193 protein-coding genes, 2 tRNA genes and 2 pseudogenes (2 of these 197 cut by a window edge) are annotated in these 229382 nt (G+C 74.3%); 121 read left to right on the forward strand and 76 right to left on the reverse strand.

What is annotated here, in order from left to right:
• A protein-coding gene (locus tag QQS41_RS10600; protein WP_448852692.1) for a sulfate adenylyltransferase subunit 1 crosses the window boundary here: on the forward strand, window positions 1-1028 show its 3' portion. It extends 289 nt beyond the left edge of the window; 1028 of the gene's 1317 nt are visible here — the last part of the coding sequence; its start codon lies off the left edge, out of view; the stop codon is at window positions 1026-1028.
• On the forward strand, window positions 1025-1786 hold the full coding sequence (locus tag QQS41_RS10605) for a sirohydrochlorin chelatase (protein ID WP_448852693.1): 762 nt from the start codon (window positions 1025-1027) through the stop codon (window positions 1784-1786). The genes QQS41_RS10600 and QQS41_RS10605 overlap by 4 nt, the downstream gene beginning before the upstream one ends.
• 179 nt (window positions 1787-1965) lie before the next feature.
• On the opposite strand, the gene QQS41_RS10610 is transcribed toward QQS41_RS10605, so the two are convergent.
• Window positions 1966-2202 carry a hypothetical protein gene (locus tag QQS41_RS10610; RefSeq protein ID WP_448852694.1) on the reverse strand — a complete coding sequence of 79 codons (237 nt, stop codon included), beginning with the start codon at window positions 2200-2202 and terminating at the stop codon, window positions 1966-1968.
• A gap of 158 nt (window positions 2203-2360) precedes the next feature.
• On the reverse strand, window positions 2361-3716 hold the full coding sequence (locus QQS41_RS10615) for an FAD-dependent oxidoreductase (protein ID WP_448852695.1): 1356 nt from the start codon (window positions 3714-3716) through the stop codon (window positions 2361-2363).
• Between the two features lie 467 nt (window positions 3717-4183).
• On the opposite strand from QQS41_RS10615, the gene pta reads away from it, so the two are divergent.
• Window positions 4184-5695 (forward strand): phosphate acetyltransferase, encoded by a 1512-nt coding sequence (pta, locus tag QQS41_RS10620; protein WP_448852696.1) that lies wholly within the window; start codon window positions 4184-4186, stop codon window positions 5693-5695.
• Window positions 5696-5698: 3 nt separating this feature from the next.
• Complete coding sequence (locus tag QQS41_RS10625; RefSeq protein WP_448852697.1) at window positions 5699-6895, forward strand: acetate kinase; 1197 nt, start codon at window positions 5699-5701, stop codon at window positions 6893-6895.
• A 588-nt stretch (window positions 6896-7483) separates the two neighbouring features.
• Here QQS41_RS10625 and QQS41_RS10630 read toward each other — a convergent pair.
• From QQS41_RS10630 to QQS41_RS10645, 4 genes are all read right to left on the reverse strand, one after another.
• Window positions 7484-8194 carry a L,D-transpeptidase gene (locus QQS41_RS10630; protein WP_448852698.1) on the reverse strand — a complete coding sequence of 237 codons (711 nt, stop codon included), beginning with the start codon at window positions 8192-8194 and terminating at the stop codon, window positions 7484-7486.
• 197 nt (window positions 8195-8391) lie between these two features.
• Window positions 8392-10920 (reverse strand): tetratricopeptide repeat protein, encoded by a 2529-nt coding sequence (locus QQS41_RS10635; protein ID WP_448852894.1) that lies wholly within the window; start codon window positions 10918-10920, stop codon window positions 8392-8394.
• Window positions 10921-11264: 344 nt separating this feature from the next.
• Window positions 11265-12494, reverse strand: a complete 1230-nt coding sequence (locus tag QQS41_RS10640; RefSeq protein ID WP_448852699.1) for a transporter substrate-binding domain-containing protein — start codon at window positions 12492-12494, stop codon at window positions 11265-11267.
• The gene (locus QQS41_RS10645) at window positions 12494-14230 is read right to left on the reverse strand and encodes a hypothetical protein (RefSeq protein ID WP_448852700.1); all 1737 of its coding nucleotides are present in this window, start codon (window positions 14228-14230) and stop codon (window positions 12494-12496) included. The genes QQS41_RS10640 and QQS41_RS10645 overlap by 1 nt, the downstream gene beginning before the upstream one ends.
• 119 nt (window positions 14231-14349) lie before the next feature.
• On the opposite strand from QQS41_RS10645, the gene QQS41_RS10650 reads away from it, so the two are divergent.
• Window positions 14350-14850 (forward strand): NUDIX domain-containing protein, encoded by a 501-nt coding sequence (locus tag QQS41_RS10650; RefSeq protein ID WP_448852701.1) that lies wholly within the window; start codon window positions 14350-14352, stop codon window positions 14848-14850.
• A 163-nt stretch (window positions 14851-15013) separates the two neighbouring features.
• Here the strand turns inward: QQS41_RS10650 and QQS41_RS10655 are convergent, their stop codons facing one another.
• Window positions 15014-15337 carry a hypothetical protein gene (locus QQS41_RS10655; RefSeq protein WP_448852702.1) on the reverse strand — a complete coding sequence of 108 codons (324 nt, stop codon included), beginning with the start codon at window positions 15335-15337 and terminating at the stop codon, window positions 15014-15016.
• A gap of 234 nt (window positions 15338-15571) precedes the next feature.
• Here QQS41_RS10655 and QQS41_RS10660 point away from each other — a divergent pair, with 234 nt between their 5' ends.
• Both QQS41_RS10660 and QQS41_RS10665 read left to right on the forward strand, forming a co-directional pair.
• Window positions 15572-16531 (forward strand): ABC transporter ATP-binding protein, encoded by a 960-nt coding sequence (locus QQS41_RS10660; RefSeq protein ID WP_448852703.1) that lies wholly within the window; start codon window positions 15572-15574, stop codon window positions 16529-16531.
• The gene (locus QQS41_RS10665) at window positions 16528-17367 is read left to right on the forward strand and encodes a hypothetical protein (RefSeq protein ID WP_448852704.1); all 840 of its coding nucleotides are present in this window, start codon (window positions 16528-16530) and stop codon (window positions 17365-17367) included. The genes QQS41_RS10660 and QQS41_RS10665 overlap by 4 nt, the downstream gene beginning before the upstream one ends.
• Before the next feature lie 91 nt (window positions 17368-17458).
• Here QQS41_RS10665 and QQS41_RS10670 read toward each other — a convergent pair whose 3' ends face one another.
• Together QQS41_RS10670 and QQS41_RS10675 are read right to left on the reverse strand one after the other, a co-directional pair.
• Window positions 17459-18001: a MarR family winged helix-turn-helix transcriptional regulator gene (locus QQS41_RS10670; protein ID WP_448852705.1), complete on the reverse strand. Its 543-nt coding sequence runs from the start codon at window positions 17999-18001 to the stop codon at window positions 17459-17461.
• 359 nt (window positions 18002-18360) lie between these two features.
• Window positions 18361-19158: an exodeoxyribonuclease III gene (locus QQS41_RS10675; protein ID WP_448852706.1), complete on the reverse strand. Its 798-nt coding sequence runs from the start codon at window positions 19156-19158 to the stop codon at window positions 18361-18363.
• A gap of 414 nt (window positions 19159-19572) precedes the next feature.
• Here QQS41_RS10675 and QQS41_RS10680 point away from each other — a divergent pair, with 414 nt between their 5' ends.
• Entirely contained in the window at window positions 19573-20274 is a 702-nt protein-coding gene (locus tag QQS41_RS10680; protein WP_448852707.1) for an RDD family protein, read from the forward strand.
• On the opposite strand, the gene QQS41_RS10685 is transcribed toward QQS41_RS10680, so the two are convergent.
• Entirely contained in the window at window positions 20271-21377 is a 1107-nt protein-coding gene (locus QQS41_RS10685; RefSeq protein ID WP_448852708.1) for an N-acetylglutamate synthase, CG3035 family, read from the reverse strand. The two genes, QQS41_RS10680 and QQS41_RS10685, sit on opposite strands and share 4 nt — an antisense overlap.
• Window positions 21359-21970 (reverse strand): peptide deformylase, encoded by a 612-nt coding sequence (locus tag QQS41_RS10690; protein ID WP_448852709.1) that lies wholly within the window; start codon window positions 21968-21970, stop codon window positions 21359-21361. Before QQS41_RS10690 ends, QQS41_RS10685 begins: the two co-directional genes overlap by 19 nt.
• A 54-nt stretch (window positions 21971-22024) precedes the next feature.
• On the opposite strand from QQS41_RS10690, the gene QQS41_RS10695 reads away from it, so the two are divergent.
• From QQS41_RS10695 to QQS41_RS10710, 4 genes are all read left to right on the forward strand, one after another.
• A complete protein-coding gene (locus QQS41_RS10695; protein WP_448852710.1) occupies window positions 22025-22405 on the forward strand; it encodes a DUF3263 domain-containing protein in 381 nt (126 codons plus the stop codon).
• Window positions 22406-22498: 93 nt separating this feature from the next.
• Window positions 22499-23485: a LytR C-terminal domain-containing protein gene (locus QQS41_RS10700; protein ID WP_448852711.1), complete on the forward strand. Its 987-nt coding sequence runs from the start codon at window positions 22499-22501 to the stop codon at window positions 23483-23485.
• Window positions 23486-23686: 201 nt separating this feature from the next.
• The gene (locus QQS41_RS10705) at window positions 23687-24247 is read left to right on the forward strand and encodes a hypothetical protein (protein WP_448852712.1); all 561 of its coding nucleotides are present in this window, start codon (window positions 23687-23689) and stop codon (window positions 24245-24247) included.
• A gap of 118 nt (window positions 24248-24365) precedes the next feature.
• A complete protein-coding gene (locus tag QQS41_RS10710; RefSeq protein ID WP_448852713.1) occupies window positions 24366-25562 on the forward strand; it encodes a glutamate--cysteine ligase in 1197 nt (398 codons plus the stop codon).
• A gap of 102 nt (window positions 25563-25664) precedes the next feature.
• Here QQS41_RS10710 and QQS41_RS10715 read toward each other — a convergent pair whose 3' ends face one another.
• The 6 genes from QQS41_RS10715 to QQS41_RS10740 are packed head-to-tail and all read right to left on the reverse strand — an operon-like array spanning window position 25665 to window position 32342.
• Window positions 25665-26078: a monovalent cation/H(+) antiporter subunit G gene (locus QQS41_RS10715; RefSeq protein ID WP_448852714.1), complete on the reverse strand. Its 414-nt coding sequence runs from the start codon at window positions 26076-26078 to the stop codon at window positions 25665-25667.
• Window positions 26075-26557 carry a monovalent cation/H+ antiporter complex subunit F gene (locus tag QQS41_RS10720; protein ID WP_448852715.1) on the reverse strand — a complete coding sequence of 161 codons (483 nt, stop codon included), beginning with the start codon at window positions 26555-26557 and terminating at the stop codon, window positions 26075-26077. Before QQS41_RS10720 ends, QQS41_RS10715 begins: the two co-directional genes overlap by 4 nt.
• Complete coding sequence (locus tag QQS41_RS10725; RefSeq protein WP_448852716.1) at window positions 26554-27168, reverse strand: Na+/H+ antiporter subunit E; 615 nt, start codon at window positions 27166-27168, stop codon at window positions 26554-26556. Before QQS41_RS10725 ends, QQS41_RS10720 begins: the two co-directional genes overlap by 4 nt.
• Window positions 27165-28850: a Na+/H+ antiporter subunit D gene (locus tag QQS41_RS10730; RefSeq protein WP_448852717.1), complete on the reverse strand. Its 1686-nt coding sequence runs from the start codon at window positions 28848-28850 to the stop codon at window positions 27165-27167. The genes QQS41_RS10725 and QQS41_RS10730 overlap by 4 nt, the downstream gene beginning before the upstream one ends.
• Window positions 28840-29337 (reverse strand): Na(+)/H(+) antiporter subunit C, encoded by a 498-nt coding sequence (locus tag QQS41_RS10735; protein WP_448852718.1) that lies wholly within the window; start codon window positions 29335-29337, stop codon window positions 28840-28842. Before QQS41_RS10735 ends, QQS41_RS10730 begins: the two co-directional genes overlap by 11 nt.
• A complete protein-coding gene (locus QQS41_RS10740; protein ID WP_448852719.1) occupies window positions 29334-32342 on the reverse strand; it encodes a Na+/H+ antiporter subunit A in 3009 nt (1002 codons plus the stop codon). The genes QQS41_RS10735 and QQS41_RS10740 overlap by 4 nt, the downstream gene beginning before the upstream one ends.
• A gap of 521 nt (window positions 32343-32863) precedes the next feature.
• Between QQS41_RS10740 and QQS41_RS10745 the strand changes: the two genes are divergently transcribed.
• From QQS41_RS10745 to QQS41_RS10780, 8 genes are all read left to right on the forward strand, one after another.
• Complete coding sequence (locus QQS41_RS10745; RefSeq protein WP_448852720.1) at window positions 32864-34465, forward strand: sugar transferase; 1602 nt, start codon at window positions 32864-32866, stop codon at window positions 34463-34465.
• Window positions 34465-35532, forward strand: a complete 1068-nt coding sequence (locus tag QQS41_RS10750) for a glycosyltransferase family 4 protein (RefSeq protein WP_448852721.1) — start codon at window positions 34465-34467, stop codon at window positions 35530-35532. The genes QQS41_RS10745 and QQS41_RS10750 overlap by 1 nt, the downstream gene beginning before the upstream one ends.
• Window positions 35533-35546: 14 nt before the next feature.
• Window positions 35547-38240 (forward strand): polysaccharide biosynthesis tyrosine autokinase, encoded by a 2694-nt coding sequence (locus QQS41_RS10755; RefSeq protein WP_448852722.1) that lies wholly within the window; start codon window positions 35547-35549, stop codon window positions 38238-38240.
• On the forward strand, window positions 38237-38767 hold the full coding sequence (locus tag QQS41_RS10760; RefSeq protein WP_448852723.1) for an arsenate reductase/protein-tyrosine-phosphatase family protein: 531 nt from the start codon (window positions 38237-38239) through the stop codon (window positions 38765-38767). Before QQS41_RS10755 ends, QQS41_RS10760 begins: the two co-directional genes overlap by 4 nt.
• Window positions 38768-39991, forward strand: a complete 1224-nt coding sequence (locus QQS41_RS10765; protein WP_448852724.1) for a hypothetical protein — start codon at window positions 38768-38770, stop codon at window positions 39989-39991.
• A complete protein-coding gene (locus QQS41_RS10770; protein WP_448852725.1) occupies window positions 39988-42258 on the forward strand; it encodes a glycosyltransferase in 2271 nt (756 codons plus the stop codon). Before QQS41_RS10765 ends, QQS41_RS10770 begins: the two co-directional genes overlap by 4 nt.
• Before the next feature lie 216 nt (window positions 42259-42474).
• Window positions 42475-43641 (forward strand): hypothetical protein, encoded by a 1167-nt coding sequence (locus tag QQS41_RS10775; protein ID WP_448852726.1) that lies wholly within the window; start codon window positions 42475-42477, stop codon window positions 43639-43641.
• Between the two features lie 50 nt (window positions 43642-43691).
• The gene (locus QQS41_RS10780; RefSeq protein WP_448852727.1) at window positions 43692-44720 is read left to right on the forward strand and encodes an LCP family protein; all 1029 of its coding nucleotides are present in this window, start codon (window positions 43692-43694) and stop codon (window positions 44718-44720) included.
• Window positions 44721-44955: 235 nt separating this feature from the next.
• On the opposite strand, the gene QQS41_RS10785 is transcribed toward QQS41_RS10780, so the two are convergent.
• Entirely contained in the window at window positions 44956-45501 is a 546-nt protein-coding gene (locus tag QQS41_RS10785; RefSeq protein WP_448852728.1) for an acetyl-CoA acetyltransferase, read from the reverse strand.
• A gap of 392 nt (window positions 45502-45893) precedes the next feature.
• Window positions 45894-47285: a M20/M25/M40 family metallo-hydrolase gene (locus QQS41_RS10790; RefSeq protein WP_448852729.1), complete on the reverse strand. Its 1392-nt coding sequence runs from the start codon at window positions 47283-47285 to the stop codon at window positions 45894-45896.
• A gap of 185 nt (window positions 47286-47470) precedes the next feature.
• Here QQS41_RS10790 and QQS41_RS10795 point away from each other — a divergent pair, with 185 nt between their 5' ends.
• The 3 genes from QQS41_RS10795 to ppk2 all read left to right on the forward strand — a co-directional run bounded on the left by QQS41_RS10795 (window position 47471) and on the right by ppk2 (window position 52805).
• A complete protein-coding gene (locus tag QQS41_RS10795) occupies window positions 47471-49717 on the forward strand; it encodes an acyltransferase family protein (protein ID WP_448852730.1) in 2247 nt (748 codons plus the stop codon).
• Window positions 49718-50014: 297 nt separating this feature from the next.
• The gene (gene groL, locus QQS41_RS10800; protein WP_448852731.1) at window positions 50015-51643 is read left to right on the forward strand and encodes a chaperonin GroEL; all 1629 of its coding nucleotides are present in this window, start codon (window positions 50015-50017) and stop codon (window positions 51641-51643) included.
• A gap of 262 nt (window positions 51644-51905) precedes the next feature.
• Entirely contained in the window at window positions 51906-52805 is a 900-nt protein-coding gene (ppk2, locus tag QQS41_RS10805) for a polyphosphate kinase 2 (RefSeq protein WP_448852732.1), read from the forward strand.
• 208 nt (window positions 52806-53013) lie between these two features.
• On the opposite strand, the gene QQS41_RS10810 is transcribed toward ppk2, so the two are convergent.
• From QQS41_RS10810 to QQS41_RS10825, 4 genes are all read right to left on the reverse strand, one after another.
• Window positions 53014-57144 (reverse strand): Pls/PosA family non-ribosomal peptide synthetase, encoded by a 4131-nt coding sequence (locus tag QQS41_RS10810; protein WP_448852895.1) that lies wholly within the window; start codon window positions 57142-57144, stop codon window positions 53014-53016.
• An 11-nt stretch (window positions 57145-57155) separates the two neighbouring features.
• Window positions 57156-57818: a MarR family winged helix-turn-helix transcriptional regulator gene (locus tag QQS41_RS10815; RefSeq protein ID WP_448852733.1), complete on the reverse strand. Its 663-nt coding sequence runs from the start codon at window positions 57816-57818 to the stop codon at window positions 57156-57158.
• A gap of 84 nt (window positions 57819-57902) precedes the next feature.
• A complete protein-coding gene (locus QQS41_RS10820) occupies window positions 57903-58199 on the reverse strand; it encodes a rhodanese-like domain-containing protein (RefSeq protein ID WP_448852734.1) in 297 nt (98 codons plus the stop codon).
• 83 nt (window positions 58200-58282) lie between these two features.
• Window positions 58283-58741, reverse strand: a complete 459-nt coding sequence (locus tag QQS41_RS10825) for a carboxymuconolactone decarboxylase family protein (protein ID WP_448852735.1) — start codon at window positions 58739-58741, stop codon at window positions 58283-58285.
• Between the two features lie 346 nt (window positions 58742-59087).
• Between QQS41_RS10825 and QQS41_RS10830 the strand changes: the two genes are divergently transcribed.
• The 4 genes from QQS41_RS10830 to QQS41_RS10845 all read left to right on the forward strand — a co-directional run bounded on the left by QQS41_RS10830 (window position 59088) and on the right by QQS41_RS10845 (window position 63621).
• A complete protein-coding gene (locus QQS41_RS10830) occupies window positions 59088-60011 on the forward strand; it encodes a carbohydrate ABC transporter permease (RefSeq protein ID WP_448852736.1) in 924 nt (307 codons plus the stop codon).
• A gap of 47 nt (window positions 60012-60058) precedes the next feature.
• The gene (locus tag QQS41_RS10835; RefSeq protein ID WP_448852896.1) at window positions 60059-60844 is read left to right on the forward strand and encodes a carbohydrate ABC transporter permease; all 786 of its coding nucleotides are present in this window, start codon (window positions 60059-60061) and stop codon (window positions 60842-60844) included.
• A gap of 189 nt (window positions 60845-61033) precedes the next feature.
• The gene (locus QQS41_RS10840; protein WP_448852737.1) at window positions 61034-62356 is read left to right on the forward strand and encodes an ABC transporter substrate-binding protein; all 1323 of its coding nucleotides are present in this window, start codon (window positions 61034-61036) and stop codon (window positions 62354-62356) included.
• A 161-nt stretch (window positions 62357-62517) separates the two neighbouring features.
• Entirely contained in the window at window positions 62518-63621 is a 1104-nt protein-coding gene (locus QQS41_RS10845; protein ID WP_448852738.1) for an ABC transporter ATP-binding protein, read from the forward strand.
• 166 nt (window positions 63622-63787) lie between these two features.
• Here QQS41_RS10845 and QQS41_RS10850 read toward each other — a convergent pair whose 3' ends face one another.
• Window positions 63788-64633, reverse strand: a complete 846-nt coding sequence (locus QQS41_RS10850; RefSeq protein ID WP_448852739.1) for a hypothetical protein — start codon at window positions 64631-64633, stop codon at window positions 63788-63790.
• Window positions 64634-64900: 267 nt separating this feature from the next.
• Window positions 64901-65377: an inorganic diphosphatase gene (locus QQS41_RS10855; RefSeq protein ID WP_448852740.1), complete on the reverse strand. Its 477-nt coding sequence runs from the start codon at window positions 65375-65377 to the stop codon at window positions 64901-64903.
• A gap of 205 nt (window positions 65378-65582) precedes the next feature.
• Between QQS41_RS10855 and dacB the strand changes: the two genes are divergently transcribed.
• From dacB to panD, 14 genes are all read left to right on the forward strand, one after another.
• Complete coding sequence (dacB, locus tag QQS41_RS10860) at window positions 65583-67007, forward strand: D-alanyl-D-alanine carboxypeptidase/D-alanyl-D-alanine endopeptidase (protein ID WP_448852741.1); 1425 nt, start codon at window positions 65583-65585, stop codon at window positions 67005-67007.
• 188 nt (window positions 67008-67195) lie between these two features.
• On the forward strand, window positions 67196-68566 hold the full coding sequence (locus tag QQS41_RS10865; RefSeq protein ID WP_448852742.1) for an amidase family protein: 1371 nt from the start codon (window positions 67196-67198) through the stop codon (window positions 68564-68566).
• A 514-nt stretch (window positions 68567-69080) separates the two neighbouring features.
• Window positions 69081-70268, forward strand: a complete 1188-nt coding sequence (gene tilS / locus QQS41_RS10870) for a tRNA lysidine(34) synthetase TilS (RefSeq protein WP_448852743.1) — start codon at window positions 69081-69083, stop codon at window positions 70266-70268.
• A 67-nt stretch (window positions 70269-70335) separates the two neighbouring features.
• Window positions 70336-70920, forward strand: a complete 585-nt coding sequence (hpt, locus tag QQS41_RS10875; protein WP_448852744.1) for a hypoxanthine phosphoribosyltransferase — start codon at window positions 70336-70338, stop codon at window positions 70918-70920.
• A gap of 193 nt (window positions 70921-71113) precedes the next feature.
• Complete coding sequence (ftsH, locus tag QQS41_RS10880) at window positions 71114-73861, forward strand: ATP-dependent zinc metalloprotease FtsH (RefSeq protein ID WP_448852745.1); 2748 nt, start codon at window positions 71114-71116, stop codon at window positions 73859-73861.
• A complete protein-coding gene (gene folE / locus QQS41_RS10885; protein WP_448852746.1) occupies window positions 73858-74484 on the forward strand; it encodes a GTP cyclohydrolase I FolE in 627 nt (208 codons plus the stop codon). The genes ftsH and folE overlap by 4 nt, the downstream gene beginning before the upstream one ends.
• Before the next feature lie 80 nt (window positions 74485-74564).
• A complete protein-coding gene (gene folP, locus QQS41_RS10890; protein ID WP_448852897.1) occupies window positions 74565-75512 on the forward strand; it encodes a dihydropteroate synthase in 948 nt (315 codons plus the stop codon).
• Window positions 75513-75896, forward strand: coding sequence for a dihydroneopterin aldolase (gene folB, locus QQS41_RS10895; protein ID WP_448852747.1), 384 nt, complete (start codon window positions 75513-75515; stop codon window positions 75894-75896).
• Complete coding sequence (folK, locus tag QQS41_RS10900) at window positions 75896-76399, forward strand: 2-amino-4-hydroxy-6-hydroxymethyldihydropteridine diphosphokinase (protein WP_448852898.1); 504 nt, start codon at window positions 75896-75898, stop codon at window positions 76397-76399. The genes folB and folK overlap by 1 nt, the downstream gene beginning before the upstream one ends.
• Window positions 76400-76402: 3 nt before the next feature.
• Complete coding sequence (locus QQS41_RS10905; RefSeq protein WP_448852748.1) at window positions 76403-76891, forward strand: DUF3180 domain-containing protein; 489 nt, start codon at window positions 76403-76405, stop codon at window positions 76889-76891.
• A gap of 9 nt (window positions 76892-76900) precedes the next feature.
• Window positions 76901-78352, forward strand: a complete 1452-nt coding sequence (locus QQS41_RS10910; protein WP_448852749.1) for a DUF6779 domain-containing protein — start codon at window positions 76901-76903, stop codon at window positions 78350-78352.
• Entirely contained in the window at window positions 78352-79266 is a 915-nt protein-coding gene (locus tag QQS41_RS10915) for a Rossmann-like and DUF2520 domain-containing protein (RefSeq protein WP_448852750.1), read from the forward strand. Before QQS41_RS10910 ends, QQS41_RS10915 begins: the two co-directional genes overlap by 1 nt.
• Before the next feature lie 212 nt (window positions 79267-79478).
• Entirely contained in the window at window positions 79479-80603 is a 1125-nt protein-coding gene (gene panC, locus QQS41_RS10920; RefSeq protein WP_448852751.1) for a pantoate--beta-alanine ligase, read from the forward strand.
• 3 nt (window positions 80604-80606) lie between these two features.
• Window positions 80607-81023, forward strand: a complete 417-nt coding sequence (panD, locus tag QQS41_RS10925) for an aspartate 1-decarboxylase (RefSeq protein WP_448852752.1) — start codon at window positions 80607-80609, stop codon at window positions 81021-81023.
• A 578-nt stretch (window positions 81024-81601) separates the two neighbouring features.
• On the opposite strand, the gene QQS41_RS10930 is transcribed toward panD, so the two are convergent.
• Window positions 81602-83746 carry a PhoX family protein gene (locus QQS41_RS10930; protein WP_448852753.1) on the reverse strand — a complete coding sequence of 715 codons (2145 nt, stop codon included), beginning with the start codon at window positions 83744-83746 and terminating at the stop codon, window positions 81602-81604.
• A gap of 346 nt (window positions 83747-84092) precedes the next feature.
• On the opposite strand from QQS41_RS10930, the gene QQS41_RS10935 reads away from it, so the two are divergent.
• The 8 genes from QQS41_RS10935 (at window position 84093) to lysS (ending at window position 92412) form a co-directional block, all read left to right on the forward strand.
• Window positions 84093-85775, forward strand: coding sequence for a dihydroxyacetone kinase family protein (locus QQS41_RS10935; protein ID WP_448852754.1), 1683 nt, complete (start codon window positions 84093-84095; stop codon window positions 85773-85775).
• A gap of 252 nt (window positions 85776-86027) precedes the next feature.
• On the forward strand, window positions 86028-86792 hold the full coding sequence (locus QQS41_RS10940) for a DUF4178 domain-containing protein (protein ID WP_448852755.1): 765 nt from the start codon (window positions 86028-86030) through the stop codon (window positions 86790-86792).
• The gene (locus QQS41_RS10945; RefSeq protein ID WP_448852756.1) at window positions 86789-87343 is read left to right on the forward strand and encodes a DUF2617 family protein; all 555 of its coding nucleotides are present in this window, start codon (window positions 86789-86791) and stop codon (window positions 87341-87343) included. The genes QQS41_RS10940 and QQS41_RS10945 overlap by 4 nt, the downstream gene beginning before the upstream one ends.
• A complete protein-coding gene (locus QQS41_RS10950) occupies window positions 87340-87756 on the forward strand; it encodes a DUF4247 domain-containing protein (protein ID WP_448852757.1) in 417 nt (138 codons plus the stop codon). The genes QQS41_RS10945 and QQS41_RS10950 overlap by 4 nt, the downstream gene beginning before the upstream one ends.
• 145 nt (window positions 87757-87901) lie before the next feature.
• Window positions 87902-88345, forward strand: a complete 444-nt coding sequence (locus QQS41_RS10955; RefSeq protein ID WP_448852758.1) for a DUF350 domain-containing protein — start codon at window positions 87902-87904, stop codon at window positions 88343-88345.
• A 74-nt stretch (window positions 88346-88419) separates the two neighbouring features.
• On the forward strand, window positions 88420-89061 hold the full coding sequence (locus tag QQS41_RS10960; protein ID WP_448852759.1) for a DUF4178 domain-containing protein: 642 nt from the start codon (window positions 88420-88422) through the stop codon (window positions 89059-89061).
• Window positions 89058-90746 (forward strand): polyamine aminopropyltransferase, encoded by a 1689-nt coding sequence (locus QQS41_RS10965; RefSeq protein WP_448852760.1) that lies wholly within the window; start codon window positions 89058-89060, stop codon window positions 90744-90746. Before QQS41_RS10960 ends, QQS41_RS10965 begins: the two co-directional genes overlap by 4 nt.
• A 121-nt stretch (window positions 90747-90867) precedes the next feature.
• Window positions 90868-92412: a lysine--tRNA ligase gene (lysS, locus tag QQS41_RS10970; RefSeq protein ID WP_448852761.1), complete on the forward strand. Its 1545-nt coding sequence runs from the start codon at window positions 90868-90870 to the stop codon at window positions 92410-92412.
• A 186-nt stretch (window positions 92413-92598) separates the two neighbouring features.
• Here lysS and QQS41_RS10975 read toward each other — a convergent pair whose 3' ends face one another.
• From QQS41_RS10975 to QQS41_RS10995, 5 genes are all read right to left on the reverse strand, one after another.
• Window positions 92599-94206, reverse strand: coding sequence for a metallophosphoesterase family protein (locus QQS41_RS10975; RefSeq protein ID WP_448852762.1), 1608 nt, complete (start codon window positions 94204-94206; stop codon window positions 92599-92601).
• A gap of 150 nt (window positions 94207-94356) precedes the next feature.
• Window positions 94357-95301, reverse strand: coding sequence for a metal ABC transporter permease (locus QQS41_RS10980; protein ID WP_448852763.1), 945 nt, complete (start codon window positions 95299-95301; stop codon window positions 94357-94359).
• Entirely contained in the window at window positions 95298-96302 is a 1005-nt protein-coding gene (locus QQS41_RS10985; RefSeq protein WP_448852764.1) for a metal ABC transporter permease, read from the reverse strand. The genes QQS41_RS10980 and QQS41_RS10985 overlap by 4 nt, the downstream gene beginning before the upstream one ends.
• On the reverse strand, window positions 96299-97051 hold the full coding sequence (locus QQS41_RS10990) for a metal ABC transporter ATP-binding protein (RefSeq protein WP_448852765.1): 753 nt from the start codon (window positions 97049-97051) through the stop codon (window positions 96299-96301). The genes QQS41_RS10985 and QQS41_RS10990 overlap by 4 nt, the downstream gene beginning before the upstream one ends.
• Entirely contained in the window at window positions 97048-98025 is a 978-nt protein-coding gene (locus QQS41_RS10995) for a metal ABC transporter solute-binding protein, Zn/Mn family (protein WP_448852766.1), read from the reverse strand. Before QQS41_RS10995 ends, QQS41_RS10990 begins: the two co-directional genes overlap by 4 nt.
• A gap of 488 nt (window positions 98026-98513) precedes the next feature.
• Between QQS41_RS10995 and QQS41_RS11000 the strand changes: the two genes are divergently transcribed.
• The 3 genes from QQS41_RS11000 to QQS41_RS11010 all read left to right on the forward strand — a co-directional run bounded on the left by QQS41_RS11000 (window position 98514) and on the right by QQS41_RS11010 (window position 102825).
• Complete coding sequence (locus tag QQS41_RS11000; RefSeq protein ID WP_448852767.1) at window positions 98514-99908, forward strand: acyl-CoA dehydrogenase family protein; 1395 nt, start codon at window positions 98514-98516, stop codon at window positions 99906-99908.
• A 60-nt stretch (window positions 99909-99968) separates the two neighbouring features.
• A complete protein-coding gene (locus QQS41_RS11005) occupies window positions 99969-101180 on the forward strand; it encodes an acyl-CoA dehydrogenase family protein (protein ID WP_448852768.1) in 1212 nt (403 codons plus the stop codon).
• 220 nt (window positions 101181-101400) lie between these two features.
• Entirely contained in the window at window positions 101401-102825 is a 1425-nt protein-coding gene (locus QQS41_RS11010) for a metallophosphoesterase (RefSeq protein ID WP_448852769.1), read from the forward strand.
• A 139-nt stretch (window positions 102826-102964) separates the two neighbouring features.
• On the opposite strand, the gene QQS41_RS11015 is transcribed toward QQS41_RS11010, so the two are convergent.
• Entirely contained in the window at window positions 102965-104698 is a 1734-nt protein-coding gene (locus tag QQS41_RS11015; protein WP_448852770.1) for an AMP-binding protein, read from the reverse strand.
• A gap of 219 nt (window positions 104699-104917) precedes the next feature.
• Here QQS41_RS11015 and QQS41_RS11020 point away from each other — a divergent pair, with 219 nt between their 5' ends.
• Complete coding sequence (locus QQS41_RS11020) at window positions 104918-106009, forward strand: pirin family protein (RefSeq protein WP_448852771.1); 1092 nt, start codon at window positions 104918-104920, stop codon at window positions 106007-106009.
• 143 nt (window positions 106010-106152) lie between these two features.
• The gene (locus tag QQS41_RS11025) at window positions 106153-106791 is read left to right on the forward strand and encodes a hypothetical protein (RefSeq protein WP_448852772.1); all 639 of its coding nucleotides are present in this window, start codon (window positions 106153-106155) and stop codon (window positions 106789-106791) included.
• 85 nt (window positions 106792-106876) lie between these two features.
• Here the strand turns inward: QQS41_RS11025 and QQS41_RS11030 are convergent, their stop codons facing one another.
• Both QQS41_RS11030 and QQS41_RS11035 read right to left on the reverse strand, forming a co-directional pair.
• Entirely contained in the window at window positions 106877-108298 is a 1422-nt protein-coding gene (locus QQS41_RS11030) for an FtsX-like permease family protein (protein ID WP_448852773.1), read from the reverse strand.
• A complete protein-coding gene (locus QQS41_RS11035; RefSeq protein ID WP_448852774.1) occupies window positions 108295-108993 on the reverse strand; it encodes an ABC transporter ATP-binding protein in 699 nt (232 codons plus the stop codon). Before QQS41_RS11035 ends, QQS41_RS11030 begins: the two co-directional genes overlap by 4 nt.
• A gap of 108 nt (window positions 108994-109101) precedes the next feature.
• Here QQS41_RS11035 and QQS41_RS11040 point away from each other — a divergent pair, with 108 nt between their 5' ends.
• On the forward strand, window positions 109102-109845 hold the full coding sequence (locus QQS41_RS11040; protein WP_448852775.1) for a sensor histidine kinase: 744 nt from the start codon (window positions 109102-109104) through the stop codon (window positions 109843-109845).
• Between the two features lie 344 nt (window positions 109846-110189).
• Window positions 110190-111155, forward strand: a complete 966-nt coding sequence (locus tag QQS41_RS11045; RefSeq protein WP_448852776.1) for an MFS transporter — start codon at window positions 110190-110192, stop codon at window positions 111153-111155.
• On the opposite strand, the gene QQS41_RS11050 is transcribed toward QQS41_RS11045, so the two are convergent.
• Window positions 111079-111735: a FecCD family ABC transporter permease gene (locus tag QQS41_RS11050; RefSeq protein ID WP_448852777.1), complete on the reverse strand. Its 657-nt coding sequence runs from the start codon at window positions 111733-111735 to the stop codon at window positions 111079-111081. The genes QQS41_RS11045 and QQS41_RS11050 overlap by 77 nt on opposite strands.
• Window positions 111736-112079: 344 nt before the next feature.
• Between QQS41_RS11050 and QQS41_RS11055 the strand changes: the two genes are divergently transcribed.
• From QQS41_RS11055 to QQS41_RS11065, 3 genes are all read left to right on the forward strand, one after another.
• Window positions 112080-112781 carry a response regulator transcription factor gene (locus QQS41_RS11055; RefSeq protein ID WP_448852778.1) on the forward strand — a complete coding sequence of 234 codons (702 nt, stop codon included), beginning with the start codon at window positions 112080-112082 and terminating at the stop codon, window positions 112779-112781.
• 235 nt (window positions 112782-113016) lie between these two features.
• Window positions 113017-115704, forward strand: a complete 2688-nt coding sequence (locus tag QQS41_RS11060) for an ATP-dependent Clp protease ATP-binding subunit (protein ID WP_448852779.1) — start codon at window positions 113017-113019, stop codon at window positions 115702-115704.
• Window positions 115705-115734: 30 nt separating this feature from the next.
• Window positions 115735-115908, forward strand: coding sequence for a DUF4236 domain-containing protein (locus QQS41_RS11065; protein WP_448852780.1), 174 nt, complete (start codon window positions 115735-115737; stop codon window positions 115906-115908).
• 254 nt (window positions 115909-116162) lie between these two features.
• Here the strand turns inward: QQS41_RS11065 and QQS41_RS11070 are convergent, their stop codons facing one another.
• Window positions 116163-117581 (reverse strand): lipase family protein, encoded by a 1419-nt coding sequence (locus tag QQS41_RS11070; RefSeq protein ID WP_448852781.1) that lies wholly within the window; start codon window positions 117579-117581, stop codon window positions 116163-116165.
• Between the two features lie 80 nt (window positions 117582-117661).
• Window positions 117662-118585, reverse strand: a complete 924-nt coding sequence (locus QQS41_RS11075; RefSeq protein ID WP_448852899.1) for an A/G-specific adenine glycosylase — start codon at window positions 118583-118585, stop codon at window positions 117662-117664.
• Window positions 118586-118612: 27 nt separating this feature from the next.
• Between QQS41_RS11075 and QQS41_RS11080 the strand changes: the two genes are divergently transcribed.
• Window positions 118613-119257, forward strand: coding sequence for a carbonic anhydrase (locus tag QQS41_RS11080; protein ID WP_448852782.1), 645 nt, complete (start codon window positions 118613-118615; stop codon window positions 119255-119257).
• Window positions 119254-119970: a hypothetical protein gene (locus QQS41_RS11085; protein ID WP_448852783.1), complete on the forward strand. Its 717-nt coding sequence runs from the start codon at window positions 119254-119256 to the stop codon at window positions 119968-119970. The genes QQS41_RS11080 and QQS41_RS11085 overlap by 4 nt, the downstream gene beginning before the upstream one ends.
• Before the next feature lie 104 nt (window positions 119971-120074).
• On the opposite strand, the gene disA is transcribed toward QQS41_RS11085, so the two are convergent.
• The 3 genes from disA to QQS41_RS11100 are packed head-to-tail and all read right to left on the reverse strand — an operon-like array spanning window position 120075 to window position 123458.
• Entirely contained in the window at window positions 120075-121160 is a 1086-nt protein-coding gene (disA, locus tag QQS41_RS11090) for a DNA integrity scanning diadenylate cyclase DisA (RefSeq protein ID WP_448852784.1), read from the reverse strand.
• Window positions 121157-122653 carry a DNA repair protein RadA gene (gene radA / locus QQS41_RS11095; RefSeq protein ID WP_448852785.1) on the reverse strand — a complete coding sequence of 499 codons (1497 nt, stop codon included), beginning with the start codon at window positions 122651-122653 and terminating at the stop codon, window positions 121157-121159. Before radA ends, disA begins: the two co-directional genes overlap by 4 nt.
• A gap of 19 nt (window positions 122654-122672) precedes the next feature.
• Complete coding sequence (locus QQS41_RS11100) at window positions 122673-123458, reverse strand: hypothetical protein (protein WP_448852786.1); 786 nt, start codon at window positions 123456-123458, stop codon at window positions 122673-122675.
• A 156-nt stretch (window positions 123459-123614) separates the two neighbouring features.
• Here QQS41_RS11100 and QQS41_RS11105 point away from each other — a divergent pair, with 156 nt between their 5' ends.
• The 5 genes from QQS41_RS11105 to QQS41_RS11125 all read left to right on the forward strand — a co-directional run bounded on the left by QQS41_RS11105 (window position 123615) and on the right by QQS41_RS11125 (window position 128978).
• A complete protein-coding gene (locus QQS41_RS11105) occupies window positions 123615-124181 on the forward strand; it encodes a CarD family transcriptional regulator (RefSeq protein ID WP_448852787.1) in 567 nt (188 codons plus the stop codon).
• A gap of 185 nt (window positions 124182-124366) precedes the next feature.
• Window positions 124367-125776, forward strand: a complete 1410-nt coding sequence (gene cysS, locus QQS41_RS11110; RefSeq protein WP_448852788.1) for a cysteine--tRNA ligase — start codon at window positions 124367-124369, stop codon at window positions 125774-125776.
• 54 nt (window positions 125777-125830) lie between these two features.
• The gene (gene rlmB / locus QQS41_RS11115) at window positions 125831-126817 is read left to right on the forward strand and encodes a 23S rRNA (guanosine(2251)-2'-O)-methyltransferase RlmB (RefSeq protein WP_448852789.1); all 987 of its coding nucleotides are present in this window, start codon (window positions 125831-125833) and stop codon (window positions 126815-126817) included.
• The gene (locus QQS41_RS11120) at window positions 126818-127654 is read left to right on the forward strand and encodes a DNA adenine methylase (protein ID WP_448852790.1); all 837 of its coding nucleotides are present in this window, start codon (window positions 126818-126820) and stop codon (window positions 127652-127654) included.
• Window positions 127655-127700: 46 nt separating this feature from the next.
• The gene (locus tag QQS41_RS11125; protein ID WP_448852791.1) at window positions 127701-128978 is read left to right on the forward strand and encodes a type II restriction enzyme; all 1278 of its coding nucleotides are present in this window, start codon (window positions 127701-127703) and stop codon (window positions 128976-128978) included.
• Here the strand turns inward: QQS41_RS11125 and QQS41_RS11130 are convergent.
• From QQS41_RS11130 to QQS41_RS11140, 3 genes are all read right to left on the reverse strand, one after another.
• Window positions 128975-129976 (reverse strand): metal ABC transporter permease, encoded by a 1002-nt coding sequence (locus QQS41_RS11130; protein WP_448852792.1) that lies wholly within the window; start codon window positions 129974-129976, stop codon window positions 128975-128977. The two genes, QQS41_RS11125 and QQS41_RS11130, sit on opposite strands and share 4 nt — an antisense overlap.
• Window positions 129977-130690: a metal ABC transporter ATP-binding protein gene (locus QQS41_RS11135; RefSeq protein ID WP_448852793.1), complete on the reverse strand. Its 714-nt coding sequence runs from the start codon at window positions 130688-130690 to the stop codon at window positions 129977-129979.
• Between the two features lie 130 nt (window positions 130691-130820).
• Window positions 130821-131906 carry a metal ABC transporter solute-binding protein, Zn/Mn family gene (locus tag QQS41_RS11140; RefSeq protein WP_448852794.1) on the reverse strand — a complete coding sequence of 362 codons (1086 nt, stop codon included), beginning with the start codon at window positions 131904-131906 and terminating at the stop codon, window positions 130821-130823.
• 161 nt (window positions 131907-132067) lie between these two features.
• Between QQS41_RS11140 and QQS41_RS11145 the strand changes: the two genes are divergently transcribed.
• Complete coding sequence (locus tag QQS41_RS11145; RefSeq protein ID WP_448852795.1) at window positions 132068-133183, forward strand: LacI family DNA-binding transcriptional regulator; 1116 nt, start codon at window positions 132068-132070, stop codon at window positions 133181-133183.
• 100 nt (window positions 133184-133283) lie between these two features.
• Here the strand turns inward: QQS41_RS11145 and otsB are convergent, their stop codons facing one another.
• Entirely contained in the window at window positions 133284-134069 is a 786-nt protein-coding gene (gene otsB / locus QQS41_RS11150) for a trehalose-phosphatase (protein WP_448852796.1), read from the reverse strand.
• A 242-nt stretch (window positions 134070-134311) separates the two neighbouring features.
• On the opposite strand from otsB, the gene QQS41_RS11155 reads away from it, so the two are divergent.
• A complete protein-coding gene (locus QQS41_RS11155) occupies window positions 134312-135004 on the forward strand; it encodes a flavin reductase family protein (RefSeq protein WP_448852797.1) in 693 nt (230 codons plus the stop codon).
• A 99-nt stretch (window positions 135005-135103) separates the two neighbouring features.
• Here the strand turns inward: QQS41_RS11155 and QQS41_RS11160 are convergent, their stop codons facing one another.
• From QQS41_RS11160 to QQS41_RS11175, 4 genes are all read right to left on the reverse strand, one after another.
• A complete protein-coding gene (locus tag QQS41_RS11160; RefSeq protein ID WP_448852798.1) occupies window positions 135104-135622 on the reverse strand; it encodes a hypothetical protein in 519 nt (172 codons plus the stop codon).
• Complete coding sequence (locus QQS41_RS11165) at window positions 135619-137109, reverse strand: alpha,alpha-trehalose-phosphate synthase (UDP-forming) (RefSeq protein WP_448852799.1); 1491 nt, start codon at window positions 137107-137109, stop codon at window positions 135619-135621. Before QQS41_RS11165 ends, QQS41_RS11160 begins: the two co-directional genes overlap by 4 nt.
• Before the next feature lies 1 nt (window position 137110).
• Complete coding sequence (locus QQS41_RS11170) at window positions 137111-137470, reverse strand: hypothetical protein (RefSeq protein ID WP_448852800.1); 360 nt, start codon at window positions 137468-137470, stop codon at window positions 137111-137113.
• Between the two features lie 266 nt (window positions 137471-137736).
• On the reverse strand, window positions 137737-139350 hold the full coding sequence (locus QQS41_RS11175) for a threonine/serine ThrE exporter family protein (protein ID WP_448852801.1): 1614 nt from the start codon (window positions 139348-139350) through the stop codon (window positions 137737-137739).
• A 234-nt stretch (window positions 139351-139584) separates the two neighbouring features.
• Between QQS41_RS11175 and QQS41_RS11180 the strand changes: the two genes are divergently transcribed.
• The 5 genes from QQS41_RS11180 (at window position 139585) to QQS41_RS11200 (ending at window position 144463) form a co-directional block, all read left to right on the forward strand.
• Window positions 139585-139657, forward strand: a tRNA-Thr gene (locus QQS41_RS11180).
• A 254-nt stretch (window positions 139658-139911) separates the two neighbouring features.
• Window positions 139912-140844: a hypothetical protein gene (locus tag QQS41_RS11185; RefSeq protein ID WP_448852802.1), complete on the forward strand. Its 933-nt coding sequence runs from the start codon at window positions 139912-139914 to the stop codon at window positions 140842-140844.
• A 188-nt stretch (window positions 140845-141032) separates the two neighbouring features.
• Entirely contained in the window at window positions 141033-141458 is a 426-nt protein-coding gene (locus QQS41_RS11190; protein ID WP_448852803.1) for an arsenate reductase/protein-tyrosine-phosphatase family protein, read from the forward strand.
• A 49-nt stretch (window positions 141459-141507) separates the two neighbouring features.
• Window positions 141508-142392: a PaaI family thioesterase gene (locus QQS41_RS11195; protein ID WP_448852804.1), complete on the forward strand. Its 885-nt coding sequence runs from the start codon at window positions 141508-141510 to the stop codon at window positions 142390-142392.
• Between the two features lie 283 nt (window positions 142393-142675).
• Entirely contained in the window at window positions 142676-144463 is a 1788-nt protein-coding gene (locus QQS41_RS11200; protein WP_448852805.1) for a pyruvate dehydrogenase, read from the forward strand.
• 339 nt (window positions 144464-144802) lie between these two features.
• On the opposite strand, the gene QQS41_RS11205 is transcribed toward QQS41_RS11200, so the two are convergent.
• Window positions 144803-145384, reverse strand: coding sequence for a hypothetical protein (locus QQS41_RS11205; protein WP_448852806.1), 582 nt, complete (start codon window positions 145382-145384; stop codon window positions 144803-144805).
• A gap of 228 nt (window positions 145385-145612) precedes the next feature.
• On the opposite strand from QQS41_RS11205, the gene QQS41_RS11210 reads away from it, so the two are divergent.
• The 10 genes and pseudogenes from QQS41_RS11210 to QQS41_RS11255 all read left to right on the forward strand — a co-directional run bounded on the left by QQS41_RS11210 (window position 145613) and on the right by QQS41_RS11255 (window position 155522).
• Window positions 145613-146035, forward strand: coding sequence for an HIT family protein (locus QQS41_RS11210; protein WP_448852807.1), 423 nt, complete (start codon window positions 145613-145615; stop codon window positions 146033-146035).
• 109 nt (window positions 146036-146144) lie between these two features.
• Window positions 146145-146936 (forward strand): esterase/lipase family protein, encoded by a 792-nt coding sequence (locus tag QQS41_RS11215; protein WP_448852808.1) that lies wholly within the window; start codon window positions 146145-146147, stop codon window positions 146934-146936.
• Window positions 146937-147124: 188 nt separating this feature from the next.
• On the forward strand, window positions 147125-148402 hold the full coding sequence (gene purD, locus QQS41_RS11220) for a phosphoribosylamine--glycine ligase (RefSeq protein ID WP_448852809.1): 1278 nt from the start codon (window positions 147125-147127) through the stop codon (window positions 148400-148402).
• Window positions 148403-148598: 196 nt separating this feature from the next.
• Window positions 148599-149957 (forward strand): TrkH family potassium uptake protein, encoded by a 1359-nt coding sequence (locus tag QQS41_RS11225; RefSeq protein ID WP_448852900.1) that lies wholly within the window; start codon window positions 148599-148601, stop codon window positions 149955-149957.
• A gap of 61 nt (window positions 149958-150018) precedes the next feature.
• Window positions 150019-150654 carry a potassium channel family protein gene (locus tag QQS41_RS11230; protein WP_448852901.1) on the forward strand — a complete coding sequence of 212 codons (636 nt, stop codon included), beginning with the start codon at window positions 150019-150021 and terminating at the stop codon, window positions 150652-150654.
• A gap of 140 nt (window positions 150655-150794) precedes the next feature.
• Entirely contained in the window at window positions 150795-151916 is a 1122-nt protein-coding gene (locus tag QQS41_RS11235) for an aminotransferase class I/II-fold pyridoxal phosphate-dependent enzyme (protein WP_448852902.1), read from the forward strand.
• A gap of 184 nt (window positions 151917-152100) precedes the next feature.
• Complete coding sequence (gene purB, locus QQS41_RS11240) at window positions 152101-153528, forward strand: adenylosuccinate lyase (protein ID WP_448852810.1); 1428 nt, start codon at window positions 152101-152103, stop codon at window positions 153526-153528.
• Between the two features lie 148 nt (window positions 153529-153676).
• Window positions 153677-154222: pseudogene (locus QQS41_RS11245) on the forward strand (MFS transporter); the annotation flags it as partial.
• A gap of 79 nt (window positions 154223-154301) precedes the next feature.
• Complete coding sequence (locus tag QQS41_RS11250) at window positions 154302-154835, forward strand: hypothetical protein (protein WP_448852905.1); 534 nt, start codon at window positions 154302-154304, stop codon at window positions 154833-154835.
• 297 nt (window positions 154836-155132) lie between these two features.
• The gene (locus QQS41_RS11255) at window positions 155133-155522 is read left to right on the forward strand and encodes a hypothetical protein (protein ID WP_448852811.1); all 390 of its coding nucleotides are present in this window, start codon (window positions 155133-155135) and stop codon (window positions 155520-155522) included.
• Window positions 155523-155592: 70 nt separating this feature from the next.
• On the opposite strand, the gene QQS41_RS11260 is transcribed toward QQS41_RS11255, so the two are convergent.
• The 5 genes from QQS41_RS11260 to QQS41_RS11280 form a co-directional block, all read right to left on the reverse strand.
• Window positions 155593-156597, reverse strand: a complete 1005-nt coding sequence (locus QQS41_RS11260) for an NAD(P)/FAD-dependent oxidoreductase (protein WP_448852812.1) — start codon at window positions 156595-156597, stop codon at window positions 155593-155595.
• A complete protein-coding gene (locus QQS41_RS11265; protein ID WP_448852813.1) occupies window positions 156594-158033 on the reverse strand; it encodes an ABC transporter ATP-binding protein in 1440 nt (479 codons plus the stop codon). The genes QQS41_RS11260 and QQS41_RS11265 overlap by 4 nt, the downstream gene beginning before the upstream one ends.
• On the reverse strand, window positions 158030-158881 hold the full coding sequence (locus tag QQS41_RS11270) for an ABC transporter permease (RefSeq protein WP_448852814.1): 852 nt from the start codon (window positions 158879-158881) through the stop codon (window positions 158030-158032). Before QQS41_RS11270 ends, QQS41_RS11265 begins: the two co-directional genes overlap by 4 nt.
• Window positions 158878-159816, reverse strand: a complete 939-nt coding sequence (locus tag QQS41_RS11275) for an ABC transporter permease (RefSeq protein WP_448852815.1) — start codon at window positions 159814-159816, stop codon at window positions 158878-158880. The genes QQS41_RS11270 and QQS41_RS11275 overlap by 4 nt, the downstream gene beginning before the upstream one ends.
• Before the next feature lie 129 nt (window positions 159817-159945).
• Complete coding sequence (locus QQS41_RS11280; RefSeq protein ID WP_448852816.1) at window positions 159946-161478, reverse strand: ABC transporter substrate-binding protein; 1533 nt, start codon at window positions 161476-161478, stop codon at window positions 159946-159948.
• A 298-nt stretch (window positions 161479-161776) separates the two neighbouring features.
• Here QQS41_RS11280 and QQS41_RS11285 point away from each other — a divergent pair, with 298 nt between their 5' ends.
• The 5 genes from QQS41_RS11285 (at window position 161777) to hypE (ending at window position 168184) form a co-directional block, all read left to right on the forward strand.
• Window positions 161777-163609, forward strand: a complete 1833-nt coding sequence (locus QQS41_RS11285; protein ID WP_448852817.1) for an ABC transporter ATP-binding protein — start codon at window positions 161777-161779, stop codon at window positions 163607-163609.
• A complete protein-coding gene (locus QQS41_RS11290) occupies window positions 163606-165453 on the forward strand; it encodes an ABC transporter ATP-binding protein (RefSeq protein ID WP_448852818.1) in 1848 nt (615 codons plus the stop codon). Before QQS41_RS11285 ends, QQS41_RS11290 begins: the two co-directional genes overlap by 4 nt.
• 73 nt (window positions 165454-165526) lie before the next feature.
• The gene (locus QQS41_RS11295; RefSeq protein WP_448852819.1) at window positions 165527-165796 is read left to right on the forward strand and encodes a HypC/HybG/HupF family hydrogenase formation chaperone; all 270 of its coding nucleotides are present in this window, start codon (window positions 165527-165529) and stop codon (window positions 165794-165796) included.
• A 10-nt stretch (window positions 165797-165806) separates the two neighbouring features.
• Window positions 165807-166952, forward strand: a complete 1146-nt coding sequence (gene hypD / locus QQS41_RS11300; protein ID WP_448852820.1) for a hydrogenase formation protein HypD — start codon at window positions 165807-165809, stop codon at window positions 166950-166952.
• A gap of 110 nt (window positions 166953-167062) precedes the next feature.
• Window positions 167063-168184 (forward strand): hydrogenase expression/formation protein HypE, encoded by a 1122-nt coding sequence (gene hypE / locus QQS41_RS11305; RefSeq protein WP_448852821.1) that lies wholly within the window; start codon window positions 167063-167065, stop codon window positions 168182-168184.
• Between the two features lie 13 nt (window positions 168185-168197).
• Here hypE and QQS41_RS11310 read toward each other — a convergent pair whose 3' ends face one another.
• Window positions 168198-170594 carry a carbamoyltransferase HypF gene (locus QQS41_RS11310; protein WP_448852822.1) on the reverse strand — a complete coding sequence of 799 codons (2397 nt, stop codon included), beginning with the start codon at window positions 170592-170594 and terminating at the stop codon, window positions 168198-168200.
• A 268-nt stretch (window positions 170595-170862) separates the two neighbouring features.
• On the opposite strand from QQS41_RS11310, the gene QQS41_RS11315 reads away from it, so the two are divergent.
• Genes QQS41_RS11315 through QQS41_RS11340 form a run of 6 tightly spaced genes read left to right on the forward strand, consistent with a single transcriptional unit; the run spans window position 170863 to window position 177135 of the window.
• The gene (locus QQS41_RS11315) at window positions 170863-171276 is read left to right on the forward strand and encodes a hydrogenase maturation nickel metallochaperone HypA (protein WP_448852823.1); all 414 of its coding nucleotides are present in this window, start codon (window positions 170863-170865) and stop codon (window positions 171274-171276) included.
• Window positions 171254-172183: a hydrogenase nickel incorporation protein HypB gene (gene hypB / locus QQS41_RS11320; protein WP_448852824.1), complete on the forward strand. Its 930-nt coding sequence runs from the start codon at window positions 171254-171256 to the stop codon at window positions 172181-172183. Before QQS41_RS11315 ends, hypB begins: the two co-directional genes overlap by 23 nt.
• A gap of 1 nt (window position 172184) precedes the next feature.
• Window positions 172185-173489: a hydrogenase small subunit gene (locus QQS41_RS11325; RefSeq protein ID WP_448852825.1), complete on the forward strand. Its 1305-nt coding sequence runs from the start codon at window positions 172185-172187 to the stop codon at window positions 173487-173489.
• A gap of 3 nt (window positions 173490-173492) precedes the next feature.
• Window positions 173493-175238, forward strand: a complete 1746-nt coding sequence (locus tag QQS41_RS11330) for a nickel-dependent hydrogenase large subunit (protein WP_448852826.1) — start codon at window positions 173493-173495, stop codon at window positions 175236-175238.
• A complete protein-coding gene (gene cybH / locus QQS41_RS11335; protein ID WP_448852827.1) occupies window positions 175238-176524 on the forward strand; it encodes a Ni/Fe-hydrogenase, b-type cytochrome subunit in 1287 nt (428 codons plus the stop codon). The genes QQS41_RS11330 and cybH overlap by 1 nt, the downstream gene beginning before the upstream one ends.
• Entirely contained in the window at window positions 176521-177135 is a 615-nt protein-coding gene (locus QQS41_RS11340) for a hydrogenase maturation protease (protein ID WP_448852828.1), read from the forward strand. The genes cybH and QQS41_RS11340 overlap by 4 nt, the downstream gene beginning before the upstream one ends.
• 47 nt (window positions 177136-177182) lie before the next feature.
• Here QQS41_RS11340 and QQS41_RS11345 read toward each other — a convergent pair whose 3' ends face one another.
• Window positions 177183-177569 (reverse strand): hydrogenase maturation nickel metallochaperone HypA/HybF, encoded by a 387-nt coding sequence (locus QQS41_RS11345; RefSeq protein WP_448852829.1) that lies wholly within the window; start codon window positions 177567-177569, stop codon window positions 177183-177185.
• Between the two features lie 24 nt (window positions 177570-177593).
• Between QQS41_RS11345 and QQS41_RS11350 the strand changes: the two genes are divergently transcribed.
• Window positions 177594-179021: a nickel-dependent hydrogenase large subunit gene (locus tag QQS41_RS11350; protein ID WP_448852830.1), complete on the forward strand. Its 1428-nt coding sequence runs from the start codon at window positions 177594-177596 to the stop codon at window positions 179019-179021.
• 1 nt (window position 179022) lies between these two features.
• Window positions 179023-179259 (forward strand): HypC/HybG/HupF family hydrogenase formation chaperone, encoded by a 237-nt coding sequence (locus QQS41_RS11355; RefSeq protein ID WP_448852831.1) that lies wholly within the window; start codon window positions 179023-179025, stop codon window positions 179257-179259.
• A gap of 346 nt (window positions 179260-179605) precedes the next feature.
• Here the strand turns inward: QQS41_RS11355 and QQS41_RS11360 are convergent, their stop codons facing one another.
• From QQS41_RS11360 to QQS41_RS11375, 4 genes are all read right to left on the reverse strand, one after another.
• Window positions 179606-180346, reverse strand: a complete 741-nt coding sequence (locus QQS41_RS11360) for a superoxide dismutase family protein (protein WP_448852832.1) — start codon at window positions 180344-180346, stop codon at window positions 179606-179608.
• Between the two features lie 274 nt (window positions 180347-180620).
• Window positions 180621-181499, reverse strand: coding sequence for a MaoC/PaaZ C-terminal domain-containing protein (locus QQS41_RS11365; protein ID WP_448852833.1), 879 nt, complete (start codon window positions 181497-181499; stop codon window positions 180621-180623).
• Between the two features lie 41 nt (window positions 181500-181540).
• Window positions 181541-182890, reverse strand: coding sequence for a 3-oxoacyl-ACP reductase (locus tag QQS41_RS11370; protein WP_448852834.1), 1350 nt, complete (start codon window positions 182888-182890; stop codon window positions 181541-181543).
• Between the two features lie 121 nt (window positions 182891-183011).
• A complete protein-coding gene (locus tag QQS41_RS11375; RefSeq protein ID WP_448852835.1) occupies window positions 183012-184328 on the reverse strand; it encodes an acetyl-CoA C-acetyltransferase in 1317 nt (438 codons plus the stop codon).
• 331 nt (window positions 184329-184659) lie between these two features.
• Here QQS41_RS11375 and QQS41_RS11380 point away from each other — a divergent pair, with 331 nt between their 5' ends.
• The 6 genes from QQS41_RS11380 (at window position 184660) to QQS41_RS11405 (ending at window position 191131) form a co-directional block, all read left to right on the forward strand.
• Window positions 184660-185961 (forward strand): alpha/beta hydrolase, encoded by a 1302-nt coding sequence (locus QQS41_RS11380; RefSeq protein WP_448852836.1) that lies wholly within the window; start codon window positions 184660-184662, stop codon window positions 185959-185961.
• 11 nt (window positions 185962-185972) lie between these two features.
• Window positions 185973-186866 (forward strand): phosphoribosylaminoimidazolesuccinocarboxamide synthase, encoded by an 894-nt coding sequence (locus QQS41_RS11385; protein WP_448852837.1) that lies wholly within the window; start codon window positions 185973-185975, stop codon window positions 186864-186866.
• A gap of 17 nt (window positions 186867-186883) precedes the next feature.
• On the forward strand, window positions 186884-189034 hold the full coding sequence (locus QQS41_RS11390) for a S9 family peptidase (protein ID WP_448852903.1): 2151 nt from the start codon (window positions 186884-186886) through the stop codon (window positions 189032-189034).
• Window positions 189035-189040: 6 nt separating this feature from the next.
• Entirely contained in the window at window positions 189041-189649 is a 609-nt protein-coding gene (gene bluB, locus QQS41_RS11395) for a 5,6-dimethylbenzimidazole synthase (RefSeq protein ID WP_448852838.1), read from the forward strand.
• Window positions 189650-189836: 187 nt separating this feature from the next.
• Window positions 189837-190586: a DUF2334 domain-containing protein gene (locus QQS41_RS11400; protein ID WP_448852839.1), complete on the forward strand. Its 750-nt coding sequence runs from the start codon at window positions 189837-189839 to the stop codon at window positions 190584-190586.
• A gap of 53 nt (window positions 190587-190639) precedes the next feature.
• Window positions 190640-191131, forward strand: a complete 492-nt coding sequence (locus tag QQS41_RS11405; protein WP_448852840.1) for a glutathione peroxidase — start codon at window positions 190640-190642, stop codon at window positions 191129-191131.
• Here QQS41_RS11405 and QQS41_RS11410 read toward each other — a convergent pair.
• Window positions 191128-192267: a hypothetical protein gene (locus tag QQS41_RS11410; RefSeq protein WP_448852841.1), complete on the reverse strand. Its 1140-nt coding sequence runs from the start codon at window positions 192265-192267 to the stop codon at window positions 191128-191130. The two genes, QQS41_RS11405 and QQS41_RS11410, sit on opposite strands and share 4 nt — an antisense overlap.
• A gap of 112 nt (window positions 192268-192379) precedes the next feature.
• On the opposite strand from QQS41_RS11410, the gene purS reads away from it, so the two are divergent.
• The 4 genes from purS (at window position 192380) to QQS41_RS11430 (ending at window position 196341) form a co-directional block, all read left to right on the forward strand.
• Window positions 192380-192622: a phosphoribosylformylglycinamidine synthase subunit PurS gene (purS, locus tag QQS41_RS11415; RefSeq protein ID WP_448852842.1), complete on the forward strand. Its 243-nt coding sequence runs from the start codon at window positions 192380-192382 to the stop codon at window positions 192620-192622.
• Window positions 192619-193290, forward strand: a complete 672-nt coding sequence (gene purQ / locus QQS41_RS11420) for a phosphoribosylformylglycinamidine synthase subunit PurQ (RefSeq protein WP_448852843.1) — start codon at window positions 192619-192621, stop codon at window positions 193288-193290. Before purS ends, purQ begins: the two co-directional genes overlap by 4 nt.
• A 24-nt stretch (window positions 193291-193314) precedes the next feature.
• Window positions 193315-195687: a phosphoribosylformylglycinamidine synthase subunit PurL gene (purL, locus tag QQS41_RS11425; RefSeq protein WP_448852844.1), complete on the forward strand. Its 2373-nt coding sequence runs from the start codon at window positions 193315-193317 to the stop codon at window positions 195685-195687.
• A gap of 417 nt (window positions 195688-196104) precedes the next feature.
• A complete protein-coding gene (locus QQS41_RS11430; RefSeq protein WP_448852845.1) occupies window positions 196105-196341 on the forward strand; it encodes a hypothetical protein in 237 nt (78 codons plus the stop codon).
• A 19-nt stretch (window positions 196342-196360) separates the two neighbouring features.
• Here QQS41_RS11430 and QQS41_RS11435 read toward each other — a convergent pair whose 3' ends face one another.
• Window positions 196361-197443 carry an NAD(P)-binding domain-containing protein gene (locus QQS41_RS11435; RefSeq protein WP_448852846.1) on the reverse strand — a complete coding sequence of 361 codons (1083 nt, stop codon included), beginning with the start codon at window positions 197441-197443 and terminating at the stop codon, window positions 196361-196363.
• Complete coding sequence (locus QQS41_RS11440) at window positions 197440-197805, reverse strand: ArsR/SmtB family transcription factor (protein ID WP_448852847.1); 366 nt, start codon at window positions 197803-197805, stop codon at window positions 197440-197442. Before QQS41_RS11440 ends, QQS41_RS11435 begins: the two co-directional genes overlap by 4 nt.
• A 184-nt stretch (window positions 197806-197989) precedes the next feature.
• Here QQS41_RS11440 and arsB point away from each other — a divergent pair.
• Window positions 197990-198985: pseudogene (gene arsB, locus QQS41_RS11445) on the forward strand (ACR3 family arsenite efflux transporter); the annotation flags it as partial.
• Between the two features lie 111 nt (window positions 198986-199096).
• Here the strand turns inward: arsB and QQS41_RS11450 are convergent.
• Entirely contained in the window at window positions 199097-200554 is a 1458-nt protein-coding gene (locus tag QQS41_RS11450) for an MFS transporter (RefSeq protein WP_448852848.1), read from the reverse strand.
• Window positions 200555-200810: 256 nt separating this feature from the next.
• Between QQS41_RS11450 and QQS41_RS11455 the strand changes: the two genes are divergently transcribed.
• Window positions 200811-201344: a MarR family winged helix-turn-helix transcriptional regulator gene (locus tag QQS41_RS11455; protein ID WP_448852849.1), complete on the forward strand. Its 534-nt coding sequence runs from the start codon at window positions 200811-200813 to the stop codon at window positions 201342-201344.
• A 454-nt stretch (window positions 201345-201798) separates the two neighbouring features.
• On the opposite strand, the gene QQS41_RS11460 is transcribed toward QQS41_RS11455, so the two are convergent.
• Both QQS41_RS11460 and QQS41_RS11465 read right to left on the reverse strand, forming a co-directional pair.
• Entirely contained in the window at window positions 201799-202566 is a 768-nt protein-coding gene (locus QQS41_RS11460) for a DUF998 domain-containing protein (RefSeq protein ID WP_448852850.1), read from the reverse strand.
• A gap of 6 nt (window positions 202567-202572) precedes the next feature.
• Window positions 202573-203532 carry an acyl-CoA thioesterase gene (locus QQS41_RS11465; protein WP_448852851.1) on the reverse strand — a complete coding sequence of 320 codons (960 nt, stop codon included), beginning with the start codon at window positions 203530-203532 and terminating at the stop codon, window positions 202573-202575.
• Between the two features lie 120 nt (window positions 203533-203652).
• On the opposite strand from QQS41_RS11465, the gene QQS41_RS11470 reads away from it, so the two are divergent.
• From QQS41_RS11470 to purM, 3 genes are all read left to right on the forward strand, one after another.
• Window positions 203653-204048 carry a sterol carrier family protein gene (locus tag QQS41_RS11470; RefSeq protein ID WP_448852852.1) on the forward strand — a complete coding sequence of 132 codons (396 nt, stop codon included), beginning with the start codon at window positions 203653-203655 and terminating at the stop codon, window positions 204046-204048.
• Window positions 204049-204282: 234 nt separating this feature from the next.
• The gene (gene purF, locus QQS41_RS11475; protein ID WP_448852853.1) at window positions 204283-205941 is read left to right on the forward strand and encodes an amidophosphoribosyltransferase; all 1659 of its coding nucleotides are present in this window, start codon (window positions 204283-204285) and stop codon (window positions 205939-205941) included.
• 16 nt (window positions 205942-205957) lie between these two features.
• Entirely contained in the window at window positions 205958-207028 is a 1071-nt protein-coding gene (purM, locus tag QQS41_RS11480; RefSeq protein ID WP_448852854.1) for a phosphoribosylformylglycinamidine cyclo-ligase, read from the forward strand.
• Window positions 207029-207231: 203 nt separating this feature from the next.
• Here the strand turns inward: purM and QQS41_RS11485 are convergent, their stop codons facing one another.
• A complete protein-coding gene (locus tag QQS41_RS11485) occupies window positions 207232-207408 on the reverse strand; it encodes a DUF3073 domain-containing protein (protein WP_448852855.1) in 177 nt (58 codons plus the stop codon).
• Window positions 207409-207663: 255 nt separating this feature from the next.
• The gene (gene ygfZ / locus QQS41_RS11490; protein ID WP_448852856.1) at window positions 207664-208758 is read right to left on the reverse strand and encodes a CAF17-like 4Fe-4S cluster assembly/insertion protein YgfZ; all 1095 of its coding nucleotides are present in this window, start codon (window positions 208756-208758) and stop codon (window positions 207664-207666) included.
• A 42-nt stretch (window positions 208759-208800) separates the two neighbouring features.
• Here ygfZ and QQS41_RS11495 point away from each other — a divergent pair, with 42 nt between their 5' ends.
• Complete coding sequence (locus tag QQS41_RS11495; RefSeq protein ID WP_448852857.1) at window positions 208801-209685, forward strand: aminodeoxychorismate lyase; 885 nt, start codon at window positions 208801-208803, stop codon at window positions 209683-209685.
• A gap of 219 nt (window positions 209686-209904) precedes the next feature.
• On the opposite strand, the gene QQS41_RS11500 is transcribed toward QQS41_RS11495, so the two are convergent.
• Both QQS41_RS11500 and QQS41_RS11505 read right to left on the reverse strand, forming a co-directional pair.
• Window positions 209905-210564, reverse strand: coding sequence for an FABP family protein (locus QQS41_RS11500; protein ID WP_448852858.1), 660 nt, complete (start codon window positions 210562-210564; stop codon window positions 209905-209907).
• Between the two features lie 90 nt (window positions 210565-210654).
• Window positions 210655-211467, reverse strand: coding sequence for an LmeA family phospholipid-binding protein (locus QQS41_RS11505; RefSeq protein ID WP_448852859.1), 813 nt, complete (start codon window positions 211465-211467; stop codon window positions 210655-210657).
• Window positions 211468-211665: 198 nt separating this feature from the next.
• Between QQS41_RS11505 and QQS41_RS11510 the strand changes: the two genes are divergently transcribed.
• The 6 genes from QQS41_RS11510 to pstB all read left to right on the forward strand — a co-directional run bounded on the left by QQS41_RS11510 (window position 211666) and on the right by pstB (window position 217845).
• Window positions 211666-212346 carry a winged helix-turn-helix domain-containing protein gene (locus QQS41_RS11510; protein ID WP_448852860.1) on the forward strand — a complete coding sequence of 227 codons (681 nt, stop codon included), beginning with the start codon at window positions 211666-211668 and terminating at the stop codon, window positions 212344-212346.
• A gap of 71 nt (window positions 212347-212417) precedes the next feature.
• Window positions 212418-213350: a mycothiol synthase gene (mshD, locus tag QQS41_RS11515; RefSeq protein ID WP_448852861.1), complete on the forward strand. Its 933-nt coding sequence runs from the start codon at window positions 212418-212420 to the stop codon at window positions 213348-213350.
• 397 nt (window positions 213351-213747) lie between these two features.
• Window positions 213748-214845 carry a phosphate ABC transporter substrate-binding protein PstS gene (pstS, locus tag QQS41_RS11520; RefSeq protein ID WP_448852904.1) on the forward strand — a complete coding sequence of 366 codons (1098 nt, stop codon included), beginning with the start codon at window positions 213748-213750 and terminating at the stop codon, window positions 214843-214845.
• A 187-nt stretch (window positions 214846-215032) separates the two neighbouring features.
• Window positions 215033-216076, forward strand: a complete 1044-nt coding sequence (pstC, locus tag QQS41_RS11525; RefSeq protein ID WP_448852862.1) for a phosphate ABC transporter permease subunit PstC — start codon at window positions 215033-215035, stop codon at window positions 216074-216076.
• A gap of 10 nt (window positions 216077-216086) precedes the next feature.
• Window positions 216087-217019 (forward strand): phosphate ABC transporter permease PstA, encoded by a 933-nt coding sequence (gene pstA / locus QQS41_RS11530; RefSeq protein ID WP_448852863.1) that lies wholly within the window; start codon window positions 216087-216089, stop codon window positions 217017-217019.
• Between the two features lie 49 nt (window positions 217020-217068).
• Window positions 217069-217845 carry a phosphate ABC transporter ATP-binding protein PstB gene (gene pstB, locus QQS41_RS11535; protein ID WP_448852864.1) on the forward strand — a complete coding sequence of 259 codons (777 nt, stop codon included), beginning with the start codon at window positions 217069-217071 and terminating at the stop codon, window positions 217843-217845.
• A gap of 498 nt (window positions 217846-218343) precedes the next feature.
• Here the strand turns inward: pstB and phoU are convergent, their stop codons facing one another.
• The 6 genes from phoU to QQS41_RS11565 all read right to left on the reverse strand — a co-directional run bounded on the left by phoU (window position 218344) and on the right by QQS41_RS11565 (window position 226612).
• Entirely contained in the window at window positions 218344-219072 is a 729-nt protein-coding gene (gene phoU, locus QQS41_RS11540; protein WP_448852865.1) for a phosphate signaling complex protein PhoU, read from the reverse strand.
• A gap of 422 nt (window positions 219073-219494) precedes the next feature.
• Complete coding sequence (dusB, locus tag QQS41_RS11545) at window positions 219495-220691, reverse strand: tRNA dihydrouridine synthase DusB (RefSeq protein ID WP_448852866.1); 1197 nt, start codon at window positions 220689-220691, stop codon at window positions 219495-219497.
• 42 nt (window positions 220692-220733) lie between these two features.
• Window positions 220734-222407, reverse strand: a complete 1674-nt coding sequence (cydC, locus tag QQS41_RS11550; RefSeq protein WP_448852867.1) for a thiol reductant ABC exporter subunit CydC — start codon at window positions 222405-222407, stop codon at window positions 220734-220736.
• Window positions 222404-224038: an ABC transporter transmembrane domain-containing protein gene (locus QQS41_RS11555; RefSeq protein ID WP_448852868.1), complete on the reverse strand. Its 1635-nt coding sequence runs from the start codon at window positions 224036-224038 to the stop codon at window positions 222404-222406. Before QQS41_RS11555 ends, cydC begins: the two co-directional genes overlap by 4 nt.
• Window positions 223975-225000, reverse strand: a complete 1026-nt coding sequence (cydB, locus tag QQS41_RS11560) for a cytochrome d ubiquinol oxidase subunit II (RefSeq protein ID WP_448852869.1) — start codon at window positions 224998-225000, stop codon at window positions 223975-223977. Before cydB ends, QQS41_RS11555 begins: the two co-directional genes overlap by 64 nt.
• A gap of 1 nt (window position 225001) precedes the next feature.
• On the reverse strand, window positions 225002-226612 hold the full coding sequence (locus QQS41_RS11565) for a cytochrome ubiquinol oxidase subunit I (RefSeq protein ID WP_448852870.1): 1611 nt from the start codon (window positions 226610-226612) through the stop codon (window positions 225002-225004).
• 478 nt (window positions 226613-227090) lie between these two features.
• Here QQS41_RS11565 and QQS41_RS11570 point away from each other — a divergent pair.
• From QQS41_RS11570 to QQS41_RS11580, 3 genes are all read left to right on the forward strand, one after another.
• Window positions 227091-227163, forward strand: a tRNA-Lys gene (locus QQS41_RS11570).
• A gap of 310 nt (window positions 227164-227473) precedes the next feature.
• Entirely contained in the window at window positions 227474-228190 is a 717-nt protein-coding gene (locus QQS41_RS11575) for a TetR/AcrR family transcriptional regulator (RefSeq protein WP_448852871.1), read from the forward strand.
• Window positions 228187-229382, forward strand: partial view of a YhgE/Pip domain-containing protein gene (locus QQS41_RS11580; RefSeq protein ID WP_448852872.1) — the 5' portion only. 115 nt of this gene lie beyond the right edge of the window; only the first 1196 of its 1311 coding nucleotides appear in the window; the start codon lies at window positions 228187-228189; its stop codon lies off the right edge, out of view. Before QQS41_RS11575 ends, QQS41_RS11580 begins: the two co-directional genes overlap by 4 nt.

Genomic DNA, 229382 nt, shown 5'->3' on the forward strand with positions numbered 1-229382 from the left:
CCTACCGCTACTTCGCCACGGACGCCCGCAGCTTCATCCTCGCGGACTGCCCGGGCCACGAGCAGTACACCCGCAACACCGTGACCGGCATGTCGACGGCGGAGGCCGTCGTCCTGCTCATCGACGCCCGCAACGGCGTCGTCCGCCAGACCAGCCGCCACGCCACCGTCGCCGGGCTGCTGGGCGTCCGCCACGTCATCTTCGCGGTCAACAAGATCGACCTGCTGGACTACGACGAGGCCGCCTTCCGCGCCATCGAGGCCGACGCCCTCGCCCTCGCCGACCGGCTGGGGCTGAAGGAGACCCACGTCGTGCCGGTGTCCGCCCTGGCCGGCGACAACGTCGTCGACCGCTCCTCCAACACCCCCTGGTACGACGGCCCCGCCGTCCTCGAGCTGCTGGAGGGCCTCGACGTCGCCGCCGACGAGGCCCGCGACGCCGCCAAGGACCTCCGCCTGCCCGTCGACTACGTCATCCGCGACCACGCCACCGAATACCGCGGCTACGCCGGGCGCATCGCCACCGGCACCATCGCCGTCGGCGACGAGGTCACCCTGCCCGGCCACCGCACCGCCGCCGTCACCGGCGTCACCGTCGCCGGCGAGCCCGTCGACCGCGCCGTGGCGGGCCAGTCCGTCGCCGTCACCCTCGACCGGGAGATCGACATCGTCCGCGGCGACCTCATCGCCGACGCCGGCCGGCCGGAGGACGCCCGCTCCTTCGCCGCCACCGTCGTCCACCTGGCCGACGCCCCGCTGGCCCCCGGCCGCATGGTGGAGGTCCGCTACGGCGCCGCCCTGGTCCGCGGCCGCGTGAAGTCCATCGAGGCCACCGTCGACGTCGACACCGGCGAGCCGCTCGCCGGCGCCGAGCGCCTGGAGGTCAACGACGTCGCCGAGGTCGTCGTCGAGCTGGCGAGGCCCCTGCCGGTGGAGGAGTACCGTACCGGCGGCCGCGTCGGCGCCTTCCTGCTGGTGGAGCCGGGCACCGGCGACACCCTGACCGCTGGCCTGGTGCGCGGCCGATGACCGCCCTGATCCTCCTGGCCCACGGGTCGCGCCACCCGGGCGCGGTGGACGCCTTCGGGAGCCTCGCGGCCGCCGTACGCGCGGCGCTGCCCAGCGCGGAGTGCGGCGGCCCGTCGCAGGTCCGCACGGCCTGGCTGGATCTCGCGGAGCCGTCGCTGGACGACGTGCTGGACGACCTCGCCGCCGCCGGCGAGCGCCGCGCCACCGTCGTGCCCATGCTGTTCACCGACGCGTTCCACGCCCGCGTCGACGTGCCGGAGCAGATCCGCGACGGCCTGCGCCACGGCGTGGACGTCCACGTCGCCCACGGCCTCGGCCTGGGCGAGGGGGTGCGGCGGGCGATGCTGCGTTCGCTGCTCGACGCGGCGGGCCCGCGGCTCGGCGCCTCCGACATCGTCGTCATGGCGGTCGGGTCCTCCGACTCCGCCGCCAACGACGCGGTCCGCGGCTTCGCCGCGCGTCTCGACGGCGCCCTGCCCGGCCGCGTCACCGCCGCGTTCACCGTGGCGGTCGACGGCCCGCGCGGCGCCGACGCCGTCGACCTGGCGGCGCGGGAGGCGGCGGCCCGCGGCCGCGGCCTGGTGGTCGTGCCGCTGTTCACCGCCCCGGGCCTGCTGTGGGACCTGGTCACCGGCGACGGCCGCGGCTACGCGTGCGACGTCGCCTTCGCGGAGCCGCTGGGGGAGAGGCTGACGGACGTCGTCGTCGCCCGCTGGGACTCCGCCCCGGCGCGGGTGCACGCCGCGGCGGTGGCGTAGGGGGCGGTCGGCGGCCCGCTACTGCGCGGTCTTCCCGCCGCCCCAGGGCTTCCCCGGGGTCTTGTCCAGCGCGCTGGCCCCGACGAGGACGACGGCGACGACCATCGTCACCCGCCCGGGGAGGTTCCAGATGCCGAGCGGGGCCCGTCGAAGTCCGTCGCGTAGAACGGATTCCGCAGCTACCACACGCCGGCGATGAGGAGCAGCACCCCGAAGCCGGTGGCGGCCTGCTTCCCCGTGCGCGCGGCGATGAGGATGTAGAACGCCGCGAATACGCACGTGCCGAAGGCCCCGACCTCCGTGTAGTCGGTGATCCGCAGGAACGAGTCGGCGATCACGAATGCGCCGGTCAACGCGCCGCCCAGGCCGACGGAGTTGCGGATTTCCGCGGATGTCTTGTCCGTGTGAAGGTCCATGCGCCGCGGGATATGCGGGTTCCGGGCGCACGCCGCGGAAACGGACGGGGCCCCGCCGCCGCGCGTGGTGCGCGGGGGCGGGGCCCTGCGGGGGTGTGCGGGGTCCGCGTGACGACGATCGCCTCCGGCGTCGTCGCCCGCGTCCCCGGCGCCGTCCGCTACTCCGGCTTGGAGGCGGCGACCATGTCCTCCCACTCGACGATCTTCTTGCGCTCGCGGCCTTCGGCCTCGCCGGCGGCGCGCTCGGCGGCGTCGAGGGCGTGCCAGCCGTCCCAGGTCAGGTAGTCGACGCCCTTCGACTCCAGGTAGGCGAGGACCTGGTCCTCGCCCGGCTCGGCGGGGCCGTACCCGCGGCCGGCGTCGTGGTCCTCCAGCAGGCAGGCGACGGTCTCGTTGGCGTCGCCCTTCGTGTTGCCGATGAGGCCGACGGGGCCGCGCTTGATCCAGCCGGTGCAGTACAGGCCGTCGATGTGCTCGCCCGACTCGTCGAGGACGCGGCCGGCCTCGTTGGGGATGACGTGGCGCTCGTCGTCGAACGGCACGCCGTCGAGGGCGTCGGAGCGGTAGCCGACGGCGGAGTACACCGCGCCGACCGGCCAGTCCGTGTACCTCCCGGTGCCGCGGACGCCGCCCTCGCCGTCGAGCTCGGTGCGCTCGGTGCGGAAGCCGACGACCGTGCCGTCCTCGCCGAGGATCTCCACCGGGGACTCGAAGAAGTGGATGTGGAGCTTGTGCGGGGCGCCCTTGGGCTCGCGTATGGCGTAGTTCTCGAGGATGGAGCACACCTGGTCGACGATCTTCGACTCGCGGCGGCGGACGGCGGAGGCCTCGTCGTAGTCGATGTCCTCGCCGTCGACGACGACCTCGATGGTGTCGGAGTGGTCGAGCTCCTTCAGCTCCAGCGGCGTGAACTTCGCCTGGGCGGGGCCGCGGCGGCCGAAGACGTGGACCTCCTTCGCCTGATTCTTCTTCAGCGACTCGTGGACGTTGTCGGCGATCTCGGTGACGTGCAGCTCGTCGCCGGTCTTCGCCAGGATGCGGGCGACGTCGAGGGCGACGTTGCCGACGCCGACGACGGCGACGGACTCCGCCGACAGGTCCCACTCGCGGGGGAACAGCGGGTTGGAGTCGTAGAAGCCGACGAACTCGCCGGCGCCGTGGTGGCCCTCGAGGTCCTTGCCGGGGATGTCGAGCTCGCGGTCGCCGACGGCGCCGGTGGCGACGATGATCGCGTCGTAGTACCGGGTCAGGTCCTCCACGGGCACCGCGCCGCCGACGTCGACGTTGGACAGCAGCCGCAGCTGCGGGTGGTCCATGACGCGGTGCAGGCTGCGGATGATGCCCTTGATGCGCGGGTGGTCGGGGGCGACGCCGTAGCGGATGAGCCCGAACGGGGCGGGCATCTTCTCCAGCAGGTCGATGCTGACGTCGCGGCCGGACTTCATCAGGGCGTCGGAGGCGTAGACGCCCGCCGGGCCGGAACCGATGACTGCGACTCGGAGGGGGCGGGACATGCCGTGCGGCACCTGCTTTCGTATGGGGTTGACCTTTTAAATCACTTCCAATGGGTAAGGGTAACCTAAAGCAAAACGCAGTCAAGTCGCCGGGCTCGGGGTATGCGCGCGCGTGCGGGCGCGCGCGGGGCGCCCGCCGCGGCAGGGGGTCGCCACGGCGCGCGGGGGAGCGGGGGTGCGCGCGATGCGCGCGCCGCGTGACGACGCCTCCCGCGCGGCGGCGGGCGCCGTCGCAACGCACGGCGTTAGCCTGCGACGGGGGACCGGTGTTCGCCGGTCGCCCGGCCGTTCGGCGGGGGTCGCGTGTTTCCCGGAGGAAACAAGGGTGTACCCGGGGCTCCGGTCACATTGCGAACACCGTGTCGGTTGCATCACAATTCGATGAAGAGCCTGAACCACAACTCACCCAGCGCGCGTGCGCCGGCCCCGCGGGGCCGCGGGCCGCACGCCGCGGAAAGGACGGGTCCGTGAGCGGAAACGACAACCAGTCCTCGGTCCTCATCGCCGGGGTCGACAACGCCGGCGAGCACCGCGACGTCATCGACGCGGTCGCGAAGGCGCTCGGCGGGGCGGAGATCGTCCACCTCGTCGGCGTGCCCGGCGCCGCCTCCGCCGACGAGGTCGTCGCCGACCCCGACGCCGCCCTGGCGTCCATCGTCGCCCTCGTCGAGGACCGGGCCGCCGCCGGATCCGGCCCCGCCGTCCTCCTCGCCACCGGCAACCTCGACTTCGACGCCCGCGTCGCCTCCGCCGTCGGCGCCGGCGTCGTCCTCGTCGCCGAGGGCGAGGGGTGCACCGGCGCCGCCGCCGTCACCCGCATCCGCATGGCCTCCGCCGGCGTCCGCGCCCGCCTGGCAACCCCGCTCGCCGTCGCCCTGTCCGGCGATGCGCCGGCGGAGGCCGCCGCGAAGATCGACGCCGGCGTCCCCGTCGTCACCGCAGGCCAGGAGGAGGAGCTCGCCGCCGCCGTGCGCGGCGCCGTCGAGCCCGTCATGAACCCGCAGCGCTTCCAGTGGTGGCTGCTGAACAAGGCGAAGGGCGACCGCCGCCACATCGTCCTGCCGGAGGGCGACGACGACCGCATCCTCATCGCCGCCGGCCACCTGCTGGCGCAGGACATCTGCGAGCTCACCATCCTCGGCGACGTCGACTACATCACCACGCAGGCCAAGACCCTCGGCGTCGACGTCTCCCGCGCCCGTCTCCTCGACCCGTCGACCTCCCCGCTGCGCGAGGAGTTCGCGGAGGACTTCGCGGAGCTGCGCAAGGCCAAGGGCGTCACCCTGGAGCAGGCCCGCGAGACGATGGAGGACATCTCCTACTTCGCGACCATGATGATCCACAAGGGCCTCGCCGACGGCATGGTCTCCGGCGCCGCCCACACGACGGCCCACACCATCAAGCCGTCCTTCCAGATCATCAAGACCCGCCCGGGCGCCTCCACCGTCTCGTCCCTGTTCCTCATGGTCATGGACGGCCGCCTGTGGGGCTTCGCCGACTGCGCCGTCATGCCGAACCCCACCCCGGACCAGCTCGGCGAGATCGCCGCCGTGTCCGCGGAGACCGCCGCCGCGTTCGGCATCGAGCCGCGCGTCGCCATGCTGTCCTACTCCACCGGCGAGTCCGGCTCCGGCGAGGACGTCGACCGCGTCGTCGCCGGCCTGGCGAAGGCCCGCGAGCTGGCCCCCGACCTCGCCGTCGACGGCCCGCTGCAGTTCGACGCCGCCATCTCCGCCGCCACCGCGAAGAAGAAGATGCCGGGCTCCGCCGTCGCCGGCAAGGCCACCGTCTTCGTTTTCCCGGACCTCGACGCCGGCAACATCGGCTACAAGATCGCGCAGCGCTGCGGCGGCGCGCTGGCCATCGGCCCGATCCTGCAGGGCCTGAACAAGCCGGTGAACGACCTGTCCCGCGGCGCCTCGGTCGCCGACATCATCAACACCGTCGCCATCACGGCGATCCAGGCCGGAGGTAACTAGCACATGGCCCGCCACGCACTGGTCCTGAACTCCGGCTCCTCGTCGGTCAAGTTCCAGCTGGTCGACCCGTCGAACGACGCGACCGAGCCGCCCTACGTCTCCGGCCTCGTCGAGCGCATCGGCGAGGAGGACGGCCACATCACCCTCAAGGTCCGCGGCGAGAAGCACGAGATCACCGAGCCGATCCCGGATCACGCCGTCGGCCTCGCCAAGGCCTTCAAGCTCATGGACGACCACGACTGCGGCCCCCACTCGGTGGAGATCTCCGCCGTCGGCCACCGCGTCGTCCACGGCGGCAAGCTGTTCTCCCGCCCGGAGCTCATCACCGACGAGATCGTCGGCATGATCCGGGACCTCATCCCGCTGGCGCCGCTGCACAACCCGGCGAACATCGTCGGCATCGAGGTCGCCCGCGACCTGCTGCCCGACGTCCCGCACGTCGCCGTGTTCGACACCGGCTTCTTCCACACCATGCCCCCGGCCGCGGCGCTGTACCCGATCAACGCCGCCGTCGCCGCGGAGCACGGCGTCCGCCGCTACGGCTTCCACGGCACCTCCCACGAGTACGTGTCGGGCCAGGTGCCGGCGCTGCTGGGCAAGGAGCCGCACGAGGTCAACCAGATCACGCTGCACCTCGGCAACGGCGCTTCGGCGGCGGCGGTGCGCGGCGGCCGCGCCGTCGACACGACGATGGGCATGACGCCGCTGGCCGGCCTCATGATGGGCACCCGCACCGGCGACCTCGACCCGGGCATCATCTTCCACCTGTACCGCTCGGGCATGTCCATCGACGAGATCGACAACCTGTGCAACCGCGAGTCCGGCCTGAAGGGCGTCTCCGGCGTCAACGACTTCCGCGTCCTGCAGGAGCGGATGGACGACAACGACCCGGACGCGTGGGCGGCGTACCAGATGTACGTCCACCAGCTGCGCCGCTACATCGGCGCCTACATGCTCATCCTGGGCCGCCTGGACGCCATCACGTTCACCGCCGGCGTCGGCGAGAACCACGTCGGCATCCGCCGCGACTCCCTCGCGGAGCTGGAGGAGTTCGGCATCAAGGTCGACCCGGAGCGCAACGAGACGCGTGCCGACGGGGCCCGCGTCATCTCGACCGACGACTCCAAGGTGACGGTCCTCGTCGTCCCGACGAACGAGGAGCTCGCCATCGCGCGCTACGCGATGTCGTTCGTGGACTAGGCGGGTTCTCCACCCGGGTTCCCGCCCGGGTTTCCGCCCGACTCCCCGCCGCGGCCGCCGTCCGGACCTCGTTCCGGCGGCGGCCGCCGGCGTGTCCGGGGTCGTTCCTCCTACGCCGGCCGTTTCCCGCCGCCGGGCCCGCCGTTTCCCGCCGCCGGGCCCGCCCTCCCGGCGGCGACGCCCGCCACTTTCCGCCGCCAACCGGGTCGTTTGGACCCGGTTACGAGGGCCGCCTTTCCGGTCAGACCCACTTACGGCCGTTCCGACCCTGTTCTAACTGGGTCGGAACGGCCGTAACTGGGTCTGACCGCGCGTGATGGGCGGGCGGGGCGCGTCGGACGGGGTCGAAACGACCCGCTTGTCGACGGTCTGCCGGATGGTGGGGCCGTCGGCGGCGGAGGGTGGGGACGGTCGACGGCGGACGGCGGGACCGGGAGCGGGAAAGGGCGGCCGACGGCTGCCCCTGCCCCGGACACGGCGAAGCGGCGGGGACGCGCCGGACGCGCGTCCCCGCCACCGTGGTCCGGAAAGGACCGGGGTCGGGCACCGTCGCGGGCGCCGCCGGGGCGCCGCGGACGGCCGGGAGACCTAGTAGATGACGACCGAGTCGCCGACCTGCAGGTGCTCGAAGAACTTCACGGCCGCCTCGTGGGAGAGGTGGATGCAGCCGTGGGACATGTGCTGCAGGGAGCCCTCGTGGAAGGCGTGGCCCTGGTTGGTGAAGTACACGGAGTACGGCATCGGGGCCATGTTGTGCTCGTAGGACACCTCGTCCTTCACCTTGCGGGTCACGTAGTGCGTGCCCGTCGGGGTGGCGGTGGAGGGATCCGGGGCGCCCGCGGTGATCGGCACCGGGCCGTAGACGACGTTGCCGTTGCCGTCGAGCAGCCACGCCTTGTTCGCGGCGAGGTCGACGCAGGACTTCGCGGTGGCGCACTTCGCCGGGTCCGGCATCTCCACCGGCGCCGGGGCGGGCTCGGGGGCCGGGGCCGGCTCGGGGGCGGGCGCCGGGGCCGGGGCCGGAGCGGGGGCCGGGGCGCCCGGGAAGACCTGGCCGATCACGTCGCGGGCCTCGCGCGGCACCGGGATGCCCGCCTGGCCTGCGACGTCGTCGAGGCGCTGGTTCACCTGGTCGGCGTTCGGGACGGGGATCTGCTGGGAGCCGGTGTCGATGACGTTCGGCAGCAGCGGGGCCGCGCCGGCGACGCCGAACCCGCCCAGGGTGGCGGCGGTGGCGAGGGGAACGGCGCCGGCGGCGATGCGGCCGACGCTCGAGGGCTTGCGGTGCTTTCCGGTCATGCCGCGCACTTTACGTCGTTTTCGCAGACGGTGAAAGTCATGCACTCGCGGGTCTCCCCTGGGCACGGCCGGATTCGGCCCGGATCCGGCGCTCCGGAGCCTCTCCGCCGCACCCGGGGCAGCGCCGCGACGCCCGCCGCCCGGCGACGCCGGGCCGCCGTCCGGCACCGCCCCCCCCGGTGACGCCGCGGCCCCCGCTACCGCAGCGTCCGCGGCCGGATCTTGTTCGCCAGATCGACGAGCCGGTAGCGGTGCCGGGGGAACGGCGCGGAGCGGGCGAGCATCCGCAGCCCGTCCTCCAGGCCCTCGCGGAGGCCGGTGGCGGTGAACGGCACGTCGAGGAGCTCGTTGGCGCTGGCGGCGGCCTCCAGGTCGTTGGCGCGCAGCCAGTTGAGCGCCGCGGTGAGCACCGCCAGCCGCAGCTGCTCCATGCGCGGCTCGTTGGTCGGCAGCTCCGCCAGCCGTCGGGCGGCGCGGCGGATGCGGGACTCCGACAGGTCGGAGACGTCGCCGGAGATGAGCAGCAGCACCGTCGTCAGGCGCGCGAGGCGGTGGTGCCGGGACGCGGCGGGCACCCGGTCGAGCATGCCGATCGCCATCTCGTGCTGCCGCTCCGCGATGAGCTGCCGCGCCAGGCCGAACGCCGACGACACCGTCGTGCGGTTGGTGGACCACACCATGGCGTAGAGGCGGGTGCAGTGGAAGCGCATCATGCCGGGCCCGGAGTTCCGGCTGGTCCAGTTCTCCGTCATGTTGTCGAGGATCTCGTCGGGCAGCTTCTCCAGGTTGTGGTCGAAGTTCGCGCACGCGCGGACGGTCGACGGGTCGAGCAGCCGCTGCCGGGAGATGCCGGACTGCTGCATCATCAGCTCCAGCGTCCCGGCGAGCGCCAGCTTGGGGGCGGGCTCGCCGGGCAGCATCGCCAGCACGTCGGTGAAGCGGTCGAGGGCGGAGGCGTAGTCGTCGAGCAGCAGGTACGTCACGCCGGCGAACCAGCGGTGGCGCCAGTCGCGCTTCAGGCGGTCGCTGCCGGAGAGCAGCTGGTCGCGGGCGCCCTCCGTGTCGCCGAGGTCCAGCATGGCGCGGACGACGGCCAGCGGGATCTCCACCGACGCCGCGTACTCCGGGGACTCCAGTGCGGAGGCGAGGGTGTCGATGAGCTCGCCGGGCTCCGAGTACGACGCCGCGGCGAGGAGCTGGGCGCCGGGGTCGGCGGGGTTCACCAGCGGCACGGGCAGGGCGGCGGTGAGCTCCGACGGGGTCATGGTGACGTCGCGGGTGATGCCGTCGACCAGCTGGTCGGTGCGGAACACCAGGTGCTTCGTGCCGTAGGTGGAGCGCTGCGGGGAGAACAGCGACCGGGTGTGCGGGTGCTGCGCGCCGTCGCGGATGGCCAGGATCTCGCGCAGCACGCCGGTGAGCTGGCCGGCCATCTCCTCCGCGGAGCTGAACCGCTCCTCCGGGTCCTCCGCCGTCGCGCGGACCAGCAGCCGGTAGAGCGACAGGTAGCGGCGGAACAGGGGCTCCTCGGTGGGGCCGGGGATGCCGGGGTCGTAGATGCCGTCGGTGGACGGCAGGTCGACGATGAGGGACGCGAGGGTGCGGCCGACGGTGTAGATGTCGCTGGCGACGGTGGGGCCGGTGCGGGCGATCTCGGGGGCCTGGAAGCCGCGGGTGCCGTAGATGTGGCCGTAGGCGCCGATGCCGGTGACGGCGCCGACGTCGATGAGCTTCACCTGGTCCTCGGTGAGCAGGATGTTGTCGGGCTTGAGGTCGTTGTAGACGACGCCGCGGGAGTGCAGGTAGTCCAGCGCCGGCAGCACCTCGAGGACGTAGCCGATGGCGAGGTCGACGGGCATGCGGCCGCCGTGGGCGGAGCGCTTGCGCTGCCGCAGCGACGGGCCGCCGACGTACTCCATGACGATGAACCCGGACTGGTCGCCGGGCCGGTCGATGAAGTTGATGATCTTCACGATGCCGGGGTGCGTGATCTCGGCGAGGAACTCGCGTTCGGCCTGGACGACGGTGCGGTCGCGGTCGTCGCCGCTGCCCATCATCCCCTTGAGCACGACCCAGCGGTCGGAGACGTTGTGGTCGACGGCGAGGTACACCCAGCCGAGGCCGCCGTGGGCGATGGGCCCGGCGATCTCGTACTGGCCGGCGACGATGTCGCCGGCGTGGAGGTCGGGCGCGGGCTTGCCGCTGCGCGCGATGTCCTCCTCGGAGCGCAGCGCGTCGCGCGGGTTGGTCGGCGCGATGAACGGCAGGGTGACCATGCCGTCGGCGACGGATCGGCCGGGGCGGGAGGCGGTGCGGCGCTCGCGGAAGGTGGTGAGGGCCCGGCGGTGCGATTCGGCCGACGGGTCCGTGACGCGTTGCGACGGCGACCCCGCGCCCGCCGCGGCCCCGCGCCCGGATCCCGGGGCTGAGCCGGACCCGGCGAGGAGGGCAGCGACGTCGATCTCGTCCTCGTCGTCGTCATCGTCGGCGAAGGGGTCGAACGCCACGGCGGAGGTGCCGGGCGCCGCCGTCGTCGGGGCGCCGTCGGGGTCGGGGGAGCCCGCCGCGGCCGAGGCGCCGGAGCGCTCCGTCGCCGCGGTGGGGGCGCCGTCGGCGCCGGGGTGGCGGTGGTCGACGGAGACGTCGACGTCGACGGAGCCCTCGTACTCGTCGTCGTCCGCGAAGGGATCGAAGGCGACGGCCTCGGTCGGGGGGCCCGCGTCCATGGCGGAGGCGGAGCCTGCGGCGTCGGCGGAGTCCCCGCCGTCATCGTCCTCGTCGTCGGCGAACGGGTCGAAGGCGACGGCCTCGGTCGGGGGGCCCGCGTCCATGGCGGAGGCGGAGCCTGCGGCGTCGGCGGAGTCCCCGCCGTCATCGTCCTCGTCGTCGGCGAACGGGTCGAAGGCGACGGCCTCGGTGGGCGGGCCGGCGTCCACGGCGGGGTCGGAGCCCGCGGCGTCGACGGAGGCGCCGGCGTCCGGGCCGGCGCCCGCGCCGTCGCGGGGCACGTCGTCACGCATCTCGTGGGGCGGCTGCTCCTCGGCCGCGTCGCGCCGGGAATCGCGGTCGCTCATCGCGCACCCTCCTCCTGCCCGGCGGAGCCGGCCTCGTCCTCGTCGCCGCGGCCCGGCGCCCCGGACGGGCGCTCGCCGGCGCCGCCGGAGGCGTCCCGGGAGTCCCCGGCGGCGTCGTCCGCGGCGGCGCCGTCGCCGGCCCCGTCGCCCTCCGGCTCCGCGTACACCGGCGTCGGCATCGGCCGCGGCGCCAGGTACCCGCCGAACCACTTGTCGAACAGCCGGTTCCACGTCCCGTCGCGGCCGATGCGCTCCAGCGTCGCGTTCACCTGCCGGGCAAGTCCCACGTCGCCGCGCTGCACGGCGACGGCGTACTGGTCGTCCTCCGCCCCGACGGGGTTGATGACCGCGCCGGGCTCCTGCGCCGCGATGCCCGCCAGGATCGTGTCGTCCGAGACGATCGCCTCCGCCTGGTACTGCTGCAGCGACACCAGGCAGTCGCCCCACGCCGCCGACAGCAGCAGCGTCGACTGCGGCGACTCCGCCCGCATCAGCTCCTCCAGCGGCGACAGCGCCGTCACGCAGACCCGCTTGCCCTCCAGGTCCCCGAACTCGTCGATGCCCGAGCCGCGCACCGACAGCATGCCCGTCCGCGCCGTCAGGTACGGCGCGGAGAAGTCCGCCCGGCCCAGCCGCGCCGGCGTCACGCTCGTCGCCCGCAGCACCGCGTCGACCGACCCGTCCGCCAGCGCCGCCACCGGCCCCGACGGCTCGATCAGCCGGAAGTCCACCGCATCCGGATCCCCGAAGATGTCGCGCGCGATCTCCCGCGCCAGGTCCACCTCGAAGCCGGAGAAGTCGCCGGTCGCCGCGTCGCGGTAGCTCAGCAGGTTCATCGACTGCTCCACGCCGATGATGATGCGGCCGCGCTCCACGATGTCCGGCACCCGGTCCTCCGCCGTGCCCGGCTCCGGCGGCGGCGTCGCGTAGTCCGTCGACAGGCCCCGGGCCAGCGGGCCGCGCGACGCCGCCTCCTCGTACCGGCTGCCCGGAGGCAGCGGGCGGGTGCCCTTCGCGTCCTCGATCTGCGCCGCGAACGGATCGTCGGCGATGATCCCCGCCGGGCCGCACGCCGCCGCGCCCAGCGCCGCCGACGCCGACAGCGCGGCGAGCAGCGCGCGCGCCCGGCGGCCGGGGCGCACGCCGCGGCGGGCACCGTCGCAAAGCCCGCGGCCGGCGGCGCGGGCGCCGGGGCGCGGGGCGGGGGAGCGGTCGTGGCGGTGCATCACAGGTACTCCATCAGCGGGTGGCGGAAGCCGAGGGCCACGCAGATCGCGGCGAGGATGGTCAGGAACGTCACGAAGCCGGCGAGGATCTGCGACGCCGCCCGCGCGTCCTCCAGCCGCACCCGGAGATCATGGCGCGCCGAATCGATCGACGACTGCAGCGACGAATCCAGCCGATCGAACTCCCGCACCGACGACACCTGCTGGTTCGGCGGCCCCGTCGCCACGTCCACCGCCAGCTCGTAGTTCCCCTCGTCGATGTGGCGCTGCATCATCGCGTGCGACCGTTGCCACTGCACCAGCGCCCGGTTCGCGTCCGCCAGCACCCGGTCCCCGTCGTCGTCGCCGTCCTGCGCCGTGATCTCCGACGCGTCCGCCAGCAGATCCCGCACCTCGGCCGTCGACCCCGCGAAGGCGTCGTCCCCGCCCGGCCGGCGGTGCACCAGATCCAGCGTCTCCGCCGCGCGGGTCTGCTGCGCCGTGATGCGCGCCTGCGTCAGCAGCTGCACCGGCGACCGCGCCCCGCCGTAGGCGTCCGGCCCGCGCCACGACACCAGCGTCACGGCGCCCACCGCGACGAACGCCACCACCGTCAGCAGCGTCGCCAGCGCCAGCCCGTTGTTGACCAGCCGGCCCGTCCGCCGCGCGAGCATCCACTGCGCCAGCACCAGCAGCAGGATCGCCGCCGCCAGGCCCGACAGCGGCACCCACGGCAGCCGCGTCAGCCGCGCCCGCTCCTCCGCCACCATGTCGCTGGTGTCGTAGTAGAGGCCCGCAGCGTGCGGCAGGATGCTGCCGCTCATCAGATCGGAGGCCTCCGCCAGGTACGTCGACCCCACCGGGTTGCCCAGGCGCGAATGCGTCCGCGCCGACTCGATGAGGCCCGTGTAGATGGGCAGCATCCGCTGCACCTCGGCGATGTCGCGCATCTCCGCGCTGTCGACGTCCGTGATGCCCGTCGCCGCGCGCGTCCCCGCCAGCGAGGCCCGCGCGATGGCGTCGTCGTACTCGCCCCGCAGGTCATCGCCCGCGTTGAGGATGCCGCGGGAGAACGCGGTGTTCGCCGTCGCGTCCGCGATGGACAGCGACGAGTACAGGTTCTGCGCCGCATGCGACAGCGGCTCCGCCGTCGCCGACAGCTCCGCCAGCCGCTGCTGCCGGTCCGCCGTCGTCTGCGACATCGACAGGCCCGCCGCCAGGATCGCCACGACGAGGACGACGGCCACCGCCGTCAGCCGGCCCGGCGAGGTGAACAGGAACGACGCCACCTTGCGGGCGTAGTCCAGCGCCGGGCCGAGCCGCTCCGTCAGGCGCCCGCGGGCGCTCGTCTCCCCGAGGTCCAGGTCGTCGACGCGCTCGTCGGTCGACTGCGCCGGCCCCAGCAGCGGCGACGCCCCGTGCGCGCCGCCGGCGTCCCCCGCGGCGCGCGTGCTGCGGGCGTGCGCCACCATGTGCGCCGCCGTCGCCCGCGAATCGTCGCCCAGCCGGTGCGACATCGCGACGCGCGACGGCTCCGGCTCCGCCGCCGGATCCGGGGCGACGGGCCGCGGCGCGGCTCCGGTGCCGGGGGAGCCGCCGCCGTTCGGGGCGGCGCCGCCGCGGGGCGCGTCGTCACGCCTGCGACCAGCGGAATCCGGCTGCCCCTCCGGCAGGCGATCGCCGCCCTGGACGCGGCGCGTCGTGAAGCGCGAGCGGCGCGGGCCTCGGGAACCCCCGCCCCTGCCGGACTTCGGCATCGCTCACCTCCGGGGCCGTACGTGGTCGTCGCCACAATCGTAGGCGGTTTGCGCGGCCGCGGAAGGTCCCGGGCCCCCGTCCCCCCGGGCGCCCACCGGGCCTCGCGTAGGGTTGGGCCATGCTTCACGACGGCAACGGCTGGGCCGCGGGACCCGCGGGCATCAGGTGCTGGGGGCGCCACGGCGCCGCCGGCCTGCTGGTGGCCGCGCCCGACGGGCGCGTGCTCATGCAGCACCGCGCCGAATGGACGTCGATGCCCCTGACCTGGGGCGTCCCCGGCGGGGCGCGCGACTCCCACGAGACGCCCGCCGAAGCCGCCCTCCGCGAGGCGGAGGAGGAGACCGGGCTGACCGCCGACCAGGTCCGCGTCGTCGCCGCCGAGGTCACCGCCGGGCCCTACCCCGCCGACCCCGAGCGCCCCGAGCTCGCCGGCGGCTGGACGTACACCACCGTCTTCGCGCTGGCCGACGGGGCGCTGGAGACCGAGGCCAACGCCGAGTCCCTCGAACTGAGTTGGGTGCCGCTCGACGAGGTCGAGCGCCTCGACCTGCTGCCCGCCTTCCGCGACAGCTGGCCCGCGGTGCGCCGCCGGCTCGAGGGGATCCTCGCGGAGGCGTAGGGGCCGAGGGCGCGGTGGCGCGGGGCGCGGACGGCCCCGGGCATGACGAAGCCCCGGCGGGCGACGCGGCCCGCCGGGGCGGTGCGGATGACCGGACGGCGCGGCGGGGCCGGTGCCCCGGGCGGTCCCGGGGCGCCGGGCGGCGCCGCCCCGGGTTCGGGTCCTAGGAGTTCTTCGCGTCGGCGACGAACGCCGGCGCGGCGGCGGCCGCGGTGACGGCCAGGACGGCCGGCCAGGAGCCCCACTTCTTCGCCAGCGGGTGCGACAGGCCGAACGCGCCGACGTACGCGGCGGTCAGGGCGGTGCCGGCGGCGGCGCCGTCGCGGGTGAACCAGGTGCGGGCGCACCAGGCGCCGACGGCGCCGAGCACGGCGCCGCCGATCGGGCGGATGCCCGTCTCGCGGGCGGTGAGCCACCCGCCGATGAGGCCGACGGCCACCAGCGGGCCGGTGTTGACGTCCTTCGCGTTCTTCAGCGTCATGTCCATGACCGCGACGATACCCGGGGGAGCACCGCGGGAGGCGGAAACGATGACGGGGCGTCGGCGTCGCGCGATGCCGTCGCGCGATGCGGGGAGGGGCTTGGCGACGGGACCCGCGCGGCCGCGGGCCCCGCGCGGCCGCGGGCCCGCGGCCCGGGCGGTAGGGTGGCGCCCGGCCCGGCGGGCACGCCGCCGGACGCCGACCGAGCATCCCGGAGAACCCCGGAAGGGAGCCGCCCGATGATCCAGGTGGAGGGCCTGACGAAGCGCTACGGCGCGGTCACGGCCGTCGACAACGTCGAATTCACGGTGCGGCCCGGCGCCGTGACGGGCTTCCTCGGCCCGAACGGCGCGGGCAAGTCGACGACGATGCGCATGATCGTCGGCCTCGAGCGCCCGACGGAGGGCCGCGCCCTCATCGACGGCTCCCCGTACCGCGACCTCGACCGGCCGATGACCCGGGTCGGCGCGCTGCTCGACGCCGGCGGCGTGCACCCGCGCCGCAGCGCCCGCAACCACCTGCGGTGGATCGCGGACGCCACCGGCGTCGACGGCGCGCGGGTCGACGAGGTGCTGCAGCTGGTGGGCCTCTCCGACGTCGCGCACCGCGCCGCCGGCGGATTCTCCCTGGGCATGTCCCAGCGGCTGGGCCTGGCGCAGGCGCTGCTCGGCGACCCGGAGCACCTCATCCTCGACGAGCCGGTCAACGGCCTCGACCCGGAGGGCATCCGCTGGGTGCGCCACCTGCTGCGCGGGCTGGCCGCGGAGGGCCGCACGGTCCTCGTGTCCTCCCACCTGCTGGCGGAGATGGCGCAGACCGCCGACCGGCTGCTCATCATCGGCCGGGGCCGCCTGGTCGCGGACACGACGGTGCGGGAGTTCACGGAGTCCGTGGAGCCGGCGGCGGTCATCGTCCGCTGCGCCCACCTGCACCTGCTGGAGCCGGCGCTCGACGAGGCGGGCCTCGGCGCCGCCCACGGCGTCACCCGCCGCCGCGCCCGCGACGACCGCGGCCGCGAGACCCTGGAGCTCACCGGCGTCACCACCGACGAGGTCGGCGCCGTCGCCTACGACCACGGCCTGCCGCTGGCGGAGCTCACCGAGCGCCGCGGCTCGCTGGAGGACGCCTTCGTCGCCATGACCGGGGGCGACGTCGAATACCGGGCGGGCGCCGCGCCCGCGGAAGGGGGACCCCGATGAGCGCGTTCGTCCGCGCCTGCCGCGCCGAGTGGCGCAAGATGGCCACCGTCTCGTCGACGTGGATCTCGACGGTCCTCGCCGTGCTGCTGTCCCTCATCGTCGCCGGCATGGGGGCGTGGGGCATCCGCATCATGTACGGCAACATCCGGGGCACCGCGCCGGGCTCCGACGTCGGCCCGCTGGTGGCGGACATCGTGCCGGGCATGCAGGTCGCCACGATGGGCCTGCTGCAGCTCGGCCTGTTCATCCTCATGATCCAGTCGGCGCTGACGTCGACGGTGGAGTACTCCACCGGCACCGTCGCCCCGACGACGCTGGCGACGCCGCGCCGGTGGATCGTCGTCGCGGCGAAGGCCGTCGTCTGCGGCCTGTGGGCGGCGGCGACGGCGCTGGTGACGCTGCTGGCGTGCCTGGTGGCGGTGAAGCTGCTGCTGCCGGGCGCCGTGTCGGGCAACGTCGGCCCGTTCGCGCCGGGCGCGGGGAACCTGTACTGGGCGTTCCCGCTGCTGGCGTTCCTGTGCGCGGTGCTGTGCGTCGGCGTGGGCCTGGTGCTGCGGTCCCCGGCGCTGGCCGTGACCGTGGTGCTGCTGTGGCGGTTCGTGCTGGAGCCGCTAGCCCCGGCGCTGCCGCGCATCGGCGACGCGGTCGGCCCGTGGATGCCGTTCTCCGGGGCGTTCCGCTACGTCGACCACCTGTCCGGCGGGGTGCTGGACAAGACGCTGCTGCCGTGGCCGGCGCCGTGGTCGGGGATGGCGTGGTTCGCCGTCGTGGCCGTCGCGGTGCTGGCGGCCGGCGCGCTGGCGTACGCGCGCCGGCCGGCGTCGACGGGCGAGTAGCCGCCCGGACGCCCGGGCACCCGGGGCGCCGCCGGGCCGTGGCCCGCGCCGGGGAGGGGCCCGTCGTCACGCCCCGCGGCGGAAGCCGCTCCTACAGATCCTTGTTGCGGCGGCGGATGTCCTCGACGAACGTCTCGGACTGGTCGGCGAGCGCCTTCAGCGACGGCATCGCCTTGATGAGGGTGATGACGTCCTCGTCCTTCATCTCGCTGATGACCTGGGTGATGATGCCGCCCCAGTGCTCGTTCATCTGGTCGAGGATCTCGCGGCCCTTGTCGGAGACGTAGAGGTCCTGCGCGCGGCGGTCCTGCGTGTTGTGCTCGCGGATGAGCATGTCCGCGTCGAGCAGGCGGCGCACGGTGGCGGACACGTTCGACGGGCGCAGGAAGCGCAGGCGGGCGATGTCGGAGACGCCGCACGCGGGGTGGCGGCTGACGAAGTGGAGGACCTCCATCTCCGACTGGGAGATGTCGGCGTGCTGGCTGGGCCGGTCGCCGAGGCGGCGGGTCGACGCCAGGAAGTCGTAGAGGCCGGACGCGATCGCGCGGACGTCGCCCTGGGTGGCGGGGTCGCCGGGGCTGATGAGGCGGCGGCCGCGGGAGTCCGTGGGGTGGTCGGCGGAGGCGTTCGTCATGGCTGGCTCCTGGTCTCGTCGGTCGGTGCCGCCTCGCGGCGGCGTCGTGTTCGTGTCCGGTGCCGGCGCGTCCCGCGGTGCGGAGCCCCGTTCATCGGCGTCGCCGCCAGATGATATACGTTTCTCGACGAAAGCCGTGTTTTTTTAATAAATATGATGGCCCGTTCCCGAAAATCCCTGCTCACGTGGCGGAAACGCCCGGGGGTGGGGTTGCCCCGGGTGGGCGCGCGGGTGACGCCGCCGTGCCCTGCGGGTTGCGCGCGGGTTGCGCGCGTTCGCGTGACGACGCCCCGATCCGCCGCCGACCCCGATCCCCGGCGGGGCCGGCGGCGCGGCGCGCGCTGCGGCGGGCGCGGGCGCTAGACGTCGTAGTCGACGATGACGGGGGCGTGGTCGGAGGCGCCCTTGCCGACGCGCTCGTCGACGTCGATGAACGCCCCCGCCGCCGTCTCGGCCAGGGCGGGGGAGGCCAGCTGGAAGTCGATGCGCATGCCCTGGCCCCGGTCGAACCGGCCCGCCTGGTAGTCCCAGTACGTCCACTGGCCCTCGGTGAACCGGCGGGTGACGTCGGCGAAGCCGGCGTCCTCCAGGGCGGCGAACGCGTCGCGCTCCGGGCCCGACACGTGGGTCTTCCCCTCGAAGAAGCCGATGTCCCACACGTCCTCGTCGCGCGGCGCGATGTTGAAGTCGCCCGTCAGCGCGGCCTTCAGCGACGGATCCGCGTCGAGGGCGGCGCGGCAGCCGTCGGCGAGCGCGGCGAGGAAGTCGAGCTTGTAGCCGTAGTGGCGGTCCTCCAGCGCCCGGCCGTTGGGCACGTACAGGCTGTGGACGCGCACCCCGCCGCACGTCGCGGCGATGTGCCGGGCCTCCAGTGCCTGCTCCTCGGCCTCGTCCTTGTGGAAGCCCGGCTGCCCGCTAAAGCCCACCTGCACGTCGTCCAGCCCGATGCGCGAGGCGATGGCCACGCCGTTCCACTGCCCCAGGCCGTGGTGCGCCAGCTCGTAGCCGGCCTCCCGCAGCGCGTCCGCGGGGAACTGGTCGTCGCGGCACTTCGTCTCCTGCATCGCCAGCACGTCGATGGACTGCCGCTCCAGCTCGTCGACGATCCGGTCGATGCGGGGGCGGGCGGAGTTGACGTTCCACGTGGCGAGGCGCATGCCGCCAGGCTACCCGGGGCGAGCGGCGTCACAGCGGCGCGGCGGAACATCGCGGCGGTCCCGCGCGTTGACGATGATGTGACGCCGACCGAAGACCCGACCCGCCAGCCCGACGAACCCCGATCCGGACGCCATCGCCGCACCGCGGAGCGCACCCCGGACGGGGCCGCCGCGGCGTGGCCGGATGGATTCGGCGCCGCCGGCCGCGGCCCCACGGCCCGGCGCATCCCGGCGCAGGTCGAGGACCCGTACGCGGGCGGATCGGCCGGCCCGGCGGGCACGGCGGGGCGGCCGGCCCCGGGGCCGCTCGGCTACCCGCCGCACATGCCGGGGCCGCGTCCCGGCCCCGTGCCCGGCCCCGTTCCGGGCGCGGGCCCGGCGCCCCGTACCGCCCCGGCGCACCATCCCGACCCGTTGACCGGCTTCGGCCCCGGCCCGTCCGGCGCCGAGCCGGAGTACATCCCCCTGCCCCGCGACCCGCGGATCACGGAGCGCACCGCCCGCGCCGCGGAGCTGGAGGGCTACGACCCGGAGGTGCCGAACGCCCCGCTGTCGAAGCGCTTCCTGGCGCTGGGCCTCGACGCCCTCATCTACGGCGTCCTGGTGACGCTGCTGGTGGCCGTCGCCCTCGTCTTCGGCGCGAACCCGGGCGCGGAGACCGACGCCCTGGAGCTCGCGGCGGTCCTGCTGGCGACCTTCGGCGCGCCGCTCGGCTTCTACGGCTACCGCGCCGCGGGCGACGCCATCTTCGAGGGCTCGCCGGGCAAGCGGGCGCTGGGCCTGTCGATGACGGGCCCGAACGGCCTGCCGGTCAGCGCCTCCGACGGGCTGCGCCGCAACCTGTGGCTCCTGCCGTCCATCGTCCCCTTCGCGGGGTGGGCGGTCTCGGGCGTGCTGATGATCGTCTTCGCCATCGGCGCCGGCTCCGACCCGCTGGGCCGCGGCGGCCACGACCGCATGGTCGGCACCCGCGTCCAGGAGGGCGCGTCGATGCGCGTCGCGGAGGGGCGCCGCCACCGCCGCGAGCTCAGGGAGTCGGAGAAGAACGCCCGCCGCCGCGAGAAGCTCGAGCGCCGGCGTAACCGCGCGAACCGGCGCGGCCGCGGGGAGCGCTAGGCCCCGTCCGCCCGCGTGGCGTAGCGGTGCCGGTGGTGCTCGGCGAAGCCGAGCGTGCGGTACAGCGCCTTGCCGGCCTCGTTGCCGTCGACGACCTGCAGGTAGATGCCGTCGGCGCCGTGGGCGGCGCCCCAGTGCATCATGTGCAGGCCCATCAGGGTGCCCAGCCCCCGGCGCCGCAGGTCCGGGGCGACCTCGACGGCGGAGAAGCCCAGCCAGAGGCGCCCGTCGTCGGATTCGGTGAGCGTGCCGCGGGTGATGGCGACGGTGCGGCCGTCGAGGACGAGGCGGCCGAAGGCCATGCGCCCGTCGATGTCGTCGACCAGCAGCTCCAGCGCCCGGCGGGGCAGGGCGCGGCCGCGGAAGTGGTAGAGCGACAGCCATTCCTCGTCGGGACGGTCGAGCACCTCGGCGACGATGCCCTCCAGCCCCTCCGGCGCCGTGGGCTCCGGCAGGTCATGGCAGTCGCGGGTCATGACGACGATCTCGGGGCCGAGCTCCCAGCCCGGGCCGCGGACCAGCGCCTCGGCGGGACGGCAGATGCGGTCGGGCACGGCGATGCGCACGGGCAGCCCGTGGCGTTCGGAGAACGCGCGGATCTCCTCCAGCGGCACCGGCGTCGACGACGCGGCGGGGCCCAGCGGCAGCGCGGAGTTGGAGCGCTCGGTGATGCCGTCGCCGGCGCGCAGCAGCCAGGGCCCGGCCATGCGGTGCTCGATGCCGGGGAACGCCCGGGCGGTGGCGGCCTCGACGGCGCGGATGTCGGAGTTGCGGACCATCCGCTCCGGCAGGGCCTTCACCACCAGCACCTCATGGGCGCCGAAGTCGACGGGCTCGCCGTCGCCGCGGGCGCCGCCGCGTCCCTGGGGCCGGACGACGAGCGGGTCGAGGGACTCGACGTGGCCGATGAGGTCGGTGACCTTCTGGCCGGTCGCCGCGGCCTCGCCGTCGTCGAGGGCGCGGCGGACGACGACGCGGGTGCCGACGCGGACGTCGCCGCTCCAGCGAGAGACGGGCACGCCGCCGGGGCCGGGGGCCGGGTACTCGGCCGGGCCCGTGCCGGGGGCGCCGGTGCCGGCGCCGCTCATCGGGCGTCGGTCCACTCGTCGTCGTCGACGTCGTCGTGGCCGAAGGGGTCGCGGTCGACGCCGGGGGTCCAGGTGGTGCCGGCGGTCGTCCACCCGTTGCGCTTGATCTCCTTGCGGGCGCGGCGCTTCCACCGGCCGGTGAGGACGTCGGTGTACAGGAACCCGTCGAGGTGCCCGACCTCGTGCTGCAGGCAGCGGGCGAGCAGCCCGGTGCCGTGGACGGTGACGGGGTCGCCGTGCTCGTCGACGCCGGTGACGGTGGCCTCGACGGCGCGGTTGGTGGGGAAGCTGTAGCCGGGGACGGAGAGGCAGCCCTCGTCCTCGGAGCCGTCGTCGGCGGGCATCGTCTCCGGGATCTCCGTGGTGGTGAGCACGGGGTTGATGACGCAGCCGCGGCGGTCGACGCCGTCGGCGTCGGGGCAGTCGTAGACGAAGAGGCGCTTGCCGACGCCGACCTGGTTGGCGGCGAGGCCGACGCCGTGGGCGGCGTCCATCGTCTCGTACATGTCTCGGATGAGGTCGGCGAGCTCGGAGACGGGCTCGGTGACCGGCTCGGTCGGGGTGTGGAGCACGGGGTCGCCGGCGACGACGATCGGGAGGATGGCCATGGCCCCAGGCTACCCGCGCCCGGCGGCGCCCCCGGGGCCTGGTTGGATGGCGGCATGAGCGTGAGCGAAGGGGAGCGCGACGACGGAACCCGCGCCGGCGGCCCCGGCGGACCGGAGGCGGGGTCCGTCCGCGGCGGAGCGGAGGCGGAGGCCATCGCCGGCGGCGCCGGGACCATCGCCGGCGACACCGGGGGCGTCGACCCGGAGCTGGGGTGGCGGATGCTGCGGTTCGAGGCCGGGCGGATCCTCGCCAGGCGGGACCGGGCGTACGGCGCCGGCGCCCGCGAGGAGGCGGTGCGGGCGGAGTTCGGCATGTCGCCGGTGCGCTACCACCAGCTGCTCAACCGGCTCATCTCGTCGCCGGGGGCGGAGGCCCACGACCCGGTCACCGTCCACCGGCTGCAGCGCATCCGGGACGGCGCCGGGGAGGGGTGACCCGCCGCGGCGGGCCCCGTCGCAAAGCACAATTTTCACATCAGCCCCACCCGTTGATTCACGCCACGAACGGTCAGCCGTTACGATGGGCCCGTGACCGATCGGAATGACACGCCCACGGGCGGCGACAGCGGCCGCCACCGCATCGAGGACTACGACTACTTCGACTCCATCGACGCGGACGCCCCCGACGCCGCCGCCACCGGCTCCCTGCCGGTCGTCGACCAGGACGGCCGCGCGGTGCCGCACTACGACGAGGAGCTGCGCCCCGCCGCCGCGGCCGGCGCCGCCCCGCGCGACGTGCCGCGCGGCGACCACGCGCGCGGCGCCGTCCGCGAGGACTCCGACTACGACGGCGAGCCCGTCTACGCCGCCGGCTCCGCCGGCGCCTGGGACGAGGCCGACGACGCCGACGTCGCCGTCGAGGACGACGAGGAGGGCAAGCGCGGCGGCGGCCTGCCGCTGCGCGGCCTCGCCATGATCCTCATCTTCATCGGCGTCCTGCTGCTGGCCTGGGGCGTCTACGCCCTGGTCAGCCACGACGACGGCGACGGCGCCTCCACCGGGGGCACCTCCGTCACCGCCGGCCAGGTGCCCGGCGGCGAGGGGCAGGCCCCGGCCGACCCGAACGCGCCGGCCGACCCGAACGCCCCCGCGGATCCGAACGCCCCGGCCGACCCCAACGCCCCGGCTCCGGCCCCGGCGGACCCGAACGCGCCGGCCGACCCGAACGCGCCTGCGGACCCGAACGCCCCGGCGCCGGCCCCGGCCGACCCGAACGCCGCCGGCGACCCGCGCGCGACCGTCCAGGTCCACGTCCGCAACAACGGCACCATCGCCGGCCAGGCGGAGTCCACCGCCGGCGCCCTGCAGGGCGAGGGCTGGCAGGTCGCCGGCTCCGGCAACCTGCCGTCCAACACCGGCGTCGTCGACCGCACCACCGTGTTCTTCACCCCGGGCAACGCGGCCGAGGAGGCCGCCGCCAACGAGATCGCCCAGGCCAACGGCTGGGTGACGGCCCCGCGCGACGACCGCGTGGCGGGCGAGCCGGGCGGCGTCATCGTCGTCGTCACCGGCTAGGCCGGACCCCGGCCCCGCAGGGCCCCGCGGCCGCCCCGACCGGGCGGTCCGGGGCCCTCCGCGATCCCGGGGATCGGCGCCGCCGCGGCGGCGGTATCCTCTGATCCGCACGAGGGGCCGAACGGCCCGCGCCTGCCCGCACCCGTCCGCGCCGGCATCCCCCCCCCCAATCGCCCCGACAACCCGGAAGGACCAGCCCCGATGAAGTCCACCGTGACGTCCCGCGCCCTGTCCCTGGCGGCCGCCGCCGCGGCGGTCGCCGCCCTCGCCGCCTGCGGCGCGGACGGCGCGGGCGCCTCCGGCTCCGGCGACGGCGAGGGGGAGTCCCCGACGACGTCGGTGTCCGTCGACCCCGACGCCCCCGCGCTGGACGAGACGGGCTCGACGTACAACTTCACCCGCTCCTACGACGACGGCCGCATGCTCTCCCTCGGCCACGCCACCACCGCCTTCGCCGACGGCTGGACCGGCGTCGTCGACTCCGGCGAACCGCAGTTCAGCAGCCTGCCGGAGGGCGTCTACGAGATCATGGCGACGACCGGGAGCTGCTCCGGCGCCGGCGAGGCCGTCGGCGACTCCGCCGAGGTCATCGGCGAGCTGCACGTCACGGCCGAGGGGTCCGTCACCGTCCACAACCGCCCCGCGGAGATCGACCCCGACTCCGTCGGCGCCGTGTTCCTCGCCGACGGCGACGAGATCGCCGCCTGCGGCAAGTCCGTGAAGTGGACCAGGCCCGACGCGCCGGACCGCGAGGAAGGGTAGCCGCCGCGGGGGAGGGCGCCCCCGCGGGGAGGGGGCCGTCGTCACGCATCGCGCACCCGGCCGCACCCGCGACCGGCCCGGCGACGTGAACGCCGGGCACGTGTGGTGTGATGGGGGAATGACCGAGAACTTCGCCGGTTCCCCGCGACCGACCCTCGGCGTCGAATGGGAGCTCGTCTTCGTCGACCGGGCCACCCGCGACACCGTCCCCTGCGCCTCCGAGATCCTCGATCTCGTGGCGAAGGACGACCCGGACCACGGGATCCAGCGCGAGTTCCTCGCCAACACCGTCGAATTGGTCACCGGCGTCTGCGACGACATCCCCCAGGCCGTCGCCGACCTCGAGGGGCGCCTCCGCGCCGTCCGCGGCGCCGCCGACGCCCTCGGCGTCGACGTCTGGAGCTCCGGCTCCCACCCCTTCGGCCGCGGCACCGACCAGATCGTCGGCCCCAAGCCCGCCCACCAGGAGATCCTCAACCGCACCCAGTGGTGGGGCCGGCAGATGATCATCTGGGGCGTCCACGTCCACGTCGGCATCTCCTCCGCCGACAAGGTGTGGCCCATCATCAACGCCCTGCAGCTCCAGCTGCCGCACATGCTCGCCCTCTCCGCGTCGTCGCCGGCGTGGAACGGCGAGGACATGGGCTACGCCTCCAACCGCTCCCTGCTGTACCAGCAGCTGCCGACCGCCGGCCTGCCGCCGGCCATCTCCACCTGGGACGAGTGGCGGTCCTACATGACCGACCAGATGCGCTCCGGCGTCATCGACCACACCAAGTCCATGCACCTCGACATCCGGCCGGCGTCCAAGTACGGCACCATCGAGATCCGCGTCGCCGACTCCACCTCCAACATGCGGGAGCTCGCCGGCATCGTCGCCCTCACCCACGCCCTGACCGTCCACTACGACCGGATGCTCGAGCGCGGCGAGGAGCTGCCCACCATCCAGCCCTGGCACACCGCGGAGAACAAGTGGCGCGCCGCCCGTTACGGCATGGACGCGCTCATCATCGTCGACCGCGACACCAACGAGCGCTGGGTCCGCGACGACCTCGCGGACCTCCTGGAGACGCTGCGCCCCGTCGCCGCGTCGCTGAACTGCGGATCCGAGCTGGAGATCGTCGGCGAGATCATGGACCACGGCGCCGGCTACGAGCGCCAGCGCCGCGCCGCCGCGGCCGCCGGCGCCGCCCCCGCCCTGACGACGGAGGACGAGGTCCGCGCCATCGAGGCCCGCCTCGGCGGCTCCCCCTGGGCCGCCGCCGTCGACCTCGCCGTCCGCGAAATGGCCGCCGGCCGGCCGCTGGCGCCCTAGGCGCCGGGGGAGCCTCCGCCGCGCTCGCCCGCGCCGTCCCCGCCGCCGCGTGCACCGGAACCCGACGCCCCGGAGCCGGGACCGCCGTCGCGGGGCGCGTCGTCACGCTCCTTCGCGCGCTGCCTGCGCGCCCGGCGCTCGGCCTCCGCCTTCGCGCGCCTCCTTCTCCGCCGCCTCGTCGTCGCGCGACAGCGCGCCGCGGTCGATGAGCTGCTCCCGTTTGCCGACGTCGCCCAGCCGGTTCGCGACCACCGGCGCGGTGGCGAGGGCGAACAGCGCCACCAGCGCCATCATCCCCAGATCGCCGTACTGCGCGGGGCCGTTGCCGCCCTGCGCCAGCACGTGCAGGATGACGCCCACGATGGTCATGAGCAGGCCCAGCGTCTGCGGCTTCGACGACGCGTGCATCCGGCTGACCGTGTCGCGGAAGCGGACGACGCCCAGCGCGGCCGTCAGGCTCACCAGGGCGCCGCCCAGGATGAGCACGAGAGAGACGATGTCGACGGCGAGGGTCATCGCCGGTCCTCCTTCCCGGTCCGTCCCCTGGCCCTCCCGGTCGATCCCGGCGCGGGCGCGCCCGGGGCACCGCCCGCGGGTCCTCCGGCGGGTCCGCCCGCGGGTCCCCCGGCCGGGCCGCCGCGCTCGTCGGCGATGCGGCCTTCCCGATCCGCGCGCGCCGCGACGGGCTCGGCGCCCGGCGGGCGGACGCGGCCGGCGTCGCCGCGGGCGTCGGGGTTGCGGAACCGCGCCACCGACAGGGAGCTGATGAAGCCCAGCAGGGCCACCACCAGCATCGGGTACGCCCACGACGTGTCCTCCGTCCAGGCGATGTAGGCGGCGAACATGCCCTGGATCATCGCGATCATCGACTCCAGCGACACCAGCCGGTCCATCGAGTTCGGGCCCGCGATGAGCCGGCCGATGACCAGCAGCGCCGCCACCGCGTAGATCGCGGCGGCGCCCATGAGGAACAGGTGGAAGACGTGGTCGCTCATCGCCGATCCCCCTCGTCGTGCACGGCGGCGTGGTCGTGGCCGAAGCCGCCGCGGTCGTTGTCGGCCGGGTCCCGGTCCTCGAACGCCCGGATGACGCGGCGCTCCATGCGGGCGAGCTCCGCGATGGTGCGCTCGATGCCGCCGGTCGACGAGCCGTCCAGGATGTGCATGGTCAGCAGCTGCCGGCCGCGGTCGATGTCGGTGACGATGCCGCCCGGCTGCAGGTTGATGAGCGCGATCGCCGATGCCAGCGTGATGTCGTCGTTGGTGCGCATCGGCACCTTGATGACCGCCGACGGCGGCGGATCCGCCCGCCGCACCGCCAGCCACGCGACGCGCAGCGACGCGACGACGAAGTCGATCGCCCACGCGGCGAACAGCTTCGCCATCGCCCACCAGTTGATGCGCAGGCCCGTCACCGGCACCCGCGGCATCGGCACCACCAGGGAGATGAACCCGGCGACGAGGACGCCGCCGACGAGGTTGCCGACGGTGACCTCGCCCCACAGCAGCTGCCACATCACCACCAGGGCGACGAACATCAGCAGCGACGGGCGGTTCTCCGTGGCGCGGGCGCGGGCCCGGCGGGCCCTTTCGGCGAACGTCGTCATGGCGCGTCCTCCCCTCCGCCGGCGCCGCCGTCGGCGCGGCCGTCGCCGGGATCGAGCGTGCGGCCCGGTTCCAGGCCCTCGTCCTGCACGCCCGGGTCGTCGACGCCGAGGACCGCGGCGCGGTAGCCGGCGGTGTCCGCGACGTTGACCGCCGCCCGGTCCGTGATGGAGGACAGCGGGCCGGCGAGCACCGTCACCGCCAGCGTCGCGGCGACGAGGAACGCCGTCGGGCCGACCATGCCCATGGGCATCCGGCCGACGTCCTCGCGCTCCTCCAGGGCGATGAAGCGCGGGTTCTCCTTCAGCGTCATCGGGCGGGCCAGCGCCATGTCCCCGTCCGGGGCGTCGGAGCGGTCGCGCCAGAACGCCTTCGACCACACGATGACCATGGTGTACAGGGTCAGCAGCGAGGTGAGGATGGCGCCGGCGACGAGGACCCACGCGGTGACGGTGCCCGCCTCCGCGCCGGCCTGGATCAGCATGACCTTGCCCAGGAACCCGGAGAACGGCGGGATGCCGCCCAGGTTGAGCGCCGGGACGAGGTACAGCAGCGCCAGCAGGGGCGAGGCCTTCGCCAGGCTGCCGAGGCGGCGCAGCGACGACGACCCGGCCTGCCGCTCGATGAGCCCGGCGACGAGGAACAGCGCCGTCTGCACGAGGATGTGGTGGACCATGTAGAAGATGGCGCCGGACAGGCCCATCTCGTTGCCCAGGGCGATGCCGAAGATCATGTAGCCGATGTGGCTGACCAGCGTGAACGACAGCAGTCGCTTGATGTCGTTCTGCGCCATGGCGCCGAGGATGCCCATCACCATCGTCGCCAGGCCCGCCCACATGAGCACCTCGTCGAGGCGCCCGTCGGGGAACATGACGGAGCGGGCCCGGATGATGGCGTACACGCCGACCTTCGTCAGCAGGCCCGCGAAGACGGCGGTGACCGTCGACGGCGCGGTGGGGTAGGAGTCCGGCAGCCAGGACGACATGGGGAACACCGCGGCCTTCACGGCGAACGCGACCAGCAGCACCGCGAAGATGGCGGTGCGGGTGCCCTCCGGCAGCGCCTCCATGCGGATGGAGATCTGCGCGAAGTTCACGGTGCCGACGGCGCCGTAGACCAGGCCGATGGCGGTGAGGAACACCAGCGACGACAGCATGTTCACCATGACGTAGCTGACGCCGGCGCGGATGCGCGACGCGGAGGCGCCGAGGGTCAGCAGCACGTAGGAGGCGACCAGCAGGACCTCGAAGCCGACGTACATGTTGAACAGGTCGCCGGCGAGGAACGCCATGGACACGCCCATGTTCAGCAGCATGTACGACGGGATGAACACCGACACCGGATCGTCGTCGTCGCCGTCGCGGATGCCCTGCGCGATGCCGAACCACAGGACCGCGAACAGCACCAGCTGGCTGACGGCGACCATGACGGTGGCCAGCCCGTCGGCGACGAGGGTGATGCCGACCGGCGGGTCCCAGCCGCCGACCTGGACGGTGTGGATGCCGTTGACGCCGATGAGGTAGACCAGCAGCACCGACAGGCCGAGCAGCACCGTGAGCGCGGCGAGCGCCAGGGCCTGCTGCATGCGCGGGTGCCGCGACAGCAGCAGCGCCAGGCCCGCGGTGACCGCCGGGATGATGACCGGCATGGGGATGAGGAGGAGGATCAGCTGCTCAGTCGTCATCGCCGTCATCCTCCTCGACCGGCTTCTCGAAGCTGTCGGGGCCGAACCGGTCGCCGGCCTCCGTGGGCTTGCCCGTGGCGGGGTCGTCGGACCTGTCGTGGTCCGGCGCGGCCGACGGGTCGTCGGGCCGCCGCAGGGCGACGTGCTTGTCCTCGCGGTCGTCCTGCACGCGGTCGCCGGCGCGGTGCCGGTGCTGGCGGTAGGCCAGCGCCAGGATGAACGCGGCGGTGCCCATCATGATCACGATGGCCGTGAGGATGAGCGCCTGGGGCAGCGGGTCCGCGGTGCGGTCGTGCAGCGCGTGGCCGCGGCCCCACAGGGGAGCGGCGCCCGGTGCGCCGGAGGCGGCGAGGATGAGCAGGTTGATGCCGTTGCCCATGAGCATCAGGCCCATGAGCATCCGCGTGATGGCGCGGTCGAGGACGAGGTAGACGCCGGCGGCGACGAGCACGCCGACCACGGCGAGCAGGGTGAAGTTGACGATCATCGGGTGCCCGCCCCCTTCGGCTTCCGGGCTCCGGCGGGGAGCTTGCCGACGGCCTTCTCCGCGCCCTCCCGGTACTGGCGGGTGCGGCCGCGCTTGGTGAGGTTGACGCGGCGGGACCGGGCGCGCTCGGCGCGGCGGTCGGTCTCCACGTCGATGCGGCCGCCGAGGCTGCGCAGGATGTACGTCACCGTGCCGATGACGACGAGGTAGACGCCCGCGTCGAACAGCAGCGGGCTGACCAGCGCGACGTCGCCGATGAACGGGATGTCCAGCGTCGTGTACCAGGACGCCAGCGGCGGCCAGCCGAGCAGCAGCGGCCACGTCGCGGCCGCCGCGGCCAGGACGACGCCGAGACCCAGGATCTTGTCCGTCGACACGGGCACCGTCTCCAGCAGCTCGTGGCGGCCGCCGGCGAGGTAGCGCAGCGTGATCGCCAGCGAGGCGACGAGGCCGCCGGCGAAGCCGCCGCCGGGCGCGTTGTGCCCGGCGAAGAAGAGGTAGAAGGACAGCACCATCATCGCGGGGAACAGGAAGCGTGTTGCGACGACCACCATCAGCGGCCTGGACCCCGGGTCCGCGGGGGACTCCGACGTCGTCAGCCAGCGCGCGTCGCGCCGGCGGCGGACCCGGCGGGCGGCGCCGCGCGGCAGCGAGTGCGTCGTGTGGGTGCGGAACACCAGCGACGCGATGCCGACGGCGGCGACGACGAGGACCGTGATCTCGCCGAAGGTGTCCCACGCGCGGATGTCGACGAGCAGGACGTTGACGGCGTTGGCGCCGTGGCCGATCTCCTTCGCCAGCGCCGGGATGTCGACCGACGGCGGCACGGAGTCGCGCGCCGCCATGGCGAAGGCGCCGAGGACGGCGACGGTGCAGCCGACGCCGACGGCGACCCAGGCGCGGGCGCGGACCCAGGAGCCGCCGCCCTCGCGGGTGCGGGGCGGGAGGGTGCGCAGCACGAGCACGAAGACGACGACCATGATCGTCTCCACCAGCAGCTGCGTCAGCGCGAGGTCCGGGGCGCCGTGCAGCGCGAACAGCACGGACAGGCCGTAGCCGGTGACGCCGACGAGGATGACGCCGGACAGGCGGTTGCCGGTGCGCGTCGCCGCCAGCGCGGCGATGACGATGACGACGGCGGCGGCGCCCTGCGCGGCGGTGTCCCACAGCGTCATCCGCAGGTTGCTGCGGGCGCCGAAGACGAGCGCGCCGAGCGGCAGCGCGATGAGGACGAGCAGGATGACGCCCTCCGACAGCGGCAGGGAGCCGCGCTGGGTGGCGGCGGTGACGCGCAGCGACAGGCGGCGGGCGCCGTCGAGGATCGCGTCGTAGATGTCGTCCGCGTCGCCGAGGGCCGGCTTGTCGAACTGCAGGCGCCGCACCAGCTCGCGGAAGCGGTGCAGCAGGTAGCCGACGACGAGGATCGCGGCCGTCAGCGCCAGTGGCGCGGTGAAGCCGTGCCACAGCGCCAGGTGGTAGGGCTCGCCGCCCGGGAAGGCGGCGTCCAGGTAGGGCTGGACGACGGCGTCGAGGACCCCCGGGGCGAGGCCCGTGACCAGCGACGCGACCGCCAGCAGCCACGCCGGGGCGAGCATCCACCCGGACGGCCGCTCCATGCCGTCGACCGCGGGGGAGGCCCCGCCGCCGGAGGCGTGCGACGACGGCTTCGTCGCGAAGCCCGCGTACAGCAGGTACAGCGTGTACGCGACGGTGAGCATGGAGCCGACGACGAGGCCCGCGGTGACGAAGACGCCGGGCATGCCGGTGAGCGTGCCCGCCGACAGCGTCGCCTCCAGCGCCGTCTCCTTCGCGACGAAGCCGAACAGCGGCGGCGCGCCCGCCATCGAGGCGCCGGCGAGCGCCGCGATGACGGCCATCGCCGGGCGGCGGCGGGCCAGGCCCGACAGCTTCCGCACGTCGCGGGTGCCGGTGCAGTGGTCGATGGCGCCGACGAGCATGAACAGCGTCGCCTTGAACATCGCGTGTCCGAGGGTGAGCGCCAGGCCCGCCAGCATCGCCGTGCGCGTGCCGACGGCCGTCACGGTGATGATGAAGCCCAGCTGGGACACCGTGCCGTACGCGAGGATGAGCTTCAGGTCCTTCTGCCGCAGCGCCATCCAGCCGGCCATGATCATGGTGAGCAGGCCCAGCGGCAGCACCGCGAGGTGCCACGAGGGTGCGGCGCCGAACGTCGGCGCCAGGCGGGCGACGAGGAAGACGCCGGCCTTCACCATCGCCGCCGAGTGCAGGTACGCCGACACCGGCGTCGGCGCCGCCATGGCGCCCGGCAGCCAGAAGTGCGCGGGCGCGATGGCGGACTTCGTGATCGCGCCGATGAGCAGCAGCACCACCGCGACCTGCGGCCCCGTGGCCGACAGCGCGTCGGCGGTCAGGGCGCCGGGCGCCGTCAGGGCGGAGAACGTCCAGTGGCCCGTCGTGAAGCCCATCAGCACGATGCCGACGAGCATCACGAGGCCGCCCAACGTGGTGACCATCAGCGCCTGCCCGGCCGCGCGGCGCGACGACGCGCGCTCGGCGTAGTAGCCGACCAGCAGGAACGACAGGATGGACGTGATCTCCCAGAACACGTACATCAGCAGCATGTTGTCCGCCGTCACCAGGCCGAACATCGCCGCCGCGAACAGGGTGAGCTGCGCCGCGAAGGTCCCCAGCCGGCGGCGGGACCCCTTCGGCGGGTTGTGGAAGTAGCCGGCGCAGTACACCAGGACGAGCACGCCAACGGCGAGCACCAGCGTGCCGAACAGCGCCGAGAGCGGGCCCATGCGGAACGTCACGTCCAGGTGCACCAGCGGCATCCACTCGATGTGTTCCACGCGCGGGGCGGTCACGTCGCCGCGGGCATGGGCGACGAGGTGCGAGCCGGTCCAGACGGCGCCGCCGGCCAGCGGCAGGGCGAGGAGGGGGAACCCGCGGGTGCCCAGTTGGCGGATCGCCCACGGCGCCAGCGCCGCCGTGAGGGCGAGCAGGCACAGGAGGGCGGTCATGTACCCCATATTGCCGGGCCGGGGCGGCGTGCCGCAACGAAATTGCTGGATTTGTCAACAAGGGGCGGACGGGGGTGATTCGGATCCGGGGGGCGATCCGGGGGCGGATGCATGCGATGGGGCCCCGGGGCCCGGAAACGGGCGCGCGGACGGGATTTCGGTTGGGGTGGCGCGTGCGGGCACTGCGCCGGGTCGGCCGGGGCGAGTCCCAAAACCGCGGGTGACCGCTCCGGAGGGCGGCCACCCGCCCCCGGCCGGGGCATGGAGCGGGGGTGATTGCGAAACGGGCATGTAACGCGGACGGTTAAGCAAGTATTTGATTGCGTATGTTAATTCCCGGTGAACACTATGTTTGCAGATGGGAACGGGTTTTTGCCGTTTTGACATGAGGTGAGGCGCGGCTATGTTCAAGGGCGACTGCACGGGGGTGAGATTCGTCCCCGCCGCCCCCGTTTCCGCTGAAATCCGTCACATGCCGGCGGCTGCGGTGCGGGGCGGCCACACCGAACGGAGAATCGACGATGACCATTGCGGCGACGCATAGCTCCGGCGGCGGGAGCGGGGCGGACGAGCCCGCCCGCGGCTTCGCCAAGCCCATCGCCCGCGCCGGCTCCGCGTCCTCCGACAGGGACTGGAACCCCCTGGGCAGCTACGGCCGCGACCCGTCGAACTGGGAGCGGTTCCGCATGCGCCACCGCGTCCCGTCCATCCTCTATCTCGCCGATCTGGTGATGCTCGCTCTCGCGTTCGCGGTCATCCCCGTCGTCGACGGCGGCTGGCTCGAGCCCTACGGGCGCATCGCCGCGAACCTCCGCCTGGGGGACTTCCCGCACGGGCTCATCTTCGCGATCTTCGCCGCGACCCTCTTCGTGTCCTGGGTCTGGATGCTGCGCAATCGACGGCTCTACGACGGCGAGGTGTTCCGCGACCACGTCGCCATCGCCCAGCGCATCGTGGAGGCGACGATGGTCGCCTTCGGCGTCCCCGCGTTCGTCGCGGCGGCCGTCGGCTGGGATTCCATGCGCGACTTCATCCTCATCGCCCTGCCCCTGGGGCTCCTGTGGATGTTCATCTCCCATTTCCTGCTGCAGGCGGCCCTGCGGCGGCTGCACTTCGGCGATTCCGGCGCCCGCTACCTGGTCGTGCTCACCGAGGACCAGTACGCGGACCGCCGCCTGCCGCAGTGGCGGAGGATCGTCGACCGCATGACCATCGTCGGCTACGTCATCGTCGACGGCGACCGCACCGGACTCGTCGATGGTGACGGGGATCCGGTCCTCGGCGTCGGCTGCGACGGGCTGTGCGCCGACGCGCTGGAGAACCTCGGCGTCGACGAGATCGTCGTCATGTGCCCCTCGGCCGTCCCCCCGGAGTGGCTGCGCCGCATGACCTGGGCCTGCGCGCCGCTGGACGTCGCGATCTACCTGTACCCGAACCTCGCCTCCGTCAGCCCGCAGCGCGTCCGCGCCTCCCGCATCCACGGCGTCTCCATGATGAAGGTGTCGCGCAGCGGCAACGTCGGCGCCAACGGCATCTCCAAGCGCTTCGTCGACCTCGCCGTGGGTTCGCTGCTGATCCTCGCGTTCTCGCCGGTCCTCATCGCCACCGCCATCGCCGTGAAGGCGTCCGACGGCGGACCGGTCTTCTACCGCGCCACCCGCATCGGCCGGGACGGCGAGGAGTTCCGCATGTGGAAGTTCCGGTCCATGCGCACCGACGCCGACGCGCTGAAGCAGAAGCTCATCGACGCCAACGGCGGCAGCGCCCTGCTGTTCAAGATGAAGGACGACCCGCGCGTCACGCCCGTCGGCCGCTTCATCCGCCGCTACTCCATCGACGAGCTGCCCCAGCTGTTCAACGTCGTCGGCGGCACGATGTCCCTCATCGGCCCCCGCCCGCAGGTCGCCGCCGAGCGCGACGAGTACGACCGCGACGCGTGGATGCGCCTCACGGTCCGTCCGGGCATGACGGGCCTGTGGCAGGTCTCCGGACGCTCCAACCTGTCGGGGGAGGAGGCCATCTCCCTCGACCTGCTCTACATCGACAACTGGACCCCGTCGCTCGACGCGTCCATCCTCCTGCGCACCGCGAAGGCCGTCCTGGGCAAGGACGGGGCCTACTGATGCCGGCCGCGTCCCGGCGCACCATCCTCCACGTCACCGAGTGCTACGGCGGCGGCGTGGAGTCGATGCTGCGCCGATACGCCTCCGTCGCGCCGGACGCGCGGCACGTCCTGCTGTGGAACGCCCGCCGCACCGCCGATCCGGGGGATCCGGCGGCGACGGGCCTGTTCGACGAGCTCATCGCGATGCCGGAGGGGCATGCGGGCGCCGTCCGCGCCGTCCGCCGGGCCGTGCGCGACGTTCGCCCCGACCTCGTGCACGCGCACTCCAGCTTCGCCGGCGCGTACGCGCGTCTGGCCCTCGGCTGGGATCCCCGCACGCGCGGCCTCGTCGCCTACACCCCGCACGGCCTCATCATCGAGGATTCCGGACGGCCGCTGCCGAAGCGACTCGTCTTCCTCGGCGCCGAAGCCGTCCTCTCGCTGCTCGGCGGGACCTTCGCGGGATGCTCCCCGCGGGAGGATCGGCTGCTCGGCCGCATCAACCCGTTCCCGCGGCGCCGCCCGATCCCGAACGGCCTCGTCGCCGGGGAGGTCCCGGACCTCGAGTGGGAGCCGGGAAAGCCTCCCGAGGTCGGCATCGCGGCGCGCATCGACGCCGTCCGCCGCCCCGACGTCTTCGCCGACGTCGCGCGCCGCGTCCGGGCCGAACACCCGGACGTGCGCTTCACCTGGATCGGCGACGGGCCGGCGGACCTGCGGGCCCTCCTCGAGGATGCCGGGGTCGAGGTGACCGGCTGGGCGCCGAAGGAGGAGGTCCTGCGCCGGATGTCCGGCCTGTCCGCCTACCTGCACTGCGCGGCCCAGGACGGGTTCCCCGTCGCCGTGCTCGAGGCCTTCGCCGTCGGCGTCCCGGTGCTCGTCCCGTCGATCGCCGCGTTCGCGGACTGCCCCGGGGAGGTGCGCTACGACGGCGCCGCCGAGGCCGCCCGCCGCACGCTCGGCGTCCTCGACCATCCCGGCGAGGTGCTCCGGGCCTGGGATCCGATCCGCCGCCGCCACTCCCCGGAGGCGTTCGCGCACGCGGTGCGCGCCCTCTACGCCCTGGACGGGGAGGTTGAAGCGTGAATCTCCTGACCCCCATGCGGCGTCGCAGCGCCACCGGAGTGCTGCCGCCCGCCGCGTCGGCGATCGTCGTCATCGGCCTCGCCGTGGCCGTCGGCCTGCTGATCGTGCTGTTCCGCGATCACATCTTCCCGGCCCGCTTCGACTTCGACGCGGAGAAGATCCGCCGCCTCATCGACTTCCCCGTCGCGCTGGACGCGGAGCAGCTCGGCTCGTTTTCGGACATCGCGGCCTTCTACGAGGCCGTCGGCATCGGCGGCGACCGGCTCCTGGCCGGATTCCTCGGCTTCGGGGCGCTGCTCGCGGGCATCGCGCTGGCCATCTGGCGCGGCGGCGGCGTCCCCGACTCCGTGCAGATCTCGGCGGTCCTCGGCGCCGGCATCATCATCGGCACCGCGTTCCTGGGCACCCACACCAAGGAGGTGCTGGTCGCCCTCCTCGTCGCGATCGTGCTGCTCCTGCCCTCCGGCTGGTTCTGGGAGCTGCTCGTCGTCGCCGCCTGCGTGGGCTTCGGCATGGAGTACCGCTCGTACTGGATGCTCATCGCCGCGGGCTACGTGGTCTTCCGCCTCTACTTGACGCTGCGCCGCGGTACGCGGGGCATGTTCCCCGCGGCCCCCCTGCTCGTCGCCGGCTTCGGCTTCGTCCTGTGGCTGGCGATGGGCGTCGCCCCGGACCACTACAGGGTCTCCGTCAACGAGGTCCGGCTGGACGGCGCCGACGCGCAGACGATGATCGGCCGCCTGGTCTCCTGGCCGGAGCCGATCGGCGGCATCGTCAACAACGTCTCTACGTTCGTCTTCCTCCTGCTGCCGCTGCCGATGCTCGCCCTGGGTACGGCGTACCACGCGGTGCTCGCCGTCGTGATCTTCGCCCTCTGGGCCACGTTCGCCTGGGCGACCGCGGCGTTCCGGGAGGAGGGGATCCCCCCGATGACCGCCCGCGCCATCGCGCTGGTGATGGCGTTCGTGTCGGTGCAGGCGCTGTTCGAGCCCGACTACGGTTCGGCGCTGAAGCACCTCACGCCGATGCTGCCGCTCATCGTCCTCATCCTCATCACCGCGGCCCGGCGCCGGGCGGCGGAGGCGGCCGGTGAGGCCGCCGCACCGCAGGCCTCCGACCCGGACCCGCCGGGGGCGGCCGTGCGCGGACCGGACCCGTCCGCGCACGATCCCGGACCGCCGGGGAGCCCGCATCGCCCCGCATCGACCACCACCGACGACACCACGACACGACAGGACACCACCATGACCCAGAAGAGGACCGCCGCCTCCGGCGGCAACGAGGCCGTCGGCCGGATCATCTCCGCGCTGTCCCGCTACGCGTGGGTGCTCTTCGCCGCCGCCGTCGTCGGCGCCATCGCCGGCTGGGCGGGCTCCCAGTTCCTCACGAAGCAGTACTCCTCCTCCGCGGAGCTCTTCGTCACCGCGTCCACGGAGTCCGAGGGCACGACCATGTACCAGCAGTCGATGTTCTTCGAGCAGCGACTCGCGTCCTACGCCCAGCTGGTCGACGACGATGCGGTGCTGCGCCCCGTCATCGACGAGCTGAACCTCGACGAGACCCCGCGGGAGCTCGCGAAGCGCATCTCCGCGGCCCCGACCCCCGAGACGGTGCTGCTGAAGATCACCGCCGTCGACGAGGATCCGCGCCAGGCCGCCCGACTGGCGGAGGTCGCCTCCGCGACCCTCGTCGACGTCGTCGGCGACCTCGACTACACGACCAGCTCCACGACCTCCTCCGGCGGCTACGACGAGAACGGCACGTGGCGCGAGCCGGGCACGGAGGAGACCCGGACGCCGGTCAGCACCATGACCGTCGTCAGCGCCCCCGAGGTGCCGAACGAGCCCAGCTCCCCGAACGTCATGCGCAACACGGTCCTCGGAGCCATCGCGGGCCTCATCCTCGCGGCCCTCGGCATCGCCATCGCGGTCCTGCGCGACACGACGGTCAAGCGCCGCCGCGATCTCGAGGAGGCGTCGTCGGCGCCGGTGCTCGCGACCATCCCGTCCAGCCGCGTCCTCGAGGACGGGCACCTGCCGGACTACGCGACCGAGGGATCCGGCGCGGCCGAGAGCTTCCGCGGCCTGCGCACCAACCTGCGGTTCGTCGACGTCGACAACCCGCCGAAGCTCATCGCCATCACCAGCGCCAAGCAGGGCGAGGGCAAGACCACCACGACCCTGAACCTCGCCTCCGCCCTGGCCGCCGAGGGGCACCGCGTCTGCGTCGTGGACGGCGATCTGCGCCGCCCCCGCATCGCCCGCGCCCTGGGCGCCGGCATCGAGGAGGCCGTCGGACTGTCGACCGTCCTCGCGGGCGACTGCACCGTCGAGGACGCCGTCCAGCACCACTCCGAGCGCGGTTTCGACGTCGTCGCCAGCGGTCCCATCCCGCCGAACCCGGCGGAGCTCATCGCCTCGAAGGCGTGCCGCACGCTGCTGCGCGAACTCGGGGACGAGTACGACTACGTCATCGTCGACGCCGCGCCGCTGCTGCCCGTCACCGACGGCGCGCTGCTCGCCTCCGCCGCGGAGGGGGCCATCGTCGTCGCCCGCTACGGCAAGGTGCGCAAGGACGAGTTCGCCGACGCCATCGGCGCCCTCGAGGGCGCCAACGCCCACGTCATCGGAACCATCCTCAACCAGAGCGCCGGCGAGGCGTCCGACGCCTACCGCTACGGCGGCTACCGCCAGGACGCGAAGAAGTGACCGCCGCGCCGACGGTGCTCGTGGTGTGCACCGGCAACATCTGCCGGTCCCCGGTCGCGGAGCTGATGCTGCGCGACGCGGCGGAGCGCGCCGGTTCCCCGCTGCACGCGGTCAGCGCGGGCACCCGGGGCGTCGTCGGCGACCCGGTCCACCCCGAGATGGCCGCCCTGCTCGAGGCGGACGGCATCGAACCGTCGGGGCACGTCTCGCGGCGCCTGACGCGCGCGGACGCCTCCGGTGCCGACCTGATCCTGGCCATGGAGCAGGAGCACGTCGACGCGGTGCTCCGCATGTTCCCGGGCGCCCTGCGCCGGACGTTCACGCTCCCGCACCTCGCGGCGCTGGCCGATGCGGGGGAGTTCCGGGGACTCGGGGTCCTTCGCGGCGTCGACCGCGGTGCGGCCCGCCCGGACGTCCCGGGCATCGCGGACCCCATCGGCGGCGCCCGATCCGACTACGCGGAGGCGTACGCGGCGATCCGCCGTGACCTCGACCGCGTGCTGCCGGCCCTCCTCACGGAGGCGTAGATGGCCGGCTCCCTCCGCGGCCGACTCGCCGCCCTGCGCGGCGGCGCCGGCCAGGGCGTTCTCGGCCAGGGCCTGAACTTCGCGGCCATGGCCGTGCCGCTGGCCATCGGCGACGTCGCCCAGATCACCTTCGTCGTGCTCGTCGCGGCCGTCGCGTCCATCGCCTCCCGCATCTGCGGCCTCGCCTTCCCCGCGCTCTATCCGGTCCTGCCGGAGGAGGAGACGGAGGGCGCCGTCACGGCGACCGTCCGGATCACCCTCGCGGCGGGCGTCGTCTCCGCGGCCGGCGTCGCGATCCTTCCCCTGTCGGGTCGGCTCGGCGAGGTCATCCTGTGGAGCGCGGCCATGACCGTCGTCATGGTGCTGTACCAGGTCGTCAACGGCGTCTTCGTCCGCCGTTCCCGCTACCGGGAGTACGGCACAGTCCGCCTCATCTACGGCGTGGTCAATCTCGCCGCGGTCGTCGCCGTGTCGTTGCTGACGGACTGGGTCCCGGCGCTGGCCGCGACCGGCGTGCTGGCCTACGCCGTCGGCTGGATCGCGGGCGAGCGCTTCCTTCGCGTCTCGCTGCTGGCCCACGTGCCCCGGGGACCGGTCCGCTCGACCCTGCGGTACGTCCGGCGCCACGGGACGGCGATCACGGGCCAGTCCGTCGACGTCGTCGGAGCGCAGATGCCCGCGCTGTCGGTCGCGCCGGTTGGCCTCGCCACCGGCAACGGCGTGGTCTGGTCCGGGCTGCAGCGCATCAGCGGCGGCGTCGTGACCACGTTCATGATGCTCGTCGCCCCGGCCATGGACATGCGCGTGGCGGAGCAGGTCCGGGGTGGGGATTCTGAATCGATTCGCGGTCGCGTTCGTGCTATCGTCGCGGCTTCCGCGATCCTGTCCGCCATGGCGGCCGTCGCGACGGTGGCGGTGACCGTCATCATCCTCCGCTGGCGCCGCGATTTCGCCGTGACCTGGTGGATCATCGCGCTCATCGCCCTGATGTGCGCCGCTCTGTTCCTCCTGTCGATCGTGAACAAGTACCTGATCATGATCGGCGCGCCGCGCCCCGCGGCCATGTGGTCGGCGCTGCGCGCCGTCACCGCCGTCGGCGTGCTCCTCGCGTTCACCGGGGATGCGCTCATCGTCGCCGTCGCCGTCCACGCGGTGGCGTTCACCCTCCTTTACCTGGCTCTGCTGTCCAGGGCCCTCGTACGCATGAAAGGCACCCGTCCGTGAGAATCCTCCACCTCAACGCCAAGGCCGACTGCGGAGGCGCCGAGATGATGATCCTCTCGTTCCTCGCGCGTTCGGCGGAGCGCGGCGACGCGACCGCCGTCGCGATGCACCCGGGTGATTGGGAGGGCAGGTTCCGCGATGCCGCGGACGCCTGGTACACGCTGCCCCTCGTCGAGCAGTCGATGAAGCGGCTCCCCGGCTTCGTGAAGGAGCTGCGGGCCATCATCCGCGACTTCCGCCCCGACGTGATCCACGCGCACAACCCGACGATGATGCTGGGCGCCGCCCTCGCCGCGGCGGGCCGGCGGGGCATTCGCCTCGTCGGCACCCTCCACGGCAACGCCGCAGGCACCTACGACCGTGAAGCCGTGGTCTGCCGTCTGTTCAAGGGGCCCGTCACCGCGGTGACGCCCTTCATCGCCGAGGACCTGGAGAAGCGCGGAGTCCGGAACATCATCCAGATCCAGAACGGGGTCTCCGAACCTCCGGAACCGCGATCCCGTGAGGAGTTCGCGAGCCGGTTCGGAGTCGGAGGCCGGGGGCGGCGACTGGTCGTGGGCGTCGGTCGACTGGCGGATATTAAGGGCTGGAATCTCGCCATCGCCGCGATGCCCCATCTCCCCGAGGCGGATCTGGTGATCTTCGGTGAAGGGGAGAGCCGGCCCGACCTGGAGCGTCAGATTCGCGACCTCGGCCTCTCCGACCGGGTGAAGCTCCCCGGCGTCGTGGACGACGTCCGGACCTGGACGGGCGCGGCGGACGCCGCCCTCGTCACCTCCAGGGGCGAGGGGCGTTCCCTGGCGGTCCTCGAACTTCTCTACGCGGGGATTCCGCTCGTCGCCGCCGATGTTCCCGGCATCAACGACACCGTCGACGAGCGGTCCGCCATCATGATCGACGCGACCGATGCGGAGGGGACCGCAGCTGCCCTCCGGGAGGCCCTCGCCGGCGGCCCGGGTATCCGGTCCCGCGTCGAGGAGGGGCTCGCGCTCGCCGCGGAGAACTCCGGCGAGAAGATGGTCGACGAGTACTTCGCCCTCTACGAGGGGAAGGGGGCCGCGGGGGGATCCGGCTGCGCCGCCGTTCCGCTGCCGGCGCGGCCTGGCGTCTTCCACGACTGGCGCTGGAACGGCGTCGTCACGCTCCGCGTCATCGACGTCGCGGAGGGCGGGCGCATCCCCGGATTCCCGGGCGACCCGGCCGCGGCCCGCCGCGAACGCGACGAGGTCGGGCGGATCGTCGCGGACCGCCTGCCGGGCGCGACCGCGCGTTTCATCGGGGCGGCACCCGCCGCCAATCACGACGAGGCGTTCACCCGGATGCACGAGATGTTCGCCGGCGACGGAGTCCCGGGCTTCGGCGAAATCGTCATCCTGGATTTCGGCGCCTTCTGCGGTATGGCGTACTCCCATGCCCTCGGTGACTCGCCGACGATGACCGGCGCGCTCGCGCCCCTCACCGGCCGAATCGCCGGAGTCCCCGTCGACGACGAACCGCTGTGCGCATGCGCGCGGCCCGTTCCGCCGCTCCTGCGCGCCGCAATCACGCGTCTCGTCCGCTCCCCGCGCCGGGCGATGTTCCGGGTCCGGCAGGTGCTGGCGGACCAGCGCGCCGCTGCATCCCCGGGGCCCGTTCCGGAAGCGGATGGGCGCCCCCGCTACCGCAGTGCGCTGCTGCAGCGCGTCGAGGGGACGCGCCCGCCGCGTGCCGTGGAGTTCGGGTGGGACTGGCGCGCCGCCGTCGCGGAGGAACTCGGCCCGGGCGGGCTGAACCCGAACGACGCCTGGCTGACGGTCGGCCTGCGCCGCGGCAACCCCGTCCTCGAACGGCTGGGCGGCAACTACATCGCCCGCATCCGGATTCCCTCGACGGGCGACCGCTCCGCCGATGCCGCGGCTGCCAAGGCCCGCATCCGCTCGTCGTATCCGCTGGCTCGCGCGACCGTCAGCGTCGTGCCCCAGCAGGTGCGCCAGCTCCTTGGCCTCGCGCGCCGGGAGCAGCCGTGCGGGGACTTCCCCCTGCGCCAGAAGGTGCCGGCCGGCGGGCTGGCGACGGCGTGGACCTACAACCGCGTGGACTCCGACCAGCCGTGGGAGGCCTCGGCGGTGCTCGTCGGCCCCGGCTGCATCGCGGTGAACCTCTACGAGGGCCGCGACGCCGTCCGCGTCACCGTCTCCGCCTTCGTCGACGACGCGACGTGGGACTCCGTCATCCGGGCGAGCCGCCGGGTGTTCGCCGAGGCCGGGTACCACGTCGCCGGCGAATAGCCGTCGCCGGAACGGTCGCGTCGCCGGCGGGGCGTCACCTGGCCAACCCGGCCACCCATCTGCCGCGGAAGGTGCAGGATGGGGGATATGGCCGACACGAGGAGCAGCAACCGCATCAACCGTATGGCCGGGCGTACGCGTGGGATCATCCGGAAAATCCCGCTGACGGTCCGTGACCGCGGAGGCTCCGCCCCGCCGCCGGCCAATCGCGTCACCGTGTTCCACGACTGGCGCTGGAACGACGTCGTCACGATGCGCGTCGTCGAGCTTCCCGCGGGGAGCTCCGTCCCCGGATTCGGGGACGGCCCGGGGACGGACCGCGAGCGTGCCGGCATGATCGCGGAAATCCACCGGGTCTTCCCCGGTGCACCCGTCGACTTCGTCCGCGGCGGGACGGCCGCGGATCGGGGCGAGGCCTACCGGTTCACTCACGAGCTGCTCGCGGAGCACGATCGCCAGGGGGGCGGAGGCTTTCTCATCTGCGACCTCGGGGGCTTCGCCGCCGTGGCCAACCCCCACGCATTCGGGGACTTCACCACGTACCGGTCCGCGCTGGCCGGTCTCATGTCCCGCATCACCGGAGCCGAGGCCCCGGACGTGCCCTCCATGTCGCCGTCCCGATGTCCGATGCCCGCCATCGTCCGCGCCGCGGCGGAGCGCGGCGTCCGGGAACCCCGCGCCATGGTGACCGCCGTCCGCGACGTCCTCGCCGACCAGCGCGCCGGCGACGCTCCCCCCGGGGACCGGCGCACGGCGGAGGCGCGTCCGCGGTACGCGAGCTTCACCCTCGACTGGCCCGGCGACGGGCGCCGGCCCCGCGCGGTCCCGCTGGCCTGGGACTGGCGCATGGCGCTCGCGGGCGAGCTCGGGCCCGGTGCCGTCCATCCGCGCGACTTCTGGCTGGTCGTCGGGCTGCGGCAGGGCAGCCGATCCCTGGAGGGGCTCGGCGGCAATTTCCTCGCCCGCATCCGCATGGCCTGCACCGGCGACAGGGAGTCGGACATCGCGGAGACGACGGCCCGCATCCGGTCGCCGTACGCCATCGCCCGCACGGCGCTCAGCGCGGCACCCCAGCAGGTGCGCCAGCTGCTCGGCCGCGCGGAGCGGGAGCGGACGGGCCCGGGGTTCCCGACGCGGCGCGAGGTCCCGGTCGATCGCCTCGCCGTCTCGCTGGCCTACAACCGCGTCGACGACGCGTCACCCACCGAGACGACGGCCGTCCTCGTCGGCCCCGGCGTCGTCTCCGCCAACGCCTACGAGGGCACGGAGCGGACGGTCTACACCGTCTCCGCGTTCGTCGACGACGCCACCTGGGACGGCATCGTGCGCGCCACCCGCGGGACGCTGGAGGCCGTGGGCTACCGCATCGTCGACGAACCCTGATCCGGGCCCGGATCCCGCGGCGCGGGTGCGGACAGGGCAGAATGTCCGCCATGAGCGAGAGCGGGAAGAGGCGGCGCGGCCGCCGGCGGGGCCTGTCGGCCGGCAAGAAGGTGCTCCTGGCGTTCGTCGCCGTCCTGGCGTTCGTCGCGGTCGCCTCAATCGGGCTCATCGCCTGGCTCGTCTCCGGGGCGGGCGTGAACCGCTTCTCCGGCGACGGGGAGCCGAACCCGGACAGCAACGTGCACCTGGTGATGTTCCGCGACACCCGCGCGGGCCACAACACCGAGGTGTTCGGCTCGGGAACGGGCCTGGAGGAGGGCGGCGACGCCGGCCGCACCGACGCGATGATGCTCATGCGCGTCGACGGCGACGACGGCGTCGACCTCGTCTCGCTGCCCCGCGACGTCCTCGTGGACATCCCGACGTGCGAGCGCGCCGACGGCTCGGAGAGCGAACCGGAGGAGACGAAGCTCAACGCCGCCTACGCCTACGGCGCCGTCGGCGACGACCCGGACACGGCGTCGGAGTACGGCGCCCGCTGCGCGCAGCGTGTCGTGGAGGACATGACGGGGCTGCAGCTGGAGGGCGTCGCCGTCCTCGACGCCGCGGTCGTCCCCGTCATCGTCGACGGGCTCGGCGGCGTCGAGGTCTGCGTCGACGGCGAGCAAGCGTCCCAGATGCCGGGCCTGACCGCGGGCTGCTCCGTCCTCGACGGCGATCAGGTCTTCGACTTCGCCCAGAAGCGCATCGGCGTGGAGGACTCCTCCGACCTCGCGCGCGTCGAGCGGCAGCGCGTCGTGCTGAAGGCCATCGCGGACAAGCTGGCGCAGATGGGCCCGGGCGACATCGGATCCCTGGCGTCCCTGGCCCGCGAGGTCGCCCCGTACGTCACCGCCGACGAGGGCATGACGGGCGCCGGCGCCATCCGCGAGGCGGTGTCCGCGCTGCAGGCCGGCGGCTTCCACGGCCGCACGATGCCGGTCGAGCCTGCACCCGACGGCGTCAACCTCGTCGAGTCCCCGGAGGCGGGCTTCGTCTGGCGGGCGCTGCGCGACGGGGAGCCGCTGCCGACGGTCTGACGTTCTGACGGCGCCGTCGCCGGCCTGACGGTCCGACGGCCCCACCGAGCCCCCGCGCCCCGGCGGCCGGGCGGCCGCCCTCCGGCCGTCGTCACGCGGGCGCCCCGCGACCGCATGCCGCACGCGCCCCGCGACGGCGACCCTGCACCGCACACACGCGGAAAACGCCGCGGCCCCCGCATCCGATGCGGGGGCCGCGGCGTCGCCCGGTCCGTGGACCGGGGCGGGGGAGGGGCTAGCCGTGCAGGCGGTTGGCCGCGCAGATCATCGCGGTCATCGTGGACGCCTCCGGGGTCTGGCCGAAGCCCATGGTCCAGACGCGGGTGCCGTTGTGCGCGGAGTAGATGAACGTCGCGGTCGCCTCGAAGATCTCGAACTGGTGGAACTCCAGGATCTCGACGCGGTAGCCGGCGTCCGCCAGCAGGTTCGTCGTCGCGGAGACGGGGCCCATCGCCGTGATCTCGTGGCGGGAGGTGGTCTCCGCGTCCGAGCCGCGGCCGGTGGTCAGCGCCGCGGTGAAGGTGGAGCGGCCCATCTTGCCCTGGACGGAGGTGAACTCGCGGATGGCCAGCTGGCCGCCGGTGGGCGAGTAGGTCTGCATGAACGTCTGCCAGTCCATGCCCCGCGCCTCCTGGCGCAGGCCGCGCGGCAGGCGGTAGCCGAAGCTCGCGCGGAACGGGTCCTCGGTGAAGGTGCGGGTGCCCTGGGAGGGGCGGTGCGTGCGGCCCTCGAAGGTCATGGTCGTGGACGTGTTCTTCGACGGGCGGGTGGAGGTGAACATTGGGAGCTTCCGGTCCTTAATTGCGATGTGCCCTGCTCGTGGTCGAGCGTCGCGGGCGTGCGATTCGTGTGGTGTTGGACCGACCCGGAGGTGGCGGGTGGTTGCGGCCAGAGACCCCGTGTGGAGGGGTCAGTCCGTGCCTCCACCGGGGTTCGTAGCCTCTGCTACTCGAAGTCGGATGTTCGCTCGCATGGGGGACAACCTAGATGATGCTGGAAAGGTGATCAACCCCACAGGGGTGATTGCGCACCGCGGAAAACGCGTCGGGCGGGCGACGGAAACCCGTCGCCCGCCCGCCCCGGGGTGGTGCGGCGCCGCGGCGGATGCGGTGGTGCGGCGCCGCGTCCGCGCGTCAGTGCGGCCCCGTCGCGCGCGCCGCGCGCGGCCTCGCGCTACTTCGCGGTCGCGTCGCCGATGGTGGCGAGGAACAGCGCCTCGGCGACGGCGATGTCGCGCATCTCGTCGGCGCTGACGGACTCGTCGGAGGAGTGGATGCGGCACTGCGGCTCCTCGACGCCGAACAGCGCGAGGTCGGCGCCGGGCACGATCTCCAGCAGGGAGGCGCACAGCGGGATGGAGCCGCCCTGGCCGGTGCGGACCGTGGTGCGGCCGCCGTAGGCCGCGGAGAGGCAGTCCTCGAGGTGCTTGACGACGTCCCCGTCCACGTTCGCGGCGAACGGCGCGGCGACGCCGTCGCGCTCGATGGTGAGCTTCGCGTTCCACGGGACGTGGGCCTCGAGGTGCTCGACGAGGCGGTCCTGGGCCTCCTGCGGGTCCATGCCCGGGGGCACGCGGAGGTTGATGTGGGCGGTGGCGGTCGACGGCACGGCGTTGACGGCGTTGGTGGCCGGCGGGCAGTCGATGCCGGTGACGATGACGGTGGGGCGGGCCCACGCGAGGTCCGCGACGGCGGCGTCGGAGACGTCGGACATGAGGTCGACGCCGTCGAGGACGCCCGCGTCGCCGCGGAAGGCCTCGGGGGCGTAGGGCTCGCCGTCCCAGGTCTGGGCGCAATCGAGGCCGTCGATGGAGGTGACGCCCGACTCGTCGCGCAGGGAGTCGAGCAGCCGGACGAGCGCGCCGAGGGCGTCGGGGGCGGGGCCGCCGAACATGCCGGAGTGGACGGGGCCGCGGAGGGTGTCGATGCGGACGTCGACGTCCGCGGAGCCGCGCAGGGTGGTGACGATGGTCGGCTCGCCGACGGCGACGTTGCCGACGTCGGCGATGAGGATGACGTCGGCCTGGAACAGCTCGGGGCGGTTGTCGATGAGGTCGTGGAGGCCGGCGGAGCCGCGCTCCTCGGAGCCCTCGACGATGACGCGCAGGCCCGGCAGCTTCATGTCCGGGTTCCCCTCGCGCAGCGCGGCGACCGCGCGGATGGCCGCGAGGTGCATGACGACGTTGCCCTTGCAGTCGGCGGTGCCGCGGCCGTACCAGCGGCCGTCGCGCTCCTCGAGGGTCCACGGGTCGCTCGTCCACGCGGAGACGTCGCCGGCGGGCTGGACGTCGTAGTGGGAGTAGAGGAGGACGGTCGGCATGCCCTCGTCGGCCGGCAGGTGGCCGGTCAGGGCGATGGAGCCGTCGACGGTGACGTGGGCGTCGAGGTCGACGCCCACCTCGGCGAAGCGGGCGCGGACGGCCTCGGCGGCGTCGCGGCAGGCGGACTCGGTCCCCGGATCGCCGTGGACCGAGGGGAACGCCACGAGCTCGGCCAGGGTGCTCTTCACGTAGTCGCGGTCCGCGGCGACGGACGCGCGGAGGGTTTCGGCGGTGGTGTTCGTCATGGTGCCCGAGTGTAGGTCCGTCACCCCCGTCCGGCCGGGACGGCCTGCCGAAGGTGATCCTTATGGCATGCTGGCCGTCGTACAATGACCGGCCCCGGCGGGTGCGCGGACTCCGCGCCACCGGGGCGTTCGCCGGCCCCCGCGGGGCGCGGACGGCGCCGCGGGAGGCGCGGGGAGGGCGGGGCATGCCGAAGCCGATCGACGCGGGGACCGCCTACGTGCCGGCCATCGACGGGCTGCGGACCATCGCCGTGGCCGCCGTCGTCCTTTATCACCTCCACGTGGCGTGGACGCCGGGCGGCGTCCTCGGCGTCGGCGTCTTCTTCACCCTCTCCGGCTACCTCATCACCGCGAACCTGCTGAAGGCGCGGCAGCGGCGCGGCTCCCTCGGCCTGCGCACGTTCTGGCTGCGCCGCTTCCGGCGCCTCGTGCCCGCCGTCGTCGTCACGGTCCTGGCGGTGCTGCTGCTCATCGCGCTCCTGCGGCCCGCCGACCTCGGCGCCATCGGCGGCGAGTCGCTGTCGTCGCTGCTGTACGTCAACAACTGGCACGTCATCCTCACCGGCGACTCCTACTTCGATCGCTTCGTCGCGGGGCCGCTGGACCACATGTGGTCGCTGTCGGTGGAGGAGCAGTTCTACCTGGTGTGGCCGCTGGTCCTGGCGCTGCTCCTCGCCGTGCTGGGCATGCGGCGGAAGCTGCTCGCCCCGGCGACGCTGCTGCTCGCCGCCGCGTCGTTCGCGTGGATGGCCCACCTGGCCGCCGGCGGCGCCGACCCGACCCGCATCCACGAGGGCACCGGCACCCGGGCCGGCAGCCTCCTCGCCGGCGCCGTCCTCGCGGTCCTGCTGGTCCGGGGCGGGGAGATCGCTCGCCCGCCGCGGTGGTTGGCGGAGCTCGCCGGCGCCGCGGGCGTCACGGGCATCCTCGCCTTCGTGCTGCTCGTGCCGGACCAGTCGCCGATGCTGCACCGCGGGGGACTGGCGCTGCTGGCGCTGGCGACGGTCGCGGCGGTCGCGGGCGCCCTGCACCCGCGGTCGGCCGTGTCCCGGCTGCTGGGCGTCGCCCCGATGCGATGGATCGGCGAGCGCTCCTACGGCATCTACCTGTGGCACATGCCGGTGACCGTGTTCCTCGCCGACGTGACGGGGGCCCTGCCCGCGGTGCTCCGGGCGTCGGCCGTCATCGCCGTCTCGGTACTGCTGGCGGCCCTGTCCTGGGCCCTCGTGGAGGACCCGATCCGCCGCCACGGCGTCATCGGGCCCGCCCGCGACTGGCTGCGCCGCCGCCGGGAGGCCCGCGCCGGCGCCCGCGCCGGGGAGCCGGACGCGCCCGCACCGCCGGGCGCCCCGCGCCCGGTGCTCGCCGGGGCCGCGCTGGTCGCCGTCGCGGTCGCGTGCGTCGGCGCCCCCGTCGCCGTCGCCGGGGGAGCCCGCGGCGCCGCGCCCTCCGACGTCCTCACCGTCGCCGCCCCGCCCGTCGAACTGAACGCGGAGGAGCAGGCGGCGCTGACCGGACCCGCGCGCACGCGCTGCACCACGATCGTCCACGTCGGCGACTCCACCTCCATCGGCATGTTCAGCGCGGCGCAGCTGCCGTACCCGGGCGACGGCGCCGTCACCGCGTACGAGGGCGTCGGCGCGAACGCCGTGCTGCCCAGCGTCGTCGGAGCCCGCGCGACGGTGGAGGGCTTCCAGGGCGGACCGTCGGCGGCGGACTCCGTCGACCAGCTCGTCGCCCAGGGCGTCCCGGAGGGCGCCTGCTGGGTCATCGCCGTCGGCGTCAACGACGCCGCCAACCGGGCCGTCGGCCACCCGGGCGAGGAGCTGTGGCGCATCGAGCAGATCCTCGACCGCATCCCGGAGGGCGACCCCGTCATCTGGTCGACGGCGGTCACCAACCGCGACTACGGCCCGTACGCGAACGCCAACATGGAGCCGTTCAACGACGCGCTGCGCGAGGCGCTGGAGGAGCATCCGCAGCTGCACCTCTACGACTGGGCCGCCGACGCCCGCCCGGAGTGGTTCCTGCAGGGCGACGAGGTCCACTACTCCCCGCAGGGCAACCTCATGCGGGCGCTGCTGTTCGCCGAGGCCGTCGCCCGGCTGCTGCCGGAGGACGGCGACGGGCCCGCCGACCGCGTCTTCCGCGCCGGGCCCGCCCGCGCCGCGGAGCTCGCGGCGGGCGACGACGAGGACGCGGAGGACGCGGGGGACGCCGACGGCGACGGGATCCCGGATAACGCGGGTGCCGGCGCGGCGGCGGACGCCGACGGCGACGGAATCCCGGACGAAGCGGGAACCGGGTCCGTGACGGACGCCGACAGCGACGGCATACCCGACACCGCCGGGCCGGGCGCGGCCGCGGGTGGCGGTGCGGGCCCGGCCGCGGGTGGCGGCGCAGGCGCGGCCGGCTCGGCCGGCGGCTACTGAGCGGAGGCCGCCGGGGCCCGCCCCGGAGCGGCCGGCGGGGTCCGCGAACCCATGCCCCGGCGGTGTTCGGGGAGGTCCCGGCGCCGCCCGCATTTCTTGCACTCGCATGGGGCGAGTGCTAGAAACTGGGTTTAGCACTTGGCAATTTCGAGTGCCAGAAAATACGAATCAACACGTATCGCTCACCGCTGGTCCGGTGAGGCCCCGGGTGGCACTTCCCGGGGTCGCGTGCCGTCGCGGGCGCCGGGCCGGCACCACGGAAGTGTCGTTGACCATCAACGGAGGATCAGAAGCCACATGGCCAAGATCATTGCATTCGACGAGGAGGCCCGCCGCGGCCTCGAGAAGGGCCTCAACACCCTGGCCGACGCGGTCAAGGTCACGCTGGGCCCCAAGGGCCGCAACGTGGTCCTGGAGCGCAAGTGGGGCGCCCCGCTGATCACCAACGACGGCGTCTCCATCGCTCGCGAGATCGAGCTCGAGGACCCGTACGAGAAGATCGGCGCGGAGCTCGTCAAGGAGGTCGCCAAGAAGACGGACGACGTCGCGGGCGACGGCACCACCACCGCCACCGTGCTGGCCCAGGCGCTCGTGTCCGAGGGCCTGCGCAACGTCGCGGCCGGCTCGAACCCGATGGGCATCAAGCGCGGCATCGAGAAGGCCGTGGAGAAGGTCACCGCCGAGCTGCTCGACTCCGCCAAGGAGATCGAGACGAAGGACCAGATCGCCGCGACCGCCGGCATCTCCGCCGCCGACCCGGCCATCGGCGAGCTCATCGCCACCGCGATGGACAAGGTCGGCAAGGAGGGCGTCATCACGGTCGAGGAGGCGAACACCTTCGGCCTCGACCTGGAGCTCACCGAGGGCATGCGCTTCGACAAGGGCTACATCTCGGGCTACTTCGCCACCGACATGGAGCGCGGCGAGGCCGTCCTGGAGGATCCGTACATCCTCCTGGTCTCCGCGAAGATCTCCAACATCAAGGACCTGCTCCCGCTCCTGGAGAAGGTCATGCAGTCCGGCAAGCCGCTGCTCATCATTGCCGAGGACGTCGAGGGCGAGGCCCTGTCCACCCTCGTGGTGAACAAGATCCGCGGCACCTTCAAGTCCGTCGCCGTGAAGGCCCCGGGCTTCGGCGACCGCCGCAAGGCGATGCTGCAGGACATGGCCATCCTCACCGACGGCCAGGTCATCTCCGAGGAGGTCGGCCTGTCCCTGGAGACCGCCGATCTGCCGCTGCTGGGCCGCGCCCGCAAGGTCGTCGTCACGAAGGACGAGACCACCATCGTCGAGGGCGCCGGCGACCAGGCCGCCATCGAGGGCCGCGTCAACCAGATCCGCGCCGAGATCGAGAACTCCGACTCCGACTACGACCGCGAGAAGCTGCAGGAGCGCCTGGCGAAGCTCGCCGGCGGCGTCGCCGTCATCAAGGCTGGCGCGGCCACCGAGGTCGAGCTGAAGGAGCGCAAGCACCGCATCGAGGACGCCGTCCGCAACGCGAAGGCGGCCGTCGAGGAGGGCATCGTCGCCGGCGGCGGCTCCGCCCTGCTGCAGGCCTCCCACGTCCTGGACGACGAGCTGGGCCTCGAGGGCGACCAGGCCACCGGCGTGCGCATCGTCCGCGCCGCGCTGGCCGCCCCGCTGAAGCAGATCGCCGTCAACGCGGGCCTCGAGGCCGGCGTCGTCGCGGAGAAGGTCTCCGGCCTGCCGAAGGGCGAGGGCCTGAACGCCGCGACCGGCGAGTACGTCGACCTGATGGGCGAGGGCATCAACGACCCGGTGAAGGTCACGCGTTCCGCGCTGCAGAACGCCGCCTCCATCGCGGCGCTGTTCCTCACCACCGAGGCCGTCGTCGCCGACAAGCCCGAGCCGGCCGCCCCGGCCATGCCGGGCGCCGACGAGATGGGCGGCATGGGCGGCTTCTAGCCCCCGCACCTCCCCGGGCCGCGCCGCACGCGCGCACGCCTCGCATCGCGCAGGCGCCGCGCAGGCGCACGGTCCGGAGGGAGCTTGACGACGGGACCCCGTCCGCGCACCCCGCGCGGGCGGGGTCCCGCCATGTCCGGGGCACCCCGCGCCCGCCACCCCCGCACCCGCCCGCGCGTGCGCCGCGTTCCGCGGGGACGGGGGTGGCCGGGGGTCGCGGGCTGACGCGGGGGAGGGGGCCCGCGGGCGGTACCCTGGACGCATGGCCGATAAGAACGAAGAGGACCTCCACATCGTCGACCTGGCGGCCACCGAGGGCTACGTCGTCGACGACACCGACGAGGATGACCCGGTGCTGGTCACCCCGGACGGACGACCGGTGGACACCTGGCGCGAGAACTACCCCTACGACGAACGGATGACCCGCAAGGAGTACGAGGTCATCAAGCGCAAGCTGCAGATCGAGCTCCTGAAGTGGCAGAACTGGACGAAGGAGACGGGCCAGCGCCACATCATCCTCTTCGAGGGCCGCGACGCCGCCGGCAAGGGCGGCACGATCAAGCGGTTCAACGAGCACCTGAACCCCCGCGGCGCCCGCACGGTGGCGCTGGAGAAGCCGTCGCCGCGCGAGTCGACGTCGTGGTACTTCCAGCGCTACATCGAGCATTTCCCGGCGGGCGGCGAGATCGTGTTCTTCGACCGCTCCTGGTACAACCGCTCGGGCGTGGAGCGCGTGATGGGCTTCTGCACGGAGTCGCAGCACGCGGAGTTCCTGCGGGAGGTGCCGATGCTGGAGAACATGATCCTGGGCTCGGGCATCTCGCTGACGAAGTTCTGGTTCTCGGTGACGCAGAAGGAGCAGCGCACGCGCTTCGCGATCCGCCAGGTGGATCCGGTGCGCCAGTGGAAGCTGTCGCCGATGGACCTGGCCTCCCTGGACAAGTGGGACGACTACACCCGCGCCAAGGAGGAGCAGTTCCGCTACACCGACACCGACGAGTCGCCGTGGGTGACCATCAAGTCGAACGACAAGAAGCGCGCCCGCATCAACGCGATGCGCTACATCCTGTCCAAGTTCGAGTACACGAACAAGGACCATGAGGTCGTCGGCCAGCCGGACCCGCTCATCGTGAAGCGCGGCCGCGACCAGATCGGCGACTGACGCCGCACGCCCGGCCAGTCGCGGGGCCCGGCCCTCCCATGCGGGGGCCGGGCCCCGTCGCGTCTCCGGGGGGCTTTGCGACGGCGCCCCCGCCGCGCGGTGCGCGGCGGGGGCGTGCGTCGTGCGGGCCGGCCGCGGCTGCGGCCGGCGGCCCGGGTCCCGGCGGACGGGGCCGCCGGGGAGGGCCGCGGTGCGCGGTCGTGCCCGGTCAGGTGCGGGGCTCGATGGGGTTGCCCTGCCAGGCGGTGCCGCCGGGGACGTGGTCGCCGCGCATGACCAGGGAGCCGGGGCCGACGTGGGCGCCGTCGCCGAGGACCGCCGCGGGCAGGGCGACGGAGTGGGCGGCGAGCGTCGCGCCGCGGCCCAGGGTGACGGGGCCGAGGCTCATGACGCGGTCCTGGAACAGGTGCGTCTGGACGACGCAGCCGGGGCCGACGACGGCGCCGTCGCCGAGCTCGACGAGGTCGGTCTCCGGCAGCCAGTAGCTCTCCAGCCACACGCCGCGGCCGATGCGGGCGCCGAGCAGCCGCATGCCGGCAGTCGTCGCGGGCGTGGCCATGGAGGGGTTGAACCACCAGGGGGCGGCGACGACCTCGACGAAGGCGTCCTGCAGCTCGTTCAGCCACACGAAGCGGCTCCACAGCGGGTGGTCGCCGGCGCGGTGGCGGCCGACGCAGATCCACTTCGCGGCGGCGGTGACCAGCAGGCCGGCCAGGCCCGCGAGGAACAGCACGAGCGGGGACGCGAGCCACGCGGCGGCCAGCCCCGCGACCGCGGCGCCGGCGCCCGCGCCGGGGGCGGCCCCGGCGGCGGAGGCGACGGCGTGCAGGCCCGCCAGGACGGCGACGGCCAGGGCCATCGACGTGGCGGGGGCGAGCAGGCGCAGGGTCTCGACGACGCCGCGGGCGACCTTCAGCCCGGTCGACGGGGCGTAGGTGCGGGCGTCGCCCTCGTCGGCGTCGGCCGCGACGCGGCGCAGCCGCTCCGGCGGGGAGCCCCACCAGTTCGACCCGGCCTTCGCCTTCTTCGGCGTCGAGGACAGCACGGCGACGAGGGAGTCGCGGCCGAGCTTGCGGCCCGGGGCGGTGATGCCGGAGTTGCCCAGGAAGGCTCGGCGGCCGATGCGGGAGTCGCCGAGCAGCAGCCAGCCGCCGCCGAGCTCGTAGGTGCCGACCATGGTGTCGTCGGCGAGGAAGGAGCCGTCGCGGACGTCGGTGAAGCGGGGGATGGCGACGGCGGTGGAGACCTCCGCGTCACGGCCGATGCGGGCGCCGAGGGCCCGCAGCCACGGCACCGTCAGCTGGCCGGCGTAGAGCGGGAACAGGTGGGTGCGGGCGGCGTCCATGAGCCGGACGGTCGCCCACGCCTGCCAGCCCTGCCGGGAGCGGACCGGGTGCACGCCGGCGTGCAGGCCGAGGCCCAGCAGCCGCACCAGCGCCCACGTCAGCGCCATGTAGGCGCCGAAGGCGACGACGGCGCCGAGCGGCGACCACGCCAGGGCCAGGCCCGCCTGCGCGGCGAAGGACGCGCCGGAGCCGGTCGCCGCGGTCAGCGCCGCGATGACGTCCGCGCCGGCGGCCAGCGCCGCGACGGGCACCAGCGCCAGCACGAGGGCGCCGGCGGCGTAGGCGGCCGCCCACCACGGGCGGCGCGCCGGGGCGTGGTCGGGGAAGCGGTGCTTCGGGCGGCCGACCTTGCGGGCGGGGGAGCCCGACCAGCGGGAGTCGGCCTTCACCTTCCGGTCGCCGGTGACGGTGGAGCCGGCCTCCACGTGGGCGCGCTTGCCGATGCGGGTGCCCGGCAGCAGCGTCGACCGGGCGCCGACGCGGGCCTCCGCACCGACGTCGATGGAGCCGACGCGGACGACGTCGCCGTCGACCCAGTAGCCCGACAGATCCGTCTCCGGCTCCACGGAGCAGTGCCGGCCCAGCCGCAGCAGGCCCGTCACCGGCGGCACGGCGTGCAGGTCGACGCCGCGGCCGACGGACGCGCCGAGCATGCGGGCGTACCAGAGGATGAGCGGGGCGCCGGCGACCGAGCGGGCGCCCGAGGCGTCGGCCAGCCGCTCCGCGGCCCACAGCCGCAGGTGGACGTGCCCGCCGCGCGGATGCTCGCCCGGCGTCACGCCCGCCAGCAGCAGGCGCGTCGCCCCGGCGGTCAGCGGCAGCACTCCGAGCGGGGTGAGGAACACGACGACGAGCACCGCGACCAGCCAGCCGGGCAGGCCCAGGGCGTGCTCCCAGCCGGCCGCGCCGGCGACGGCGTCGAGCACCGCCAGGCCCGCGACCCAGCGGGCGCCGCGGGCGAGCTGCAGCGGGATCATCGCCAGCAGCTGCGCGGCGCGCGACCCGGCGCCGACGGGGCCCGGCACGTGCGCGGAGCGGGCCCGGGCGGCGGGGGAGGAGCCGGCGCGGGAGCCGTCGTCACGCGAACCCCCGGCGGACGCCGCACCCGCGGCACCCGCCGCGCCCGGCAGCTCCGCCTCGTCGACGAGGCCGCGGGAGGTCAGTTCCTCCGCCAGCCGGCCCAGGCGCGGGTTGTCGTACAGGTCGCGCACCGCGACGTGCGGCGCGACCTCGCGGATCCGCGCGACGACGGTCGCCGCCGCCAGCGACGTGCCGCCGAGCGCGAAGAAGTCCGACGCGGCGCCGGGCTCCGGCACCGACAGCACCTCCGCCCAGATGCCCGCCAGCCACCTCTCGACCGGCGTCATCTCCGGGGCGTCCGGGTCCGGCGCGCCCGCGGCGACGGGCAGCGGCCACGGCAGGCCCGCCTTGTCGACCTTGCCGGAGGTGCGCACCGGCAGCTCGTCCATGATGTGCAGCCGCGGCACCATCGCCGCCGGCATGTTGTCCCGCAGCTGCTCCAGGCACGCCGCGTGGTCCATCGAGGAGGCGTCGCCGCCGGCGCCGACGTAGCCCACCAGGACCTTGTCGCCGCCGCCGGTCGTGCGCACCATGACCGTCGCCTGCGTCGCGCCCGGCAGGGCCGCGAGGTTCGCCTCGACCTCGCCGAGCTCGATGCGGCGGCCGCCGATCTTCACCTGGTCGTCGACGCGGCCGACGAAGTGCAGGCCCTCCGGCTCCAGCCGGACGTGGTCGCCGGTGCGGTAGGCGCGCGCCCACCGGCCCGGGTGCCCGCACGCGTCGTCGAGCTCCGGGGCCGGCGCGTACTTCTCCGCGTCCTTCGCCGGATCGAGGTAGCGGGCCAGGCCGGCGCCGCCGATGACCAGCTCGCCGACCTCGCCCCAGCCGACCTGCCGGCCGTCGCCGTCGATGACCGCCAGGTCCCAGCCGTCCAGCGGCATGCCGATGGTCACCGGCTCGCCGGGGGAGAGCTTCGCCGCGGAGGCGACGACCGTCGCCTCGGTCGGGCCGTAGGTGTTCCACATCTCGCGCTCCGGCGTCGAGAGCCTGTCGACGAGCTCCGCCGGGCACGCCTCGCCGCCGACGATGAGCAGCCGGACGCTGTCCAGCGCCTCGGCGGGCCACAGGCCGGCGAGCGTCGGCACGGTCGACACCGCGGTGATCGCGCGGCTGATGAGCCACGGGCCCAGGTCCACGCCCGAGCGCACCAGCGAGCGCGGGGCCGGGACCAGGCACGCGCCGTGGGCCCACGCCAGCCACATCTCCTCGCAGCTCGCGTCGAAGGCGACCGACAGGCCCGCCAGTACGCGGTCCTCGGGGCCGAGCGGCCCCTCCGGGTGGTCGACGAGGAACAGGCGGGACTCCGCGTCGACGAACGCCGCCGCCGAGCGGTGCGTCACCGCCACGCCCTTCGGCTTGCCGGTGGAGCCGGAGGTGAAGATGATCCAGCAGTCGTCGTCCGGCGACGGGACGCCCACCTCGCCCGGCCGGTCCGCGCCGAGGCGCTTCACCTCCGGGTCGACGGCGACGGGGCCGCCGGCGGCGAAGCGGGCGGCGATGCCGGCCTCGCCGAAGACCATGTCGGCGCGCTCGTCCGGGTCGTCGGCGTCGACGGGCACGTAGGCGCAGCCCGCGGCCATCGTCGCCAGGATGGCGACGTAGAGGGAGCGGTGCCCGGAGGGCATGCGCACGCCGACGCGGTCGCCGCGGCGCACGCCGATGCGGGCGAGCTCCGCCACCGCCGCGTCGATCTCCTCCAGCAGCTCGGCGTAGGTGAGCACCACGTCGCCGTCGTCCAGCGCCGCCGCGTCCGGGTTCTTCGCCGCGGTCTCCCGCAGGATGCCGATGAGCGTGCGCTCCGGCGCCGCGAAGCCGCCGCGCAGGTAGGCGGCGGGGATGCGGTGGGCGCCGGCGGGCCCGTCGCCGTCGTCCGCGGCGGTCGCCGCGGCGTCGCCCGCGGCGCCGGTAGTCATGTCCTTCGCCGTCACTTCCGGTCCCCCTTGTCCTTCGCGCCGTCGGCGGACTTCGCCGCGGACTTCCCCTTGCCCTTCTTCCCGGACTTGGCCTTGTCCTTGGCCTTGTCCTTCTTCCCCTTGGACTTCGCCTTGCCCCTGCCCTTCGGCGCGGACGCGTCCGCGCCCCGGCGGTCCCCGCCGTCCCCGGGATCGCCGGCCGCGACGCCGGCGCAGCGGCGCAGCGCGGCGGCGGTGCCGTCCGGGGAGGCGGCGAGCACCGCGTCCTCGGCGTCGGCGAGGCGGCGGCGCAGGCGGCGCCGCGCCTTCTCCCCGTCCGGGGTGAGGGTGATGAGCCGGCGGCGGCGGTCGCGCGGGTCGCGCGTGCGCTCGACCAGGCCGGACTTCTCCAGGGAGTCGACCAGGCGGACCATGTCGGAGCGGTCGACGCCGAGGGCGTCGCCGAGCTCCCGCTGGGCGCGGGCGGACTCGGCGGCGACGGTCTCCAGCAGCCAGTAGCCGCGCAGCGGCACGGGCTCGGGGGCCTCCTCCAGGGCGTCGGCGACCGCGGCGCGCAGGTCGCGGGCGAGGGACTGGATGGCCCACGTCGCGGACCCCGTCACCGCCGCCGGCGGGGCCGGGGCGGTGCGGGGTCCGGATGGGGCGGGTGCGTCGTCGTGGATGGTCGGGGGCATGCCCCGGATCCTACAACGTGCGCAACCGGCCAATGATTGGGGTGGCCCCGCGTTTCGCGGGGCCGGCAGGCGCGTGGCCGGGGATTATTCGCCGGTCTTCATGGGAAGGCCCGCGGCCTCCCAGTCGATGATGCCGCCGGTGACGTTCACGCAGTCGATGCCGTTGCGGGTCAGCCAGTCGACGACCTGCGCGGAGCGGCCGCCGGAGCGGCACATGATGTAGAGGTCCTCGTCGAGGTCGAGCTCGCCGTAGCGGACGGGGATCTCCTCCATCGGGATGTGGATGGCCTGGGCGGCGTGGCCCTCGTTCCACTCGCCTGCGGAGCGGACGTCGACCAGCTGCGCGTCGGACGGGACGTCGGTCACTTTCACGGATTCCATGGTTCTCCAGTCTAGGGACGGCCCCCGGGCCGCGGAAGGGCCGGGGACGGGGCGGACGGGTGCCGGGTCGTGCGCCGCCGGGGTCAGCCGCCGACCGGGGTGCCGGACACCGCGTGCATGCGGTTCCAGCCGTTCATGCAGATGGCGGCCCACGCCAGGACGGCGGAGCGCTCCTCGCCGAGCACGTCGACGGCCTCGAGGTACTCCTCCTTCGTGAACGGCACGCGGGCCGGGTCGGAGGCGATCTCGGCGATGGCGAGGGCGGCCTGCTCGTCCTCGGAGAAGATGCCGTGGGCCTCGCGCCAGGCGGGGACGACGGAGACCTTCAGCTGCGACAGGCCGGCCTTCAGGCCCTCGCGGTAGTGGACGTCCAGGCAGAACGCGCAGCCGTTGAGCTGCGAGCAGCGCAGGTACACCAGCTCGATGAGGTCGCGGTCGACGCCCGCCTCCTCGCCCTTCCGCCAGATGGCCTGGGTCAGACCCGCCTGGGCCTTGAACGCCTCCGGGAAGACCTTCCCGATGGCCGGCTTGGCCTCGCTCATCACATGTCCTCTCTGTCGGGGCCGGGGCGACGTCCGCGCCCGGCCGATGCGCGAACGATACCCCGCGGGGTATGAAATACGGGAAATCCCCGCACGTCAGGGGGTGGATCTCGGGGGTGGGGTCGTCGTCAGGCGCACGTGATGCGCACCGCATCGCGTGACGACGGGACCCGCGCGGCGGCCACCCTCCGCCTCCCCCGCACCCCGCATGGCGGAAAGCGTCGATGCCCGAACGGACGCGCCACCCTCCGTTCACGAAGGGCTCTTTTTCGGTTCAGCGAATGCCCGATCGGACGTCACCCCGGTGTTGCCGTACGGCAACCGGGCCCACGGACAATGCCGCGACGTGGCTGAAACGAACGGCGATACGCGGGAACTGGAGGCGAGGGCGCGGCGCGCGAAGCGCGGCGAATGGCTCCTCGCCGCCCTCCTGCTCGCACCCAACCTGATCCTGCTGGCGGTGTGGACCTACCGGCCGCTGATCGACAACATCCGCTTGTCGTTCTTCGACTGGAACATCTCCTCCCCGACGTCGACCTTCGTCGGCTTCCGGAACTACGTGGAGTGGTTCACGCGCGACGACACCCTCCGCGTCGTCGGCAACACCGTCTTCTTCACCTTCTTCGCCGTCGCCGGCTCCATGGCCCTCGGACTGGGCCTGGCGATGCTGCTGGATCAGAAGCTGAAGGGGCGCAACGTCGTCCGCTCCATGGTCTTCGCGCCGTTCGTCATCTCCGGCGCCGCCATCGGCGTCGCCTTCCAGTTCGTCTTCGACCCGACGTTCGGCCTGGTGCAGGACCTGTTCTCCCGCGTCGGCCTCGACGGGCCCGACTGGTACCAGGACCCGTTCTGGGCGCTGGTCATGGTCACCTTCACCTTCGTGTGGAAGAACCTGGGCTACGCCTTCGTCATCTACCTCGCCGCCCTCCAGGGCCTGAACCGGGACCTCGCGGAGGCCGCCGCCATCGACGGCGCGTCCGCCTGGACCCGCTTCCGCCGCGTCACCCTGCCGCAGCTGCGGCCCACGACGTTCTTCCTGTCCATCACCGTCACCCTCAACTCGGTGCAGGTGTTCGACATCATCAACACGATGACGAAGGGCGGCCCCCAGGGCGACGGCACCACCACCCTGGTGTTCCAGATCTACCGGGAGACCTTCGTCAACTTCCGCGCCGGCTACGGCGCGACCGTCGCGACGATCCTCTTCCTCATCCTGCTCACCGTGACCCTCATCCAGGTCCGCATGATGGACAAGGAGAACCACAAGTGATCGGCACCGAACGCGGCACCGGCTGGAAGGTCGTCGGCTACCTGGGCATGGCCCTCGCCGTCGCCTTCATCGGCCTGCCCCTCGTCTGGATCGTCCTGACCAGCTTCAAGGCCCACGGGGAGATCTACAGCGTCCCCGTGCAGTGGTGGCCGTCGGAGTTCCGGTGGGAGAACTACCGCGACGCCTTCGAGCGCGTCGACTTCGCGGACTACTTCATCAACTCCATCGTCATCACCCTGGTGCTGTGCACCATCAAGATCGTGCTGGGCGTCATCTCCGCCTACGCCCTGGCGATCCTGCGGTTCCCGGGCCGCAACCTCGTCTTCATCGTCATCATCTCGGCGCTGATGGTGCCCAGCGAGGTCACGGTGATCTCCAACTACGCCCTGGCCAGCCAGCTGGGCTGGCGCGACACGTACACGGGCATCATCGTGCCGCTGGCCGGCATCGCCTTCGGCACCTTCCTCATGCGCAACCACTTCATGTCCATCCCCCGGGAGATCGTGGAGGCGGCGCGCATGGACGGCGCCGGGCCGTTCCGCCTGCTGTTCCAGGTGCTGCTGCCCATCTCGCTGCCGACGCTGGTCGCCTTCTCCATGATCACCGTCGTCAACGAGTGGAACCAGTACCTCTGGCCGTTCCTCATGGCCGAGACGTCCCAGTCGGCGACCCTGCCCGTCGGCCTGACGATGCTGCAGAACAACGACGGCATCTCCAACTGGGGCCCCGTCATGGCGGCCACCATCATGACGATGATCCCCGTCCTCCTCCTCTTCCTGGCCCTGAACAAGTACATGATCAAGGGCCTGACCTCGGGCGCCGTGAAGGGATGACCCCTCCGCCGCCCGGGGTCCCCTCCGGGCGGCGGCACGCGCCCGAGCCGGCGCGCCGCACCGCGGCCGCGCACGGCACGCACACCGCACCGCACCGCATCCGCACCGCGCACCGCATCCGCGCCGCGCACGCCACCACCCGCCGCCGGGGCGCACCGCACCGGCCCACGCACCCGAAGGGACCCCGACATGAACGCCAACCCCCGCCGCCTCCCCGCCCTCGACCGCCGCGGCTTCCTCGCCCTCATGGGCCTCACCGGCGCCGGCGCCACGCTCGCCGCCTGCGCCGGCACCGGCGGCTCCGCCGGCCAGGCCGAGTCCGACCCGAACACCATCGTCTGGTGGTCGAACCATCCGGCGTCCTCCAAGCCGGTGGAGGAGGAGCTCATCCGCCGCTTCGAGGAGGCCAACCCGGAGCTGAAGGTCCGCCTCGTCGACGGCGGCGCCAACTACGAGGAGATCGCGCAGAAGTTCAACGCCGCGCTCACTGGCTCCGACCTGCCCGACCTCGTCGTCCTGTCCGACGTGTGGTGGTTCAACTTCGCCCTCAACGGCCAGATCGCCAACATCGACGAGGTCGCCCCGAAGGCCGGCGTCGACACCTCCACCTTCGTCCCGTCCCTCTATGAGGACTACAACCTCAACGGCGGCCACTACGCCATGCCGTTCGCCCGGTCGACGCCGCTCTTCTACTACAACAAGGACAAGTGGGCCGAGGCCGGCCTGCCCGACCGCGGCCCGGAGACCTGGGAGGAGATGACCGAGTGGGGCGCCAAGCTCCAGGAGGTCATGGGCTCCGGCTTCGCCCACGGCTGGGGCAACGCCGTCGACTACCTCTCCTGGACCTTCGAGGGCCCGCTGTGGACCCTCGGCGGCTCCTACTCCGACGAGTGGGACATGAAGCTCACCTCCCCGGAGACCGTCCGCGCCGTCGAGTGGCTGAAGTCCACCGTCGACGACGGCTGGGCCACCGTCTCCAACGACCTGTCCAACGAGTTCGGCACCGGCATCCTCGGCTCCGTCGTCGCCTCCACCGGCGACCTCGCCGGCATCAAGCAGACCGCGAAGTTCGAGGTCGGCACCGCCTTCCTGCCGAACCCGCACGGCGACGGCGGCTGCCCGACCGGCGGCGCCGGCCTGGCCATCCCCTCCGGCATCCCGGAGGAGCGCCAGATCAACGCCGCGAAGTTCATCGACTTCATCACCAACGCGGAGAACACCGCCTACTGGTCCCGCGAGGTCGGCTACGTCCCGGTGCGCTCCGCCGCCGTCGAGGACCCCGCCCACGTGAAGTACATGGACGAGAACCCGAACGCCCGCACCGCCGTCGAGCAGCTGCCGCACACCCGCGTGCAGGACAACGCCCGCGTCTTCATCCCGAACGGCGACCGCGCCATCGGCGACGCCCTGGAGTCCATCCTGCTGTCCGGCGCCCCGGTGGAGAAGACCCTCGCCGACCTCGAGGGCAACCTCCGCACCACCTTCGAGCGGGACATCGAGCCGAAGCTGTAGCCGGCGCCGCCGCGCCGGGCCGAGCCGGGCGCGCGCCGCACCGGCGGCGCGCGCCCGGGGGAGGGGCCGTCGCAACGCACCGGACCCCGCCCCGCGCGCACCCGCACCCGGCCCGCGCGCACCCGACCCACCACGACCACACCGACCCAGAACGGACGCACATGGCCTCCATCACCTTCGACGGCGCCACCCGGATCTTCGACGCGGACGCGGCGCCGGCCGTCGACTCGCTCAACCTCGACATCGCCGACGGCGAGTTCCTCGTCCTCGTCGGCCCCTCCGGCTGCGGCAAGTCCACGTCGCTGCGCATGCTCGCCGGCCTCGAACCCGTCGACCGGGGCCGCATCCTCATCGGCGGCCGCGACGCCACCGCCGTCGCCCCGCGCGACCGCGACGTCGCGATGGTCTTCCAGAACTACGCGCTCTACCCGAACATGACGGTCGAGCAGAACATGAGCTTCGCGCTGCGCAACCGGAAGACGGACAAGCGCATCATCGCGGAGCGCGTGAAGGAGGCCGCCCGCATCCTCCAGCTGGAGCCGTACCTGGACCGCAAGCCCGCCGCCCTGTCGGGCGGCCAGCGCCAGCGCGTCGCCATGGGCCGCGCCATCGTCCGCGAGCCCGCCGTGTTCTGCATGGACGAGCCGCTGTCCAATCTCGACGCGAAGCTGCGCGTCTCCACCCGCGGCGAGATCTCCGCGCTGCAGCGGCGCCTCGGCACCACCACCGTCTACGTCACCCACGACCAGGTGGAGGCGATGACGATGGGCGACCGCGTCGCGGTGCTCGAGGGCGGCGTGCTGCAGCAGGTCGGCACCCCGGAGGAGCTGTACGACCGGCCGGTCAACGCCTTCGTCGCCGGCTTCCTCGGCTCGCCGTCGATGAACCTATTCGACGCCACGGTCGCCGGCGGCGGCGCGTCCGTCGACGGCGCCGGAGTCGTCGAGCTGCCGGAGCACCTCCGCGCCGCGGCGGGCGCCGACGGCCGCGAGGTCGTCGTCGGCGTCCGCTCCGAGGACCTGGTGCCCGACCCGGCCGGCTCCATCGAGCTGGACGTCACGCACGTCGAGGAACTCGGTCCGGAGGCCATCGTCTACGGCCGCCTCGCGCACGCGCCGGAGGAGTCCCGCTCCATCGCCGTCCGCGTCCCCCGCGGCCACGGCCACCGCGGCGGCGACGGCATCCGCGTCCGCGCCGAGCGCGACCGCCTGCACCTCTTCGACGCCGCCACGGGCGAGCGGGTGGAGGCGCCGGCGCGCGCGTAGCGGCGGTCGCGGGGTCCGCGTGACGACGGGACCCGCGCGGCGGCATCGCCGCACGGGGACGGGGCCCGCGCCTGCCGGCGCGGGCCCCGTCGTCATACCCGGCGGCGGGGCCGCGGCATGCTGCGGCTCCGGGCCGGGCCGCACGGGCCGCGTCACGCGGGCGGCGTCACACGAGCGGCGGCTCCGGCTTCAGCGGCCCCCGCACCGCGAGGGCCCACCAGGCCAGGCCGAGGGCGACCGCGACCGCCGCGAACTGCACCACCACCGCCGCGATCGCCGCGGTGGCGAAGCCGTTCAGCGCGGGGGCGAACGACAGGTAGGACACGCCGGCGTGCCAGGCGACGAGCGTCGTGAAGCTCGGCGTCGTCAGGTACGTCACCGCGGCGAGCACGCCGACCACCGCCCCGGACAGCACCCCCAGCAGGACCCGGCCCCCGGAGGCGCCGCCGAACAGCATCACCAGCGGCGACAGCGCGGAGAAGGCGACGGAGGCGGCGATGATCGCCGCCGTGCGCCGGCCCCACCCCGGGGCCAGCGCCGTGAACAGGGCGTGGTCGAGGATCCAGCGCCGGATGATCGCCTCCTGCGCGAACGCCCACAGCAGCGCCGCGGCGGCCGCGGCGACCAGCAGCCACGTGAACCGGCCGCGCAGCACCGCCTCGAACCACGTCAGCGGCGCGATGGCCGCGGAGACGACGAGCAAGACGCGCAGCCCCCACGTCGTCACCCGGTTCATCGCGCCGCGCGGATCACCGTCGCCCGTCGGCCACGCGTGCTCCCGGCTCCACGTGCCGCGCTGCACCGCCCACGCGGCGGCGGCCATGGCCGCCAGCGTCGGCAGCGCCGCCACCGCCAGCCACGGATCCCCGATCCGCGTGCCCGCCGCCCGCAGCGCCAGCAGGCCCGCGGCGCACGCCACGCCGAACAGCGCGGGCAGGCCGACGACGCGGAGCGGCGTCGAGTCCACGAGGCGGCGCCCGCCGGACGGGCGAATCGGTGCTGCTGCGGTCATTCCACGCATGATAGGGCGCCCTAAGACCGCGGCGCGACAGGGGCGGCGGGGACGCCGGGTGCGCGGCGGGCAGGGGAGCGGGCGCGCCGCCGGGGACGGCGCCGCCGCGGGCGGCGGGTGAGGGGCCCGGACGCGACGACGCCCCCGCCCGCCCCGCCCCCGACGGGGACGGGCGCCTGGAGGGGGCGTCGTCACGCACGATGCGCGCGGCGGAGACGCGCCCCGCCGCACGATGCGCGCCGCCGGAACCCGGCGGACGCGCGCGGCCTACTTGCCGTGGCGCTCGATGGCCTCGTCGAGGATGCGCTGGGCCTCGTCCTTGCCGGCCCAGCCGGAGCCCTGGACCTCCTTGCCCGGCTCCAGGTCCTTGTAGTGGACGAAGAAGTGCTCGATCTCGTCGCGGGTGAACGCGGAGATGTCCTCGTAGTCCTGGAAGTCCTCGAAGCGCGGGTCGTCGAGGACGCACAGCAGCTTGTCGTCGCCGCCGGCCTCGTCCGTCATCTTGAACACGCCGACCGGGCGGGCCTTCACGATGACGCCCGGGAACACCGGCTCCGGCAGGATCACCAGGGCGTCCAGCGGATCGCCGTCCTCGCCCAGCGTGCCCTCGATGAACCCGTAGTCCGCCGGGTACGCCATCGGGGTGAACAGGTAGCGGTCCAGGTAGACCTTGCCGGTCTCGTGATCGACCTCGTACTTGTTGCGCTGGCCCTTCGGGATCTCGATGGTGACCTCGATGCTCACGGGTTCTCCTTCGTCGTTGCGGTGAATGCGGTGGATGCGGTGGCCGGGACGGCCGCGGCGCCTCCCGCGGCAGCGGGGACGGCGGGCCGCCGGGCCCCGCCGCGGATGCGGCGCGCGCACCCGCCGCGTCGTCGTCCGGCGCGGCGGGCGCATACAGTGGCCATCGTAATAGGAGCGGACCGGCGCCGGGGAATGGAGGACGCGCATGAAGCGGACGGTGGCATGGGCGGCGTCGATCGTCGTCTTCGCGATGGTCGTGACCGCCGTCGTCGTGGTCGGCCTCCGCGGCGTCCTCGGCGTCGAGGTCGCCCCCGCGCCCGCCGTCCAGCCCGCCCCCGCCGCCCTCGCCCCGCTGGGGCCGGAGGAGGGCGGCGCCGGCTCCGGGGACGGGGACGGCGATGACGCCGCGGCCGCGGGCGGATCCGGCGTCCCCGACGCGGAGATGCGCGACGCCGTCTCCGCCATCCTCGGCCCCGCCCTCGCCGGGCCCGGCATGGGAACCACCGTCGGCGTCGTCAGCGACGCCGCCACCGGCCAGGTGCTGTGGGACGGCGGCGCCGACGTGCCCGCCACCCCCGCCTCCTCGACGAAGATCCTCACCGCCGCCGCGGCGCTGCTCACCCTCGACCCGGCCGCCGTGCAGACCACCCGCGTCATCGCCGGCGCCAACCCCGGCGAGGTCATCCTCCAGGGCAGCGGCGACCAGACCCTGTCCCGCGACGGCGAGGGCTCCTACCCCGGCGCCGCGTCCATGGCCGACCTGTCCGCCCAGGTGCGGCGGGCGCTCGGCGGGCAGGGCGTGACGACGGTCCTCGTCGACGCCTCCGGCGCCGCCGACCGCTACCACCCGTCCTGGGACCGGGCCGGCATCGCCGAGGGCTACATCGCCCCCATCGAGCCCGTCTCCGTCGACGCCGGCCGCGCCACCCCGACCTCCCTGCCGCGCAGCGCCACCCCGGCCCTCGACGCCGGCCGCGCGCTGGCCGAGGACCTCGGCGCCGCCGACGTCGCCGAGACCACCGCCGCGCCGGCCGAGGGCGCCGTGCTCGGCGAGGTGACGTCCGCGCCGCTGCTGACCCGCGTCCCCCAGATGCTCGTCCACTCCGACAACGTCATGGCCGAGCAGATCGGCCGCGAGGTCGCCGCCGCCACCGGCCGCCCCGCCACCTTCCGCGGCGCCGCCGACGCCGTCGTCGCCGTCCTCGCCGAGCACGGCCTCGCCGTCGACGGCGGCGCCTCCCTGCAGGACGTCTCCGGCCTCAGCCCCGACAACCGCATCCGCCCCGCCCAGCTCGACCGCGTCCTGCGCGCCGCCGCCGGCGACGCCGGGGCCGTCCAGGGCGAGGAGGCCGACGCCGGGCACGTCACCTCCGTCCTGTCCCACCTCGTCGACGGTCTGCCCGTCGCCGCCGTGTCCGGCACCCTCGCCGACCGCTACCTCGCCGGCAACCCCGGCGCCGGCTGGGTCCGCGCCAAGACCGGCACCCTCGACGGCGTCTCCGCCCTCTCCGGCGTCCTCGCCACGGACGGCGGGCGGGTGCTGACCTTCACCCTCCTGTCCAACGACGCCGACGTCGCCGCCGCCCGCGCCGGCGCCGACGCCGCGCTCGGCCGCATCCGCGAACTCTGACGCCGACCGCGCCCCGGGGATCGGGCGCGCGGCCGGGGAGGGGGACGTCGTCACGCACGGCGACCGCGGACCGCACCCGCGGAACTTCCCCGGGCGAAACGCAATCGCACCGGAAACGAAATGGCTAGGGTGTAGGCGCACAGACGACACGGCGCCACCGCGCCCGGAGCACACGAACGAGGTCCGCCATGCCCGACACCCACCGGCCCGACGCCCCCGCCGACGCGTTGTCCGCCCACCGCCTCGACGGCCGCTTCGACGGCTGCCGCCCCGCCCGCGAAATCGCCGCCGACGTCCGCTCCGGCGCCATCACCGCGGAGGACGCCGTCGCCGCCTCCATCGCCCGCATCCGCCGCCGCAACGGCGAGATCCTGGCCTTCGGCGAGGTCTGGGCCGACCGCGCCCTCGCCGACGCCCGCGCCCTCGACGCCGACCCCCGCAAGGCCGACCTGCCCCTCGCCGGCGTGCCCTTCGCCGTGAAGGAGAACACGGAGTTCGACAACCCCGTCGTCACGCGGCTCGTCGAGCGCGGCGCCATCCCCGTCGGCACCACCATGACCCCGCAGTTCTGCGGCTGGGGCACCACCGACTCCCAGCGCGGCGTCACCGCCAACCCCGTCCACCCCGGCCGCACCCCGGGCGGCTCCTCCGGCGGATCCGCCGCCGCCGTCGCCGCCGGCATGGTGCCCTTCGCCCAGGGCAACGACGGCATGGGGTCGCTGCGCATCCCCGCCGCCTGCTGCGAGCTGTCCACCATCAAGGCGACCCCCGGCATCGTCCCCGGCCACGTCGGCGGCAACAACTGGTACGGCATGAGCGTCCAGGGCGTCCTCGCCCAGGACAACGAGGACCTCGTCCTGCTCATGCGCGAGCTCACCGACGGCCACGTCGACGCCGTCGACGCCCCGCTCCCCGAGCGCTTCTCCGTCGTTGTCGACGTCACCGCCCCCATCGCCGGCATCAGCGCCGGCGCCCGCTGGGAGGACGCCGCCCGCCTCGCCGCCCGCCACTTCGAATGGGCCGGCCTGCCCGTCGAGGAGCGCCGCGCCCCCTACCCGCTCAACCCGCTGCCCATGCTCGCCCGCTGGTCCGCCGGCGTCGCCGACTCCCTCCACGCCGACGGCCCCGTCGGCCGCATGGAGGAGCGCAGCCGCCTCCACGCCCGCATCGGCGACATGCTCCGCGGCACCATCAAGGACCGCCAGGTCGTCCGCGCCGCCTCCGCCATGGAGGCGTTCCTGCCCGGCGACGGCATCCTCATCACCCCGGCCCTGGCCGCCGAGCCGCCCAAGGCCGCCGAATGGCACAAGCGCAGCTGGGTCCGGAACATGGCGTCCAACATGACCTACACGCCGTACGTGTCGACGTGGAACCTCCTCGGCTTCCCCGCCGGCGTCGTCGTCGAGCCGTCCACCGGCGTGCCCGTCCAGGTCGTCGCCCGCCGCACCCAGGAGCGCGTCCTGCTCACCGCCATGCAGCACATCGCCGACAGCGGCATCGACGCCGGCGACGCCCGCGCCGGCGAGGAGCGCGGCTACCAGGGGCGCCACCGGCTGTAGGAGGCCGGTCGGCACGGGCGGCGCGGGCGGCTGTTTCGAGGGCGGTCGTTTGGACCCCGTTCCACCCGTGGCCGCTTGGACGGGTGTTCGGATGGAGGTCATTTGGACCCTGTTCCGCCTCTTCCGCCCTCCGTTCAGACCCCGTTCCGGCCATTTCGACCCCGTCCTATCAGGGTCGGAATGGCCGAAACGGGGTCTGACCATGTCGAGGGGATGGGGGCGGTGGCCGACGAGGCGCGTGCCGGCCGGGTCTGCCAGACCCGGACGTAGTTGGCCCCGACGGTTGTCCGACCTGGACGTAGTTGGCCCCGACGGTTGTCCGACCTGGACGTAGTTGGCCCCGGCGGCTGCCCGACCTGGACGTAGTTGGCCGAACCTGGACCCAGGTAGAAGTACGTCCAGGTCAGGCCACGTACGTCCAGGTTCGAGGGGCGGGGAGGCGAAGTACGTCCGGGTTGGCGGGCGCGGGGCGGGTACGGGGAGAGCAGCGGCCGCGCCGGGCTAGCATCGCCCCATGACCGGCACCGACGAGACGAGGGGCGACCGCCCGGCCGCGCCGTTCTGGCCCCGTCGCAGCCCCGCCCTCCTGAGCCTGCGCCGCCGCATCCGCGAAGCCCTGCCCGGCTGGCCCGCCGACGGCGCGCCCGTCACCGTCGGCGTCTCCGGGGGAGCGGACTCCCTCGCCCTCCTCGCCGCCGTCGCGGCCGAGGCCCGCGGCACCCGCGCCCGCGTGCTGGCGGCCATCGTCGACCACGGGCTGCAGGACGTCTCCGCCGACGTCGCCTCCCGCGCCGCCGGGATCGCCCGCGGCTGGGGAACCGACGCGGAGGTCCGGCGCGTCGACGTCGGCGCCGCCGGGGGAGAGGGGCCCGAGGACGCCGCGCGCCGCGCGCGCCACGCCGCGCTCCACGACATGGCGTGGGCGCATCACGACGCCCATGCCGCGGCGGACGACGCCCATGCCGCCCCCGCCCACCCCGTGCTCCTCCTCGCCCACACCGCCGACGACCAGGCCGAGACCGTCCTGCTGTCGCTCGCCCGCGGCGCCTCCCCGGCCGGGCTCGGGGCGATGGCGGTGCGACGGACGTGGGACGACGGCGTCGACGTCGTCAGGCCCTTGCTGCTGCCCGCCCCGCCGGACCTCCGCGGCGGCGCCCGCCGCGCCGACACCGCCGAAGCCTGCCGCGAACTCGGCGTCGAGCCCCACGCCGACGCCCACAACGCCGACCGCCGCTACGCCCGCGTCCGCGTCCGCCGCGACGTCGTGCCCGCCCTGGCTGGGGCGCTGGGCGACGCGGCCGTCGCGAACCTCGCCCGGGCCGCCGACCTGGTGCGCGCCGACGCGGAGGCCCTCGACGCCATCGCCGCCGACGAGCTCGACCGCCTCCGGCTCCCCGACGGCGGGCTGCCGGCCGCGCCGCTGGCCGCGCTCGCCCCGGCCGTCCGCGGCCGCGTCATCCGCGACTGGCTGGCCGGCCGCGGAGCCGTGCCCGCCGCCGCCCACGTCGCCGCGGTGGAGTCGCTCGCCGCCGACCCGGGCCGGGGCCCCGCCGCCGTGCCCGCGGCCGACGACGCGGCGCGGCGACCGTCGTCACGCAACGCGCGCGGCACCGCGACCCGCACCACCGAGACCGGCGGCGAATCCCCCCGCAGGTTGGTAGTGCGGCGGTCTAATGGCACCCTGAACACAGTCCCCGGGTGACCGTGCGCCGGGGAGGTTTTTCCGACGACGCCGCCGGGGCGACCGCCGGCGAAAGGCAGGACAGCACATGCACGACGTCAAGGATTTCGACGTGCCGGACAACCCCTACGGGGAGGACGTGGAGGCCATCCTCATCCACGAGGACGCGCTGCGCGACCGCATCCGGGAGATGGCGGCGCGCGCCTCGGAGCGGTACGCGGACGCTGAGGACGACCTGGTCCTCGTCGGCGTGCTCAAGGGCGCCGTGTTCTTCATGACCGACTTCGCCCGCGCACTGGACCGCCCGTCGCAGCTGGAGTTCATGGCGGTGTCGTCGTACGGCAACTCGACGTCGTCGTCGGGCGTGGTCCGCATCCTCAAGGACCTGGACCGGGACATCGAGGGCTGCGACGTCCTCATCGTGGAGGACATCATCGACTCGGGCCTGACGCTGTCGTGGCTCATCAAGAACCTGCGCAACCGCAACCCGCGGTCGCTGGAGGTCATCACCCTGCTGCGCAAGCCCGACGCGCTGCGCACGAAGATCGACCTGGCGGACGTGGGCTTCGACATCCCCAACGAGTTCGTCATCGGCTACGGCCTGGACTACGCGGAGCGCTACCGCGATCTGCCGTACGTCGGCACGCTCCACCCGCGCGTGTACCGCTCCTGAGCCCGCGCCCGCGCCCCCTCGGGGTGCGCGGGTGCGCCGCTTGACGACGTCCACCGCCCGCGGCCCGGGAACCTTCCCGCGCCGCGGCGCGTTCCACCCAGGCGGGCCCTCCGGGCCCGGCCGGCCCCGGCGACGGCCCGGGGGCGGCGACCTCCCCCCCCCCTCACAGACAAGGCACCCCGAGAACCGCGACATGGACAAGAAGAAGGTCTTCCGCATCGCCGGCGCCGTCGGCGTCATCCTGCTGCTGCTCTACGCCATGACGACGCTGGCGGATGACACGCGGGGGTTCCGGGACGTCGACACGTCCGTGGCGCTCCAGCAGATCTCCGCCGGCAACGTGTCGGAGGCGCAGATCGACGACCGCGAGCAGCGCCTGCGGCTGACGCTGAAGCAGGGCATCGAGGTCGAGGGCGAGCAGGGCGTCACGGAGGTCATCTCGAAGTACCCGGCCCGCGCCGCGGACCAGGTGTTCGACCGCCTGACGCAGGGGGAGGGCGTGCCGTTCACCACGACGGTGACGCAGGATTCCTTCCTGATGTCGATGATCGGCTTCCTGCTGCCGATGCTCATCTTCTTCGTCCTGGTGATGTGGCTGTTCAGCCGCATGCAGGGCGGCCGCGGCGGCATGTTCGGCTTCGGCGGCAACAAGGCCAAGCTGATGAGCAAGGAGGAGCCGACCAACACGTTCGCCGACGTCGCCGGCGCCGACGAGGCGGTGCAGGAGCTCGACGAGATCCGCGACTTCCTGCAGAACCCGGGCCGGTACGAGAAGCTCGGCGCCACCATCCCCCGCGGCGTGCTGCTGTACGGCCCGCCCGGCACCGGCAAGACGCTGCTGGCCCGCGCCGTCGCGGGCGAGGCGGGCGTGCCGTTCTACAGCATCTCCGGCTCCGACTTCGTCGAGATGTTCGTCGGCGTCGGCGCCTCCCGCGTCCGCGATCTGTTCAAGCAGGCCAAGGAGAACAGCCCCTGCATCATCTTCATCGACGAGATCGACGCGGTCGGCCGCCAGCGCGGCGCCGGCATGGGCGGCGGCCACGACGAGCGCGAGCAGACGCTGAACCAGCTGCTGGTGGAGATGGACGGCTTCGGCGAGCGGGAGGGCGTCATCATCATGGCTGCGACCAACCGTCCCGACGTCCTCGACCCGGCGCTGCTGCGCCCGGGCCGCTTCGACCGCCAGATCCCGGTCACCGCACCGGATCTGAAGGGCCGCGAGGCGATCCTGAACGTCCACGCGAAGGACAAGCCGCTGGGCCCGGACGCCGACCTGACGTCCCTGGCGAAGCGCACCGCCGGCATGTCCGGCGCCGACCTGCGCAACGTCCTCAACGAGGCGGCGCTGCTCACCGCCCGCGTCAACGGCGACATCATCACCGCCGACGCGCTGGAGGAGGCGGTCGACCGCGTCGTCGGTGGCCCGCGCCGCACGTCGAAGGTCATCTCCGAGCAGGAGAAGAAGGTCACCGCGTACCACGAGGGCGGCCACACGCTCGCCGCGTGGGCGCTGAAGGACATCGAGCGCGTCTACAAGGTCACCATCCTGGCGCGCGGCCGCACCGGCGGCCACGCCCTGACGGTCCCGGAGGACGACAAGGGCATGTACAACCTGCCCGAGCTGTTCGCCCGCCTGGTCTTCGCCATGGGCGGCCGCGCCGCGGAGGAGCTGGTCTTCGGCCTGCCGACGACCGGCGCGTCCGCCGACATCGAGCAGGCGACGAAGATCGCCCGCGCGATGGTCACCGACTACGGCATGAGCCCCGCGCTGGGCACGGTGAAGTACGGCGAGGAGGCCGGCGACCCGTTCATGGGCGGCGGCCGCGACGGTTCCCTGGACTACTCGCCGGAGGTCGCCGCGGAGATCGACCGCCAGGTCCGGTCGCTCATCACGAAGGCCCATGACGAGGCCTACGCCATCCTGCGCGACAACCGCGACATCCTTGATCGGCTGGCGGAGAAGCTCCTGGAGAAGGAGACGCTGCGCCGCCCCGACCTGGAGGCCCTGTTCACCGACGTGGAGACCCGCCCGCGGGTCGAGTTCTTCGAGCAGGAGTCCCGCTACCCCGCCGACGGCCGCGAGCCGGTGAAGACCCCGGTGGAGCTGGCCATCGAGCGCGGCGAGGAGCCGCCGAAGCGCGAGAACATCTTCGCGCCGGTGCGCCCCGTCGGCCGCGCCGCCAACGAGGAGGCGGACCGCGCGGGAGCGCAGGGCGGCGGCGCGGACGGCGGCGCGGGCTCCGGTGCGGGCGCGGGCGCCGGGTCCGGCGCGGCGCTGCCGGGCGGCGACTCCCGCCTGGCCGGCGGCCCCGTCTACGGCGGCACCCCGCCGCCGGCGGGCTGGACCGCCCCGGGCTGGCCGCGCGAGAACGCGCCGCGCTACGGCGCCCCGTCGGGCTCCGGCGCGGGCGCGGATGACGCCGGCTCCGGCGCGTCCGGCGCCTCCGGCGACGACGGCTTCGCGCTGCCGCCGCAGGTCCGCGAGGGCCGCCACGGCCGCCCGCAGGACCGGCAGCAGAACCCGTACGCCCCGCAGCAGCCGCAGCCCCGCCCGGGCGACTCCGGCCGCCACGAGACGCCGGGCCGCGCCCCGCAGCACGGCCACGGCTCCCATGAGCGGCACGGCGCGCACCCGGGCACCGCGAACTACCCGCTGGCCGGCGCCGGCCGCGACGCCGGCGGCGACAACCCGACGACGGGCATGGCCCGCCCGTTCGGCGCGTCCGCCCCGTCCGGCGACGCCCCGTCCGACGCCCCGCGCGGCTTCCGCCTGCCCGACCGCGAGCAGCCGGAGCACGGCCGCGTCGACGACGCCCCGCACGGCGGCGCCGTGGGCGCCTCGCCGGATTCCCCGGAGGCCCCGGCGGCCGGCGACGTGCCGGAGCCGCCGCGCACGACGGGCCGCCATCACCGCATCCCGGAGGAGGGTCAGGACCAGTGACCGGCTGCCATCACGAGGACGACGAGTACCAGCCGGACGCCGCCACCGCGTCGGGCCCGTTCGACCAGGCCCGCGCCGAGGCCGCGGTCCGCGAGCTGCTGCTCGCCGTCGGCGAGGACCCGGACCGGGAGGGCCTGCTGGAGACCCCGGCGCGCGTCGCCCGCGCCTACCGCGAGATCTTCGCGGGCCTGCACGTCGACCCGTCGGAGGTGCTGGCGAAGACCTTCGACGAGGGCCACCAGGAGCTGGTGCTGGTGCGGGACATCCCGATCTACTCGACGTGCGAGCACCACCTCGTGCCGTTCTTCGGCAAGGCGCACATCGGCTACATCCCGGGCCCGGAGGGCCGGGTGACCGGCCTGTCGAAGCTGGCGCGCCTCGTCGACCTCTACGCGAAGCGCCCGCAGGTGCAGGAGCGGCTGACGTCCCAGGTGGCGGATGCCCTCGTCGACAAGCTCAACCCGCAGTCGGCGATCGTCGTGATCGAGTGCGAGCACCTGTGCATGGCGATGCGCGGCATCCGCAAGCCGGGCGCGAGCACGGTGACGTCGGCGGTGCGCGGCGGCTTCAAGCGCGACGCGCGGTCGCGCGCCGAGGCCATGGCGCTCATCACGGGCCGGTGACGGGGGAGGTGGCCGCGGTGCGCGCGAACGACGCGGCGTCCCTGGGGCGCCTGCTTTACGACGGGGACCGCTGCCTCGTCATGGGCATCGTCAACGTGACGGAGGACAGCTTCTCCGACGGGGGCCGCCACCCCGACGCGGAGTCCGCGCTGGCGCATGCGCGCCGCCTGCTGGCCGATGGCGCGGACATCATCGACGTCGGCGGCGAGTCGACCCGCCCGGGCGCCATCCGCGTGCCGGAGGAGCAGGAGCTCGCCCGCGTCGTCCCGGTCGTCCGGGAGCTGGCGGCCGAGGGCGTTGTCGTGTCCGTCGACACGATGCGCGCCTCCGTGGCGGAGGCGTCGCTGGAGGCCGGCGCCGCGATCGTCAACGACGTCTCCGGCGGCCTCGCCGACCCGCGGATGCTGGACGTGTGCGCGGCGGCCGGGCGGGAGGCGGCGACGTGCCTGATGCACTGGCGCACCGACCGCTTCGGCTCCGCGTCGGGGCGGGCGGAGCCGGACCCGCGCGGCATCGTCGCCGAGGTCCGCGACCACCTGCTGTCGCTGATGGACGCGGCGACGGCGGCGGGCGTGCCGGCCGACCGGATCATCCTGGACCCGGGCCTGGGCTTCGCGAAGAACGCCGAGGACAACTGGACGCTGCTGCGCGCCCTGCCGGAGCTGACGGCGCTGGGGGCCCCGGTGCTGGTCGGCGCGTCGCGCAAGCGCTTCGTCGCCTCCGTCGTCGACGGAGTCGCGCACGCCCCGCAGGAGGCCGACCAGGCCACCGCGGCGATTTCGGCGCTGTCCGCCGACCGCGGCGCGTGGGCCGTGCGCGTCCACGACGTGGCGTCGAGCCGGGCGGCATGCGCCGTCGCCCGCGCCTGGCGGCTGGGCCGCGGCCCGTCGGACGCCGACGGCGACTACCCCGTCGGCGGCGGCAACCGGCCGGCGGGCCCGGCGGCGGCCTCCGCGGCCCCGTCCGCCGCGTCCCCCGCGGCCGCTGCCGCCGCCCAGCCGACCACCGACCAGGAGGAGGGCCGCTAGATGGCCGACCGCATCGAGCTGACGGGCCTGCGGGCCCGCGGGTTCCACGGCGTCTTCGAGCACGAGCGCCGCGAGGGCCAGGACTTCGTCTGCGACGTCACCCTGTGGGCCGACCTGTCGGCCGCCGCGGCGAGCGACGACCTGGCGGACACGGTGAGCTACGCCGACGTCGCCGACGTCGCCCACGGCGTGCTGACCGGCGAGCCCCGCGACCTCATCGAGACGGTGTCCGCCGAGATCGCCGACGCCGTGATGGCCATGTCGGAGCTCATCCACGCCGTCGAGGTGCGTGTGCACAAGCCGCAGGCGCCGATCCCGCACGACTTCGCCGACGTCGCCGTCGTCGCGCGCCGCTCCCGCACCGGCGGACGGGGGCGGGCGTGATGCGCGCGGTGCTGTCCATCGGCGGCAACATCGGCGACACCGCCGCGCTGCTGGGCGACGTCGCCCGCGACTTCGCCGCCGAGACCGTCGCCCGCTCCGCCCTCTACGCCACCCCGCCGTGGGGCGGGGTGGAGCAGGACGACTTCCTCAACGCCGTCATCGTCGCCGACGTCGACATGGAGCCGATGGACCTGCTGCGCCGCTGCCAGGGCCTCGAGCAGGCCGCCGAGCGGACCCGCGAGGTGCGGTGGGGGCCGAGGACGCTGGACGTGGACGTCGTCACGCTCATCGACGGCGGCCGCGAGCTGCGCAGCGCCGACCCGGTGCTGACGCTGCCGCACCCCCGCGCGCACCTGCGCGCGTTCGTGCTGGTGCCGTGGCTGGACGCGGACCCGGGCGCGGAGCTCGGCGGCAGGCCCGTCGCGGAGCTCATCGCGGAGCTTGACGACGGGGACGTCGCGGCCATCCGCCGCACGGACCTGGCCTGGCCGGAGGGGATCTAGGCGATGCGGGGCACCCGTCCGGCGTTCCTCGTCATCGCGGCGGCCGTCGTCGCCGCGGCGGCGTACATGATCGTGGGCACCTTCCTCGGCGCCATCGCGTTCCACTGGACGGACCTGCTGTTCCCCTGGGTGCTCGCCGCCGTCTGCGCGTGGGCCGCCCGCCGCGTCCGCGAGGCGGTGGAGGAGCGCGGCATCGGGCAGGACCGCAGCCAGATGCACCCGCTGACCGTCGCGCGGTGGCTGACCGTCGGCACGGCGTCGGCGTGGCTCGGCGCGCTGCTCGCCGGGGGCTACCTCGGCGTCGCCGTCTGGCTGCTGCCGCAGTGGGGCCGCCTCGCCGCCGCGACGGCCGAGGGGCCCGTCGTCGTCGCCGGCGCGGTCACGGGCGTTGCGCTCGCCGCCGCGGGCCTGCACCTGGAGCGCTGCTGCCAGGCGCCCCCGGGAGACGACGGACCGGAGGAGATCCCTGGCGCCGAGCCCGCCGCTCGGTAGGGTGATGGCATGACGCATCCCGATGAGCAGCACCGCGGCTACGGCGTCCGCGACGACCGCACCGGCGACGACGCCGAGTGGAGCGTCGGCGACGACTACGACTACGGCTACGGCGACGACGACGCGCAGGCCCCCGCGCCCGCGGAGTCCGACGCCGACGACGCCGCGCCGTCCGGCTCCGGCGACGACGACCCGGCCGACCGCGCCGGCGTCATCCTGCTGGCCGTCCTGGTCGTGCTGGCCCTGCTGGCCAGCATCATCATGCTGTTCACCTCCTCTGCGACGTGGATGAAGATCGCCGTCCTGGCCGGCCTGTGGGCCGCCGTCATCGGCGCCGTCCTGACCACCCGCTACCGCCGCAAGCTGGCCGCCGAGCGCGGCCGCTTCGCGGAGCTCGAGCGCCTGCACCGCGCGGAGCTGGCGAAGGAGGAGGCGACCCACCGGGAGCAGGAGCTCATCCTCGAGCAGAACTACCTGGAGTCCCTCGACGCCGAGCGCGACGAGACGCTGCAGCAGCTGCGCGCCGAGATCGCCGCGCTGCGCGAGCAGCTCGCCGACCTCACCGGCGAGGCCCCCGACGAGCGCGTCGCGCTGCGCGCCCGCGCCGAGCGCCTCCGCGAGCTCGACTCCGCCGGTCGCGGCACCTCCGGCTCCCCGCTGCGGGACCCGGGCAGCTTCGACCGCCCGGAGCCGCGCGCCCAGTCCCACCGCGCCGCCGCGACCGCCGACGGCACCGTCGGCGCCCACACGCAGCACGGCCCCCACGGGGTCCGCGGCCGCCGCGATGCGGAGGCCCGCGCCGACGAGCCGGTCGACGTGCCGGAGGTCAACACCGGCTCCTTCCGCGCCGTGCGCTGGGAGCCGTCCGAGCGCGGCCCCGAGCCGGAGCGCCGCACCGGGTCGCACCGCGCGCCGGAGGGCGCCGCGGCGCAGGAGCCGCAGCGCGCCGCCGAGACGCCGAAGCAGCAGCCGAAGCCCGCGCCGAAGAAGCCCGAGCCGCAGCCGGCCGCGCAGCCGGAGCCGAAGAAGACCGGGCCGCAGGCGGCCGCGCAGACCAAGCGCCAGGCGCAGCCGGAGACCCCGGCCGCGCAGCCGGAGCGCGAGGACGCCACCGCCGAGATGCCCGTCCAGCAGGCCCCGGCCCGCGGCGGCCGCCGCCGCGCCGCCGACGGCGCCCCCGGCTGGACCGCCGCCCACCGCGCGGACTCCACCGACGTCATGGAGCCCATCCGCGACGAGGAGCCGTCGCGCGGCCGCCACGGCGCCCCGCAGCCGGAGACCGCCGCGGAGCCGCGGCGGGAGCGGCGCGACGACGCGGCCACGCCGTCCCGCCCCGCCGCGGACGACGCCGCCCCGTCGGGCCGCCGCTCCCGCGACCCGCACGGCCGCCGCCGCGCGGAGGAGCACGCCGACGGCCTGACCGTCGCCGAGCTGCTCGCCCAGATGCGCAAGAACAGCTGATGCTCGGCGCACCGCGCCTGACCGCGGGCGTCATCTCCGCCGGAGCCGTCGGCACCGCCGTCGGCGAGGCCCTCGAACGCGCCGGACACCGGGTCACCGGCGTCGTCGCCCGGTCGGAGGCCTCCCTCGGCCGCGCCCGCCTGCGCCTGCCCGGCGCCCGCATCGGCACCGTCGCGGAGGTCTGCGCCGGCGCCGAGCTCATCGTCCTCGCCGTCCCCGACGGCGACCTGCCCGCGGTCGCCGAGGAGGTCTCCCGCCACGTCGGCGCCGGGCGCATCGTCCTGCACTGCGCCGGCTCCCTCGGCCGCGCGGTCCTCGACCACTGCGCCCTCGCCGGGGCCCTCACCATCGCCGCCCACCCGGCGATGACCTTCACCGGCCGCCCCGGCGACGCCGACCGCCTGAACGGCTGCCCGTGGGGCGTCACCGCCGGCGACGACGTCGCCCGCACCGTCGCGGAGCTGCTCATCGGGGAGCTCGGCGGCCGCGCCGTCGCCGTCCCCGAGGAGCTCCGAGGCCTGTACCACGCGGGCATGGCCCACGGCGCCAACCACCTGGCCGCCGTCGTCGCCGACGCCGTCACCCTCATGAACGCCGCCACCGGCGCGGACGGCCAGCCGGCCGAGGCGCCCGACCGGGCCGCCGCCCTGCTGCGCCCCCTGCTGGAGGCCAGCCTGGACAACGCCCTGCGCTGGGGCTCCGCGTCGCTCACCGGCCCCGCCGCCCGCGACGACGCGGACACGGTGCTGCGCCACCTCGGCGAGATCGGCCGCCGCGTCCCCGGCGCCGCCGCCCCCTACGCCGCCATGGCCCGCCGGGCCGCCGAACTCCGCGGCTCCTCCCGCGTCATCGGCGCCCTCGACGAGCGCGCCGGCCGCGGCGAGGGCGGGGACGGCCAGGCCCCGCCCTTCTGATGCGGGCCCCGGCCGCGGTCCGCGGCGTCCCCGCCGGGGCGGTGGCCGTCGTCACGCGACGACCCGCGCACCGCACGCGGACCGCGGCGGCTCCCGCGCGCCCGCGCGATTGAGTCCGCCGGGCCGGAGGCGAGTACGGTAGACGCGACCCACGGCCACCAGGGCCCCGCCGACGCGGCGGGGGCCCGCAGAACGGAAGGCACCCCGCAACCGTGACCGGCTTCACCCCAGGCGAGACCACCGTCCACGACACCGTCGACGGCATCTCCCGCGTCACCCGCGCGCTGCGCGCCACCGGCCGCCCCGTCGTCCTCGTGCCGACGATGGGCGCCCTCCACGAGGGCCACCTCGAGCTCGTCCGCGCGGCGAAGTCGCTGCCGCGCGCGGTCGTCGTCGTCAGCATCTTCGTCAACCCCCTGCAGTTCGGGGAGAACGAGGACTTCGGCGCCTACCCGCGCACCCTCGAGGCGGACGTCGAGAAGCTCCGCGAGGTCGGCGCGGAGCTCGTGTTCGCGCCCACCGCCCGCGAGATGTACCCGAACGGCTTCCGCACCACCGTCTCCGCCGGCCCGCTGGCGGAGCAGCTCGAGGGCGCGTCCCGTCCCGGCCACTTCGACGGCGCCCTGACCGTGTGCCTCAGGCTGTTCAACGTCACGAACTGCTCCGACGCCATCTTCGGCGAGAAGGACTACCAGCAGCTCGTGCTCATGCAGCAGATGGTCACCGACCTCAACCTGCCGCTGACGCTGCACTCCGTGCCCGTCATCCGCGAGCGCGACGGCCTGGCCATGAGCTCCCGCAACCGCTACCTCGACGAGGAGCAGCGCGAGCTCGCCGTCACCCTGTCCGCCGCGCTGACCGCCGGCGCGCACGTCGGTGACCACGGGCCGAAGGCGGTCCTCGACGTCGCCCGCTCCGTGCTCGACGCCCGCCCCGAGGTCGAGGTGGACTACCTCGTGCTCCGCGACGGGAAGCTCAACGAGCTTGACGACGCGGTCCTCGCCGGCGACGAGCCCGCCGGCGAGGGCGAGGCCCGCCTGCTCGTCGCCGCGCGCGTCGGCACCACCCGGCTGCTCGACAACGTCGGCGTCCTGCTGGGCGACGTCCGCGCCCGCGAGGAGCGCGAGATCGCCCAGGCCGCGCTGCACGCCGCCGGCGTCGACGACTCGCCGCTCACCGACGAGGAGATGGCGCAGCTCCGCGAGCTGCAGGAGAAGGTCCGCGCCGTCCGCGCGGAGCGGGAGGCCCGCGAGGCCGCCGAGGGATCGCGCGCCGCGGGCGCCGCTGGCGTCGGGTCCGATGACGCGGGCGCCGGTTCCGCCGAGGGGGAGGAGTAGCCCATGTTCCGGACCATGCTGAAGTCCAAGATCCACCGCGCGACCGTCACGCAGGCCGACCTGCACTACGTCGGCTCGTGCACCATCGACGCCGATCTCATGGAGGCCGCAGACCTGCTCGAGGGCGAGCAGGTCGACATCGTCGACATCGACAACGGCAACCGACTGACCACGTACTGCATCACGGGCGAGCGCGGCAGCGGCATCATCAGCATCAACGGCGCCGCCGCCCGGCTGATCAGCCCCGGCGACCTGGTGATCATCATCGGCTACGGGATGATGGAGGACGCCGAGGCCCGCTCCTTCACCCCGAACGTCATCTTCGTCGACGGCGACAACCGCATCGCCGGCCGCGGCGGCGACCCCGCCGACGTGCCCGAGGGCTCGGGCCTGAAGAACCCCCGGACGCCGGAGGCGTAGGGGGAGGGCCGGGCGGCTGCTCCGCCCGACGCCCGCCCCGCCGCAGTCCCCGGCAACGACGACGCGCCCCGCACGACCGTGACGGTCATGCGGGACGCGTCGTCGTCGTATCGGGGTCCCGTCTGCCCGAAGCGGTCCATCTGGCGTCCGTCGGCGGTGGCCCGCCACAGACGGACCGGTTTCGGCGGTTGGGACCCCGGTATACGTGGGTCCCGTTTGCCGAAAGTGCTCCGTCTTGGAGGGGAGGGGCGGCCGCGGCGGGTCGAGGGGCGTCGCAACGGGGTCCCGTCCGCCGGAACGTGTCCGTTCCGCCCAAACTGGTCCGTCTTCCGGCTGGCCCACCCGGCGACGCGGGGACGTACTCAGGGGCGGCGGTGTCACGGGCAGGGGACGGTCTCGACTGCGGCGCGGGGATGGGCGACGGAGCCCGCGAACGCGGACGCGCCCCGCATGACCATGTCGGTCATGCGGGGCGCGTCGTCGGAACGGGGGAGCGGCGGTCCGCCGGGGAGGGGCCGTGCGCCCTGCCCGGAAGGCGGCGCGGCCGGCCCCTCCCGGAAGGCGGGTGCGGCCGGCTCCTACTCCTCGCCGATGAGCTTGCCGTCGGTGCGGAACACCTGGACGACGGCCGGGCGCGGCTGGGCGTCGCCGCCGTCCGGCCAGTGCGAGAGCGGGTTCTCGGTGGTGGCGTCGTCGTCCTCGCCCGGGTGCTGGACGTTGACCATGACGCGCTTCTCGCCGACCAGCGGGCCGCAGGTCTCGCCGCCGACGGGGACGGTGAGGAAGCACTTGACCTCGCCGCGGCGGTCGCCGTCGACGGCGACGGCGTAGAGGCCGTCGTTGGACTTCAGGGCGTTGCCGTCGGTGGAGATCCACAGGTTGCCGTGCGGGTCGAACGCCAGGTTGTCCGGGCAGGAGATCGGGGAGACCTGCTCCTTGTCGAAGCCGCCGAAGTAGGAGTACGCCTCCTTCGGGTCGCCGCACACCAGGAGGAGGTTCCAGGTGCCGGTGGTGCCGGCGTGGTCGTCGTCCATCTCCAGGACCAGGCCGTTCTTGTTCTCCTGGATGGGGGCGACCTCGGTGACGCCCTCGTAGGGGCGGCCGGCGCCGTCGGTGTCCTGGTCGATCTTGTTGTCCTGCTCCTTGCCGTCGCCCTCGCCGGCCATGCCGCGGTACTTGTTGTTCGTCAGCGCGGCGTAGACCTTGCCGGTGACCGGGGAGGCTTCGACGTCCTCGGGGCGGTCCATGCGGGTGGCGCCGACCTTGTCGCCGGCCTCGCGGGTGTAGATGCAGACCTCGGCGGCGTCCATGCCGTCGATGTGGGACTCGTGCTTGCCGTCCTCCTTGGCGGTCATGAGCGGGATCCACTCGATGGTGCCGTCGAAGGCGCCGTCCTCGGGCAGCTCGCCGGAGCCGTCGATCTGGTCCTCCGGGGAGTTGCCGTCGAACTTGGCGACGTAGAGGGTGCCGGAGTCGAGGATGGTCATGTTGTGCTTCATGTCCCCCTCCTTGACCTTCTTGTCGGAGACGAACTTGTAGATGTACTCGAAGCGCTCGTCGTCGCCCATGTAGCAGACGACGGTGCCGTCGTCGGTGACGTGGATCTGGCCGGCCTCGTGCTTGAAGCGGCCGAGGGCGGTGTGCTTGACCGGGGTGGACTTCGGGTCGTGGGGGTCGATCTCGACGATGTAGTAGAAGCGGTTCGGCTCGTTCGGCTCCTTGGAGACGTCGAAGCGGTCGTGGTACTTCTCCCAGCCGCGGTCGGACATCTCGCGGTCGATGGAGTAGCGGCCGAGCTTGTGCTTGGTCTGGTGGTCCTCGACCTTGTCGATGCCGCCGAAGTACTGGTCGACGTTCTCCTCGCCGGAGAGCATGGTGCCCCACGGGGTGATGCCGCCGGAGCAGTTGTTGAAGGTGCCGATGGCCTTGGTGCCGGTCGGGTCGTCGCCGGTCTTGAGCAGCTCGTGGCCGGCGGCGGGGCCCTTGATGTCGAACTCGGTGAAGCCGGTGATGCGGCGGTTGAGCGGGTGGTCCTTGATGGGGGTGAGCTTGCCGTTGTCGTCCTCCTCGACGGCGAGGACGGTGTGGCCGTGGGCGGCGATGCCGATGTTGACCTGCTCCTCGGTGGGGTTCTCCTGGTCCCACTCGTGGAACATCATCGGCTCGGTGGTGTACTCGTGCGAGCAGACGTAGAGGAGGGTGCCGTCCTCGGTCTCGACGGTGCCGGCGAAGTCGTTGTTGAAGCCGAACTGCTTCAGCTGGCCGTCGGCGGTCTGCTTGTCGAAGGACCACTCGGGGGCGCCGGCCTCGACGGGGTCGCCCCAGCGGATGAGGACGTCCTGCTCGTAGCCGTCGGGGACGACGACGGCGTCCTCCTTGTTCGGCTGGACCGGGGTGAAGCGCATGCCCTCGGGGGACTGGCCGCCGCCGGCGGGGGCCTCGCCGCCGCCGGTGGCGGTGGTGGAGCCGGCGGCGGGGTCGGTGGTGTCGTTGGTGCAGGCGGCGAGGAGGGAGGCGCCGCCGAGGGCGACGCCCGCCGCACCGCCGGCCTTGAGCGCGCGGCGGCGGGAGAAGGCCTTCTTCGCGATGTCGGCGAAGTAGGCGTTGTCGGCGAACTCGTTGGGGGCGTCGTCGCGGCAGGCGTTGCCGCACTTGAACTGGCAGGTCAGCGAGCTGCGGGAGGAGGCGAAGGTGCTGAGGAGGTTGGTGCCGCGCAGGGCCATGGCGATCATCCTTCTGTCGGTCGGGTGAGGCGCGCGGCCGGGCGGACCGCGCAGTAGGGGGGCGGCATCCGCGAGGATGCCGCCCTCATCGCCGGGGCCGTCGCCGGCCTGGCTGATGGACCTGAATATAGGGCGCCGCGGTGACGGTCCCGGGGCCGTCGGGTGGCGTCGCCGTGATGGGGAACTGAAGCGTTCGTGAATATTCGGGAACACTGAATTAAGCAAAATTTTGAGGCGTTAAATGCCGTCCCGCCGCGTGGCACGCGCCGATCCGCCGCCGCCTCCCCGCCGCGCGATTCCCGGCGGCCCGTCGCCGTTTCCCGCCCGCGCCCCTACCCTGGGCGCCATGGGCAGCTTCTTCGACGACGTCGACACCGTCTTCCGCCACGGCCTCGCGGGGCTCGTCGCAGCGCGCGACGATCTCGCATGGGACGACCGGGGCTTCATCCGCCGCGCGGGGGAGGGCGCGTCGGAAAGCGCACCGGAGGGCGCGGGTCCGGGTGATGCGCGTGACGACGGCACCCGCCCCGGCCGCGTCGCCCTCGTCTCGGGCGGCGGGTCCGGGCACGAGCCGCTGCATGCGGGCTTCATCGGCGCCGGGATGCTCGACGCCGTGTGCCCGGGGCCGGTGTTCACCTCCCCGAACGCGCGGCAGATCCACGCGGCGACGTGCGCCGTCGACGGCGGCGCGGGCGTGGTGCACGTCGTGAAGAACTACACGGGCGACGTGATGAACTTCGGCGTCGCCGCGCAGATGGCCGGCGACGACGGCGTGCGGGTGGAGACGGTGCTGGTCGACGACGACGTCGCCACCGACCTCGGCGACGACGGCGACGGGCCGGGCCGCCGCGGCACCGCGGCGACCATCCTGGTGGAGAAGGCGTGCGGCGCGGCCGCCGCGCGCGGCGCCTCCCTGGACGTCGTCGCGGACGTCGGCCGCAACGTCGCGCGCCGCGCCCGCTCGATGGCGGTGTCGCTGACGGGCTGCGCGATTCCGGGGCAGGAGCCGTCGTTCCGCCTGGAGCCGGGCGAGATGGAGGCCGGCGTCGGCATCCACGGCGAGCGCGGCGTCGGCCGCGGAGAGCGGGTGCCCGCCGCGGAGCTGGTGGAGGGGATGCTCGACCGCATCCTGCCCGCCGCCGGCGACCCCGGCCGCGTGCTGCTGCTGGTCAACGGCCTGGGCGGCGAGGCGGGCATGGAGCTGTCCGCCGTGCTGTCGCTGGCGTGCGCGGACCTGGAGGGCCGCGGGGTGGCCGTCGAGCGCGTGATGTGCGGCGACTTCGTCACCGCCTGGGACATGACGGGCTTCTCCCTGACGGTCCTCGGCGTCGACGACGATCTGCTGGACCTGCTGGACGAGCCCTGCGGGGCGCCCGCGTGGACTGCCCCGGCCGTCCATCGCGGCGTGCCGGACGTCTCCGACGCGGCGCGGGCGGCGCTGCCGGCCGCGGACTCGGGGACGGAGCGCCCCGGCCTGACCTCCTGGGTGCGACGGGTGCTGGATTCGGTCGACGACCTGACGGCGCTGGACCGGGAGGCCGGCGACGGCGACTTCGGCGTCAACATGTCCGCCGCGCTGTCGCCGTTCGAGCTTCCGCTGCGCGGCACCCTTCACGAGGTGTTCGACGCGCTTGCGCAGTCCTACCTGGTCCGCGCCGGCGGCACCTCGGGAGCCGTGTTCGGCCTGTTCCTCGCCCGCGTCGGCGCCGCCCTGGAGGGCTCCCGCACCTTCGCGGAGGCCGACCTTGCGGCGGTGTTCCGCACGGGCCTCGACGCCGTCGTGGAGCTCGGCGGCGCGAAGGTCGGCGACTGCACGGTCGTCGACGCCATCGACCCGGCGGTCCGGGCGCTGGAGGACGGCGGGGACCTCGCCGCCGCGGCCGACGCCGCCCTCGCGGGCGCGGAGTCCACGGCGGACGCCGCCGCGGGCAAGGGGCGCGCCAGCTACGTCGGCGACGCCGGGCGCGGCGTGGCAGACCCCGGCGCGCTCGTCATGGCGTGGTTCTTCGGGGAGTTCGCCCGGGCGTGACCCGGTCCGGTGCGTGACCCGCATCCGGGCGACCCGGCCCCGCGCGGGGGTCGGGTGCGGGCGCCGCGGATGCCCACCACCCGGACCCGCGCACGCCGATCCCGCGCCCGTGCCCGCGGCCGCCGTGCGCCCTCATCCGCCGAATCCGTTGACCTCCGTGCGGGGTCATGCCACCCTTGTGAGGACAGTCACCGCCACCGGCGCCCGCCGGATGATGTCCGCGCGCCGGCGCCGGACGGGAAGGGAGGAGCCGTGTTCGGTCCCGTTCTCCTGCTCATCATCGGCTGCGTCCTCCTGATCATGGGCATCGTCCTCATCTTCACCGCGATCTCCCGCGCCAACCGGGCGGCGGAGGGCTCGATGACCGAGGGGCCGGCGCCGGGCTCGGAGTTCAGCCGCGACGACGAGATGTTCGGGCCGGAGTTCCTGGCCCCGGGCGCCGTCGTCGTCCACCACGGCGTGGAGTACGTCGTCCGCGGCTCCATCCACCTCAGCGAGGGCAGCTACCGCTGGTACGAGCATCTGCTCGACGGCGGCGAGCCCGGCACGTGGCTGGGCGTCGAGGTCGACGAGGACCTCGGCCTGCAGCTGTCGATGTGGCGGCGCCACCGCGGCGCGCCCGTCCCCGATGACGCGGAGGTCGTCCTGTCCGGCCTCACGTACCGCGAGCACGAGCGCGGCCGGGCGGGGTACCGCAGCGTCGGCACCACCGGCCTGCCGCCGGAGGGCGTGATGCGCTACGTCGATTACGCGGCGCGGGAGGAGCGGCACAAGCTGCTCGGCCTGGAGAAGTGGGCGGAGGAGTCGGCCTGGGAGGCGTCGTTCGGCGAGGCGGCGTACCGCGGCGATTTCACCGTCTACCCGGCGCCGAAGCAGGGCACCGGCGGCTACGGCGGCGCGACGACGTCGACCGGCGTCGTCCACGGCGGCGACGTCGGTCAGGGCGACGCCGGCGCGTCGGCGCCGTTCCTCGGGGACCCGGACGCGGGCCGTCCGTCGAACGGGGGCGGCCGATGACCGCCGTCGCCCTCGACGTCGCCTTCCTCGACGTCCGCGCCGATCAGCTCCGCGTCCGCGTCGGCGGGCCGGTGCCGGAGCCGCTGGTCTCCGCGGTGGTCCGCGCGCCGGGCCTGCCGCCGCTGACGCTGGCGGTGCTCGGCGCCTCCCACGCCGTCCACGCCGGCGACGCAGCTGCCCCCGCGTTCGTGGAGGAGGTGTCGTGCGCCGCGCCGGGCGGCGTCGCGCTGGCCGACGCCGCCGTGGCCGGGTTCCCCGCCCGCGTCCGCGTCCTCGATGAGGTGGAGTTCGCGCAGGTGGCGCGGAGTCTGCGGGATCGCGCGGAGCAGGCGGCGACGCGTGACGACGGCGAGACGGCCGCCATGCTCGTCGCCGGGTTCCCCGGCTCCCCGGATGCCCTGACCGCCGTGGCGGGCGAGGCCCGCCCGGGCGGATACCGGTGGCGCACCTGGCACCTGTACCCGGCGGCGGGCGGCGGCGGGGAGGTCGTGGAGACCTCCGGCGCCTGGCCCGCCGGCCCCGCCCACCATGACGGAAGGAACGCCCGATGAACATGAACATGCTCGTCGGAGGCATTCTCGCCTGCATCGTCGGCACCGTGATGCTGATCGGAGGCGTCGTCGGGCTGCAGAACCGCACGCCGAACTACCTGGACGACAACTACCGGGAGGTGACGTCCCGGACGTGGGACTGCAGTCCGCAGGACCCGATCGCCGTCGGCAGGAAGCTGCGCGACGACCTGAAGCCGGACGCCTACGCGGAGGACGCCGGACGCGCCTACCTGCGCGAGGGCGACCGCCTCACGGAGGTGGGCATGAAGGACGGCACGTGCACCATCACGTCGGAGGACCGCGGCTCGAGTTTCGGCGGCGGCCACTTCGTCTACCTGGGCCCGGGCTTCGGCCCGTCGTCGCCGTCGTCGTCCTCCGGCGGCTCCTCCGGCGGATTCGGGGGAGCGAAGTGACCGCGCCCCCGGCCGCCCCGGCCGCTGGAGGCGCCGGAACCGCCGGCGCCCGGCCCCGCCGCACCGACTCCGCCGGCCCCGCAGCCGGCGCCGACACGACCGACCGCACCGGCACCACCGACCGCACCGACCGAAAGGCGCACCGATGATCCTCGCGCAGACCCTCACCGAGCAGCTGGCCGTCGGCGTCCCCGCGACGCTCATGTACTTCGTCGCCGGCGCGGCCGTCCTCATCGTCGGCTTCGTCGTCCTGGACCTGCTGACCCCCGGCAAACTCCGCGACCTCGTGTTCGTGGACAACCGCGCCGGCGCGGCCACGCTGGCGTGCGCCCAGCAGATCGCGCTGGTGCTCATCATCGCCTCCGTCGTCCGGGCGGCCGACGACCGGCTGCTGGTCGGCGTGACGGAGACGCTCATCTACGGCGCCATCGGCATCGTGCTGCAGGCCGTCGCGCTCATCATCATGGAGCTGCTCATCCCGGGCCGCTTCCGCGACGTCGTCATGGACGCCCGGCTGCAGCCGCGCGCCATGCTGGCGGCGACCACGATGGTCGCCGTCGGCGCCGTCAACGCCATCGCGCTGTCCTGACCCGGGCGGCCCGGCGCCGCCCGCGAGGCGGCCGCCGGCCCCGCCATCCACCCCGACCCCGAAAGGCGGACCCCATGGACCCGGCCTCCGTCATCGTCCTGCTGCTCGTCATCGCCGCCGTCGCCATCGCCGTCGCGTTCTGGCTGCGCCGCCGCGCCACCCCGTCGAAGGAGGACATCGGCGACACCGGCCCGGCCTACCGCGACCCGCTGCTGGACGACGACACCTACCGCCGCTTCGGCCCCGAGTCCCTCGGGCCCGGCGCCGTCATTTCCCACGGCGGCGTGAACCACGTCATCCGCGGCTCCCTCGTCATCGCGGAGGGCCCGTTCCGCTGGTTCGAGCACCTGCTCGACGGCGGCGCCGACGGCTCCTGGTTCGGCGTGGAGGAGGACGAGGGCGAGGTCATCATCACCTGGTGGCGCCGCCGCCCCGGCGTGCCCGTGTCCGATGACCCGGAGATCGAGATCGACGGCGTCGTCTACCGCGAGCAGGAGCGCGGCACCGCCCGCTACACGTCGAAGGGCACCACCGGCCTGCCGCCGGAGGGCCCGGTCGACTACGTCGACTACCGCTCCGACGACGGCCGCCTGCTGGGCCTGGAGCGCTGGTCGCGGGACTCCGGCTGGGAGGTCTCCGTCGGCCGTACCGTCCTGCCGGGCGAGGTCACCGTCCTGTCGTCCCCGTACGGCGGCACCGCCGGGTCCGCGGAGTGAGCGCCGGGCAGCCGCGCGACGACGCCCCCGGAGCCGCACCCGCCGCACCCGCCACCGCACCCGCCGCAGCGCCCGCGTCCGGCGCGTCGCGTGACGACGCCCCGGTCCCCGGCGTCCCCCCCGGCCCGTGGCGCGCCCTGCTGCTCGCCGCGGTCGCGGCCTGCGCCGCCTGCGGCCTGATCTACGAGCTGGCGCTGCTCGCGCTGGCGGCGTCGCTGGGCCGCGGCGACGTCGTCGCCACGTCCGTCATCGTCGCCGGCTACGTCGCGGCCCTCGGCCTCGGCGCCCTGGCGGCCAAGCCGCTGGTCGCCCGCGCCGCATCGTCGTTCCTGCTGGTGGAGGCGACGCTCGGCCTGATCGGCGGCCTGTCGGCCTCCGCCCTGTACGCCGTCTTCGCGATCACCGGCGATGCCCTGGCGCCTTTGACGCTGTCGACGCTGCTCATCGGCGTCCTCGTCGGCGCCGAGGTGCCGCTGCTGATGACGCTGCTGCAGCGCGGCGTCAGCGCCAGCGCCGAGGACTCCGGCCGCGTGCTGGCCAACCTCAACGCCGCCGACTACCTCGGCGCCCTGCTCGGCGGCCTGGCGTGGCCGTTCCTGCTGCTGCCGCAGCTGGGGCTGCTGCGCGCCACCGCCGCCACCGGCCTGGTCAACGTCGCGGCCGCCCTGTTCATCGGCGTGGTGCTGCTGCGCGGCATCGCCGGCCGGCGGGCCCTGCTCGCCGCCGTCGCGATGCTCCTGGTCGCGGCGACGGCGCTGACGGCGCTGCTGGTGAAGGCCCGGGACGTGGAGGTCACCGTCCGCCAGCGCCTGTACGCCGCCCCCGTCGTGCACGCGGAGGCGTCGAGGTACCAGGACATCGTCGTCACGCGCGACGGCGCGGACCGCCGCCTGTACCTCGACGGCGGCCTGCAGTACTCCACGCGCGACGAGCACCGCTACACCGAATCCCTCGTCTTCCCCGCCGTCACCCCGGAGACCCGCACGGCGCTGGTGCTCGGCGGCGGCGACGGGCTCGCCGCCCGCGACCTGCTCACCGTGCCGGGCATGGAGCGCATCGTGCAGGTGGAGCTCGACCCCGCCGTCATCGAGCTGGCCCGCACGGAGCTGCGGGAGGACAACGGCGGCAGCCTCGACGACCCGCGCGTCACGGTGCGCGTCGACGACGCGTTCGCGTGGCTGCGCGAGGCCGCCCCCGGCGCCGGCGACGTCCCCGCCGGCGGGTTCGACGCCGTCTACGTCGACCTGCCCGACCCCGACTCCGCCGTGCTGGCGCGGCTGTACTCGGAGGAGATGTACGGGATGATCCGCAAGGTCACCGCCCCGCACGGCCGCCTGGTCGTGCAGTCGGGCTCCCCGTTCTCCACGCCCGACGCGTACTGGCGCACCGTGAACACCGTCGAGGCCGCCGGCTGGGGCGTCACCCCGTACCACGTGCACGTGCCGACGTTCGGCGACTGGGGCTTCACCCTCGCCGCCCGCGACGGCGTGCCCGTCCCCGTCGAGTACCCCCGCTTCGCCGGCGGCGACCCCGGCCCGGAGATGCGGTTCCTCACCCCCGCCATCGCGGAGGCGTCGATGGCGTTCGGCGCCGACGACGCCCGCCGCGACCTCGAGCCGACGACGCTGGCGCACCCGCGCATCGTCGACGATCTGCGCCGCGGCTACCGGCAGGCCGGGCAGTAGCGGGCGGCGGGGGAGCCGTCCGCGCCGCGCGGCACCCGTCGCAACGCGACGCGCGCACCCGCATCCGCGCAGCTCCCGGCCCCGTCCTGCGGGCCCCGCCCCGTCGGCTACCCTGTTCCCCGTGACCGACACGAAGAACACCGACGCCAAGACCCCCGCCGACGACCTGCCCGAGCAGCTGCGCATCCGCCGGGAGAAGCGCGGTCGCCTGCTGGAGGCCGGCGGCGACCCGTACCCGGTGGAGGTGCCCCGCACCCACACGCTCGCCGACGTCCGCGGCCACTGGGGCCACCTGGAGACCGGCGAGGAGACCGACGACGTCGTCACGGTCGCCGGCCGCGTCATCTTCGTGCGCAACACCGGCAAGCTGTGCTTCGCCACCCTGCAGGAGGGCGACGGCACCCAGCTGCAGGCCATGCTGTCGCTGAAGGAGGTCGGCGAGGACCGCCTCGCGGCGTGGAAGGCCGACGTCGACCTGGGCGACTTCGTCATGGTCACCGGCCGCGTCATCAAGTCCCGCCGCGGCGAGCTGTCCGTCATGGCGACGTCGTGGGCGATGGCCTCGAAGTCCCTGCGCCCCCTGCCGGTGGCGCACAAGGAGATGAGCGAGGACACCCGCGTCCGCCACCGCTACACCGACCTCATCATGCGCCCGGCCGCCCGCCAGAACGCGCTGAACCGCATCGCGGTCATCCGCGAGCTGCGCCACGCGCTGGAGCGCCGCGGCTTCCTGGAGGTGGAGACGCCGATGCTGCAGACGCTGCACGGCGGCGCCGCGGCCCGCCCGTTCGTCACCCGCTCCAACGCCCTGGACATCGACCTGTACCTGCGCATCGCGCCGGAGCTGTACCTGAAGCGCTGCGTCGTCGGCGGCCTGGAGAAGGTCTTCGAGATCAACCGCAACTTCCGCAACGAGGGCATCGACTCCTCCCACTCCCCGGAGTTCGCGATGCTGGAGTACTACGAGGCCTACGGCACCTACGACGACTCCGCCCGCACCATCCGCGAGGTCATCCAGGAGGTCTGCGCCGCCGTGTTCGGCACGCTGACCGTGACGCTGGCCGACGGCACGGAGTACGACTTCGGCGGCGAGTGGGAGACGATGGAGATGTACCCGTCGCTCAACGAGGCCCTCGCCCGCGACTACCCGGACCAGCCGGAGGTCACCGTCGACTCCACCGTCGAGGAGCTCAAGGCCATCGCCGACGCGGTGGGCCTGGAGGTCCCGGAGAAGGGCGGCTGGGGCCACGGCAAGCTCGTCGAAGAGCTGTGGGAGCACCTCAACGCCGACCGCCTCGACGGCCCGGTGTTCGTCCGCGACTTCCCGGTCGAGACGTCCCCGCTGACCCGCCAGCACCGCGACAAGCCGGGCGTGACGGAGAAGTGGGACCTGTACGTCCGCGGCTTCGAGCTGGCCACCGGCTACTCCGAGCTCGTCGACCCGGTCATCCAGCGCGAGCGCTTCGAGGACCAGGCGCGCCTGGCCGCCGGCGGCGACGACGAGGCGATGGTGCTGGACGAGGACTTCCTCCACGCCATGGAACAGGGCATGCCCCCGACCACCGGCGTCGGCATGGGCATCGACCGCCTGCTCATGGCCCTGACGGGCCTGGGCATCCGCGAGACGGTGCTCTTCCCGATCGTGAAGCCGGAGCGCTCCGAGTAGCCGCCTTCTTCGCGTTCGCGTGACGACGGGCCCCGCCCCGGCCGCATGGCCGGACGCGGGGCCCGTTGCCGTCCCCGGCCCCGGGCGCGGCGGCCCGGTGCCCGTCCGCGGCCTTCCCGCGGCCGCGCCGGGCCCGAGGCGGGCGTGCGGCGCGGATCCCGGGGCCTGCGCCGGCGGGGCACGTCGTCAGGCGAGGCGGGAGAGGTCGCGTTCGACGGTGAAGTTGCGCTCCGCGCAGTCGCCCAGCAGGTACTCCGGGTTGAAGCCGAACGCCGCCCACCGGGAGCGGGCCGTCCACGCCAGCGCCTCCGGCGTCGCGGTGCGGTGGAAGTTCAGCGTGTAGCCGCCGGTGTGCAGGTGCAGCAGGTTGTATCCGCCGGGGTAGCTGGTGACGGCGCCCATCTCCGGGAACTCGACGCCGCCCGCGGCGCCGGCGCCGGAGCCGGCGGCGTCGCCCGCCGTGCGGTTGGCGCGGTGGGTGTGCCCGGCGCCGACCATGAACACGCCCGGCGCCGCGGCGACGATGTCCTGCAGCCGCCGCGAGTCCTCCAGATCGAGGGTGAACGTGGGGCCGCCGGCGTTGGTGAACGCGGCCTCCGCGGTCACGGGGTGGTGGGCGAGCAGCAGCGTCGGCCGGTGCGGGTCGGCCGCGAGCTCCGCCTCCAGGGCGTCGAGCTGCGCGTCGTCCATCTCCCCGCCGGACGCATCGAGCGTGCAGGAGTCCAGGCCGATGACGCGCAGGCCCCCGACCGAGGTGGTCCACAGCTCCTGCCGGGGCACGAACATCTCGCCCCACGGGTCGCGGTGGTCGTCGGTGCCCTCCAGCACCGGGAACTCCTCGTAGCCGGCCGACGGGTCGGAGTCCGGGGTGTGCGGCCGGTCGTGGTTGCCGCGGGTGACGTGCCAGTCGACGCCGTACTCGCCGAAGCCGTCCATGATCTCCCGGAAGCGGCGGACCTCCGCGGGGCGGGCCTCCGAGGTGCAGTCGCCGTTGAGGAGCACCCGGCCGACGCCGCGGGCCCGCACCTCCGCCAGCGCGCCGGCCAGCATGACCTCCGCGAAGGGCGGGCGGCCCGGCGCCTGCTCGATGGGCGGCGGGAAGCCCGCGACGATGATGCCGTGGGCCAGCTCGCCGACGTGGCTGTCGTTGAGCAGCGCGATGGTCGCGACGTGCTCGCCGGGCGGCGGCGTCAGCGTCGTCACCTCCCCGGAGAACTCCGGCTGCGACGGCCGGTTCGTGGTGAACAGGCCCGGCGTCGCCGCGATGCCGCCGGAGCGGCATTCGAAGCGGTAGGTGCGGCCCGGCTCCAGGCCGCCGATCTCGGCGAAGTGGTAGCCGCCGTCGGCGTGTCCGCGGTGGACGACGGGCAGCTCCTCGCCGGGCCCCGCCCCGTCGGCCGGGGCCATGCGGACCTCCGTGTCGGAGGCGACCGTCGGGGCCAGTTCGCCGTAGGCCGGGTGCGGGCCGTCGTAGGTCGCCCAGCTGAACGCCACCGACGTCGCCGTCACCGTCGGCACCTCCAGGTCCGTGACGACGAGCCCGTGGCGCAGCCCGTCCACCAGGTGCGAGGGGGAGGAGCCGGGCAGCGCCGGGGCGGAGGAGCCCGGCAGCGCGGAGGCCGTGCGGGCGGGGACCGCCGCGGCGGCGAGGCCGCCGAGGACGCCGGCGCCGCCGAGGAGCATCGCGCGGCGCGACAGGCGGCCGGAGGGGGAGTCCGGCGCCTGCGCCCGCGCGGCGGGGTCGTGGGGGAGGCGGGGCCGCGGGGACTGGTCGTGGTCGTGCCGTCGTCGCATGCGCCGCAGGCTAGGGGCCGCGTCCGGCCCGGCGGTTGCCCGCCGGTGGCCCGCGGGTTGCCCCCGGGTGAACCCTCGTCATGCGGGCATAAGCGGCGGGCCCGGGACCCGCGGCGCGGATCCCGGGCCCGCCGCCGGCGGGGCGCGTCGTCAGGCGACGGCGGGGGACCCCGCTCCGGCGGCTGCTGCGGTGCCGGCGTCCGGACCGGCTCCGGCGGCAGCGTCCGCCTCCGCGGCGCCGCGCCTGCCGCGGCGGCGGCCCGCCAGCCGGACGACGGCGTAGACCGCGACGAACAGGGCGCCGTCGACGAGCGCCATCATCGCCGACGTCGGGGCGTCGATGACGAACGCGAACCAGAAGCCCAGCTGCGAGCCGGCGAGGCCGACCAGCAGGGACACGGCGAGGACGCCGCGGACCGTCTTCGTCACCAGCAGGCCGGTGGTGGGCGGGACGATCATCAGCGCGACGACCAGGATGGAGCCGGCGACGTGGAACGACGCCACGACGGTGAGCGACACCAGCAGCATGACCACCTGGTTGACGGCGGCGACCTTCACGCCCGTGACCTTCGCGAACGCGGGGTCGAACGTGATGGCCGACAGCGGCCGGCGCAGCACCGCCATGACCCCGCCGGTGACGAGGCCGACGATGACGAGCGTCCACATGTACGACGGCCCGAAGTCGTAGCCGCCGATGATGAGGCGGTCGAAGGCGGCGAGGTTGAGGTCGCCGACGAGCACCGAATGCTCCGACAGGTGGGAGGAGCGGAAGTTGGCGGTCAGCAGGATGACGCCGACGGCGAACAGCGGCGGGAACACCAGGCCGATGGCGGAGTCGCCCGCGACCAGGCCCGTGTCCCTCAGCCACTGCGTGCCGGCGACGACGATCACGCCGGCGACGGTCGCGCCGACGATGAGCAGCGGCGACTTCACCGCCCCGATGATCATCGCGGCGATGACGATGCCGGGCAGCACGGCGTGCGCGATGGCGTCGGTGAGCATCGACTGCCGGCGCAGCACCAGCACCACGCCGGGCAGCAGCGCGACGACGGAGGTGACGGCGGCGAGCAGGGCCACCGCGATGGGGAAGCTCATCGCGCCCCCTCCCGTCCGCCGGCTCCGCCGGTGCGTGACGACGGGACCGCCGCGGCGGCCGCGCCCGGATCCCCGGCGGGGTGCGGGGCGCCCGCGACGGCGGCGGCCGTGGCACGCCGGCGGCGCAGAGCGCGGGCGACGAGGCCGCGGCGCGGCGAGGCGACGAGCGACACCGCCACGATGAGGGTGAGCGCCAGGACGATGACGGGGCCCGTCGGCAGGTCGCCGAAGGACACCGACGCCCAGGATCCGGCGACGCCGCCGAGGGCGCCGAAGAACGCGGCCAGCGGCATCATCGTGCCCAGCGACCGCGTCCACTGCCGCGCCGCGGCGGCGGGGAACACGGCGAACGCGATGATGAGGATGAGGCCGACGGCCTTGATGCCCAGCACCACCGCCACGACGATGACGGCGGTCTGCGCCACCGACACGGCCCCGGCGCGCCGGACGCCCATGCTCACCCGCGCCATGGCGGGGTCGAACAGCAGCATCGACATCGGCCGGTGCGCCAGCAGCGCCACGGCGACGACGACGGCGCCGATGGAGCCGAGCGTCACGTTGTCGGCGTTGGTCAGCGTCGCGGAGTTGCCGAACATCAGGGAGTCGATGCCGCCCTTGTCCGGCAGCGTGGACTCCTGGATGACGTTGAGCAGCACCATGCCGCCGCCGAAGAACAGGGCGAGGGCGACGGCCATCGCCGCGTCGTCGCCGACGCGCGAGCCGCGGGCGACCCAGTTGGTGAGCAGCACGGCGAGGACGCCGGAGGCCAGCGCCCCGAGGATGATGGCGAGCATCGAGCGGCCGTCGAGCGTCAGCCACGAGGCGACGAGGAAGGCCGCCATGACGCCGGCGACGGCGGAGTGGCCGATGACGTCGGCGAGCATCGACTGCTTCCGCAGGTAGAGGTGGCAGCCGAGCATGCCGGCGGCGACGCCGATGATGACGGTGCCGATGACGGTGCGCCGGAAGGTGAACTCGGAGATGAAGTCGATGAAGCTCATCGCCCGCCGCCCCCGGGGCCGCCCATGAGGCCGAGGCCGTAGGCGCGGTTGACGGTCTCCGGCGTGAACGCGTCGGCGATGGGCCCGGAGGAGATCACCGTCTTGTCGACCAGGGTGACGTGCGAGCACACCTCCTGCACCGTCGACAGGTCGTGGTGGATGAGCACGGCGGTGGAGCCGGACTCCGCCAGCTCCGTCAGCACGCCGCGGATGACGTGGTCGCTGATGACGTCGACGCCGGCGAACGGCTCGTCCAGCAGGTACAGCTCGGGGCGCTGCGCCAGCACGCGGGCGAGGAACGTCCGCTTCAGCTGGCCGCCGGACAGCTCGGAGATCTGGTGGTGGCGGTGGTCGTCGAGGCGCATGCGGGAGATGGCCTCCTCCACCGCGTCGCGGTCCTCCCGGGACGGCCGGCGGAACCAGCCGAGCCGGGGGTGCAGCCCCATCCGCACGACGCCCTCGACGGTGATGGGGTAGTCGAGGTCGACCTTCGCGGTCTGGGGCATGTGGGCGATGCGCAGGCGCGCGTCGCGCAGCGGGCGGCCGAAGAACCGGACCTCCCCGGAGGCGCGGGGCACCAGCTCGAGCGCGGCGTTGAGCAGCGTCGACTTGCCGGCGCCGTTCGGGCCCAGCAGGCCCATCACCGCCCCGCGGGGGACGTCGACGTCGACGTCGTGCAGCACGGGCGGGCCGCCGAAGGTGACGGTGAGGTTCCGGACGGAGAGGACCGGGTCTTCGACGGGGGTCACTTGCCCAGGGCCTCCGCGATCGTGTCGGCGTTGTACTTCACGACGCCGACGTAGGTGTCGGTCGGGGCCTCGGCGCCGAGGGAGTCGGCGTACAGCTCCTTGTCGGAGATCTCGACGGACCAGCCCTCCGCCTCGACGGCCTCCTTCAGGGACTCGATGGCCTGCGGGTTCTGCAGGTTGTCCTGGAAGATGACCGGGATCTTGTGCTCGGCGATGAACTTCGCCAGCTCCTTGATGTCGGCGGCGGTCATCTCGGACTCGGAGGTGACGAAGTCGGTGGCCTTCACCTCGACGCCGAACTGCTCGCCGAAGTAGTTGAACGCGTCATGGCCGGTGATGAGGTAGCGCTGCTCCTCCGGGATGGTGTCGACCTTGCCCTGGACGTACTCCGCGACCTCGTCGATCTCGCCCTGGAACTTCTCCGCGTTCTCCGCGTAGGCGTCCTTGTTGTCCGGGTCGACCTCGCCGAGCTTGTCGGAGATGAAGCCGGCGACCATCTTCCAGTTGTCCGTGGAGTTCCAGATGTGCGGGTCGTGCAGCGGGTTGCCCTGGTCGTCCGTCTCCGGCCACGGCAGCAGCTGATCCTCCGGCAGCTTGTCGCCGACGGCGATCTGGCGGTCGCCCTGGGCCTCCAGCTCGGAGATCATGTGGGCCTCCATGTGCAGGCCCGTCCAGACGACCAGGTCGGCCTGCTGCAGCAGCTCCAGGTCCTGGGTGGTCGGCTGGTAGGTGTGCGGGTCGCCGCCGGGGCCGACCATCACGTGGACGTCGGCGTCGGGGGCGATGTTCTTCACCGCGTCGCCGAGGTAGCCGGTGGTGGCGAAGATCTCGAGGGTGCCGTCGCCGCCGTCGCCGCCCGCGGCGCCGGCGGACCCGCCGCCGGAGGCGTCGTCGGTCGCGCACGCGGCGAGGCCGAGGGTCAGGATGGCGGCGCCGGAGAGCAGGGCCGCGCGGCGGGTGATGGAGTGGGTCACGTCAGGTGTCCTTTCCTGCGCTGGACGGCCGCGTCGGAGCCGGGGCGGCTTCGTGTGGGGCCGCGATCCGTCTGCCTGAAAGGGTATTCCGGAAAACCGAGGCTGACCTAAATGTGACACGTACCCACGGCCGAAATCTCACCCGAACGGGGTGTTTTGCGGCGTCATGAAAACGAAATTGCGGACACAAGAATTCCGTTCCGTTGGCTTACGGCGGATATTGTCACCCCCGTTGCGGCACCCCCTTTTCCGGCGCCGGGCGGGGTGTTGGCGGGGGATGTGCGAAAAACCCTGCGCGGGGGAGTGTTCCGAGGGCGTCCCGCGGCGCCCTTCCGCGGGTCAGGCGCATGGGTTCCCGGGGAAAACGGCAAATGATATGACGGCCGTCACGTTCTGCGGTTATCGTAATCCCGTCAACACAACCGTCGGCGACACGGCCGGACGGTCGCCGACCAATCACCGACACCTGCGAAAGGGCCATGAACCCCATGAGCGACAAGAAGAATCGCGAGGATTCCACGGTCGGGCGCAACAAGCCCAAGCTCGACGCCACCGGCGTGGCGATGCGCTTCCTGACCACCATCGCCGGCTCCGACTTCGCGGAGAAGTACAACCTCCAGCCGAAGATCGACCGCGTCGTCTACGAGTCCACCAAGACGGGCTTCAAGACGCTGGGCGCCGCGAACCGCCAGTTCAAGAAGGTCAAGGGCTCCGGCAAGCCCGCCCGCCCGGCCGCCGAGGCGCAGGCCGCCGCCGAGCAGGCCCCGGAGGAGCAGAAGACCAAGAAGCTCTTCGACCTCACGCCGACCGAGGATCAGCAGATGATCGTCGAGACGGTGAAGGACTTCGCGGAGTCCCGCCTGCGCGACGTCGCCGCCGACTGCGACGCCAAGGCCGCCCCGCCGGAGACCCTCCTCGGCGAGTCCTCCGAGCTCGGCGTCACGCTCATCAACGTGCCCGAGGAGTACGAGGGCATCGCCACCGGCGCCGACGTCACCACCAACGCCCTCGTCGCCGAGGCCCTCGCCTACGGCGACATGGGCCTCGCCGTCCCGGTGCTCGCCCCGGCCGGCGTCGCCGCCACCCTGACCGCGCACGGCTCCGACGCGCAGCAGAAGACCTACCTGCCGTCCTTCGCCGGCGAGAACGTCCCGGCCGCCGCCGTCGTCATCTCCGAGCCGCGCCCGCTGTTCGACGCCCGCAAGCTCGAGACGAAGGCCGTCAAGGAGGGCTCCGACCTGGTGCTCAACGGCGTCAAGTCCTTCGTGCCGAACGCCGGCGCCGCCGAGGTCTTCATCGTCGGCGCCGAGCTCGAGGGCAAGCCCGTCCTCGTCATCGTCGAGTCCGACACCGAGGGCCTGCACGTCGAGGCAGACCCGTCGATGGGCCTCCGCGCCGCCGCGATGGGCCGCCTGCACCTCAAGGACGTCCGCGTCCCGGCCGACAACGTCGTCGGCGAGGAGGACGCCTCCGAGGCCTACCTCGACGTCGTCCGCCGCGCCCGCCTGGGCTGGGCCGCGCTGGCGTGCGGCACCGGCCAGGCCGTGCTCGACTACGTCATCCCCTACGTCAACGAGCGCGAGGCGTTCGGCGAGCCCATCTCGCACCGCCAGGCGGTCGCGTTCATGGTCGCCGACATCAAGATCGAGCTCGACGGCCTGCGCATGCTGACCCTGCGCGGCGCCGCCCGCGCCGACCAGGGCCTGTCCTTCGCCCGCGAGGCCGGCCTGGCGAAGCGCTTCGCCGTCGACAAGGGCATGAAGATCGGCTCCGACGGCGTCCAGCTGCTCGGCGGCCACGGCTTCACCAAGGAGCACCCGGTCGAGCGCTGGTACCGCGACCTCCGCGGCGTCGGCGTCGCCGAGGGCGTCGTCGTCCTGTAACCCGCCCACCAGAAGAACACCGATCACCGGATCGAACGCAACACAGAGGACCGAACCACAATGATCAACCTCGAACTGCCGAAGTTCCTCAAGGCGGGTGCCGGCCAGGCCCATCAGGCGGCCTCCGAGATCTTCCGCCCCATCTCCCGCAAGTACGACCTCGCCGAGCACGCCTACCCGACGGAGCTCGACACCCTCGCCTCCATGATGGAGGGCATGGCCGACGGCGGCCGCGCCTTCTCCGGCGCCAAGGGCGGCCGCGGCGACGACAAGAAGAAGCGCCGCGAGGGCGTGAAGAACGGCGGCAACATGGCGTCGCTGCTCAACGTCATCGAGACCTGCTGGGGCGACGTCGCCCTGACGCTGTCCCTGCCGTACCAGGGCCTGGGCAACTCCGCCATCGCCGCCGTCGCCACCGACGAGCAGCTGGAGCGCTTCGGCAAGATCTGGGCCTCCATGGCCATCACGGAGCCGGGCTTCGGCTCCGACTCCTCCGCCGTGTCCACCACCGCGAAGCTGGACGGCGACGAGTACGTCATCAACGGCGAGAAGATCTTCGTCACCTCCGGCGAGCGCGCCGACTCCGTCGTCGTGTGGGCGACCCTGGACAAGTCCAAGGGCCGCGCCGCCATCAAGTCCTTCGTCGTCCACAAGGGCACGCCGGGCTTCACCGTCGAGCGCCTGGAGCACAAGCTGGGCATCCGCGCCTCCGACACCGCGGTGCTCCGCTTCGACAACTGCCGCGTGCCGAAGGAGAACCTCCTGGGCACCCCGGAGATCGACGTGAAGAAGTCGTTCGCCGGCGCCATGGCGACGTTCGACAACACCCGCCCGCTGGTCGCCGGCATGGCCATCGGCTGCTCCCGCGCCGCGCTGGAGGAGCTGCGCTCCCTGCTGGAGGAGGCCGGCGAGGAGATCGACTACGACGCCCCGTCGTACGCCCAGTCCGCCGCCGCGTCCGAGTACGTGCGCCTGGAGTCCGACTGGGAGGCCTCCTACCTGCTGGCGCTGCGCGCCGCGTGGATGGCCGACAACAAGAAGCCGAACACCCTCGAGGCCTCCGCCGCGAAGGCGAAGGCGGGCCGCACGGGCACCGACGTGACCCTGAAGGCCGTCGAGCTGGCCGGCGCGTACGGCTACTCCGAGCGCTCCCTGCTGGAGAAGTGGTCGCGCGACTCCAAGATCCTCGACATCTTCGAGGGCACCCAGCAGATCCAGCAGCTGGTCGTCGCCCGCCGCACCCTGGGCCTGTCCTCCAAGGAGCTCAAGTAGCGGCCGCGCGCCGCCCGCGCCCCGGGGTGCACCGGGTGCGCGCGGCGCGCGCGTGACGACGGCGGGGCCGCCCGGCCCGCACGGACCACACCGTGCGGGCCGGGCGGCCCCGCTTTCGCGTGCGCGTGCCCCGTCGTTCACGCGACGTTCACGGGCAGGGCCCCGGAGGGTGGCGTTATCGTTGGGGGCAGGCCACCCATAGCCCCTACCTTTCCGGAACATGACCATGAGCCTCACCCGCCGAGCCACCCAGTCCGTCGCGAACGTCGCGTCGTTCGCCTCCATCACCGCCTCCCGCGCGGGGGCGCTGGCGGCGGTCGCCGCGCGCGGCAGCTTCAGCGTCGCCCGCGCGGCGGATCTGGAGGTGCCGACGGTGACGGACACGTCGGTGGCGTTCACGTGGGCGACCTACGGCGGGGGCGTGCGCACGCCGCTGGGCCCGGCGCAGGGCACGGCGCCGGCGGGGGAGCGGGTGCTGTTCGGCCCGGTCGACGGGCCGATGCGGCTGGTGCACGACGATCCGACGCCGCGGGGCTACCACCACGTCGTCGTCGACGGGCTGGAGCCGGGCCGCACGTACCGGTTCGAGTGCTGGTCGGACGGGCACCGGGCGCGGCCGTCGCTGCTGGCGACGCGGCGCGCGGGTTCCCCGGAGGCGACGGGGACGGTGACGACGCTGACGCCGCCGCACGGCGACCGCATCGCCCGCATCGCGGTGACGAACGACAGCCACATCGGCCGCCCCGCCCACGACTCCTTCACCCCGCCGGGCCGGCGCCCGCTGCGGGAGGCGCCGGGGCAGCGCGAGTACGCGGCGATGCAGCTGGAGGGCCTCATCGAGGGCGTGAAGGCGGCGGGCGCCGACGCGCTGGTCGCCAACGGCGACTGCACCGACGGCGGGCAGCCGCACGACGTCGACGAGTTCACGTCGATCATGGACGGGTTCGGGGAGATGCACCGGGACTGGTTCGCCACCCGCGGCAACCACGACAACCGCATCCCGGGCCTGCCCGCCATCGCGGACGAGCGGACGGAGATGCTGGACGACCCGTTCGAGCACGTCTCCGGCCCCCGCCAGACGCACTGGACCGGCGAGGTCGCGGGCGTGCGGCTGCTGGGCGTGGACACGAACGGGGTGAACCAGGACGGCGGCTACATGTCGGAGGCGCACCTGGAGGCGGTGCGCGAGGAGCTGCTGCGGGACCCGGACCGGCCGACGCTGCTGTTCGGCCATCACCCGGTGACGTCGGACGCGGGCCGCTCGAACATCGGCGGCAAGAGCTTCATCCTGCCGGAGGACCAGTCGCTGCGGCTGCAGTCCGCCATCGCGGAAGCGCCGGGGGCGGCGGCGATGTTCGCCGGCCACACGCACCGCACCCGCCGCGGCACGGCGGACGTGGGCGACGCGGACTACTGCGAGCGCGGCGCGTCGGTCGGCTACCCGGGCGGTTTCACGCTGGTCGACGTGTTCACCGGCGGCCTGATGACGACGTTCCACCGCACCCCGACGCGGGAGTCGCTGGACTGGTCGGCGCGGACGCGCTGGTCGATGTTCGGCTACGAGCCGGAGTACATGCTGGGCCGCGTGGAGGACCGCAACTACGTCGTCGCCCGGGACCTGTCGGGGCTGCGCCCCTTCGCGTGACGACGGCGCCCGCGCGGCGCCCCGGACGCCGTCCCCGCGGGGTGGCGGCGCGGCCGGGGGGGGCGGTGTCCGCCGTCACGCGAACAACGAGGCGCCCCGCGGACCGTGACGGTCCGCGGGGCGCCTCGCGGTGCGCGGCCTAGGCGGCGGCGACGGGCGCGCCCTGCGGCTTCGGCAGCATGCGCGGCACGACCTTGCCGACGGCGTTGCGCGGCAGCTCGTCGAGGAGGATCGTCTCGCGCGGGACGTTGAAGCGGGTCAGGCGGCGCTTGACGTAGGCGCGGATGTCCTGGTCGGTCAGCGCGGCGCCGGCCTCGTCGCCGGTGCGGACGACGTAGGCGACGAGCGCCTGGCCGAAGCGGTCGTCCTCCACACCGACGACGGCGCACTCGCGGATGCCGTCGAGCTCCGACAGCACGTCCTCCGTCTCGCGGGGGAAGACGTTCTCGCCGCCGGAGACGATCATGTCGTCCTCGCGGCCGGAGACGTACAGCAGGCCGTCGGCGTCGACGTAGCCCAGGTCGCCGGTGGAGACCATGCCGTCGATGATCTCGCGGTCGGCGCCGGGGCGGGTGTAGCCCTCGTACAGCATGTTGTTGCCGATGAAGATGCGGCCGACCTGGCCCTGCGGCACCTCGTTGCCCTCCGCGTCGCGGATGGCCAGGCGGGTGCCCAGCGGCGGGCGGCCCGCGGTGGTCGGGGAGGCGGCGAGCTCCTCCGGCGTCGCGATCGTCGCCCACGACACCTCGGTGGAGCCGTACTGGTTGTAGAGCACCGGGCCCAGGCGGTCGAGGGTCTGCTCCACGATGCGCTGCGGGATGGCGGAGCCGCAGGAGGCGATGACCTTCAGGGAGGAGACGTCGAGCTTCTCCTTCTTCGGGTTGCCGTCGATGGCCTCCATCATGCGCTGCAGCATCGTCGGCACCAGGAAGATGGTGTGCGGCTTGTGCTGCTCGATGATGCGCAGCGCCTCCTTCGGGCAGAAGTGGCGGCGCATGATCATCGTGGTGCGCAGGGCGATGGCCAGCTGCGCCGTCGCGAAGCCCCACGTGTGGAACATCGGGGCCGCCAGGTAGGCGGGGCGGTGGTGGCGCAGCGGGATGCGGCTCATGATGGACGACGCCGGCATCCAGGACCGCGGCTCCGGGCGCTTCGCGCCCTTCGGGGTGCCGGTGGTGCCGGAGGTCAGGACGATGACGCGGCCGCGGCGGGGGCGGCGGGCCAGCTCCGCGCCCGGGAAGTCGGCGGGTGGGGAGGTGCGCAGCATCTCGCGGACGGAGGTCCAGCCGGGGCGGACGCAGGACTCGTCGTCGTAGTCCTCCAGCCAGTTCACGGCGACGGGGCAGACGTCGAAGTCCTCGGCGAGGATGCCGGTGAACTCCTCGTCGATGAACAGGAAGTCGATCTTCTGCTCGCGGATGACGGCGTTGGTCTGCTCGCCGGAGGCGCCCGGGTTGAGCAGCACCAGGTCGGTGCCCAGGCGGCCGTGGGCGCACAGGACGGTGATGAAGTTGCGGTGGTTGCGCGACAGCAGGCCGATGCGCATGCGGGGGCGGATGTTGCCGTGGCGCAGGGCGCGGGCCAGGCGGGTGGCGTTGTCGTGCAGCTCCTCGTAGGTGACGGAGCCGGCGTCGTCGATGATGGCGGTGTGGTGGGGGTCGCGGCCGGCGGCGATGCCGAGCAGGCCGGACGGCATGAAGTCCCACCGGTAGACGGAGGCGGCGGCCTGGCCCATGGCGCCGGGGCCCATGGCGCCGAGCACGCCGGCCTTCGTCACCGGGGCGAGGCCGCGGATGAGGTCGGAGGCGCCGCGCAGGCGGGTGCGGGCGCGGTCGCCGAGGGAGGTCGTCGGGGTGGTCGCTTCGGGGGTCATCTGGGGTGGCCTCCTGCCGTTATCGGGGTCCGGCGCGGCTCCGGGGCGGCGGGCGGGGCGCCCGCCTCCGGGGCCGTGGGCCGGGCGGTGTTGACGTGACGATAGATCGTGACCGTCGTCACTAAAAGCATTTTGACGAGAAAAGCGCAATTCTTTTACGTCCATCGCCCCCGACCGGCGGGAATGGTGCCGGAGCTCGCCTCATGACATCATGGTGACATGACAACGTTCGACGTGATCGCCGGCCGCGAGGTCCTCCTCGGCGGCTACCGCGCCATGACCGTGCGCCGCACCCTCCCGCACCGCCGGCGCACCTCCGTCGGGCCGTTCATCTTCGCCGACCACTTCGGCCCCGCCGAACCGGCGATGGACGTCGCCCCGCACCCGCATACCCACCTCGCCACGTGCAGCTGGCTGTTCTCCGGCCGGGTGCGCCACGACGACTCGGCGGGCAACCACCTCGACGTCGTCCCCGGCGACGTGGTGCTCATGGCCGCCGGCGACGGCATCGCGCACTCCGAGTACTCCTGGCCCGACGGCCCGGAGCTCCACGGCGTCCAGCTGTGGGTCGGCTACCCCTCCGACGAGCGCGGCGACGTCCGGGGCCTCCACGTCCACCGCACCCGGCAGGTCGTCCGCGGCGGCGCCGCGCTGCGCGTCCTGCTGGGCGACCTGGGGGAGTGGGGCGCATCCCCGGTGCCGGCACCGCGCCGGGCGGTCGCCGCGGAGGTCGTCCTCGACCCCGGCGCGACGCTGGAGCTGGACCTCGGCCGGGAGGTCGCCGTCCTCGTCGGCTCCGGGTCCGCGGTGCTCGCCGCCGCAGGTGGCGCGGGGGATCAGGCGGTTGTGCGTGACGACGGCACCCGCTCCGGCGGCGACGCCGGCGCCGGCGGCGCGGGCGGGCCCGACGGCGCCCGCGACGGGTCCTCCGGCGCAGGCGCCGGGGCGTTCGGCCCGGACGTCCCCGCGCCCGGGCCGTCCGCGGCGGCGGGCCCGGGGGAGATGGCCTTCTCCGGCGGCGTCGTCGAACGCGCCCGCGTGACGGCGGGCGGCGACGGCGCCCTGCTGATGCTCCTGGCCGGCGACCCGTACGGCGAGGACCTGCTGATGTTCTGGAACTTCGTCGACGCCGACGAGGAGTCGGTGCGCCGCGCCCGAGAGGACTGGGAGGACGAGGACCGGCGCGCGGAGCGCTACGGCGTCGTCGAGGGCTACCCCGGCTTCGAGGGTGAGCCGACGCGCACGCAGCTCGACCGCATCCCGGCGCCGCCGATGCCGGGGGTGCGCCTCACCGCGCGCCGCAACCCGTAGGCCGCGGAGCGGAGGACCTTCCGCGGCGCGGCCGGACCCCGAGGTCGCCGGGCGGTGCCGCGGCTCCCCGTTCGGGGGTGAATGGACCGGCTCCGGCGGCATCCGGGCCGGTGGCGCGGCCGTCGTCGGGAACAATCGGAGGCATGGGCGACTACGGCAACGGGCAGGGGCGCGGCTTCGACGGCGAGTGGGAGCTGCCGCGCGACGACGGATACGGCGGGGCCCCGTACGGGGCGGGCGGCGACGGCTCCGGCGCCGCCGCCGCGCCCTCGACGTCGACGACCCGGTCGACGACGACGGTGCCTGAGTCGTCATCCCCGTCCCGCACCGCCACGACGACGTCCCGGACGACGACCTCCCGGACGACGTCGGAGGAGACGACGACGTCGTCGACCCGCCCGTCCGACGGCCCGGACGGCCCCGGCGGCGTGCAGGGCGACCCGTCCCATGACTGGGATTCGGGCGGGTGGCAGGACTCCGGAGCCCGGTGCGACGACGGCGACGTCTTCACCTACCTCCTGGAGACGGAGGACTACCTGGTCGCCCAGTGCATGAAGGTCGAGGAATCCCGCAGCTACTACGTCGGCGAGTCCAAGGAGACCGGCGACGTCTACGAGAACTGGTCGGAGCGGGAGGACGACGGCTGGGACGTCGCCCTCAACCGCGGCGAGGACGGGACCGTCGAGTACCGGACCCACCCGGGCAAGGGCCTCGTGGTGAGCAGCGGCGACGAGATTCTCGTCGACCAGCCGGTGGAGGCCGCCGTCCTCAACGCGGGTTAGCGGCCGCCGGGCGGGCGCGGGGGACGTCGTAAAGCACTGCCGCGAACCCGGATACGCGGAACCACCCGGTCCCCGCGCGGACCCCCTACCGCCGGCGGTCGTCGCGCAGGATGCGGCGCTGGATGGGCAGCGTCGCGGTGAGCGCGGCGAGCAGCAGGACCATGCCGACGCACAGCGCGGCGGCGATGATCGCCGGGCCGGCGATGGGCTCCAGATCCCAGGCCATCTCGTTGAGGGCCTCCGCGGCCGTCGTGAACGGGGTGCCCAGCACGTAGCCGACCAGCGCGGCGAGGACGGACGTCCCCGCGAGGGGGCCGGCGGCCTCGAGCCAGGAGACGGCGACGGCGCGGCCGGGGGAGACGCCCATGCGGCGCAGCGCGCGGGTCTCGTCGGCGCGCTCGAACGCGGCGGAGGCCTGGTTGACCATCACGGACACCGCCGCCAGGGCGAAGGCGAAGCCGGAGGTGAGCAGGAAGCCGGTGCGCAGGTCGGGCATCAGCGCCGAGACGAGCGTCCCCACCGCGTCGCCCATGTCCGGGTTCGCGCCGACGGGTATGCGGCCGAAGAACGACGCGACGAGGATGAGCAGGCCGATGCCGCCGATGCGCCGCCACGTCGCCGAGGGGTTCATGGCGACGCGGCGCGCGGCCCACGACACCGTCGCCGACGGCGCCCGCGCGATGACGCGGGAGGCGAGCTGGACGAACCACGGCATCGCCAGGTCCACGGCGAGGATGGTGCCGCCCATGACGGCCACCATGAACACCGCCCCGGACCTGTCGATCATCTCGTCCGCGCCGGGCATGAGGAGGACGGCGAGGATCATCGCGGCCAGCAGCAGCGGCCGCCACCAGCGCAGCGCGGCGGGGGCGGTGCGGCGGGCGACGCCGAGCGGGGAGATCCGCACCCGCAGCATGCTGATGGCGGACGCGGCGGCGGCGACCGCGGCGACGGCGGCGGCGACGAGGACATGGCCCCACCACGGCATCGCCATCTCCTCGTAGCGCACCGGCATCGCCTGCAGCGTCAGGCGGGCGAACAGGGGGAGGGCCAGCACGGTCAGCGCGCCGCCGAGGACGACGCCGAGGAGCAGCTGGACCATCACCTCCAGGAACGCCAGGAGGGAGACGCCGCCGCGGGTGACGCCGATGAGGCGCAGCGCCGCCAGGCGCCGTTCGCGGGAGCGGGCGCCGAGCATCGTGGCGGAGGCGGCGAGGTTCACCGTCGGGAACAGCAGCAGCGCGCACGCGATGGCGGCGAGCACCACGTAGCCGCGCAGCACCTGCTCCACCGTGTGGTCGGCGGCGACGGCCGCGGCGGCGAGGCCGGTCGGATGCTGCCACCGGTCCACCAGCATCCAGGTGCCGGCGGCGGTGATCGTCGCGATGAGCGTGACGACGGCGAACGCGGCGATGGACAGCACCGCGAGCACCCCGTCGCCGGTGCGGGCGGTCATGCGGGCGGCGGCGAGTTCGCCGGACAGGCGGACGAGGACGCGGTTGCTCATCGGGAACCGCCCCCGCGCAGGCGCCGGTCGGCGTGGATGCGGCCGTCGCGGATCTCCACCAGGCGGTCGCACCAGTTCGCGACGCCGGCGTCGTGGGTGACCATGACCAGCGCGGCGTCGTTCATCCGCGTCAGCGTCGTCAGCAGCTGCATGACCTCCTGGCCGGTCTGCTGGTCGAGCGCGCCGGTGGGCTCGTCGGCGAAGACGATGCGGGGCCGGCCGGCGACGGCGCGGGCGACGGCGACGCGCTGCGCCTGCCCGCCGGACATGTTGCCGGGCAGCTTCGCGGCGTGCTCGCCGATGCCGAGCTGGTCGAGCATCGCGTCGGCGGCGCGGAGCGCGTCGCGGCGGGACGTGCCGGTCAGGCGCATCGGCAGGGCGACGTTCTCCCGGGCGGGCAGCTCCGGCAGCAGCTGGCCGTCCTGGAAGACGAAGCCGAACTCCCGCAGCCGCAGCCGGGAGCGCTGCTTGTCGGACATGGCGGTGAGGTCCGCGCCGTCGAAGGCGACGGTGCCGGAGTCGGGGGACTGCACCCCGGCGAGGCAGGTGAGCAGGGTGGACTTGCCGGAGCCGGAGGGGCCCATCACGGCGACGGCCTCCCCGTGGGCGATGGAGAGGTCGACGCCGCGCAGGGCGGCCTCGGCCCCGAAGGACTTGGTCAGGCCGGTGGCGGCGAGAAGCGTGGTGTCGGTCATGTCCCTCATGTCACTCCGTCCGCCGCGCGTTTCCCATGGCCCGGAACCTAGTCTTCGGGTAGGGCCTGCCCCACCCCCGGGTCCGCGGGGGACCCTATCCTCGGTGCCGTGGCATGGAGCTTCCGGGGCAGGAGGGCCGGCGCGCGGGGCGCGTCGGCCGGCCGGGCGTCGGCGGACTACGAGGCGGAGATCGGCCGCCTCGTCGACTCCCGCCGCGCCATCGTCCGCGCCTACGAGGTGGAGCGCCGCCGCATCGAGCGCGACCTGCACGACGGCGCGCAGCAGCACCTCGTCGCCGCGGCGATGCAGGTCGGGGAGGCGCGCCTGGACGTTCCGGACGACGCGCCGGAGGTCGCCGCGCTGCTGGAGCAGGCGCAGGCGAGCATCGAGCGCTCCCTGGGGGCGCTGCGCGAGACGGTCCGCGGCATCCACCCGCAGGTCCTGGCGGACGCGGGGCTGGCGGCGGCGCTGGAGGACGCCATCGAGCACGGCGCCCAGGACGTCGTCCTCACCTGCCCGTCGGCGCTGCCGGATCTGCCGGAGGGCGTGCCGGCGTGCGCGTACTTCTTCGTCATGGAGTGCCTGGCGAACGCGGCGAAGCACGCGCCGGGCGCCCGCGTCAGCGTGCTGGTGACGGTGGGGGAGGGGCTGCGCCTGTCGGTCGTCGACGACGGCCCGGGCGGCGCCCGCGTCGTGCCGGGCCATGGGCTCGACGGCATCCGCGAGCGGCTGGCGGCCTTCGGCGGCGCCGTCGAGGTGTCGTCGCCCGTGGGCGGGCCGACGCGCGTCGTCGCGGACATCCCGCTGCTGCTGCACCGCGGCGAGTCCTCCGTCGTCCTGCCCGGGGAGTAGCGCCGCGGGGAGCGGTGCGGGGCGTGCGCCGCGCGTGCGGCGTCCGCGCGGCGTTCGCGTGACGACGTTCCCCGCCGCGGCATATTTCCCCGCGATATTCGGGGATATGTCCGTTAATGCGGTTCCGCGTTCGGTGGCGGGCGCCCGGCTGCAATATCGTCCGCGGGGTACATGCGAATGCCGGAGCGGAATTCCTTCCGCATTCCGGCGATGCCGCGGGAATTCATGCCCCGGAGTTCATTCGTCCGGTGTTTTCCCGCGAATGGCGGGAATCGCGCGGCATTCACCCGATGACGGCGCGTCCGGGCCGGCCGGCCCCGGCGCGCCCGGCGGAGGAGGAGACGATGGCGGAGCAGGCGGGAGCGGCGGCGACCGGGCGCGGGGGTCCGGAGGTGACGGACGGCCGGATGGTGCTGGCCATCTGGCCGCTGCTGCTGGCGGCGGCGCTGGGGCTCATCCCGTTCACGATCTTCAGCAACTTCCTCGTCGGCATCGGCGAGGTGGCCGGGCGCGCGCCGGAGGACGTCGGCGTCCTCCGCGGTCTCGGCGGCGTCGCCGCGCTCATCGTCGGCATCGGCTTCGCGCCGCTCATCGACCGGCTGTCGCGCCGCCAGATCGCCGGGGCCTCCATGGTCGCCCTCGCCGCGGCCTGCCTGGTCGGCGTCATCGGCCCGATGTGGACGTGGGTGGTCTTCTGCCTCGTCGTCGGCGGGGCCACGGCGACGCTGAACCCGGCCATCTCCGCGATGGCGGCCGACGCGTTCGAGGACGAGGCGACGTCGGGCCGCGCGGCGACGATGGTGTCGGCCACGACGACGCTGGCGGCGATGCTCGCCGCCCCGCTGCTGGCGTTCCCGGCGATGTTCTGGGGATGGCGCGGCGACCTCGTCGCCACCGCGGTGCTGTGCCTCGTCGTCGCGGCGGCGCAGCTGCGGCCGCGTCGGGGCGGCGACGCGACCGTCTCCTACGGCCCCCGCATCGGCTACGTCGAGCGCTTCCGCATCGCCACGCGGGTACCGGGGGCGCTGCCGCTGCTGGCCATCTCCTCCCTGCGCACGGCGGCGTTCATGGGGCAGCTGGCGTACATCGCCGTGTACTACGACCGGTTCTTCGGCCTCGGCCCCGGCCCGTTCTCCCTCATCTGGACCCTGTCGGGCTTCTCCTTCTTCGTCGGCAACTGGTTCGGCGGCAAGGCGCTGCGCGCCGCGCCGACGTACCGGGTGGCGGTGGTCGTCATGGCGGCCGCGTCAGCGAACCCAGGCTCCAGAAGACGACGGACTGCGCGGTCTCGGCGTCGTTCGCGCTGGTGATGATGAGGTTCGTCGCCGCCTGGAAGATGAATCCGATGGCGACGCCGGCCAGGACCAGGCGCAGCGTGGATCCCGATCGCCCCGAACCGAGCCACAGCACCAGGGCGGTCGCGGCGACGGCGCCCAGGAAGGCGGCCCCGCCCACGGCGACGGCACCGGTCGCGCCGAGCAGGATGATCGACGCGGCGGCGCCGGACGACGCACCGGAGCTGATGCCCAGCACGTAGGGCTCCGCCAGGGGGTTGCGGATGACGGCCTGCATGGCGACGCCGCTGATGCCCAGGATGCAGCCCACCGCGATGGCGGTGAGGATGCGCGGCACGCGGTTGAGCCAGATGATGGCCACGACGCTCGAGTCGTAGCCCGACAGGTCGCCGATGCCGAAGAGCTTCGAGCCCAGGATCTCGAAGGCCTCGGCGAAGGGCACCGCCGCGGAGCCGAAGCCCAGGCTCGCGGCGGGGGCGAGGAGCAGGCAGCCGGCGAGGACGGCGACGAGGATGGTCGACCGCGCGCCGTGGCGCCGGGTGGGCCGGGGGCCGGCCGGCCGGGGCGGGGCCTGCACGGCGCGCGAGGGGGTCATGTGCCGCCTTTCCTGCGGGAGCATCCCGTGCGCGTCCGCTCCGCACGGGTACGCCGGCGCGTCGTCCCGCGAATGCGGGAGCGCCGGGGAATGGGCCGAATGCTATGCGCCCGGGCATTTGCGCGCAATGTGGCCGGATATTCATGCATTTCGCTTTTTCATCTATCGCGCAGGCGCCGAAATGAATATCGTTCGCATTTCCGGCGCGAAATATCGCATATATGCGGAGATAAACTCATGGCCAATTGCGCATGTCGAATCCGGCAGCGTCCTTTTCCGCATGCGGCGCCGATGGTGGGGCGCGCCCCACCCCCGGGCGCCGCGCGGCGCCTACGATCCCGGGCGTGACCGACACGACGCCCGACCCCGTCCGCGTTGTCCTCGCCGACGACTCCGGCCTGCTGCGCGAATCCCTGGCGGCGATGCTCGCCCGCCGCGGGTTCCCCGTCGCCGGGCAGTGCGCCGACGCGGAGTCCCTGCCGCCGCTCGTCGACGACCTCGTCGAGGCGGGCACCGCCCCCGACGTCGTCATCACCGACGTCCGCATGCCGCCCGGCATGGCCGACGACGGCCTGCGCGCCGCCGCGGGGATCCGCCGCGCCCACCCCGGCATCGGCATCGTCGTCTGCTCCCAGTACATCGCCCCGGCCTACGCCCGCGCCGTGCTGGAGATGACCCAGCCCGCCGGCCGCGTCGGCGGCACCGGCTACGTGCTCAAGGACTCCGTCGGCCGCGTCGCGGACTTCCTGCGCACCGTCCGGGCGGTCGCCGACGGCGCCGTCGTCATCGACCCGCAGGTCGCCGGCGCCATGACCCGGACCTCGCCCGGCATCGCGTCGCTGACGCCGCGGGAGCGGGAGGTCCTCGAGCTCATGGCCGAGGGCCTGTCGAACGCCGACATCGCGCGGCGGCTCGTGGTGTCGGGCGCCGCCGTCGGCAAGCACGTCTCCGCGATCCTCATGAAGCTCGGCCTGCCGCCGGAGGAGGACAACCGCAGGGTGAAGGCCATCCTCGCGTACCTCGGCGACGTCGCCGCCGACGGCTAGCCCTGCCTCGCGGGCTTCGCCGCACCGAAAACCGGTCGGTCCTGGGTCCGGGGAAACCATGTGAAATCCCCGCCATCGGCGCAGCTCCGGGGCTGTTCGCTGTCGGCGTACGCCGGAGGGGAAGGATCGTGCGGGGGCCGTCGTTAAGCTCGGTGCAAAGACGTACCGGGCGGCTGCGCTCCGTCGGCCCGGCTGCTTCGACGAGCCAACGAGGAGCACGAGGAGAACGATGGCGATGTTCGAGAGGTTCACCGACCGCGCCCGCCGCGTCGTCGTCCTGGCCCAGGACGAGGCACGCGAGCTCAACCACAACTACATCGGCACCGAGCACATCCTGCTCGGCCTCATCAGCGAGGGCGACGGCGTCGCCGCCAAGGCGCTCGAGTCGATGGGCATCTCCCTCGACGCCGTCCGCAGCGAGGTCGTGGAGATCATCGGCCGCGGCGCCCAGCCGCCGTCGGGCCACATCCCCTTCACCCCGCGCGCCAAGAAGGTGCTGGAGTACTCCCTGCGCGAGGCGCTGCAGCTCGGCCACAAGTACATCGGCACCGAGCACATCCTCCTCGGCCTCATCCGCGAGGGCGAGGGCGTCGCCGCCCAGGTCCTGGTCAAGCTCGGCGCCGACCTGCCGCGCGTCCGCCAGCAGGTCATCCAGCTGCTGTCCGGCTACCAGGGCGAGGACGCCGACGGCGAGTCCGGCGGCGCCCGCGGCGCCGGCCCGGTCGGCGCCGGCGCGGGCGGCCGCGGCGAGGGCGGCGCCGGCCAGCAGTCCGGCTCCCTGGTCCTCGACCAGTTCGGCCGCAACCTCACCGTCTCCGCCCGCGAGGGCAAGCTCGACCCCGTCGTGGGGCGCGAGAAGGAGATCGAGCGCATCATGCAGGTGCTGTCGCGCCGCACGAAGAACAACCCGGTGCTCATCGGCGAGCCCGGCGTCGGCAAGACCGCCGTCGTCGAGGGCCTGGCGCTCGACATCGTCAACGGCCGCGTGCCGGAGACGCTGAAGGACAAGCAGCTCTACTCCCTGGACCTCGGCTCCATGGTCGCCGGCTCCCGCTACCGCGGCGACTTCGAGGAGCGCATGAAGAAGGTGCTCAAGGAGATCAACCAGCGCGGCGACATCATCCTGTTCATCGACGAGATCCACACCCTCGTCGGCGCCGGCGCCGCGGAGGGCGCCATCGACGCCGCCTCCATCCTCAAGCCGAAGCTGGCCCGCGGCGAGCTGCAGACCATCGGCGCCACCACGCTCGACGAGTACCGCAAGCACATCGAGAAGGACGCCGCCCTGGAGCGCCGCTTCCAGCCGGTCAACGTGCCGGAGCCGTCCGTCGACATGACCATCGACATCCTCAAGGGCCTGCGCGACAAGTACGAGCAGCACCACCGCGTCTCCATCACGGACAAGGCGCTCGTCGCCGCCGCGACCCTGTCGGACCGGTACATCAACGACCGCTTCCTGCCGGACAAGGCCGTCGACCTCATCGACGAGGCGGGCGCGCGCATGCGCATCAAGCGCATGACCGCCCCCGCGGACCTGCAGGAGATCGACGGCCGGATCGCGGACGTGCGCCGCGAGAAGGAGGCCGCGATCGATGCGCAGGACTTCGAGAAGGCCGCCGGCCTGCGCGACACCGAGCGCAAGCTGGGCGAGGAGCGCAAGGAGCGCGAGAAGAAGTGGCGCTCCGGCGCCTCCGACGCCATCACCGAGGTCGGCGAGGAGCAGATCGCGGAGGTGCTGGCCAACTGGACCGGCATCCCGGTGTTCAAGCTGACCGAGGAGGAGTCCACGCGCCTGCTGCGCATGGAGGACGAGCTGCACAAGCGGATCATTGGCCAGGAGGACGCCGTCAAGGCGGTCTCCCGCGCCATCCGCCGCACCCGCGCCGGCCTGAAGGACCCGAAGCGCCCGTCGGGTTCGTTCATCTTCGCGGGCCCCTCCGGCGTCGGCAAGACCGAGCTGTCGAAGGCCCTGGCGGAGTTCCTGTTCGGCGACGACGACGCGCTCATCCAGATCGACATGGGCGAGTTCCACGACCGCTTCACGGCCTCGCGCCTCTTCGGCGCCCCTCCGGGCTACGTCGGCTACGACGAGGGCGGCCAGCTCACCGAGAAGGTGCGCCGCAAGCCGTTCTCCGTCGTCCTGTTCGACGAGATCGAGAAGGCGCACAAGGAGATCTACAACACCCTCCTGCAGGTGCTCGAGGACGGCCGCCTCACCGACGGCCAGGGCCGGGTCGTGGACTTCAAGAACACGGTGCTCATCTTCACCTCGAACCTGGGCACGAAGGACATCTCGAAGGCCGTCGGCATGGGCTTCTCCAGCGTCGGCGAGCAGGACGAGGCCGGCCAGTACGAGCGGATGAAGGACAAGGTCCACGACGAGCTGAAGAAGCACTTCCGCCCCGAGTTCCTCAACCGCATCGACGAGATCGTCGTCTTCAAGCAGCTGAACCAGCAGGAGATCGTCGAGATGGTCGACCTCATGCTGGCCCGCGTCCGCGACCAGCTGGTGGAGAAGCGCATCGCCCTGGACGTCTCCGACCAGGCGAAGAACCTGCTGGCCAAGCGGGGCTTCGACCCGGTGCTCGGCGCCCGCCCGCTGCGCCGCACCATCCAGCGCGAGATCGAGGACAAGCTGTCCGAGCAGATCCTCTACGGTCAGGTCGGCATCGGCGACGAGGTCGTCGTCGACGTCGACGGCTGGGACGGCGAGGGCGACGGCAAGGACGCCTCCTTCACCTTCGTCACCCGCCCCGTCGCCGACGACGCCGGCGATGACGCGGAGGCCGACGCCCTGGGCGGCGCCGACGGCACCGTCGCGGCCGGCGCCTCCGACGTCGAGGGCGCGGCCGACGAGGCCGTCGCCGACGAGGCCGGGAACGCGTCCGGCGAGCCCGGTTCCGACGACGAGCAGCGCGGCTAGACCCGCCGCCCGACCACGAAAGGCGAGGACATGGGACTGTTCTTCCGCAAGCGCAAGAAGCTGGGCGACGACTCCTGGCTGAACTTCTCCGGCTCCGGCGTCTCCGCGTCGAAGCGCATCGGCCCGGTGACGTTCAACAGCCGCGGCGGCGTCTACGTCAACCTGCCCGGCGGGCTGGGCTGGCGCGGCCGCTGGCGCAAGTAGCGCGCCGGCATCCGGCGGCCGGCTGCGCATGAGCCGCGCGGTCGCCGGGTAGCGCGCCGCACGCGCCCGCCGCCGGCGGGCATGACGACGGGGCGGCCCGCATCCGATGGGATGCGGGCCGCCCCGTCGCCGTCGTCACGCATGTGGTGCGCGCGCCGGGTGACGCGTGACGACGGTGACCCGGCGCCCGGCCGTCTCGACCGGGTCGGCCGGGGGTCGGACCGGCCGGGCGCGCCCGGCAGCGGGCGACGCCGCTAGAAGGAGCCGCAGTCCGACGGCGTCGACGGTCCGTCGCCCAGCACCGAGGACTCGAGGAACTCCCACTGCCCGTCCCGCGTCTCGCGGGAGGCGAGGCCGTGGTTGATGAGCGGCCCCACGTCCTCGTTCATCGACGTGAAGCGGACGTCGGCGCCGGCGGCGCACCAGTCGCGGCCCAGCTGCCGGCCCTGCTCGAACGGCACGATGTCGTCGGCGACGTTGTGCGTCATGAACACCGGCGCCTCCGGGACGAGGCGTCCGATGCGCTGCTCGTCGACGCGGGCGCGGATGCCGTCGTTCTCCCTCAGGTGCTCCGACAGGCTGCGGCCGTCGACGCTGTACATCGCCGTCTTGCGACCCTTGAAGCGCAGCATCGTCTCCGCCGCGCACTGGTCGTTCACCGTCTCCAGCATCCGCTTGCCCCGCTCGTTCATGAGGCGGTCCAGCTGCGGCTCCAGCTCCGGGTAGGCGGCGACGAGGCCGTTGATGTTGTAGCCCACTGCGCCCGACAGGACGGAGCCGTCGATGGTGCCGGCGACCTCCGCCAGGTTCGCCGGCACCGCGCCGGCGACGACGCCCCGCAGGTCCAGCTCGGGCGCGTACGACGGGGCGAGCTCCGCCGCCGACGCCGCGGCGCCGCCGCCCTGCGAGTAGCCGGAGATGCCGACGGGCCGGTCCGCGCCGTCGCCGTCGAGCGCCAGGCCCGCGCGGGCGGCGTCGAGGACCGCGTGGCCCTGCGATTCCCGCAGCATGTAGGTGTGCGTGCCGGGCGTGCCCAGGCCCTCGTAGTCCGTCAGGACGACGGTCCAGCCGCGGCCGGCGAACTCCTCCACCGCCGCGTCCGTCATCCGCCCCTCCAGCGCCGACTTCGACGGCGCGCACCGGTCGGCCATGCCGGAGGTGCCGGGCGCGACGACGAGCAGCGGCCGTGGACCCTCGCCCGTCCACCCCTCCTCCGAGGTGACGCGGACGGCGGTGACCTCCATCGGCTCGCCGTGGGTGTCGCGCGAGGCGAAGGTGAAGGGCGTGACCTGCAGCGGCTCGGAGCGGCTCGCGGCGCCACCGGAGGAGCCGGCGCCGGGGAGGGAGGAGTCCCCGTCGCCTGCGCCGTCGGCCGCGTCGCCCATGCCCGACTCCGACGACGTCGGCAGCACCGACTGCGCGGAGGAGGACTCCAGCACCGTGCCCGGCGCCGGCGCGGCGGGGGAGGCGGCGCCGGAGGACTTCGTCCCGGTCTGCGACGCGGCCTGCTCGACCTCGTCGCCCGCCGTGGCCGTGCACGCGGCGGCGAGCATGGCGGGCACCAGCAGGGCCGGCAGGACGGCGGTGGGGGAGGGGCGCGGGCCGCGGCGGGCGGCGCGCGCGGGCCGCGAGGTGCGTCCGGCGTTGCGCGGGGAGCGGGGCAGTTCCGTCATGAAAGGAAAACTAACATCGGCCGGGCCGTCACCTCCGGTGGCGTGACGGGTGTTTCGCGTGCGATCCGGGCGCGCCGCCGCTACTCCGGCAACCGGAACAGCCCGTCGTCGTCCTGCTCCGCCAGCCCGTCCTCCAGCAGGGAGAACAGGCAGCGGGCGCGCTGCGGGGCGTCGGGCCACGCCTCGTCCAGCCGCGCCTGGGGCACCGGGGCGGAGGCGCCGCGCAGGACGTCGAGGAGCCGGCCGCGGCACTGGCGGTCGGTGCCCTCGAACCTCTGCACCCGCCTCCTCGCGGCCGCCAGCTCCTCCTCGTCGGGCGCGGGGCTGCCGGCCAGCACCCACTCGCAGTCGTCGGCGACGGGGCACGCGCCGCATTCGGGGGAGCGGGCCGTGCACACGAGGGCGCCGAGCTCCATGAGGCCGACGCCGAACTCGGCGGCGGCGCCGTCGCCCTCGACGCCGTCGTCGGGCAGCAGCTCCGCGACGGCGTCCATGTCGGCGCGGCGGGCGACGCCGGGCAGGAAGGAGCCCTGGCGGTGGCGGCGCAGCACGCGGCGGACGTTGACGTCGACGACGGGCACGGGCCGGCCGTAGTGGAACGCGGCGACGGCGCGGGCGGTGTAGTCGCCGATGCCGGGCAGCGCGAGCAGCTCGTCGACGTCGTCGGGCACCTCGCCGCCGTGGCGCTCCGCGATCGCGGCCGCCGCCTCCGCCAGCCGCAGCGCGCGGCGCGGGTAGCCGAGCTTGCCCCAGGCGCGCAGCACCTCGGACTTCGGGGCGGCCGCCAGGTCGGCGGGCTCCGGCCAGCGCTCCATCCACTCCTCCCACCGCGGGGCGACGCGGGCGACGGGCGTCTGCTGGCTCATGACCTCGCTGACCAGGACGCCCCAGGCCGTCGTCCCGGGCGCGCGCCACGGCAGCGGCCGGGCGTTGCGCTGGTACCACCCGACGACGCGGCGGTGCAGCCGGTCGGGGGTAGGGCGGGCGGGCGCGTGGGCGGCGATGTCGGGCACATGGCCACAATAGAAGGCATGAGTCGCACCCCCAACACCGTCCTCCGGGAGCTTCTGGAGGGGAACTCCCGCTTCGTGGACGGCAATTCAGCCCACCCGCACCAGGATCCGGCGCGGCGCCAGAAGGTCACCGCCGGCCAGAACCCGAAGGCGGTGGTGCTCGCCTGCTCGGACTCCCGCGCCCCCGTGGAGATCATCTTCGACCAGGGCCTGGGCGACGTCTTCGTCATCCGCACCGCCGGCGAGATCACGGATCTGTCGGTGCTGGCGTCGCTGGAGTTCGCCGTCGTCAGCCTCGGCGTGAACCTCGTCGTCGTGCTCGGCCACGAGTCGTGCGGCGCGGTGAAGGCCGCGAAGCAGGCGCTGGACGGAGGGGAGCTGCCCGGCGGCTTCCAGCGCGTGCTCATCGAGAAGGTGACGCCGTCGCTGCTCGCCGCCCGCCGCGACGGGCAGACGGACATCGAGGACTTCGAGCGCCGCCACGTCCGCGAGATCGCGAAGCACGTCATCGACCGCTCGCCCGAGATCCGCGCGAAGATCGACTCGGGCGAGGTCGGCGTCGTCGGCATGCGCTACCGGCTGTCCGACGGCGGCGCGGAAATCGTCGCCGCCCGGGGCGTCGACCGGGATCTGGCCGGGGTCGCGGATACCCTGGAGACGTGACCTACTCCGATCGGCGCAACGACGGGCGGGAGCTGCCCGCCTACATCTACCGGCGCCGCCGCGTCGCGGCGGTCGTCCTCCTGATCGTGCTCATCGCCGCCGTGGTCCTGGTGGTGCGCTGCGCCGCCGGCGGCGGGGACGGGGAGCGGACGGCGGCCACGGGGGCGTCGCGGGAGTCCATCACGGAGGAGCGGCCGGAGGGCGAGTCCGTCACGGCCGCGCCCGGCGGCTCGGAGGAGCCGTCCGCGTCGGAGTCCGCCGAGGAGACGGCGCCGTACGCGGTGCCGTCGCCGCCGCCGGAGACCGTCGACAAGGACACCTGCGAGCTCGCCGATCTGCGGCTGACGGTGCAGTCCGACCAGCCGAGCTACTCCGGCGACCACCAGCCGACGTTCAGCCTCATCGTCTACAACCCGACGAACGCGGACTGCGTCGTCGACCTCGAGGCCAACAAGGTGCGGTTCGAGACGTACGCGATGGCGGACTACGCCCGCGTGTGGTCCGACGTCGACTGCCACGAGTCGGAGGGCCGCGGCACCGTGACGGTGCCGCCGCGCGGCGAGGTCGTCTACGAGTCGACGTGGGGCCTGCGCACCTCCGCCCCGGGCAGGTGCTCCGAGCAGGAGCGCGTGCCGGCGGAGCGCGGCCCGCACCTGGTCTACGGCCTGCTGGGCGACCGCAACTCCGAGGCGTCCACGTTCAACCTGCTGTAGCCGCGCGCCCGGGTGCGCGTCGTGTCGCGTGACGACGGCACCCGCCCCGGCCCGCACGCCGGCGCCCCGGCCCGCCCGCCGCGTGGTGCGGCGGCCGGCGCCGCCTAGCCCAGCGCCGGCGGCGCCGACCCCTCCGCGGCGTGCGGCGCCAGCCGATCGAGGCCCTGCCGGATGTGCCCGGCCCACATCGGGCCCAGCCCCGGCACCTCCGCCAGCTGCACCCGGGAGGCGGACATGAGGCCGGAGAGGCTGACGAAGCGGTCGACGAGCCGGTCCATGAGCGGCTCCGGCATCCGCGGCACGCGGGCGAGCGCCCGGTAGCCGCGCGGGTCGACGCGCTCGGCGAGGCTCTCGGGGTTGCCGGAGAAGCCGAGGACGCGGGCGATGGCGACGGGGCCGACCAGGTCGCCGTCGTCAAGCTCCGACAATGCGGCGGCGGCCTCCGCGACCTCGTCCGCCGACGGTGCGCCGGTGACGCTGACCAGGTAGTCGCGCAGCAGCAGGCGGCGGGCGCGGGCGGTGTCGGCGATGAGCTCGTCGAGCTGCATGCCCAGCCCGTGGCCGTCGCTGCCGAGCTCCAGGACGTCGCGGGCGACGGCCTCGCCCGTGCGGCGCAGCAGCTCGGACAGGCGCAGCACCCCGGCGGCCTCGCCGGAGGACGCGAAGCCGTGGAGCTCCGCGGCGAACAGGCGCCCCTCCTCCGCGTCGAGGCGGGTGCGGTAGCGCTCGATGGTCGCCAGCGCCTGGTTGGCGCGGGCGAGGATGGCGGCGGAGTCCTGCAGCACGTGCCGCGCCCCGCCGGCGTAGACGGTGACGATGTCCATCGACTGGCTCACCGCGATGACCGGCACCCCGGCCTGCGCGGAGGTGCGCTCTGCGCTGCGGTGGCGGGTGCCGGACTCCTCCGTCGGCACGGAGCGGTCGGGCGTGAGGTGCACGTTCGCCCGGCGGATGCGGGAGCCGTCGGCGGACAGCACGACGGCGCCGTCCATCTTGCACAGCTCGCGCAGGCGGGTGGGGGAGAAGGCGACGTCGAAGGCGAACCCGCCGTCGCACAGCGCCTCCACCTCCTCGCCGTGGCCCAGCACGATGAGCGCGCCGGTGCGACCGCGGCGGATGCGGTCGAGCGCGTCGCGGATGCCGGTGCCCGGCGCCAGGCGGCGCAGCAGGTCGGCGCTGATGCCGGTCATCCGCCGTCACCGTCGCCGTCGGTCGCGGTATCGCGTGACGACGCCCGCCGCCCGGCCTTCGCGCCGGAGCCGCGGCCGCCCGTTCCGGAGCCGCGGCCGCCGCCCAGCGCCGCGTCGAGCGCGGCGGCGACGGTCGGGGCCTCCACGGCGCGGATGCCGTCGACACGGTCGGTGCCCGGCGGGACGACGGCGCGGGTGAAGCCCATCCGCGCGGCCTCCTTCAGCCGGCGGGCGGCGTCGGGGACGCGGCGGACCTCGCCGGCCAGGCCGAGCTCACCGAGGACGACCAGGTCCTTCCGCACCGTGCGGCCCGTCATGGACGACGACAGCGCGACGGCCACGGCGAGGTCGGCGGCGGGCTCGTGCAGCGTCATGCCGCCGACGGTGGCGGCGTAGAGCTCCAGGCGGGACAGCTGGGCGGCGCCGCCGTGCTGCTCCAGGATGGCGGCGATCATGGGCACGCGGCGCGGGTCGAGGCCCGTGACGGTGCGCCGCGGGCTGCCGCCGCCCCCGCCGGCGACGACGAGGCCCTGCACCTCCGCCAGCAGCGGGCGGCGGCCGTCGACGGCGACGGTGATGGCGGTGCCGGGCGCCGGGTCGCGGTGGTGGAGGAACAGGCCCGTGGGGTCCGGCACCTCCCGGATGCCGTCGGAGGTCTGCTCGAAGCAGCCGACCTCGTCGGTGGCGCCGAAGCGGTTCTTCAGCCCCCGCAGGAACCGCAGGCCGGTGTGCCGGTCGCCCTCGAAGCTCAGCACCGCGTCGACGAGGTGCTCCATCACGCGGGGGCCGGCGACCGTGCCGTCCTTCGTGACGTGGCCGACCAGCAGGACGGCGACGCCGGTGTTCTTCGCCAGCGACGTCAGCGCGGCGGTGACGGCGCGCGCCTGGGCGACGCCGCCGCGGGTGCCGTCGACGCCGGCGGCCTGCATGGTCTGGACGGAGTCGACGATGAGCAGCCCCGGCCGCGTCTCCTCCGCCAGCCCCAGCACGGAGCCGACGTCGCCCTCGGCGGCCAGCAGCAGGTTGTCGTCCAGCGCCCCGGTGCGCCCCGCGCGCAGCCGGACCTGGCCGGGCGACTCCTCGCCCGTGACGTACAGGGCGGGCGACTCCCCCTTGCGCGCCCACCGGTAGGCCACCTCCAGCAGGAGCGTGGACTTGCCGACGCCGGGCTCGCCGGCCAGCAGCAGCACCGAGCCGGGCACGACGCCCCGGCCCAGCACCCGGTCGAGCTCCCCGATGCCCGTCGGCACGGCGGTCGCCGACCCCTCGGCGATCCCCGTGATGGGGCGGGCCGGGCGGGCGGGACGGACCGCGGACACGACGGAGCCGCCCGCGCCGGACGACGCGGACGGCCCGGAGCCCCGGGACGAGGTCGCCATCTCGACGGCGACCTCCTCCATGGTCCCCCATTCCCCGCAGGAGGGGCATCGGCCGACCCACTTCGACACGCGGTGCCCGCAGGACGTGCACCGGTACGACGGCCCCTTGGCCATGCTCCCGCCCCTCGGGGGACTAGTTGTTCAGCGAGTAGCCGGTCTTCAGGCCCTTGGACTCGTCGGACGGGACGCCCTCGAGGACCTCCTCCGACTCGCCGCGGGTGCGGGCGATCGGGGACGCGGCCTCCTCCGGCACGTCGGCCAGGCCGCGGGTCTCGGCGTCCTCGTTCGTGCGGTCGGTCAGGCCGGCCTGCGGGATGAACGCGGAGATCGGGGAGTAGAGGGTGAACTCCTGCTTGTCGCCCTCGTTGGAGGAGAAGGAGTAGGTGACGTTGCGGTTCAGCGCGGCGGCGTTGCCGTCGACGCCGACGATGGTGTCGGCCGGGATCTCGGCGGTGAACCAGGCGATGCAGGCCGGGTTCTGGTCGGCCATCGGGGTCATCGTCTCGATGGAGCGCGGGGAGTCCACGACGATGGAGCAGTCGCGCGGCAGGATCGCGCCCTCGCCCTGCGCGGCGGCGGCGTAGGTCGGGGTCTCCGCGACGCGGGTGAGCTGGACGTCGCCGATGCCCTCGACGTTGACGGAGTCCAGGGTGTAGACCTCGCCGGAGCGCTCCTGGTTGACGGCCGTGAACTTCAGCGCCGCGCCGGCGTTGGCCTCGGAGTCGTCGAAGACGACCTGGGAGTCGCGGACGGCGACGCCGCCCGGGACGGCCTCGGAGCTGTTGCGGGCGCCGTCGACGGCGGCGACCTGGTCGGCGGTCTGGGTCAGCTGGCCGGCGGAGCACGCGGTCAGGGCGACGGCGGCGCCGGCCGCGACGGTCGCGAGGGCGCCGCGGCGGATGGCCGAGGAGAGGGTCATGATGAACGTCCTCCATGCGGGGTCGAGGATGGGGCTTCTATGGAACGACACCTTAATGCGTTCACAGGCTCTTCTCATACTACCGCGTGCCGCCCCGGGGGGAGGAACCGAGCCCGTGTTAGACTGGGAGGCCGCTGAAAGGGGAGTGGAGAGCACATGGAATTCGCCGTTGGGGACACCGTCGTCTACCCGCACCACGGGGCCGCGAAGATCGAGGACATCATCGAGCGCGACATGTTTGGTGAGACCATGACGTACCTCGTCCTCCAGATCCTGCAGTCGGATCTGAGCATCCAGGTGCCGGCGAAGAACGCCGAGCTGGTCGGCGTCCGCGACGTCGTCGGCGAGGAGGGGCTGCTGAAGGTCTTCTCCGTCCTGCGCGAGACGGACGTGGAGGAGGCGGGCAACTGGTCCCGCCGCTACAAGGCCAACCAGGAGCGCCTGGGCTCCGGCGACATCAACAAGGTGGCGGAGGTCGTCCGCGATCTGTGGCGCCGCGACCAGGACCGCGGCCTGTCCGCCGGCGAGAAGCGCATGCTGTCGAAGGCTCGCCAGGTGCTGGTCGGCGAGCTGGCGCTGGCCGAGGGCATCGACGACGAGAAGGTCTCGGAGACCTTCGACCGCATCGACGCGACCATCGAGCGCCACCGCGCCGCCTCCGGCGAGGGGGAGGCCGCGGAGGCGAAGGCCCCGGCCGGCGCCGTCGACCTCGACGAGGCGTAGCCGCGCCCGGCGTGACGCGCCGCGCGCGACCGCGCGCGGCGTTCGTCGTCACGCATCGCCCGCGCATCGCGTGAGGTGCTTTGCGACGGTCCCCGCGCGGCCCCGCGGGCCCCGGCCCGCGCCGCGGTCCCCCGCGGCGTTCGGCGGTGCGGGGGCGCGTCGGCCCGCCCGCTAGACTGGCGCGCGTGACTTTCCGAATCTTCGACACAGCCAGCCGCACGCTCCGGGACTTCGAGCCGATCCGCGACGGACACGCCTCGATCTACCTGTGCGGCGCGACGCCGCAGGCGCTGCCCCACATCGGGCACGTGCGCTCCGGCGTCGCGTTCGACGTGCTGCGCCGCTGGCTGATGGCGAAGGGGCTGGACGTCGCGTTCGTCCGCAACGTCACCGACATCGACGACAAGATCCTGACGAAGGCGGCGGAGAACGGCCGCCCGTGGTGGGAGTGGGTGTCGACGCACGAGCGCCACTTTACCTGGGCCTACGACCAGCTCGGCGTGCTGCCGCCGTCGGTGGAGCCCCGCGCCACCGGTCACGTCACCCAGATGGTGGCGTACATGCAGAGGCTGATGGACAACGGCTTCGCGTACGACGACGGGGCGGGCAACGTGTACTTCGACGTCGCCGCCTGGTCCGCCGCGGAGGGCTCCGACTACGGCTCCCTGTCCGGCAACCGGGTGGAGGAGATGGAGCAGGGCGAGCCCGACTCGCCCGGCAAGCGCGGCGCCCACGACTTCGCGCTGTGGAAGGCGGCGAAGCCGGGCGAGCCGGCGTGGCCGACGCCGTGGGGCGAGGGCCGGCCCGGCTGGCACCTCGAGTGCTCCGCGATGGCGACGTACTACCTGGGCGAGTCCTTCGACATCCACTGCGGCGGCCTGGACCTGCAGTTCCCGCACCACGAGAACGAGATCGCGCAGTCCCACGCCGCCGGCCACGGCTTCGCCAACTACTGGATGCACAACCACTGGGTGACCATGGCGGGCGAGAAGATGTCCAAGTCCCTGGGCAACGTCCTGTCCGTGCCGTACATCCTGGAGATGGTGCGCCCGGTGGAGCTGCGCTACTACCTCGGCAGCGCCCACTACCGCTCCGTCCTGGAGTACTCGGAGGAGTCGCTGCAGGAGGCCGCCGCCGGCTACCGCCGCATCGAGGGTTTCCTGGCCCGCGCCGCGAAGGCGCTGGGCGAGGTGCCGGTCGGGCAGTGGACCCCGGAGTTCGAGGCGGCGATGGACGACGACCTGGGCGTGCCCCGCGCCCTGGCGGAGATCCACAACGCGGTGCGCCGCGGCAACCAGGCCCTGGCGTCGAACGACCGGGAGACGGCGGCGCGGATCGCCAGCGAGGTGCGGGCGATGGCCGCGGTCCTCGGCGTCGACCCGATGTCGGAGAAGTGGGCGCAGGGCGGCGACGGCGGCTCGGAGAAGGCGATGCACGCCCTCGGCGTGCTGGTCGGCTCCGAGCTGGAGACCCGCACCGAGGCGCGGGCGAACAAGGACTGGGCGACGGCGGACGCGGTGCGCGACCGGCTGACGCAGGCCGGCATCGAGGTGACGGACACGGCCGACGGGCCGACCTGGTCCCTCAAGGACTAGGGCGGTCCCCGGAGACGCGGGACCCAGGAAGCGGACGAGAGGTTTACTGAGGACATGGCGGGCAACTCCCGGCGCCGCGGCGCGGTGCGGAAGACGACGAAGAAGGGCGCTGCCGGGGGCACCGGCGGCCACAAGCGCGGGCTGCGCGGCAAGGGCCCGACCCCGAAGGCGGAGGACCGCGTCTACCACGCGGCCCACAAGCGCAAGCGGGATCAGCAGCGGCGCGACCAGGGCCGCCACCAGAAGGAGGCGGTCGACCTGGTCGTCGGCCGCAACCCGGTGGTGGAGTGCCTGCGGGCGAAGGTGCCGGGCCAGGCGCTCATCGTCGCGCTGGGCACCGACAACGACGACCGGCTGGAGGAGGCGGTGCGCCTGGCGGGCGACCGCGGCATCCCGGTGCAGGAGGTCCCGCGCCACGAGCTGGACCGCATGACCGGCAACGGCCAGCACCAGGGCATCGGCCTGGAGATCCAGCCGTACCGCTACATGGCGGTGGAGGACCTGATGGGCCGGGCGGAGGCGTCCGGGACCCCGGGCCTCATCGTCTGCCTGGACAACATCACCGACCCCCGCAACCTCGGCGCGGTCATCCGCTCCGCCGCGGCGTTCGGCGGCCACGGCGTCATCATCCCGGAGCGACGCTCCGCCGCGGTGACCGGCGTCGCGTGGCGGACCTCCGCCGGCACGGCGGCGAAGCTGCCGGTGGCGCGGGCCACGAACATGGTGCGCGCCCTGCAGCAGCTGCAGAAGGCGGGCTACCAGGTCGTGGGCCTCGACGCGGGCGGCGACCACACGCTGGACACCTACGACGGCACCACCCCGACCGTCGTGGTCGTCGGCTCGGAGGGCAAGGGACTGTCCCGCCTGGTGCGCGAGACGTGCGACACCATCATGTCCATCCCGATGGCCGCGGGCGTGGAGTCCCTCAACGCCTCCGTCGCCGCGGGCGTCACGCTGTCGGAGTTCGCCCGGCAGCGGCGGGCCGCGGGCCAGGGCGGTTCCGGCCGTGGTGGCGCGGGCCGCGCGGGGGCCGGCGCCTAGATGGTCGCGCCCGTCATCAAGTGGGCGGGCGGGAAGCGGCAGCTGCTGCCGGAGATCCGCGCCCGCCTGCCCCGCGACGCCGCCGGCGGCGACGTGACGTACCACGAGCCGTTCCTCGGCGGCGGCGCGGTGCTGTTCGACCTGCAGCCGGCGCGCGCCCGCGTCGCCGACGTCAACGTGGAGATCATCAACCTGCTGACGGTCATCCGCGACGACGTCGACGCGCTCGTCGGCGCCCTCCGCGGCCACGAGGCGGCCAACGGCCCGGACCACTTCTACGAGGTCCGGGCGTGGGACCGCGACCCCGCGTGCTTCGCGGAGCGCCCGGCGGTGGAGAAGGCCGCGCGGATGCTGTACCTCAACAAGACCTGCTACAACGGCCTCTACCGCGTGAACCGGGCCGGGCAGTTCAACGCCCCGTACGGGCGGTACGCGAAGCCGAACATCGTCAACGAGGCGGGGCTGCGCGACGTGCACGCCTACCTCCGCGGCGCCGACGTGGACCTGGCCGTGCGCGGCTTCGCGGAGTCCTGCACCGCGGCGGAGCCCGGCGACGTGGTCTACCTGGACCCGCCGTACGACGTCGTCAGCGACACCGCGAACTTCACCGGCTACGCCCGCGACGGCTTCGGCCGGGCGGAGCAGGAGGCGCTGAAGGCGGCGTGCGACGACCTGGACGCCCGCGGCGTGCGGTTCCTGCTGTCCAACTCGGCGACGCCGTTCATCCGCGGCCTGTACGCGGACTACCGCGTCGACGTGGTGCGGGCGTCGCGGGCCATCAACTCCAACGCCGCGCGCCGCGGCAAGGTCGACGAGGTCCTGGTCCGCAACTACTGACGACGTCGCCCGCGCCGTCGCAGGCCGCGGGCGGGAAGGGGGCCGCGTGGGCTCTGGCGGGACGAGGAACGACGTCGCGTGGGCGGCGGCCGTCGACGCGCTGGAGCTCGACGCCCGCGTGGGGGCCCGCGGGTTCGCCGACGTCACGGCCGACGAGCTGAAGCGCCACGGCGGCCGCGAGCCGCGCCTGATGGCGAAGATCGACCACCGCGGCCAGCTGCCGCGGGCGCTTGCGCGGCGCGGATGGGGCATCCTGCCGACCCGCCGCGGCGGTTACCGCATCGGCCCGTTCGGCATGTTCGCGGAGCTGCCGGAGCCGCCGCGGCTGGCGCATCCCCTCACCGTCGACGAGTCGCTGGAGACCGTCCGCGCCGGCCGCGGCCTGTCGGAGACGGCGGCGCTGTTCCTGCTGCAGGCCTCCGGGGCGTTCGCGGACTTCGCCGGGGAGGAGTCGATGGCGGTGACGTCCTTCGGCCGCCGCGGCACCGGCGCGTTCTCCTTCGCCGCCGACGGCGTGCCCGTCGACGTCGACCGGGCGCAGATGGAGATCGACGCCCTGCTGGAGGGTCCGGGCTCCATCGCGGTGGTGGAGGCCAAGCGCGAGGGCGACGGCTCGTACCTGCTGCGCCAGCTGTTCTACCCGTGGCGCTCGCTGTCGCTGGAGCACCGCAAGCCGGTGCGGCCGATGTACCTCGTCGTCGGCGACACGGGGCTGCGGCTGCTGGAGTTCGCGTTCGACGACCCCTCGCGGCATGATCCGCCGCGGCTGGTCGCACAGCGGCGCTGGGTGTTCGCCGCGGAGTCGTGGCGGCACGCGACGCTGGCGGACCTGGCCGCCGGGCCGGCCGCTCCCGAGCCGGACGACGTGCCGTTCCCGCAGGCGGATTCCGTCGACCGCCTGCTGGCCTTCGTCGCGGCGGTGGGCGACGGCCGCGGCTCGCGGGAGGAGCTGGGCCAGGAGTGCGCCTTCGTCGACCGGCAGGTGGACTACTACGGCAACGCCGCGCGCTACCTCGGCTTCCTGGGCGGGGCGCCCGGGCGTCAGGAGCTCACGGACGCGGGCCGGGAGCTGCTGGCCGCAGCACCGTCGGAGCGGTCGTTCCCCGTCGCCCGGGCGGTGCTGGCGCACGCGCCGTTCCGCCGGATCCTGGCGGGGGAGGACGCGGCGGCGGTCATCGCGGACGCCCGCCCGGATCTGGGGGCCGCGACGGTGCGGCGCCGGGCCCGCACGGCCCGGTCGTGGATCGAGTGGCTGCGGGAGCGCGAGGCCGCCGCGCGGGGCGGGGCGCCGCCCGGCGCCGGCGGCACCGCCGCGCTGTTCTAGGTCGCGGCGGGGCCGGTGCCGCGCGTGCAGCGGGCGCCCGGCACGGTGTCGCCCGGGGAGGCCGCCGCGCCGCCCGCGGCGCCGCCCGCGGCCGCCCCGCCCGCCATGCCCGCGGCGAGGCCGGGGTCGTCGGCCCAGCGGCGCGCGGCGTCCTCGTCCTTCGACGCCCGGCGGCCGCGCACGGCGCCGATGATGCGGCAGACGAGGTAGATGAGGAAGCTCAGCATCGTCACCGGCACGGACACCGGCACGCCCGGCGCCAGCGACAGGATGACGCCGCCGACGGCGGCGATCTCGGCGAAGACGACCGACAGGACGACGGCCCGCACGGGCGAGGACGTCACGTGGGCGGCCGCCGCGCCCGGGGTGATGATGAGGGAGGTGATGAGGAGCGCGCCGACGATCTGCACGCCCTGCGCCGCGGTCATGCCGGCCAGTACGGCGAACACGACGCCGAGGGTGCGCACCGGCACGCCGGCCGCGGCGGCCATGACCGGGTCGGCGGAGGCGAACACCAGCGGCCGCCACAGCAGCAGGATGACGGAGACGACGACGGCGGCGATGACCGCCAGCAGCACCACCGACTGGTCGGACAGGCCGACGATCTGTCCGGTCAGCAGGGCGAACGCCGTGGACGTGCGGCCCGGGTACAGGTGGATGAACAGCACGGACAGGCCCATGCCGAAGCCGAGGACGACGCCGACGATGGCGTCCTGCCCGCCGCGCCGGCCCAGCAGCACGAGGATGACCGCGGCGAGCACGGAGCCGACGACGGCGCCGCCGCCGACGGAGACGCCCGCGAGCAGCGCGGCGGAGGCGCCCATGAGCGCCAGCTCGGAGGAGCCGTGGACGGTGAACGACATCTGCCGCATGACCACCAGCGGGGTGACGAAGCCGCAGACGATGCCCAGCAGCGCCGCCGCGATGAGCGCGGACTGCACGAACCCGACGCCGAGCAGCTCGGAGGTCAGGGGGATGAACTGGTCGAGGGACTCCATCTAGATCACCACCATCTTCCCGCCGACGGTCGCGACGGCGATGTCGGTGCGGTACAGGTCGGAGAGGGTCTCCGACGTCATGATCTCCTCCACGGGCCCGACGCGGTGGGCGTGCGGGGTGATGTAGAGGATGCGGTCGCAGTAGCCCAGGATCGGGTTGATGCCGTGGGTGACGAACACGACGGCGGTGCCGTGCTCCCGCCGGCGGCGGTCGAGGCGCTCGACGGCGGCCTTCTCCGCGGCGGGGTCGAGGCTGAGCAGCGGCTCGTCGCACAGCAGCACGTCGGGGTCGCGGATGAGGGCCTGCGCCTGGCGGACCAGCTGCTGCTGGCCGCCGGAGAGCGTGCCGACGCGCCTGCCGGCGATGCCGCGGGCGCCGACGGCGGCGAGCGCCTCGTCGACGCGTTTCCGGGTGCGGCGCCGGCGGAGGACGGAGTGGTCGAGCGACAGGCCGACCATGTCGCGCACGCGCATCGGCAGGTCGGGGTCGAACATCCGCTGCTGCGGGATGTAGCCGACGACGCCGTTGACGTCGACGGTGCCCGCGGTGAGGGGGCGGGTGCCCAGCGCGGCGTTCAGCAGCGTCGACTTGCCGACGCCGTTGGGGCCGAGCACGGCGATGAACTCGCCGGGCCGGACGTCGAGGTCGAGGCCGCTCCACAGCGGCTCGACCGCGGCGCCGCGGTAGCTGAGGACGGGTGTCGTGTCGCTCACGTGTGCTCCGTAGGTCGGGGTGCGCGCGGGTCGGGGCCCGCGCATGACGACGCCCCGATCCCGGCCGCGGCGCGGCCCGGACCGGGGCGTGCGGGCCGTGGCGCGGGGCGCCGCGGCGTCCGTGGTCAGGTTACTTCGTGGCGGCGTCGCCGGTCTTCTGCATCTCCTCGATGGTCTTGAGGTAGAGGTCGAAGAAGGACTCGCCCTTCGCCGGGGTCTCCCACACCTTCACGATGGGCAGGCCCTCCGCCTCGGCGGCCTCGACGAGGCGCTCGGAGACGGCGTCGGTGGTCTGCGGGGAGTCGATGAGGAAGTCGAGGTCGCCGGACTTGATGAGCTCCAGCATCTCGTTGACGTCCGCGGCGGCCGGCTCCTGCTCGTTCAGCGTGGCCTTGCGGAAGCCCTCCGGGGTGATGTCGTGGACCTCGGAGTTCTGGATGATGTAGTCGCCCAGCGGGTGGGTCTGGGCGACGTGGTAGTGGCCGAGCTCGCGCTTGGCCTCGGTGATCTCCTCGACCTTGGCGTAGACGGCGTCGGGGTCGGTGATCTCCTCGCCGGCCTTCTCGTTCACGGCCTTGGACAGCTCCTCGGCGACCTTGGTGATCGCGTCGGTGGAGTAGAAGACGTGCTCGTTGGCGGTGATGTCGGTCGAGTCGCCGTGGGAGTGGCCGTGGGCGTGGTCGTGGCCTTCCTCGCCGTGGGCGTGGTCGTGGCCCTCTTCGCCGTGGTCGTGCGAGTGGTCGTGGCCCTCTTCGCCGTGGGCGTGGTCGTGGTCGTGGCCATGCGCGTGGTCGTGGCCGTGCTCGTCGGGGGCGAGCGCGGAGACGATGACGGCGTCGGTGTCCTTCGCCGCGGACGTCATCCACACGTCGTAGTGGCCGCCGCCGGCGACGACGATGTCGGCCTGCTCGATGAGCGCCATGTCCTGGGCGGACGGCTGGTAGGAGTGCGGGTCGGCCTCGTTGGAGTCGATGATCGGGGTGACGGAGACGTCGGCGTCGCCGACGACCTCGTTGGCGACGTCCGACCACGTGTTGGTCGAGGTGACGACGGTGACCTTCGCGGTCTCGTCGCCGCCCGACCCGGCGGCGGTCGTGCCGGCGTCGCCGCCGGCGTTCTGGTCGTCGGAGCAGGCGCCCAGGGCCGCGGCCAGGCCGGCGGCGGCGAGGAGCGCCGCGCTGCGGCGGAGCGTGGGACGGTGGATGGTGGTGGTCATGCCCGCGATGCTACCGGCGAACTGAAAATGGTTTCCAGGTAGGCGATGTTTATCTGCGCACGCGCGCAATCCCCGCGTGCGCCGCCGCCGTCGTCCGCGACCTGCGCGCTTTCCGGGCCTCGCCCGCGTGGCGGCCGGGGCCGTCCGATAGATTGGGTGACGTGAACCCCTCCGACGCCCCCGACGCAGACGCACCCGGCACCCCGGCGCTCCGGCGCCGCCGCCGCGGCACGCTGGCGTCCATCGCCGCGGAGGTGGGCGTGTCGCGTACGACGGTGTCGAACGCCTACAACCGCCCGGACCAGCTGTCGGCGGAGCTGCGGGAGCATATCCTCGCCGTCGCCCGCCGCCAGGGGTACCCGGGGCCCGATCCGATGGCGCGCAACCTGCGCACCCGCCGGGCCGGTGCGCTGGGCGTGCTGTTCACGGAGGAGCTGACGTTCGCGTTCGAGGACCCGGCGTCGGTGGACTTCCTCGCGGGCCTGGCGGACGTGTGCGCGGAACTGGGCACGTCCCTGATGATCATCCCGGCGTCGTCGTCCGCCGTCGACGACGGGGGAGCGGACCTCATCCGCGGCGCGGCGGTCGACGGGATGGTCGTCTACTCCGTCGCCGACGACGACCCGTACCTGGAGATCATCCGCCAGCGTGGTCTGCCCGCGGTCATCTGCGACCAGCCGGCGGACGTCGACGCGGTGCCGTTCGTCGGCATCGACGACCGGGAGGCGGTGAAGCCCGCCGTCCGCCACCTGCTGGAGCTGGGCCACCGCCGGATCGGCGTGCTGTCGGTGCGCCTGTCGCGCGGCCAGGTCGACGGACCGGTCACGCGGGAGGACCTCGCCGGCGCCCACCACCACGTCCAGCGCAGCCGCGTCGAGGGGATCCTCGAGGAGCTGGAGGCCGCGGGCGTCGACCCGGACGGCGTGCCCGTCGTCGGCCGCCACCTCAACAACCGGGAGACGAACTACGACGCCGCCCGCGAGCTGCTGGAGGCCAACCCCGATCTCACGGCGGTGGCGTGCACGACGGACACGCAGGCGCTCGGCGTGCTGCGCTACTGCGGGGACCACGGCATCCGGGTGCCGGAGGACCTGTCGGTCACCGGCTTCGACGGCATCGAGGTCGCGCGCCTGGCCGGCGTCGCCACCGTCATCCAGCCGAACCGGCTGAAGGGCGAGACCGTCGGCCGGGTCCTCGCCGCCGGCGAGCCCGCCCGCACCATCCTGCCGACGGAGTTCGCGCCCGGTCGCACCACCGCACCGCCCCGCGAGGCGTAGGCCCGCGCGCGGCCGACCGGGCCGCGCGGGTCCCGTCGTCACGCACCGCGCGGGGAGCGCATGCTCGCCGCGGTCGGGTGATGCGTGACGACGCTCCCCGCTACTCCGCGGCCGCCATCCGCGCGTTGAGGAGGTCCCGCAGCAGCACCGTCACCGCGGCGGTGTCGGGCACGAAGTGGGAGGCGTGGGAGTGCTCCGGGTCGGGAACGCCGACCTTCACCCCCAGGTCGCCGGGCTGCAGGACGCGCAGCGCCGTCTCGTCGGTGACGTCGTCGCCCACGAACACCACGGCGTCGACGCCGGAGTCGCGGCGGGCGGCGTCGAGGAAGCTGCCCTTCGTCACGTCGTGGACGGCGATCTCCAGGATGTCCTTGCCGTCGGTGACGTGCAGCCCCGGCACCGGCCGCGCCAGCGTGCGGGCGTAGTCGAGGACCCGCTGCCGCGCGACGTGGTCCTCGATGGGCCGGACGTGCAGGACGCGGGCGCCGGGCTTGTTCTCCACCCACGCGCCCTCGGCGCCGGGCTGGGCCAGCACGTCGCGCAGCCGCACGTCGAGGGCCTCCAGCAGCGCGGACTCCGCGGCGGACAGGGAGATGCCGTCGTCCGGCTCCGCCCCGTGGCTGCCGACCAGCCGCACCCGCGGGTTCATGCCCGACAGGTAGCGCAGGTCCTTCAGCTGCCGGCCCGACAGGAGCATGACGGTGACGCCGTCCTGCTCCGCCAGCGTCTCCACCAGCTCCCGGTTGCCGGGGCGGGGCCGCACCGACATCGGGTCGTCCGCCAGGTCGGCCAGCGTCCCGTCGAAGTCGAGGGCGACCAGCAGGGTCGGGGCGGCGGCGACGTGCGCGATCGCGTCGCGGAGGGCGGTGGCGGCTTCGTCGTTCACCCTGTCCAGCCTACGCGGGGCGCCCCGCGCCCGGGCCGGGTCGGGCGAGGTCCGCGGGGCCGGGGGAGGGGCGTGCGCGGCCCGGGCGTTTGCCGGGGGCGCCGACCGCGCGTGCGCCGGCCGTGCGCCGCGCGGGCTCCGGCCTCCCGCCGAGTGCCCGCCGCGTGCCGGCGGCGTGCCCGCCGCATGCCGCGCCCGGGCCCGCTGGACGGCGCGGAAAACCGGCGGTTAGCCTGGTGGCCATGACGTACACCCCCGGTACCCCGCACTCCGACGACGCTCCCGCCCCCGCGGCGGGCGGCGCGGCGGCGCAGGTCACCGGGCCGGGGCAGGCCGCCGGGCAACCGGACGCGCAGCCGGACGGCCACTCCGCGACGCCCGCCGCCGGCGAGCTGCCGGAGGCGCTGCGCCGGCTGGACGAGATGAGCGTGCGCCGCGCGCTCGGCGAGTTCGCCACGGGCGTCACCATCATCGCGACGGAGGACGCCGCCGGCCCGGTCGGCTTCGCCTGCCAGTCCTTCTCCTCCCTCAGCCTCGACCCGCCGCTGGTGGTGTTCACGGTGATGCGCACGTCGCGGACGTGGCCGCGCATCGAGGGCACCGGCCGCTTCGCGGTCAACGTGCTGACGGAGGAACAGCAGGACGTCTCCGCCGCCTTCGGCCGCCGCGGCGAGGACAAGTTCGCCCACGGCACCTGGTCGTCGTCGCCGCTGGGCAACCCCGTGCTGCACGGGTGCGCCATCTGGATCGACTGCACGGTGGAGGCGGTGCACGACGGCGGCGACCACCACATCGTCGTCGGCCGCATCTCCGACATCGGCCACCGCGCGGATGCGAGCCCGCTCATCTACCACCGCGGCGGCTACGCCCGTGTCGTCGCGCCGGGCGACGACGCCCCGGAGGGCGAGCGCTGGCGCCAGCGCCCCTCCGTGTAGTCGTCGCGTGACGACGGCCGCCCCGTCGTCACGCGACCCCCGCCCGGGCGCCGCATCCGGCGCCGTTGCGCGGCGGGGCGCGGCGCGGGCCGCGTGCGGTCAGCCCGCGGCGATCTGGACCGCCGCGAAGCCGCGGGCCGCGGTGCCCGGCGGATGCTCGGCGACGAGGGAGGCGCGCAGCGAATCCCCGTCGGCGGCCAGGCGCTGCTCGCCCGGCAGGACGCCGAAGAGCCGGCGGTCGTACTCCGACGCGTTCGCGGAGCAGTCGCGGGTGCGCAGCCACTCGGGCGCGCCGACGCGCGCCACCCCGTCGCCCACCCAGTCGACGTCGCCGCGGAACTCGCCGCACGCCGACGACCCGGTGTACGACGTGCCGCCGAACACCAGGGTCGGCGGGATCTCGCCCTCGACGGGGGCCTGCGGCAGGGCGGGGTCGTCGAAGACGCCCGTGACCTGCCACGTCCTGTCGACGACGCGCGGGTCGGCCGAGGAGCACGCCGCCGCGCCGGCGACGGCGGCGCAGGCGAGCGCCGCGGCGGCGAGGCGGCGGGCGCGGCCGCCGCGCATGCCGGCGGCGCGGCGGGGCCCGGGCGCGGCGGCGCGGCGGGCCGTCGTCACGCCTCCTCCCCGGCGCCGACGCCGCGCAGCGAGTCGAGGAAGCTGCCCGCCCACACGTCGACGTCGTGGTCGCGGACCTGGGCGTGCATCTCCAGCATCCGCTCCCGGCCCGCGCCCGAGGCGGCGGCGCGGGCGGCCTGGATCATCGTCCGCTTGATGGACTCCTGGTCGAACGGGTTGCACATCCACGCCCCGTCCAGCTCCGTCGCCGCACCCGCGAACTCCGACAGCACCAGCGCGCCGGAGCCGTCGGCGTGGCACGCCACGTACTCCTTGCACACCAGGTTCATGCCGTCGCGCAGGGCGGTGACCAGCATGACGTCCGCCGCGGAGTACAGGTCCAGCAGCTGCTCGAAGGGGATGGGCCGGTGGATGTAGTGGATGACCGGGCGGCCCAGCGCGGCGAAGCGGCCGTTGACGCGGCCGACGACGTGCTCGACCTCCGCGCGCAGCCGCCGGTAGTCGTCGACGCGCTCGCGCGACGGCGTCGCCACCTGCACCAGCACCGCCTCGTCCGGGTCCAGCGCCCCGGACTCCAGCAGGGATTCGAACGCCTCGAGGCGCTGCAGGATGCCCTTCGTGTAGTCCAGGCGGTCGACGCCCAGGAACAGCGTGCCCGGCTCGCCGAGCTTCGCGCGCACCCCGGCGGCGTCCGCGCCGGCCGCGCCGTCGATGACGGAGCCCGAGTCGATGGAGATCGGGTACGCCCCGACCGCCACGCGGCGCCCGTCCGGGGCGACGACGTGGGCCGTCGCCTCCCGCACCGACGCGTCGCCGGAGACCTCCAGCTCGTCCGGCAGGCCCGTGTGGGCGCCGGCCTCGCCGCCGATGCGGCGGCACAGGGCCAGGAAGTTGTCGGCGCACGACGCCAGGTGGAAGCCGATGAGGTCGGCGCCGAGCATGCCGCGCACGATCTCCTCGCGCCACGGCAGCTGGCGGAAGATCTCCGACGGCGGGAACGGGATGTGCAGGAAGAACCCGATGGTCACGTCCGGGCGCAGCTGCCGCAGGATGCCGGGCACCAGCATCAGCTGGTAGTCCTGCACCCACACGGTCGCCCCCTCGGCGGCGCGCTCCGCGGCGGCCTCCGCGTACCGGCGGTTGACCTCGCGGTAGGACTCCCACCAGTCGCCGTCGTAGGTCGGCGGCACGATGAGGCCGTGCAGCAGCGGCCACAGCGTGGCGTTGGAGAAGCCCTCGTAGAACCGCTCGTACTCGTCGCCGTCCAGGTCGACCGGGTGCAGGTCCAGCCCGTCGTCGGTGACGATCGTCTCCGGCGGCTCCGGCGACGACGGGTCGTCGGCGATGGTGCCGGCCCAGCCGATCCACGCGCCGTTGTTGCGCAGCAGCACCGGCGTCAGGGCGGTCACCAGGCCACCCGGCGACGGCTTCCAGTCGACGCCGCCGTCCGCGCGCTCCGCCGGCGCCACCGGCAGGCGGTTGGCGACGACGACGAAATCGGACCTGTCCCCGCCGCTGCCCGACACGTCAGGCCTTCTTCGCGGTCTTCTTGGCCGTCTTCTTCGCGGCCTTCTTGGCGGTCTTCTTGGCCGCCTTCTTCGCGGACTTCTTCGCCGTCTTCTTGGCGGACTTCTTCGCCGCCTTCTTCGTGGACTTGCGGGCGCGCTTCGCGGGCTTCGGCTCGTTCTCCTCGAGGTACTCCGCGTGCACGCGCTTGTAGTCCAGGCCCTCCGGCTCCACGCCCAGCATGCACATGAGGGTCACGCAGTCGTGGAAGTCGTCGGCGTAGGAGGCGATGATCTTCCGGGCCCCCGCCGCCGTCAGCTCCTCGACCTTGTGCAGGGCCTCGTTCTGGGCGGAACGGGTGTCGGTGACCTTCGGTGGCACGGATCCTCCTGGCTCGGCGTCATGGCGGCGGCCCCCGGCCGCCGTCGGCGCGGGCACGCCCCGGCCGGGGGCGGCGCGCCGTCGCTGTTTCGCTGCTTGCGAGTCCCCCAGTGTACCAGCGCGGCCCCCGCCCCGGCCCGCCGGGCGGCGGGGCCGGAGCAGGGGACGGGACGGGCCTGGGCACGTGCCGCGGCGGGCGCCGTCGTCACGCGCACGCGGCACCCGTCGTCACGCGCACGCGGAACCCGCGCCCGCGGGGAGCCGCGCTACCAGCGCTCCCACGACTCGCCGACGTCGCGGCCGAAGCGGCGGCCCGACCAGCTGCGGGAGATGCGGCGGCGGTGGCGGGTCGTCGCCTCCTGCACCTCGTCGTGGCGGGCGGCGACGACGTGGTGGCGGGCGTGGCGGATGCGCACGCGCGGGCGGATGATGTCGCCGGCGCGGACCAGGGCCTTCGGGCGGCGCAGGCGGCGGGCGATCCACTCGCCCAGCACCACGCCCGCGGCCAGCGCGGCGGAGATGGCGATGGCGACGGCGATGTTGGTGAAGCCGCCGACCATGTCGTCGTGCAGCAGCGCGTACAGGCCGCGGTAGATGGCCAGGCCCGGCAGGAACGGGGTGATGCCGGCGATGCCGGTGACCAGCGGCGGGATGGAGAACCGGCGCGACAGCAGGCCGCCGGCGATGCCGATGAACCCGGCGGCGATGCCGGTCGAGGCGATCTCGCCGAGGCCCGACGGCATGAGCACGAAGTGGTGCAGCGCCGTGCCGGAGAACGCCACGCCCGCCGTCACCAGCAGCTCCTTGCCGTTGGCGTGGGAGGCCAGCGCGAAGCCGACCGACGCGATCATGCCCATGATGACGCGGATGGTCGTCTCGGTGAAGTTCGGCAGGGCGGCGGCCTCCTGCGGCGGCAGCATGACGCCGAGCAGGCCGACCAGCTCGATGCCGAAGGCGATGCCGGCGACGATGCCGCCGGTCAGCAGCATCGTGTCGAACAGCCGCGCCGCGCCCGTCACCGGCGCGCCGTTCATCCCGTCCTGCAGCGCCTGCACCAGCGTGAGGCCGGCGAGCAGCACGACGATGCCCGACGCGATGATGCGCGACGGCGCCACCGCCAGGCCCAGCATCGGCGCCAGCCAGAAGAACCCGGCGGCGAACAGCGTCGCCAGGAAGCCGCCGGCCATGTTCTGGAAGAACGTCGGCAGGCCGCGGGCGTTGAGCTCGCTGATGGTGGTGATGACCAGGAACGACGCGATGCCGGTCAGCCCCGCCACCAGCCAGGAGCCGCCGATGAGGACGGAGAACGCCATCGCCAGCAGCACCCAGCCGGCGTAGACCACGCGCAGGCGGTACAGCGGCGGGGAGTCCTCGATCTCCTTGACCCGATCCAGCGCCTCCTCCAGGCCGATGCGGCCGCCGGTGATGTCGCGCACCAGCCGGTCGGCCTGGCCGAGGCGGTTGAAGTCGGCGGCGGCGCCGTCGACGACGCGCACGGCGGTCAGCGGCACGCGGCGCTTCTCGGTGAGGTGGAAGACGGTCACCGTCGTCAGGGTGATGTCCGCCTGCACGCGGGTGAGGCCGAAGGCCGACGCGATCGCCTTCACCTGCCGGACGACGTCCCGGTTGCCCGCGCCGCTGGACAGCAGCATGCCCGCGCAGCGGGCGGCCAGGTCGAGGACGTCGGTGATGGAGTCGACGTCGTCGAGCGCGACCGGCGCCAGCGGCAGCGGGGTGCGGGTGCGGATCGGCGCGTCGGGGACGTCCTCCGGCTCGGGGCTGGACGCCCAGTCCATCAGCTTGTCGCGCAGGCCCTGGGACTGGTCGCCGTCGTCCTCCGCGTCGTCGGGCTGGGCGGGCCGGGTGTCGTCCTGCGTCACGTGGACCAAGCCTCCTGCAGATGGGGACGGGCGCCCCGTGCAGGGCGCCGGGATGTGCGGCGCCGGGAGGCCCCCGCGCGCCGGTCGGCGCGGCGTCCGGCGGGGTGCCGGGCGCGGCGCCGGCGGGGTCCGGTCGGGGCCCCGCTCGCCCGGGCGAGTCTACCGGCCCCTTCCGGCGGGGCGTGCGTCGCGTCGCGGTAGCATGATCGCCATCGCGCCGGGTGCGGCGCGGGTGCCGGAGTGGCGCAATTGGCAGCGCATCCGCCTTGTAAGCGGCAGGTTGCGGGTTCAAGTCCCGTCTCCGGCTCGGGAACGCCCCGCCGGCCTCCGCCGGCGGGGTTTTCGCGTGGCCCGGGAGGGTGCGCCGGCGCGGGTTTCCGGGGGTTCGCGTGACGACGCCCACCGCCCCGCGTGGAGCCCGCCGCCGCGGCCGTGGAGCCCGCGCATCGGGGAGGTAACGGTTCGGCTGCGATCGGCGCCCGGCGGTTCATCGGGCGGCGCCGCGGTGGTACCCAGGAGGATGCGAAAAATCCGACGACGCGACACCGGGAGGAGGACCCCATGGTTCCCATGCACGACGACCCGCGGAACGGCGGGTCCGCACCCGATGCGCGGGGCGGCTCGGCCCCGCGCGGCGGCGTCGACGGCCCCCTCGCCGCCGGCGTCGGCCCCGCCGATTCCGACGCTGCCGGCGGCGCGGGCTCCGGTCCCGCCGCGGCGGGCGCGGCGGGCTCCGGCGGCGCGGCGCCCGCGGCCGGCCGCCGCCCGCTCGTGGGCTTCGCCGCCATCGCCGCGGTGGTCGGCCTGGTCCTGGTCGGCGTGGTCGCCCTCGTCGGCGGCCGCGGCGACGCGGAGACCGATCACGTCGCCGGCGTGACGTCGTCCGGTGGCGGCGCCGGGGGAGGGGCGTCGTTCGGCGGCTCCGGGGACGCGACCGACGATGCTCCGGCCGCCGGGGCGGACGGGTCCGGCGAGGCCGGCGACGTGATGGGCGGCGGCGAGCCGTCCCGCCCGAAGCCGGGCGCCGGCGACGGCTCCGCGGCCCCGTCCGCGGAGCCCACGGCGGCCCGCGCGCTCGGCACGATGGCCGCGCCGACCGGCTCGGCCGACGCCGACGGCGCGGCCGCCCGCCCCGCCGACGCGCCGCGCATGATCCTGTCCGGCGAGGTCATCCAGTTCCGCGGCGAGCAGGTCCTCGTCTGCGCCACCGGCGACGGCCGCGGCGTCTCCCACGTCGGCGTCACCGCGGAGGCCGGGGCGACCGGCGCCCGCACCGCCGCCGACGAGCCCGCCCTGTGCGACATCGCGACCGACGTCACCGGCGCGCTGATGGAGCGGGCCGGGGACGGCCCCGTCGACCTGTCGTCGCCCGCGGAAGTCGACGCCGCCGGCCGCCACGCGACCTGCGAGCCCCTCGACCCGGGCATCATGCGCTGCACCGTCGACGGCGGCGCGCTGGTGACCATCTGGAGCGAGGCCGACCGCCGGGCCTAGCCGCTCGCCGCCTCCCGGCCGCGCCGGCTTCCGCGCCGCGCGCCCCGGACCCGCACCCGCGCCCTCCGGCTCCCGCGCCCTCTCGCGCACCGCACCCCTCCCGGCCGCACCGCCGGATCGCTATGGTGGGGGAAAGCGGTGCGCCGACCCGCCGGCGCGCCGATCCGGACACGCGAGGAGGCGATGGCATGTACGGCAGCGGGATCCTGTTCGTCAGCGGCGCGAACATGGGGTTGTCCCGCATGGCGGAGGGCCTCCTGCGGCGCGTCGTCCCGGACGTCGCCGTGCACTCCGCCGGCGTCGACGTCGACCCCGACGACCGCGGCCTCGACGAGGACGCCCGGGTGGCCATGCGCGAAATCGGCGCCCGGTGCGACGGCGACCCGATCCAGCTCACGCCGTCCGTCGCCGACCGGCACGACCGCGTAATCGTCCTCGGCGACGTCGACGTCTCCGGGCACATCGCCCCCGACTGCGACATCGTCCGCTGGCGCTACGAGGACCCGGTGCGCCAGGGCGTCGCCGGCCTGCCGCGCTACCGCATCCTCCGCGAGTGGCTGCGCGGCGAAATCCGCGTCCTCGCCGACGACCTCGAGACGGCCCGCGGCCGCTGAGCCGCGCGACCGCATGCCGCCGGCGCCGACCCTGTTAGACTCCCCGCCCATGGCCCCGAACCTCCCCAGCTCCCTCCGTGACCTGCAGTCCCGCATCATGGACTCCATCAACGGCAACGAGGGCAACCTCACGCCCAACCGCCTGCGGCACATGATGAACATCTGGCCGCCCCTGTCGGGCGCCGGCGTCCGCATCACCCGCATCAACGACGACTGGTCGGGCGGGCGCGTCGAGCTGCGGCTGAACTTCCTCAACGCCAACATGAACGGCTCCGCGTTCGGCGGCACCCTCTTCGCGATGACCGACGTCATGTTCGGCCTCATCCTCGTCCAGCGCCTCGGCGTCCGCGACTTCCAGGTGTGGACCCGAACCGGCAGCTTCGAGTTCATCCGCCCCGGCGGCCGCGGCACCTACCTCGAGGTCGAGATCACCGAGGAGATGGTCGAGCGCATCCACCGCGACACCGAGGGCGGCTACTCCACCGTCGTGCCGTACACCTCCGTCGTGCGCGACCGCGACGGCGGCATCGTCGGCATCGGCCAGCAGGACCTCTACGTGCGCCGCCGCGGGGGCGCGAAGCCGCCGGCGAACCCGAACCTCCTCGACCGCGAGGAGGGCGCGAACCTCATCGCCGCCGCCCGCACCCTCGCCCGCCTGGGCCTGCGCGACGACGCGGACCGCGACCGGCTCGTCGAGCACGAGCGCGTCGCCCGCCGCTGCATCCGCCCCGAGGCCCGCGCCGTCGCGTGGCTCGACGGCGTCCTGCAGGAGGGCGCCGTGTCGCTCGACGACTACCGCGCCGCCGGCCTGCCCGAGGTCGTGCTCGAGACGCTGACCCGCCACGAACGCGGGGGCGAGGAGGGGCTTTCCGACGAGGCCCGCTCGCTGCTCGCCGAGGTCGCCGAGGCCCGCGAGTCCCTCGCGGAGTACTAGCGGGGACCGGCGCGTCCCGGCCCGCACGCCGGTGCCCGGGCCGCGCCCCCATGTCCGCATCGCCGCAGACGGCGCGATGCGCGGCACCGCCGCGCCGCCGGCGAACCCGCGCCGCCCACCCCCGCCGGGGGAGGGCGCGGACGGGGCCCGGGGCGTCGTCACGCGAACACCCGGACCCCGCGCCACCGGGAACAAACGGCGCCCGCCGCGCGTTGCACCACCCGACAGCGACCGCAACCGGCGGGCCGCCCACCGCGAACCCCGCCGGGGGAAGTGAACACGCATGGCCACCTACGCCGAACAGCTCATCGGCGCCCTCGCCCGGCAGGGCGTCACCCGCATCCACGGCCTCGTCGGGGACAGCCTCAACCCCGTCGTCGACGCCGTCCGCCGCCACGACGGCATGGAGTGGATCCACGTCCACAACGAGGAGTCCGCGGCCTTCGCCGCCGGCGCCGAATCCCTCCTCACCGGCGGCCTCGCCGTCTGCGCCGGCTCCTGCGGCCCCGGTAACACCCACCTCATCCAGGGGCTCTACGACGCGCACCGCAACGGCGCCAAGGTCCTCGCCATCGCCTCCCACATCCCCGCCGCCAACATCGGCTCCGCGTTCTTCCAGGAGACGCACCCCGAGAAGATCTTCCAGGAATGCTCCGCCTACTGCGAGATGGTGAACTCGCCGAAGCAGGGCGCCGACATCCTCCACAACGCCATCCAGTCCACGATGGCCGGCAAGGGCGTCTCCGTCCTCGTCGTACCCGGCGACATCGCCGGCGAGAAGGCCGCCGACTCGCCCGTCCTCGACTCCGCCATCCCCGCCGGCGCCCCCGTCGTCGTCGCGCCCGAGGAGCAGATCGACGCCCTCGCCCGCGCCATCGACGACGCGTCCACCGTCACCGTCTTCGCCGGGGCCGGCTGCGCCGGGGCGCGTGACGACGTCATGGCGTTCGCGCGGAAGGTCAAGGCCCCCGTCGGGCACTCCCTCGGCGGCAAGGAGATCATCCAGCACGACAACCCCCATGACGTCGGCATGTCCGGCCTGCTCGGCTACGGCGCCTGCCAGGACGCCCTCGACGACGCCGACCTGGTCATCCTCGCCGGCACCGACTTCCCGTACTCCGACTTCCTGCCGACCGCGAACGTCGCGCAGATCGACGCCGACGCCTCCCACATCGGCCGCCGCACCACCGTGTCCGTGCCCGTCGCCGGCGACGTCGGCGACACGCTGCGCCGCGTCATGCCGAAGATCGCGGAGAAGACCGACCGCGATTTCCTCGACCGCATGCTGAAGAAGCACGCCCGCGAGCTGGAGAAGGTCATCGAGGCCTACACCCACGACGTCGAGGACCACACGCCCATCCACCCCGAGTACGCCGCGCGCATCCTCGACGAACTCGCCGACGACGACGCCGTCTTCACCGTCGACACCGGCATGAACAACGTCTGGGCCGCCCGCTACCTCACGCCCAACGGGCGGCGCCGCGTGATCGGATCCTGGCGGCACGGCACGATGGCGAACGCGCTGCCGCACGCCATCGGAGCGGCGGCGGCCGTGGGCGCGGGCGCGGGCTCGGCTGACGGCCCGGACGCCGGTGCGGGCTCGGCGGGCGGCCGGCAGGTCGTCGCCATGTCGGGCGACGGCGGCCTGGCGATGCTCCTCGGCGAGCTCATCACCGTCCGCCGCAACGACCTGCCGGTGAAGACGGTGGTGTTCAACAACTCGTCGCTCGGCATGGTGAAGCTGGAGATGCTCGTCGCCGGCATCCCCGACTGGCAGACCGACCATGACGCCGTCGACTACTCCCGCATCGCGGAGGCCATCGGCATCCCGTCGGTGCGCATCGAGGACCCCGCCACGCTGCGCGAGGACCTCGCCCGCGCGCTCGCGATGGACGGGCCGGTGCTCATCGAGCTCATCACCGACCCCGACGCGCTGTCGATGCCGCCGGAGATTTCGCTCGAGCAGGTCGCCGGCTTCACGAAGGCGTCGGTGAAGACGGTGCTCGACGGCGGCGTCGGCAAGATGGTCGAGCTCGCCCGCGCGAACCTGCGCAACATCCCGCGGCCGTAGGGGCCGGGGCGTGCGGGGGTCGTGCGGGGCCCGGATCTGCGTTTGAGTGTAGTTCGCGCGTTGCGACGAGGGGCTGCGTGGCGGTGAAACGCAGGAAAACGGCCGGATTTTCTGCGTTTGGAGGATGCGCAGGAGGGCCGGCGGAGGCGCGTATGCCGGTCAAATGCAGGGGTCGGATGGGCGGGAAACGGGGATCGTCGGAAAGCGTGCTGTGCGCCCCACAGACGGGCCGAACCCCGTTCCGGCACCCGGGCCCGGAGCGCGCCGGAAAACGCGCGAGCGGGCCGTACACGACCTTTCGCGGATCGGGGCCGCGGACAATCCGGCGGCGACCCCGCATCACCAGCCCCGGCGGCCGTGCATCGCCTCGGAACGCTGGTGCGCGCGGGCCTCCGTGACGCGCCGGCGGGCCTCGCGGATGCGGTGGAGCATCTCGTCGAAGTGGCGCCACACGTCGACGGCGGTGACCTCGATGATCGTCCACCCGAGGAGGCGCAGGTCGGAGGCGCGGCGGGCGTCGTCGGCGCGGTGGCTCGCCGACTGCCCCGCGTCGCCCCAGTGCCCGGCGCCCTGGTACTCCAGCGCGATGCGGAACAGCGGATCGGCGAGGTCCAGCCAGAACGTCCGGCCCGGGGACTCGACGCGGTACTGCGGCACCCAGTCGGTCTCGCCGGCGTCGGCGAGCTTCACGCGCAGGTGGCTCTCCGGCCGGGACTCCGACAGCACCTCCGTCCGGCCGAGCAGCACGCCCATGCGCGCGGAGCCCTTCCGGCGCCGTGAGACCCATTGCCGTAAAGCATCTTTCAGTCCGAAGCGGCCCCACGCGCGGAGCGCCCCGTCGAGGAACGCGACGGCCGCGACGTCGTCCCGCAGCCCCGCGACGCAGTCGATGCACGCGTCGACCGGCGCGGCCACCAGCATCGGGCGGCGGCCACGTGAGGCGCGATCTCCACCGGCGTCATCGCCGGGCGGCGGGGAAGCGGTGGACGGCGGCGCGGAGGACGGCGGCACACGGGGCGGCATGCCCGCAGCATCGCGGACCGCGGCCGCCCCCGCCCCGCCGCACGGCCTTCCCCGCATCGGGCCGTGGATGGTTGCGGGGTTGTGGATTTCCCGCACGGCGCCCGCCCCCGGGTCTACGATTGCCGCATGGCTAGCGTGTTCACGAAGATCATCGACGGCGAGCTTCCGGGCCGGTTCGTGTACCGGGACGACGAGGTGGTGGCGTTCCTGACCATCGAGCCCGTCGCGTACGGGCACGTGCTGGTGGTGCCGGTGCGGGAGGTCGACCGGTGGACGGACCTGGAGCCGGAGCTGTGGGGCCGGTGCAACGAGGTCGCGCAGATGGTCGGCAACGCGGTCGTCGAGGTGTTCGACGCCCCGCGCGCCGGCTACCTCATCGCGGGCTTCGAGGTCCCGCACGCCCACATCCACGTGTTCCCGGCGGCGGACATGTCGGGGTACAACCTCGCGTCGGTGAACCGGGACCCGGATCAGGCGAAGATGGACGAGGCGGCGCAGCGGCTGCGCGAGCGCCTCGGCACGGGCGAGGACGGCCGCCCGCTGGTGTAGGCGGGCCGCGGCGGGCACCGTCGCAAAGCACCGCCTCCTCCCGCCGTGCGGCGACCCGCGCACCCGGCCATACTGGGCGTGACGTGACAGCCGACCGGGAGGTGCGCCGATGCCGTTGACGCCGGAGCGGCCGATTGCGACGTACATCTCGCGGTCGGGCCTGTTCGAGGACGACTGGCGTGCGCGGGTGTCGCGCACGCGCCCGTGGCCGGTGGTGCTGGTGCACGGCACGGGGCATCTGAAGGGCGTGTGGGAGCAGCTGGGCGGGGAGCTGCGCGCCGACGGGTGGGCGACGTTCGCGCCGGATTACGGGGAGCGGGCGTCGAAGCCGCTGGCGGAGTCGTACGACCGCCTGTCGGCGTACGTGGATCAGGTGATCCAGGCGACGGGGGCGGAGCGCGCGATTCTGGTGGGGCATTCGCAGGGCGGCCTGCTGTCGACGCTGCTGTCGCTGGCGGAGCCGGATCGGTTCCGGCACGTGGTGTGCCTGGCGGCGCCGAACCACGGGACGTCGCCGGGTGGGCGGCGGTTCGGGATCATGCGGTTTTCGCAGGTGCGGGAGCTGGCGGAGACGATCATCCACGGCTACTGGGGGCAGTCGGGGCTGGAGCAGCTGGCGGGGTCGCCGGTGGTGCAGCGGGTGACGGCGCAGGCGGAGCTGGCGCCGGGGGTGTCGTACACGTGCGTGGCGTCGAAGACGGATCAGCTGGTGCGGCCGCCGTCGTCGTGCTTCCTGGATGACGGGGGCACGGGGCAGGTGGAGAACATCATGCTGCAGGACCGGTTCCCGCGGGCGATCGTGCTGCACGAGGATCTGCCGCGGGATGCGCGGGTGCGGCGGATCGTGCGGGAGTCGCTGCTGGCGCTGGTGGGGGAGGAGCTTGACGACGGCGACCTGTAGGCGTCGTCGACCGCCGGGGCGCCGCGGCGCGGGGCGCGCTGCCGCGTGCCGGCGGTGGCGCGGGCGCCGGCCGGCGGGGTTGCCGGCGATGCGGGCACCGGGGCGGGCGCCGGGGCGCACGTCGGGGAGGGTGCGCCCGCCGTCGTGGCCGGGGGTGCCGTGCCGGGGCGGACGTTAGGATGGCCGCCATGGACATCCTCGTCATCGGCTCCGGTGCCCGTGAGCACGCCCTTCTGTACGCAATGAGCAAGGATCCGCAGGTGGAGGCGCTGCACGCCGCGCCGGGCAACGTGGGCATGGAGGCCCTGGCGACGCTGCACCCGGTCGTCGCCGACGACCCGGCGGCGGTGACGGCGCTGGCGCGGGAGCTGGGCGTCGACCTGGTGGTCGTGGGCCCGGAGGTGCCGCTGGTCGCGGGCGTGGCGGACGCGCTGCGCGAGGCGGGCATCGCCGTGTTCGGTCCGGACAAGGCGGCGGCGCGGATCGAGGGGTCGAAGGCGTTCGCGAAGGACGTCATGAAGGCCGCCGACGTCCGCACCGCGCACGCGGAGGCCATCGAGCCGGGCGCCGCGGAGTCCGACGTCGACGCCGCGATCGACCGCTTCGGCCCGACGTGGGTGGTGAAGGACGACGGGCTGGCGGCCGGAAAGGGCGTCGTCGTCACGCCCGATCGCGCGGCGGCGAAGGAGCACGCGCTGGCGGTGCTCGCCGCGGGCAACCCGGTGCTGCTGGAGAGCTTCCTCGACGGCCCCGAGGTGTCCCTGTTCTGCCTCGTCGACGGCGAGACCGTCGTGCCGCTGGTGCCGGCGCAGGACCACAAGCGCGTCGGCGAGGGCGACACCGGCCCGAACACCGGCGGCATGGGCGCCTACGCCCCGCTGGACTGGCTGCCGGACGGTGCGGTCGATCGCATCGTCGCGGAGGTCTGCGAGCCGGTGGCGAAGGAGATGGCCGCCCGCGGCTGCCCGTTCCGCGGCCTGCTGTACGCCGGCCTGGCGTGGGGCGCCGACGGCCCGGCGGTCGTCGAGTTCAACTGCCGCTTCGGCGACCCGGAGACCCAGGCGGTGCTCGCGCTGCTGGAGTCCCCGCTCGGCCAGGTCCTCAACGCCGCGGCCACCGGCACGCTCGCCGACTTCGGCCCGCTGCAGTGGAGGGACGGCTACGCGCTGACCGTCGTGCTGGCGGCGCAGGGCTACCCGGCGTCGACCCGCACGGGCGACCCGCTGACCGGCGCGGAGCCGGGCCGCGAGGCCGACGGCGTCCTGCACGCCGGCACGAAGCGCGACGGCGACGCCATCGTCTCCGCCGGCGGCCGCGTCCTGTCGGTCGTCGGCTCGGGCGCCACGCTGGAGGAGGCGCGCGACGCCGCCTACGCGATGCTCGGCTCCATCGGGCTGGAGGGCTCGCACTTCCGCCGCGACATCGCGCTGCCGGCCGTCGAGGGCCGCATCGCCGTCCCGGAGTAGTCGCCGCCGGTCCGCCCCCGGCAACCCGGATCCGCACCGCCGCCCGCGTCCCCGCCCGGACGCGGGCGGCGGCGTGTCCCGGGACGTCCGGCGGAGTCCCCGCGCCGCCCCCGCCGCCTTTCCGCCGCGGCCCGGCGGGACTAGCATCCCCGGGGTGACGTCAGCCCCACCGGACGCGGTGCGCCGCCGGCCCGCGGTGCGCCTCCACCCCGCGCTGATGGTGAGCCAGGGATTCCTGACCGCCATCATCATCGGGACGATCCTGCTCATGATGCCGTTCGCGACGCCGAAGGGGCAGCCCCCGGCGAACGTGCTGGACGCCCTGTTCACGGCGACGTCGGCGACGTGCCTGACGGGCCTGGTGACCGTCGACACGCAGACGTACTGGTCGACGGGCGGGCAGGTCATCATCATGCTGCTCATCCAGCTCGGCGGCCTCGGCATCATGACCATGGCGTCGGTGCTGGCGCTCATCTTCGCGGGGCGGATGGGCATCCGCACCCGGCTGACGGCGGCGGCGGAGGGCCGCGGCGCGGACCTCGGCGAAATCCGCTGGGTAGTCCGCGCGACGCTGCTGTTCACCCTGGTCACCGAGCTCATCGTCGCCGTGTTCCTCACCGTCCGGTTCCACGTGGGCTACGGCTACGGCTGGGGCCGCGCGGCGTGGGAGGGCGCCTTCCACGCGGTGTCGGGCTTCAACAACGCGGGCTTCGCGCTGTACACGGACAACGTCATGGACTTCGTCTCGGACGCGTGGATCCTGCTGCCGCTGGCGTTCGCGCTGATGGTCGGCGGCATCGGCTTCCCGGTGCTGCTGGAGATCTTCCGGGCGTCGCGTGCCCGCGCCCGGGCGGTCGTCCGCCGCCGGCGCCACGTCGGGCACCGCTTCAGCCTGACGACGCGCTTCACGCTCATCGGCACCGGCGTGCTCGTCGCGGCGGGCTTCGTCCTGGTGGCGCTGGGCGAGTGGAACGGCGCGATGCGGGGCCTGGACGGCCCGGAGAAGGTGCTCAACGCGTTCTTCGCGGGCGTCAGCCCCCGCACGGCGGGCTTCAACGCCCTGGACTACGGGGCGTTCCACCCGTCGACGCTGCTGGGCACGGACATCCTGATGATGATCGGCGGCGGCTCGGGCGGCACGGCCGGCGGCGTGAAGGTGACGACGGCGGCGGTGCTCATCGCCGCGGTGTACGCGGAGATCCGCGGCGATTCGTCGATCAGCGTGTTCGGCCGCCGGCTGGCGCCGCGCGTGATGCGGCAGGCGCTGGCGGTGGCGACGTTCGGCCTCGTGCTGGTCGTCGGCGCGGTGACGGCGATCCTGTTCATCGCCCCGCAGTTCAGCACGGACCGGGTGGTGTTCGAGGTCGTGTCGGCGTTCGCGACGGTGGGCCTGTCGACGGGCATCACCGGCGATCTGCCGGCCGCCGCGCAGGTCATCCTCATCGTGCTCATGTTCCTCGGCCGCGTGGGGCCGCTGTCGCTGGCCTCGGGGCTGGCGGCGCGCCACCGCGACCGCATGTACGACTATCCGGAAGAGAGGCCCTTCATTGGCTAGCAGGTTCACCCGCAGGGACGCCCGTCCGGCGGGGCACGCGAAGGTCGACCGGTCGCCGGTCATCATCCTGGGGCTCGGCAGGTTCGGGCAGGCGCTGGGCGAGGAGCTCATCGCCGGCGGCGTCGAGGTGCTGGCGGTCGACGCGGACGAGAAGAAGGTGCAGGAGCTGGCCGCGGATCTGAGCCACGTCGTCATCGCGGACACGACGCAGCCGGAGGCGCTGGCGCAGATCGGCGTGAAGGACGCGACGCGCGTCGTCATCGCGATCGGCTCGGACATCGAGGCGTCGCTGCTGACGGCGTCGGCGGTGGTGGACATGGGGGTGCCGTCGGTGTGGGCGAAGGCCGACAACGCGGCGCACGCCAAGATCCTCCGCCAGATCGGCGTGCATCACGTCATCCGCCCGGAGGCCGACACAGGCCGCCGCGTGGCGCATCTGCTGGGCGGCAGCGTGCAGGACTACATCGAGTTCGACCGGGACTTCGCGGTGGCGAAGCTGGCGCCGCCGGTGTCGATCCTCGGCGAGCCGCTGGGGGAGCTGGACCTGCCGGAGACGCACGGCGTGACGGTGCTGGCGGTGCGCAGCTCGGGCGGGCGGTTCGGGCCGCCGCGGCCGGATCACCGGCTGACGGCGCGGGACATCGTGCTGGTCGGCGGGCAGACGGCGGATCTGGAGAAGTTCGGGGCGCTCGAATGACCGCGCCGGACGCGGGGTCGCCCGATGCGAGGTCGCCGGCCGAGGGTGCGGTCGCCGCGGGTGCGGCGTCCGCGGTGTCGCGTGACGACGCCCCCCGCCCCGCCCCCTCCCGCCGGTCGGCGGTGGCGCCGTTCCACGTGATGGACGTCCTCGCCGCCGCCCACGAGCGGAACCGGACCCACGGCGACGCGCTGTACCTGTGCGCCGGGCAGCCGTCGACGCCGGCGCCGCGCCGGGTGCTCGCCGCGGCGGAGGCGGGCCTGCGCTCCGGGATCCTCGGGTACACGGAGGCCGTGGGCGTGCCGGCGCTGCGGGAGGCCGTCGCAGCGCATCACCGGGAGGCGCACGGGACGGCGACGCGGGCGGACGACGTCATCGTGACGACGGGCTCCTCCGGCGGCTTCACCCTGCTGTTCCTCGCGGCGCTCGACGCCGGCGACGACGTGGTGCTGGCGCGGCCGGGCTACCCCGCCTACCGCAACGCGCTGCTGGCGCTCGGCGCGAACGTCGTGGAGGTCGACTGCGGGGCGGAGACGCGCTTCCAGCTCACCGCCGACCTGCTGGCCGGGGTGGCCCGGGAGCGGGGGAGGGCGCCGAAGGCGGTCATCGTCACCAGCCCCGACAACCCGACGGGCACCATCATCGACGCGGGCGAGCTGCGCCGCATCGCGCAGTGGTGCGAGGACAACGGCTGCCTGCTCATCAGCGACGAGATCTACCACGGCATCTCCTACGGCCGGACGTGCGCGAGCGCGCGGTCGTTCTCCGACGCGGCGGTCGTCGTCGGCAGCGTGAGCAAGTACTTCTCCATGACCGGCTGGCGCATCGGCTGGCTCATCGTGCCCGACTGGCTGAAGGACCCGCTGGACCGGCTGGCCGCCAACATGACGGTGTGCCCGCCGGCGGTGTCGCAGGTCGCGGCGGTGGAGGCGTTCCACCCGGAGTCGCTGGCGGAGCTCGACGGCCACGTCCGCCGCTACGCGGACAACCGCGCCCTGCTGCTGGAGCGGCTGCCGGAGGCGGGCCTCGGCGGCATCGCCCCGCCCGACGGCGGCTTCTACGTCTACGCCGACGTCTCCCACCTCACCGGCGACTCCCTGGCGTGGTCGCGGGAGCTGCTGGACGCCACGGGCGTCGCCGTCGCGCCGGGCGTCGACTTCGACCCCGTCGCCGGCGGCGGGTGGGTGCGACTGTGCTTCGCCGGCGCGACCGCGGACATGGCCGAGGCGTGCCGCCGCATCGCCGCGTTCACCGGAGCGTGACGGCGGCGGCCGGGTGCGGCGGCACCGGAGCGTGACGACGCCCCGCGCGCCGCGCGGGAGCCGCCCGCCCCGCACCCCGGGCGGCGGGCGCGGAGCCGGGGCGGCGGCCGTCGTCACGCACGCGATCGCGCACCGGACGCCCCCGCGCCCGCGGCGGCCCCGCGCGACGTGGGATACTCGCCCCGTGGCCACGAAGAAGATCGCAAACGTCCTGTCGTCCCGCTACGCCTCCCCGGCCCTCGTCGAGCTGTGGAGCCCGGAGCACAAGATCGTCCTCGAGCGGCGGCTGTGGATCGCGGTGCTCCGCGCCCAGGCCGCCCGCGGCATCGAGGTGCCGGAGGGCACCGTCGAGGCCTACGAGGCCGTCGTCGACCAGGTGGACCTCGACTCCATCGCCGCCCGCGAGCGCGTCACGCGCCACGACGTCAAGGCCCGGATCGAGGAGTTCTGCGCCCTCGCCGGCACGGAGCACATCCACAAGGGCATGACGTCCCGCGACCTGACGGAGAACGTCGAGCAGCTGCAGATCCTCCAGTCGCTGCAGCACGTCCGCGACCGCGCCGTCGCCGTCGCCGCCCGCGTCGCGGAGAAGGCCGCCGGCTACCGCTCCCTGGTGATGGCCGGCCGCTCCCACAACGTCGCCGCGCAGGCGACCACCCTGGGCAAGCGCTTCGCCTCCGCCGCCGACGAGATCCTGCTGGGCATCGGCCGCGTCGAGGACCTCATCGACCGCTACCCGCTGCGCGGCATCAAGGGCCCCATGGGCACCGCGCAGGACATGCTCGACCTGCTCGACGGCGACGAGGCCGCGCTCGCGTCGCTGGAGGCGGAGATCGCCGAGGGCCTCGGCTTCACCCGCGTCTTCGACTCGGTCGGCCAGGTCTACCCCCGCACCCTCGACTTCGATGCCCTGTCCGCCCTCGTGGAGCTCGGCGCCGGCCCGTCGTCCCTGGCGACGACCATCCGCCTCATGGCCGGCAACGAGACCGTCACCGAGGGCTTCAAGGAGGGCCAGGTCGGCTCCTCCGCCATGCCGCACAAGATGAACGCCCGCTCCTGCGAGCGCGTCAACGGCTTCCAGGTCCTGCTGCGCGGCTACATGACCATGCTCGCCGACCTCTCCGGCTCCCAGTGGAACGAGGGCGACGTGTCCTGCTCCGTCGTCCGCCGCGTCGCCCTGCCGGACGCGTTCTTCGCCATCGACGGCATGTTCGAGACGTTCCTCACCGTCCTCGACGAGTTCGGCGCCTTCCCCGCCATGATCGACCGCGAGCTCGAGCGCTACCTGCCGTTCCTCGCCTCCACCAAGGTGCTCATGGCGTGCGTCCGCGCCGGCGTCGGCCGCGAGGAGGCCCACGAGGCCATCAAGGAACACGCCGTCGCCACCGCCCTGGACATGCGCGAGAAGGGCGCCGAGCAGAACCTCGTCCAGCGCCTCGCCGCCGACGACCGCATCCCGCTCGACGAGGCCGGCCTCGAGGCCGCGCTCGCCGACCGCCACGCCTTCATCGGCGCCGCCGAGTCGCAGGTCGACCGCGTCGTCGCGCGCGTGGAGGAGCTCGTCGCCCGCCACCCGGAGGCCGCCGCGTACGCCCCCGGCGACATCCTGTAGGCGCGGCGCGGTGGCGGCATCCGCGGATTCGCGTGACGACGGCGACCGTGCGCGGCGCGCCCCCGATGCGCGCGGCGCGGCGGGCGTCGTCGAGCAAGGGGAGGACCGGCCGGCGCTGGCCCCCGGCGTGCCGGGCTACCGCACGACGATGGTCGGGGCGGTGGCGGCGGGCGTCGTCACGTTCACCGCGCTGTACTGCACGCAGGGGATCCTGCCGGCGCTCGGGCGCGGCTTCGGCGTCGGCGCGGACTGGACGGGCTGGACCGTCTCCGCGCTGACGCTCGGCATCGCGCTGTTCATCATCCCGGTGTCGGCCGTCAGTGAGAGGGTCGGGCGGCGGCCCGTCATCGTCGCGTCCGTCATCGGCGCGACCGCCCTGTCGGTGGCGGCGGTGTTCGCGCCGTCGTTCGCCGTGCTCCTGGCCATCCGGTTCCTGCAGGGCGCGCTGCTCGCCGGCGTCCCCGCGACGGTCGTGGCGTACATCGCCGACGAATTCGAGGCCGGCCACGTCGCCGTCGCCGCCGGCATGTACGTCGCCGGCACCGGGTTCGGCGGGCTCGTCGGCAGGCTCCTGCCCACGCTGGTCACCCACCTCGGCGACTGGCGGTGGGGCATGGGCGCCGCGGCGGCCATCCAGGTCGCCGCGCTGGCGACGTGCCTGCTGTGCCTGCCGCGGCAGCGCAGGTTCGAGCCGGCGCGCGTGACCGTCGGCACGACGCTCGCCGCCCTCGCCCGGCACCTGCGCACCCCCCGCCCTGCTGCGGCTGTACGTCATGGGCTTCGCCATCATGGGCGCCTACGTCGCGTTCTACGACATGCTCGCCTACCGGCTGCAGGGCCCGCCCCACGGCCTGACGGAGGCGCAGTACTCCGCGGTGTTCCTGGTGAACATCGCGGCGATGATCTCCAGCTGGTACGCCGGGCGCGTGGCCCGGCGGCTCGGGCGCTTCACGACGGCCATGGGCGCGATCGCCCTGGCCGCGGCGGGCTTCGCGCTGGGCGCGACGCCGTGGCTGCCCGTCATCATCGTCGGCTCGGTCGTGCTGACGTTCGGCGTCTTCGCCGCGCACTCCACGGCCAGCGGCTGGGTCGGCCCGCTCGCCGACGGCCGCAAGGCCGACGCATCCGCCCTGTACATGGGCGCGTTCTACGGCGGCAACGCGCTGGTGTCGGCGGCCATCGTCGTGGTGTTCGAGCATGTCGGCGGGGCGTGGGCGGGCGCGGCGATCGTCGTGTGCGCGGTCGTCGCCGCCGTCGCGGCGCTGGGGCTGCGGCGGGCGCCGGACCCGGGGCGCGCCCGGCGGTAGCGGGGTAGCGGGGGCGCGCCGGGCGGTAGCGGGGCCGCGGAAACGGGGAGCCATGCGCAGGTATGGGCCGGGTGAATGACGGGTTTACGGCCGGTGGGGGAGGGTAATAAATGTAGAACCTTCTCTGGGGCGGGTCCGCGAGGTACGTTTCGTTCACCCGTGAAGGTCCCCGGCGCAATGCGATGGCGCTGGTCAGGGCATGGAACGCTCGCGCGGTTGCCGCCCGGAGCGCCGGAGGGGCGTTCCGCGAGGGCCGGGGACCGGACGACCGGTTGTCAGGCGAGAGGAGAAGACCAGATGTTCCGAACCGTATCCCTTGCCGCCGTTGCGGCGGCGCTGCTGGCCGCGACGGTCCATTGCGCCCTCGCGGTGCTCGCACGCGGGACGACGTCCGTTCCCATCGGCCTCGGGGTCGCCGAGATGGTGCTCGTCCCCGTCGCGATCGTGCTGTGCTGCGCCTCCGCCGGGACGTGGGTCGTGTCGCTCTCCTCGCGCCTGCCGTCCTGGGCGGCTGTCTTCCGCGGAGCCGGAGTCGCCGGCACCGTGCTGGTGGGCATTGGACTGGTGGCCGCGTACCTCGACCTGGGAATCGCCCTGGCCTCCGCCATCGCCGGGATCGTCTGCCTGTGGATCGCGCTGGCCGTGTACCTGGCCCGTTCCGGGCGCGCCTCAGGCAAAAGGGCGTAAGCGCCGAACCTGACGGCAGTGCCCCGGCAGGAGCCGTGCAGGACCCGCCGGGGCCCTCGGCCCGCCCCGGCTACTCGGCCGGGGCCGCCGGGGACTCGCCCGGCCAGCCGGCGCCGAGGGACGCCCCGAACAGCGCGCCCTCGATCCACACGGCCGCCCGCTGGCCGTCGCCCGAGCCCGTGGCGATGAAGCCCGCCGGCGCCGGCAGCCCCCGCAGCTGCGAGCAGTCGCCCGCCGCGAAGACGCCCGGCACGCTCGTCGCCTGCGTCGGATCGACGAGCACCGTCGCCCAGTCGTCGTTCATCTCGCACCCGAGCTGCGCCGCCAGGCCCGTCGACTGCGTCGCATCGGGCCGGTGGAAGAGGCGGGCGCGGGGGACGCGGGTGCCGTCGTCAAGCTCCACGATGATCTCCGGCTCCGCACCGGAGACCCGGGCCACCGGGGAGTCCTCCACGCGGACGCCGCCGGCGTCGAGCATGCCGCGCATCGCGTCGTCGAGGGCGATGTCGCCGGTGAACAGCACCACGTCGTCCGAGAAGCGATCCGCCAGGTAGCGCGCCAGCACCGCGTCCTGAGCGCGGGCCGCTACGACGCCGATGGGCTGCTCCGCCGACTCGAAGCCGTGGCAGTAGCCGCAGTGGTAGACGCCGCGGCCCCACAGATCCGCGAGCCCCGGGGCGCCCGTGACCTGGTCCGCCTGGCCGACGGCGAGGAGCACCAGCGCCGCGGTGACCTCCCGGCCCGACACGACGGCGGTGAAGCGGCCCGCCCGGCCGGCGATGGACTCGACGACGCCGCGGCGGAACTCGACGCCGGGGTAGGAGGAGGCCTCCGCGCGCCCGATGCGCAGGATCTCCGCCGGGTCGGCGCCGTCGCGGGTCAGCAGCATGTGCGACTCGCCGGCGTCGCGGTTGCGGGGCGCGCCCGCGTCGACGACGAGCACCCGGCGCATCTGCCGGCCCAGCACCGTCGCCGCCGTCAGGCCCGCGGGGCCGGCGCCGACGACGAGGACGTCGACGTCGGGGGCGGCGTCGGGGGCGGTGGAGCCGGTGGTCGTCGTGGTCGCGTCGGTCATGGCGTCTCCTCCATCGGGGTCGGGGCGGATTCGGTGGTTGCGGTGTGCGCGGTGCGCGCGGCGGGTGAATCGGCTGCGTCGGGCGCGGACGGCCCCGCCGCCCCATCCTCCCCGCCGACCCGCACCCGCGCCCCGGCCACGCCGAGGGCGACCGGGTCGTGGCTGGACAGCGCGACGGCGGCGCCGTCCTCCGCCGCCCGCACGAGGGCGCGCAGGACGAGCGCGCGGCTGGCGGGGTCGAGGGCGGAGGTCGGCTCGTCGCACAGCAGCACGTCGGGGCGGCGCAGCAGCGCGAGCGCGACGGCGATGCGCTGGCGCTGGCCGCCGGAGAGGTCGTCGGGTTTGGCGCGGCCGAGCTCGGCGGCGGACGGCAGTCCGAGGTCCGCCAGCACCGCGTCGACGTCGGCGGGGGAGGCGCCGGTGCGGCGCAGGGTCGTCGTCACGCGCAGCGCGGGGTTGAGCGCGAGGTCGGCCTCCTGCGCGACCCACGCGACGGCGCGGGCGGCGTCGCGGCCGCGGTTGGCGAGGTCGGGCGCCTGCGGTTCGCCGTGGAGCGTGACGACGCCCGCGTCCGGGCGGTGCAGCCCGAGCAGCGCGCGCAGGACGGTGGTCTTGCCGGAGCCGGACGGCCCCTCGATGGCGGTGACGGTGCCGGGGCGCAGGTCGAGGTCGAGGCCGTCGGCGAGGACGCGGCCGCCGCGGGAGACGACGAGCCCGCGCGCGGCGAGCACCGGGTCGCCGCCGCCGGCGGGCGCGCCGGGCACGGCGGGCGCGTCGCCGGGGCCGGCGCCGAGCCGGGTGGTCGTCTCCGTCAGGGAGTCCGCGACGACCGGGTCGTGCGTGACGACGATCGCCGTGGCGCCCGCGGCGTCGATGGCCTCCGCCACGGCGGCGATGACATCCGAGCGGGCGGCGGCGTCGATGCCGGCGGTCGGCTCGTCGACGATGAGGAGCTCGGGGTCCCCGGCGATCGCGGCGGCGAGGCCGACACGGCGGCGCTGCCCGCCGGAGAGCTCGCCGGGCAGGCGGTCGAGGATGCCGGGTTCGGCGTCGAGGCGGAAGCCTGCCAGCAGCGCCAGCAGGTCCGCGTCGGCGGCGCGGGGGCGGCGGGCGCGCAGGATGGCGCGGACGGTGCGGTGCGGCGGCAGGGCGCCGCCGGGGTCCTGGTCGGAGTAGGCGCAGCGCCGGCGCAGCGTCCGCAGCGCCCGGCCGCGCAGGCGCAGCGGGTCGGCGCCGTCGACGCGGATGGCGCCGCCGGTGACGCGCAGGCCGGGCGGGACGTCGCCGAGCAGGGCGCGGGCCAGGGTGGACTTGCCGCAGCCGGAGGGGCCGCACAGGGCGACGCGGCCGCCGGCGGGGACGGAGAGATCGACGGCGTCGAGGATCGGCCCGCGGGGGCCGTCGATGCGCAGCCCGGTGACGTCGACGGCGATCATCGGCGGCCTCCCAGCAGGGCGTCGGCGAGCAGCGCCGGAGGGGCGGCCAGCAGGGTGACGGCCAGGCACGGGGCCGCCGCGGCCCACGGGTTGAGCTTCAACCCCTCCATCCCGGACTGGGCCATGGCCGGCCAGGTGACGTCGCCGCCGCCGGTAGATGCGCCGAGGAACGCGGCGGTGGCGGTGACGAAGACGAGGGCGACGTAGCGCAGCCCCAGGTCGGCGGCGATGGGCCGGCGCAGGGCCGGCAGGACGTCGAAGAGGAGGATGCGCCACGTCGGCTCGCCGGCGACGCGGGCCGACTCCACGAACCCGGAGTCCAGCACCGGGCGCGCCGCGGCCGCCAGGTAGCGCGAGGACAGGGGAGCGGCGATGAGCACCGACACCGCCAGCAGCGGCACGACCCCGCCGGGCGCGGCGGTGACGGCGGCGAGGACGAGGATCATGCCGGGGACGACGAGCACCGCGTCGGCGCCGAGCCGCAGCACCCGGCCGAGGCCGGGCCGCAGCTCCGCGGCGAGCGCGATGACCAGGCCGAGGCCGGTGGCCAGCATGGCCGCGATGGCCGGCGGGATGACGAGCGACGCGTTGCCGGACAGCAGGCGAGCCAGCACGTCGCGGCCCAGGCGGTCGCCGCCGAGGGCGTGGGCCGCGGAGGGCTCGTCGAACGGGCGGGTCAGCGGCTCGCCGGGGTCGGGCAGGCCCAGCAGCCCGGCGATGAGCGGCCCGGCCAGCGCCACCGCCAGCGCCAGGCCCCAGACGACGGCGAGGACGATGACGCCGAGGCGGGGACGGCGGCGGGTGCGGCGCGGGGCCCGCGAGGCGGCGGATGGCGCTGCGGCGGTCATCGGGCGGCCTCCTTCCGGGCCTCCCCGCCGACGAGGTCCGCGACGAGGAACGCCGCGGCCGTCACTCCCGCGAGCACCAGCGTGATGGACGCGACGGCGTCGGCCTCGCGGCCGGCGATGAGGGAGGCGAGGAACGCGCCGGCGCCGGGGTAGCCCGTGACGTTCTCCACGACGACGGTGCCGGCGATGGCGTAGGGCACGACGCCCGCCGACGCCTGGGCCAGCGGCCCGCGGGCGACGGGGGCGACGTGGCGCAGCAGCACGCCGAGCGGGTGCTCGCCGGCCAGGCGGGCGGCGCGGACGTGGGGGCGGGCGGCGGCGTCGGCGACGGCGCCGCGGACCATGCGCTGCAGCCATGCCGCGCCGGGCAGGACGACGGCGATGACGGGGATGACCAGGGCCTCCGGCCGGTCGAAGGGGGAGGCGCCCGGCGGCAGGATGGAGACGGCGGGCAGCCACCGCAGGACCCCGGCGAGCACGACGACGAGCAGCGTCGTCAGCGCGAAGTCGGGCACGGACAGCGTCGCCTGCGCGCCGCCGGAAATGGCGGCGTCGCGGCGGGAGCCGGCGCGCATGCCCGCGGCGGCGCCGGTGGCCCAGCCGAGCAGCAGGATGAGCGGCAGCGTGAGGCTCAGCAGGGCCAGGGAGTTGCGGGCGGGCCCGGCGACGGCCTCCCAGGTGGGGGTGCCGGCGGCGAGGAGACGCCCGCCGTCGCCCGTCGCGATGCCCGCGGCCCAGTCCGCCCACCGGACGGCGAAGGGCCGGTCGAGGCCCATCTCGGCGCGAAGCCGCGCGACGGTCGCCGGGTCGCCGGTTTGGGAGGCGAGCACGGCGGGGTCGCCGGGCAGCAGGGACATCACGGCCCACGTCACGGCGCCGGCGACGGCGGTGACGCAGGCCGCGCGGAGGATGCGGGGCAGCGGGCCTGGTGTCATGCGGTGGATGCGGGGTCGGCGGTGGTGGACGGGGCCGGGGACGGGGCGGGGGACGGCGCCGGGACGGCGGACGGGGCGGCCGCGCGTGCGGCCGCCCCGTCAGGCCGGGTCAGGCGGGACGGTCCCGGGTCAGGCCTTGTACGGCACCGGGACCTGCTGGGAGATCAGGATGTCGGGCACGCCCTGGGTGCGGCCGTGGATCTCGTTGGCGAAGGCCCAGATGAGGTCGCCGCCGTCCTCGTGGACGACGCGGGCGAGGTCGCCGAGCATCTCCTCGCGCTTGGTCGCGTCGGTCTCGGCGGCGGCCTCGGCGAGCTTCGCGTCCCACTTCGCGTCGGCGCCGAAGCCGGAGTTGTTCATCATGCCGCCGGTGCCGGTGGTGAACGGCAGGCCGGTGACCAGCGGGCGGTTGAGCAGGAACATCGCGAAGAACGGCAGCTTCTGCAGCGCCGCCATGTCGGCGAAGTAGGTGGAGGGGTCGCGCTTGTCGACGGTGACCTTCACGCCGGCCTCCTCCAGCTGGCGGGCGGCGAGGTCGGCGCCGCCGTTCATGCCGGGGGAGAACTCGGCGGTGACGAGGGTCAGCTCGGTGACGCCCTTGTCCTTGAAGATCTTCTTCGCCTCCTCGACGTCGCGCTTCGCGGGCGTGATGTCGGAGGGAAAGCCGGGGAAGCCGTGGCCGAGGACGTCGACGCCCGGGGTGCCCTCGCCGTCGAGGACCTGGTCGACCATCGCCTGGCGGTCGAGGGCGATCTTGGCGGCGCGGCGGACCTCCGGGTCGTCGAAGGGGGCGACGCGGGTGTTGAGGACGAAGGCGAGGCCCTTGGAGTCCCACTCGCCGGGGACCCAGGCCTCGGCGTCGGTGCCCTCGAGGGTGCGCACGGCGGTGGACGGGAGGTCGAGGGCCAGGTCGACGGCGCCGGACTCGACGGCGCGGATGCGGGCGTCGGGGTCGGCCATGGCCTGGATCTCCAGGGTCGTCGACACGCGACGGTCGGCCGGGAAGTGCTCGTTCGCCGGCAGGGTCCAGCCCTGGGAGGAGTCGCCCTCGGCGGCGACGTACGGGCCGGAGCCGAGGCCTGCATCGAGGTCGCCGCCCTTGAAGACGAGGCTGCTCATGCCGAGGACGGAGGGCACGAAGTCGGCGCGGGGGCGGGTCAGGCGGAACACGACGGAGGTCTCGTCGGCGGTGGAGCCGTCGATGTCGATGTCGGCGAGCTCCATGCCCTTCATCGGCAGCTCCTTGCTGGAGGCGAAGGACTTCAGGACGTCGTCGCCGGTGACGGGGGAGCCGTCGGAGAACTTCGCGTCGTCGCGCAGGGCGACGGTCCACTCGGTGGCGTCGTCGTTCGACTCGGCGGACTTGGCGAGCATCATGACCGGGCCCTCGGGGCCGGTGACGACGAGGGACTCGAAGATGGCGTAGATGCCGGTCCACGTGGCGACGGAGGCCGCCTTGCCCGGGTTGAAGGTCTCGCCGGGGGCGCCGATGGCGGCGATGCGCAGGACGTCGCGGCCGCCGTCACCCGAGCCGGAGCCGGAGCCGGACCCGGCGGCGTCGTCGGAGCCGCCCGAGCAGGCGACGAGGGCGGGGGCGGCCGCGGCGGCGGTGGCGGAGGCGGCGAGGAGCCGGAGGAATCCCCGGCGGGTGGTGAAGGACAATGTCGTGCTCCATCGTGTCGGGAGGGGCCGGTCCGCGGTGCGCGGAGCGGCGGGTGGACGGCGCCGCGGCGTCGGCGGCGGAGGCGCCGCCGTGGCCCCGGCGGAGGCGCCGCGGTACCGCGGCGAACGCGGTTCAATCTATCGTGATAGGAAAAGTAAGGTCAACCTAAGACGTATGCGCCGTCGCTTATGCGAAGGTGCTGGTGGCGCGGCTCATGGAACGGCCCGCCCGGTCCGCCGCGCAGCCCACGGACGCACCGTCCGCCCGCACTCCCGCCCACCCAGGAAAGGACCGCCCATGAGCGACGACGACGCAGCCCCCGCCGCGGGCCGCCCCGACTACCGCTCCGCGCCGAGGCTGCTGCTGCGCCACGGCCGCGGCGACCGCGTCCGGCTCATCGCCGCCGCGGTGCTCGGCGCGCTCGCCGGCGCGGTGGGGCTCGCCCCGGCGTGGGCGGTGTGGCGCGTGGTCGACGCGCTCGTCGCGGGCGAGCTGGACGCCGCGACGACGTGGTGGGCGGCGGGCATCGCGCTGGCGGGGGTCGTCGGCAAGCAGATCCTGTTCGGCGCGTCGACGGCGCTGGCGCACCTGGCGGCGTTCGACGTGATCGCGCGCATCCGCATGGCGCTGGGGCGGGCGTGGACGCGGGTGCGGGTCGGCGAGCTGCGGGCGGGGCATTCGTCGACGGCGCGGACGGTCGCCATCGACCACTGCGAGAAGATGGAGCTGTTCATCGCGCACGCGGTGCCGGAGATCACGGCATCGCTGACGGTGTGGCTGGCGGTCACGGCGTGGCTGTTCGCGGTGGACTGGCGGCTGGCGCTGGCGACGGTGGCGCTGACGCCGGTCGGCTTCGCGCTGATGATCCACGCGATGCGCGCCAACGGCCACCGGATGGGCGAGTGGATGGCGGCCAACGGGGCGATGGGCGCGGCGATCATCGACTTCCTCACGGCGATGCCGGTCATCCGCGTGTTCAACCGCGTGGGCCGCGACCACCGCCGCACCACCGACGCGGTGCGCGCGAACGCGGAGCTGCAGTCGGAGTGGGGCCGGGCGTTCGTGCCGCTGGGCTCGCCGTTTTCGACGCTGACCGCCTCCGGCATCGCCCTCATCGCCCCGCTGGCGGCGTGGCTGCTGGCGGCGGGCGACGTCGACGCGTCGACGGTGCTGCTGTTCCTCATCCTCGGGCCGACGTACTCGACGCCGCTGGTGGGCATCTACGGGCTGCTGACGCAGGTGCCGCTGCTGTCGGCGGGCGCGGTGCTCATCGAGGCGGAGCTCGCCCGCGACCCGCGCCATGGCGCGCCCGACGCGGGCGAGGGGGAGGCGCCGCGCGCGGGCGCGGGGTCCGCGGGGGATGCGGATGCGCGTGACGGCGCCCCGATCGCCGCCCCCCAGGTCGTCTTCGACGACGTGACGTTCACGTACCCGGGCGGGGCGGAGCCGGCGGTCGCGTCGGTGTCGTTCACCGCGCCGGCCGGCGGGGTGACGGCGCTGGTGGGCGCCAGCGGCTCCGGCAAGTCGACGCTGGCGGAGATCCTCCTCGGCTTCCACGAGCCGCAGTCGGGCCGTGTGCTCGTCGGCGGCCGCGACGTCGCGGGCATGGACGAGGGGGAGCGGATGGCCGGCGTCTCGGCCGTGTTCCAGAACCCGCACCTGCTGGCGGGCACGGTCCGGGCGAACGTCGCGCTGGGCCGGCCCGGCGCGACGGACGCGGAGCTGGACGACGCCCTGCGCGCCGCCGCGATGGCCTCCGACGTCGCCGCCCTGCCGGACGGGGCGGACACGCTGCTCGGCGAGTCCGGCTCGGGCCTGTCGGGCGGGCAGCGGCAGCGCACCGCCATCGCGCGGGCGCTGCTGGCGGACCGGCCCCTGCTGGTGCTGGACGAGGCGACGGCGGCGACCGACCCCGACAACGAGGCGCTCATCCAGGAGGGCCTCGGCCGCCTGGCCGCGGGCCGCACGACGCTGGTCATCGCGCACCGGCTGCACACGGTCCGGGACGCCGACCGCATCGTCGTCCTCTACGGCGGGCGCGTGGCGGAGCAGGGCGACCACGACTCGCTCGTGGCCGCAGGCGGCGCCTACGCCCGCATGTGGGACGCGCTGGCGGAGGTGACGCGATGAGGGCCCTGGTCTCCCTGTGGCGGTACAGCGGCGGCGCCGGCCGCGGGGCGCTGGCGGGTGCGGGCCTGCGCGTCGTCCAGTCCCTGCTGCTCGGCGTCGCGTTCGGCGCGGCCGTCGGCCTGGTCGCGGACCTGGTGCGGCACGACCCGGTGACGGCGGCCGACGCCCGCCGCGTCACCCTGCTGTGCGCCGTCTCCCTGGTCGCGCAGCTGGTCGTCGGCGCCCTGTCGGCGCGGCTGTCGTGGCTGGCCGCCTACCGGGCGGTCGGAGAGCTGCGGCTGAATGTGCTGGACCACCTGCGGGCGGTGCCGGTGTCGGCGCTGTCGGGCCGGTCGCGCGGCGACGTCGCGGCGCTGCTGACGGCGGACCTGCAGATGATCGAGAGCTTCCTGTCCGACGGGCTGCCGCGGCTGGGGCAGGCGCTGGGCCTGCCGCTCATCGTCATCGTCGCCATCGCGGTCAACGACCCGCTGCTGGGCCTGGCGTTCGCGGTGAGCATCGTCCTGGCGGTGCCGGTGATGTCGTGGTCGGGCGCGCGGATCACCGCGCTCGGCGACCGCCGGCAGGCGGCGCAGGCCGACGCGTCGGCGCGGATGATCGACCTGGTGGCGGGCATGCCGGCGCTGCGCGTGTTCTCGGACCGCGCGCGGACTCTGGGCTGGTACGGCGCGGCGGTGGAGAACTTCCGCTCCGTCAGCGTCGCGATGGTCCACCGCCTGCTGCTGCCGACGTCGGCGGCGGGCACCGTGCTGCTGCTCGGAGTGCCGCTGGTCATCGCCGTCGCCGGGCTGCACGCCGACCCGGTGCTGGCGGCGGTGGCGCTGGTGCTGGTGCTCAACGTCCACCAGCCGCTGATGGGCCTGCTGCAGACCAACGAGTCGTGGCGGATGGCGGAGGCGTCGCTGCGCCGCGTCGACGCCATCATGGACGTCGCGCCGCTGCCGGAGCCGGCTCCGGGCCGCGCGCGGACGCCGGGTGATCCGGTGCCCGCGCAGGTGCGTGACGACGCCCCGATCGGCGCCCACGCCGCCGCCGACGGCGACGCCGCCCCGGCCGGGGGGCGCGCCGGCGCCCCGGTGCGCGGCCACGCCGTCGAGCTCCGCGACGTCCGCTACGCCTACCCCGGCACCGACCGCGGCGTGCGCGGCGTGACGCTGACGGCCCTGCCCGGCCGGACGACGGCGATCGTGGGCCCGTCGGGCTCCGGCAAGACGACGTTGCTGAACCTCATCGCCCGCTTCGACGACCCGGACGCCGGCGCCGTCCTGGTCGGCGGCGTCGACCTGCGCGACATCCCGGCGGAGCACCGCGGCGACCACGTCACCGTCGTCTTCCAGGACATCCACCTGTTCCCCGGCACGGTCGCCGACAACATCGCCGTCGGCCGCCCCGGCGCGTCGCAGGAGGACATCGAGGCCGCGGCCCGCGCCGCCTGCGCCGACGGCTTCATCCGCGAGCTGCCGGACGGCTACGCCACGGTCCTCGGCGAGGACGGCGCGGGCCTGTCCGGCGGGCAGCGCCAGCGCCTGTCCATCGCCCGCGCCCTGCTGAAGGACGCCCCGGTGGTGCTGCTCGACGAGGCGACGGCGGCGCTCGACCCCGTCAACGAGGCCGAGGTGCAGAAGGGCCTGCGCGCCCTGCTGCGCGGCCGCACCGCCGTCGTCGTCGCCCACCGCCTGGGCACCATCATGGACGCCGACGAGATCGTGGTGCTCGACGACGGCGCCGTCGACGACCGCGGCACCCACGCCGAGCTGCTGGCCCGCGACGGCCTCTACGCCCGACTGTGGCGCACCTTCGAGCGGGCGTCGCGGTGGAGCATCGGCGGCGACGCCCGGAGCTGAGTCCCGCGCGCCGGGCGCCGATGCGGGCGGGGGTACGCTCGGGGGAGCACCCGGAACAGGAGGAGACCCGCCCATGTGCCTCGGCATCCCGGCCCGGATCGTCGACATCCCCGAACCCGACCGCGCGAAGGTCGCCATCAGCGGCGTCGAGCGCATGATCGCCACCGACCTCATGGCCGGGGAGCCCCTCGCCGTCGGCGACTGGGTCCTCGTCCACGTCGGCTTCGCGCTCAGCCGCATCGACGAGGAGGAGGCGGCGCTGACGCTGCAGCAGATCGCCCGCCTCGGCGACGGGGTGCTGGACGACGAGGTCGACTCCTTCCGCTCCTCGGACATCGGATAGGGGACCAGCCGTGAAATACGTCGACGAATTCCGCGACCCGGCCGCCGCCCGCGCCCTCCTCGCCCGCATCGAGGCCGACGCGGCGAAGCTCGACCGCCCCGTCTCCCTCATGGAGATCTGCGGCGGCCACACCCACACCATCTACCGCTACGGGCTGGAGAACCTCCTGCCCGAGGGCGTCGAATTGGTCCACGGGCCCGGCTGCCCCGTCTGCGTCATCCCCATGGGCCGCATCGACGACGCCCTGTGGCTCGCCCGCCAGGACGACGTCATCCTGGCGACGTTCGGCGACATGATGCGCGTCCCCGGCTCCGACGGCTCGCTGCTCGACGCCCGCGCCCGCGGTGCCGACGTCCGCTTCGTCTACTCGCCGCTCGACGCCCTGAAGCTGGCGAAGGACAACCCGGGCAAGCGCGTCGTCTACTTCGCCGTCGGCTTCGAGACCACCGCGCCGTCCACCGCCGTCACCCTCGAGGCCGCCCGCAAGGCGGACGCCCCGAACTTCAGCGTCTTCTCCAACCACGTCCTCATCGAGCCGCCGCTGCGCGCCATCGTCGACGAGGGCCGCACCAAGGTCGACGGGTTCATCGGCCCCGGCCACGTCGCCACCGTCATCGGCACCGACGCCTTCGGCTTCCTGCCCCGCGAATTCGGCATGCCCTGCGTCGTCGCCGGCTTCGAGCCGCTGGACATCCTCCAGTCCGTCGCCATGCTCCTGGAGCAGTTCACCTCCGGCGACGTCGCCGCCGGCCGGGCGCGCGTGGAGAACCAGTACGCCCGCGTCGTCCGCGAGGCCGGCAACACCGCCGCCCTGCGCCTCATGGACCGCGTGTTCACCATCCGCGACGCCTTCGAATGGCGCGGCCTCGGCTGGCTCGAGCGCTCCGGCATGGGCATCTCCGCCGAATACGCCAAGTGGGACGCCGAGCGGCTGTTCGACATCCCCGGCGACCGGGTCGAGGACCCCGTCGCCTGCGAATGCGGCTCCGTCCTCACCGGCCGCATCAAGCCGTGGCAGTGCAAGGTCTTCGGCACCGCCTGCACCCCGGACACGCCCATCGGCACGTGCATGGTCTCCCCGGAGGGCGCCTGCGCCGCGTACTACAACTTCGGGCGCATCGACCGCGCCGTCACCGCCTCGCTGGCGGCCGGCTGACCGGCTGCCCACGGCGGCGGCCGGTCCGGCGGGGCGCCGTCCGCGCCGGGCCGCCCGCGGCATCGCCGCCGAACACCACCGCCACCGCAACCCCGGGAGGAGCCAGCACCGTGGAACCGAAGAACCGCCTCAACCACGACGAGGCCCGCGTCAACGCCAACATCGGCCGGGTCCGCGCCCGAGGCCCCCGGCTGCGCGACGACCACGTGACGCTGTCCCACGGCGCCGGCGGCAAGGCGTCCGCCGCCCTCGTCGGCCACGTCTTCCTCGAGGAGTTCGGCGCCGTCGGCGACGAGCCCGCCAACCCGGCGCTGGCCGCGGTGTCGGACGCCGCCGTCGTCACGCAGGAGGGGCTGGCCGACGGCTGGCGCCTCGCGCTGTCCACCGACTCCTACGTCGTCAACCCCATCGAGTTCCCCGGCGGCGACATCGGCGAGCTCGCCGTCAACGGCACCGTCAACGACCTGGCGATGGCCGGCGCCGAGCCGCGCCACCTCACCGCCGCGTTCATCCTGGAGGAGGGCCTGGACGTCGGCGTGCTGCGCCGCATCGCCCGCTCCATGCGCCGCGCCGCCGACGCCGCGGGCGTCACCCTGGCCGCCGGGGACACGAAGGTCGTGCCGCGCGGTGCCGCCGACGGGCTGTACATCACGACCGCGGGCGTCGGCGCGGTGCCGCCGGGCCGCGACGTCGGCGACCACCGCGTCGCCGAGGGCGACCGGGTCATCCTCTCCGGGCCCATCGCCGACCACGGCATGGCCGTCATGATGGCCCGCGGCGACCTGGCCATCGACGCGCCCATCGCCAGCGACACCCGCGCCGTCAACGCCGACGTCCGCGCCCTGTTCGACGCCGGCGCCGACGTGCGCTGGCTGCGCGACGCCACCCGCGGTGGCCTCGCCACCGTGATGAACGAGCTGGCCCACGGCACCGGCCTCGGCGTCGCGCTGGAGGAGGAGGCCGTGCCGGTGCGCGACATGACCCGCGCCTGCTGCGACATGCTGGGCATCGACCCGCTCTACGTCGCCAACGAGGGCACCTTCACCGCCGTCGTCGCGCCGGACGACGCCGACGCCGCCGTCGCCGCCCTGCGCGCCGCGGGCGCCCCGGAGGCCCGCGTCATCGGCCGCGTCGTCGCCGAGCCCGCCGCCTCCGTCGTGCTGGTCACGGGCTTCGGCGGCACCCGCATGGTCGACATGCTGGTCGGCGACCCGCTGCCGCGCATCTGCTGACGCCGGACCGCCGCTACTCCGCCAGCCGCGCCGCCAGCGCCTGCCCCAGACAGAGCCCGCCGTCGCCGGCCGGGACGATGCGGTGCAGCAGCAGCGGCAGCCCGGCGGTGCGCCCGTCGGCGGCCAGCCGCTGCGTCAGCCGCCGCTCCAGCAGGACGTTGAGGGCGCAGCCGCCGGTGAATCCGAGCACCTCGGCGCCGGTCGCCTCGGCGGCCTCCGCCATCGCCCCGGCGAACAGCCGCGCGACCCCGTCGTGGAACGCCGCCGCCCGGGCGCCGGGGGAGAAGGCCCCGTCGGCCAGCATCCGCACCAGGCCCCGCGGCGTGCCCGGCGTCTCCGGCAGGGCGTCGCCGGCCCGCAGCGCCATGGCGGCGAGGTGCTCCAGCTCCATCGCCGCCTGCCCCTCGTAGGTCACCGGCTCGAAGCGGCGGGCGGGCGGCCGCAGCAGCGCCGACGCCGCGTCGAAGAGCCGGCCCAGCGACGTCGTCCGCGCGACCCCCGCGCCCGACTCCAGCTGGGAGGCCAGCAGGCGGGCCTCGGCGGCGGGCCCGATCGGGGCGTCGTCACGCGACGGGGCCGGGGGACGCAGCAGAGCGGCGACCTCGGGCACCTCCCAGCCGTGCGCGAGGCCCGCCGCCAGCCGCCAGGGGCGGCGGACGCTGCGGTCGCCGCCGGCCAGCGGGAACTCCGGCAGGTGCCACGCGCGCGACCAGTCCATGGGGTCGGCGCCGAGCGCCAGCACCTCGCCGCCCCAGATGGCGCCGTCGGCGCCGTAGCCCGTGCCGTCGGCCGCCGCGACGACGGCGGGCCGGCCGACCGCGCCGTGCTCCGCCAGCAGCGACAGCGCGTGGGAGTGATGGTGCTGCACGCCCAGCAGCGGCAGCCCCCGATCGGCGGCGAAGCGCTGCGCCCACGCGGTCGCCGCGTAGCCCGGGTGCAGGTCGTGGACGATGAGCTCCGGCTCCAGCCCGCGGAAGCGCATCAGCCGCTCCGCGGTCTCCGCGAAACGGCGCTGCACCTCCCACGAGCCCATGTCGCCGACGTGCGGGGAGACGTGCGCGGCGTCGCCGTCCAGCAGCGCGAACGTGTTCTTCAGCTCGCCGCCGACGGCCAGCGCCACCCGGTCCGGGCGCGGCGACGGGGCGCGCAGGATGACCGGCAGCGGCGCGTGCCCGCGGGAGCGGCGGATGGGTCGGAGCCCGCGCTGCACCGAATCCTCCACCGGCACGTGGATGCCGCGGTCGTGCAGCAGCAGCGCGTCGGCCAGGTGCGCGAGGTGCCGGCGGGCGTCGTCGTCGCGGTGGCACAGCGGCTCGCCGGGCGGGTTGCCGGAGGTCGCGACCATCGGCCGGTCCACCAGCAGCACGTGCAGCGGGGAGTAGGCGACCATGACGCCGACGTCGCCGAGGCCCGGCGCCACCTCCGGCGCGAGCCCGGAGCCGGGCCGCTCCGGCGCGATGACGATGGGCGCGGCCGGGGACTCCAGCTCGGCGGCCTCGGCGTCGTCGAGCTCCACGACGCGGCGGGCGGCCGCGGCGTCCGGCACCATCACCGCGAACGGCTTGTGCGGCCGGTTCTTCCTGGCGCGGAGCTTTGCGACGGCCTCCGCGTCCCCCGCGTCGCACATCAGGTGGAACCCGCCGATGCCCTTCACCGCCAGGATGCCGCCGGCGTCGAGGACGGCGCGGGCCGCGGCGAGCACGGGCTCGAAGTCGCGGGAGGGGCGGGAGACGGGGTCGCCGGAGTCGCCGGCGGCCCCGTCACGGGGCGCGTCGTCACGCCCCGCGCCCGTCCGCTCCAGCCACAGGCGCGGCCCGCAGTCCGGGCAGCTCACCGGCTGCGCGTGGTGGCGCCGGTCGGCGGGGTCGTCGTACTCGGCGCGGCAGGCCGGGCACATCCTGAAGTCCCGCATCGTGGTGCGCGGCCGGTCGTACGGCAGGTCCTCGATGATGGACAGCCGCGGCCCGCAGTCCACGCACGTGATGAAGGGGTAGCGGTGGCGGCGGTCGGCGGGGTCGGCCATCTCCGCGCGGCAGGCGGGGCAGATGGCGACGTCCGGCGGGACGATCGCGGTTGCGCGTGACGACGACTCCCTCGCCGGCGCCGAGGCCACGATCGCGAACCCCGCCGCGTCCGGGCGCGGCGGCAGCTCCTCCGACGCGACGTCGAGGACGCGGGCCAGCCGCGGCAGCCCGCCCAGCAGCTCGGAGACGAAGGCGTCGAGGGCCTCCGGGGCGGCCTGGGCGTCGACGACGACGCCGTCGCCGTCGTTCAGCACCGACCCCGCGATGCCGTGGGCGAGGGCGACGCGGTGGACGTGCGGGCGGAAGCCGACGCCCTGGACGACGCCGCGCAGCCGCAGCCGCCGGCGGGCGGTGCGGTCCGGGGCGGGGGCGTCGTCGCGGGGCACGGGACCATCGTAGGCCCGGCGGGTCCGCGGGCGGCGGGTCGCCGGGCTGCCCCGGATGGGGGTGGCCGGGGGTGGCGGAAGTGTGACCAAATACCACACGAAGATGTTGCGTAAATGCCGATTTGATGTCCGGTGCGCGGCGGCGGGGCGGGGTCCGCGCGGGTCATCGCGCGGGGCCGCGCCGGGCCTTCGCGGGGCGGTCGCGGGGCGTCGCGATGCCCGCTCGGTCGTCCGTTCGGGCGGGATTTCCGGGCGTACCATGGGGATCGTGCATGAGGTAGCCTTGAGCCAGCAGTTGGCTCGACTCGTCTCCAGGGCCGCCGAAGGCAGGAAAGTCCTGGTCGTGAGGCTGGAAATAGGTGCACTGCGCCAGGTGGTGCCCGAATCGCTGGCCTACGCCTGGACCTTCGTGACGAAGGGCACCAACCTGGGGGATTCGGAGCTGGACGTCCAGTGGCGTCCCGCGGTCCTCCGGTGCGGCAACGGCCACGAGAGCCGGGCGGGCGACGGCCTCACTTTCATCTGCCCCCGATGCGGGGGTGCCATGGACGTCCTCTCCGGCGACCAGTTCCGGGTGATCGACATCGACGTGGACGTCGATGCCGGCGCCCCGCCGGCAGGGCGCGACATGGCGGACGCGCGAGCAAGGAGGGACGGGCATGGGCCGCTTCCACCGGCATGACGACGGCGACGGGCACCACCATCACCACCACGGCCACGATCACCACCACGATCACGGCCACGACCACGGGGACCATCACCACGGCCACCCGCACGACCACGACCACGGCCATGCGCACGACCACGTGCACCTCGACGGCGTCGACGCCGAGGGAAGCCGCCACGGCGACCACTCCGCCTACGGCACCGGCCGCGAGCGCGTCGCCATCCTCGAGGACATCTTCACGGAGAACGACCGCTGCGCCGCGGACAACCGCGCCGCGTTCGAGGCCCACGGCGTCACGTGCGTCAACGTCATGAGCTCGCCCGGCGCGGGCAAGACGGCCCTGCTGCGGCGCATCCTGGACGCCGCGCAGGGCCGCGTTCGCGTCGGCGTGGTGGAGGGCGACATCGAGACGTCGCTCGACGCCGACCGGCTGGAGGGCTTCGGAGCCCAGATCGCCCTGCTCAACACGGGCGACGGCTTCGGCGGCGAATGTCACCTCGACGCCCCGATGGTCGCCCGCGCCATGCGCGGCCTGGACCTGGCCGAGCTGGACCTGGTGCTCATCGAGAACGTGGGCAACCTCGTGTGCCCCGCCGAGTTCGAGGTCGGCGAGCACCGGAAGATCATGGTCCACTCCGTGACGGAGGGCGAGGACAAGCCGCTGAAGTACCCGGTGATGTTCCGCTCCGTCGACGTCGTCGTGGTCAACAAGGTGGACCTGCTGCCGTACCTGGACGTCGACATGGACCTGTTCCGCGCGAACCTGCGGAAGGTGAACCCGACGGCGACCATCGTGGAGACGTCGGCGACGACGGGGGAGGGCGTCGGCGAGCTCGTCGAGCTGTTCCTGCCCGCCGCCGGGGATCCCGGCGGTGACGCCGCCGGAGATGCGGCCGGCGCGGCCGCGGAGGAGGCGAACTGACGTGGAATTCGAGGGACAGTGGAGGCCCGGCACCCTCGCCGACAACCTCGCCGCCCGCGGCGTGAAGCGCCGCGACTTCATGAAATTCTGCAGTGGCCTGGCGGCCATCTTCGCCGCCGGCACCCCGATGTTCTCCGGCGTCGCCGGGGCGGAGGAGCTGCACCCCGGCGCCCAGGAGGTCGCCGACGCGCTGGGCAAAGTGGAGAAGCCCAACGTCGTGTGGCTGCAGCTGCAGGAGTGCACCGGCTGCATGGAGTCGACGATCCGCTCCGGCGGCACGACGGTGGAGGACATGGTCCTCGACCTGCTGTCGATGCCGTACAACGACCTGCTCATGGCGCCCTCCGGCCACGCGGCCGAGAAGGCGCTGCATGACGCGAACCAGGAGCCGCACATCCTCGTCGTCAACGGCTCCATCCCGATGGGCGAAGCCGGCGCGTACTGCACCATCGGCGGAAAGTCCGCGGAGCAGGTGCTGCGCGAGGCGGCGGAGAACGCCACCGCCGTCCTCGCCGTCGGCGCCTGCGCCGTCTACGGCTCCGTGCAGGCGGCCCGCCCGAACCCGACGGGCGCCGTCGGCGTCGAGGAGATCCTGAAGGACACCCCGGTCATCAACGTCTCCGGCTGCCCGCCCATCGGCGAGGTCATCACGGCGACCATCACCTACGTCCTCACCCACGGCCACGCCCCGGAGGTCGACGCGGAGGGCCGCCCGCTGTTCGCCTACGACCAGCGCATCCACGACACGTGCCCGCGCCGCGCGCACTTCGACGCCGGCCAGTTCGTCCGCGTATTCGACGACGAGGGCGCCCGCAACGGCTGGTGCCTGTACGAGGTCGGCTGCAAGGGCCCGTCGACGTTCAGCCCCTGCCCGATCATCCAGTGGAACCTGAAGTCCGGCTGGCCCATCGGCGCCGGCCACCCGTGCATCGGCTGCACCGAGCGCGACTTCTTCGACAAGTTCACCCCGTTCTACGACACCCTGCCGGATCTCACGGGCATCGGCGTCGAGGCGTCGGCCGCGAAGGTCGGCCTCGCCGCGGTCGGCGTCGCCGCCGCCGGCGTCGGCGTCCACGCCGGCATCACCACCATCCGCCAGATCGCCATGCACCGCGGCGGCCGGGAGGAGAAGGTGCTGGCCACCTTCGGCCCGGGCGACGACGACCCCCGCGTGACGGGCCGCAGCGGCGTGCCCGGCGCGGAGCTCGGCGACTCGGACGCCGCGGGCAACGGCCCCGCCTCCGGGGGCACCACCGACAGCCGCTCCGCCGGGGGCCCCGGCGACGCCGGCGAGGGAAGGAAGTAGCCGATGGCCACCGAACGACTCGTCATCGACCCCATCACCCGCATCGAAGGCCACCTGCGCATCGAGCTCGAGCACGGCGGCGGGGAGATCACCGACGCCTGGGCGGAGACCACCCAGTACCGCGGCATCGAGCAGATCGTCCGCGACCGCGACCCCCGCGACGTGTGGGCGTTCGTCGGCCGCATCTGCGGCGTGTGCACCGGCGTCCATTCCATCGCCTCCGTCGCGGCGGTGGAGGACGCCATCGGCTCGCAGCCGCCGACGCAGGCCCGCCTCATCCGCGACCTGGTGCTCGGCAGCCAGGAGGCCCACGACCACGTCGTGCACTTCTACCACCTGCACGCCCTGGACTGGGTCAACGTCGTCAGCGCCGCGGAGGCCGACCCGCAGAAGGCCGTCGAGTTCGCGCAGTCCATCGACTCGACGTGGAAGGGCAACACCCTGGAGAAGTTCCGGGCGGTGAAGGAGAAGCTCCGCCAGGTCCTCGATTCCGGGCAGCTGTCCATCTTCACCGGCGGCTACTGGGACCACCCCGACTACCGCCTGCCGCCGGAGGCGAACCTCATGGCGGTGTCGCACTACCTCGACGCCCTGGAGTTCCAGCGCTCCATCATCCGCATCAACACGGTCTTCGGCGGCAAGAACCCGCACCCGAACTTCCTGGTCGGCGGCATGGCCTGCTCGATCGACACGGAGAAGTCGGAGACGGTCAACCAGGTCCACCTGGACCAGGTGAAGGCGTGGACGCAGGAGATCGTGGACTTCGTCCACGGCTGCTACGTCCCGGACGCGCTGGCCATCATGGAGGTCTACAAGGACTACTTCGACATCGGCGCCGCCGCCCCGAACTTCCTGGCGGTCGGTATGGCCGGCGCGACGTTCTCCGGCGACCCGAACACCGCCCGCGTCCCCACCGTCCACTCGGAGATCCGCCCCGGCGTCATCCTCGACGGCGACTACACGCGGCTGCACCCGTTCGACCCGGCGCTCATCGAGGAGTACGTCTCCTCCGCCTGGTACGAGTACTCCGAGGGCGACGACAGGGGCCTGACCCCGGACGTCGGCGAGACGATCCCGAAGTACACCGGCCCCACCCCGCCGTACGAATGGCTGGGCGACCGGGAGAAGTACACGTGGTCGAAGGCACCGCGCTACGACGGCCACCCCGTCCAGGTCGGCCCCGTCGCCCGCGTCCTGCTGGCCTACCTGCAGGACGAGCCGGGCACGCGCCGCCTCGTGGATCACGCCATCGAGCGGTACGGCATCACCGTCGACAAGCTCAACTCCACCGGCGGCCGCACCCTCGCGCGCGCGGTCGAGGCGGCGACGGCGGCCGACTACCTGGCGCAGGTGACGCTGCCGACCTTCATCGAGAACCTGAAAAAGGGCGACATCGACGTCTTCGACGCCACGAAGTGGGAGCCGGAGACGTGGCCGGAGGACTGCCGCGGCGCCGGCTACGTCGAGGTCGCCCGCGGCATGCTCAGCCACTTCGTGCACGTCGAGGGCGGACGCGTCCGCAACTACCAGGCCGTCGTCCCCACGACGTGGCTGGCGGGCGGCCGCGACCCGAAGGGGCAGCTCGGCCCCTACGAGGAGGCGCTCGCCGGCGGCGGCCACCCCCTGGCCGACCCGGAGCAGCCGGTGGAGGTGCTGCGCACCATCCACTCCTTCGACCCCTGCATGGCCTGCGCCGTGCACGTCCTGGACGCGGAGGGGTCGGAGCTGTTCAGGACGGTGACGCAGTGATGTCCGCCCCCGAGGTGCCCCGGCTGCACGTCGCCGACGTGCGCTCCCTCGGCGGCTACGGCGCCGACGAGCTGCTGACGCTCGCGGCGGCCGCCCCCGCCGGCGCCGACGACCCCGTCGACCGGGCGCTGGCGGAGGCCGTCATCGCGGAGACCCGCGCCCGCGGCATCGTCGTCGACGACGCCGACTTCCTGCCCGCCGACGCGGGCCGGCCGTACTCCACGGCCCTCGTGCGCGGCGCGGGCCGCGACGGCGGCGACCTGTCCGTCGTCCGCGGCGACCCCGACGCCGTCGCCGCCCTGTGCCGCCGCGACCCCGGCGACGCCCGCGCCTGGGCCCGCCAGGTCGAGGGCATGCAGGGCCGCAACTGGCGGCCCGTCGCCGTCGCCGTCGCGCCGGTGCCGGACGGCGCGGAGTTCGCCCCGGGTGCGCGTCCGGCCGCCGGGTCCGCGGACGCCGCCGCGGCGCGTGACGACGCCCCCTCCGGCGGCGCCGCCCCGGACGGCGGCCCCGCCTACGAGCTCGAGGGCTTCGCCGGCATCGCGCTCGGCCCCGCCCCGGAGACGGCCCGGCCGGCCTCGGAGGAGCCGGGCTGGATCCGCGTGGACCTGTGGAGCGCCTCGCTGCGCTTCCAGCACTGGGCGTCGGTGCTGCTCATCGTCATCATGAGCGTCACCGGCTGGTACATCATGGACCCGTTCTTCGGCCCGCAGCCGGGGGCGCCGGGGGAGACCGGCTTCCTCATGGGCTGGATCCGGTTCATCCACATCCTCGCCGGGTTCCTGTGGTGCGGCGTGGCGCTGGCGCGGCTGTTCCTGCTGTTCTTCGCGAAGGGCCGCCAGTCTCGCTGGCGGGCCCTGTGGCCGCTGTACAACAGGCGGGACGTGCGGCACCTGTGGGAGACGACGCAGTTCTACCTGTTCCTGCGCAAGGAGGGGCCGCTGTTCCTCACCCACAACCCGCTGCAGCAGATCTCCTACACCGGCGTCTACGTCATGTGCCTGCTGCAGGTGCTGACGGGCCTGGCGCTGTTCGGCCTGTACGACCAGTCGAACTGGTTCCTCATGGTGCTGTCGTACCCGGTGCACTGGGTGGGCGTCCCGGTGGTGCGGCTGGTGCACACGCTCATCATGTTCATCCTGTGGGTGTTCGTGATCATCCACGTGTACCTGGTGCTGCGCGCCGACGCGGTGGAGAAGCACGCGGGCCTGTCCGCCATGGTCAACGGCGGCATGTGGATCCGCTCCGACGCGAAGCCGGTCGACGCCGACCGGATCGGCCCGTGACCCCGCGCGCCACGGTGCTGGGGGTGGGCAACCCGGTGATGGGCGACGACGCCACCGGGCTCGCCCTGCTGCGTCTCCTGCGTGACGACGTCGCGGGCGCGCGCCGCGGCCCCGGTCCCGCGCCGGGCGCCGACGCGCTCGTGGGCCTGAGCTCCTTGGCCGGCCCGGGCGCCCCGTCCGAGCCGGGGCTCGGGGATCCGGGCGCGCCGGGCGTCGTCGGGCGGGGGACCGTCGGCGGCATGGACGTGGAGTTCGTGGAGGGCGGCACGTCCGGCCTGGAGCTCGTCGACGTCGTCGCCGGCGCCGACAGCCTCCTGGTGCTCGACGCGGTCACCGGCATGGGGGAGCCGGGCACCGTCGTGGAGCTGGAGGGCGACCAGGTGCCGCGGATGCTGAAGGCCCGGCTGTCGCCGCACCAGGTCGGCCTGCTGGACCTGCTGGCGACGGCGAAGCTGCTGGGCCGGGAGCCGCGCCGCCTCGCCGTCGTGGCGGTGGAGGCGAAGTCCGCCGACATGGTCGTCGGGCTGTCGGACGAGGTGGCGGCGGCGCTGCCGGAGGCGGCGGCGCGGGCGCGCGCCCGGCTGGACGCATGGGCGGCCGAGGGGGAGTGACCGGCGCGGCCGCTCAGCCGTCGGCGCCGGGGGAGCGGGGCCCGTCGTCACGCGATTCGGGGGGGTTCGCGGGTGCCGTCGTCGGGCTCCCCGTCGGGGACGTCGACGTCGATCTCGCGGACCTCGAACTCGCGGCCGCGGCGCAGGTCCGCCGTCGGGAAGCCGCACACGGGGCAGGACAGCGCGAAGTACTCGTCGATCTTCCGCTCCGCCGCGCACGAGGGGCACCACACGGCGGCGGGCACGCGCTCGACGTCGAGCTCCGCGCCCTCGCAGCAGCCGCCCGCCGCGGCGATGGGCCATGCGGCGGCGAGGGCCTCCGGGACGACGCCCGACCGGTCGCCCACCCGCAGCGCGATACGGTGGACGCGGCGCCCTCCGGCGGCGTCGCCGACGGCGGCGACGACCCCGGTGAGCAGGCCCAGTTCATGCATGATCCCGATTATGGCAGGTGGACGATGAGCGACGGACGCGCCCGGATGACCCTGGACCTCGGCCAGCTGGTCGACCCGTTCGAGGCCCGCATCGTCGTGGACCGGGACGCCTCCGGCGGCGTCGCCGCCGCCCGCTTCGACCTGTCCGGCCTGCCGCGCCTGGACCCGGTGCTCGCCGGCCGCGACGTCGCCGGCGTGCCCGACACCGTGAAGATGCTGTGCGGGCTGTGCCCCGTCGCCCACCACCTGGCGGGCGTGCGCGCCCTGGAGTCGGCGGACGCGGGAGCGGGGGAGCGCGACGCGGCCGGGGTGCGCGACGCGGCGGGTGCGCGTGACGACGGGGCGTCCGCGGCGCCCCTCCCCGCCGGCGCCGACGCCGTGCGCCGTCTGCTGCACCACGGCTCGATGCTCGACCAGATCGCCCCGCGGCTGCTGGGCCTCGACCGCGACGCCGCCGTCGCCCTGAAGAAGCTGGGCAAGGCCGCCATGGCCGCCGCCGGCTGCCCCGGCCACTTCCCGGACGTCGCCGTGCCCGGGGGCGTCCGCGGCCCCGCCGACGCGGCGCTGCTGGAGGAGCTCGCGGAGACCGCCCCTGCAGCCGCCGACCGCGCGGCGGAGCTCGCCGCCCGGGCGGCGGACGCGGACGGGGCGTGGGAGGACCGGTGGGACGGGTGGAACGTCGTCCTCGCCGACGCCGCCGGCGGCATCGACCCGCTGGGCGACCACGTCCTCGCCGTCCGCGGCGGCGACCGCGTCCTGCTGCCGCTGCCGGACTTCGACGCCCGCGTCGCCGAGACCCGCCCCGGCGACGCCGCGCCCCGGCCCGTCCTCGACCTGCCCGGCCACGGGCCCGTCGAGTACCGCGTCGGCCCCGTCGCCCGCTCCCGCGCCGCGGGCCTCGCCGACGGCCCGGCGGCCGCGCAGGCGCGCACGCTGGCGGAGTCGGCGGCGGCGGTGGCGGGGCTCGTCGTCACGCGGCGCGGCGACCTGCTGGGCGCGGAAACCCCGGATGCGGCCGGGCGCGGCTGGGACGCCGGCGCCCCGGTGCGCGGCGTCGGCGCGGTCGACGGGCCGCGCGGCCTGCTGGTCCACGCCTACGACGGCGACGGGGCCGGGCGGCTGGCGTCGTGCCGCATCCTCACGCCGACGGCCCAGAACGAGCCGTGGCTGGCGCGGATGCTCGCCGACGCCGTCGCCGCCGTGTCCGGGGACCCCGCGTCCGGGGACGCCGCGTCCGGGGACGCCGCGTCCGGGGGTGCCCCGGGCCGGGCGTACCCTGGGCTGGAGACGGCCATCCGCGCCGCCGACCCGTGCCTGCCGGTCAGCTCCGCCCCCGCCGGGGCGATGGGGCTGACGGTCGAGGACGCGCCGGCGGACGCGGGAGCCGTGGACGAGCCGGGCGGCGACGGGGCCGCCGGCACCAGCGCGGACGAGCGGAAGGAGGGCGCCTGACATGTGCATCGGGGTGCCCGCCCGCATCACCGCCATCCGGGACGGCCTCATGCCGATGGCGGATCTGGAGGTCGACGGCGACGTCCGGACCTGCTGCCTGGCCTACGTGCCGGAGGCGGAGGTCGGCGATTACGTCATCGTCGCCAACGGCTTCGCCATGACCGTCGTCTCCGCGGAGGACGCCGCCGCCTCGCGCGAGACGTTCGCACAGCTCCGGGAGGCGGAGGGGCGCCGGTAGGGCGCGCCGCGGTCGTGCTGCGGCGGCGCGCGGGCTCATCGGTCGCAGCGCCGCGCCGGGTGCCGGGGTCGCCCCGGAGGCGCGGCCCGGTTTGGCGCCGGATCACGCGGGCAAACCGCGCTTCGTGGCCAGCAGTCCACCGGATCGGGTGGAGACGACCTGGGGAAACGTCGCGTGGGGCGGTGGTTCGCTGGCCATCTGCGCACGAGTGCCCGACGGGGTGCCCGCAGGGCCGCGATCGCGCGGGCTGGACGGCGTGGCCGGGTGCGGTGCGTGACGACGCCCGCCGCCCTGACGCGTCGCGCAACCCCGCCGCCTGGACGGGGAGCCGCCGGTACCGCCGCGGTTACGCCGGGGCGATGACGCCGCAGAGCGCGCGGGCCCCGGCGTCACCGGTCTTCATCGTGTCGGCGTCCGGGCCCTCCGGCGCGTAGCGCTCCGGGACGTTGCCGAAGTTGTCGGCGCCCTCGTGCACGATGACCGCCGAACCGTCGGCGTCCAGCAGCAGCTCCCGGGTCAGGCGGTCCGTGACGACGGTCAGCTCCGCCGTCCCGTCCTCCTTCACCAGCAGCGGCGGCAGGTCGCCGGCGTGGCCGACGGTCGGCTCGCCGGGCTTCCGCGGCTGCCCCTCGCCGGCGCGGTGGTGGTCGCCGTGAGGGCCGGCGATGTGGCTGCCGGAGGAGTTGAAGTCGCCGGGCTCGCCGCCGCCCGGGGCGACCGAGTTCGGCTCGCACAGGCCGATCTCGTGCAGGTGCATGCCGTGGAACCCCGGCGTCAGGCCCTGCGCGCGGACGGTGACGGCGACGCCGCCGGGCCCGTCCGCGAACTCCACGTCGCCGGCCTCGGCGCCGTCGGCCTTCACGAGCTTCGCGGTCGCCCACGGGGCGGCCTCCGGGGCCTCCTCCCCGGAGGAGGCGGGGGAGGAGACCTCCGCGGCGGCGGAGCTGGCCGCCCACTGCGCGTTGTCGCGGGCCTCCTCGTCGGCGCCGTCGCCGCAGGCGGTCAGGACCAGGGCGGCGGCCGCGGCGGGCACCAGGGCGGCGGCGCGGCGGGCGCGGGCGGTGCGGCGGCTGAGTCGGTCGGTCATGTCGGCTCCTTCCCGGGGCGCGGGGCCCCGAACGGGGACGGCGGGAACGCCCCGACCGTAGCAGCGCCCCCGCCGCCCCCGCGGCCCCCGGGGAGCGTCCGGGGGAGCCCCGCGGCCCCGCGGGAAGCCGCCGGGGGAGGCCGCGCGCCCCCGGCGCGCGGCCGGGGCGGGTGCCGTCGTCAAGCGATGCCCGCGCATGACGACGGGGCCCGGGGAGGGCGAACCTCCCCGGGCCCCGTGGCCTGCCCCGCGCCGCGTGCGCGGGATGTGCGCGCTACACCGGGCGGATGGAGCCGGTGAAGTGGGCGCGCTTCTTCTTCCGGTTCCACGCCACGATGTCCATGGCGGGCTCACCCGGGCGGCCGGCGCGGGTGATGGCCACCGGCACCGTCGCGGGCAGCGTCACCGGGGCGCCGAAGGAGATGGAGAACTCCCAGCGCTTCCCGGCCGGAACGCCGGACTCCGCCAGCGCGCGCGAGGCGGTGTACATGCCGTGGGCGATGGCGCCCGGCATGCCCAGCGCCTTCGCCGACAGGCCCGTGATGTGGATCGGGTTCCAGTCGCCGGACACCTTCGCCCAGCGGCGGCCCGTGTCCGCCGGCAGGCGCCACAGCGCCGTCGGCGACGGGGCGCGGAACCTCGTCCGCTCCGACGGGGCGGCCTCCTCGGCGTCCTTCAGGCGGACGCCCTTGGCCAGGTACACCGACTCCTCCTCGACCAGCACGCGGTCGCCGCCGGCCTCGGTGACGGTCGCCGTCAGGACGACCTCGGTGCCCGCGCGGTGCGCGCGGAAGCGATCGACGCGGACCTCCAGGTCCACCTCGGAATCCAGCGCCACCGGCGCCAGCTGGCGGTACGTGTTGTCGGTGTGGACCAGGCCCATCATCGGCAGCGGGAAGTCGCCCGCCGCCATGAGCTGCATCTGCACCGGCATGATCAGCGCGTGGACGTGGCCGAAGAAGGCCTCGCCCGTCTCGGGGGCGCCGGCCAGCGCGCGGAACTCCGCGTCGCGGTCCGCCGGCACGGCGACGCCGCGCACCGCCAGCGCCGGGGTGGCCAGCTCGACGGAGTTGGGGCGCTTCTTCGCCGCGCCGACGGCGGCCTTGGCGTACAGCGGGGCCAGCGAGGGCACCGCGTCCAGGGTCTTCGTCATGGGTTCTCCTTCCGGGGTCGGGCTCGGATCGTCGCCGGGGACTAGGCGCCGACGATGTTCTGGCCGCAGACGCGCAGCACGTGGCCGTTGACGCCCAGGCCCTGATCGGAGACCAGGTAGGAGATGGCGTTGGCGACGTCGCCCGGCTGGCCGCCCTGCTGCAGGGAGTTCACGCGGCGCGCGACCTGGCGGTTGACGAACGGGATGGCGGCGGTCATCTCGGTCTCGATGAAGCCCGGGGCGACGGCGTTGACGTTGCCGCCCTTGGCCGCCAGGTCGTCGGCGAGGGCCTCGACCATGCCGATGACGCCGGCCTTGGAGGCCGCGTAGTTGGTCTGGCCGCGGTTGCCGGCGATGCCGGAGGTGGACGCCATGGTGGCGATGCGCGGGGAGTCCTGGAACGCCGGGTGCGCCAGCAGCTGGGCGTTCATCTTCAGCTGCGCCTCGATGTTCACGGCGATGACGGCGCCCCACTTGGCGTCGTCCATGTTGGCCAGCAGCTTGTCGCGGGTGATGCCGGCGTTGTGGACGATGATGTCCAGCTTGCCGTAGCGCTTCTGCGCCGCGTCCGCGATGTTGTTGCCCGCGTCGTCCGCGGTGATGTCCTGCTGCAGGGCCAGGCCGCCGACCTCGTTGGCGACCTTCGACAGGGCCTCGCCGGCGGCGGGCACGTCGATGGCGATGACCTTCGCGCCGTCGGCCGCGAGCTGCTTGGCGATCGCGGCGCCGATGCCGCGGGCCGCGCCGGTGACGGCGGCGACCTTGCCGGCCAGCGGCTTGTCCCAGTCCTCCGGCAGGGAGCCGTTGGAGGAGGTGACGCGCAGGAACTGGCCGTCGACGAAGGCGGAGCGGCCGGAGAGGAAGAAGCGAAGGGCGGAGACGACCGACGGGGCGGTGACGTCGACGCCGTCGTGGACGAGGATGCCGTTGGCGGTGGAGCCGCCGCGGACCTCGTGGCCCAGGGAGCGGACGATGCCCTCGACGCCGCCGCGCAGCGCGGCCGCCGCGACGTCCTCCAGGGCCGGGTCCTTCGCGCGGGACACGAAGACGACGCGGCCGCCCTTGTCCAGCTTCTTCAGGTGCTTCGCGGCCGCCAGGACCGGGGCCTGCAGGTCGGTCGGGCGCTCGGCCTCGGTGAGGACGACGACGATGGCGCCGACCTTGTCGTCGGCGGCCTCGCCGCGGCGGACGTGCAGGTCCCACTCGCGCAGCTGCTCGGCGATGAGGTCGGAGTCGTGGCCGTGGCCGGTGACCAGCACGACCTCGTTCTTCAGGACCGGGTCGCCGGCCTTGTGGCGGCGCAGGTACGGGGGCTGCGGGAGACCGAGGGACTTCGCGGCGCCGGTGAGCGGGCCGCCGTTGACGAGCTCCTGGTACTTGTCCTTGGCCATGGTTCGGGTGTTCTCCTTCGTGTGGTGCGTCTGTGTCTGCGTCGGGTGCGCCCCGCTCATGCGGGTCCGTCCGGGCGGGGCGCTCGTGCGGCGCCCCCGCGGGCGCGGGGGCGGGGTGCGGTTACGGGCGGGCCTCGAGGATGGCGACGACGCCCTGGCCGCCGGCGGCGCACACGGAGATGAGGCCGCGGGTGGTCTTGCCGGTCTCGTCGGCCTTGGCGCGCAGCATCTTCGCCAGGGTGGCGGCGATGCGGGTGCCGGTGGCGGCGAACGGGTGGCCGCAGGCCAGCGAGGAGCCCTTGACGTTCAGCTTGGCGCGGTCGATGGAGCCGAGCGGCTTGTCCAGGCCGAGCTTCTCCTTGCAGAACTCCGCGTCCTCCCAGGCCTTCATGGTGGACAGGACGGTGCCGGCGAAGGCCTCGTGGATCTCGAAGAAGTCGAAGTCGTCGAAGGTCAGGCCGTTGCGGGCCAGCAGGCGCGGGGTGGCGTAGGCCGGGGCCATGAGCAGGCCCTCGTCGCCGTGGACGAAGTCGACGGCGGCGGCCTCCTGGTCGACGATGTCGGCCAGCACCGGCAGGCCGCGCTCGGCCGCCCACTCCTCGGTGGAGATGAGCAGGGCGGAGGCGCCGTCGGTCAGCGGGGTGGAGTTGCCGGCGGTCATGGTCGGCTCGGCGTCGAGGGAGCGGCCGAAGGCCGGCTTCAGCTTCGCCAGCTTCTCGACGGTGGAGTCCGGGCGGAGGTTGGTGTCGCGGGAGACGCCCTTGAACGGGGTGACCAGGTCCTCGAAGAAGCCCTCGTCGTAGGCCTTCGCCAGGTTCTGGTGGGAGGCGGCGGCGAGCTCGTCCTGCTCGGCGCGGGTGACGCCCCACTTGGCGGTGGTGATGGCCTGGTGCTCGCCCATGGACAGGCCGGTGCGCGGCTCGCCGGTGGACGGGGCGGCCGGCGCGAGGTCGGCCGGGCGCAGGGAGCCGAAGATCTTCACCTGGTCGATCGGCTTCTTGGCGCGGGAGGCGTCGAGCAGCTTGCGGCGCAGGGAGTCGGAGACGGCGATCGGGGCGTCGGAGGTGGTGTCGACGCCGGAGGCGATGCCGGAGTCGATCTGGCCGAGCTTGATCTTGTTGGCGATGGAGCCCATGGCCTCCATGCCGGTGGCGCAGGCCTGCTGGACGTCGAAGGCCGGGGTGGCCGGGTCGAGCGAGGAGCCGAGGATGCACTCGCGGACGAGGTTGAAGTCGCGGGAGTGCTTGAGCACGGCGCCGCCGGCGACCTCGCCCAGGCGCTCGCCGGCCAGGCCGAAGCGCGAGACCAGGCCGTCGATGGCGGCGGTCAGCATGTCCTGGTTGGAGGCGTGGCTGTACTCCTTGTTGGAGCGGGCGAAGGGGATGCGGTTGCCGCCGACGATGACGGCGCGGCGCGGCTTCTGGGTCTCGTTCGTCATTGTGACTGGTGCTTTCCTGTTCGGAGGGTGTGACGTGAATAACTAAAAAGAACACTACGTAGCCGAGGCCCCTCTGTCACCCCATTTCGCCGACGTGCCCCGCCGGGTCACCCCGGGCCCGCCCCCGGGGATGGCCCGGGGTGCCTCCCGCGCCGCGCCCTCCGTGGCCCCGATCACGGGATGCGCCTCGCGCGCGCGTGCGCGTGTATTGATGAACGGATGGGCGTCGTGCGCTCCCTCCCCCTGACGGGGACCGGCCCCCGCCTGGTGCTGCTGGCGGTGCGGGCCGCGTGCGTCGTCAGGCTCTGCGCGCGTCCCCCGCGCGCGAGGCGTGACGACGGCGACCCGGTCCGCGTGCCCGCCCGCCACTGGCGGCGCCGGGCCGCCTGGCCGGTGCTCGGGGCGGCGGCCGCGACGGCCCTCGGCGCGTGGCTGCTGCTGGAGGTCGTGTGGCGGCCGCTGCCCGACCGCATCGACGCGGGGCTCTACGCCGCCGCGGGCGCGCTGGTCGCCGCGGTGGGCCTCGTCGTCGCCCGGTGGTCGATGGGGCGGCGCCGGGCGCTGGCGTGGACGGGCCCGGTGTTGGCGGCGGTCGTCGTCGCCTGCCTGGGCATGGCCAACGCGGCGTACCACCTGTATCCGACGGTCGGCGCGCTCGCCCCGGCGGACGCGCCCCGCGAAATCGCGCTTGACGACGTGCCCCGCGCCGCCGCCGACCCCCGCGGCGCGCCCGTGGCGGACTGGTGGGAGGCGCCGGAGGGCATGCCGCGCCTGGGCGCCGTCGTCACGCTCCCCCTGGAGGCGCCGGCCTCGGGGCTCCGCGCGCGACGCGAAGGTCTACCTGCCGCCGGCCTACTTCGCGGACCCGCGGCCGCGGCTGCCCGTCGTCGTGCTCATGCACGGCGTGCCGGGGTCCCCGGAGCAGTGGTTCGACATCGGCCGCGCCGGCTCGGCCCTCAACCGGTGGGCGCAGGATCACGGCGGGCTGGCGCCCGTCGTCGTCGCCGTCGACGCCAACGGCGGCGAAGCGTGGGGCGACACGCTGTGCGTCGACTCGCCGCACGGCCGGGCCCGGACGTACCTGACGGCCGACGTGCCGGCCGCCGTGAAGAAGCTCTTCGACGTCGACCCCGACCCGCGTTCGTGGGCCATCGGCGGCCTGTCGCGCGGCGGCACCTGCGCCCTGCAGACGGCGCTGGCCGCCCCGGACGTCTACCGCACGTTCCTGGACATGTCGGGCGAGCTGCACCCGCTGTCGGGGGACCGGCGGGAGACCGTCGGCAAGTACTTCGGCGGCGACGAGCGCGCCTACGAGGCGGAGGACCCCGCGGCGCGGCTGGAGCGGGAGGCGAAGGAACCGACCGGCGCGTGGCGCGGCGTCGGGGGGGGCTGTTCATCGCCGGCGTCGACGACGAGCCGGCCGTCGCGGACCTCACGGAGCTGCACCGCCGCGCGGAGGCCGCGGGCATCCGCTCGGAGTACCTGGAGCTGCCCGGCGGCCACACGTGGGAGGTGTGGGGGCCCGGCTTCGCGGGGTCCCTGGACTGGCTCGGCCGCAGGCTGGGGCTGGCGCCGGGGGAGTGAGAAGGGGAGGGGGACCCGCCGCGGGGCGGGCTCCCGGGCCGGGGTCTAGACTCTTCCCCCATGCGACCCGAACTCTCCTCGTACGCCCACCTGTCCGCGGGAAAGGTCCGCGAGATCTACGAGATCGATGACCGGACCATGCTGATGGTGGCCAGCGACCGGATCTCCGCCTACGACCACATCCTGGATACGGAGATCCCCGACAAGGGCCGGGTCCTCACCGCCATGAGCGTCCACTGGTTCGAGGCCATCGACTTCCCGAACCACCTCGCCGGCCCCGCCGACGACGAGCGCATCCCCGAGGAGTCCCTCGGCCGCGCGCTGGTGTGCCGCAAGCTGGACATGCTGCCGTTCGAGGCCGTCGTCCGCGGCTACCTCACCGGCTCCGGCCTGAAGGAGTACCGCGAGACCGGCTCCGTCTGCGGCATCGAGCTGCCGGAGGGCCTCACCGAGGGCTCCAAGCTGCCGGAGCCGATCTTCACCCCGGCGACGAAGGCGGAGCTCGGCGACCACGACGAGAACGTCAGCTTCGACCGCGTCGTCGACGACCTGGGAGAGAAGCGCGCCGAAGAGCTGCGCGACGCCGCCCTGGCCATCTACCGCCAGGCCGCCGCCGCGGCGCTGGAGCAGGGCATCATCCTCGCCGACACGAAGTTCGAGTTCGGCGTCGACGCCGACGGCGTGCTCGTGCTCGCCGACGAGGTGCTCACCCCGGACTCCTCCCGCTACTGGCCGGCCGACGGCCACGAGGAGGGCCAGCCCAGCCCGTCCTTCGACAAGCAGTACGTCCGCGACTGGCTGACCGGCCCGAAGTCCGGCTGGGACAAGGACGCCGGCGGGCCGCCGCCGGCCCTGCCCCGCGGCGTCGTCGAGGCGACCCGCGAGCGCTACATCGAGGCCTACGAGCGCATCTCCGGCCTCCGCTTCGCCGACTGGATCGGGGAGTCCGCGTGAGCGCCGGCCGCGACGACCTGACCGACGCCGCGGCCGAGACCGACGCCGCGCCCGCCGCGCCGACCGCGGCGCCCGTCGCCAGGAAGGTCCCGCACGTCCGCGAGCGCCACGGCCGCACCTTCGCCGACGACTACGAGTGGATGCGCGAGAAGGAGTCCCCGGAGCTCCGCGCGCACCTCGAGGCGGAGAACGCCTGGACCGACGCGCAGCTGGCGGACCAGGAGGAGCTGCGGGAGGCCATCTTCGGCGAGATCAAGGCCCGCACGCAGGAGACCGACATGTCGGTGCCGGTGCGCTCCGGCGCCTGGTGGTACTACTCCCGCACCGTGGAGGGCCGCTCCTACGGCATGAGCTGCCGCATGCGCGCCGACGGCGACGACTGGACGCCGCCGGAGATCCCCGTCGACGCCGGCGCGGAGCCGGTGCCGGGCGAGGAGGTGCTGCTGGACCTCGACGCGATGGCGGAGGGCCACGAGTTCTTCTCCCTCGGCGCCGCCTCGGTGTCCGTCGACGGCAACCTGCTGGCGTACTCCGTCGACGTCGTCGGCGACGAGCGCTACGACCTGCGCGTCAAGGACCTGCGCACCGGCGAGGTGCTGGACGACGAGATCCGCGGCATCGCCCCCGGCGCCACCTGGATCGGCGAGGAGTGGCTGTTCTACCAGCGCGTCGACGACGCCTGGCGGCCCGACTCCGTGTGGCGCCACCGCGTCGGCACGGACCCGGCCGACGACGTCCGCGTGTTCCACGAGGCCGACGAGCGGTTCTGGACCGGCGTCGGCACGACCCGCTCCGAGCGGTTCCTCATCGTGGAGGCGGGCTCGAAGGTCACCTCCGAGACCTGGTACCTCGACTGCTCCGACCCGACCGGCAAGCTGGCGTGCGTCCGCCCGCGCGAGACCGGCGTGGAGTACGACGTCGACCACGCCGTCGTCGACGGCCGCGACCTGTGGCTGGTCACCCACAACCTGACCGGCCCGAACTTCGCGCTGGGCTCGTGCCCGGTCGGCTCGTTCGACGGGGTCGGCGACCTGGAGGAGCTCGTCGCCCACCGCGACGACCGCCGAGTGGAGGGCGTCGACTGCTTCGCCGGCCACATCGTCGTCGCGTACCGCTCGGGCGGCATCGGCCGCCTGGCGCTGCGCGTCCTCGGCGACGCCGATGACGGGGAGTTCCACGAGATGGAGTTCGCTGAGGAGCTGTACAGCGCGGGAACGGGCGCCAACCCGGAGTGGGAGGCCCCGGTGCTGCGCTACGGCTACACGTCCTTCGTCACGCCGCAGGAGGCGTGGCAGCTGGACGTCGCCACGGGCGACCGGATGCTGCTGAAGCGCAAGCCGGTGCGGGACTACGACCCGGCCGACTACGTCGCGGAGCGCCGCTGGGTCACCGCGGCCGACGGCGCGGAGATCCCGGTCAGCCTGGTGCGCCGCGCGGACCTGGACGTCACCCGCCCGAATCCGCTGGTGCTGTACGGCTACGGCAGCTACGAGATGGCGATGGACCCGGGCTTCTCCGTGGCGTCGCTGTCGCTGCTGGACCGCGGCATGGTCTTCGCGTTCGCGCACATCCGCGGCGGCGGCGAGATGGGCCGGTCCTGGTGGGAGAACGGCCGGGGCCTGACGAAGAAGAACACGTTCACCGACTTCGTCGCCGTCGCCGACCATCTGCTGCAGACGGGCTGGACCACCCGCGACCGGATGGTGGCGCTCGGCGGCTCCGCCGGCGGCATGCTCATGGGCGCCGTCGCCAACATGGCGCCGGATCGCTTCGCGGGCATCCAGGCGGTCGTGCCGTTCGTCGACCCGCTGACCTCCATCCTCATGCCGGAGCTGCCGCTGACGGTGACGGAGTGGGACGAGTGGGGCGACCCGTACCACGACCCGGAGGTGTACGACTACATCGCGTCGTACGCGCCGTACGAGAACATCCGCGACGACGTCGACTACCCGGCGATCCTCGCGGTGACCTCGCTGAACGACACGCGCGTGCTGTACGTGGAGCCGGCGAAGTGGGTGGCGAAGCTGCGCGAGCGCGCCCACGGCGGCCCGTTCCTGCTGCGCTGCGAGATGTCCGCCGGCCACGGTGGCGTCTCCGGCCGCTACGCCCGCTGGCGCCAGACCGCGTTCGAGTACGCGTGGCTGGTGCGCACCGCGGGCGCGGCGTAGGCCGCGATGGAGCTGTACGAGGCGATCGGCCGCCGCCGCGACGTCCGCCGCGAGTTCAGCGGAGAGGTGCTTGACGACGATCGCCTGATGCGCATCCTCGCCGCCGGCCACTCGGCGCCGTCGGTCGGCCTGTCACAGCCGTGGGACTTCCACGTCGTCCGCCGCCCGGAGCGGCTCCGCGCGTTCGCGGACCACGTGGCGGGGTGCCGGGAGGACTTCGCCCGGTCCCTGCCGCCGGAGCGCCGCGAGGTGTTCGACCCAATCCGCATCGAGGGGATCGTGGAGGCCGGCACGGGCGTCGTCGTCACGTACGACCCCTCGCGCGGCGGGCCGCACGTGCTCGGCCGCGCCACCGTCGCGGACACCGGCCTGATGTCGGTGGCGCTGGCGATCCAGAACAAGTGGCTGGCGGCGACGGCGGAGGGCGCGGGCATCGGCTGGGTGTCCTTCTACCGGGAGGAGTTCCTGGCGGACTTCATCGGCGCGGAGGCCCCGGTGCGGCCGGTGGCGTGGCTGTGCCTCGGCCCCGTCACGCACCTGGCGGAGGTCCGCGACCTGGAGGCCTTCGGCTGGCGGCGCGGGCTGCCGCTCGGCGACGTCGTGCACTTCGACTGACGCCGGGGCGGGCACCGCCGTCACGCGACGGCCCGGGCGCGGCGGGGTCCCGTCGTCACGCGATGACGCGGAGCACTCCGCGCGGGCGGCGGATGCGGTGCCCCGGAACCGTCGTTACGCCAACGTTCACCGCGCGGGCTCCCCGCGGTTCACCGGGGGTTCATGCGCGCGGGGCACCATCGCGGGCATGACGGGGACGCAGGAGATGCAGCGAATCGGGCGGGCCACGACCGGGGACGACCGGGGGCCCGCCCTCGTCGTGTCCCTGTCCGGGGTGCGGGACGAGTTCCTGCTGGACGCCGCGCGGTTCATCTCCCGGATGGGGGAGCGGGGCGTCGCCCCGGCGCTGCTCGTCGCCCCGTACTCCGGCAAGGACTGGTCCCTGCGCCGCTCGCCGGCGGTGCTGGAGTGGACGCGCCGCCGCCGGGACGAGGGCTCCGAGCTGCTGCTCGCCGGCTTCGACCAGACCGCGAAGGGCCGCCGCGCGGAGTTCGCGTCGCTGGACGCGCACGAGGCGCGGCTGCGGCTCACCGCCGCCACCCGGCAGATGCGCGCCCTGGGGCTGGAGACGGACCTGTTCGCCCCGCCGCGGTGGGCGATGTCCCCCGGCACCCTCGAGGTGCTGCCCGACCTGGGCTTCCGCGTCGCCGCCGACCTGTACGGCGTCCACGACCTGGCCACCGGCGCCACCGACCCGACCCGCGTGCTGGCGATGGGCGAGGGCTTCGGCGCCGCCGCCTGGTGGCGCCGCGCGCTGCGCGCCTCCGTGGAGCGCAACATCGCGGAGGGCCGCCCCATCCGCCTGTCCGTCTCCGCGAAGAAGCTGCGGGACGAGAAGGTGCGGCGCGCCGTCATCCGCGTCGTCGACCGGGCTCTCAACGCCGGGGCCCGCCCCGTCGGCTACTCCCGGGTGCCGCTGCAGCGCATGGCGGCGTAAAAGCGCCGTTTCCGCGGGTGACGGACCGCGGGGCCGTGGGTAGGGTCGCGGGCATGAGCGAGCTCTACGACGTTCCGGTGACCACCATCGACGGCCGCGAGGCGACCCTCGGCGACTGGGCGGGGCATGTCCTGCTCATCGTCAACACCGCCTCCGAGTGCGGCTACACCGACCAGTACGGCACCCTCCAGGAGCTGTGGGACGAGTACTCCCCGCGCGGGTTCTACGTCCTCGGCTTCCCCTGCAACCAGTTCGGCGGGCAGGAGCCGGGCTCCGACGAGGAGATCGCGTCCTTCGTCGACGAGTCCTTCGGCGTCACCTTCCCGATGTTCTCCAGGTGCGACGTCAAGGGCGCCGACGCGCACCCCCTGTTCCAGCTGCTCACCGAGCAGCCCGACGCCGACGGCGAGGCCGGCGACGTGAAGTGGAACTTCGAGAAGTTCGTCGTCGACGACTCCGGCGAGATCGTCGGCCGCTTCCGCTCCGACGTCGAGCCCGACGACGACGCGATCATCGAGGTCATCGAGGACAACCTGCCGGTCTAGGCGGGGCCGTCCCCGCCTTCCTCAGGGGCGGGCGCCGCGGACTCCGCGGGGCCGTCCCCGTCCTCCTCGGGGTCGCGCGCCGCGGACCCGTCGGGGCCGTCCTCCGGCTCGCGCGCAGGGGACCCCTCCGCGCCCTCCGCGGGCTCCCGCCAGCGCGACGGCCCGGCCGCGGCGCCGGCCTCCTCCGCCGCCCGGTCGCGGGCCGAGCCCGCCCCGGCGGCCCGGGAGGCGTCGCGCTCCATCCGCTGCCGCTCCAGCTCCGCCGTCCGGCCGAAGCCGAGGATGCCGGAGCGCCCGCGCAGCCCCATCGCGTCGACGGAGACCTCCCCGTCGCGGAACCCCGCGACCGTGATGTCCCGGTCGAAGACGCCCACGACGACGCGCGCGTCGGGGCCCACCGGACCGGGCCCGTCGAACAGGACGATGTCGCCGACCTCCGGCATGTAGTCGTCGTCCGAGGTGAAGGCGCCCCGGTCGCGCAGCGCCGACTCCAGCTCCGCCACCGACGTCGTCGACCAGGGTGCGCCTGACGACGTGCCGTCGCCGCGCACGGGCAGCCCCGCCTCGGCGAGCACCCAGGACGCGAAGACCGCCGACTCGTCCGGGTCGGCGTCGCCGCGGCGCGCGTCCTCCCCGGCGCGCTCGGCGCCGTCCGGATCCACCGGCGGCTCCTCCGGCGCGGCGTCCTCCGCGTCGACGCGGCCGCCGGGGCCGTTCCCGGTTCCCGCGGCGCCGGTGCTGTCGCCCCCGTCCGCTCCGTTCGGGCCCGCCGCGGGATCGTCGGCCGGGACCTCGTCCGGGGCGGCGGCGTCGCCGCCGGGATCCTGGCCCGTGTCGCCGACGCCCACGCCCGGGAAGTCGCCGACCGGGTCGTCGTCGACCTGCGCCGCGACGATGGCGACGATGGCGCGCTGGTGCTCCGGCGCGTTCGGGTCGATGCCCGGCATCGCGGCCGGGAACGCCAGCCAGCGCACCGGCGCGAACAGGACGGTGAGGGCGGACAGGGCGAACACCGCCGCCAGCGCGATGAGGCCCCAGGGCCGGCGGGTGCGGCGGGGCGCGCCGGAGGGGGCGTCGTCGTGCGCGGCGCGGCCGCCGCGGCCCGCGCCCGCGGCGTCGTCGGCGTCGTCGGACATGGTGGCGAGGGTAGACGCAGGGGAGGGGGACCGTCACGCGGGGACTGCCCATGTCGGGGCGGCGGGTAGAGTGTGCCCCGAGTCAGCACCCACGAGCAGCGAGGAGTCCCGCGTGGCCCGAGTAGTTGTCAATGTCATGCCCAAGGCCGAGATCCTGGACCCGCAGGGCCAGGCGGTGCACCGGGCGCTGGGGCGCATCGGCGTCTCCGGCGTCTCCGACGTCCGCCAGGGTAAGCGCTTCGAGCTCGAGGTGGACGAGACGGTGACCAACGCCGACCTCGACAACCTCGCCGCCACCCTCCTGGCCAACACGGTCATCGAGGACTACGAGGTGGTGCGGGAGGCGGAGGCGTGACGGCGAAGATTGGCGTCATCACCTTCCCCGGCACCCTCGACGACGTCGACGCGGCCCGCGCGGCCCGCCTCGCCGGCGCGGAGGTCGTCGACCTCTGGCACGCCGACGCGGACCTGAAGGGCGTCGACGCGGTCGTCGTCCCGGGCGGCTTCTCCTACGGCGACTACCTGCGCTCCGGCGCGATCTCGTCGCTCGCCCCCGTCATGCAGTCCGTCATCGGCGCCGCCCACGGCGGCATGCCGGTGCTGGGCATCTGCAACGGCTTCCAGATCCTCACCGAGGCCGGCCTGCTGCCGGGCGCCCTCACCCGCAACGAGGGCCTGCACTTCGTGTGCCGCGACCTCGTGCTCACCGTGGAGAACACGGACACGGCGTGGACCAACACGCTGGAGCGGGGGCAGGGCATCCTCATCCCGTCGAAGCACGGCGAGGGCCGCTTCCAGGCCGCCCCCGACACCATCCGGGAGCTGGAGGAGGAGGGCCGCGTGGTCTTCCGCTACCGCGAGAACCCCAACGGCTCCGTCAACGACATCGCCGGCGTGTGCAGCGCCGACGGCCGCGTCGTCGGCCTCATGCCGCACCCGGAGCACGCCGTCGAGAAGCTCACCGGCCCGTCGCTCGACGGCCTCGAGCTGTTCCTGTCCGCCGTCGCCCACGTCGGCGCCTAGCCGGACGCGGGAGGAGAAGCCACCATGACCGACATCCACGTCCACGACGACACCGTCGACAACGCCGCCGCGACCCCCGACCAGGAGCAGCCCTGGGCCGAGCTGGGCCTCAAGGAGGACGAGTACGCCCGCATCCGCGAGCACCTCGGCCGCCGCCCCACCGACGCCGAGCTGGCCATGTACTCCGTCATGTGGTCGGAGCACTGCAGCTACAAGTCCTCGAAGGTGCACCTGCGCTACTTCGGCGAGACGACCACCGACGCCATGAAGGAGAAGATGCTCGCCGGCATCGGCGAGAACGCCGGCGTCGTCGACATCGGCGACGGCTGGGCCGTCACCTTCAAGGTCGAGTCCCACAACCACCCGTCCTACGTCGAGCCGTACCAGGGCGCCGCCACCGGCGTCGGCGGCATCGTCCGCGACATCATGGCCATGGGCGCCCGCCCGGTCGCCGTGATGGACCAGCTGCGCTTCGGCCCGGCCGACGCCCCCGACACCCAGCGCGTCCTGCCGGGCGTCGTCTCCGGCGTCGGCGGCTACGGCAACTGCCTGGGTCTGCCGAACATCGGCGGCGAGACCGTCTTCGACGCCTCCTACGCCGGCAACCCGCTGGTCAACGCCCTGTGCGTCGGCGTCCTGCCGGTCGACGACCTGCACCTGGCCTTCGCCTCCGGCGAGGGCAACCGCGTCATCCTGTTCGGCTCCCGCACCGGCCTCGACGGCATCGGCGGCGTGTCCGTCCTGGCGTCCGACACGTTCGAGGAGGGCGCCGAGCGCAAGCTCCCCGCCGTCCAGGTCGGCGACCCGTTCGCCGAGAAGGTGCTCATCGAGTGCTGCCTCGACCTGTACAAGGCCGGCGTCGTCGTCGGCATCCAGGACCTCGGCGGCGCCGGCCTGTCCTGCGCCATCTCCGAGCTCGCGGCCTCCGGCGACGGCGGCATGGAGGTCGACCTGGACAAGGTCCACCTCCGCGCCGAGAACATGACCGCCGCCGAGATCCTGTCGTCGGAGTCGCAGGAGCGCATGTGCGCCGTCGTCAAGCCCGAGGACGTCGACCGCTTCATGGAGATCTGCGCGAAGTGGGACGTCATCGCCTCCGACATCGGCGTGGTGACTGACGGCGAGCACCTCGTCGTCACGCACGGCGGCAAGGTCGTCGTCGACGCCCCGCCGAAGACCATCGCCGACGAGGGCCCGACCTACCACCGCCCCTACGCCCGCCCGGAGTGGCAGGACGCGCTGCAGGAGGACCCGCAGCTCGAGCGCCCGGCCGCCGACGCCCTGCGGCAGCTGGTGCTGGACATGGCCGCCTCCCCGGCGCTGTGCTCCCGCGCCCACATCACCGAGCAGTACGACCGCTACGTGCGCGGCAACACCGTCGCCGCCCTGGACTCCGACGCCGGCGTCCTGCGCGTCAACGAGGAGACGGGCCGCGGCATCGCCGTCGCCACCGACGCCTCCGGCCGCTACACCCAGCTCGACCCCCGCACCGGCGCCCGCCTGGCGCTCGCGGAGGCCCACCGCAACGTCGCCGTCACCGGCGCGAAGCCGTACGCCGTGTCCAACTGCCTGAACTTCGGCTCCCCGGAGAACCTGGACGTCATGTGGCAGTTCTCCGAGGCCGTCCGCGGCCTCGCCGACGGCGCCGCGGAGCTCGCGGTGCCGGTCACCGGCGGCAACGTGTCGTTCTACAACCAGACGGGCGACGACCCGATCCTGCCGACGCCGGTCATCGCCGTGCTCGGCATCATGGACGACGTGGAGAAGGCCATCGGCGGCCGCCTCGGCACCGCCGAGGACGAGGTGCTGTTCCTGCTCGGCGAGACCCGCGACGAGTTCGGCGGCTCCATCTGGCAGCAGGTCGCCCACGACGCCCTCGGCGGCCTGCCGCCGCAGGTCGACCTGTCCGACGAGGAGCGCCTCGTGGAGTTCTTCCACGGCACCATCGCCCGCGACGGCGCCCACATGGCGTCCGCCGCCCGCGATCTGTCCGAGGGCGGCCTCGCCCAGGTGCTGGTCGAGGCGCTGGCGCAGTCCGGCCTCGGCGCCGAGGTCGACCTCTCCGCCGTCGCCGCCGACCCGTTCGTCGCCCTGTTCTCCGAGTCCGCGTCCCGCGCCCTCGTCGCCGTCCCCGCGGACCGCGCCGACGCGCTGGCCGCCCGCGCGGAGGAGGCCGGCGTCCCCGCCGCCCGCATCGGCCGCGTCATCGCCGAGCCGGAGCTGCGCGTCACCGGCGGCGCCGAGTTCACCATCCCGGTCGCCGAGCTCGAGGAGGCCTGGCGCTCCACGCTGCCGCGCCTGTTCGCGCACGCCGCCGGCGCCAACTCGGTCGTCGAGGCCGAGGAGGACCCGGAGCTCGACGCCACCGACGCCGGCGCCGCCCGCGTCGACGACTAGCCGGCGCCGCCCGCGCCGGCGTCCAGCCGTCGACGGGCGCCCGCCGCCACCGGGCCCGGCCGCCATGGCCGGGCCCGGACCCGATCCCGCACCCTTTTCCCCGTTCCGCACCGCGGCCCCCGCCGCGCGACACCCGAGGAGGACGAATGTCCGACGACACCCGCGAGCCCGCCCGCACCGACGTTCCGGCCGATGCCGCCGCCCCCGCCGCGTCCGCTGCCCCGCCGCCGAGGCGCGTGACGACAACCGCCCGCTCGTCTACCTGGTCTGCAACACCAACTGCGGCAAGTCCCAGGTGGCGGAGGCCATGGTCCGGCTGCGCGCCGGCGACGCCGTCGACGCCCGCTCCGCGGGCCTGACCCCGACGAGGAGGTCAATCCCCGCGCCGCCGCGGCCGTCGCCGAGGCCGGCGGCGCCATGTCCGGCGCGGAGCCGTCGGCGGTCGACGAGGACCTGCTGCGCCGCGCCGACCGCGTCATTGTCGTCGGCGGCGCCCAGCTGGAGGCCGTCGACGGCATGCGCGCCGCCATCGAGCGGTGGACCGTCGACGAGTCCGGCGACACCGCCGAGGAGCGCATGGCGGCGCTGCGCGACTCCATCGACGCCCACGCGACCCGCCTGGCCGGCGAGTACGGCGCGCGGCCCGGGGCGTAGCCGCCCGCGGACGGGGCGGTCAGTCGGCCAGCTGCCGGACCATCGCGTCGGCGGTCGGGCCCACGGTCTGCGCGACGCCGATGAGCGTCGCCGACGCCGGCCCCGTCCAGTCGCCGTAGCCGACGGGGAACAGCCGCGGGTCCGCGGCCGACCGCCATCCGGTCTCCGGGCCGCCGTCGACGTCCGCCTCCCGACCCCGCACCCCGAACGCCCGCAGATGCCCCACGGCAGGGCGGAAACCGGTGCACCATATGACGGCGTCGAGGGGGAGGTTCTCGTCGTCACGCATCGCGCCACCTGCGATGAACCGGTCGACCATCGGCTCCGCGCGCAACCACCCGGCGTCCCGCGCGGCGCGCACGGGCGGCACCGCCACGACGTCGCCCTCGAGCTCCCCGGACCAGTCGTCGTCCCCGCCGGCGCGCTTCCGCGTCGCCCGGAGGAACAGGTCGCGCCCGTCGACGTCGTCGGGCAGGTACGTCACCGGGCGGCGGGCGAGCCAGTGGACGCGGGAGGCGTCGTCACGCAGATCGGCGGCGATCTGCGCCGCCGAGTTCGCGCCCCCGACCACGGCGACCCGCAGCCCCGCGAACTCCGCCGGTCCCCGGTAGTGGGCCGAATGCAGCATGCGGCCGCCGAAATCGCGCATGCCCGGGTAGTGGGGGACGTAGGGCCGCGACCACGTGCCCGTCGCCGACGCGACGACGCGGGCGCGGACGTCCCCCGCATCCGTGCGGACCAGCAGGCGGTCGCCGTCGGGGAGCACCTCGCGGACGCGGACGGGGCGGACGACGGGTAGCCCGTAGCGGTCCTCGTAGCCCGCGAGGTAGTCGACGACGTGGGACGCCGGAGGGAACCCGTCGCCGTCGACGGGCCGCACCTGCCGCCCCGGCAGCGACGACGCCGACGCCGGCGAGAACAGCGTCAGCGACGGCCACGTGCGCGTCCACGCGCCGCCCGGCCCGTCCGGGTTGTCGTCCAGCACGACGTGATCCACGCCGCGGCGCGTCAGCTCCCGCGACAGCGCGACGCCCGCCTGCCCGCCGCCGACGACGACGGCGTCGATGGACGAGGGCAGGTCGGGCGAGGGGCGTGCGGTCATGGCCGCGGCTCCGGGCGGGCCCCCGGATCGAGGCACGCCGACAGTGCCGCGAATCGATCCGGGACCAGCCCGTAGTGGATGGTGCGGCCGCACCGGCGGGCGTCGACGAAGCCGGCCTCCGCCAGGCGTGCCATGTGGTGGCTCACCGTCGCCGGCGCGAGCCCCGTCGCATCGCACAGGTCGACGCCGCGGACCGGGCCGCACCCTCCGGCGGCGAGCACCCGCAGGATGGCCAGCCGGGCCGGATCCCCGAGGACCCGCAGCGCCTCGGCGAGATCGCCCGCGCCGTCGTCGGCGAGGAAGCCGGGGGAGGCGCAGCAGTCCGCCGCGGGGGCGAGGGGGACCGGACGTGCGCTGCTCATGATCCGGACCGTACCATCGCGGTCGTACTATTCGACGGGCATCGAACGCCGATCGGGTGGGGCGCCGTCGAGGCGTCCGGGCCTGCCGGCCGGGGCGCGCGGACCGCCGCGTGCCCGGAGGACCCCGGCGCCCGGCCCGCCCGTCCGACCCGATGCCCCGCACCGACCCGACCCCGGAGGAGCCATGCCAGGACTGTCCCTCTCCGACCGGCTGCTGCCGGTCTGGATCCTCGCCGCCATCGTCGCGGGCATCGCCCTCGGCGCGCTCGTGCCCGACGTCGGCGGCCTGCTCGGAGCCGCGTCCGTCGCCGGCGTCTCCCTGCCCATCGCCGTCGGCCTGCTCGTGATGATGTACCCCGTGCTGGCGAAGGTCCGGTACGGCGAACTCGGTTCCGTCGCCGGCGACCGCCGCCTCATGGGGCTGTCGCTGGCGCTCAACTGGATCGTCGGCCCCGCGCTGATGTTCGCCCTGGCCTGGCTGCTCCTGCCGGACCTGCCCGAGTACCGCACCGGCGTCATCATCGTCGGCCTCGCCCGCTGCATCGCCATGGTGCTGGTCTGGAACGACCTGGCGTGCGGCGACCGGGAGGCCGGCGCCGTGCTCGTCTTCGTCAACTCCGTGTTCCAGGTGCTGATGTTCGGCGTCCTCGGCTGGTTCTACCTCGAGGTCCTCCCCGGCTGGCTGGGGCTGCCCGCGGCGGAGCTGGACGCCGGCGTCGGCGCCATCGTCGCCAGCGTCCTCGTGTTCCTCGGCGTCCTGCTGCTCCTCGGGTTCCTCACCCGCCGCATCGGCGAGCGCACGCGCGGCCGCGACTGGTACGAGCGGGTGCTGCTGCCGAAGCTGTCGCCGTGGACGCTGCGCGGCCTGCTGTTCACCATCGTCGTGCTGTTCGCGCTGCAGGGCGGGCAGGTCATGGACGCCCCCGGCGACGTCGTCCGCATCGCCGCCCCGCTGCTGGCCTACTTCATCCTCATGTTCGGGCTGTCGCTGCTCGCCGCCCGCGCCATCGGCCTGGGCTACGCCCCCTCCGCGACCGTCGCGTTCACCGCCGCCGGCAACAACTTCGAGCTGGCCATCGCCGTGGCCATCGGCACGTTCGGCGCCGCCAGCGGCCAGGCCCTCGCCGGCGTCGTCGGTCCCCTCATCGAGGTGCCCGTGCTCGTCGCCCTCGTCTACGTGCTCCGCTGGGCGGGGCCGCGGCTCTTCGCCGACGCCCCGCACATGCGTGACGACGGGACCCCGCGCCGGCGGCATGACCGCCGCGGAGGGCCCCGTCGTCACGCAACGGAATCAGCTGAGCGTGTGGTGCGGCTCCTTGGCCTTCGGCACCGCCAGCGCCAGCACCGTCGCCGCGAGCGCCGCGGCCGCGCCGATGTAGAAGCACCACTGGAACGCCGAATGCGTCGGAATCGGCGGCACGCCCGGCGCCAGCTGGATGGTGGAGCTGGTCAGGACGATGGCCATCAGCGCGCCCGCCACCGTCGTGCCCACCGAGCGCATCAGCGCGTTCACGCCGACCGAGGAGCCGGACTCCGCGCGCGGCGCGTGCTCCATGATGATGGACGGCATCGCGGCGTAGGCGATGCCGACGCCCGCCGACGAGATGCACGTCGCGACCATCAGCTTCCACGGCGCATCCGTCATCAGCGCCGCGAACACGTAGCCCGCCGCGACGACGAACATGCCGATGGCCAGCGTCAGCCGCCCGCCGATGGACGTCAGGAGGCGGGAGGAGACGGGGGAGAAGGCCATCATCATCAGGCCGCCCGGGGCCATCCACAGGCCCGCCGCCAGGATGGACTGCTCCAGGCCGTAGCCCGTCGCCGCCGGCATCTGCAGCAGCTGCGGCACCACGATGGACTGCGACATCAGGCCGATGCCCGCCATCAGCGCCGCCAGGTTGGTCAGCAGGATCGGCAGCCGGCCGAACGTCCGCAGGTTCACCAGCGGCGCGTCATGGCGCAGCTCCCACGGCGACCACACCGCCAGCACGACGATGCCGCCGCCGACCAGGCCCCACGTGATGCCGGAGCCCCAGCCCCACTCGTTGCCCTTGGACACGCCGACCAGCACGCACACCAGGCCGATGCCCAGCCCCACCGCGCCGACGTAGTCCAGGCGGCCGCCGCGGCCCGGCGGCGACGGCAGTACGACGACCGTCAGGACGGTCAGGATGAGCGCCAGCGCGCCCGCCAGCCAGAACAGGGCGTGCCAGTCCGCGTACTGCGCGACCCACGCCGCCAGCGGCAGGCCCAGGGCGCCGCCGACGCCCAGCGTCGCCGAAATCGTCGCGACGGCCGTGTTCACCATGTGCCGCGGCGCGACCTCGTGGACCATCGAGATGGCCACCGGGATGTAGCCCATCGCCAGGCCCTGCAGCACGCGGCCCGCGACCACCACCAGGAACGAGCTGGTCAGGGCGCACAGCACGGAGCCGATGATGAGGATGGCGCCGGAGATGACCAGCACCTTCTTCTTGCCCAGGATGTCGGCGAGGCGGCCGGCGACCGGCATCGCGACGCCCGCGCCGAGCAGCGTCGCCGTCACGACCCACGACGCGTTCGCCGGGGTCGTGTCCAGGTAGCGGGGCAGCGAGGACTGGATGGGGATGACCAGCGACTGCATCAGCGAGGCGCAGAGGCTGGAGAACGCCAGGACGGCGATGACGAGCACGGGGTTGCGCACGCCGCCGGGCGCCTGGATGGCGTCGTCGGGGCGGGCTGCTGCCGTGGCCGGTGCGGTGCTCAATCGGACCTCCGGGGTGGGTGCGGGCGGACGGGTTCTCGGCGGGCGGGCGCGGGGCGCGTGCCGTGGCGTGCCGTGGGGCGTCGTGGACGCGTGCCATGGCGGTGTCGTGGACGGTGCCCGGGCGCTGCGCGGGGCGCGTGCCCGCCGGTGAAGCTATGTATGTACGGTACATATCCGTAACGAGATGTGTACTCTACACATGTGACCGGGGCCCGGCAACGCGGGCCCGCGCCGGATGCGGAAGGGACGTGGCGACATGCGGGATCTCACGGGCGACGCCCACCTCGACGAGCGCGACCCCCGCGTCGCCGTCACCGGGCTGCTGACCCGGCTGGCGCACCACCAGCGCACGGTCGCGGCGCGGATGACGGTCGGCGACGCCGACATGCGCCTGCTGTGGCTGCTCCGCGACGGCCGCCCCCGCACCATGCGCGACATCGCCGACGCCCTGGGCCGCGAGCAGTCGACCGTCAACCGGCAGGTCAACGGCGCCGTGCAGTCCGGCCTGCTGGGCCGCGGCGAGGAGGAGGGGCGGCGCGCCCACGTCTTCACGCCGACGCCGGAGGGCACGGAGGTGTTCGCCGAGAACCTGCGGATCAGCCTCGGCGCCAACGAGGCCGCGCTCGACGCGCTGGGGGAGCGGGCCGGGGAGTTCCTCGACCTGTTCGGTCGCTTCACGGACGCCTTCGAGGCGGCGGCCGAGGGTGGCGAGGACGCGCCGGGCTCCGGCGGTGCGGGCCTCCGGGCCGGCGAGGGGGCGGGCGACGGTACCGCGGACGATGCGGATTAACCCGACGGCCCGCCGGCCACGCGCCACCCGGGTCGTTTGGACCCTGTTCCGACGCCGCATGCCACCACCCATCGCGCCCTTGCGGTGCATCGGGGTCGTTCAGACCCGGATGCGCACGCCCCTCCACGTGGTCAGACCCACTTCCGGCCGTTCCGACCCAGTTAGAACAGGGTCGGAACGGCCGGAAGTGGGTCCGACGGCAGCGGGAGTGGGTCGGAACGGGGTCGGGATGGTCGAGGCGCCGACCCCGGACGTGATTCGCCGGTCCTGCCCTCCAACCCGGACGTAGTTCGCCCGTCGGGCCCGGCAACCTGGACGCAGTTGGCCCGACCTGGACGTAGGTAGAAGTACGTCCAGGTCGGGCCAAGTAGGTCCGGTTTGGAGAGGCGGTGGGGCGAAGTAGGTCCGGGTTGGAGAGGGAGTGGGGCCAAGTAGGTCCAGGTCTGCCCGCCGGTCAGCCGTCCGTCGCTCCGGCCGTCGCTCCGGCCGCTGGCGCGACCCGCCGCGCCCGCAGGTCCGCGACCCCGGCCGCCGCGACGACGGCCACCGCCAGCAGCAGGCCCGCCCGCTGCCACAGCCCGAGCATCAGGTTGAAGCCGGCGAGCTCGTAGAGCGACGACGTCACGATGGTCATCGCCGCCATTGCCAGCGCCGCCCACGCGAGCACCCGGCCGTCGCCGCGCCGCAGCCCCGGCACCGCGATCATCAGGCCCACCAGCGTGACGACGAGCCCCACCTGCGCCACTGACGACGTCACCGCATGGACGTCGCCCGCCGCGGCGCCGAACAGGCCCCCGTGCGCCCCGGCCAGGGCCGTCGCGGCATCCGCCGCCGGGCCGGGCCGCAGACCCAGCCGCATCGGCGTCACCTCCACGACCGGCATCCGGGCCACCGAGTCCACCACCGTCGCGGCACCCCACACGCCCAGGCCCGCCGCGGCGATGCGCGCCGGCGGGCGCCGCACCGCCCACGCCACGGCGAGCGCCACCGCCAGCACCCCGGCCAGACGGTCGGCCCCGGCGAAGAACGCCCCGTGCCGCTCCGACCTCGCCGCCAGCTCGGAGACGAACCCCCAGACGGTGCTCACCCCGTCGTCAAGCACCGCCTCCAGCACCCACGCGGAGTACGCCGCGGCGAACAGCAAGGCGAGGACCGCGCGCACCCACGCGCCGCGGTCCACGCCGCCGCCGGCGCGGCCCGCGGGGGCGGCGGAACCCGGCATCGCCCGCTACTCCGGCTCGACCAGCGACGGCGGGTCGTACTTGTCGCGCAGCGCCTTCAGCTGCAGGTCGTGGGCGTGGAGCATCTTGTCCTCGTCCGTGACCGGCTCGAAGTGCGGCACCGGCTGCGGCTTGAAGTCGTCGTCGACGGCGACGTACGTCATCGACGAATGCAGCGCCTTCTCCAGGCCGCCGCGGCCCATGCGCGGCTCGCCGGAGTAGACGTGGACGCTCATGTGCATCGACGTGCGGCCCGTGCGCAGCAGGCGGGCGCGGACCTCGATGAGATCGCCGATCTTGATGGGCTTGTAGAAGCGGATGCCGCCCGCGTACACCGACAGCGTGTCGCGGCCGGCCCAGTTCATGCTGCACGCGGTGGCGGCCTCGTCGATCCACTCCATCGCCGTGCCGCCGTGGACGTTGCCGCCCCAGTTGACGTCCGACGGCTTCGCCAGGAAGCGGGTGACCAGCTTCGGCGCCGACGAGTCGGCGGTGTAGGTCTGCGCGCGCATCGACGCCTCGATGTCGCGGCGCAGGTCGAAGCGGGCCTTCGCGGCCTCCTCGCGGCGGATCTCCTCGGTGGTCTTCGGGATCCACTTGGGGACGGGGGTGGGCTTCCGGTTCTCGTCCATCGCCACGAAGATGACGATGCAGTCCGCCGCCCGCGTGTACTCGCCCGTCCGCGGGTTCGCGCTGAACACCTCGTTGACGATGTGCATCGACGTGCGCCCCGTGTACGCCACCTTCGACCGCACCTCCACCATGTGCCCCGACGGGATCGGGCGGGTGAAGTGGATGTGGCCGAAGTAGGCGGTGACGCAGTACTGGCCGGACCAGCCGACGGCGCACGCGTAGGCCGCCTTGTCGATCCACTGCAGCACGCGGCCGCCGTGGACGCTGGTCGAGCCCGCCATCAGGACGTCGGTGGGGGCCGCGAGGAAGCGGAGGGTCACGTCTGGTTTCGGCATGGTCACCGATAGTAATGCGGGCGGCGCGGAGGCGGGCGCCCGGCTCGGTGCGGCCCGTGCGCGCGGCCGGTGCGCCGCCGGTCCGCGCCCGCCCGCGCCCGCCGCGTGCAGGATGGGGGCATGACGAAGCACATCGACCCCATGGAATGCCGCGCGGCCGTCTCCGCCGTCGCGGGTTGGCTGGACGACCCGGAGGCGCCGCGCCCGCCGCGCGCCGCGCTGGCCGCGGCGGTGCGGCAGTCGGCTCGGATGCTGGCGCAGGAGGCGCCGGGGCACGCGGTGGAGCTGCGGGTGCCGCCGTTCGTCGCGGTGCAGTGCATCGACGGGCCCCGGCACACGCGCGGGACGCCGCCGAACGTCGTCGAGTGCGATCCGCGGACGTGGCTGCTGCTCGCGACCGGCCGGCTGGCGTTCGCGGACGCGGCGGCGGGCGGCGCCGCGCCGGGCGGGTCGTTCGACGCGTCGGGGACGCGCGCCGGCGAGATCGCGGGGCACCTGCCGGTCGTCGCCGCGTGAGGCGCGCGGTCGCCCGCGGCGGCGCGTGACGACGGGGCGGGGCCGGTGGGGCGGATGTCCGAGGCTGACATGGCGCGCTCCTCGTGGTCGGGCCCGGGGCGCGGCGCCCGCGGGCGTCCGGCGGGTCCCGCCATGATACGGCGGTCCTATCGGGAGGGGAAGGGGATCCTCCGCGGGTGCGTGAAGAGGCGCCGGTTTTGGTCCCGGCCCGGGGCCTGCGGGTACCCTGGGGGCGTGGCCGATTCCCTGAACTCCGGTTTCCCGGCGACGCGCGCCGCCGCCTCCCCGTTCGACGATCTCGGCGAGACCGAGCCGCGGGAGGAATGCGGCGTATTCGGCGTGTGGGCGCCCGGCGAGGACGTCTCCAAGCTCACCTACTACGGGCTGTTCGCCCTGCAGCACCGCGGCCAGGAGGCCGCGGGCATCGCGGTCGGCGACGGCGACCAGATCCTGGTCTTCAAGGACCTGGGCCTGGTGTCGCAGGTCTTCGACGAGCAGTCGCTCGACGCGCTGAAGGGGCACGTGGCCGTGGGCCACACGCGGTACACCACCGCGGGCGCCCCGGCCTGGGAGAACGCCCAGCCGATGTTCCGCATGAGCGATGACGGCACGGACATCGCCCTGGGGCACAACGGCAACCTCATCAACCACCTGGAGCTCGGCGAGGAGGCGCGGGAGAAGGGGCTCATCGCCCCGGAGGGCCCGCTGCCGTCGGACTCCGACGTCATGTGCGCGCTGCTGTCGCACGAGACGGGCGTCGTGGCCCGCGAGGCCGCCGCCGGCGAGACGGATCTCGCCGGCCGCACGACGGTCGAGGCGGCGGCGCTGCGCCTGCTGCCGCGCATCAAGGGCGCCTTCTGCCTGACGTTCACCGACGGCGACACCCTGTACGCCGCCCGCGACCCGCACGGGGTGCGCCCGCTGTGCCTGGGCCGCCTGTCCAACGGCTGGGTCGTCGCGTCGGAGACGTGCGCGCTGGACATCGTCGGCGCGAGCTTCGTCCGCGACATCGAGCCGGGCGAGATCGTCGCCATCGACTCCTCGGGCGTTCGCTCCGATCGGTTCGCGGAGCAGAACCGCGCGGGCTGCATCTTCGAGTACGTGTACCTGGCCCGCCCGGACTCCGTCATCCGCGGCCGCTCCGTCAACGCCGTGCGCGTGGAGATCGGCCGCCGCCTGGCCCGCGAGTTCCCGGCCGAGGGCGACATGGTCATGCCCGTGCCCGAGTCGGGCACCCCGGCGGCCGTCGGCTACGCGCAGGAGTCGGGCATCCCGTTCGGGCTGGGCCTGACGAAGAACGCGTACGTCGGACGCACTTTCATCCAGCCGTCGCAGACGATCCGCCAGCTGGGCATCCGCCTGAAGCTGAACCCGCTGAAGGAGCAGATCGCGGGCAAGCGGCTCATCGTCGTCGACGACTCCATCGTGCGCGGCAACACGCAGCGGGCGCTCATCCGCATGCTGCGGGAGGCCGGCGCGGCGGAGGTCCACGTCCGGATCGCGTCGCCGCCGGTGAAGTGGCCGTGCTTCTACGGCATCGACTTCGCGTCGCCGGGCGAGCTCATCGCCAACGGCGTCGGCGACGGCGATCTGGTCCACGGCATCGCCACCGCCATCGGCGCCGACAGCCTGGGCTTCGTCTCCGTCGACGGCATGACGGAGGCGGCGGAGCAGACCGCCGGCAGCCTGTGCCGCGCCTGCTTCGACGGCCACTACCCGCTGGGCCTGCCGCAGGGCGACCCGAACGCGGCGGCCGTCGAGCGCATCCGCGCCGCCCAGGCCGGCATGCCCGGCCACGTCGACTGCACCCGCGACGCGCATGACGACGCGGCGCGTGACGACGCCCCCTCCGCGGCGCACGACGCCGTCCACCCCGACCTCGCCACTTCCTAAAGGAGCACCCCGAACAATGAGCAGCGAACCCCAGGACACCGGCGCCTCCTACGCCGCCGCAGGCGTCGACATCGAGGCGGGCGACCGGGCTGTGGAGCTCTTCGCGCCCATCGCCAAGCAGGCCACCCGCCCGGAGGTCCGCGGCGGGCTCGGCGGCTTCGCCGGCCTCTTCGCCCTCGGCGAGTACCGGAAGCCGCTGCTGGCGGCGTCGTCGGACGGCGTCGGCACGAAGCTGGCCGTCGCGCAGAAGATGGGCAAGCACGACACGATCGGCCTGGACCTGGTCGCCATGGTCGTCGACGACCTGGTGGTGTGCGGCGCGGAGCCGCTGTTCCTGCAGGACTACATCGCCATCGGCAAGGTCGTGCCGGAGCACGTGGCGGAGATCGTCTCCGGCATCGCGGAGGGCTGCCGCCTGTCGGGCTGCGCCCTGCTGGGCGGCGAGACCGCCGAGCACCCGGGCGTGATGGACCCGGAGGACTACGACGTGTCCGCCACCGGCGTCGGCGTCGTGGAGGAGGACAAGGTCCTCGGCCCGGACCGCGTGCGCGAGGGCGACGTCGTCATCGCCATGAAGTCCTCCGGCCTGCACTCCAACGGCTACTCCCTGGCCCGCCACGTCCTGCTGGAGCGCGCCGGCCTGTCGCTGGACGAGTACGTGGAGGACTTCGGCCGCACCCTCGGCGAGGAGATGCTGGAGCCGACCCGCATCTACGCCCTCGACTGCCTCGAGCTCATGAACGAGACGGCCGTGCGCACCTTCTGCCACGTCACCGGCGGCGGCCTCGCCGCGAACCTCGCGCGCGTGATGCCGGAGGGCCTCACCGCCGAGATGTCCCGCGCGACGTGGACGCCGCAGCCGGTGTTCCGCACCATCGCGTCGCTCGGCCAGGTGCCGCGCGAGGAGATGGAGAAGACGTTCAACATGGGCGTCGGCATGGTCGCCGTCGTGGCCCCGGAGGACCGGGACCGCGCGATGGCGATCCTCACCGCCCGCCACATCGACTGCTGGGAGCTCGGCGAGGTCCGCGTCTCCCGCGAGGGCGAGGACCGCGCGGTGCTCGTCGGCGACCACCCGCGCTTCTAGCGGACCCGCGGCCGGATGGCCGCGCGGCCGGGGGGAGGGGCGGCACGGCGCCGTCCCCGCCCGGCCGCATCCCGCCGCGGCGCCCGGCGGGACCATGCCCGCCGCGTCAGGGCAGCACGAGAGGGCGGCCCGCCTCCCGGTCATCGGAAAGGCGGGCCGCCCTCTTGCGCCGCACCCGGCGGCGGGGCCCGGGGGCCGTCCGTCTAGCGGCGGCCGTCCCAGTCGCCCCAGTCGGACGAGTCATCGTCGTCGTAGCCGGAGTCCCGGGTGCTTTCGCCGGCGAGCTCCCGCTGGAGCCTGTCCAGGTCCATCTCCGGAGCGTTGTACTTCAGCTGGCGGGCAACCTTCTGCTGCTTAGCCTTGGCACGGCCGCGACCCATGGCGTGACCCCCTTGGTGGTCCGGGGCGCGGAGGATTGTCCCGCCGCCCCCTTGTCTCTGTCAGTGCGTGATTCCTGCAGTACACCATAGCGTAAACGCGGGACGTCCGGCCACGTGCCCCCGACCTGCGGAAACTCCGCGGCGATGCCATGAGGGGCATCATCGCGGCGGTCGCGGGCACGTTGCCGGGAGGGGACGCGGCGGTGACGGAGGGGTGGCGCGGAGCCGTCGGACGCCCGCCGGCCCCGGGGCCGGTCAGCCCCGGCCGCGCAGCCGGTCGACCGCGGCGCGGCCCGGCTTCACCGCGTCGTCGCGGTCGACGGAGTCGGGGTCGACGGCGACGGCGCAGCCGCCGCACGCCAGCTCCTGGCCCTCCTGGGCGGAGCGCTTCACCAGCGCCAGGGCGATCGGCCCGAGCTCGTGGTGGTGGACGACGGTGCCGACGCGGCCGACGGTGCGGCGCCCGGCGGTCACCGGGGCGCCCGGTTCCGGCAGCTCCGCGGCGGAGCCGTCGAGGTGCAGCAGCACGAGGGTCCGCGGCGGGCGGCCGAGGTTGTCGACGCGGGCGACGGTCTCCTGCCCGCGGTAGCAGCCCTTGTGCAGGTGGACGGCGCCGGAGCCGGGGACGGCGGGGTCGCCGATCCAGCGGGGCGCCTCGTGCGGGATCGCCTTCTCGTCGAGGTCGATGCCGGTCTCCGGCTGCAGCGCGGCGACGCGCTCGGCCTCCCAGGCCATGAGCCCGGCGGGCGTCGCGCCGGCGGCGGCCAGCGCCTCCCATGCCGAGGTCAGCGACTCCCGCGGGACGAGGACGTCGACGCGGCCGCCGGCCGGCCACCCGACGCGGCGCACCACGGCGGCCGCATCCAGGGAACCCGCCGCACGCTCCGCGACGTCGCCGGCCTCCGGTCCGACGATCGACAGGATTCCCAGGTCCGCCGCCTCGACGGTGACGTCGGAGCGGAAGATCATCATCGTCAGGAAGCGCAGCAGCGTCGCCTCCTGGGCGGGGGCGACGTCGAGCAGCACCTCGTCGTCGCGCACCGTCACCGCCATGTGGTGCAGGACGCGGCCCTGCGGATCCAGGTCGAGCGCCTCGGTGACGTCGCCGGGCGCGGCGTCGTCGAGCTTCTGCGACAGCAGGGTGTTGAGGTACTCCAGCCGGTCGGGGCCGGCGACGCGGATGACGCGGCGGTGGGAGCGGTCGACGAGCCCGGCGGCGGCGAACGCCCGCTGCTCCGTCAGCGGGTCGCCGACGTGCCACGCGACGCCGGAGCGGCCCCACGGGTCGTCGGCGAGCGGTTCGGCGCCGGGGACGTGATCGAGCAGGGTGCTGCGGTAGTCGTCGGTCACGTCCGCGATGGTAACGCGGCCGGGGCGAATAGGCTAAGGGCCATGACCGGAACCAGCGCCACCGCACCCATCATCGTCGACGTGCTGTCGGGCGACGCCCCGGCGCCCGTCGACGCCACCCGGCCCCTGCTGTACGCCGACGACCTCGGCGCCGTCCGCGGCGACGGCGTCTTCGAGACGCTGCTGGTCCGCGACGGCCACACGTGCAACACGCGCCGCCACGAGGACCGCTTCGTCAACTCCGCGAGGGTGCTCCAGCTGCCGGAGCCGGACATGGGCCGCTGGCGGGAGGCGTCGGCCGTCGCGCTGCGGGAGTGGGGCCGGCCGGACGACGCGTCGATGCGCTGGGTCTACACCCGCGGCCGCGAGACCTCCGGCGAGCCGACGGGCTACGTCATGGTGTCGCCGGTGACGGCGGGCGCCGCGGCCGCGCGGCAGACGGGGGTGCGCGTGATGCTCGCCGAGCGCGGCTTCTCCCTCGACCTCGGCTCCCGCGCGCCGTGGGCGCTCATCGGCGCGAAGACCCTGTCGTACGCCGCGAACATGGCGGCGCTGCGCCACGCCCGCGAGCACGGCTTCGACGACGTCATCTTCACCTCCGCGGAGGGCAACCTGCTGGAGGGTCCGACGTCGACCATCATCGTCGTCCGCGACGGCGAGCTGCTCACCCCGAACCCGGGCGAGGGCGTGCTGCCGGGCACCACCCAGGCGGCGCTGTTCGACCTGGCGGAGTCGCGCGGCATCGCCTGCCGCGGCGCCGTGCTCACCCCGGAGGACCTGCGCTCCGCCGACGCGGTGTGGCTGGTGTCGTCGGTGCGCATCGCGGTGCGCGTCGTCAGCGTCGACGGCGACGACCTCGCCCCGGTCGACCCGGGGGAGGAGGATCGCTTCGTCGCGCTGTGCGAGGACGCCCTCGCCGCCGAGTAGCCCCTCCGCGTGACGACGGGCCCGCGCCGCGCCCGCGCCCGGGTGCGCGCCCGCGTCGCCGCACGCGATGCGTGACGACGGGACGCGCGCGGCGCCCGTCCCCCCCCCCAACGCACGACGGCGGCGGCCGGCCCCGGCCCGGGAAAGGGGGAGGGGCCGGCCGCCGCCGTCGCGGCCGGAGCGGGATCCGTCGTCACGCGAACCCCGCGGGGTGCGGGACTAGCCCGCCCAGCGATGCAGCTGCGCGGACATGCGCGGCACGAACTCGTCGCCGACGACGCGCTCGTCGACCCAGCCGAGGTCGTTGTTCGGCATCAGGCCGTACAGGCGCTTGCCCGGGCCCAGCGACGCCGGGCCGGTCGCCGTCACCATCGTCGACGCGGCCTGCACCTCCCACGCGCGCTCCGAGACCGGCTCGCCGTAGTAGATCTCCACCACGCCGGTGGAGTGGGTGCACAGGAACTCGATCTCGTCCTTGTCGTTGATGCGCCAGAAGCCGCTCTCGCGCAGATCCGGGCCGATGACCTCGCCGTCCTCGTCGATCTTCCAGAAGCGGGACTCGTAGGTCAGGTAGTTCTCGCCGTCGTGGGAGAACGTCAGCTGCTGGCCGAACCGGTACTCGCCGTCGACCTGCGTGTTCGCCTGGCCCTCGCCGCGCCACACGCCGACCAGCGGCAGCAGCGCCAGCAGGCCGTCGTGCAGGTTCGGGCCCTCCCGCAGATTCGCGGTGTCGGCGGGGATCGGCAGACCCGGCAGGTCCGCGATGTTGCGGCCGGCCGTCTCCCTCGCCCGCTCGCGGGCGCGATCGACGGCCGCGTTGCCGTCCAGGCGGGCGCCGGCCGGGGCGCCCTCGTGCTCGGTCGCGTCGTGTTCGCTCATGACCGCCATCCTACGTGGCCGCGGGGGCGGCCCCGATCACCCGGTCGGGTGGTCGCCGGGAGGATGCGCGCGGGGCGTGCCCGGGTCGCGTCAGCGCAGGCCGGAGTCCTTCTGCGGCAGCGCGTCCGGCAGGAAATCCTCCGGGGAGACGGTCGTGTTGACCTGCTCGCCCTCGATGAACACCGAGCCGCCGGCGACGTAGATGCGCGTCGGCGGGATCTCCAGCGGCAGCTGCGCGCCCTCGAGGAAGAGGGTGAACGCCCGCATCAGCACGTCGCGCTGCTCCGGGGCGAGCTCGTCGCCCGGCATCACGTCCACGGAGTCGGGGTACGCCGGGGCCTCGATCACCTCGATGGGGATCACGTGGACGTTCTGCTCCAGGATCCGCAGCTTCACGGACACCGTCGCCGGGCCGTCCCATCCCTCGGGGGTGGCCTCGAAGATGGCCTCCGTCTCCCAGCCGCCGACGGGGGACACGTCCTCCAGGTTCTGGATCACCAGGTCCGTGAAGCCCATCTGCCGGCCCAGCGCCAGGCCGTCGAGCTGGAGCTTGCCGAAGAACTTGTCGGTCTCCGCGTCCTCGAACCGGCCCGTCCACACCGACTCCCGCGGCACCTGCACGTCGACCGCGCCCGACTCCACGGAGACCAGGCCGAAACCGGGCACGTCCAGGTCGCGGGCTCGGACCGACACGGAGCTCCACTGGCCGGTGAACAGGGAGCTCAGGTACGCCAGGCCGCCCAGCGACACGTAGGGGTCGGCGGGCAGGTGCGCCTCGCCGCGGAGATGCTCCGCCAGCTGCCGCTCCGCGTGGATCGCCGCACCCGTGTCGACGCCCACCGCCGCGAGCAGAATCGCCGCCGCGGACCAGGCGGCGATGCGGCGGGGGCGGGAGGAAGTCATAGGTCAATTCCTACCCGACGAAGGGCGTCACCTAGAATCCGGGGCGACGGCGCCGCCCCGTACGGGGTCCACCCGACGCGGCGGCCCGACCGGACACCACCGGATGCCGGCCCCGGCCACCGCGCGGCGCACCCAGCCGCACCTCGGGACGGCGGACCGCTCACAGCCCAACGACGAACCCGAGGAGCGTGGACCACGATGCGCCTGGCGCTGGTCAGCAACGATCCCGACATCCGTGCCAAGGTCCCGACCCTCGCCCTGCTGGGCCACGAGGTCGTCCGCCTGTCCGCCACCGCGCAGTCCGCGTCGCTGCTGGACGACGCGACCGTCGTCATCGTCGACGTCACCGGCCCGAACCTCGTCGGCGCCCGCGAGCTGTGCCGCACCATCGCCTCGGCCAACCCGGACCTGCCGGTCGCGGTGCTGGCCGCCGACACCGCCCTCATCGCCCTCGACGGCGCGTGGGCGGTCGACGACTTCATCCTCCCCGACGCCTCCCCGGCGGAGATCGACGCGCGCCTGCGCCTGCTGCTGTCGCGCCGCCCCGTGCCCGTCACCGACGGCCCGGACGACTCCACCATCTCCGTCGGCGACCTCGTCATCGACGAGCACACCTACACCGTCCGCATGCGCGGCGAGCACCTCGACCTGACCTACAAGGAGTTCGAGCTCCTGCGCTTCCTCGCCGCCAACGCCGGCCGCGTCTTCAGCCGCGCCCAGCTGCTGCAGGACGTGTGGGGCTACGACTACCACGGCGGCACCCGCACGGTGGACGTCCACGTCCGCCGCCTCCGCGCGAAGCTGGGCCGCGGCCACGAGGGCATGATCGCCACCGTGCGTAACGTGGGCTACAAGCTCATCGGCCCGGACGACGCCTGACCCACGTCGGGAGCCCCCGGCCCCGGCGCGCGCCGGGGCCGCGGACGGGCCCCGACCGACGGAAGGCGACCATGACCGACCAGCACCACGACGTCCTCGACGGCCTCGGCGACGGCGGGGCCGCCGCCGCACGCCGCCTCCTCGATGCCGCGGCCGCCGCCGACGGCGTCGAGCCCTTCGGCGAGGCGTTCCTCCGCGGACTCGACGACGACGGCGCCGGCCACCGGCACCTGCGCGTCGAGGCCGGCGGCGAGCTCGCCGGCATCGCCGCCTCCGACGGGGAGTCCGCGGAGCTCGCCGTCCACCCGGACCACCGCCGCACCGGCATCGGGCGCGCGCTGCTCGACGTCCTCGGCCGCGCGGACTCCGGCGACGGAGACGGTTCCGGGGAGGGGGAGGCCCCCGCGGTGTGGGCCCACGGCGACCTGCCCGCCGCCCGCGCCCTGTCGGAGTCGGCCGGCTGGACCGTCGTCCGCGAGCTGCTGCAGATGTCCGTCGGCGGCGACGACCTCGCCGAGGCCGCGCGGCGCCGCCCCGCTCCGGAGGGCATCCGCCTGGAGACCCTGCCGGAGCTGGAGGAGCGGATCGGCGCCGACGCGGCCGCGGAGGCGTGGCTGACCGTCAACAACGAGGCGTTCGACTGGCACCCCGAGCAGGGCGGCTGGACCCCGGAGCAGCTGCGCCGGGCCCGCGACGTCGACTGGTTCGACCCGGCCGGCGTGCTCTTCGCCGTCGACGCGGCCGACGGCGACGTCGTCGGCTTCCACTGGACCAAGCGGCACCCGGACGGCGTCGGCGAGGTCTACGTCATCGGCCTCGCCGACCGCGCCCGCGGCCGCGGCGCCGGCTCCTGGCTGACCCGCGAGGGCATCGCGCACCTCGCCGAGGGCGGCGCCCGCGAGGTCATCCTCTACGTCGAGGGAGACAACGAGCCGGCCGTCGGGACGTACCGCCGCACCGGCTTCGGCGTCAGCCGCCGCGACGTCATGCGCCGCCGCGGATAGCGCGGCATCGGACGGGTCCGCGCGGGGCGGGCCCCGGCCCCGGGAGGGGGAGGAGCCGCGGCGGCGGCCGTCGTCACGCAAAAAACATGCGGTGCGGGACATGTGACGGGGGTGGACGGGTGTGGTTGGTGACGCATCTCTCATTTAGCGGTTGGACAACCCCGCAACCTCACCGAAACACCGTGAACCGCCTGGGAATTGCCTCAACGTCATCTTTGAGTTCACTTTTCGTTCACTTCCGGGTCGGGGCCGGGACACCAGCCGCCTATAGCTTCCGTGACGTCGGGAAACCCGGGTCACCCGGATTTCCGCGCATCAGTCCGCACCCACAAAGCCACGGACCGACCGGAGCGGCGCCGCCGCCGGGGTCCATGACGACACGGAGGAACTCAACGTGCTGAACACCACCCGCCGCCGCTCGGCCGCCATCCTCGGCCTGACCGCCGTCGCCGGCCTGACCCTGACCGCCTGCTCCGAGGCGGGCGGCTCCGGCGAGTCCCAGGCCGAGGGCCTGACCGAGGCCACCGGCCAGCTGCAGGGCGAGGGCGCCACCTCCCAGCAGCGCGCCATGGACCACTTCGCCGCCCTCTACGAGGCCGCGTCCCCGGGCTCCACCCTGTCCTACAACGCCACCGGCTCCGGCTCCGGCCAGACCCAGTTCATCGAGGGCACCGTCGCCTTCGCCGGCTCCGACTCCGCCCTCGACGAGGAGCAGGTCGGCCAGGCCAAGGAGCGCTGCGGCGGCAACGACGCCTGGCACCTGCCGATGGTCATCGGCCCGGTCGCCCTGGCCTACAACGTCCCCGGCGTCGACAACCTGAACCTCACCCCGGACCTGGCCGCCCAGATCTTCAAGGGCGACATCACCAAGTGGAACGACCCGGCCCTGGCCGAGGTCAACCCGGACGCCGAGCTGCCGGACGAGAAGATCACCCCGGTCTACCGCTCCGAGGAGTCGGGCACCTCCCAGAACTTCCAGCAGTTCCTGGCCTCCGCCACCGACCTGTGGGACGAGGAGCCGTCCAAGTCCTTCCCGTCCGCCGTCGGCACGGGCGCCAACGGCTCCGCCGGCGTCGCCGACCAGGTCAACGCCATCCCGGGCTCCATCACCTACGTCGAGGCCGGCTTCGCCAAGGACAACGGCCTGGGCATCGCCAACATCGACTTCGGCAACGGCCCGGTCGAGCTGACCCCGGAGTCCGTCAACAAGGCCCTCTCCGCCATCGACTTCGTCGGCTCCTCCGAGCACGACATGGTCGTCGACACCGACGCCCTCTTCGCCATGACCGAGGACGGCGCCTACCCGCTGGTGCTGACCACCTACGAGATCGTCTGCTCCGCCGGCTACGACGACCAGACCCGCGACCTGCTGAAGAACTTCCTCAACGTCGTCCTGGCCGACGGCCAGGGCTCCGAGCTCGAGGACCTCGGCTACATCCCGGTCGACGGCGAGTACAAGGACAAGCTGAAGGCCGCCGTCGACGCCATCCAGTAGGGCGCCGCACGCGGCCCGCCGGCACGGGGTCCCCGTGACCCCGCCGGCGAACGCGGGGGAGCACCCCGCGACGGGAGCTGACCCGTGAAACAGCGACGGCCGACCACCGCCCACGGGGCGATGGTCGGCTTCGGCCCGGAAGGGGCCCCTCCGAAATCGGCAACCAGCCATTGAAGGAATTGCAATCATGACGTCTTCGTCCCCCGCCACCGGGGAGAAGGGCGACGTTGAGGGCGCGATCGTCTCGAACGCCCCCCACCTGTCGACCCCCGGCAACACCCCGCAGGAGGCGCCGCGCGGCGCCGCCGGCGTGAAGCGGCCCGGCGACCGGGTCTTCGAGATCCTCTCGGTCGGCTCCGCGTCCCTCATCACCATCGCCATCGCCGCCATCGGCATCTTCCTGCTGCTGCGCGCGATCCCGTCGATGCGGAACAACGCGGCGAACTTCTTCACCTACGCCGCGGACTGGAACCTCGGCGACACCTCGGAGATGTACTTCGGCATCCCGAACCTCTTCGCGGTGACCGTCGCCGTCTCCGTCGTGGCGCTCATCTTCGCCATGCCCGTCGCCCTCGGCGTCGCGATCTTCCTGACCAGCTACGCCCCGGTGAAGGCCGTGAAGCCGCTGGCCTTCCTCATCGACCTGCTGGCCGCGGTGCCGTCCATCGTCTACGGCCTGTGGGGCTTCATGGCCCTCGGCCCGGCCCTGTCGAAGTTCTACGAGTGGCTCGCCACGACGCTCGGCCAGCACATCTTCCTGTTCGAGCACTACGCGAACTCCCCGGCGTTCGCGACGGGCCGCAACCTGTTCACCGGCGGCATCGTCCTGGCCATCATGATCCTCCCGGTCATCGCCGCGACGACCCGCGAGGTGTTCGTCCAGACGCCGCGCGGCCACATCGAGGCCGCCCTGGCGCTCGGCGCCACCCGTTGGGAGACCGTCCGCATGGCCGTCCTGCCGTTCGGCAAGTCCGGCTACATCTCCGGCTCCATGCTCGGCCTCGGCCGCGCGCTCGGCGAGACGATGGCCCTGTACATGGTCCTCGCGCCGACCTCGGAGTTCCGCTGGTCCCTGCTCGACGGCGGCACCACCTTCGCGACCGCCATCGCGAACGCCGCCCCCGAGTTCAACGACGACCTCAAGGCGGGCGCCTACATGGCCGCCGGCCTGGTCCTGTTCCTCCTGACGTTCGTGGTCAACTCGGCCGCGCGCGCCATCGCGAAGAAGTAGGAGAACCGACATGAGCGATTCCGCCAACGCCGTCGCCGTGGACCCGAAGGGCCAGGTCCCCACCGGGGAGTCCGCCTTCACGCCCATCAAGGGCTCCCGCATCACCACGGACAAGGTCTCCACGGTCTTCATCTACGCCGCCATGGCCATCGCCCTCGTGCCCCTCGTCTGGGTGCTCGTGGAGCTGTTCAGCCGCGGCCTCCCCGTCATCCTCGACGCCGGCTGGTGGGCGAAGTCCCAGCTCGGCGTCACCGTCGGCGCCGACGCCGGCGGCGCCGCCCACGCCATCATCGGCACCATCGTCCAGGCCCTGGTCACGTCGATCATCACCATCCCGATCGGCATCTTCGTGGCCATCTACCTGGTCGAGTACGCCGGCGACTCCAAGCTGGGCAAGCTGACCACCTTCATGGTCGACATCCTGTCGGGCGTCCCGTCCATCGTCGCCTCGCTGTTCATCTACTCCCTGTGGGTCGTGATGTTCGGCATGAACCGCTCGGGCTTCGCGGTGTCGCTGGCCCTGGTGCTGCTCATGGTGCCCATCGTCGTCCGCAACACGGAGGAGATGCTCCGCGTCGTGCCGCACGACCTGCGCGAGGCGTCCTACGCCCTGGGCGTGCCGAAGTGGAAGACCATCGCGAAGATCGTCCTGCCGACCGCCCTGTCGGGCATCGTCACCGGCGTCATGCTGGCCGTCGCCCGCGTCATGGGCGAGTCCGCGCCGATGCTGATCCTGGTCGCGACCTCCCGCATCATCACGTACAACCCGTTCGGCACGTCGCAGTCCTCGCTGCCGCTGTTCATGCTGGACATGTACAAGGCCGGCAACACCGGCGTCGCCTTCGACAAGATGTGGGGCGCGGCGCTGACCCTGGTGCTCATCATCGCCCTCATCAATATCGTGGCGCGCATCATCTCCGCGAAGTTCTCCGTCAAGAAGTAGTTTCCCCGGGGCCGCATCACGCCCCGCCCCCAGGAAAGGCATCGAAATCATGGCCAAGCGCCTCGATCTCAACAACGTCGACATCTACTACGGCGACTTCCACGCCGTGAAGGACGTCAACCTCCACGTCCCGCCGCGCTCCGTCACCGCCTTCATCGGCCCGTCCGGCTGCGGCAAGTCCACCGTGCTGCGCTCCCTGAACCGCATGCACGAGGTCATCCCGGGCGCCTACGTCACCGGCGAGGTGCTCCTCGACGGCGAGGACATCTACGGCAAGAAGGTCGACCCGGTGGCCGTCCGCAACACCATCGGCATGGTGTTCCAGAAGGCCAACCCGTTCCCGACCATGTCCATCGAGGACAACGTCGTCGCCGGCCTGAAGCTGTCCGGCGAGAAGAACAAGAAGAAGCTCAAGGAGGTCGCCGAGAAGTCCCTGCGCTCCGCGAACCTCTGGGACGAGGTCAAGGACCGCCTGGACAAGCCGGGCGGCGGCCTCTCCGGCGGCCAGCAGCAGCGCCTCTGCATCGCCCGCGCCATCGCGGTCGAGCCGGAGGTCCTCCTGATGGACGAGCCGTGCTCCGCCCTGGACCCGATCTCCACTCTGGCCATCGAGGACCTGATCCACGAGCTCAAGGAGGAGTTCACGATCGTCATCGTGACCCACAACATGCAGCAGGCGGCGCGCGTCTCCGACCAGACCGCCTTCTTCTCCCTCGAGGCGACCGGCAAGCCCGGCCAGCTCGTGGAGGTGGGCCCGACGAAGAAGATCTTCTCCAACCCGGACAAGAAGGAGACCGAGGACTACATCTCCGGCCGCTTCGGCTGATACGTCCCGGACGTCCACGGGCCCCGGCCGCCGCACCACGCGGTGGCCGGGGCCCGTTCGCGTTGGCGGGGAGGGGTTCGTTGGCGGGCCGGGTCGCGTTGCCGGGGCGGGTCGTGGTGGCGGAGACGGACGGTTTTCGGCGGACGGGACCCTGTTGGGACGCCGGCGGAGGAGCCGTCTGCGGGGTGCCGCGCCGGATGGAGCGGTTCCGGCGGTTGGGACCCCGATATACGTGGGTCCCGTTTGCCGAAACGGCTCCATCCGTGGTGGGGAGGTAGCGCCGGAGCCTGTGACCCCGTCAGACGGACCGCTTCCGGCACACGGGACCCTGTTCCGGCAGGCGGAGTGGGGTCCCGTGAAAGGGAGGACCGCACACGTCGACGCCCACCCCGCACCCCGCCCCGTCGTCACGCGGAAACGCCGGCGGGGCACCTCCCGCATGGGAGATGCCCCGCCGGCGTCGAGCGAGGGGAGCGCGCCCCCGCACCCGCGTGCCCGTCACTTCCGGAAGTGGCGCTCCAGGTCGTGGATGCGGGCCTCGAAGATCTCGTCCTCCTGGGCGACTTCCCGGCGCAGCAGCAGCTGCTCGGGCTTGTAGCCGGAGGCGAGGTACACGATCTGGGAGGCGACGGCTACGGCGTGGTCGGCGTAGCGCTCGTAGAACCGCGACAGCAGGGTCGTGTCGACGGTGACGCGCGAGCTGTGCGGCCAGTCGTCGGAGACCGACTGCGCGAGGAGGCGCTGGTGGATGTCGTCGATCTGGTCGTCGTCGGTGTTGAGCTGCAGCGCGGCGTCGACGTCGTAGGTGACCAGGATGTCGTGGGTCGTGCGGGTCATCTCGCCGCAGACCCGGGACATCTCGCGGAAGTAGCCCTCGAGCTCCTCGGGCAGCACCTTGTCGGGGTGGCGCCGGCGGGCGGTGTTGGCGACGTGGACGCTGAGGGTGCCCATGCGGGACATGTCCTCGACGATGTAGATGCCGGAGACGACCTGGCGGAGGTCGCGGGCGACGGGGGCTTCGCGGGCGAGGAGCTCGAAGGCCTGGTTCTCGCACTTGGAGCGCAGCTCCTCGAGGCGGTCGAGGGACGACAGGACCTCCTCGGCCGCGTCGATGTCCGCGTCGAACAGCGCGGTGGACGCGAGCGTGTTCATCCCGTGGATGTGATCGCACATGATGATGAGGTCATGGGCGAAGGAGTCCATCTGTTCCCGGTACACGGTCCGCATGGGTCCTCATCCTAGGGTGCGCTGTAGGGATCCGCGCGCCGGGAGGGCGCCGCCCGGTGGATGCCCGGAGGAGCGTCGCCGGTGACCTGGTGAAACGCGTTCAATGGCGCGGGGGCACCCGCCGCGTGCGCACGCAGGTGAACGGGGGTAAGGCACGTGCGGGGTTGCCGTGGAGGTGCTTTGCGACGTGCGGATCCGCGGCCGTTCCCGATCGTTTCCGGGTCCGTATCACTTGCGCGGATGCGCAGGTGGCGCGGACCCCGGCGCGATCCCCGGGAGCCGCGCGCCGGGCGGTCGCGGGGCGGTTACAGGGCGTGCGTGGGGCGGTCGCGGGGCGGTTACAGGGCGTGCGTGGGGCGTGCGCGGGGCGGTCGCGGGGCGGTCGGCGGGCGTCCCCGGCACGCCCCGGGGAGCCCCGGCGCCTACCCGCCGGAGTGCATGAGATCGGCGCCGTCGGGCACCGACTCGTCCTCCGGGTCGTCGAGCCAGCCCTCGGGCAGCGCGACCTTGCCGGGGGAGCCCTGGCGGCCGCGGGCGCCGTCGGCATCCTCCGGCCGGGCGCCGCCGGCGGGGCCGGTCGCCAGCGCGTCGAGTTGGCCGCGCAGCTCGTCGAGGGAGCGGACGCGGGCCATGGCGGCGCGGGCCTCGCCGCCGGCGGGGAAGCCGCGGAGGTACCAGCCGATGTGCTTGCGGGTGTCGCGGCAGGCGCGGTCCTCGCCGTCGTACTGCGCCATCAGCTCCGCGTGGCGGGCGATGATGGCGCACACCTCGGCCAGCGTCGGCGGCTCGGGGACCTCGCGGCCGTTGAGCTCGGCGGACAGTTCGGCGAAGAGCCAGGGGCGGCCGAGGCAGCCGCGGCCGACGACGACGCCGTCGCAGCCGGTGGAGTCCATCATGCGGCGGGCGTCGCCGGCGGCGAAGATGTCGCCGTTGCCCAGCACGGGGATGTCCCCGTGTCCGGAGGCGACCATGTGCTCCTTGAGGCGGGCGATCTGGGACCAGTCGGCCTCGCCGGAGTAGCGCTGGGCGGCGGTGCGGGCGTGGAGGGCGACGGCGACGGCGCCGTTGTCGGCGGCCAGCCGGCCGGCGTCGAGGTGGGTGTGGTGGTCGTCGTCGATGCCGACGCGGAACTTCACGGTCACGGGGACGATGTCGCGGCCGGCGGCGCGGGAGCCGTCCTCGGCGCCGCGGACGGCGGCGTCGACGATGTTGGCGAACAGGCGCCGCTTGTACGGCAGGGCGGAGCCGCCGCCGCGGCGGGTGACCTTGGGGACGGGGCAGCCGAAGTTCATGTCCAGGTGGTCGGCGAGGTTCTCCTCGGCGACCATGCGGGCGGCCTCGTACGTCCAGTGCGGGTCGGTGGTGTAGAGCTGCAGCGACCGGGGGTCCTCGTCGGGCGCGAACGTCGTCATGCGCATGGTCTTCTCGTTGCGCTCGACGAGGGCGCGGGCGGTGACCATCTCGCAGACGTACAGGCCGGAGACGGTGCCGGTGCGGGCGAGCTCCTGCTCGCGGCACAGCGTGCGGAACGCCACGTTGGTCACGCCGGCCATGGGGGCCAGCACGACCGGGGAGGCGAGCATGTACTTTCCGATGCGCAGTTCCGTCACGCCGCGCATTGTCCCACCTGCGGCGCCCGGGGCGAAAGCGGGTGACGCGGGTTACGCCGGGCGGCGCGGCGCCGGGTCGCGCGGGTGCTCGACCACGACGACGGTGCGGTCGGGGCGCGCGCCGGGCAGGGCGGGGGCGGCGAGGAGGTCGCGCAGGGCGGCGGCGCCGGCGTCGTCGAGGTGCTCGAAGGGCTCGTCGAGCAGCAGGACGGGGGCGTCGGTGAGCAGCGCGCGGGCGAGCAGCAGGCGGCGGCGCTGCCCGCCGGACAGGTCGCCGGCGCCGGCGGCGAGGACGGTGCCGAGCCCGTCCGGCAGGCCCCGCACCCAGGTGCCGAGCCCGACGGCGTCGAGGACGCCGGCCATCTCCGCGTCGGTGGCGTGCGGGGCGCCGGCGGCGAGGTTGTCGCGGACGGTGGTGGCGAAGACGTGCGCGTCCTCCGCGACGAACAGCGCCCCGGGCGCGGAGCATTCCCCGGCGCGCGGCGGCAGCAGGTCCGCCAGCGTCATCAGCAGGGTCGTCTTGCCGGCGCCGGACGGGGCGACGATGGTGCGCCGCCCGCCTGCGGGCACGTCGAGGTCGACGGCGCCGAGTCCCACCGGCCCGCCGCCGTCGCGCGCGCAGACGAGGCCCCGCGCGGTCACCGCCGCAGCCGGGTCGTGCGCGTCGCCGGGGGTCGCCCTCATGTGCGTGACGACGTCCCCCTCCCGCGCCGGGCCCGCCAGCTCCGCCAGGCGGCGCGCCGCCCCGGCCGCCCCGGTGACGGCGACGGCGGCCTGCGGCATCGCGGAGACCGCCTCGAACGCCGCCAGCGGCAGCAGGGCCAGGACGCCGAGCCATTCGGGGGAGTGCGCCCCGCCGGTGAAGCCTGCGAGCGCGGCGGCCAGGACGCCGGCGGCGGTGAGGCCGGCCGCCAGCGCCGACAGTCCCGCGGAGGCCGCGTCGGCGGGGGCGGCCGCCTCGTCGGCGGCGGCGAGGCCGCGGGCGGCGCGGCGGGCGTCGTCGAGCGCCTCGCGCAGCTCCCCGCGCACCCGCAGCTCCGCGGACCCGTCGAGGACGCGGTCGACGGCGGTGACGTGCGCCTCCGTCGCGCTCGCGCGCCGGTCCGCGGCGACGCGGGCGGCCCGGGCGGAGGCGGCCGGGGCGGCGACGCCGGCGACGAGCAGCCCGGCTGCCAGCACCGCCGCGGCCGCCGGCGACAGCAGCGCCGCGAAGCCCACCGCCGCGGCGGAGGTGACCAGGGCGACGCCGGCGGGGACGACGGCGCGGACGACGACGTCGGCGACGAGGTCGACGTCCGGGCCCAGGCGCGTGAACAGTTCCCCGCGGCGCAGCCCCGGCCCGCCCCGGGCGGCGAGCAGCGCGCAGGCGTTCGTCCGGGCGCGGCCGGCGCAGCGCAGCGCCAGCCGGTGGGCGGCCAGGCGGGCGGCGTAGCGGAACGCGGCGCGGGAGATGCCCAGCGCGCGCACCGCCGTCACGGCGACGGTGAGCTCCAGCACGGGCGGCATGCCCCAGGCGCGGACGATGAGCCACGCGGAGACCACCGCCAGCGCCAGGGCCGCCAGCTGCGTCGTGGTGCCGAGGGCCACGGGCCCGATGAGCTCGCGGCGCCGCAGGCCGGTCAGGGGGCGGGCGGCGCGGACGGCCGCGAGGTCCGCGGCGAGGCCCGTGCCGCGGGGCGCGGGGACGGCGGACGTGCGGGCCGAACGGGCGGGATGCGCGGTCATGCCGTCACCTCCACCATGGCGTCGGCGCGGGCGAGGACCAGCGGGTCGTGGGTGGCGACGACGACGGTCGCCCCGGCCGCGGCCCGCGCCGCCAGGGCGTCGAGCATCTCCCCGGCGCGGGCGGCGTCGAGGTGCGCCGTCGGCTCGTCGAGCAGCAGCAGGTCGCGGCCGCCGGACAGGGCCTCCGCGACGGCGGCGCGCTGCCGCTCGCCGAGGGAGGCCCGCGGGGCGCCGCCGCCGACCGCCGCCCGGTCCGGCACCGGCCGCTGCGGCACGTAGGCGGTCCGCGCCCACAGCGCTTCGCCGGTCAACGGGCTCTCGGGAGCCAGGACGGCGGCGACGCCCGTGACGCCGTCGACGGCGATGCCCAGCGCCGCCAGCAGCGCCGTCGACTTGCCGGCGCCGTTCGGCCCGGCCAGCGCCGTGAGCCGCCCCGGCTCCGCCGCCCCGGTCAGGTCCCGGGGGCGGGCGCCGTCGCGGCCCCGCGCGGTCAGCCCGTCGAAGACGAGGCGCAGGCCGGCTTCCGGCGCCGCGGCGTCTGCCGCGGACGCGGGCCCGCGGTCCTCCCCGGAGGCTGCGGCGGAGGGGGAGCGGGGGGGTGCGTCGTCACGCGGGAGATCCGCCACCGCGGCGAGGGCGGCGAGCCCGTCCTGCGCGTCGTGGAAGCGGGCGCCGACCGCGCGCACCGGCGCGTAGACCTCCGGGACGATGATGAGCGCGACGAGGCCCGCCTCCAGCGTCATGGAGCCGTCGACCAGGCGGAAGCCGATGCCGACGGCGACGAGTGCGACCGACAGCATCGCCAGGAACTCCAGCGCCAGCGACGACAGGAACGCGATGCGCAGCACGCCCATCGTCGAGTCCGCGTGGGCGCGCGAGAGGCGGCGGATCTCCGCGACGGGGACGTCGGCGCGGCCGAGGGCGGTCAGCGTCGGCAGGCCCGCGACGAGGTCGAGCATCTGGTCGCCCAGCAGCCCCAGGTCCGCCAGGCGCCGTGCGGTGCGGCCCGCGGTCAGGGTGCCGATGAGCCACATGAACAGCGGGATGAGCGGGAGCGTGACGACGGCGATGAGCGCCGACGGCGCATCCGCCCACCACACCGCGACCAGCGCCGCGGGCGTGGCGACGAGCGTCGCCGCCAGCGCCGGCAGGTAGCCCGACAGGTAGGGGCCGAGGCCCTCCAGCCCCTCCGACAGCAGGGTGCGCCAGGCGGCGCGGTCGACGCCGCGCGGATCGGCGTGGGCGAGGCGGTGCAGCGCGCGGGCGCGCAGCTCTTCGACGGCGCCGGCGGCGGCGCGGCGGCCCCACCGTGCCTTCGCCCAGGCCAGGGCGCCGCGGACGACGGCGACGGCGGCCAGCGCGGCGAGGGCCGGGGTGGCCGCGCCGAGGGGCAGCCCGTGCTCGATGGCGCGGGCGGCGACCCGGCCGACGAGGACGCCGCCGGCGATGATCGCCGCCGCGTCCAGCGCCGCCAGCGCCGCGGCCAGCAGGATCCACCGTCGCGCCGAGGCGGACAGGCGCGGCAGCCGCGGGTCGACGGGGCCGCGCCGGGCCGTCGCGGGCGCCGTCATGCCGCGGCGGCCGGCACCGGCTCCGCCGTCACCCGCCGGCGGAAGACCCAGTACGTCCACGCCTGGTAGCCGACGACGACGGGCGTCACCGCGATGGCCGCCCACGTCATGATGGTCAGCGTGTACGCGCCGGACGACGCGTTGCGGATGTCCAGCGACATGCCGTCCGGCAGCGACGTCGGCATGACGTTCGGGAACATCGCACCGAACGCCAGCGCCGTGACGGCCAGGACCGCGGCGGCGGTCGCGGTGAACGCGAGGCCGTCGCGCCCGGCGGCCAGCAGCGCCGCGCCCGCCGCGACGCCGACGACGGCGACCTCGGTCACGGCCCACGTCCACGGCTTGCCGTGGGCCAGCTGGGTCCACAGGACGAACCCGCCGCCCAGGACCACGGCGGCGCCGGCGGTCCACGGCAGCAGCCGCGCCGCCTCGTCGCGCAGGACGCCCGCGGTCTTCAGCCGCAGGAACGTCAGGCCGTGCAGCAGGAACAGCGCGGTCAGGCCCGCCCCGCCCAGCAGGGCGTAGGGGCCGAGCAGTCCGGCGAGCTCCCGCAGGCCCGTGGCCATGCGCCCGCCGGCGTCGACGGGCACGCCGCGCACGAGGTTCGCCACGGCGACGCCCCACAGGACCGGCGGAAGCCAGGAGCCGGCGACGATGCCGCGGTCGCACCAGCGGCGCCACCGGTCGCCGTCGACCTTCGCCCGCCACTCCAGGGCGACGGCGCGGGCGATGAGCGCCAGCAGGATGAGGAACAGGGGCAGGTAGAAGCCGGAGAACATCGTCGCGTACCAGGCGGGGAACGCGGCGGACAGGGCGCCGCCGGCGGTGATGAGCCACACCTCGTTGCCGTCCCACACGGGGCCGATGGTCTTCAGCATCGCGGAGCGGCGGGCCTCGTCGCGGCCGAGGATCGGCAGCAGCATGCCGACGCCGAAGTCGAAGCCCTCCAGCAGGAAGTACCCGGCGAACAGCACGGCGACGAGGACGAACCAGATGACGGGGAGATCGAGCGAGTCGAGCACGTCAGGGCTCCTTCCCGGTCGTGCGGTCGGCGGACGGGGCCGGGGCGGCGTCGCCGCCGGCGGAGTCCGGGTCCGGGCCCGCGGTGGAGTCCGCCCCCGCCATCGCGAACCGCACCGGCCGCGCGGCGGCGGCGCGCTCGGCGGCGGCCTCCTCGGCGACCTCCGGCGGGGCGGCGTCGGCGGTCGGCCCGTGCAGGACGACGCGGCGGATGAGCCAGAACCACACCACCGCCAGGGCCCCGTAGACCAGGGTGAACCCGACGAGGGAGACGATGACGGTCCACGGCGCGTGGCCGGAGACGCCCATGTCCACGGTCATGCGGATGAGCTCCGTGCGCGGGTCGCCGGCGGACTCAGGGTTGGGGTGGACGACCCAGGGCTGGCGGCCCATCTCGGTGAAGATCCAGCCGGCGGAGTTCGCCAGGAACGGGAACGGGATGGCCGCCAGGCAGGCGCGGGCGAACCAGGTGCCGGCCCGGCCGCGGGGGATGTGGCCGCGGCGGGTCATCCACCACGCCAGCGCCGCGATGCCGACGGAGCCGGCCATCAGGCCGATCATCGCGCGGAAGCTCCAGTAGGTGACGAAGAGGTTGGGGGAGTAGTTGCCCTCCCCGAACGCCAGCTCCGCCTCCCGCTGCAGGTCGACGACGCCCTTCAGCGTCACGCCGCTGAGCTTTCCCTCCGCCAGGAAGGGCAGCACCCACGGCACCTCGATGAGGTGGATGACCGAGTCGCAGTTGTTGTGCGTGCCGATGGTCAGCACGGAGAACATCGGGTCCGTCGTCGTGTGGCACAGCGACTCCGCCGACGCCATCTTCATCGGCTGCTGCACGAACATCAGCTTCGCCTGGACGTCGCCCGTCAGCGCCACGGCGATGGACGACAGCACGGTCGTCCACAGGCCGACCTTCAGCGCGGGGCGGTGCGTGGAGTGGCGGGTCCCGTCGTCACGCGCATCCGCGGCACCATCCGCCGCCGCACGATGCGCGCGCACCAGCCACCACCCGGACACGCCGAGCACGAACGTGCCCGCGACCAGGAAGGAGCCGGCGACGGCGTGGGGGAACGCCGCGAGCGCCGTCGGGTTGGCCAGCAGCGCGCCGATGTCGGCGAGCTCCGCCCGGGCCTTCTCCGGGTTCCACACGGCGCCGACGGGGTGCTGCATGAAGGAGTTCGCGACGATGATGAAGTACGCGCTGATGTTCACCGCCACCGCGACGATCCAGATGCACGCCGTGTGCAGCCAGCGCGGCAGGCGGCCCCAGCCGAATATCCACAGGCCGAGGAACGTGGACTCGAGGAAGAAGGCGATGAGGCCCTCGAGCGCCAGCGGGGCGCCGAAGACGTCGCCGACCATCTTCGAGTACTCCGACCAGTTCATGCCGAACTGGAATTCCTGCACGATGCCGGTGACCACGCCCATGGCGAAGTTCACCAGCAGGATCGTGCCGAAGAAGCGGGTGGCGCGGTACCAGTGAGCCTTGCCCGTCACGGCCCAGAAGGTCTGCATGAGCGCCACCAGCGGGGTCAGGCCGATGGTCAGCGGGACGAATATGAAGTGGTAGACGGTCGTGATGCCGAACTGCCAGCGGGAGATGTCGACGACATCCATGGCTGAAGGGGTCCTCCGGGGAGCGCTTCGGGTGAGGCCGCCGGCCACCTGCGCCTGGCTTGCGTGCGCGGTGGCCCGGCCCATGCGGGTGCTCCCGGCGCCGGCTGCGGCGGGTGCCCCGTCGGGGCCGCGGCGGCGCGCGGCGGGGTGGGCGCCGCGCGCGAAGATCCTCGTATGAGATCAGTCGTAAATTGCCATGAATGGTTCCCGTCATGTCCCCGGGGGCATCGTTCGGGGGTGGCGGGGGTGACGGTTGGTGCGATGCCGGCGGAAGGCGCGTCCCGGTGCAGTGCCCGGGATGCCGGGTGCCGCGGGGTGGCGGCGGGCGGAGCGCATCGCGCCGCGCCGGGCGGTTCGCCGGGCGGAGCTCCGGGCGCGGTGCGCAACCGCGTCGGGCGATGCCGTGGAACCGCGCCGGGCGATGCGCGGGGGAGCGTGGCCCTGCGGGTATGATTGGCCCGTTCGCGCGGACGCGCGAGGGCCTCTAGCTCAGTTGGTAGAGCTACGGACTTTTAATCCGCAGGTCGTGGGTTCGAGCCCCACGGGGCCCACCGCAGGCGACGGCCCCGCATCCCCCCCGGGATGCGGGGCCGTCGCCGATCCCGGGTGCGTTGCGACGCATGCCGCGTGGGGTGGGGCGTGCGCCGCGCGTGCGGGCGTCGTCACGCGGGGCGTTGCGACGGCGACCGCCGCGGCGTCGGGGGCGCGCCGCCTCCGCGATGGCCCGCCACCCCCCGTCCCGCCGGGCCGGGTCGCGCCTCCTCGGGCGCTGCCCGCGCCACCTCGGGCGCTGCCCGCGCCGCGGGGGCGGGGCGCGCGGTGCTGTTGCGCAGCGCCGCTTTACAGGCGTAAAAAACTTACATGCGTAAAGATCAGTCCCCGGCACGGACGGGCAGCCGCTCCCGCGGGCGGCTGCGCGAGGCGACGACCGCGCTGCTCGACGAGCGCGACGCCGCCGACATCACCGTCACCGACGTCGTCGCCGCCGCCGGCGTGACGCGGCCGACCTTCTACGCCGCCTACCCGGACCTCGGCGAGGTCTTCGCCGACGCCGCCCTGCACCGGCTCATCGAGGCGTTCGCGGGCGTCGACCCCGACGACGGGATCCTCGAGCCCGGCGCCGACGGCGTCATCCGCCCCGGCATCCGCACCGCGCTGGAGCGGCTCGAGCCGCACGTCGGGTTCTTCTCCCGGGTGCTGCGCGGGCCGTCGGGCATCGAGGTGCTGCGCCGGTCCATCGACTACGTCGCCGCCCGCATCCTCGTCGGCCCGACGCTCGGCGGCGTGCTGGGCCGCGGCCCCGTGCCCGGCCCCGTCGCCGCCCACGCGCTGGCCGCCGGTGCCGTGTGGGCCGCCTACGACTGGTCGACTTCCGAGGAGCGCCGCCCGCTGGAGCAGCTGGCGGACGACATCGGCGTGCTCCTGCACCGCTCCGTCGTCGGCGGCCTCGGCGACGGCGCCGCGGCGTCGTCGGTCGCCGAACCCGATCGCGCCGACCATTGCGCCTCCCCGACGCCGGCCCCGGAAGCCCCCGACGGCCCCGCCAGCTCCACCGACCCCGAGAGGAGCCTCCGATGACCGCCGACGCGACGCCGGTGCGCGACCCCCGCCGCACCGCGCGATTCTGGATCCTGCCGCTGATGGCGGTGGTGCTGCTGGCGACGGTGCTGGCCACCGCCTACCTGGGCGGCAACGTCAACCCGAGGAAGAACCTGCACGGGTTCCCCATCGCCGTCGTCAACGCGGACTGGGGCTCCGACACCGTGTCGGGCGAGAAGCTCCACGCCGGCGACGAGGTGGAGAAGGGCCTGAAGGACGCGATGTCCGACGGCCGCTTCGACGTCCGCGAGCTGACGGCGGAGGAAGCCCGCGAGCAGATGAACCGCGGGGAGCTCTACGGCGCCATCGTCATCCCGTACGACTTCAGCCAGAAGCTCAACGCGTGGGGCATCGGCACCGCCGTGCCCATCGACGTGGAGCAGCCGGAGATCCGCATCATCGACAACCCGCGGGCGGGCCTGGGCGCCGCGAACGTGATGAACATCGTGGGCCGCCAGGTCTCGGAGCGGCTGGAGGGCTCCATCGGTGATCGGCTGGTCGCCCAGATCAAGGAGGTCCGCGGCGACGAGGTGAAGGACACCCCGGGCACCGCGATGGCCGCGGCCGCCGCCCCGGTGAAGATCGCGGAGGAGGACTTCCGCCCTCTGCCCGACGGCACGGGCAACGGCCTGTCGGCGTTCTACTTCACGCTGCTCATCGTGCTGGCGGGCCTGACGGGCTCGGTCATGGTGAACACGCTGGTCGACTCCCGGCTGGGCTTCATGCCGTCGGAGATGGGCCCGCTGGTGCTGCGCCGCCCGGAGGTCGGCGTCAGCCGCCTCGGAGTCTTCGGCGTGAAGGTGCTCATCGCGGCGGTGGCGGCGGTGGTCGTCTCGGCCATCTACGTCGCCATCGGCACGGCGGTGGGCATGCCCATCGGCCGGCCGTGGCTGCTGGCGCTGTTCACGGGCGTGGCCATCTTCTCCGTTGCGACGGTGTGCCAGGCGGTCAACGCGCTGCTGGGCAGCATCGGCCTGCTGGTGAACCTCATCCTGTTCATCATCGTGGGCCTGCCGTCGGCGGGCGGGACGCTGCCGCTGGAGGCGGTGCCGGAGTTCTTCCGCGCGTACAGCCACGTCGCGCCGATGCACCAGATCTTCCTCGGCGCCCGGTCGGTGCTGTACTTCGACGGGCAGTGGGACGCGGGGCTGGGGCAGTCGCTGCGGTTCGC

It is taken from the genome of Corynebacterium sp. 335C (genome assembly GCF_053525695.1).

What these genes read in the sequence shown, in the direction of transcription:
- QQS41_RS10935 (WP_448852754.1), top strand. Translation starts at nt 84,093, where the DNA reads ATGGGCAGCTTCTTCGACGACGTCGACACCGTCTTCCGCCACGGCCTC.
- dacB (WP_448852741.1), top strand. Translation starts at nt 65,583, where the DNA reads ATGAAGCGGACGGTGGCATGGGCGGCGTCGATCGTCGTCTTCGCGATG.
- QQS41_RS11195 (WP_448852804.1), top strand. Translation starts at nt 141,508, where the DNA reads ATGGCCCCGAACCTCCCCAGCTCCCTCCGTGACCTGCAGTCCCGCATC.
- QQS41_RS10630 (WP_448852698.1), bottom strand. Translation starts at nt 8,194, where the DNA reads ATGACCGGAAAGCACCGCAAGCCCTCGAGCGTCGGCCGCATCGCCGCC.
- QQS41_RS11200 (WP_448852805.1), top strand. Translation starts at nt 142,676, where the DNA reads ATGGCCACCTACGCCGAACAGCTCATCGGCGCCCTCGCCCGGCAGGGC.
- QQS41_RS11025 (WP_448852772.1), top strand. Translation starts at nt 106,153, where the DNA reads ATGGGCGACTACGGCAACGGGCAGGGGCGCGGCTTCGACGGCGAGTGG.
- QQS41_RS11190 (WP_448852803.1), top strand. Translation starts at nt 141,033, where the DNA reads ATGTACGGCAGCGGGATCCTGTTCGTCAGCGGCGCGAACATGGGGTTG.
- QQS41_RS10610 (WP_448852694.1), bottom strand. Translation starts at nt 2,202, where the DNA reads ATGGACCTTCACACGGACAAGACATCCGCGGAAATCCGCAACTCCGTC.
- QQS41_RS11060 (WP_448852779.1), top strand. Translation starts at nt 113,017, where the DNA reads ATGTTCGAGAGGTTCACCGACCGCGCCCGCCGCGTCGTCGTCCTGGCC.
- QQS41_RS10655 (WP_448852702.1), bottom strand. Translation starts at nt 15,337, where the DNA reads ATGGACATGACGCTGAAGAACGCGAAGGACGTCAACACCGGCCCGCTG.
- QQS41_RS11015 (WP_448852770.1), bottom strand. Translation starts at nt 104,698, where the DNA reads ATGACCCCCGAAGCGACCACCCCGACGACCTCCCTCGGCGACCGCGCC.
- QQS41_RS11140 (WP_448852794.1), bottom strand. Translation starts at nt 131,906, where the DNA reads ATGACCACCACCATCCACCGTCCCACGCTCCGCCGCAGCGCGGCGCTC.
- QQS41_RS10930 (WP_448852753.1), bottom strand. Translation starts at nt 83,746, where the DNA reads ATGGCCCTGCGCGGCACCAACCTCCTCAGCACCTTCGCCTCCTCCCGC.
- QQS41_RS10840 (WP_448852737.1), top strand. Translation starts at nt 61,034, where the DNA reads ATGAACGCCAACCCCCGCCGCCTCCCCGCCCTCGACCGCCGCGGCTTC.
- folP (WP_448852897.1), top strand. Translation starts at nt 74,565, where the DNA reads ATGGGCATCGTCAACGTGACGGAGGACAGCTTCTCCGACGGGGGCCGC.
- QQS41_RS10735 (WP_448852718.1), bottom strand. Translation starts at nt 29,337, where the DNA reads ATGATCGTCAACTTCACCCTGCTCGCCGTGGTCGGCGTGCTCGTCGCC.
- QQS41_RS10740 (WP_448852719.1), bottom strand. Translation starts at nt 32,342, where the DNA reads ATGACCGCCCTCCTGTGCCTGCTCGCCCTCACGGCGGCGCTGGCGCCG.
- QQS41_RS10950 (WP_448852757.1), top strand. Translation starts at nt 87,340, where the DNA reads ATGAACATGAACATGCTCGTCGGAGGCATTCTCGCCTGCATCGTCGGC.
- QQS41_RS11330 (WP_448852826.1), top strand. Translation starts at nt 173,493, where the DNA reads ATGGCCACCGAACGACTCGTCATCGACCCCATCACCCGCATCGAAGGC.
- QQS41_RS11010 (WP_448852769.1), top strand. Translation starts at nt 101,401, where the DNA reads ATGACCATGAGCCTCACCCGCCGAGCCACCCAGTCCGTCGCGAACGTC.
- QQS41_RS11375 (WP_448852835.1), bottom strand. Translation starts at nt 184,328, where the DNA reads ATGACGAACGAGACCCAGAAGCCGCGCCGCGCCGTCATCGTCGGCGGC.
- QQS41_RS11250 (WP_448852905.1), top strand. Translation starts at nt 154,302, where the DNA reads ATGGGCTTCGCCATCATGGGCGCCTACGTCGCGTTCTACGACATGCTC.
- QQS41_RS10690 (WP_448852709.1), bottom strand. Translation starts at nt 21,970, where the DNA reads ATGGCCATCCTCCCGATCGTCGTCGCCGGCGACCCCGTGCTCCACACC.
- QQS41_RS10905 (WP_448852748.1), top strand. Translation starts at nt 76,403, where the DNA reads ATGCGGGGCACCCGTCCGGCGTTCCTCGTCATCGCGGCGGCCGTCGTC.
- QQS41_RS10645 (WP_448852700.1), bottom strand. Translation starts at nt 14,230, where the DNA reads ATGCCGAAGTCCGGCAGGGGCGGGGGTTCCCGAGGCCCGCGCCGCTCG.
- folB (WP_448852747.1), top strand. Translation starts at nt 75,513, where the DNA reads ATGGCCGACCGCATCGAGCTGACGGGCCTGCGGGCCCGCGGGTTCCAC.
- QQS41_RS11260 (WP_448852812.1), bottom strand. Translation starts at nt 156,597, where the DNA reads ATGACCGACGCGACCACGACGACCACCGGCTCCACCGCCCCCGACGCC.
- QQS41_RS11510 (WP_448852860.1), top strand. Translation starts at nt 211,666, where the DNA reads ATGCGCCTGGCGCTGGTCAGCAACGATCCCGACATCCGTGCCAAGGTC.
- mshD (WP_448852861.1), top strand. Translation starts at nt 212,418, where the DNA reads ATGACCGACCAGCACCACGACGTCCTCGACGGCCTCGGCGACGGCGGG.
- ftsH (WP_448852745.1), top strand. Translation starts at nt 71,114, where the DNA reads ATGGACAAGAAGAAGGTCTTCCGCATCGCCGGCGCCGTCGGCGTCATC.
- QQS41_RS10790 (WP_448852729.1), bottom strand. Translation starts at nt 47,285, where the DNA reads ATGACGAACACCACCGCCGAAACCCTCCGCGCGTCCGTCGCCGCGGAC.
- QQS41_RS10960 (WP_448852759.1), top strand. Translation starts at nt 88,420, where the DNA reads ATGGACCCGGCCTCCGTCATCGTCCTGCTGCTCGTCATCGCCGCCGTC.
- QQS41_RS11275 (WP_448852815.1), bottom strand. Translation starts at nt 159,816, where the DNA reads ATGACACCAGGCCCGCTGCCCCGCATCCTCCGCGCGGCCTGCGTCACC.
- QQS41_RS11575 (WP_448852871.1), top strand. Translation starts at nt 227,474, where the DNA reads ATGCGTAAAGATCAGTCCCCGGCACGGACGGGCAGCCGCTCCCGCGGG.
- purM (WP_448852854.1), top strand. Translation starts at nt 205,958, where the DNA reads ATGAGCAGCGAACCCCAGGACACCGGCGCCTCCTACGCCGCCGCAGGC.
- QQS41_RS11345 (WP_448852829.1), bottom strand. Translation starts at nt 177,569, where the DNA reads ATGCATGAACTGGGCCTGCTCACCGGGGTCGTCGCCGCCGTCGGCGAC.
- panD (WP_448852752.1), top strand. Translation starts at nt 80,607, where the DNA reads ATGTTCCGGACCATGCTGAAGTCCAAGATCCACCGCGCGACCGTCACG.
- QQS41_RS10640 (WP_448852699.1), bottom strand. Translation starts at nt 12,494, where the DNA reads ATGCACCGCCACGACCGCTCCCCCGCCCCGCGCCCCGGCGCCCGCGCC.
- QQS41_RS11185 (WP_448852802.1), top strand. Translation starts at nt 139,912, where the DNA reads ATGGTTCCCATGCACGACGACCCGCGGAACGGCGGGTCCGCACCCGAT.
- folK (WP_448852898.1), top strand. Translation starts at nt 75,896, where the DNA reads ATGCGCGCGGTGCTGTCCATCGGCGGCAACATCGGCGACACCGCCGCG.
- QQS41_RS10750 (WP_448852721.1), top strand. Translation starts at nt 34,465, where the DNA reads ATGCCGGCCGCGTCCCGGCGCACCATCCTCCACGTCACCGAGTGCTAC.
- QQS41_RS11070 (WP_448852781.1), bottom strand. Translation starts at nt 117,581, where the DNA reads ATGACGGAACTGCCCCGCTCCCCGCGCAACGCCGGACGCACCTCGCGG.
- QQS41_RS11485 (WP_448852855.1), bottom strand. Translation starts at nt 207,408, where the DNA reads ATGGGTCGCGGCCGTGCCAAGGCTAAGCAGCAGAAGGTTGCCCGCCAG.
- QQS41_RS10705 (WP_448852712.1), top strand. Translation starts at nt 23,687, where the DNA reads ATGAAGTCCACCGTGACGTCCCGCGCCCTGTCCCTGGCGGCCGCCGCC.
- QQS41_RS11255 (WP_448852811.1), top strand. Translation starts at nt 155,133, where the DNA reads ATGTTCCGAACCGTATCCCTTGCCGCCGTTGCGGCGGCGCTGCTGGCC.
- QQS41_RS10835 (WP_448852896.1), top strand. Translation starts at nt 60,059, where the DNA reads ATGGCCCTCGCCGTCGCCTTCATCGGCCTGCCCCTCGTCTGGATCGTC.
- QQS41_RS10660 (WP_448852703.1), top strand. Translation starts at nt 15,572, where the DNA reads ATGATCCAGGTGGAGGGCCTGACGAAGCGCTACGGCGCGGTCACGGCC.
- groL (WP_448852731.1), top strand. Translation starts at nt 50,015, where the DNA reads ATGGCCAAGATCATTGCATTCGACGAGGAGGCCCGCCGCGGCCTCGAG.
- QQS41_RS11290 (WP_448852818.1), top strand. Translation starts at nt 163,606, where the DNA reads ATGAGGGCCCTGGTCTCCCTGTGGCGGTACAGCGGCGGCGCCGGCCGC.
- QQS41_RS10755 (WP_448852722.1), top strand. Translation starts at nt 35,547, where the DNA reads ATGCGGCGTCGCAGCGCCACCGGAGTGCTGCCGCCCGCCGCGTCGGCG.
- QQS41_RS10765 (WP_448852724.1), top strand. Translation starts at nt 38,768, where the DNA reads ATGGCCGGCTCCCTCCGCGGCCGACTCGCCGCCCTGCGCGGCGGCGCC.
- QQS41_RS10915 (WP_448852750.1), top strand. Translation starts at nt 78,352, where the DNA reads ATGCTCGGCGCACCGCGCCTGACCGCGGGCGTCATCTCCGCCGGAGCC.
- ppk2 (WP_448852732.1), top strand. Translation starts at nt 51,906, where the DNA reads ATGGCCGATAAGAACGAAGAGGACCTCCACATCGTCGACCTGGCGGCC.
- QQS41_RS11455 (WP_448852849.1), top strand. Translation starts at nt 200,811, where the DNA reads ATGCGGGATCTCACGGGCGACGCCCACCTCGACGAGCGCGACCCCCGC.
- QQS41_RS11350 (WP_448852830.1), top strand. Translation starts at nt 177,594, where the DNA reads ATGAGCGACGGACGCGCCCGGATGACCCTGGACCTCGGCCAGCTGGTC.
- QQS41_RS10650 (WP_448852701.1), top strand. Translation starts at nt 14,350, where the DNA reads ATGCTTCACGACGGCAACGGCTGGGCCGCGGGACCCGCGGGCATCAGG.
- QQS41_RS11385 (WP_448852837.1), top strand. Translation starts at nt 185,973, where the DNA reads ATGCGACCCGAACTCTCCTCGTACGCCCACCTGTCCGCGGGAAAGGTC.
- QQS41_RS10865 (WP_448852742.1), top strand. Translation starts at nt 67,196, where the DNA reads ATGCCCGACACCCACCGGCCCGACGCCCCCGCCGACGCGTTGTCCGCC.
- dusB (WP_448852866.1), bottom strand. Translation starts at nt 220,691, where the DNA reads ATGCGCGGCGTGACGGAACTGCGCATCGGAAAGTACATGCTCGCCTCC.
- pstC (WP_448852862.1), top strand. Translation starts at nt 215,033, where the DNA reads ATGACGTCTTCGTCCCCCGCCACCGGGGAGAAGGGCGACGTTGAGGGC.
- QQS41_RS10945 (WP_448852756.1), top strand. Translation starts at nt 86,789, where the DNA reads ATGACCGCCGTCGCCCTCGACGTCGCCTTCCTCGACGTCCGCGCCGAT.
- QQS41_RS10850 (WP_448852739.1), bottom strand. Translation starts at nt 64,633, where the DNA reads ATGACCGCAGCAGCACCGATTCGCCCGTCCGGCGGGCGCCGCCTCGTG.
- QQS41_RS10730 (WP_448852717.1), bottom strand. Translation starts at nt 28,850, where the DNA reads ATGACGACTGAGCAGCTGATCCTCCTCCTCATCCCCATGCCGGTCATC.
- QQS41_RS10720 (WP_448852715.1), bottom strand. Translation starts at nt 26,557, where the DNA reads ATGAGCGACCACGTCTTCCACCTGTTCCTCATGGGCGCCGCCGCGATC.
- QQS41_RS11205 (WP_448852806.1), bottom strand. Translation starts at nt 145,384, where the DNA reads ATGCTGGTGGCCGCGCCGGTCGACGCGTGCATCGACTGCGTCGCGGGG.
- QQS41_RS10785 (WP_448852728.1), bottom strand. Translation starts at nt 45,501, where the DNA reads ATGTTCACCTCCACCCGCCCGTCGAAGAACACGTCCACGACCATGACC.
- purL (WP_448852844.1), top strand. Translation starts at nt 193,315, where the DNA reads ATGACCGACATCCACGTCCACGACGACACCGTCGACAACGCCGCCGCG.
- purD (WP_448852809.1), top strand. Translation starts at nt 147,125, where the DNA reads ATGGACATCCTCGTCATCGGCTCCGGTGCCCGTGAGCACGCCCTTCTG.
- QQS41_RS11365 (WP_448852833.1), bottom strand. Translation starts at nt 181,499, where the DNA reads ATGACGAAGACCCTGGACGCGGTGCCCTCGCTGGCCCCGCTGTACGCC.
- QQS41_RS11215 (WP_448852808.1), top strand. Translation starts at nt 146,145, where the DNA reads ATGCCGTTGACGCCGGAGCGGCCGATTGCGACGTACATCTCGCGGTCG.
- QQS41_RS11565 (WP_448852870.1), bottom strand. Translation starts at nt 226,612, where the DNA reads ATGGATGTCGTCGACATCTCCCGCTGGCAGTTCGGCATCACGACCGTC.
- QQS41_RS11295 (WP_448852819.1), top strand. Translation starts at nt 165,527, where the DNA reads ATGTGCCTCGGCATCCCGGCCCGGATCGTCGACATCCCCGAACCCGAC.
- QQS41_RS10665 (WP_448852704.1), top strand. Translation starts at nt 16,528, where the DNA reads ATGAGCGCGTTCGTCCGCGCCTGCCGCGCCGAGTGGCGCAAGATGGCC.
- QQS41_RS10675 (WP_448852706.1), bottom strand. Translation starts at nt 19,158, where the DNA reads ATGCGCCTCGCCACGTGGAACGTCAACTCCGCCCGCCCCCGCATCGAC.
- QQS41_RS10980 (WP_448852763.1), bottom strand. Translation starts at nt 95,301, where the DNA reads ATGAGCTTCCCCATCGCGGTGGCCCTGCTCGCCGCCGTCACCTCCGTC.
- rlmB (WP_448852789.1), top strand. Translation starts at nt 125,831, where the DNA reads ATGGCGGGCAACTCCCGGCGCCGCGGCGCGGTGCGGAAGACGACGAAG.
- QQS41_RS11065 (WP_448852780.1), top strand. Translation starts at nt 115,735, where the DNA reads ATGGGACTGTTCTTCCGCAAGCGCAAGAAGCTGGGCGACGACTCCTGG.
- QQS41_RS11405 (WP_448852840.1), top strand. Translation starts at nt 190,640, where the DNA reads ATGAGCGAGCTCTACGACGTTCCGGTGACCACCATCGACGGCCGCGAG.
- QQS41_RS10910 (WP_448852749.1), top strand. Translation starts at nt 76,901, where the DNA reads ATGACGCATCCCGATGAGCAGCACCGCGGCTACGGCGTCCGCGACGAC.
- QQS41_RS10605 (WP_448852693.1), top strand. Translation starts at nt 1,025, where the DNA reads ATGACCGCCCTGATCCTCCTGGCCCACGGGTCGCGCCACCCGGGCGCG.
- QQS41_RS10845 (WP_448852738.1), top strand. Translation starts at nt 62,518, where the DNA reads ATGGCCTCCATCACCTTCGACGGCGCCACCCGGATCTTCGACGCGGAC.
- cydC (WP_448852867.1), bottom strand. Translation starts at nt 222,407, where the DNA reads ATGACCGCGCATCCCGCCCGTTCGGCCCGCACGTCCGCCGTCCCCGCG.
- QQS41_RS11080 (WP_448852782.1), top strand. Translation starts at nt 118,613, where the DNA reads ATGAGTCGCACCCCCAACACCGTCCTCCGGGAGCTTCTGGAGGGGAAC.
- QQS41_RS11265 (WP_448852813.1), bottom strand. Translation starts at nt 158,033, where the DNA reads ATGATCGCCGTCGACGTCACCGGGCTGCGCATCGACGGCCCCCGCGGG.
- QQS41_RS11120 (WP_448852790.1), top strand. Translation starts at nt 126,818, where the DNA reads ATGGTCGCGCCCGTCATCAAGTGGGCGGGCGGGAAGCGGCAGCTGCTG.
- QQS41_RS10795 (WP_448852730.1), top strand. Translation starts at nt 47,471, where the DNA reads ATGCCGAAGCCGATCGACGCGGGGACCGCCTACGTGCCGGCCATCGAC.
- QQS41_RS10985 (WP_448852764.1), bottom strand. Translation starts at nt 96,302, where the DNA reads ATGAGCTTCATCGACTTCATCTCCGAGTTCACCTTCCGGCGCACCGTC.
- QQS41_RS11130 (WP_448852792.1), bottom strand. Translation starts at nt 129,976, where the DNA reads ATGGAGTCCCTCGACCAGTTCATCCCCCTGACCTCCGAGCTGCTCGGC.
- pstA (WP_448852863.1), top strand. Translation starts at nt 216,087, where the DNA reads ATGAGCGATTCCGCCAACGCCGTCGCCGTGGACCCGAAGGGCCAGGTC.
- tilS (WP_448852743.1), top strand. Translation starts at nt 69,081, where the DNA reads ATGACCGGCACCGACGAGACGAGGGGCGACCGCCCGGCCGCGCCGTTC.
- QQS41_RS11270 (WP_448852814.1), bottom strand. Translation starts at nt 158,881, where the DNA reads ATGACCGCCGCAGCGCCATCCGCCGCCTCGCGGGCCCCGCGCCGCACC.
- bluB (WP_448852838.1), top strand. Translation starts at nt 189,041, where the DNA reads ATGGAGCTGTACGAGGCGATCGGCCGCCGCCGCGACGTCCGCCGCGAG.
- QQS41_RS11355 (WP_448852831.1), top strand. Translation starts at nt 179,023, where the DNA reads ATGTGCATCGGGGTGCCCGCCCGCATCACCGCCATCCGGGACGGCCTC.
- QQS41_RS11045 (WP_448852776.1), top strand. Translation starts at nt 110,190, where the DNA reads ATGGCGGAGCAGGCGGGAGCGGCGGCGACCGGGCGCGGGGGTCCGGAG.
- QQS41_RS11000 (WP_448852767.1), top strand. Translation starts at nt 98,514, where the DNA reads ATGAGCGACAAGAAGAATCGCGAGGATTCCACGGTCGGGCGCAACAAG.
- QQS41_RS10815 (WP_448852733.1), bottom strand. Translation starts at nt 57,818, where the DNA reads ATGCCCCCGACCATCCACGACGACGCACCCGCCCCATCCGGACCCCGC.
- QQS41_RS10975 (WP_448852762.1), bottom strand. Translation starts at nt 94,206, where the DNA reads ATGCGACGACGGCACGACCACGACCAGTCCCCGCGGCCCCGCCTCCCC.
- QQS41_RS11100 (WP_448852786.1), bottom strand. Translation starts at nt 123,458, where the DNA reads ATGACCCTCTCCTCGGCCATCCGCCGCGGCGCCCTCGCGACCGTCGCG.
- QQS41_RS10670 (WP_448852705.1), bottom strand. Translation starts at nt 18,001, where the DNA reads ATGACGAACGCCTCCGCCGACCACCCCACGGACTCCCGCGGCCGCCGC.
- QQS41_RS11440 (WP_448852847.1), bottom strand. Translation starts at nt 197,805, where the DNA reads ATGAGCAGCGCACGTCCGGTCCCCCTCGCCCCCGCGGCGGACTGCTGC.
- QQS41_RS11030 (WP_448852773.1), bottom strand. Translation starts at nt 108,298, where the DNA reads ATGAGCAACCGCGTCCTCGTCCGCCTGTCCGGCGAACTCGCCGCCGCC.
- QQS41_RS11235 (WP_448852902.1), top strand. Translation starts at nt 150,795, where the DNA reads ATGGACGTCCTCGCCGCCGCCCACGAGCGGAACCGGACCCACGGCGAC.
- QQS41_RS11400 (WP_448852839.1), top strand. Translation starts at nt 189,837, where the DNA reads ATGACGGGGACGCAGGAGATGCAGCGAATCGGGCGGGCCACGACCGGG.
- QQS41_RS11285 (WP_448852817.1), top strand. Translation starts at nt 161,777, where the DNA reads ATGAGCGACGACGACGCAGCCCCCGCCGCGGGCCGCCCCGACTACCGC.
- QQS41_RS10780 (WP_448852727.1), top strand. Translation starts at nt 43,692, where the DNA reads ATGAGCGAGAGCGGGAAGAGGCGGCGCGGCCGCCGGCGGGGCCTGTCG.
- QQS41_RS11370 (WP_448852834.1), bottom strand. Translation starts at nt 182,890, where the DNA reads ATGGCCAAGGACAAGTACCAGGAGCTCGTCAACGGCGGCCCGCTCACC.
- QQS41_RS11210 (WP_448852807.1), top strand. Translation starts at nt 145,613, where the DNA reads ATGGCTAGCGTGTTCACGAAGATCATCGACGGCGAGCTTCCGGGCCGG.
- QQS41_RS11050 (WP_448852777.1), bottom strand. Translation starts at nt 111,735, where the DNA reads ATGACCCCCTCGCGCGCCGTGCAGGCCCCGCCCCGGCCGGCCGGCCCC.
- QQS41_RS11155 (WP_448852797.1), top strand. Translation starts at nt 134,312, where the DNA reads ATGACGTACACCCCCGGTACCCCGCACTCCGACGACGCTCCCGCCCCC.
- QQS41_RS11495 (WP_448852857.1), top strand. Translation starts at nt 208,801, where the DNA reads ATGACCGGAACCAGCGCCACCGCACCCATCATCGTCGACGTGCTGTCG.
- QQS41_RS10625 (WP_448852697.1), top strand. Translation starts at nt 5,699, where the DNA reads ATGGCCCGCCACGCACTGGTCCTGAACTCCGGCTCCTCGTCGGTCAAG.
- phoU (WP_448852865.1), bottom strand. Translation starts at nt 219,072, where the DNA reads ATGCGGACCGTGTACCGGGAACAGATGGACTCCTTCGCCCATGACCTC.
- QQS41_RS11005 (WP_448852768.1), top strand. Translation starts at nt 99,969, where the DNA reads ATGATCAACCTCGAACTGCCGAAGTTCCTCAAGGCGGGTGCCGGCCAG.
- QQS41_RS10820 (WP_448852734.1), bottom strand. Translation starts at nt 58,199, where the DNA reads ATGGAATCCGTGAAAGTGACCGACGTCCCGTCCGACGCGCAGCTGGTC.
- QQS41_RS11020 (WP_448852771.1), top strand. Translation starts at nt 104,918, where the DNA reads ATGACAACGTTCGACGTGATCGCCGGCCGCGAGGTCCTCCTCGGCGGC.
- QQS41_RS10635 (WP_448852894.1), bottom strand. Translation starts at nt 10,920, where the DNA reads ATGGACGCGGGCCCCCCGACCGAGGCCGTCGCCTTCGATCCCTTCGCG.
- QQS41_RS11105 (WP_448852787.1), top strand. Translation starts at nt 123,615, where the DNA reads ATGGAATTCGCCGTTGGGGACACCGTCGTCTACCCGCACCACGGGGCC.
- QQS41_RS11360 (WP_448852832.1), bottom strand. Translation starts at nt 180,346, where the DNA reads ATGACCGACCGACTCAGCCGCCGCACCGCCCGCGCCCGCCGCGCCGCC.
- QQS41_RS10745 (WP_448852720.1), top strand. Translation starts at nt 32,864, where the DNA reads ATGACCATTGCGGCGACGCATAGCTCCGGCGGCGGGAGCGGGGCGGAC.
- hpt (WP_448852744.1), top strand. Translation starts at nt 70,336, where the DNA reads ATGCACGACGTCAAGGATTTCGACGTGCCGGACAACCCCTACGGGGAG.
- QQS41_RS11465 (WP_448852851.1), bottom strand. Translation starts at nt 203,532, where the DNA reads ATGCCGAAACCAGACGTGACCCTCCGCTTCCTCGCGGCCCCCACCGAC.
- QQS41_RS10715 (WP_448852714.1), bottom strand. Translation starts at nt 26,078, where the DNA reads ATGACCCTCGCCGTCGACATCGTCTCTCTCGTGCTCATCCTGGGCGGC.
- QQS41_RS11435 (WP_448852846.1), bottom strand. Translation starts at nt 197,443, where the DNA reads ATGACCGCACGCCCCTCGCCCGACCTGCCCTCGTCCATCGACGCCGTC.
- QQS41_RS10725 (WP_448852716.1), bottom strand. Translation starts at nt 27,168, where the DNA reads ATGACGACGTTCGCCGAAAGGGCCCGCCGGGCCCGCGCCCGCGCCACG.
- QQS41_RS11470 (WP_448852852.1), top strand. Translation starts at nt 203,653, where the DNA reads ATGACGAAGCACATCGACCCCATGGAATGCCGCGCGGCCGTCTCCGCC.
- QQS41_RS11035 (WP_448852774.1), bottom strand. Translation starts at nt 108,993, where the DNA reads ATGACCGACACCACGCTTCTCGCCGCCACCGGCCTGACCAAGTCCTTC.
- pstB (WP_448852864.1), top strand. Translation starts at nt 217,069, where the DNA reads ATGGCCAAGCGCCTCGATCTCAACAACGTCGACATCTACTACGGCGAC.
- radA (WP_448852785.1), bottom strand. Translation starts at nt 122,653, where the DNA reads ATGGCCAAGGGGCCGTCGTACCGGTGCACGTCCTGCGGGCACCGCGTG.
- hypB (WP_448852824.1), top strand. Translation starts at nt 171,254, where the DNA reads ATGGGCCGCTTCCACCGGCATGACGACGGCGACGGGCACCACCATCAC.
- QQS41_RS11430 (WP_448852845.1), top strand. Translation starts at nt 196,105, where the DNA reads ATGTCCGGCGCGGAGCCGTCGGCGGTCGACGAGGACCTGCTGCGCCGC.
- QQS41_RS10810 (WP_448852895.1), bottom strand. Translation starts at nt 57,144, where the DNA reads ATGACTACCGGCGCCGCGGGCGACGCCGCGGCGACCGCCGCGGACGAC.
- QQS41_RS11500 (WP_448852858.1), bottom strand. Translation starts at nt 210,564, where the DNA reads ATGAGCGAACACGACGCGACCGAGCACGAGGGCGCCCCGGCCGGCGCC.
- QQS41_RS10955 (WP_448852758.1), top strand. Translation starts at nt 87,902, where the DNA reads ATGATCCTCGCGCAGACCCTCACCGAGCAGCTGGCCGTCGGCGTCCCC.
- QQS41_RS10710 (WP_448852713.1), top strand. Translation starts at nt 24,366, where the DNA reads ATGACCGAGAACTTCGCCGGTTCCCCGCGACCGACCCTCGGCGTCGAA.
- QQS41_RS11410 (WP_448852841.1), bottom strand. Translation starts at nt 192,267, where the DNA reads ATGTCCGACGACGCCGACGACGCCGCGGGCGCGGGCCGCGGCGGCCGC.
- QQS41_RS10695 (WP_448852710.1), top strand. Translation starts at nt 22,025, where the DNA reads ATGAGCGTGAGCGAAGGGGAGCGCGACGACGGAACCCGCGCCGGCGGC.
- QQS41_RS10615 (WP_448852695.1), bottom strand. Translation starts at nt 3,716, where the DNA reads ATGTCCCGCCCCCTCCGAGTCGCAGTCATCGGTTCCGGCCCGGCGGGC.
- QQS41_RS11505 (WP_448852859.1), bottom strand. Translation starts at nt 211,467, where the DNA reads ATGACTTCCTCCCGCCCCCGCCGCATCGCCGCCTGGTCCGCGGCGGCG.
- QQS41_RS10825 (WP_448852735.1), bottom strand. Translation starts at nt 58,741, where the DNA reads ATGAGCGAGGCCAAGCCGGCCATCGGGAAGGTCTTCCCGGAGGCGTTC.
- QQS41_RS11460 (WP_448852850.1), bottom strand. Translation starts at nt 202,566, where the DNA reads ATGCCGGGTTCCGCCGCCCCCGCGGGCCGCGCCGGCGGCGGCGTGGAC.
- disA (WP_448852784.1), bottom strand. Translation starts at nt 121,160, where the DNA reads ATGACCGGCATCAGCGCCGACCTGCTGCGCCGCCTGGCGCCGGGCACC.
- cybH (WP_448852827.1), top strand. Translation starts at nt 175,238, where the DNA reads ATGTCCGCCCCCGAGGTGCCCCGGCTGCACGTCGCCGACGTGCGCTCC.